Source organism: Gordonia amicalis NBRC 100051 = JCM 11271 (assembly GCF_000332995.1).
Lineage (GTDB): Bacteria > Actinomycetota > Actinomycetes > Mycobacteriales > Mycobacteriaceae > Gordonia > Gordonia amicalis.
In genome coordinates, this window is record NZ_BANS01000003.1 from 1 (window position 1) to 200,175 (window position 200,175).

The 200,175-nt window shown below is 67.2% G+C and carries 145 protein-coding genes and 5 pseudogenes; 50 read left to right on the plus strand and 100 right to left on the minus strand.

Going from position 1 to position 200,175, the window contains the following annotated elements; all coding sequences use genetic code 11:
* Positions 1 to 78: 78 nt before the first annotated feature.
* Positions 79 to 1,335: an HNH endonuclease gene (locus GOAMI_RS01580; protein ID WP_006434632.1), complete on the minus strand. Its 1,257-nt coding sequence runs from the start codon at positions 1,333 to 1,335 to the stop codon at positions 79 to 81.
* 184 nt (positions 1,336 to 1,519) lie between these two features.
* Between GOAMI_RS01580 and GOAMI_RS01585 the strand changes: the two genes are divergently transcribed.
* Positions 1,520 to 2,917 carry an AIM24 family protein gene (locus GOAMI_RS01585; protein WP_006434633.1) on the plus strand — a complete coding sequence of 466 codons (1,398 nt, stop codon included), beginning with the start codon at positions 1,520 to 1,522 and terminating at the stop codon, positions 2,915 to 2,917.
* Between the two features lie 15 nt (positions 2,918 to 2,932).
* Here GOAMI_RS01585 and GOAMI_RS01590 read toward each other — a convergent pair whose 3' ends face one another.
* Positions 2,933 to 3,424 (minus strand): hypothetical protein, encoded by a 492-nt coding sequence (locus GOAMI_RS01590; protein WP_006434634.1) that lies wholly within the window; start codon positions 3,422 to 3,424, stop codon positions 2,933 to 2,935.
* Positions 3,421 to 4,277 (minus strand): annotated as a pseudogene (locus tag GOAMI_RS01595) (ParA family protein). The gene GOAMI_RS01590 and the pseudogene GOAMI_RS01595 overlap by 4 nt, the downstream one beginning before the upstream one ends.
* 174 nt (positions 4,278 to 4,451) lie before the next feature.
* Here GOAMI_RS01595 and GOAMI_RS01600 point away from each other — a divergent pair.
* The 3 genes from GOAMI_RS01600 to GOAMI_RS01610 all read left to right on the plus strand — a co-directional run bounded on the left by GOAMI_RS01600 (position 4,452) and on the right by GOAMI_RS01610 (position 9,325).
* A complete protein-coding gene (locus tag GOAMI_RS01600) occupies positions 4,452 to 4,907 on the plus strand; it encodes an SRPBCC family protein (protein ID WP_006434636.1) in 456 nt (151 codons plus the stop codon).
* Positions 4,908 to 5,285: 378 nt separating this feature from the next.
* The gene (locus GOAMI_RS01605; RefSeq protein WP_006434637.1) at positions 5,286 to 8,627 is read left to right on the plus strand and encodes a hypothetical protein; all 3,342 of its coding nucleotides are present in this window, start codon (positions 5,286 to 5,288) and stop codon (positions 8,625 to 8,627) included.
* 239 nt (positions 8,628 to 8,866) lie between these two features.
* The gene (locus GOAMI_RS01610; RefSeq protein ID WP_006434638.1) at positions 8,867 to 9,325 is read left to right on the plus strand and encodes an SRPBCC family protein; all 459 of its coding nucleotides are present in this window, start codon (positions 8,867 to 8,869) and stop codon (positions 9,323 to 9,325) included.
* A gap of 91 nt (positions 9,326 to 9,416) precedes the next feature.
* Here the strand turns inward: GOAMI_RS01610 and GOAMI_RS01615 are convergent, their stop codons facing one another.
* Genes GOAMI_RS01615 through rplN form a run of 4 tightly spaced genes read right to left on the minus strand, consistent with a single transcriptional unit; the run spans position 9,417 to position 10,871 of the window.
* Positions 9,417 to 9,602, minus strand: a complete 186-nt coding sequence (locus GOAMI_RS01615) for a type Z 30S ribosomal protein S14 (RefSeq protein ID WP_005197641.1) — start codon at positions 9,600 to 9,602, stop codon at positions 9,417 to 9,419.
* Between the two features lies 1 nt (position 9,603).
* The gene (rplE, locus tag GOAMI_RS01620) at positions 9,604 to 10,182 is read right to left on the minus strand and encodes a 50S ribosomal protein L5 (RefSeq protein ID WP_006434639.1); all 579 of its coding nucleotides are present in this window, start codon (positions 10,180 to 10,182) and stop codon (positions 9,604 to 9,606) included.
* A 1-nt stretch (position 10,183) separates the two neighbouring features.
* Positions 10,184 to 10,501, minus strand: a complete 318-nt coding sequence (gene rplX, locus GOAMI_RS01625; protein ID WP_005197643.1) for a 50S ribosomal protein L24 — start codon at positions 10,499 to 10,501, stop codon at positions 10,184 to 10,186.
* Between the two features lies 1 nt (position 10,502).
* Entirely contained in the window at positions 10,503 to 10,871 is a 369-nt protein-coding gene (gene rplN / locus GOAMI_RS01630) for a 50S ribosomal protein L14 (RefSeq protein ID WP_006434640.1), read from the minus strand.
* A 578-nt stretch (positions 10,872 to 11,449) separates the two neighbouring features.
* On the opposite strand from rplN, the gene GOAMI_RS01635 reads away from it, so the two are divergent.
* The 7 genes from GOAMI_RS01635 (at position 11,450) to GOAMI_RS01665 (ending at position 30,149) form a co-directional block, all read left to right on the plus strand.
* Entirely contained in the window at positions 11,450 to 25,276 is a 13,827-nt protein-coding gene (locus GOAMI_RS01635) for a non-ribosomal peptide synthetase (RefSeq protein ID WP_006434641.1), read from the plus strand.
* Positions 25,276 to 25,533, plus strand: coding sequence for an MbtH family protein (locus GOAMI_RS01640; RefSeq protein WP_006434642.1), 258 nt, complete (start codon positions 25,276 to 25,278; stop codon positions 25,531 to 25,533). Before GOAMI_RS01635 ends, GOAMI_RS01640 begins: the two co-directional genes overlap by 1 nt.
* The gene (locus GOAMI_RS01645; RefSeq protein ID WP_006434643.1) at positions 25,511 to 26,764 is read left to right on the plus strand and encodes an ABC transporter ATP-binding protein; all 1,254 of its coding nucleotides are present in this window, start codon (positions 25,511 to 25,513) and stop codon (positions 26,762 to 26,764) included. Before GOAMI_RS01640 ends, GOAMI_RS01645 begins: the two co-directional genes overlap by 23 nt.
* Complete coding sequence (locus tag GOAMI_RS01650; RefSeq protein ID WP_006434644.1) at positions 26,754 to 27,536, plus strand: ABC transporter permease; 783 nt, start codon at positions 26,754 to 26,756, stop codon at positions 27,534 to 27,536. The genes GOAMI_RS01645 and GOAMI_RS01650 overlap by 11 nt, the downstream gene beginning before the upstream one ends.
* 47 nt (positions 27,537 to 27,583) lie before the next feature.
* Entirely contained in the window at positions 27,584 to 28,192 is a 609-nt protein-coding gene (gene sigK, locus GOAMI_RS01655) for an ECF RNA polymerase sigma factor SigK (RefSeq protein WP_035760248.1), read from the plus strand.
* Positions 28,185 to 29,021, plus strand: a complete 837-nt coding sequence (locus tag GOAMI_RS01660) for an anti-sigma factor (RefSeq protein ID WP_006434646.1) — start codon at positions 28,185 to 28,187, stop codon at positions 29,019 to 29,021. The genes sigK and GOAMI_RS01660 overlap by 8 nt, the downstream gene beginning before the upstream one ends.
* Positions 29,022 to 29,123: 102 nt before the next feature.
* Positions 29,124 to 30,149, plus strand: coding sequence for an alpha/beta hydrolase (locus GOAMI_RS01665; RefSeq protein ID WP_006434647.1), 1,026 nt, complete (start codon positions 29,124 to 29,126; stop codon positions 30,147 to 30,149).
* Between the two features lie 42 nt (positions 30,150 to 30,191).
* Here the strand turns inward: GOAMI_RS01665 and GOAMI_RS01670 are convergent, their stop codons facing one another.
* Together GOAMI_RS01670 and GOAMI_RS01675 are read right to left on the minus strand one after the other, a co-directional pair.
* Entirely contained in the window at positions 30,192 to 30,569 is a 378-nt protein-coding gene (locus tag GOAMI_RS01670) for a LuxR C-terminal-related transcriptional regulator (protein ID WP_006434648.1), read from the minus strand.
* A gap of 242 nt (positions 30,570 to 30,811) precedes the next feature.
* Complete coding sequence (locus GOAMI_RS01675; protein ID WP_040004496.1) at positions 30,812 to 31,504, minus strand: DNA-binding response regulator; 693 nt, start codon at positions 31,502 to 31,504, stop codon at positions 30,812 to 30,814.
* A gap of 370 nt (positions 31,505 to 31,874) precedes the next feature.
* Here GOAMI_RS01675 and GOAMI_RS01680 point away from each other — a divergent pair, with 370 nt between their 5' ends.
* The 3 genes from GOAMI_RS01680 (at position 31,875) to GOAMI_RS01690 (ending at position 35,032) form a co-directional block, all read left to right on the plus strand.
* Positions 31,875 to 32,630, plus strand: a complete 756-nt coding sequence (locus tag GOAMI_RS01680) for an acetoacetate decarboxylase family protein (protein ID WP_006434650.1) — start codon at positions 31,875 to 31,877, stop codon at positions 32,628 to 32,630.
* A gap of 50 nt (positions 32,631 to 32,680) precedes the next feature.
* A complete protein-coding gene (locus GOAMI_RS01685) occupies positions 32,681 to 33,688 on the plus strand; it encodes a pirin family protein (protein WP_006434651.1) in 1,008 nt (335 codons plus the stop codon).
* Between the two features lie 291 nt (positions 33,689 to 33,979).
* A complete protein-coding gene (locus GOAMI_RS01690) occupies positions 33,980 to 35,032 on the plus strand; it encodes an IS110 family RNA-guided transposase (protein WP_006434652.1) in 1,053 nt (350 codons plus the stop codon).
* Between the two features lie 40 nt (positions 35,033 to 35,072).
* Here the strand turns inward: GOAMI_RS01690 and GOAMI_RS01695 are convergent, their stop codons facing one another.
* Positions 35,073 to 35,759, minus strand: a complete 687-nt coding sequence (locus GOAMI_RS01695) for an FMN reductase (protein WP_006434653.1) — start codon at positions 35,757 to 35,759, stop codon at positions 35,073 to 35,075.
* On the minus strand, positions 35,756 to 36,862 hold the full coding sequence (locus GOAMI_RS01700; protein ID WP_006434654.1) for an LLM class flavin-dependent oxidoreductase: 1,107 nt from the start codon (positions 36,860 to 36,862) through the stop codon (positions 35,756 to 35,758). The genes GOAMI_RS01695 and GOAMI_RS01700 overlap by 4 nt, the downstream gene beginning before the upstream one ends.
* 156 nt (positions 36,863 to 37,018) lie before the next feature.
* Between GOAMI_RS01700 and GOAMI_RS01705 the strand changes: the two genes are divergently transcribed.
* A complete protein-coding gene (locus tag GOAMI_RS01705) occupies positions 37,019 to 37,537 on the plus strand; it encodes an MTB12 C-terminal domain-containing protein (protein ID WP_006434655.1) in 519 nt (172 codons plus the stop codon).
* 79 nt (positions 37,538 to 37,616) lie between these two features.
* On the plus strand, positions 37,617 to 38,219 hold the full coding sequence (locus tag GOAMI_RS01710) for a DUF4190 domain-containing protein (protein WP_006434656.1): 603 nt from the start codon (positions 37,617 to 37,619) through the stop codon (positions 38,217 to 38,219).
* A 167-nt stretch (positions 38,220 to 38,386) separates the two neighbouring features.
* On the opposite strand, the gene GOAMI_RS01715 is transcribed toward GOAMI_RS01710, so the two are convergent.
* From GOAMI_RS01715 to GOAMI_RS01770, 13 genes and pseudogenes are all read right to left on the minus strand, one after another.
* Positions 38,387 to 38,701, minus strand: coding sequence for a hypothetical protein (locus tag GOAMI_RS01715; RefSeq protein WP_006434657.1), 315 nt, complete (start codon positions 38,699 to 38,701; stop codon positions 38,387 to 38,389).
* A 286-nt stretch (positions 38,702 to 38,987) separates the two neighbouring features.
* A complete protein-coding gene (locus GOAMI_RS01720; RefSeq protein WP_006434658.1) occupies positions 38,988 to 39,215 on the minus strand; it encodes an MbtH family protein in 228 nt (75 codons plus the stop codon).
* Between the two features lie 146 nt (positions 39,216 to 39,361).
* Positions 39,362 to 40,224 (minus strand): annotated as a pseudogene (locus tag GOAMI_RS01725) (glycosyltransferase family 2 protein).
* An 84-nt stretch (positions 40,225 to 40,308) separates the two neighbouring features.
* Entirely contained in the window at positions 40,309 to 40,542 is a 234-nt protein-coding gene (locus GOAMI_RS01730) for an MbtH family protein (protein WP_006434660.1), read from the minus strand.
* 55 nt (positions 40,543 to 40,597) lie between these two features.
* A complete protein-coding gene (locus tag GOAMI_RS01735; RefSeq protein WP_081598172.1) occupies positions 40,598 to 63,676 on the minus strand; it encodes a non-ribosomal peptide synthetase in 23,079 nt (7,692 codons plus the stop codon).
* A gap of 40 nt (positions 63,677 to 63,716) precedes the next feature.
* On the minus strand, positions 63,717 to 66,929 hold the full coding sequence (locus GOAMI_RS22290; protein ID WP_167325086.1) for a non-ribosomal peptide synthetase: 3,213 nt from the start codon (positions 66,927 to 66,929) through the stop codon (positions 63,717 to 63,719).
* Positions 66,930 to 66,990: 61 nt separating this feature from the next.
* A complete protein-coding gene (locus tag GOAMI_RS01740; RefSeq protein ID WP_006434663.1) occupies positions 66,991 to 76,914 on the minus strand; it encodes a non-ribosomal peptide synthetase in 9,924 nt (3,307 codons plus the stop codon).
* On the minus strand, positions 76,911 to 84,953 hold the full coding sequence (locus GOAMI_RS01745; protein WP_006434664.1) for a non-ribosomal peptide synthetase: 8,043 nt from the start codon (positions 84,951 to 84,953) through the stop codon (positions 76,911 to 76,913). The genes GOAMI_RS01740 and GOAMI_RS01745 overlap by 4 nt, the downstream gene beginning before the upstream one ends.
* Positions 84,954 to 85,392: 439 nt before the next feature.
* A complete protein-coding gene (locus GOAMI_RS01750; protein WP_006434665.1) occupies positions 85,393 to 86,286 on the minus strand; it encodes an ABC transporter permease in 894 nt (297 codons plus the stop codon).
* Positions 86,283 to 87,101, minus strand: coding sequence for an ABC transporter permease (locus GOAMI_RS01755; RefSeq protein WP_006434666.1), 819 nt, complete (start codon positions 87,099 to 87,101; stop codon positions 86,283 to 86,285). The genes GOAMI_RS01750 and GOAMI_RS01755 overlap by 4 nt, the downstream gene beginning before the upstream one ends.
* A 7-nt stretch (positions 87,102 to 87,108) precedes the next feature.
* Positions 87,109 to 88,512 carry an ATP-binding cassette domain-containing protein gene (locus GOAMI_RS01760; RefSeq protein ID WP_157228256.1) on the minus strand — a complete coding sequence of 468 codons (1,404 nt, stop codon included), beginning with the start codon at positions 88,510 to 88,512 and terminating at the stop codon, positions 87,109 to 87,111.
* Positions 88,513 to 88,737: 225 nt separating this feature from the next.
* Positions 88,738 to 89,802, minus strand: a complete 1,065-nt coding sequence (locus tag GOAMI_RS01765) for a glycosyltransferase family A protein (RefSeq protein WP_238063960.1) — start codon at positions 89,800 to 89,802, stop codon at positions 88,738 to 88,740.
* An 85-nt stretch (positions 89,803 to 89,887) separates the two neighbouring features.
* On the minus strand, positions 89,888 to 90,640 hold the full coding sequence (locus tag GOAMI_RS01770; protein ID WP_006434669.1) for a class I SAM-dependent methyltransferase: 753 nt from the start codon (positions 90,638 to 90,640) through the stop codon (positions 89,888 to 89,890).
* 216 nt (positions 90,641 to 90,856) lie between these two features.
* Here GOAMI_RS01770 and GOAMI_RS01775 point away from each other — a divergent pair, with 216 nt between their 5' ends.
* Entirely contained in the window at positions 90,857 to 91,348 is a 492-nt protein-coding gene (locus tag GOAMI_RS01775; RefSeq protein ID WP_006434670.1) for a phosphoribosyltransferase, read from the plus strand.
* Positions 91,349 to 91,352: 4 nt separating this feature from the next.
* Positions 91,353 to 91,739: a GNAT family N-acetyltransferase gene (locus GOAMI_RS01780; protein ID WP_006434671.1), complete on the plus strand. Its 387-nt coding sequence runs from the start codon at positions 91,353 to 91,355 to the stop codon at positions 91,737 to 91,739.
* 10 nt (positions 91,740 to 91,749) lie between these two features.
* Here the strand turns inward: GOAMI_RS01780 and GOAMI_RS01785 are convergent, their stop codons facing one another.
* The 15 genes from GOAMI_RS01785 to rpsJ all read right to left on the minus strand — a co-directional run bounded on the left by GOAMI_RS01785 (position 91,750) and on the right by rpsJ (position 101,978).
* The gene (locus GOAMI_RS01785; RefSeq protein WP_006434672.1) at positions 91,750 to 92,904 is read right to left on the minus strand and encodes a DUF8320 family protein; all 1,155 of its coding nucleotides are present in this window, start codon (positions 92,902 to 92,904) and stop codon (positions 91,750 to 91,752) included.
* Complete coding sequence (locus tag GOAMI_RS01790) at positions 92,901 to 94,151, minus strand: sensor histidine kinase (protein ID WP_040004503.1); 1,251 nt, start codon at positions 94,149 to 94,151, stop codon at positions 92,901 to 92,903. Before GOAMI_RS01790 ends, GOAMI_RS01785 begins: the two co-directional genes overlap by 4 nt.
* The gene (locus GOAMI_RS01795; protein ID WP_006434674.1) at positions 94,148 to 95,263 is read right to left on the minus strand and encodes a DUF8320 family protein; all 1,116 of its coding nucleotides are present in this window, start codon (positions 95,261 to 95,263) and stop codon (positions 94,148 to 94,150) included. The genes GOAMI_RS01790 and GOAMI_RS01795 overlap by 4 nt, the downstream gene beginning before the upstream one ends.
* A complete protein-coding gene (locus tag GOAMI_RS01800) occupies positions 95,260 to 96,531 on the minus strand; it encodes a sensor histidine kinase (RefSeq protein ID WP_040004504.1) in 1,272 nt (423 codons plus the stop codon). The genes GOAMI_RS01795 and GOAMI_RS01800 overlap by 4 nt, the downstream gene beginning before the upstream one ends.
* Before the next feature lie 147 nt (positions 96,532 to 96,678).
* Complete coding sequence (rpsQ, locus tag GOAMI_RS01805) at positions 96,679 to 96,969, minus strand: 30S ribosomal protein S17 (RefSeq protein WP_006434676.1); 291 nt, start codon at positions 96,967 to 96,969, stop codon at positions 96,679 to 96,681.
* On the minus strand, positions 96,966 to 97,199 hold the full coding sequence (gene rpmC / locus GOAMI_RS01810; RefSeq protein WP_006434677.1) for a 50S ribosomal protein L29: 234 nt from the start codon (positions 97,197 to 97,199) through the stop codon (positions 96,966 to 96,968). The genes rpsQ and rpmC overlap by 4 nt, the downstream gene beginning before the upstream one ends.
* Positions 97,199 to 97,615: a 50S ribosomal protein L16 gene (gene rplP / locus GOAMI_RS01815; protein ID WP_004020548.1), complete on the minus strand. Its 417-nt coding sequence runs from the start codon at positions 97,613 to 97,615 to the stop codon at positions 97,199 to 97,201. The genes rpmC and rplP overlap by 1 nt, the downstream gene beginning before the upstream one ends.
* A 3-nt stretch (positions 97,616 to 97,618) precedes the next feature.
* The gene (gene rpsC / locus GOAMI_RS01820; RefSeq protein ID WP_004020549.1) at positions 97,619 to 98,425 is read right to left on the minus strand and encodes a 30S ribosomal protein S3; all 807 of its coding nucleotides are present in this window, start codon (positions 98,423 to 98,425) and stop codon (positions 97,619 to 97,621) included.
* Between the two features lie 2 nt (positions 98,426 to 98,427).
* Positions 98,428 to 98,838: a 50S ribosomal protein L22 gene (gene rplV / locus GOAMI_RS01825; protein WP_006434678.1), complete on the minus strand. Its 411-nt coding sequence runs from the start codon at positions 98,836 to 98,838 to the stop codon at positions 98,428 to 98,430.
* Complete coding sequence (gene rpsS / locus GOAMI_RS01830) at positions 98,838 to 99,119, minus strand: 30S ribosomal protein S19 (protein WP_004020551.1); 282 nt, start codon at positions 99,117 to 99,119, stop codon at positions 98,838 to 98,840. Before rpsS ends, rplV begins: the two co-directional genes overlap by 1 nt.
* Before the next feature lie 17 nt (positions 99,120 to 99,136).
* Positions 99,137 to 99,973 (minus strand): 50S ribosomal protein L2, encoded by an 837-nt coding sequence (gene rplB, locus GOAMI_RS01835; protein ID WP_005194639.1) that lies wholly within the window; start codon positions 99,971 to 99,973, stop codon positions 99,137 to 99,139.
* A gap of 30 nt (positions 99,974 to 100,003) precedes the next feature.
* The gene (gene rplW, locus GOAMI_RS01840) at positions 100,004 to 100,309 is read right to left on the minus strand and encodes a 50S ribosomal protein L23 (RefSeq protein WP_006434679.1); all 306 of its coding nucleotides are present in this window, start codon (positions 100,307 to 100,309) and stop codon (positions 100,004 to 100,006) included.
* Between the two features lies 1 nt (position 100,310).
* Positions 100,311 to 101,000, minus strand: a complete 690-nt coding sequence (rplD, locus tag GOAMI_RS01845; RefSeq protein WP_006434680.1) for a 50S ribosomal protein L4 — start codon at positions 100,998 to 101,000, stop codon at positions 100,311 to 100,313.
* A complete protein-coding gene (gene rplC / locus GOAMI_RS01850; protein ID WP_006434681.1) occupies positions 100,997 to 101,653 on the minus strand; it encodes a 50S ribosomal protein L3 in 657 nt (218 codons plus the stop codon). The genes rplD and rplC overlap by 4 nt, the downstream gene beginning before the upstream one ends.
* A gap of 19 nt (positions 101,654 to 101,672) precedes the next feature.
* Complete coding sequence (gene rpsJ / locus GOAMI_RS01855; RefSeq protein ID WP_003938093.1) at positions 101,673 to 101,978, minus strand: 30S ribosomal protein S10; 306 nt, start codon at positions 101,976 to 101,978, stop codon at positions 101,673 to 101,675.
* Between the two features lie 485 nt (positions 101,979 to 102,463).
* Here rpsJ and GOAMI_RS01860 point away from each other — a divergent pair, with 485 nt between their 5' ends.
* On the plus strand, positions 102,464 to 102,940 hold the full coding sequence (locus GOAMI_RS01860) for a hotdog fold domain-containing protein (RefSeq protein WP_006434682.1): 477 nt from the start codon (positions 102,464 to 102,466) through the stop codon (positions 102,938 to 102,940).
* Positions 102,941 to 103,207: 267 nt separating this feature from the next.
* On the opposite strand, the gene GOAMI_RS01865 is transcribed toward GOAMI_RS01860, so the two are convergent.
* The gene (locus GOAMI_RS01865; RefSeq protein ID WP_006434683.1) at positions 103,208 to 104,464 is read right to left on the minus strand and encodes an Rv0964c family protein; all 1,257 of its coding nucleotides are present in this window, start codon (positions 104,462 to 104,464) and stop codon (positions 103,208 to 103,210) included.
* Between the two features lie 499 nt (positions 104,465 to 104,963).
* Positions 104,964 to 106,232 (minus strand): hypothetical protein, encoded by a 1,269-nt coding sequence (locus tag GOAMI_RS01870; protein WP_006434685.1) that lies wholly within the window; start codon positions 106,230 to 106,232, stop codon positions 104,964 to 104,966.
* Between the two features lie 249 nt (positions 106,233 to 106,481).
* On the opposite strand from GOAMI_RS01870, the gene GOAMI_RS01875 reads away from it, so the two are divergent.
* The 4 genes from GOAMI_RS01875 (at position 106,482) to GOAMI_RS01890 (ending at position 112,661) form a co-directional block, all read left to right on the plus strand.
* The gene (locus GOAMI_RS01875; RefSeq protein ID WP_006434686.1) at positions 106,482 to 108,281 is read left to right on the plus strand and encodes an N-acetylglutaminylglutamine amidotransferase; all 1,800 of its coding nucleotides are present in this window, start codon (positions 106,482 to 106,484) and stop codon (positions 108,279 to 108,281) included.
* Positions 108,278 to 110,191, plus strand: coding sequence for a S9 family peptidase (locus GOAMI_RS01880; protein WP_006434687.1), 1,914 nt, complete (start codon positions 108,278 to 108,280; stop codon positions 110,189 to 110,191). The genes GOAMI_RS01875 and GOAMI_RS01880 overlap by 4 nt, the downstream gene beginning before the upstream one ends.
* A gap of 8 nt (positions 110,192 to 110,199) precedes the next feature.
* Entirely contained in the window at positions 110,200 to 110,892 is a 693-nt protein-coding gene (locus GOAMI_RS01885) for a GntR family transcriptional regulator (protein WP_040004506.1), read from the plus strand.
* Positions 110,893 to 111,032: 140 nt separating this feature from the next.
* Positions 111,033 to 112,661, plus strand: coding sequence for an NCS1 family nucleobase:cation symporter-1 (locus tag GOAMI_RS01890; protein WP_006434689.1), 1,629 nt, complete (start codon positions 111,033 to 111,035; stop codon positions 112,659 to 112,661).
* Between the two features lie 25 nt (positions 112,662 to 112,686).
* Here the strand turns inward: GOAMI_RS01890 and GOAMI_RS01895 are convergent, their stop codons facing one another.
* Genes GOAMI_RS01895 through mftE form a run of 6 tightly spaced genes read right to left on the minus strand, consistent with a single transcriptional unit; the run spans position 112,687 to position 118,291 of the window.
* Positions 112,687 to 113,550 carry an LLM class flavin-dependent oxidoreductase gene (locus GOAMI_RS01895; RefSeq protein WP_006434690.1) on the minus strand — a complete coding sequence of 288 codons (864 nt, stop codon included), beginning with the start codon at positions 113,548 to 113,550 and terminating at the stop codon, positions 112,687 to 112,689.
* Positions 113,551 to 113,591: 41 nt separating this feature from the next.
* On the minus strand, positions 113,592 to 114,272 hold the full coding sequence (locus GOAMI_RS01900) for a hypothetical protein (protein WP_374978493.1): 681 nt from the start codon (positions 114,270 to 114,272) through the stop codon (positions 113,592 to 113,594).
* On the minus strand, positions 114,259 to 114,690 hold the full coding sequence (locus GOAMI_RS01905) for a PPOX class F420-dependent oxidoreductase (RefSeq protein ID WP_006434692.1): 432 nt from the start codon (positions 114,688 to 114,690) through the stop codon (positions 114,259 to 114,261). The genes GOAMI_RS01900 and GOAMI_RS01905 overlap by 14 nt, the downstream gene beginning before the upstream one ends.
* A 9-nt stretch (positions 114,691 to 114,699) precedes the next feature.
* Positions 114,700 to 116,049 (minus strand): mycofactocin system GMC family oxidoreductase MftG, encoded by a 1,350-nt coding sequence (gene mftG, locus GOAMI_RS01910; RefSeq protein WP_006434693.1) that lies wholly within the window; start codon positions 116,047 to 116,049, stop codon positions 114,700 to 114,702.
* Entirely contained in the window at positions 116,046 to 117,584 is a 1,539-nt protein-coding gene (gene mftF / locus GOAMI_RS01915; RefSeq protein ID WP_006434694.1) for a mycofactocin biosynthesis glycosyltransferase MftF, read from the minus strand. The genes mftG and mftF overlap by 4 nt, the downstream gene beginning before the upstream one ends.
* Positions 117,581 to 118,291: a mycofactocin biosynthesis peptidyl-dipeptidase MftE gene (mftE, locus tag GOAMI_RS01920; protein WP_024497675.1), complete on the minus strand. Its 711-nt coding sequence runs from the start codon at positions 118,289 to 118,291 to the stop codon at positions 117,581 to 117,583. Before mftE ends, mftF begins: the two co-directional genes overlap by 4 nt.
* A 178-nt stretch (positions 118,292 to 118,469) precedes the next feature.
* Here mftE and GOAMI_RS01925 point away from each other — a divergent pair, with 178 nt between their 5' ends.
* Positions 118,470 to 119,579 carry a CaiB/BaiF CoA transferase family protein gene (locus tag GOAMI_RS01925; protein WP_006434696.1) on the plus strand — a complete coding sequence of 370 codons (1,110 nt, stop codon included), beginning with the start codon at positions 118,470 to 118,472 and terminating at the stop codon, positions 119,577 to 119,579.
* 633 nt (positions 119,580 to 120,212) lie between these two features.
* Complete coding sequence (locus GOAMI_RS01930) at positions 120,213 to 121,382, plus strand: IS30 family transposase (protein ID WP_376740310.1); 1,170 nt, start codon at positions 120,213 to 120,215, stop codon at positions 121,380 to 121,382.
* 206 nt (positions 121,383 to 121,588) lie between these two features.
* Here GOAMI_RS01930 and GOAMI_RS01935 read toward each other — a convergent pair whose 3' ends face one another.
* From GOAMI_RS01935 to mftA, 5 genes are all read right to left on the minus strand, one after another.
* Positions 121,589 to 122,401 carry a mycofactocin-coupled SDR family oxidoreductase gene (locus tag GOAMI_RS01935; protein ID WP_006434698.1) on the minus strand — a complete coding sequence of 271 codons (813 nt, stop codon included), beginning with the start codon at positions 122,399 to 122,401 and terminating at the stop codon, positions 121,589 to 121,591.
* Positions 122,402 to 122,553: 152 nt separating this feature from the next.
* Positions 122,554 to 123,750, minus strand: coding sequence for a pre-mycofactocin synthase MftD (gene mftD / locus GOAMI_RS01940; RefSeq protein WP_024497672.1), 1,197 nt, complete (start codon positions 123,748 to 123,750; stop codon positions 122,554 to 122,556).
* Positions 123,751 to 123,845: 95 nt separating this feature from the next.
* The gene (gene mftC, locus GOAMI_RS01945; protein ID WP_006434700.1) at positions 123,846 to 125,138 is read right to left on the minus strand and encodes a mycofactocin radical SAM maturase; all 1,293 of its coding nucleotides are present in this window, start codon (positions 125,136 to 125,138) and stop codon (positions 123,846 to 123,848) included.
* Positions 125,139 to 125,208: 70 nt separating this feature from the next.
* On the minus strand, positions 125,209 to 125,577 hold the full coding sequence (mftB, locus tag GOAMI_RS01950; RefSeq protein ID WP_006434701.1) for a mycofactocin biosynthesis chaperone MftB: 369 nt from the start codon (positions 125,575 to 125,577) through the stop codon (positions 125,209 to 125,211).
* On the minus strand, positions 125,577 to 125,684 hold the full coding sequence (gene mftA / locus GOAMI_RS01955) for a mycofactocin precursor MftA (protein WP_040004498.1): 108 nt from the start codon (positions 125,682 to 125,684) through the stop codon (positions 125,577 to 125,579). Before mftA ends, mftB begins: the two co-directional genes overlap by 1 nt.
* Positions 125,685 to 125,845: 161 nt before the next feature.
* Here mftA and mftR point away from each other — a divergent pair, with 161 nt between their 5' ends.
* The 3 genes from mftR (at position 125,846) to GOAMI_RS01970 (ending at position 128,097) form a co-directional block, all read left to right on the plus strand.
* Positions 125,846 to 126,472: a mycofactocin system transcriptional regulator MftR gene (gene mftR, locus GOAMI_RS01960; protein ID WP_024497669.1), complete on the plus strand. Its 627-nt coding sequence runs from the start codon at positions 125,846 to 125,848 to the stop codon at positions 126,470 to 126,472.
* Between the two features lie 127 nt (positions 126,473 to 126,599).
* Positions 126,600 to 127,658, plus strand: a complete 1,059-nt coding sequence (locus GOAMI_RS01965) for a ferredoxin--NADP reductase (RefSeq protein WP_006434703.1) — start codon at positions 126,600 to 126,602, stop codon at positions 127,656 to 127,658.
* A gap of 100 nt (positions 127,659 to 127,758) precedes the next feature.
* On the plus strand, positions 127,759 to 128,097 hold the full coding sequence (locus GOAMI_RS01970; RefSeq protein WP_051349556.1) for a DoxX family protein: 339 nt from the start codon (positions 127,759 to 127,761) through the stop codon (positions 128,095 to 128,097).
* Positions 128,098 to 128,892: 795 nt separating this feature from the next.
* Here GOAMI_RS01970 and GOAMI_RS01975 read toward each other — a convergent pair.
* The 10 genes from GOAMI_RS01975 to GOAMI_RS02020 form a co-directional block, all read right to left on the minus strand.
* Positions 128,893 to 129,639 (minus strand): DNA alkylation repair protein, encoded by a 747-nt coding sequence (locus GOAMI_RS01975; protein WP_006434705.1) that lies wholly within the window; start codon positions 129,637 to 129,639, stop codon positions 128,893 to 128,895.
* Positions 129,640 to 129,644: 5 nt separating this feature from the next.
* On the minus strand, positions 129,645 to 130,850 hold the full coding sequence (locus GOAMI_RS01980) for an NAD(P)/FAD-dependent oxidoreductase (protein WP_006434706.1): 1,206 nt from the start codon (positions 130,848 to 130,850) through the stop codon (positions 129,645 to 129,647).
* A 67-nt stretch (positions 130,851 to 130,917) separates the two neighbouring features.
* Positions 130,918 to 131,481: a hypothetical protein gene (locus GOAMI_RS01985; protein ID WP_006434707.1), complete on the minus strand. Its 564-nt coding sequence runs from the start codon at positions 131,479 to 131,481 to the stop codon at positions 130,918 to 130,920.
* Positions 131,478 to 132,131 carry a hypothetical protein gene (locus tag GOAMI_RS01990; protein ID WP_006434708.1) on the minus strand — a complete coding sequence of 218 codons (654 nt, stop codon included), beginning with the start codon at positions 132,129 to 132,131 and terminating at the stop codon, positions 131,478 to 131,480. The genes GOAMI_RS01985 and GOAMI_RS01990 overlap by 4 nt, the downstream gene beginning before the upstream one ends.
* A gap of 4 nt (positions 132,132 to 132,135) precedes the next feature.
* Positions 132,136 to 132,645, minus strand: coding sequence for a hypothetical protein (locus GOAMI_RS01995; protein ID WP_006434709.1), 510 nt, complete (start codon positions 132,643 to 132,645; stop codon positions 132,136 to 132,138).
* The gene (locus GOAMI_RS02000; RefSeq protein WP_006434710.1) at positions 132,642 to 133,238 is read right to left on the minus strand and encodes an Rv1363c family protein; all 597 of its coding nucleotides are present in this window, start codon (positions 133,236 to 133,238) and stop codon (positions 132,642 to 132,644) included. The genes GOAMI_RS01995 and GOAMI_RS02000 overlap by 4 nt, the downstream gene beginning before the upstream one ends.
* A 14-nt stretch (positions 133,239 to 133,252) precedes the next feature.
* Entirely contained in the window at positions 133,253 to 134,083 is an 831-nt protein-coding gene (locus tag GOAMI_RS02005) for an SDR family oxidoreductase (protein ID WP_006434711.1), read from the minus strand.
* Between the two features lie 168 nt (positions 134,084 to 134,251).
* The gene (locus tag GOAMI_RS02010; RefSeq protein WP_006434712.1) at positions 134,252 to 134,899 is read right to left on the minus strand and encodes a TetR/AcrR family transcriptional regulator; all 648 of its coding nucleotides are present in this window, start codon (positions 134,897 to 134,899) and stop codon (positions 134,252 to 134,254) included.
* 4 nt (positions 134,900 to 134,903) lie between these two features.
* The gene (locus GOAMI_RS02015) at positions 134,904 to 136,241 is read right to left on the minus strand and encodes a cytochrome P450 (protein ID WP_006434713.1); all 1,338 of its coding nucleotides are present in this window, start codon (positions 136,239 to 136,241) and stop codon (positions 134,904 to 134,906) included.
* Between the two features lie 115 nt (positions 136,242 to 136,356).
* Positions 136,357 to 137,343, minus strand: coding sequence for an o-succinylbenzoate synthase (locus tag GOAMI_RS02020; RefSeq protein ID WP_006434714.1), 987 nt, complete (start codon positions 137,341 to 137,343; stop codon positions 136,357 to 136,359).
* A 100-nt stretch (positions 137,344 to 137,443) separates the two neighbouring features.
* Between GOAMI_RS02020 and GOAMI_RS02025 the strand changes: the two genes are divergently transcribed.
* Complete coding sequence (locus tag GOAMI_RS02025; protein ID WP_006434715.1) at positions 137,444 to 138,379, plus strand: oxygenase MpaB family protein; 936 nt, start codon at positions 137,444 to 137,446, stop codon at positions 138,377 to 138,379.
* A 36-nt stretch (positions 138,380 to 138,415) separates the two neighbouring features.
* Here the strand turns inward: GOAMI_RS02025 and GOAMI_RS02030 are convergent, their stop codons facing one another.
* Complete coding sequence (locus GOAMI_RS02030) at positions 138,416 to 139,171, minus strand: alpha/beta fold hydrolase (protein ID WP_040004507.1); 756 nt, start codon at positions 139,169 to 139,171, stop codon at positions 138,416 to 138,418.
* Between the two features lie 87 nt (positions 139,172 to 139,258).
* Positions 139,259 to 139,855 carry a TetR/AcrR family transcriptional regulator gene (locus tag GOAMI_RS02035; protein ID WP_006434717.1) on the minus strand — a complete coding sequence of 199 codons (597 nt, stop codon included), beginning with the start codon at positions 139,853 to 139,855 and terminating at the stop codon, positions 139,259 to 139,261.
* Between the two features lie 145 nt (positions 139,856 to 140,000).
* On the opposite strand from GOAMI_RS02035, the gene GOAMI_RS02040 reads away from it, so the two are divergent.
* Positions 140,001 to 141,668 (plus strand): long-chain-fatty-acid--CoA ligase, encoded by a 1,668-nt coding sequence (locus GOAMI_RS02040; RefSeq protein WP_006434718.1) that lies wholly within the window; start codon positions 140,001 to 140,003, stop codon positions 141,666 to 141,668.
* Between the two features lie 180 nt (positions 141,669 to 141,848).
* On the opposite strand, the gene tuf is transcribed toward GOAMI_RS02040, so the two are convergent.
* The 8 genes from tuf to GOAMI_RS02080 all read right to left on the minus strand — a co-directional run bounded on the left by tuf (position 141,849) and on the right by GOAMI_RS02080 (position 149,806).
* On the minus strand, positions 141,849 to 143,039 hold the full coding sequence (gene tuf / locus GOAMI_RS02045) for an elongation factor Tu (protein WP_006434719.1): 1,191 nt from the start codon (positions 143,037 to 143,039) through the stop codon (positions 141,849 to 141,851).
* Between the two features lie 114 nt (positions 143,040 to 143,153).
* Complete coding sequence (gene fusA, locus GOAMI_RS02050) at positions 143,154 to 145,259, minus strand: elongation factor G (protein ID WP_006434720.1); 2,106 nt, start codon at positions 145,257 to 145,259, stop codon at positions 143,154 to 143,156.
* Between the two features lie 89 nt (positions 145,260 to 145,348).
* Positions 145,349 to 145,819 (minus strand): 30S ribosomal protein S7, encoded by a 471-nt coding sequence (gene rpsG, locus GOAMI_RS02055; RefSeq protein WP_006434721.1) that lies wholly within the window; start codon positions 145,817 to 145,819, stop codon positions 145,349 to 145,351.
* Positions 145,820 to 145,825: 6 nt separating this feature from the next.
* The gene (gene rpsL / locus GOAMI_RS02060; RefSeq protein WP_004020596.1) at positions 145,826 to 146,197 is read right to left on the minus strand and encodes a 30S ribosomal protein S12; all 372 of its coding nucleotides are present in this window, start codon (positions 146,195 to 146,197) and stop codon (positions 145,826 to 145,828) included.
* Between the two features lie 411 nt (positions 146,198 to 146,608).
* Positions 146,609 to 147,412 carry a hypothetical protein gene (locus GOAMI_RS02065; RefSeq protein WP_006434722.1) on the minus strand — a complete coding sequence of 268 codons (804 nt, stop codon included), beginning with the start codon at positions 147,410 to 147,412 and terminating at the stop codon, positions 146,609 to 146,611.
* A 10-nt stretch (positions 147,413 to 147,422) separates the two neighbouring features.
* Positions 147,423 to 148,085, minus strand: coding sequence for a class I SAM-dependent methyltransferase (locus GOAMI_RS02070; protein ID WP_006434723.1), 663 nt, complete (start codon positions 148,083 to 148,085; stop codon positions 147,423 to 147,425).
* A gap of 81 nt (positions 148,086 to 148,166) precedes the next feature.
* Positions 148,167 to 148,769, minus strand: a complete 603-nt coding sequence (locus GOAMI_RS02075) for a DUF8020 domain-containing protein (RefSeq protein WP_006434724.1) — start codon at positions 148,767 to 148,769, stop codon at positions 148,167 to 148,169.
* Between the two features lie 161 nt (positions 148,770 to 148,930).
* Positions 148,931 to 149,806 (minus strand): exodeoxyribonuclease III, encoded by an 876-nt coding sequence (locus tag GOAMI_RS02080; RefSeq protein ID WP_006434725.1) that lies wholly within the window; start codon positions 149,804 to 149,806, stop codon positions 148,931 to 148,933.
* Between the two features lie 68 nt (positions 149,807 to 149,874).
* On the opposite strand from GOAMI_RS02080, the gene GOAMI_RS02085 reads away from it, so the two are divergent.
* A complete protein-coding gene (locus GOAMI_RS02085; RefSeq protein ID WP_006434726.1) occupies positions 149,875 to 151,536 on the plus strand; it encodes a sigma-54-dependent Fis family transcriptional regulator in 1,662 nt (553 codons plus the stop codon).
* 26 nt (positions 151,537 to 151,562) lie between these two features.
* Here the strand turns inward: GOAMI_RS02085 and GOAMI_RS02090 are convergent, their stop codons facing one another.
* Entirely contained in the window at positions 151,563 to 152,720 is a 1,158-nt protein-coding gene (locus GOAMI_RS02090; RefSeq protein WP_006434727.1) for an HPP family protein, read from the minus strand.
* A gap of 258 nt (positions 152,721 to 152,978) precedes the next feature.
* On the opposite strand from GOAMI_RS02090, the gene GOAMI_RS02095 reads away from it, so the two are divergent.
* From GOAMI_RS02095 to GOAMI_RS02105, 3 genes and pseudogenes are all read left to right on the plus strand, one after another.
* Positions 152,979 to 154,475: an aldehyde dehydrogenase family protein gene (locus GOAMI_RS02095; protein ID WP_006434728.1), complete on the plus strand. Its 1,497-nt coding sequence runs from the start codon at positions 152,979 to 152,981 to the stop codon at positions 154,473 to 154,475.
* Positions 154,476 to 154,527: 52 nt separating this feature from the next.
* Positions 154,528 to 155,646 (plus strand): NDMA-dependent alcohol dehydrogenase, encoded by a 1,119-nt coding sequence (locus GOAMI_RS02100; protein ID WP_006434729.1) that lies wholly within the window; start codon positions 154,528 to 154,530, stop codon positions 155,644 to 155,646.
* Positions 155,647 to 155,800: 154 nt separating this feature from the next.
* Positions 155,801 to 156,196 (plus strand): annotated as a pseudogene (locus GOAMI_RS02105) (Pr6Pr family membrane protein); the annotation flags it as partial.
* Positions 156,197 to 156,206: 10 nt separating this feature from the next.
* Here GOAMI_RS02105 and GOAMI_RS02110 read toward each other — a convergent pair.
* The 5 genes from GOAMI_RS02110 to GOAMI_RS02130 all read right to left on the minus strand — a co-directional run bounded on the left by GOAMI_RS02110 (position 156,207) and on the right by GOAMI_RS02130 (position 161,294).
* Entirely contained in the window at positions 156,207 to 156,881 is a 675-nt protein-coding gene (locus tag GOAMI_RS02110) for a TetR family transcriptional regulator (RefSeq protein WP_006434731.1), read from the minus strand.
* 3 nt (positions 156,882 to 156,884) lie between these two features.
* The gene (locus GOAMI_RS02115) at positions 156,885 to 158,057 is read right to left on the minus strand and encodes an acyl-CoA dehydrogenase family protein (protein WP_006434732.1); all 1,173 of its coding nucleotides are present in this window, start codon (positions 158,055 to 158,057) and stop codon (positions 156,885 to 156,887) included.
* 46 nt (positions 158,058 to 158,103) lie between these two features.
* The gene (locus GOAMI_RS02120) at positions 158,104 to 159,267 is read right to left on the minus strand and encodes an acyl-CoA dehydrogenase family protein (protein ID WP_006434733.1); all 1,164 of its coding nucleotides are present in this window, start codon (positions 159,265 to 159,267) and stop codon (positions 158,104 to 158,106) included.
* Between the two features lie 61 nt (positions 159,268 to 159,328).
* On the minus strand, positions 159,329 to 160,132 hold the full coding sequence (locus tag GOAMI_RS02125; protein WP_006434734.1) for a TIGR03084 family metal-binding protein: 804 nt from the start codon (positions 160,130 to 160,132) through the stop codon (positions 159,329 to 159,331).
* Between the two features lie 220 nt (positions 160,133 to 160,352).
* Complete coding sequence (locus GOAMI_RS02130) at positions 160,353 to 161,294, minus strand: PaaI family thioesterase (protein WP_006434735.1); 942 nt, start codon at positions 161,292 to 161,294, stop codon at positions 160,353 to 160,355.
* 103 nt (positions 161,295 to 161,397) lie between these two features.
* Between GOAMI_RS02130 and GOAMI_RS02135 the strand changes: the two genes are divergently transcribed.
* The 5 genes and pseudogenes from GOAMI_RS02135 (at position 161,398) to GOAMI_RS02155 (ending at position 166,708) form a co-directional block, all read left to right on the plus strand.
* Complete coding sequence (locus GOAMI_RS02135; protein WP_006434736.1) at positions 161,398 to 161,859, plus strand: hypothetical protein; 462 nt, start codon at positions 161,398 to 161,400, stop codon at positions 161,857 to 161,859.
* Between the two features lie 112 nt (positions 161,860 to 161,971).
* Positions 161,972 to 163,561, plus strand: coding sequence for a fatty-acid--CoA ligase FadD1 (fadD1, locus tag GOAMI_RS02140; protein ID WP_006434737.1), 1,590 nt, complete (start codon positions 161,972 to 161,974; stop codon positions 163,559 to 163,561).
* 4 nt (positions 163,562 to 163,565) lie between these two features.
* Positions 163,566 to 164,651, plus strand: coding sequence for a TIGR03857 family LLM class F420-dependent oxidoreductase (locus GOAMI_RS02145; RefSeq protein WP_006434738.1), 1,086 nt, complete (start codon positions 163,566 to 163,568; stop codon positions 164,649 to 164,651).
* 13 nt (positions 164,652 to 164,664) lie between these two features.
* On the plus strand, positions 164,665 to 165,720 hold the full coding sequence (locus GOAMI_RS02150) for a phosphotransferase (RefSeq protein ID WP_006434739.1): 1,056 nt from the start codon (positions 164,665 to 164,667) through the stop codon (positions 165,718 to 165,720).
* Positions 165,717 to 166,708 (plus strand): annotated as a pseudogene (locus tag GOAMI_RS02155) (NAD-dependent epimerase/dehydratase family protein). The gene GOAMI_RS02150 and the pseudogene GOAMI_RS02155 overlap by 4 nt, the downstream one beginning before the upstream one ends.
* An 85-nt stretch (positions 166,709 to 166,793) precedes the next feature.
* Here GOAMI_RS02155 and GOAMI_RS02160 read toward each other — a convergent pair.
* From GOAMI_RS02160 to GOAMI_RS02190, 8 genes and pseudogenes are all read right to left on the minus strand, one after another.
* Entirely contained in the window at positions 166,794 to 167,687 is an 894-nt protein-coding gene (locus tag GOAMI_RS02160; RefSeq protein WP_006434741.1) for an SDR family NAD(P)-dependent oxidoreductase, read from the minus strand.
* Entirely contained in the window at positions 167,684 to 168,952 is a 1,269-nt protein-coding gene (locus tag GOAMI_RS02165; protein ID WP_006434742.1) for a hypothetical protein, read from the minus strand. The genes GOAMI_RS02160 and GOAMI_RS02165 overlap by 4 nt, the downstream gene beginning before the upstream one ends.
* Positions 168,953 to 168,958: 6 nt before the next feature.
* The gene (locus tag GOAMI_RS02170) at positions 168,959 to 169,504 is read right to left on the minus strand and encodes a Cif family virulence factor (RefSeq protein WP_040004510.1); all 546 of its coding nucleotides are present in this window, start codon (positions 169,502 to 169,504) and stop codon (positions 168,959 to 168,961) included.
* A gap of 11 nt (positions 169,505 to 169,515) precedes the next feature.
* Entirely contained in the window at positions 169,516 to 169,713 is a 198-nt protein-coding gene (locus GOAMI_RS02175; protein WP_006434744.1) for a ferredoxin, read from the minus strand.
* The gene (locus GOAMI_RS23350; RefSeq protein WP_006434745.1) at positions 169,713 to 171,080 is read right to left on the minus strand and encodes a cytochrome P450; all 1,368 of its coding nucleotides are present in this window, start codon (positions 171,078 to 171,080) and stop codon (positions 169,713 to 169,715) included. Before GOAMI_RS23350 ends, GOAMI_RS02175 begins: the two co-directional genes overlap by 1 nt.
* A 60-nt stretch (positions 171,081 to 171,140) precedes the next feature.
* Positions 171,141 to 171,908: pseudogene (locus tag GOAMI_RS23355) on the minus strand (SDR family oxidoreductase); the annotation flags it as partial.
* Positions 171,908 to 173,152 carry a cytochrome P450 gene (locus GOAMI_RS02185; RefSeq protein ID WP_006434746.1) on the minus strand — a complete coding sequence of 415 codons (1,245 nt, stop codon included), beginning with the start codon at positions 173,150 to 173,152 and terminating at the stop codon, positions 171,908 to 171,910. The gene GOAMI_RS02185 and the pseudogene GOAMI_RS23355, both read right to left, overlap by 1 nt.
* Positions 173,152 to 173,733, minus strand: a complete 582-nt coding sequence (locus GOAMI_RS02190; protein ID WP_006434747.1) for a TetR/AcrR family transcriptional regulator — start codon at positions 173,731 to 173,733, stop codon at positions 173,152 to 173,154. The genes GOAMI_RS02185 and GOAMI_RS02190 overlap by 1 nt, the downstream gene beginning before the upstream one ends.
* A gap of 64 nt (positions 173,734 to 173,797) precedes the next feature.
* Between GOAMI_RS02190 and GOAMI_RS02195 the strand changes: the two genes are divergently transcribed.
* From GOAMI_RS02195 to GOAMI_RS02215, 5 genes are all read left to right on the plus strand, one after another.
* A complete protein-coding gene (locus GOAMI_RS02195; RefSeq protein ID WP_006434748.1) occupies positions 173,798 to 175,264 on the plus strand; it encodes an aldehyde dehydrogenase in 1,467 nt (488 codons plus the stop codon).
* Positions 175,265 to 175,448: 184 nt separating this feature from the next.
* Entirely contained in the window at positions 175,449 to 176,189 is a 741-nt protein-coding gene (locus tag GOAMI_RS02200) for an SDR family oxidoreductase (RefSeq protein WP_006434749.1), read from the plus strand.
* Positions 176,186 to 177,061 carry an NAD(P)-dependent oxidoreductase gene (locus tag GOAMI_RS02205; protein WP_006434750.1) on the plus strand — a complete coding sequence of 292 codons (876 nt, stop codon included), beginning with the start codon at positions 176,186 to 176,188 and terminating at the stop codon, positions 177,059 to 177,061. The genes GOAMI_RS02200 and GOAMI_RS02205 overlap by 4 nt, the downstream gene beginning before the upstream one ends.
* Complete coding sequence (locus tag GOAMI_RS02210; protein WP_006434751.1) at positions 177,058 to 177,447, plus strand: carboxymuconolactone decarboxylase family protein; 390 nt, start codon at positions 177,058 to 177,060, stop codon at positions 177,445 to 177,447. The genes GOAMI_RS02205 and GOAMI_RS02210 overlap by 4 nt, the downstream gene beginning before the upstream one ends.
* Entirely contained in the window at positions 177,444 to 178,796 is a 1,353-nt protein-coding gene (locus GOAMI_RS02215) for an alpha/beta hydrolase domain-containing protein (protein WP_006434752.1), read from the plus strand. The genes GOAMI_RS02210 and GOAMI_RS02215 overlap by 4 nt, the downstream gene beginning before the upstream one ends.
* Positions 178,797 to 178,823: 27 nt before the next feature.
* Here GOAMI_RS02215 and GOAMI_RS02220 read toward each other — a convergent pair whose 3' ends face one another.
* Genes GOAMI_RS02220 through GOAMI_RS02235 form a run of 4 tightly spaced genes read right to left on the minus strand, consistent with a single transcriptional unit; the run spans position 178,824 to position 183,908 of the window.
* Positions 178,824 to 179,996, minus strand: a complete 1,173-nt coding sequence (locus GOAMI_RS02220) for an alpha/beta hydrolase family protein (protein WP_006434753.1) — start codon at positions 179,994 to 179,996, stop codon at positions 178,824 to 178,826.
* Positions 179,993 to 181,441, minus strand: a complete 1,449-nt coding sequence (locus tag GOAMI_RS02225; protein ID WP_051995351.1) for a wax ester/triacylglycerol synthase domain-containing protein — start codon at positions 181,439 to 181,441, stop codon at positions 179,993 to 179,995. The genes GOAMI_RS02220 and GOAMI_RS02225 overlap by 4 nt, the downstream gene beginning before the upstream one ends.
* Positions 181,442 to 183,091, minus strand: coding sequence for an AMP-binding protein (locus tag GOAMI_RS02230; protein WP_006434755.1), 1,650 nt, complete (start codon positions 183,089 to 183,091; stop codon positions 181,442 to 181,444).
* 19 nt (positions 183,092 to 183,110) lie between these two features.
* Positions 183,111 to 183,908, minus strand: coding sequence for a lysophospholipid acyltransferase family protein (locus GOAMI_RS02235; protein ID WP_006434756.1), 798 nt, complete (start codon positions 183,906 to 183,908; stop codon positions 183,111 to 183,113).
* A gap of 196 nt (positions 183,909 to 184,104) precedes the next feature.
* Between GOAMI_RS02235 and GOAMI_RS02240 the strand changes: the two genes are divergently transcribed.
* The 5 genes from GOAMI_RS02240 to GOAMI_RS02260 all read left to right on the plus strand — a co-directional run bounded on the left by GOAMI_RS02240 (position 184,105) and on the right by GOAMI_RS02260 (position 188,050).
* Entirely contained in the window at positions 184,105 to 184,746 is a 642-nt protein-coding gene (locus tag GOAMI_RS02240; protein ID WP_006434757.1) for a PaaI family thioesterase, read from the plus strand.
* 4 nt (positions 184,747 to 184,750) lie between these two features.
* On the plus strand, positions 184,751 to 185,758 hold the full coding sequence (locus tag GOAMI_RS02245) for an alcohol dehydrogenase catalytic domain-containing protein (RefSeq protein ID WP_006434758.1): 1,008 nt from the start codon (positions 184,751 to 184,753) through the stop codon (positions 185,756 to 185,758).
* A 103-nt stretch (positions 185,759 to 185,861) separates the two neighbouring features.
* A complete protein-coding gene (locus tag GOAMI_RS02250) occupies positions 185,862 to 186,761 on the plus strand; it encodes an amidohydrolase family protein (RefSeq protein ID WP_006434759.1) in 900 nt (299 codons plus the stop codon).
* Positions 186,706 to 187,104 (plus strand): SDR family oxidoreductase, encoded by a 399-nt coding sequence (locus GOAMI_RS22430; RefSeq protein ID WP_081598175.1) that lies wholly within the window; start codon positions 186,706 to 186,708, stop codon positions 187,102 to 187,104. Before GOAMI_RS02250 ends, GOAMI_RS22430 begins: the two co-directional genes overlap by 56 nt.
* Positions 187,105 to 187,243: 139 nt before the next feature.
* Positions 187,244 to 188,050, plus strand: coding sequence for a FadR/GntR family transcriptional regulator (locus GOAMI_RS02260; protein WP_006434761.1), 807 nt, complete (start codon positions 187,244 to 187,246; stop codon positions 188,048 to 188,050).
* Positions 188,051 to 188,054: 4 nt separating this feature from the next.
* On the opposite strand, the gene GOAMI_RS02265 is transcribed toward GOAMI_RS02260, so the two are convergent.
* From GOAMI_RS02265 to GOAMI_RS02300, 7 genes are all read right to left on the minus strand, one after another.
* Complete coding sequence (locus GOAMI_RS02265) at positions 188,055 to 188,801, minus strand: amino acid ABC transporter ATP-binding protein (RefSeq protein WP_006434762.1); 747 nt, start codon at positions 188,799 to 188,801, stop codon at positions 188,055 to 188,057.
* A 3-nt stretch (positions 188,802 to 188,804) separates the two neighbouring features.
* Entirely contained in the window at positions 188,805 to 190,541 is a 1,737-nt protein-coding gene (locus tag GOAMI_RS02270; RefSeq protein WP_210737797.1) for an ABC transporter substrate-binding protein/permease, read from the minus strand.
* Between the two features lie 230 nt (positions 190,542 to 190,771).
* Positions 190,772 to 191,509 carry a hypothetical protein gene (locus tag GOAMI_RS02275; RefSeq protein WP_051995353.1) on the minus strand — a complete coding sequence of 246 codons (738 nt, stop codon included), beginning with the start codon at positions 191,507 to 191,509 and terminating at the stop codon, positions 190,772 to 190,774.
* 184 nt (positions 191,510 to 191,693) lie between these two features.
* On the minus strand, positions 191,694 to 192,290 hold the full coding sequence (locus tag GOAMI_RS02280; protein ID WP_247603018.1) for a hypothetical protein: 597 nt from the start codon (positions 192,288 to 192,290) through the stop codon (positions 191,694 to 191,696).
* A 157-nt stretch (positions 192,291 to 192,447) separates the two neighbouring features.
* Positions 192,448 to 194,847, minus strand: coding sequence for a TPR repeat domain-containing protein (locus tag GOAMI_RS02285; RefSeq protein WP_006434766.1), 2,400 nt, complete (start codon positions 194,845 to 194,847; stop codon positions 192,448 to 192,450).
* Positions 194,848 to 195,360: 513 nt separating this feature from the next.
* On the minus strand, positions 195,361 to 195,630 hold the full coding sequence (locus GOAMI_RS02295; RefSeq protein ID WP_006434768.1) for a DUF2277 domain-containing protein: 270 nt from the start codon (positions 195,628 to 195,630) through the stop codon (positions 195,361 to 195,363).
* A gap of 54 nt (positions 195,631 to 195,684) precedes the next feature.
* Entirely contained in the window at positions 195,685 to 196,659 is a 975-nt protein-coding gene (locus GOAMI_RS02300) for an NADPH:quinone oxidoreductase family protein (protein ID WP_006434769.1), read from the minus strand.
* Positions 196,660 to 196,708: 49 nt separating this feature from the next.
* Between GOAMI_RS02300 and GOAMI_RS02305 the strand changes: the two genes are divergently transcribed.
* A complete protein-coding gene (locus tag GOAMI_RS02305; RefSeq protein WP_006434770.1) occupies positions 196,709 to 197,401 on the plus strand; it encodes a class I SAM-dependent methyltransferase in 693 nt (230 codons plus the stop codon).
* 123 nt (positions 197,402 to 197,524) lie between these two features.
* On the opposite strand, the gene GOAMI_RS02310 is transcribed toward GOAMI_RS02305, so the two are convergent.
* The 3 genes from GOAMI_RS02310 to GOAMI_RS02320 all read right to left on the minus strand — a co-directional run.
* Positions 197,525 to 198,292, minus strand: a complete 768-nt coding sequence (locus tag GOAMI_RS02310) for an SDR family NAD(P)-dependent oxidoreductase (protein ID WP_006434771.1) — start codon at positions 198,290 to 198,292, stop codon at positions 197,525 to 197,527.
* Entirely contained in the window at positions 198,289 to 199,230 is a 942-nt protein-coding gene (locus GOAMI_RS02315) for an alpha/beta hydrolase (protein WP_006434772.1), read from the minus strand. Before GOAMI_RS02315 ends, GOAMI_RS02310 begins: the two co-directional genes overlap by 4 nt.
* The coding region (locus GOAMI_RS02320) for an NAD(P)/FAD-dependent oxidoreductase (RefSeq protein ID WP_006434773.1) at positions 199,227 to 200,175 on the minus strand (949 nt) is incomplete at its 5' end. The genes GOAMI_RS02320 and GOAMI_RS02315, both read right to left, overlap by 4 nt.

Sequence of the window (200,175 nt, forward strand, 5' to 3'; positions counted from 1 at the left end):
GCCGACCGGCTCAACCAGCAGGAGTCGATGCTTCGATTCGGTGGCGTAGCCAAACCCGCTGCGCGTGAGTCTGTTTCGTTAGGCGGCGATGTCGTCGAGTCGCATGGTGCGGCGGTTGTAGGCGGGCAGCGGTCGACGCTGCGGGTCGACGTCGGCGGGCGGGATCAACCAGGGGTGGCGGTCGAAGCCCATCAGGATCTCCCAACCGTGGTGATGGACTTGGGTGTGGCAGCGTTGGCAGAGTAGGCAGCCGTTGTCGAGGTCGGTGTCACCCTCGTCGGACCAGTGCTCGATGTGGTGAACCTGGGTATGTGAGTGCGGTGCACCGCATTTGATGCAGGACTCGTCGCGCAGGATGATCGCCTTGCGCAGGTGTGCCGGGAACAGTCGTCGTTCGCGGCCCATCTGCAAGGGCACGGTCTCGCCGTCAACGATGATCTCGGTCAGGGTTCCGTCGCAGGACAACCGTTTCGCAGTCGCCTGCGTGACCGACCCGGTCCAGGGCAGGAATGCGGGATCGCCGCCGTCGGCAGGGATGGTCAGCAACGTCTGAGTTCTCGGTGTTCCGATGGTGTCCATGGCCGCACCTACTGCGGCTTGGTCCAGCAGCACCTCGAGTGCGTCTGCGCGTCGTTGTTCGGCGGAGCGGCGGTCGTCGGCGCCGTCGGGTTCGGGCCGGGGCATCGATCGTTCGTCGATCATCGCGATGAATTTCTCCCCGACTGCCTGGGTGACGCTGGCGCGGATGTCGATGCGGGAGTCGTCGGTGAGGTGGTGTGACAAGGTGTCCAGGGTTCGGTCGTCGCTGGCTGGGATGCCGCCCTGATCGTCAGCGTTGGTGTTGCCGATTGTCTGGGCGTGCTTCTGTATGTCGGTGGGTGCGGCGCCGGACAGGGCCTGGGTGAGGAGTTCGGTCTCGTAGATGTCGTGATCGTCGTCGGATAGCTGTGTGGGGGAACGTTTCTCGATGGTCGTGATTCCGCGCACGATGGCGTCGACGACTTCGGCGGAGAGTCGTCCGTCGGCAGCGCAGGCCTCGACCTTGCTCAGCGTGCCGAGAGCGTCGGCGATCCGAGTGGTGCGAGTAGCCGCTGCGGGTGGGAACCCCATCTCGATCAGCAACTTCTTGGTGGTGGAGCCCGCCTTGTCCGCGACGCCGAGGTCGTCCAGTTGCGCCGCGTGCGTGGCGATCTGGTGATCGGCCACGTTGCGGATCAACCGCCAGAACTCCAGCTGGGCACACGTTGTGCGGCCGGTGGAATCGTCGACGGGTGGGGTGATCTCGACGAGTCGGTCGAGGATGGCGTCGAGTGACGCAGTGTCGGTATCGATCATGACGGGAGCCGTCTTTCTCATGGAGGATCAAACCGGTGGGGTGGGACCGTCGTCGAAGACTGCTCGTCATTGATTTCTGTGTCTTCAGTTCTACCTCGGGGGTCCGACAGTTCCCGACCGGGCAGGTCCGCGGGTGACGTCAGTCGGTATACAGGCAATTCCCTCGCGCGTCCGACTTGGCACAATGGACGACGTGCTCACCCTGTCCGCCGGAGAGAACCGCCCATTGCCGTCGTCGGCTGTGACGGTCTCGGTGCGTTCGGTATCGCCGGTCAACACCTCGGCGATCCTGCTCACCGATGCCGGTCGCGTCCGCTCCGACGCCGACCTGATCTTCTACAACCAGCCGGCCGGTCCGGGCGTCGGATACCGGTCCGCGGGGGCGGTCGACATCGTCACCGTCGACACCGCCGCGCTGCCCCGCGACATCACGACGGTCGTCGTGGCCGCGAGCCTCGACGGCAGCGGGCCGTCCACCTTCGCGACCGCCGGTGCGCTGACCGCGACACTGAGCGGCGGCGGCGAGGAACTCACGTTCGCGCCCACGGGCCTCACCAGCGAGGCCGCCGTCGTCTGCCTGGAGATCTACCGCCGCAACGACACCTGGAAGGTCCGCGCCGTCGGTCAGGGCTACGACGCCGGGCTCGCGGGTCTCGTCTCGGCCTTCGGCATCGAGGTCGAGGACGACCCGGCGCCGCCACCCGAGCCCGGCCGGCCACCGCGGGTGACCGATCCCCAGCCGTGGCCGCCCGCCGCGCAACCACAGTCACCACCCGCGGCCGCGCCGCCACCGGTCACCCCGCCCCCGGCTCCGGCCACCACTCAACCCACGGGAGTCCCCATGCACAGCGATCTGTTCGCCCCGTCCCACGCCGAGGTCAGCGGCCAGGGAATCCAGAAGCAGGGCAGCAAGATGTGCCGCATCGGGCTCTCGGGGGAGGTGATGGCCCGCACCGGGTCGATGGTCGCCTACCAGGGTGACCTCAACTTCGAGGCCCTCGGCTCCGGCGGGCTGGGCCGGATGATGCGCCAGGCCATGACCGGCGAGGGTGTCCCGCTGATGAAGGTCACCGGACGCGGCGACCTGTTCCTCGCCAACGCCGCGTCCGACGTCCACCTCATCGACCTCGACGGCACCGACGGCCTGACCATCAACGGCGCGAACGTCCTGGCGTTCGACTCGACCCTGCGCTACGACATCCAGCGTGTCCAGGGCGCGGGCGCGATGAGCAACGCGGGCCTGTACAACTGCGTGTTCACCGGTCGCGGACGCATCGCCATCACCACCGACGGCACCCCGGTGGTGCTCAACGTAGACGCCGCGACCTACGCCGACCCGCAGGCCGCGGTCGCGTGGTCGTCGAGTCTCCGCACCTCGGTGAAGTCCAACGACTCGTTCAACCTCGGCACCCTGATGGGACGCAGCACCGGCGAACGTTTCACCCTCGCCTTCTCCGGCCAGGGGTTCGTCGTCGTGCAGCCGTCGGAGCTGCCGCCGGGCGGCTTCATCGGCGGCACGGGCGGCGGCGGGGCCGCGGGCTCCGGCGCCGGCGGGATGCTGGGCGGCATCCTCGGACGCTGAGCCCGGCGTCGGCTCCTACCGGAAGACGCTCCCCTTGTTCTCCGACGCCTCGACCCGTTCGACGATCCAGGCGACGAGCACCTCGACCTTCCGCTTGCGGCCGGTTTCCTTACGGGTGTCGAGTTCCTGTTCGGCGATGATGTCCCGGAGCTGCTCGATGGTCAGCTCGCCAAGCCGCGCCGCCAGGTCCTGCCCGCCGCTCTCGCGGTAGACGACGAACGGGTCGAACGCACCCGGCTGACGCGTCACCCGTGGCTTCGGCGCCGCGGCACGCTTCCGCGGCGCCGGCACCGGTGCTGCGCCGAGGACACCATCGGCCGGACGCAATGCGTCGACGACTCCGGTCAGCGCGGCGGCGAAGCGGGAGGACCGCTCGGCTTCCGCGATGATCACCGTGGTCAGTCCGGCGATGAGCTGTGCGGCTTGCGGATTCTTGGCGTCCAGCTGCGCGAGCGCCCCGCCGACGGCCTGGTACTCCATTCGACGGCGGGTGTCGTCGGAACTCATCGGATCTTCTCCTGCGCCTCGGTCATCACGTCCATGGCCAGCCCACGGAACTGGTCGAACTGCCCTTGATTGCCGTATTTGCCCCGGAGCGTCCCGTAGGGCGTGAACTCAGCAGCTGCCGCCACGGAATTCGCCTCGTTGATGTAGCTGGGCAGCACATGCTGGATGGTGGGATCACGGCGCAGACGCAGGGCCGTCGACCGGTGCACGGCCGAGTTCGCCTTGTACTTGGTGATCACCACGCCGAGTTCGACGATCGTCCGGCCGATCTCGTCGCCGATCTTGCGCACGCGGGTCTGAATCTGGGGAATACCGTACGTGGACAACACATCCGGGATCGTCGGGATGATGTAGGCATCCGCGGCGGCCAGACCGTTCAGCGTGACGGGTCCGATGTTCGGCGGGCAGTCGATCAGCACGTAGTCGTAGAAGTCGACCACCGGTGCGATCGCTTCACGCAGGAACTGGGTTCCGTTGCCTCGAGCGCGCCCCTCCACCCGCAGTGCACTCAGTTCCTCCTGGACCTCGATGAGATCCAGGGACGACGCCAGCAGGTCGACGGTATTCACCTTCTTCACCGGGGAGACACCCCGTTCGATCGCGTCGTTCAGCCGGAAGTACTGGGTACCGTTGATCGCGTCGGAGAACAGCGTGGCCAGCGTGCGGCCATTCGTGTTCAGCTCGAACCACCGCTCCTCGCTGATCATCATGGTGGTCAGATTGATCTGCGAGTCGAGATCGATGAGCAAGACCCGCTGCCCGAACTCCGCCGCCATGAACTCGGCCAGCCCGGCGGTCACGGTCGTCTTGCCGACACCGCCTTCAGGCTGATCGTCGCGATCACCTTCGCCATCGAAAAGTCTCTACCTTCCCTGCAATCTGCTTCGGCAGTGTGCAGGGAACGGGTCGCTCCATCGCACTGGTCAGCCGCCCCGGCCGCGAGCTTAGCACCGCGATCCGACGCGAAAATGCGCGCCATATACCAACTTTCGTTACGGATTCCGGGGTCACGGGTAACGTCGCGCCCATGCCCGTTGCCTCCGCCTCCGTCGTGATCAAGCAGTCGGTCGACACCGTCTGGGAGTATTGCCTGGTCCCCGAGCACGTCGCGGCACTCACTCCGGGTGTCGTCGGGATCGTGCCGGTGTCGGACGGGCCCACCCGCGTCGGCACCACGTGGAAGGGCCAGATGAAAGCGCTGGGCCGCACGGTCGACTGGGTCGGCGAGTTCATCCGCGTCGACCCCGCTGAGGCAACCGAGTTCACCTCCACGGAGTCGCCCGTCGGGTTCACCATCTCCGCCACCTTCGATGACGCGCGGGACGGAGTCCGACTCACCTACCGCGTCCACAACGATGGTATCGGCGGCGGCGCCATCGGCCGGGTCGCCGACGCGCTCGCCATCCGTGCCTATCAGCGCTCGTTGTCGGCCAGCGCCCGAGAGCTGCCGCGCCTCGTCGACAACTGGGCGGCAAGACGCTGATCTCGGTCGCGAGACCCCCGGGACGACACGATTCGGGTGTCGTCCGCTCGGACGGTTTTCGTGTCGCCCGCCTGAGCGATCGGAGGTCGCATCAGCGGTCACGTCGCCGGTCGTCGATCTGAGCCGTGGCCCAGCCGAGCACCGGAAGCACTGCACCACAGCACAACCCGGATGGCCCCCGTTCGGGGGACGCCGCGAGCCCGGCGGCGGGTCCATCACACGCGGGACTCCGACCAGGTGAATCGTTCGCGGAACTGTTCGTGACCGCCGCTGCGAACGACTACCGTCAGAGACGTCGGCTGGGTCCGCGGTGGTGATTTGTTCACCCATCGTCGTTCACAGCGATATGTGCTGCTTCGTATCGAAGGTCTCCCGAAGATGACCATGACCACTGCGCGACCCCGCCGCGTCCGGGTGCTCGCGGTTGCAGCTGCCGTGGGTCTGGCGCTCTGCTTCGGCGGGCAGGCACCCGCGACGGCCGAGCCGAGCGACTCCGGTGGCGGCTCGCACAGCGTGGACGCCCCTGGTTCCGGAGGGGACTCGAGCAGCGGTGGCGAGTCGGGCAGTGGCGACTCGGGCGGCAGCACCTCCGGCGGTAGCGGCTCGGAGGGCGGTGGGAACTCCTCCGGCAGCGGTTCGGGCGGCACCGGGTCCGGCGGCGACTCCAGCAGCGGAGACTCCGGCGGAGGCTCCGGCGACAGCGCACCCGACCCCGGGTCGAGCACGGACTCCGATCCCGGCGATTCCACAGGAGAACCCTCGAGCTCCCTCACGGAGAACGACGTCGTCCCGGTGGACCCCACCCCGCCATCCGAGACCGAGGGGGCCAGCGCGGGCGAGCCCAGCGCGCCACCTGCCGCCGAGGTGACCGAGCCCGACCCGGAACCCTCCTCCGACCCCGCCCCGGACACCGCAGCCGCGGACGTCGACGTCGACATCAACCGAAACCCGGTGCCGGACCGACCCGACGACTCCGACCGCGCCGGCGCCGACGGCACTCCGCCGCCCGGAGCCGAAGGCCGACCCGGGGACTCTCCGCTTGCCGCACGAGCGGCTGGGGCGACCGGATCACAGTTCGATCCTCGCGTGTCGCCATCCGGCGACCCGCCTCCGTGGGCCCCCATGCTCAAGACCTCCACCCCGCCGGTCGCCGTGGCCCCGCAGCCGTACAAGACCGGCGCCTTCGGGCTCCTGACGTTCCTGGGGATCCACATCCTCGGAGGAGGAAGCACCGGCGCGGTCAGCCCGGCACCGTGGACCCTCCTGTGGTGGATACGACGTTTCGGCACCCCCGGCCCGGTCGCCACCGCCGAATCTCCCCTCACCCCCTACACAACCGGCCTGGTGACAACCGATCCCGACCAGTTCCTCGGCTCGGCCGAGGGGTCGGGACCGAACAGTCCCGTCCCACAGTCCGCGCTCGTCGGCGGTCTCGTCTTCGGTTCCGCACTCCTCACCAGAAAGCGCATGGCGGCCGCGGTGACGGTCACGGCGAACGACCCTGCGTCGACGATCCCGGTACCACGCCGCACTCATGCAAAAACGGTGGCAGCACCCGCTCCCTCCGGCGTCCTGCACGGTTCCTTGCGGTTCACCGATCCGGACGGAAACCCGATCCCGACGACGCTGCACGGCGTGACACGGACGAGCGACCAGACCTTCCTCACCGCGAGCGGCAGCGTGCTCGCCTACGACGAGTCGACCGGCACGTACACCTACTCGCCCGGCCTGCCGGCCCGCGTCGCAGCAGCCGCACCGGATGCCCCGGAATCCGCTCGCTTCGACTCCGTGGTGATCACGGCGGACGACGGCCGGGGCGGTACGACACCGATCACCGTCGCCCTGCCGATCACGAGTCCGTACACCCTCGGGCAGGTGTCGGTACCCGGCTGCCAGATCGACGACGTGGTCATCGGCCACGACGACGCCGCGTTCGTGACCACCCGACGCGGCGACGGTTGCACCCAGGTCTCCGTGGTCCGGCCGAAGACCATGACGGTGGCGACGGTCCCCATCGCGGGGTCGCCGGCCGAGCCGAATCGTGGCGTCGTCCTCGGCCCCGACGGCCGCGCCCATCAGCTCACGGAACTCGCGGAGATCGCCGACGAGACCATCAGGACATCGGTGCGGGTCACTCGAGTGGATCCGTCCGGCGCCGCGTCGACCACCCGACCGATCCTCGGCCAACCCGCAGATCACCTACTGTTCGACGCCGCCGGCGTGGGCTACCTGCTGACCACGTGGTCCGACGACGACGGCCGGACCTACACCTACCTGACCGCCCTGGACCACGACGGCACCGCCTCTACGTTCCCGCGTATCCCCGGCGCCGGCAGCCGCCTCGTCCTGTCCTCGTCGGGGAAGGTGTTCGTCTCGACGTCGGATGCCGATGGAACCCGTCTCTACGAGGCCCGCCCTGCTGGACTCTCGCCCGTCGGGCTGGTGTTCGACGGCGAGGGCGGCGACATATGGGCGCGGCGCGGGGACACGCTGTACTTCGTGCGCCATCACGGCGATCACGTCGGCCGACCGGTCGCCACCCTCGCGATCCTCGACCTGGGGGGTTCGATGACCACCGTCGAGGAGATCCCCGGGCTCGTGTCCTCCGTGGTGCCGACCGACACCGCCGTGTATGTGGTCTCATGGTCTCCCGAATCGGTTCATGTCACCGCAGTCCGTTCCGAGAGCCGGATCTCGACGGTCGATCTCGCCGGCACCGGCGACGGCGGCGCCGTTCCCGGACCCGGCGACCACCTCTTCCTCGCGCTGACGAATCCCTCAACCGGGATGAGCGCCGTCGTCCGGATCTCACCGGACGGCATCGCGCAGATGATCGCAACGGGAATCGGGCCGGCGTCCGTCCAGGCAGACGCGATCGGCACCGTCCTCATAACCACGACGACCACCACGCCGGCCGGCGAGGACACCACGACCGTCACCGTCATCCGCAGTGACAGCATCGTGGACGACGGGTACGTCGTCCACGGGACTCCGGTCTCGGTCCACTTCGACCGGACCGGCGCCGCGCATATCCCGATGCTCGCCACCGACCCGGTCAGCGGGGCCCCGCTCATCTCCCTCGCGGTGATACGCCCGGACGCCACGACCGTGGTGTCCCCTCCGGTCTTCGGGGAGCCGGCCGGCACCCCGGCGATCGCCCACGACGGTCGGACATATCTGCCGCTGACCCGCTTCTGTCCCCAAACCCGGCGACCGACAACGACTCTGGTCGTTTTCCACACCGATGGTTCGGTCGTCGAGGCCGGGGAGTTCCACGGACATTCGACGCACGGCCCGGTCATCTCACCCGACGACGACGTCATCCTTCTCACGCACGACACCGGTACCACGACGATCCGTCCGATCAGGACGACCGCCCACAGCAGTCACAGCGTCGAGAACCCCGCCCCCGCCTTGGTTTTCGAGGTCAAACCGACCATCTCTGCCATCAACCCGAAAACGGGCGCCGTGTCGGGTTCGGTGGCCGACACGACCGGCCAGACCTCCGCTCTCCGTTATCTGACCACCGACTCCCAGGTGATACTCGATTCCGGCAGCGGCACATTCGTTTTCACGCCCACAGCAGCGCAGCGCCACTGGACCACCGGGTCGGCCTCACACGATTTCCCCGTTCTGGTCTCCGATGCGTCGGGGTCATCCACGGTGATCTCGGTGCGCGTCCCGATCATGCCTGCGACCACCCCCGATCCACTCGATTAGACTGCGCGGCAACGACTTCGCCGCACCGAAACGGATGAGCACACATCCACGCCGTTCGTGCCAAGCCAGGCGAGCGCCTTTGTTAGACAAAACAATTGACCGTTTTATCCGGTGGTCAGGCAGCTCTCGGCGGCGTATTCTCATCGATGCATGGAACTAGGTACAGCACGTCACACCTACCCGCCGTCCCGGGCGGCGTAGGACACCACCCATTTCTTCACTTTGCACAGGACCTCGTCATGCCCGAATCCAACGCCTCCGTCGTCGTCAAGCAGCCCCTCGAAAAGGTCTGGGAATTCACGACAGACCCCGAAAATGCCGCCAGCTACTTTCCTGGAACCGTAGAACTCACCTCTCTCTCAGACGGCCCTGTCGCCGTCGGCACACAGTGGAAGGGAAAGACCGCACTGCTCGGGCGGACCATGGACTGGCGCGGGGAATACACCCGTGTCGACGCCCAAAAGGGAACGGAGTTCAAGACGATCGAATCCCCGTTCAAGTTCTCCATCCACACCGACCTCGAGGACACCGCCGATGGCGTACGCATGTCCGTCCGCGTCGATTCCGCCAGCGGACTGGGCGGAGTCTTCGGCAAAATGGCCGATCCCATCGTCACCCGCATCTATCAGCGCTCCCTCACCGCATCGATCGAGAGCATCCCCGATCTCATGGACGCGTGGCTCGCCCAGAAGGGATGACCACAGAAGGGTTGACCACAGACACGAAACGGCCCCGATCTCCGCGAGGGAGATCGGGGCCGTTCGTCAAAGCGTCAGCCTCGGGGAAAAGTCACCAGCTGGACTTCTGCACGCCCGGGAGCTCGCCCGCGTGCGCCATCTCGCGCAGGCAGATTCGGCACAGGCCGAACTTGCGGAACACCGAGTGCGGACGGCCGCACTTGTTGCACCGGGTGTAGCCCCGCACGGCGAACTTGGGCTTCTTGTTGGCCTTGTTGACCAGAGCCTTCTTTGCCATGTCAGTTGTCCTTAACGTTGTTGTCCTTGAACGGGAAGCCCAGGGCACGAAGCAGTGCGCGGCCTTCCTCGTCCGTGCGGGCAGACGTCACGACGGTGATGTCCATACCCCGCGGGCGGTCGATGTTGTCGATGTTGATCTCGTGGAACATCGACTGCTCGTTCAGACCGAACGTGTAGTTGCCGTTGCCGTCGAACTGCTGGTCCGACAGACCGCGGAAGTCGCGGATACGCGGGAGGGCGATGGACACGAGGCGGTCCAGGAACTCCCACATGCGGTCACCGCGCAGGGTCGCGCGGGCGCCGATCGGCATGCCCTCACGCAGCTTGAACTGCGCGATGGACTTGCGAGCGCGGCGGATCTCCGGACGCTGACCGGTGATCTTGGCCAGGTCCTCGACAGCGCCGTTGATCAGCTTCGCGTCACGGGCGGCGTCGCCGACGCCCATGTTCACGACGACCTTCACGACGCCGGGGATCAGCATCACGTTGGGGTATTCGAACTCTTTGTTCAGCGCATCCTTGATCTCCTCGCGGTAGCGAGTCTTCAGGCGCGGCTGGATCTTCTCAGTAGTGGTCATCTCAGATGTCCTTCCCGCTCTTGCGCGAGATCCGGACCTTCTTGCCGGTCTCTTCGTCGACGCGGTAGCCGACGCGGGTCGGGTTGCCGTCGGAATCGACGACCATCACGTTCGAGACGTGGATCGAGGCTTCCTGGGTCACGATGCCGCCGGAGGAGGCACCGCGCTCGTTGGCCGATGCGGCGGTGTGCTTCTTGATTCGGTTGACGCCCTCGACGAGGACACGCTGGGTCTTCGGGAAGGCCTGGATGACCTTGCCCTTGGCTCCCTTGTCCTTGCCCGAGATGACGATCACGGTGTCACCCTTGTGCACCTTCATGTCAGATCACCTCCGGTGCCAGCGACACGATCTTCATGAACTTCTTCTCTCGCAGCTCGCGGCCGACCGGGCCGAAGATGCGGGTACCACGGGGGTCGCTCTCACCCTTGAGGATGACGGCGGCGTTCTCGTCGAAGCGGATGTAGCTGCCATCCGCACGACGGCGCTCCTTGGTGGTGCGCACGATGACGGCCTTGACGACCTCACCCTTCTTGATGTTGCCGCCGGGGATGGCGTCCTTGACAGTGGCGACGATCACGTCACCAATGCCGGCGTAGCGCCGCGAGGAACCGCCGAGCACGCGGATGCACAAGATTTCCTTGGCACCGGTGTTGTCGGCGACCCGCAGGCGAGATTCCTGCTGAATCACTCGTTAGTCTCCTTGACCTGGCTTCTTATGTACGGCGGATTTCCGACCCGACGCACACGGTCCGCTGCCACCGAACACACGCCTGCCTGGGGTTTTCCACCAGGCTGTGACACCTGGACGGATCGCCCAGTGGGTTCGTGAGCCGATTCGCGACACAGCAGTGCCGCAGGCAACCCCACAAGTGTAGGGGAACTCCCAGGTGGGAGCCAAATCCATCCATCCCGCCCGCGACCGAGAGCTGGTACGTGCTCGCGGCTCGAAATGTTTTCTCGGCGTGGACCCATCTGCCGCGATGTCCCACACGAAGCACCCACGGGACGAGACCAGCCCGTACGAACCGCTCGGCAGCGAGCCCGGTGAGTACGGCACCGCGATCGGTGACCATGCAGGACGCGTGGCCCGTCGGCGGGGGGACCGAAGAGCGTCACGAGTGCCGGGGGATCTGCTTCAGACCGAGGGTGGATTCATCCTCCGCACACGCCCTCGGGGTCCGACGCCCAGTACGACACGCGCGCCCTGGCCTTCGCAGAAGTTCGATCCCTCACCCGCCAGGACGCTCGTCCACAGGGGAGGTATGCGTGACCACAGAAGACACGATCCGGCACACCGGCCGCACCGGCCACACATCCCACCCCGACCCGACAATTCCGATGACCGCCGCACAGCGCGGCATCTTCTATGCCCAGCAGCTCGAACCCGATGTGCCCTTGACCATCGATGCGTTCATCGAATTCCGCGGAGAATCACCGCTTTCCGGCGAGGCCTCCGACAGCTGTCCGGTCGACATCGATCCCGAGATCATGCAGCGCGCCGCCACGCTGACCGAGCTCGAGACGGAAGCCTCACTGCTGCGTCTCATTCCGACGGATGACGCCGAACCCACCCTGACCATCGACTGGACACGTAGGGTTGTCCTCGGCACACAGGATTTCAGCGACGCCGCGGACCCACGCGCGGCCGCCCTGACTTGGATCGACGAACACCGGTCGCAGAGTCCGGACATGTTCTCCGACCCCCTCCTCGAGACACATCTCCTCAAAGTCGGTCCGGGACATTCGATCTGGTACTGCCGAGGCCATCACATCGCGTACGACGGCTATGCCGCCATGTACCTGATGCTCCGCGTCTCGTCGCACTACACGGCGATCGTCAACAACACTCCGCCTCCCCTGGCCGACACCGCGTCGATGGCCGAGATCGCCGGACTGGACGTCGCCTACCGGACGTCGGACAAGTTCCGCGCCGATCGCGAGTACTGGTCGCAGCGGCTGGCCGATCTGCCCGACTTGGCCACTCTGACGCGGCGTTCCAGCCCGGCGGCACCACTGTCGACGATCAAGTCGGCGGTCCTCGACGACGATCTGGTCACCCGTATCCGCGTACTGGCACGCGAACATCGGGTTCGGCCGGCGTCGGTCATCACCGCCGCGGTCACCGCCTACGTCGCCCGGTTCACCGACCGCGACGAGGCGGTCCTCAGCCTTCCGGTCACGGCGCGCGACCGCGACATCCTGCGCACTTCGGCCGGCCTCATCTCCAATGTCGTCCCGTTGCGCATCGCCCTCGACGACGACGCCACGGTGACCGATCTGCTCGCGTCGGTCAACACCGAGATCAAGGGCGCTGTGCGGCACCAGAAATTCCGCCACGAGGACATCGTCGCCGACATCCTGGGGTCCGCAGGCGCCCGCCGCGGGTTCTTCGGGCCGCTGGTCAACGTGATGCTGTTCTTCCAGCACATCGACTTCGGGCCCGTCCGCGGTGAGCTCAACATCCTGTCCACCGGGCCGATCGAGGACGTCTCGGTCAACGTCTACGACAGCCTCGACGGCGGAATGAGCGTCGACCTGGAGGCCAATCCGAACATCTACTCCGACGACGAGATAGCCACCCATCACCGGCGCCTCGTCGAGTTCCTCGAGGCCCTCGTCACCGCCTCCCCCGAAACCCCGGTGTCTCATGTCAGCGTGCTCCGCGAGTGTGAATCCGCGGAGTTGCCGCAGCGCACCACCGGCGACCGCGTCGAGCTCGGGGAACGCACGCTCGTCGACCTTCTCGACACGGCCGCGGCGACCCACGGCGACGCGCCGGCCGTCGTCTCGGCGCAACCGCGCGACCCCGCCGAATCCCGCCCGTTGTCCCATGCCGAGTTCGCACGGCAGACGCGATCGTTGGCAGCCGCGCTCCAGGATCGCGGAGTCGGGGCGGAAAGCATTGTCGCCGTCCAGCTCCCACGCAGCGCCGACCAGGTACTCGCTCTTCACGCCGTCATCCGCGCGGGGGCGGCCTTCGTCCCGGTCGACCCGAACGAGCCGGCCGATCGTCTCGACCACATCCTGACGGTGGCGGCACCGGACCTCATCATCACCGAGGAGAATCTGGCCACGCTGCGAGCCTGCCCCGCCCGACGGGAGCCGACGCCGACGGCCCGACCCGACAACACCGCATACCTCCTGTTCACCTCGGGCTCCACCGGCAAGCCCAAGGGCGTGGCGATCACCCACCGCGCCATCGTCAACCGCCTCGAATGGATGCAGGACCGGTACCCGCTCGGGGAGTCGGACCGCGTCCTGCAGAAGACCCCGGCCACCTTCGACGTGTCGGTCTGGGAGTTCTTCTGGCCCTTCGTCACCGGAGCCGCCCTCGTCGTGCCGACCGCCGACGGGCACCGCGACCCCTGGTACCTGCGGGATGTCATCGACGAACACCGCATCACCACAGTGCATTTCGTGCCGTCGATGCTCGCCGCGTTCTCGGCGGCACTCGCCGCCGACCCGGAACGGCCCCGCGGCGAGAACGGCCGCGGGGCGACGACACTGGACTCGCTGCGCCAGATCTTCACCAGCGGTGAGGCTCTGACACCGGCCACGGTCGCTGCGACGGCGGCGCTCACCTCCGCCCCGATCCACAACCTCTACGGTCCCACCGAAGCGGCGATCGACGTCACCCACCACGACGCCTGCCGCGCGGACGTCCCGGTCGTGCCCATCGGCCGACCGGTGTGGAACACCAGCGTCCACGTCCTCGACCATCGGTTGCGGCCGCAGCCCCCCGGCGCCGTCGGAGAGCTGTATCTCGGTGGCGTGCAGCTCGCCCGCGGCTACCGGGCACGACCCGATCTCACCGCGTCGCGGTTCGTCGCGTCCCCGGCCGGGTCCGGCGAACGTCTCTATCGCACCGGCGATCTGGTCCGGATGAACGACGGTGAGCTGGAGTATCTGGGGCGCACCGATTCCCAGGTCAAGATCCGTGGTCAGCGGGTGGAGCTGGGCGAGATCGAATCGGCGCTGGGCTCCCTGAGGGGAGTCGCCGCTGCGGGTGTCGTCGTCCGGGACGACCTCGTCGCCGACGGATCCGCCGTCGTCGCCTACGTCAGCGGCGCCACCGACCTGCGCACCCGCGAGCTCCGCGCAGAACTGGCGTCGGCGCTGCCCGGGCACATGATCCCGTCGGTGGTCATGGTGCTCGACGAACTCCCGACGACCGCGAACGGCAAGCTCGACCGCCGCGCGCTCCCCCGGCCGCAGTTCGACACCGACCGCGAGTTGGTCGCACCGGCGACCACGACGGAGACCTTCGTCGTACGCACCATCGCCGAGGTCCTGGGCCTCGACGCCGATCAGACCGGCGGCTACCCGATCTCGCTGCGTGACAACTTCTTCGACATCGGTGGCACATCGCTGTCGGCGACCCGCATCGCGTCCCGCCTGTCGAAGGCGACCGGCCGGCGCATCGGCCTCCGCACCGTCTTCGACGCCGAGGACATCGGCGGGATCGTCGACGCGCTGGCTGCACTGGGCGTCGACGTCGACGACTCCGTCGAGAACACTTCCGAGCGCGCCGCGTCGCCGACCCTCTCGGATTCACCGGTGCCTCTCTCACCGGCACAGCACCGGTTGTGGCTCGCCACCCGACTCGATCCGGCCGGCGCGGCCACCTACAACATGCCGTTCACGGTCAGGCTGGTCGGCGCGCTCGACACCGGGGCCCTGCGGCAGGCTCTCACCGATGTCATCGCCCGACACGAGCCGCTGCGCAGCGTCGTCGTCGAGCAGGACGGCGTCGCGTATCTGTCTTCCCGGCCCGCGGACACGGTGACCATCGACCTACCGGTTCTGCGCGCGGAGGACGTGCGCGATCTCCCCGACCCCGAATTCGCCTCCCAGATCTTCGATCTCGGCACCGATCTACCGATCCGTGCGCGGCTCGTCCGCACCGCCGCCGACGATCACCGCCTCACCGTGGTGGTCCACCACATCGCCGCCGACGGATGGTCCCTGGCACCGCTCGCCGGCGATCTCGCGACGGCCTATCGCGCCCGGCGGGATGACCTCGAACCCGACTGGCCCGCACTGCCCGTCACCTACTCTCAGGTCAGCGCCGAACGTCACGCCTGGCTGTCCGAGAACTCCGACGCCACCGCCGAACTCGACTTCTGGCGCGACGCCCTCGCCGACGCCCCGCGCGAGACCGAACTCCCGCTGGACCGGCCGCGTACCGGTCGCGGTGAAGTATCGGGTGCATCGGGGACCCACACGCTCTCGCCCGACACCCACCGGGCCATCCGAGAACTGGCGGGCGCGACCGGCTCCACCGTGTTCATGGTGTTGCACGCCGCGGTCGCGGCCCTGTTGCGCTCGCTGTCCCAGTCGTCGGACGTCATCGTCGGGACCCCGGTCTCCGGGCGTGGGGACGCCGACCTCGACGGCCTCGTCGGCATGTTCGTCAACACACTGGCACTGCGCACGGTCGTCGACAAGGACGCCGGTTTCGTGGACCTGCTGGCACACGTCCGCGACATCGACCTCAGCGCCTTCGACAACGCCGACCTGCCCTTCGACCGTCTGGTAACCGAACTCAACCCGGACCGGTCGTCCCACGTCCACCCCTTCTTCCAGGTCTCCCTCGCTCTGGAGGATCGTTCGGCCATTCGTCTCGACTTCGCCGGTCTCGCGGCCACCGCGTCGCGCGTCGACACCGGGCACACCACCTTCGACCTCCAGCTCACTTTCACCGAACTGCAGGACACCGACGGCGAACCGGCCGGACTCGCTCTCGAGATCGGTTACGCCACCGCCCTGTTCGACCGGTCCACGGTGACCGCACTGTCCTCTCGTCTCGACCGTCTGCTCCGGGCCGCCACCGCTGCGCCGAACTCGGCGGTCGGCGACCTCCCGGTTCTCGATCTGCACGAACGCCTCGATCTCGTTCCTGCGGTCGGTGAGGGCAGCCGCCCCGTCGAGCACCTGACGACACTGCTGTCGAAGGCGGCCGAGTCCTCGCCGCACCGGGTTGCCATCACCGACGGCACCCGGTCGCTGACGTATCGGGAACTCGACGCCGCGTCGAACCGGCTCGCCCGCCTGCTGATCGACCGTGGCGCCGGACCCGAACGCCATGTCGCGGTGGCGCTTCCCCGTGGCGTGGACTGGATGATCGCCATGTGGGCGGTGGCTCGGTCGGGGGCCGCGTGGGTGCCCGTGGACCCGGCCTACCCGCCGGCGCGCATCGCGCACATGCTGGGCGACTCCGGTTCCTGCCTGCTGCTCACCGCCTCGTCCGCCGACCCCCGGGTTGCGCTGGCCGAAGAATCCTCAGCGGCGGTCCCGGCGACCGTCGTCCTCGACGATCACGAGGTCGTGGAACTGGCCGCCCGGAAGTCCGCCGGACCGGTGACGGCCTCGGAACGCCCCGGCCCCCTCGACGTCGACCAGCCCGCCTACCTGATCTACACCTCCGGCACCACCGGAACACCCAAGGGCGTGGTGGTCGGTCACCGCGGTCTCGCGGATTTCGGGGCGCAGCAGGTCACGCAGTACGGGATCACGGCCGAGAGCCAGACCATGCACATGGCCTCGCCCAGCTTCGACGCCACCGTGCTCGAGATCCTGATGGCCGTCGCGGCCGGTTCGACCATGCACATCATCCCGCCGGGCATCGTGGGTGGGGCCGAACTGGCGCAGCTGATGCGGGACGGACGCATCACCCATGCGTTCCTGACACCGTCCGTGCTGACCACCATGTCGCCCGCCGACGTCCCGGAACTCGAGGCCCTCGTCATCGGCGGTGAGCACCCGAATGCGGAAGTGGTGCGTACATGGTCGACGGGGCCTCGGTTGTTCAACGCCTACGGCCCCACCGAGACGACGGTCGTCGCAGCGGTGTCGGCGCCGATCGACCCCGACTACACGACGCTGACCATCGGACGGCCCATCCGCGGCGTCTCCGCGGTGGTCCTCGACGAACGACTGCAACCGGTCGCCCCCGGGGCGGTCGGCGAACTGTACATCGCCGGTGAGCATCTCGCGCGCGGCTATCACGGGGTACGACCGCTGACCTCGAAGCGGTTCATCGCCAACCCCTTCGGCGATCCGGGTGCGCGGATGTATCGCACCGGCGATCTGGTGCGATGGACCGCCGATCACGAACTCGAGTTCCGGGGACGGGCCGACCATCAGACCAAGATCCGCGGTCACCGCATCGAACTCGGTGAGATCGACGCCGCACTGGTCGCCGACGCCGCGGTTCGTGCGGCGGTCACCACCACCCACGGCGAGGGCGACCGCGCTCATCTCATCTCCTACGTCACGATGGGGCCCGAGACCTCCGACGCGGTGTCCGAGGTTCGCGAACGACTGGCGGATCGCCTTCCGCGACACATGCTCCCGTCGACGATAGTCGCGCTCGACGAGATCCCGACGACGCCGATCGGAAAGGTCGACCTGCGGGCGCTGCCCGCGCCGGACACCCTGCCGGCGGACACCGGCGTCGTGTACGTCGCGCCGATCACGCCGATCGAGCAGACGGTGGCCGACCTCATCGCCGAACGCCTCGACCTCGCACCCGGCACCGTGGGCCGTCACCACGACTTCTTCGATCTCGGCGGGAACTCCCTGCTGGCGACCCAGATCGTCGGCGCGCTCGAGCACCTGACCGGTCGTCGCGTACCGGTGCGTGAGGTCTTCGATCATTCGACCGTCGCCGCCATCGCACGACTCGTGGACGGTCGTGGCGCCACCCGACCGGGCGCGGACGAAGCCCGGATCCCCCGACTCACACACGACCCCGACGCGCCCGTCGAGCCCGGTCCAGCCCAGCAGCAGCTCTGGTTCCTCAATCAACTCGCCATCGGTGACAGCGCCGGGGAAAGCGGTTCGGCGACAGCCGGTTACGCGATCGCGTTCGCTCTCGATCTCCGCGGCCCGCTCGACGACGAGGCGCTCGCCACCGCGATCCGCCGGACCGTCGACCGCCACGTGATGCTGCGTACGGTCTATCCGGACCGCGACGGCAAGCCGGTCCTGGACGTGCGGCCCGCCGGCGAGGTCAGCCCGGACCTCCAGATCACCGAGACCACCGGGGCTCACTGGCCGGACCTGGCCCGTGGGCTCGCCCGCCGCCCGTTCGACCTCACCACCGATCTCCCGATGCGAACCGCGCTGCACCGGCTCGACGGCGACCCCGGGCACCACCGGTTGTCGGTCGTCATCCACCACATCGCCGCCGACGGGTGGTCGATGATCCAGCTGCACCGCGATATCGCCCGCGCCTACGCCGAACTCCGCCGTGATGACGCGACGGGCGCGGACGCCGATGCCGGCCGATCCGACGCCGCGATCGACTACCTCGACTACCTGCGCTGGCAGGCGGAGAACCTCGCCGACCACGGTGAACTCATGGACTGGTGGCGACACGAACTCGACGGCCTCGACGCCGCCCCCATCCTGCTTCCGGACGCCCCCGCCGGAGAACCACGCCGTGCGGAGGTCGTCGAGGTGGAGTTCGGCGTCGACGTGCGACGTCGCCTGATGACCCTCGCCCCCGGGCGCGCGACCGAGTTCATGACTGTGCACGCACTTTTCGCCGCGCTGCTCCGCCGCCTGGACGCCGACCCCGACACCCATGTCGCGGGTGCGGCCTCCGACATCGTCATCGGCACCCCGGTCGCCGGGCGCAACGACCCACGACTCGCCGACGTCGTCGGGATGTTCGTGAACTCGGTGGTGTTGCGGACCCCGGTGGACGGCCGGGAGAGTTTCACCGCACTGCTCGACTCCGTCCGCCGTCGTGACCTCGAGGCACTCTCGCAGTCGGACATGCCGTTCGAGCGGATCGTCTCGATGATGAACCCGCCGCGCAGCGGTAGGCATCCGATCTTCCAGATCGCGCTCGCCTTCGACGCCCAGACGACCGACGCTCCCGCCTCCGACACCGCGGGTTCACTCGCCGGCATCCCGGACCTCCGCATCGATGCGGAGGAGATCGACACCGGCGCCGCCCGTTTCGATCTCGAGCTCCGCATCCGCGATGGACGTGCGCGGTTCACCTACGCCACCGACGTCTACACCCGCGGGCGCGTCGAGACCCTCGCGCGGATGTTCGCCGACCTCGCCGACACCGTCACGACACACCCCGACACCCCGGTCGATGATCTCCCCCTGATGACGCCGGTGATGTCGCAGGGGCAGCGGCCCGCCGGATCCACGATCGCCCCGCGCCACCTCGCCGACATCGTCACGGCGACCGCGCGCCGGTATCCGGACCGGGTGGCTGTCGAGGACGGTGACCGCAGTCTGACCTATGCCGAGATGGACGAGATCTCGACGATCTGGGCACACAACCTGCGGGCGTTCGAGGTCGGCAGCGACGATGTCGTCGCGGTCGCACTCGATCGGAGCCTCGAGTCCGTGATCGCGACGTGGGCGATCATCAAGAGTGGTGCCGCGATCCTCCCCGTCGACACCCGCTACCCGACCGAGCGCGTCACCCATATGATCACGGATTCCGGTGCATCGCTGGGCATCACGACCTCGGACCGGTTCGCGGATGTGCCGCAGGACATCTGGTGGACCTCTCCCGGCATGCTGGGGGTCCTCTGGGAGAGCCCTGCACCGGATGACGACACACTCACGACCCCGCGCCACACCGACTCACTCGCCTACGTCGTCTACACCTCCGGTTCCACCGGAAAGCCCAAGGGCGTCAGCGTGACCCATCGCGGCCTCGCCGCGTTCAGCGCGTCGCAACGCGATCGCTACCGGGTGTCCCCCGGTGATCGCACACTGCACTTCGCATCCCCGGCCTTCGACGCCGCGATGCTCGAGTTCCTGCTGGCGTTCGAGGTCGGCGCGACGATGGTGGTCGTCCCGCCGACGATCTACGGCGGCGACGAACTCGTCGACTTCCTCGACGCGCACGCGGTCTCCCACGCGTTCATCACCCCGGCCGCACTGGCCGCCGCCGCGCCGCATCCACTCCCCCATCTGCGCACACTCGGTGTCGGCGGTGAGGCCTCCACACCGGACCTGGTGGCGCGCTGGGGAACCGGCCGCAGGTACATAAACTCCTACGGACCGACCGAGACCACGATCGTCACCGTCATGTCGGAACCGCTCCGGCCGGGTGAGCCGATCACCATCGGCACTCCGGTCGCAGATTGCACCGCGCTGGTCCTCGACCATCGACTGCAACCGGTCCCCGACCACGTCCCCGGCGAGCTGTACATCAGCGGCCCGGGTGTCGCCCGCGGCTATCTCGACCGGCGCGGTCCGACCGCCGCGCGGTTCGTCGCCCGACCCGACGGTTCCGGTGCGGTCATGTACCGCACCGGCGACATCGCCCGGCGCGCCACCGACGGCACGCTGATCTACCACGGGCGCAGCGACAACCAGGTCAAGGTGCGCGGCTTCCGCATCGAACTCGACGAGGTCACCGCGGCACTCGCTGCCGCCGGTGGAGTCGACTTCGCCACGACGGTCGTCCGCGGACAGGGCGCCGACGCGACGCTCGTCGGGTACGTCACCCTCGCCGGATCGCCCGACGCACCGGACACCGCAGCCGTCCTCGACGCCGTCCGGCAGCGACTCCCCCGCCACATGGTCCCGTCCGCGATTGTCGTACTCGACTCGATCCCGTTGACCCGCAACGGAAAACTCGATCATCGTGCGCTCCCCGATCCCGCGACGACGGCGCAACCGTCGGCGGCACGAGCCCCGCGGACCGTCGCCGAGACCGCGCTGGTGCGTATCCTCGCCGACGTGCTCGGTCTGCGTCCGGGTGAGGTCGGCGCGACCGATGACTTCTTCCATCTCGGCGGGACGTCGCTACAGGCGACCACGCTCATCAGCCGGATCAACCGGGTCCACACCGGCGAACGACTCCGCGTCCGTGACGTCTTCGACCACCCGACACCGGAAACGCTCGCGCCCCTGCTCACGCTGGCGGACGGGTGGGACGTGAGTGCCCTGGACGAGGACGGATCCGGCTCCGCCGCGGAGTCGCCCGATCACGCAGGCGGCGAGGAGATCCCGGACCGTCCCGCGCAGTTCCCACTGGCACCGATCCAGCGTCGGCTTCACTCGTTGGCCATCGCGGATCCGGAATCCACCGAGTACCTGATGCCGTTCGTGCTGCGGTTGCGCGGAGATCTCGACGTGCCGGCCCTGCGGGGCGCTCTCGTGGACGTGGTCAGCCGGCACACGAGTCTGCGTACGGTGTTCGAACCCGGGGAGACCGGCCCCCTGGGCCGCGTACTCGCCGATCCGGAGCCGGTGGTCGGCGACCTCACCGTCCGGCGGACCACGGACACCGCCGCCGAGATCGCCCGGCTCGCAACCCGACCCATCGACATCACCCGCCGCGCACCGATCGCCGCGACACTCGTCGCCGACAGCGCGGCCCCGGGCGCAGAGACCGAACACCTGCTGATTCTCGTCCTGCACCACATCGCGGCCGACGGCGCCTCGCTGCCGATCCTGGTGGCCGACCTCGCGCGCGCCTATGGCGAACGACGACGCGGTCGCACCGCGAACTGGGCCCCGGCCGCCGTCGACCACCGCGATCACGCCCTCGAGAGCGACGACGCCGCGAGTCTGGCAGACGACCTGCGGTACTGGGAGGAAACGCTCGCCGACGCCCCCGCCGAGACGACCGTCGCGCCGGTGTCGGACCTCGAGGCGCGTGCCGCGGGCGATCCGCAGACGTCCTCCACCGGAGCGCGCTCGGTGAGTCTCGAGATCCCCACACACGCCCGGGCGGGCCTGATCTCCTTCGCCCGCGAACAATCGACGACGCCGTTCTCGGTACTGCACACGGCATTGGCGATCCTGTTACATCGACTCGGCATCGGCCACGACCTCGTCGTCGGCAGCCCGGTGGCGAATCGCGTGGGTCGCAAGGCGGGCCGCGACTACAGCGGTGTCGTGGGCATGTTCGTCAACGTCCTGCCCCTGCGGACCCGGGTGGCGGCGGCCGATACGGTTGCCGCGCTCGTCCGCCGGGTTCGGGACGCCGACATCGATGCGCTCGATCACCGTGGCCTGCCCTTCGACGACATCGTCGGGGCACTGAACCCGGCGCGCACCCCCGGGCGGCATCCGCTGTTCCAGGTGGCGTTGTCGGTTCACGAGTACGCGGCCGGGAACGCGGACCATCCCGCTGACGGCCTGGCGGCGACCACCATCGAGATGGACGCCGGACTCCGGGCGTCGATCGCCGAATTCGATTCCCCGGCCGCCAAGTTCGACCTCCAGTTCACCATCACCGGGCTGGGTGACGGCGACGCGATGCTCCAGGTCACCTATGACGCCGCCCGCTATCACCGCCGGGATGCCGAACTCCTGGCCACCCGCCTGATGCGAGTCGTGCGCGGCATGCTGGGGGACCCGGGCCGGCCGATCGGCGACATCCGGGTCACCGACCCGCTCGAGATCGCCGAGCGCACACCGGCGCTCGGCCGTCCGGCCCAGATGCCCACCACGCTCGACCGACTGTTCGCGCAGGCGGTGCAGCGGAACCCCGATGGCGTGGCCGCGATGTCGGGGGTGCCGACGGCTCCCGAGACCATCACCTACGCCGAGCTCGACGCCCGATCCAACCGCCTGGCACGCGTCTTGATGGGCCGCGGTGTCGGCGCACCGGACGCCGAACACGTGGTGGCGATGGCGGTGGAACGTTCGATCGGCTCCCTCGTGGCGATCTGGGCGATCGTGAAGACCGGAGCCGCGTACGTGCCGATCGACCCGACCTATCCCGCCGACCGGATCGCGCACATGCTCGTCGACAGTGGCGCACGACTCGTCGTGACCACCTCGGCCGCACGGGAGTCCATCTCCGCGGGGATGGCCGAGGACCCGATACCGGTGCTCGTCCTCGACGACGCGGCGACCGCCACCCGCATGCAGCACTCGTCACCGGCACCGATCGCGGACGAAGAGCGCGGCGCGACGATCCGGCCCGATCAGCTCGCGTACATCATCTACACCTCCGGTTCGACGGGTCGCCCGAAGGGTGTTCTGGTGCCGCATTCCGGACTGCGTCCGGTGCACGACGAACTGGCTCACCGGATGGCGCCGGGACCGATGTCGCGAGTGCTGCATTTCGCCTCGCCGAGTTTCGACGCATCGGTCCTGGAAATGCTGTTCGCACTGGCCGGATCGGCGACGCTGGTCATCGTCGGGCCGCAGGTCTACGGGGGCGAAGCGCTCAGCGACGTCATCGACTCCGCGCAGGTCACCCACGCGTTCATCACGCCGGCGGCCGTTGCCAGCATGTCGCCCTCCGCAGTTCCCTCGCTGCGGGCGCTCGCCGTCGGCGGTGAGGATTACGGCGCAGACCTGGTACGCCGTTGGGCGGCCGGACGCACCCTCGTCAACGTGTACGGACCAACCGAGACCACGATCATCATCACCGGTAGTGAACCCCTCACGCCCAACCGGCGATTGACCATCGGCACGCCGAACAACGGTGTGGGCGCACTCGTTCTCGACGAGCGCCTGCACCCGGTCCCGGCCGGAGTCGTGGGCGAGCTCTATCTCATGGGACCGCAGATCACCCGCGGATACCACCGCCGTCCGGGTCTCACCGCCACCCGTTTCCTGCCGGCGCCGATGGTCGCCGGTCCACGCTTCGCCGGTCGTCGCATGTACCGCACCGGCGACCTGGTCCGCTGGACCGAGGACGGCCGACTCGTCTACATCGGCCGCGGCGACACCCAGATACAGGTTCGCGGTTTCCGCATCGAACTGGGCGAGATCGACGACGCCCTCACGACCGAACCGGATGTCGACTTCGCGGTCACCCTCGTCGTCGGCACCGGCGCGACGGCGACGATCCGCAGCTACGTCACCGCGGCCGACGGATCCGCTCCGGAGCCCGCGGATCTACGACGGCGGGTGAGCCGCCGGCTCCCACGGCACATGGTGCCGACCTCGGTGACCCTGCTCGACGCCATCCCCCTCACCCCCACCGGCAAGCTCGACCGCAAGGCCTTGCCGGTCCCCACCGATGGCGACGCCGCACGTCGCGTACCGGCTGCGGGTGGAGAAACGGCGGTCGCACAGGTCTTCGCCGAGGTCCTGGAGATCACTCCGGACACGATCGGCGCCGACGACGGCTTCTTCGATCTGGGCGGCAATTCCCTGCTGGCCACCGCCGTGACGTCGCGGCTGACCGAACTCATCGGTCGCCACGTGTCCGCACAGGCGCTCTTCGGCGCACCGACCCCGGCGGAACTCGCCGCGGCACTGGGCATGGACGGGGCGCCTCCGACGGACCCGTCAGGGCGGTCCGGCACGTCGGGGTTGGACGTGCTCCTCCCGCTGCGTCGCGGGCGCGGGGCAGCCGCCGAGAACTCCGACGGGCCACCGCTGTTCGTCGTCCATCCGGCGATCGGGCTGTCCTGGAGCTTCACCTCGCTGCTGCCCCATCTGCCCTCCGGCCGTGCCCTGTACGGACTCCAGCACCCGGCTCTGTCCGGGCGGACATGTCCGCGCTCGATCGGCGATCTCGCCGCGGAGTACGTCGCACAGATCCGCACCGTCGCGCCGGACGGCCCGTATCACCTCCTCGGCTGGTCGCTCGGCGGTCTGATCGCGCACGAGATGGCCGTGCAGCTGCGGGAGGCCGGGGATGAGGTCGCGCGGCTCGTCCTGCTCGACAGCTACGTCATCGCCGAGCGCCCCGACCTGGACACCGAAGCCTCGATCACCGAGCTGATGCGTGAGTTCGGACTCGAGGTCGACAACGAAACAATCTCCGGTGCAGGAGAACTCACCGTCGACGATGCACACCGCATCATCTCCTCGACCGGTGGCGCACTTGCCGGCCTCACCCGGGAGACGCTGGGCACGGTCCACGAGGTGTTCCGCCACGCCTCACCGCTGGCGCGCGGGTGGCGGCCGCGTGTCTACGACGGCGACCTGACCTTCGTCACCGCGACCGTCGACCCCGAGCCCGGCGCACCAGCCGTCGAGGCCTGGCATTCGAAGGTGACCGGGCGGGTCGTCGACATCGGTGCGCACAGCACTCATGCACGAATGATGCTGCCCGAGCACGTATCCGACTGGGTACACGCCATCGATGCACCGCCGGGGCCACCGGCGGCCGCCATACGAGAGGAGAAGTGATGACCAACCCCTTCGACGACACCGACGGAACCTTCCGGGTGCTCGTCAACCACGAGAACCAGCATTCGCTGTGGCCGGACTTCGCACCGGTGCCCGATGGCTGGCGTACGGTCTTCGGCCCGTCGGGACACGACGAATGCCTCGAGTACGTGGAGGAGAACTGGCGGGACATGCGGCCGGCCAGCCTGATCCGGACGATGGAGAGTTCGCGGGACGACGAAAGCGAGGTCACCCGTGGGGCGGCACAGCATCGCTGACGACGCACCGACCGAGGAGGCCGCACGTTACGCACTGGAACTCCGCGGGTTGCACAAGACCTTCCGCACCGGACTGTTCGGCCGCGGGCCACGTGTTCACGCTCTCAGCGGACTGGACCTGACGGTCCCCACCGGAACGGTGCACGCGCTCCTCGGCCCCAATGGTGCCGGGAAGACGACCGCGGTGCGCGCCGTCGCGACCCTGATGACCCCCGACGAGGGCTCGGTGCTCGTCGACGGGGTCGACGCCATCGCCGATCCCGGCGCCGTCCGGAAGATCGTCGGGGTGTCGGGCCAGTACGCGGCCGTGGACGGCAACCTGACCGGCTTCGAGAACCTGCGCATGGTCGGTCAGTTGTACGGGCAACCACGGGCCGTTGCATCGGAACGCGCGCGTGAACTGATCGCGGAACTGAACCTCGAGGACGCCGCGGATCGACCGATGCGGACCTACTCGGGCGGGATGCGTCGTCGGCTGGACCTCGCCGGGGCACTCATCAACCGCCCGTCGCTGGTGATCCTCGACGAGCCGACGACCGGACTCGACCCTCGCGGGCGACGCCAGATGTGGGAGGTCATCGCCGAACAGGTCGGCTCCGGTGCGACGGTTCTGCTGACGACGCAGTACCTCGAGGAAGCCGACGCGCTGGCCGACGAGATCACGGTCATCGACCACGGCACGATCCGGGCCCAGGGAAGCCCGGCCGATCTGAAGGCCTCGACGGGCGGATCGATCCTCACCGTCGAACTCGCCGTCCCCCACACGGACGACACCCACGACGAGCAGATCTCGGCCTCCCTGACCGAGATCGGTGTCGGGCGACCCGAACGTCTCGAATCGGGCGGCGAGAGGGGCGGGGCCGATACCGAATCCGTGCGCTGGTCGGTCCCCGTCGACGACGGGACCCGCAGTGCGGTCGCCGCGGTCCGGGCGCTGTCGTCGGCCGGGATCGAGGTCGTCGACGCGTCCGTCACGACACCGACCCTCGACGACGTCTTCCTGACGCTCACCGAGCGAGCCGGCACCACCGATCCGGATACGACTGTTGATGTCGAGATCGCCGACATATCAAGCGATTCGGACATCACGGTCACTCAGTCAGGCATGAATGGTAAGGCGGTCAACGGTTTTGCGGGGTCGATCGATCACGCTGTCATCGGAACAGGTGACTCCGACGCGGACGTACCGGACAATCTGCCCAACCGAACGGAGCGAGCTCGTGTTCACTGACACCGCGGTACTGGTCGAGCGAAACCTGCTGACCGTCAAACGCATACCGACGCTTCTCATCAGTGCGACGATCCAGCCGCTGATGTTCGTCTTCCTCTTCGCCTATGTCTTCGGCGCGACGTTCGGCGGCGGCTCATACCGCGAGTTCCTGATGGCCGGGATCTTCACGCAGACCGTCGTGTTCAACGCCGCCTTCACCACTGTCGGCCTGGCGAACGACACCTCCGACGGAATCATCGACCGCCTCCGCTCGCTACCGATGTCGCGACTGGGCGTCATCAGCGGCCGGGTCTCCTCCGACATGCTCCTGTGCGCCGTCGGGCTGGTGGTGATGGTCGCCTGCGGGCTTGCCATCGGATGGCGGGTTCAGGGCAGCGCCGCCGACGCCGCGATCGCCTTCGGCATCATCGGACTCTTCGCTGTCGCGATGGCCTGGGTGGGCGCCGTGACCGGCCTCGGAGCCCCGAATGTCGAAGCGGCACAAAGTATCGGCTTTCTCTGGATGTTCCCCCTGACGTTCCTGTCGAGTGCGTTCATCTCCGCACAGAGTCTTCCCGGCCCGCTGCGCGCCATCGCGGAGTGGAACCCGGTGACCGCCGTGGCGACCGCATGCCGGCAACTCTTCGCCAACGAGGCGCCACCGAATTTCCCGGCCGCCACCGGGTGGGTCGCCGACCATGCCGTGGGGTATGCGGTGGGCTCGTCTCTGGCCATCCTCGCGGTGTGCATCCCTGTCTCCCTTGTTCTTTACCGAAGCTCAGCAAATCGGTGATTGCAGATCGCCGGAGAACTCCCGACTCTTTTGGTTACCGTGGACCAGTGACATCGGACGACGGCAGCGCGACCCCCGATGCGGACCACGGACGTGGACACGAATCTCGTTTGTTGCGCGATCTTCTCGAATCGGCCTCCACCGGGGACCGAGCCGCGTTCACGCGTCTGTACGACCTGACCAGCTCGCGCATCTACGGACTCGCGTTCCGTGTCATCCGCGACCGCGAGTACGCCGAGGAGATCGTGCAGGAGGCGTATCTGCAGTACTGGCAGAAGGCGAGCGAATACCACCCCGCACGCGGTTCGGTCATCACCTGGATGATGACCATCGCTCACCGTCGCGCCGTCGATCGCGTGCGCACCGAACAGCTCCAGCAGGAGCGGATGTCCGATTACGGCGCCGCGTCCGTCGAAACTCCGCGCAACATTCCGCTCGAGGTGGTTGTCCACGCCGACGAGGCGCGTACGCTACGAACATGTCTCGGCGAGCTCACGGACTTGCAACGGAGCTGTATCGAGATGTCCTACTTCGGCGGCCTGACCTACCCGGAGGTGGCATCACAGACCGAGACCCCCTTGCCCACCATCAAGTCCCGGATCAGAGATGGCTTACGCCGCCTGAAAAAGTGCTTGGGGACGCAGGAGGATGTCTGAACTGACCATGACAAGAACCGACGCGGACCCCGACGACGGCATGTCCGCCTGGCTCGATGACCACATCGAGTTGTACGCCGTATCCGCTCTGACTCCCGAGGAGACCCTCCGCGCGGAACGGGAACTCGCCGCGCTTCCCGCGGCGGAACGATCGTCCTACGAGGCACGCATCGTCGAGATCCACACCGCCATGGCCGGATTCGCCAGCACATACGCCCTGGAGGCGCCGTCCGATCTCCGACACCGCGTGCTGTCGCACATCTTCGACGGCACCACGCGGTTCAGCTCGTCGCCATCGGCACAGACAGCGACACCCGAGCCCATGGATCGACACCGTCAGAGGACCACGCAGGGGACACGGCGGAAGACGGCCGTGCTCGCCGCGGCCGCGGCGACCGTCGCCGTGGCACTCGGCGCCGGCGTCCTGATCGGCCGTACGACGGCACCGGAACCCTCGCCGTCCGCGACGGCGGTCGGCGGGGAGCAGCAGGAAGTCCTCGGGGTCCTCGCGGCCGGTGACGCGACCGTCACCGCCGAAACCCTGGCGGACGGCCACGGGACGATCACGGTCATCGCCTCCGAGACGGCCGGCCGCGCGGTGACACTCATCCGGAACCAGGGCCGTCCGATCTCGCCGGACAGCGCGTTCCAGCTCTGGCTGGTGGGCGGAGCGGAGAACCCGGTACCGGCCGGCCTGATCCCGGGAGGTGACACCGAACCGGTCGTCGTCGACGGACTCGGCGACGCGAAGGTCCTGGCGGTGACCATCGAACCCGCGAGCGGCTCCGCGCAGCCGACGACGCCGATCCTGGTACAGGCCCCGCTCTGAGACCACGGCACCGGGCAGACGCACGCCTACACTGACGACGGGGGTACTCCGCGGGACGACCGCGGCGTTCTGCGTCGCAACACATCGTGGGACGGATCGAGGATGACAGGCGGGGACGTGGTGTGCGTGCACGGAGGTAGATGGTTCTGGTCGGCCCTGCTGGCGACGATGGCGGTTGTGGGTGCGCTCGTCGTGGGACCCGCGTCGGCCGCCGACGCGGCGCCGGGGTCACGAGTCGTCGACAGGTACGTCGACGATACCCAGCAGACGACACTGCTCGTGCACTCGGCGGCGATGAATCGCACGGTCGCGGTGACCGTACTGACCCCACGCGACCGGTCGCGTCCGGCCCCGGTGCTGTACCTGCTCAACGGTGCCGGCGGCGGCGAGGACTCGGCGACCTGGGATGCGCGGACCACCTACAAGCGGTACTTCGCCGACAAGAACGCCTATGTCGTCACGCCGATCGGCGGCGCCTTCTCCTACTACACCGACTGGCAGCGCGACGACCCGGTACTCGGCCGCAACAAGTGGCAGACGTTCCTGACCAGGGAACTCCCGCCCATCATCGACGCCACGTTCCCGACGACGGGCGCGAACGCCATCGCCGGAATCTCGATGGCGGGCACCTCGGTGCTCAATCTGGCCATCGCCGCACCCGGCCTCTACCGGTCCGTCGCGGCATTCAGCGGATGTGCACGGACGAGCGACCCGGCCGGCCAGCAGTACATCCGGATGGTCGTCGAGGATCGTGGCGGCGGGAACATCGTGAACATGTGGGGTCCGCTCAACGGTCCCGGCTGGCGTGCGAACGACCCCTATCTGAACGCCGAGAAACTGCGCGGGACCAAGGTGTACATGACCAGCGGGACCGGCGCGCCCGGTGTGCATGAGCAACTCGGGGACCCGGGCATCGAGGGCAATGCCTTCGACCTGGCCAATCAGGCCATCGTGGGCGGCGGCATCGAGGTCGCCATCGACATGTGCACCCGCCAGATGGTCCAGCGGATGCGGTCCCTCGGACTGCCCGTTCAGGTGAATCTCCGGCCGACCGGCACCCACTCATGGGGCTACTGGCAGGACGACCTGTACGCGACCTGGCCCAAACTGGCGCGCGACCTGCGCTGACCCCCTTCTCCGAGGATCACCGCAGACCACGCGTGGAGACGATCACCAGCGATCGAGGCTGGTGTACCCGTCCTGGAGGGCGCGCGCGAAGAGATGTGTCTTGGTCGGGGCCGGACGGCCCACCGCGGTGTACTTCGCACGGATTCGTGCGAGGTGGGTGCTCACCGTCGACGCCGAGATGAAGAGTCGGGCTGCCGCCTCTTCTTTCGACTCGGCGGCGAGCCAGGCGAGCAGAACCTCGACCTCACGGTCGGACAGGCTCGGCCGCGGCAGCGCCGACGGTGCGCGGTCACCGGCCGTGCGGTAGTCGGAAAGCCGGGCGATTCCGTTGTGTGGCATCGTTTCCGGCGAGCCGACGCGACGCTGGTCCACGGCCCCCCGGGACTGTGCGGTTCGATAGAACTCTGAAGTGGCCGTCACTGGTCCATCCCCTAATTTCTGGCGCAACGCTCACGTCCCCCGACGCCGTACGCTCCGCGCATCATTCCCTATGATTCTGAAAGTAGTGCTGCTGTCGACGACCCGGTAGACCCAGAATTGGGGACTTCTACTGTTCTGACGCCGATCGACTGCCGATTCCCCACCATTCCCCTTTTCTGCCTACTGATTCCGCACCTGAGTCGTCCTGTGCTAGGGCCGAAGTTCCCTATTATCAGTGACTTTCACCGACCGGGATCGGCGCCGCGACTCCGGTTGCGCTGGGGCACCGGCAGCCACCCGTCCTCCACCGCACGCTTGAACAGGTCGACCTTGGTCCGGGTCGGCCTGCCGGCGTCGGCGTACTTCTGCCGGATCCGCTTGAGGTACTCGTTCACGGTCTCCGCGGACACACCCAGAGCAGCTCCCACCCGAGCCGACGTCTCCCCCGACGCGTACAGGGCCAGAACCTTCTGCAGCTGTGGCGACAGATCGACTGCGGCCAGTTCGGGGTCGCCGTCGATGGCCGCGGCCCACTCTGTCGTGAGCACCGCCCGGCCCTCGGCAGCCGCTCGGATCGCGTCGATGATGACCGATTCATCCGCCGACTTGAGCACGACGCCGAGCGCGCCTGCCCGAGCCGCCGAACGCAGCAGCGCAGTGTGTTCACCGGATGTGTACACGACCGTGGCGACACCGGCAGCGGAGAGCGCGTTGACGTTCTCCCTGGGCGTGGTCCCGTCGTCGAGGCGCAGATCGAGCAGGACGACGTCGAGGGGCATCCCCGCGAGCACACTTGTGACCGTGGACGCCGAACAGACCAGCGAGATGTCGTCGACCGGATCCAGGACCCGCTCGATCCCCCAGATCGGTGAGCGGTGATCGTCGACCATCCCGACCCGGATGACGCGATCCACCGGAGCCTCGTCTGCCGTCATCGCGCGCACCTCGCCATCGGCACCCGGCCCGGTGCCGCACTCCTCCGGTGTGGCGACGCGACGTTCCCCTCGGGCATCGACGGTGCCCCCTTTCGTCGGCTCACCGTGCAGCCTTCACGCGCCTTCAGCAATTACACAGCGCTCCGGGGCCACACACTGGGCGAACCGTATACGACAAGTCGGACATCGACCGTTGGATCGCCTGGACCTGCGACAACCCGTCACGTTTTGTCACCGTCGATGTCCACAGGATGGGGGACATCCGCCTTCTTCGACCTCTCCGCACCCCGGTCATGCCAGACTAGAACACGTTCTAGTGTTCGTCGGATGCGGCCGAACACCCGCATCCGACCAGAAGAAGGAAGTACCGGTGACAGCACCTTCATCCCACGACATCCTCGGCACCACGGTGACCATGCCCGTGGAGATCCGGCATGCGCGGTGCTTCGTCGCCGGCTTCACCGCCGACGCCGCGGCTGTCCAGCGTGCGATCGACAGCGAGTCCGGACGGCCCGGCACACTGCGTCCGCTGCGAATCCGGCCAGGACGTGCGATGTGCATGCTCGTCTTCGTCGACTACATCGACGGCGACCTCGGGCCGTACAACGAGTTCGGTGTCTGCTTCCTCGTCGACGACCCCTCCCGACCCCCGGCCTCACCTGTCCGAGCGCTCCGCGCTCTTGCCAAGGGCGACGCGCGGGCCCTCGTCCACCGGCTACCGGTGGACGGCGACTTCACCCTGGCCGCCGGCCGTGGGATCTGGGGTTTCCCGAAGACGCTGGCCGAGTTCGACGTCGATCACGGCTCATCGGTGCGGCACGGCCGCCTCGAGGCCGACGGCGCGCTGATCGCGGACCTGCGGATCAAGCCCGGCATCAAGGTCCCGGACACGACCGCCGACACCGTCCTGCACGCCTACTCGCAACTCGACGGCGTCACCAGGCTCACCCCCTGGCGGCTGACATCGGTGACCGGCACCCGCACCCGTCTCGGCGGGGCGGATCTCGAGCTCGGCGACCACCCGATCGCCGCCGAACTCCGGTCGCTCCGACTCGGGCGGCGCGCGCTGATGACCAGCTCGGTGGAGAAGATCACGATGCTGTTCGAGAACCCGACACTCGTCTGAGGACACGCTTCTGGCCACACCGGTCCCCCACCCCGGGGAGAATGGTCGCCATGAGCAATCTGGAGGCCCATCCGGCCGAGGTCGAATGCCGTACCGACGCCGAGAATGCGACGCGCGCCGGACACCTCCACATGGAGGTTCTCACCGCACGCGACGTACCCCTCGGCGGGCCGCGGGCGATGACCGTCCACCGGACGCTCCCGCAACGCTCGAGGTCCCTCATCGGCGCGTGGTGCTTCGTCGACCACTACGGACCCGACGACGTGGCGAGCACCGGCGGGATGGATGTGGCGCCGCATCCGCACACCGGCCTGCAGACGGTCAGCTGGCTGTTCACCGGCGAGGTGGAGCATCGCGACACCATGGGCAACCACGCGATGGTCCGGCCCGGCGAGATCAACCTGATGACCGCGGGACACGGCATCGCGCACACCGAGGTCTCGACCCCACCGACCACCATCCTCCACGGCGTCCAGTTGTGGACCGCGCTGCCCGCCGACGACGCCGACACCCCAAGGGATTTCGCCCATCATCGTCCGGATGACGTGGTGCGCGAAGGGGTCACGGCCAAGGTGTTCCTCGGCGAGCTGTTCGGCACCCGCTCACCGGTTCACACGTTCACCCCGCTGCTCGGTGCCCAACTCGACTTCGCCCCCGCCGCCACCGTGGACATCGACGTCGATCCCGCCTTCGAACACGGCATCCTCGTCGACGTCGGGACCATCGAGGTCGCCGACACCGGCGCCGCACCTCTCGAACGCACCGAACTCGGCTACCTCGGGGTGGGTGCCTCACGACTGACGCTCACCAACACCTCCGACGACGCCGCGCGGGTGATCCTGCTCGGTGGCACCCCGTTCGGCGAGGACATCGTGATGTGGTGGAACTTCATCGGTCGCACGCACGACGAGATCGTCGGGTTCCGTGAGGAGTGGATGGCCCACAGCGAACGGTTCGGGCAGGTGCAGGGATACGAGGGACCGATCCAGCACCTACCCGCACCGCCACTGCCGCACTCCCGGCTGCGCCCGCGGAAGAACTCGCCGGGAAGCGCCTGATCCCACCGCCCCCTGAGGAGGCCCGGAGCGTGCGGAGGGCCGTCAGCCATCGCTCCCTTCAGTGTCAGGGTTGTGGAGCCACGTCAGTGGTGATTGGGTTTCGTCCACCAGGTGTTTGGCTCAATCGCTCCCTGCCGCCCCTGTGGGGTTGGTGTTGCCTCATCGTGCCGACATCTGGTGTGACGGACCGGTCGGCGTGACTTGATAGGAGCGTGGCAGCGCCCCTCCACTGAAGTATGTCCACCGACCGGCCCGACTGTCCGCCCACCCTGTGACAGGAAGGCACGTTCCATGATCGTCATTGGTGCTGATGTTCACAAGCGCTCCCACACCTTCGTCGCGGTCGATGACGCCGGCCGCAAACTCGGATCCACTGTCGTTGCGGCCACCACGTCCGGCCACCACAAAGCGCTGCGCTGGGCCCACGAGAAGTTCGGCGGTGAGGTGTTGTGGGCCATCGAGGACTGCCGCAACATGTCCGCCCGCCTCGAGCGCGACCTGCTGACTGCGAAGCAGAAAGTCGTACGAGTCACGCCCCGGTTGATGGCCGAGCATCGCCGCACTGGGCGTGAACGCGGCAAGTCCGATCCCATCGACGCTCTCGCCGTGGCGCGGGCCGCTGCCCGGGAACCCGACCTACCGGTGGCTTCCCACGATGAGCTGTCGTATGAGGCCAAAGCGTTGGTGGACTATCGGGAAAACCTTGTGCACGAACGCACTTCAAAGATCAACCGGGTGTTGTGGCGGGTGCATCAACTCGACCCCGAATACCGCATCCCCTCCGGTGGGTTGACGCTGAACAAACACCAGCAGGCCCTGGCCAGCTGGTTGGCCGAGCGGATCGGGGTCGATGCCCGCCTGGCCCGCAACGAGGTCGCGGCCATCATCGCGTTGACCACCGAGATCAAGGAGGTGACCCGCGAGATCACCACCCTGGTGCGCGATGCGGTGCCGACCCTGTTGGCGATGCCCGGCTGCGCCGAGCTCACCGCAGCCAAACTGCTCGGCGAATCCGCGGGCATCACCCGCTTCGGTACCGATGCGCAGTTCGCCCGCCACGCCGGCGTTGCACCCGTGCCGGTGTGGTCGGCCAACCCCGGCCGCCACCGACTGACCCGCTCAGGCAACCGGCAACTCAACGCGGCCCTGCACCTCATCGCGCTAACCCAAGCCCACATGCCCGACACTCTCGGACACGTCTACTACCAACGCAAACGCGACGAAGGCAAAAGCAAACGCGAAGCCCTGCGCTGCCTCAAACGACGCCTCGTCCGCGTCGTCTACAACCACCTCACTCACGACCACCACACCCGCACAGCAACCACATGCCAAGCCGCTGCTTGACATAGGAGCTATGAGGAGGCCCGGAGCGTGCGGAGGGCCGTCACGAAGGGCCCAACAACCTCGCGAAGTTGGCGATCCCCGCCGCTTCGATCGCCTGCTGTCGCGCGCCGGGTCCCGCGATGCGCGCGCTGGCCGGTGCGGCCTCGGTTCCCGGACGCGGAGTCGACGCACGCGGCCCGATAAGTCCCGCGAGTTCGGCTGCCGCACGGGAGATCCGGTCGTTCAGCCCGGTGTCCCCGGGCCTCTCGGTGCCCGCCCAGTCCTCCGACGCCGCGTACACCCCGGTGGGCACGACGACGGTTCGGAGGTACGAGAACAGCGGGCGCAGCGCGTGATCGAGCATCATGGAGTGCCGCGGGCTACCACCGGTGGCGCCGATCAGCACCGGCTTACCGGCCATCGCGTCCACGTCGACCAGGTCGAAGAACATCTTGAACAGACCGCTATAGGACGCGTTGAAGACCGGCGACGCGACGACCAGCGCGTCGGCGGACTCGACCGCGTCGAGCGCGGCGCGGGTCTCCCCGGAGGCGAAGCCGACGGCCGTCGAACGTCCGAGATCAACGGCCAGATCCCGCAGGTCGATCACCTCGACGTCGGCGGCCACCCCGCGACCGCTCAGCACGCCGGTCACCCCCGTCGCCATCCGATCGATCAGCATCCGCGTCGACGACGGCTCGGACAGCCCGGCATTCACCGCCACCACGCGCAGGACGCGCTCGCTCATGACCGCACCTCGACCTTCCCCGCCTCGTCGGACTCCTGGCGGCCGGCCACCAGGGACGCGTGGGTCGGCGCGTCGGGTACGTCGGCAGGCCTGCCCTGAGCGAACCCCTCGCGCAGCTCGGGCAGGACCTCGCCGAGTAGATCGAGCTGTTCGAGCACGACCTTCAGCGGCAATCCCGCGTGATCGACGAGGAACAGCTGGCGCTGGTAGTCCCCGAAGCTCTCGCGGAACGACAGTGTCTTGTCGACGAACTCGGCCGGACTGCCCACCGTCAGCGGCGTCTGCGACGTGAAGTCCTCCAGCGACGGACCGTGGCCGTACACGGGTGCGTTGTCGAAGTACGGACGGAACTCACGCACCGCGTCCTGCGAGCGGGGCCGGATGAAGAACTGGCCGCCCAGGCCGACGATGGCCTGGTGGGCCTTGCCGTGGCCGTAATGTTCGAATCGCTCGCGGTAGAAGGCGATGAGCCGCTGGAAGTGTTCCTTGGGCCAGAAGATGTTGTTGGCGAAGAAGCCATCGCCGTAATACGCGGCCTGCTCGGCGATCTCCGGACTGCGGATCGACCCGTGCCACACGAACGGGGCCACCCCGTCGAGCGGACGCGGGGTCGAGGTGAACGACGTGAGCGGCGTACGGAACCGGCCCTCCCAGTCGACGACGTGCTCGGCCCACAGCCGGTGCAGCAGGTGGTAGTTCTCGATGGCGAGCGGGATGCCCTGGCGGATGTCCTGCCCGAACCACGGATAGACGGGCCCGGTGTTCCCACGTCCGAGCATCAGGTCGACCCGGCCGTCGGCGAGGTGCTGGAGCATCGCGAAGTCCTCGGCGATCTTCACCGGATCGTTCGTCGTGATGAGCGTGGTCGCAGTACTGAGCTGAAGACGTTGCGTCTGCGCGGCGATGTAGGCGAGGGTCGTCGTCGGCGAGGACGAGAAGAACGGCTCGTTGTGGTGCTCACCGATCGCGAACACGTCGAGCCCGATGTCCTCGGCCTTCTTCGCGATCTCGACGATCGCCTTGATCCGGTCGTTCTCGCTGGGCGTCCTGCCCGTGGTGGGGTCCGTCGTGATGTCGCTGACGCTGAAGATTCCGAACTGCATGTCGCGCCTTCCGTTGCCTGCCGATAGCGCTGCCGTGGCAGCCTCGTCCACCATAACCGGACCGCGGTCCGATTAATTCCGAGTGGGGGCTGAGTTAGTGTGGGCTTACTACTCTGCGGGTACAGATCCGCGGAGGCGTCGCATGAAGGGGAATCCATGAAGATCCGGAAGTCCGTCGCCGCCATCGCCCTGGCCGGGTCCGCGCTGTTCGTCGCGACCGCCTGCTCGTCCGAGGACGTCGACGAGGCCACCAGCAAGGTCTCGACCGCAGTCGAGTCGGCCGCGTCCGAGGTCTCCACCGCCGCCGGCGACGCAATCGACGAGGTCACCGGCCTGAGCAACTCGAAGGCCCAGGACATCCTGCGCAAGGCCGTCGACCCGGCGACCCCGGCCGACGAGATCGACTCGGTCGTCGACACCACGGATCCCGCCACCAAGGCCGCGGTCATCGCCTTCGCGAAGGGTTCGTCTGCCGCCGGATACACGCCCGAGATCTACACCGTGAAGGACGTCGCGAAGGACGGCGACAACAAGGCCGTCGCCACGGTCGCGGTCGCCAGCCCGCACGCCCCGGCCCCGGTCGACATCAAGCTCGCCTACGTCAAGGTCGACGGCGGGTGGAAGCTCAGCGCCGACGCCGTCACCCAGCTCGCCGGAATGGCGACCAGCCACTGACACCGGCCGCCACCTCCTCCTCGCCGGTAGACTCGCCCGGGTACGGCCCGTACAGCGAGCCGGCGAGCGAGGAGGTGCCGTGCGCGTCGACATTCCCACCCAGCCGTTCTCACCGGCGATCACCGAGCGTCATGAGCGATGGCCTGCGGTCAACGATCTCGACGACAACTCGCTGCCCACCGATCCGGCAGACGCTCCCGCCCCGTCCGCGCCACGATCGGAACAATCGGCGCCGGTATCCCCGGCACGGCCCGTCACGCGCGTCGAGACGCGAGTCCGCCCGGCGCCGGAGGAGCATGCCGCCCTCCCGCCGGTGGGCGACTTCTGGGATCTGGAGAACTCCGCTCCCCCGCCGGTGACGTTCACGAATCCTCGGCCGGGCCCGGTTGTCCAACCACTGCCGTATTCACCTCCGGTGGTGCGTCGCACGGACGCGCCCGCTGCATCGCTGGCACTGACAACCGGTGTGATCGCGATTCCGATGACCCTGGTCCTCGGACTCGGCGCGATTCTCGGGATGGTCGCGATCATCTCCGGCATCGTGGCGATCAAGCAGGTCAACCGGACACCTGCGACGCGCAAGGGGACCGGACGCGCGGTCACCGGGATCGTGTGCGGTACCGGAAGTGTCGTCGTCGGCGGTCCGATCCTGTTGTTCCTGGCATTGATCTTCGGCCTCTGACGGCTCAGCCAATACCGGTACAGGTCAGACGCTTCGGCGTCGCCCACGCCGAGAACCGTTGGCACAGAATGTCCACGACGCGCCGAATCGGCAAGAAGTGAAGCCCCACACAAACAACGAGACCCACCCGGATGCACCAGGTGGGTCTCGTTGTGATGTGTGTGGGTCTAGCTGACCGCGCGAAGATGGGTACGCGCCGGCGCGGCGACTCCGCGGCCGCGGCCCAACCATGCTTCGACCTCGCCGATGACCTGCATCCGCGATTCCAGCGGCTGGATGTCGGCCAGCGTCGGCAGGCAGTTCATCAGGGCGGCGTAGAAGGCAGCAGCCTGAGACATGCCATGCGCGGAACACACATGATCGTATTCGTCGATGCGCCGTGCGAGCTCACCATAGGTGAGTGCCTTGTCGCCCAACCGAACTGCGGTCAGCTTCGGCGTGATCGCGCCACGATCCTGAATGTCGTGCAATAGATCGTCCATGAGTGACTACCTTCCCCCCGCCCATAATGGCGTGACCGCGGCGTCCCCGCCTCCCCAGACGTTGGTACGTTGCGGCCCTTCAACACAGTGTGCCCTACCCCACGGAATATGGGGACTCTTGCTTCAGCATCTGTGGCACATTCCACAAGCTGTTCTGCGAACGAAATGTGACTTCATGTTACTACTGAGACGCCAGTTACGGCAGTGCGCCACTCTGGTTTCTTTAAGTTGTTATTTGCGCGGGATCGTCCCGATATTCCGGTAGGTCGATACCGGACATACCGGGTCAGGCGCCGGCAGACTTGTCGGCTTCCATGGCCTCGATGAGACTCTTCGGCCGGAGGTCGGTCCAGTTCTGCTCGACGTACTCGAGGCACGCGGCACGGCTGTCCTCACCGAACACCTTGGTCCAGCCCGCCGGGATGTCGGCGAAAGTCGGCCACAGCGAGTGCTGATTCTCGTCGTTGACCAGCACGAAGAAACGGCCGTCCTCGTCATCGAATGGATTCGTCATCGTCGTACCTATCGTTGGGAGCCGGCCGGCGGCCGGCCCGGAACACGGACGACTCAATCGTAGGCAACCCACTGCCGGATCACGGTACCTACGGTCATGTCCGCGCCGGTATCCCGTCAATTCATCCGATCGGGAACGTCCGGGATCTAGTCGACGAAGGGCGAATTCCGAATGCCTTCTCCGGACCCCTCACGAAATCGACTCAGACTCCATCGTTCCGTCTCGGGATCCCATCCCCGCAGCCTCACCCAGATGACCCACAAATAGGCGTAGCTGAGCGGGAGGACCACGAACGCCTGCTTCGCGAACAGCTTCCGGTCACCTCGCGCCCAGGCGGCCCGGGGCCCGCCCAGCGCGTAGCCGACATTGCGCCACGGCGGTACCCGATAGCGGCGGGAAGAACCTTCCACGACGAGGCGGTAACTCAGCCACAGCCGACCTCCGGCCTGACGGACCGCCGCGGACATGTCGTGATCCTCGTGGATGTCGCGACGGTCCGACAACAGGTCCCCGCGGATGGCCTCCCAGCAGGTACGGCGGATCGCGAAACACTGGCCGATGACCGCACCGGTCTCCCGCCCGCCCCTGTCGACGGCCCACTTCCGGAGCTTCTTCTCGTGCTCACGCCAGCCGGGAGCGTCGGTCATCAGGGGGAAACCGCCGATCACATCCCACTGTGCGTTCGACTCGTCGGTGAAGAACCGCATGACGACGCTCGACCAGTCCCGGCGGGCCCTCGCGTCCGCATCGACCCGGCCGATGACGTCACCGGTCGCAGAATCGAAACCCCGGTCTCTGGCCCGCGCCACCCCTCGCCGCTCCTCGGTGAGGAGCCGAACCGTGGGAACCGCCGCGCATACTCACCCGCCACCTCGCCGGTCCGATCATTCGAGTCGTTGTCCACGACGATGATCTCGTCGATCGGAAGCGACTGTGCGAGGAGATGATCCAAGCAGGCAGCCAGCTCTCGCTCCTCGTCGTGGGCCGGTACGACGACGCTGAGTTTCATGCCGCGCTCCTCTGAGGGTCTCTCGAAGCAGACCGGCGTCCCCGGTCACTCGTGCCGGAACCAGCCGGCCCGGTGTGTCGAAACTCAGCCAGCCGTCTTGCCGGCCTCGTCCGCCTCCATCGCATCGATCAGGCTCTTGGGCCGCAGATCGGTCCAGTTCTCCTCGACGTACTTCAGGCAGGCCTCCCGACTATCCTCGCCGAACACCTTGGTCCAGCCGGCGGGGATGTCGGAGAAGGTCGGCCACAGCGAGTGCTGGTTCTCGTCGTTGACCAGCACGAAGAAACGGCCGTTCTCGTCATCGAAAGGATTGGTCATTCGTGTCTCCTCTTACTTGTTGTCGTCGGACCGGTTGCCGTGTTTCGACAACCCGTCATGCATGTCCAGGTGAGTCGGCATCCGCTTCACGAACACCCGAGAGCGCCTGTTCGACCCGGGGACCGATCACTCCGAGCGACGCCGCATCGGTCATTCCGAGGTGGTGCGTTGCGACATCGGTGTTGTCGATCGTTCCGGACACGTGCGGCTGCCAGCTCTCGGAGATCGCGGCGGGATTCGTTTTGTCGTTCGTCGCGGTGAAGACCTGGATCGACCCGTCGAAACGCTGTGGGCGATAGTCCATCAACACCTCGGCGGACACCGCGAAGCTGTCCATCACGCGGTCGACGACGTCGTCGGCGAGCAGTCCCATTCCGGCGATCTGCGTCCGCACGATGTCGGCGACCTCTTCCGGGCTCTCGGCTTTCACCGCGTCGTCGAGGTCGAACAGGTCGCGCCAGCCGCCCAGGATGTCGGCGGTGTGGTCCGGGTTCGTCGCGGACTCCTCCTCGGCGACCACCTCGGGAGCCGGGGTCTCGCCCTCCCCCGGTGGAGCGGTGTCCATGATGCCGAGGTAGGCAACCCGTTCTCCGACGGCCTGCAGTCGCGTCGCCATCGCGTGGGCGATGATCCCGCCGATCGACCACCCGAGCAGGTGGTACGGGCCCTCCGGCTGAACCCGGCGGATCTCCTGGACGTAGCGCGCGGCGAGCTCGTGCGCGTCGGTGGCGCTGTCCTCGCCGTTGACGACGTGCGGGTCCTGGAGCCCGTAGATCGGCCGGTCGGCGATGTACGGCGCGAACCCACCGTAGAACCAGGCGAGACCACCGGCCGGATGCACACAGAACAGCGGCGGCCGCGAGCCGTCGCCGCGCAGGGTGATCAGCACGTCGTTCCCGCGGGTACTGCCCTCCTCGATACGACGGGCCAGCTCGCGAACGGTGGGATCGCTGAACAGCCAACGCAGTTCGAGCGGAAGCCCGCGGTCGTGAACCCGCGAGACGACCTGGGTCGCCGAGAGCGAGTTACCGCCGAGATCGAAGAACGACTCGGTGGCCGAGACACGGTCGACGCCGAGCACCTCGGCGAAGACCTCGGCGATGGCGCGCTCGTTGTCCGTCTCGGGTTCGACGTGGTCGACGGTCACCACGACCGGTTCCGGCAGTGCCGCCTTGTCGAGCTTGCCGACCGGCGTCATCGGGAGCGAGTCGAGGCGCGTGAGTGTCGCCGGGACCATGAAGGACGGGAGTCGTCGGCCGATGAACTCGCGGAGCTCCTCGTCGGTCACGTCCCCGGTGGTCACCAGATAGGCCGCGAGCGACGTGGCCACCGCGCCGCCGACGCCCACGACTACCGCGGAGTCGACCGCGGGATGCGCCGCGAGTGCCGATTCGATCTCGCCCAGTTCGATCCGGAGACCGCGGAGCTTGACCTGATCGTCGGTACGTCCCGAGTACGAGAGCGCGAGCGCACCGTTTGCGGATCGATTCCAGCGCACCACGTCGCCGGTGCGGTACATCCGGGAACCCTTGTCCCCGAACGGGTCCGCGACGAAACGGTCGGCCGTCAAGCCGGGCCGGTTCAGATAGCCGCGTGACAGCGGGAGGCCGGTGACGTACAGCTCACCGGGTACACCGACCGGGACCGGATGGAGACGACTGTCGAGGACCTGCAGACCGAGTCCGGCGAGCGGCCCGCCGAGCAGGACCGGTTCGCCCGGTTCCATCGGCTCGCTGATGGTGATGCCGATCGTGGTCTCGGTGGGCCCGTACAGGTTCTGGATGCGTCGAACGGACGACCACGCGTCCTTCAACGCCTGCGGAACCGCTTCGCCGCCGACGTAGACCAGCTCGAGGGAATCGAGTGCCTCCGGATCGAGCGTCGACAGAACGGTCGGCGTGAGGAACGTGTGCGTGACACGGTGCTCGACCATGAACTCCTCGAGCGCCGCCCCACCGACCGCGTCGGCAGGACGGTAGGCGATGAGTCCGCCGGACGCGGTGGCGAGCAGATACTCGAGGACCGATGCGTCGAAGCTGGGCGACGCGAATCCCAGCACCCGTGCCGGGCCGGACACCGATCCGCGCCGCATCTCCTCGCGCGCGAAGTTGGCGAGGCCGGAGTGACTGACCGACACGCCCTTGGGCCGGCCGGTCGAACCCGAGGTGTAGATGACGTAGGCGGTGTTGTCGATCCGGGCGGGAGCGAGCCGCTCGGACTCGGACACCGGCGTCGCCGCGGAGCCCGTGAGATCGAGACCGCCCAGGCGATACCACTCGAAGCCCTCGTCGGGCAGCGGTCCGACGGCATCCGTCGTGAGACCCAGGACGGCACCGGAATCCTCGACCATGTTCGCGACCCGCTCGGCCGGGTAGTCGGGATCGATCGGCACGTAGCCGCCGCCGGTCTTGGCGACGGCCCAGATCGCGGTGAGCAATTCCACCGATCGCCCGATCGCCAGGGCCACCAGGGACTCCGGTCCGATGCCGCGTCCGATGAGCCAGCGCGCCAACCGATTCGACCGGGCGTCGAGCTCTTCGTAGGTGAGGGACTTGCCGGTGGCATCGACGACGGCCACCGCCTGCGGCCAGGAGCGAGCGGCCCGCTCGAAGGTCTCCGCGAGCAGTTCCGGCTGTGCGCCTCGTCCGCCCGAGACCGGGGTGAGTCGACCGCTGGTCGTGTCGTCGAGGAACAGTGCGTCGCCGACCGCCGCGTCGGCCCGGGACGTCAGCGTGTCCAGCAACTCCACCAGCCAGCCACCGATCCGCTGGGCGGACGACTCGTCGAACAGGTCGGTGGCGTAGGTCAGCGTGGTCCGCCACGGCGCGCCAGGTTCCGGTGCCGCCGCGACGCTCACCAGGAGGTCGACCTTGGCCGGCGTGGCCGCGAGCGGCAACGGTGCGATCGCGAGATCGCCGACCGATCCGGACGGCAGGTCATCGGCGCCGGGCAGACCGCCGGCAGCCTGGTCGAACGTGAGCCAGACCTGGCTGAGGGGCGCGAAGGCGCCCGACCGCGCCGGCTTGAGCGCGTCGACCACGGTCTCGAACGGGACGTCGGCGTGCGCGAACGCCTCCACGTCGACGGACTTCACCCGCGAGAGCACCTCGCCGAACGACTCGGCCGGCGAGATCGGCGTCCGGAGGACGAGCGTGTTGACGAACATGCCGACGACCCGATCCAGCTCTTCCTGACCGCGACCGGCGATCGGCGTGCCGATCGCGATGTCGTCGGTTCCGGACAGCCGCGAGAGCAACGTCGCGAGGGCGGCGTGGACCACCATGAAGTTCGTGACCCCATGGTCGTGGGCCACCGCGGCGATCCGGTCCGCGACACCGGCCGGGATCTGCACGTCGACCCTCGCGCCTGCGCCCGACGCCGCCGTGGGCCGGGGCCGATCGGTGGGCAGGTCGATGACATCCGGCAGACCGGCGAGCTTCTCGCGCCAGTAGGCCAGCTGCGATCCGAGAACGGTGGTCGGATCATCGGGTGCACCCAGCACCTCGTGCTGCCAGAGCGCGTAGTCGGCGTATTGCACCGGCAACGGCGCGAATTCGGGTACCGCACCCGTGGTCCGGGCGACGTAGGCGGCCACCAGGTCGGCGACCAGCGGGGCAACCGACTCACCGTCGGCGGCGATGTGGTGCACGACCAGCGCGAAAACATGCTCGTCGTCGGAGATCCGCAGCACCCGCGCACGGATCGGCCACTGCCGGCTGACGTCGAAGCCGGTCATCACGTCCCGCTCCAGAGCGGCCTGATCGGTGACCTGCGTCCAGTCCAGGCGATCCGCGACCTCTGAGGCCGGGTGGATGCGTTGGAGTGGCAGGCCGTCGACCGCCGGGAAGGTGGTGCGCAACGACTCGTGGCGCACGACGACGTCGGCCAGGGCGGCACGCAACGCCGTCAGGTCGATCGGTCCGGTCAGTCGCAGGACCGCCGGGATGTTGTATGTGGGCGACTCCCAGTCGAACTGGTTGATGAACCACATCCGCTGCTGCGCGAACGACACCGGAACGGCATCCGGCCGCGGCTCGACCGCGACGATCGGCGGCAGACCGCGGGTTCCCGCCGCGGCCGCCGCGACCAGTTCACGAACACTGGGCGCGCCGAACACATCCCGCACGGACACGTCGACGCCCAGAGCGGCACCCGCGCGGGAGGCCAGCCGCATCGCGGACAGCGAGTTGCCACCCATGTCGAAGAAGCTGTCGGTGACACCGATCCGGTCGACGCCGAGCACCTCGGCGAAGACCTCGGCGACCCGGGCCTCCTCGTCGGTGGCCGGTGCGACGTACTCGCCGGAGGTGAATTCGGGCGCGGGCAACGACTTTCGGTCGAGCTTGCCCGCAGTGTTGAGCGGGAACTCGTCGAGCGGCATCCACACCGTGGGCCGCATGTACTCGGGCAGCGGCGTCGCGATGGCCGCCTTGACCGCGTCCAGGTCGACCGTCTCGCCGGGTGCTCCGGACACGTAGGCGACGAGGTGTTCGCCGCCGTCGGGGGCCTGGGCAACGGTCACCGCGGTGTGCACGACGCCGGGCGCCTGCGCGATCGCGGCCTCGATCTCACCGAGCTCGATCCGCTGGCCCCGGAGTTTCACCTGGAAGTCCGTCCGACCCAGGTACTCGAGCTCGCCGGAAGCATTGCGCCGCACCAGGTCACCGGTGCGGTACATCCGGGACCCGGGCTCGCCGAACGGATCCGCGAGGAACCGGTCCGCGGTCAGGTCGGGCCGGGCCGCGTAGCCGCGCGCCAACTGGGCGCCGCCGACGTACAGCTCGCCGGGCACCCCGGACGGCACCTGGTGCAGACGCCCGTCGAGGACGTACGCCGTCGAATTCCACACCGGCACACCGATCGGCACGGTGTCACCGATCTCGTCGAGCTGCTGATACGTGATCTCGACGGCGGCCTCGGTCGGCCCGTACAGGTTGTACAGCACCGCGTCGGGCATGGCCGCGCGGGCCTCGGCGGCCACCGCGGGTGGCAGCGCCTCGCCCGTTGTGGAGAGGATCCGCAGACGATCGAGTCGGGCGAGCCGTTCGGGGCCCGCGAGTTCGAGGAACACCGACAGCATCGACGGCACGAAGTGCACCATCGTCGCGCCGGTGTCCGCGATCAGGTCGGCCAGGTACGGCGGGTCGAGGTGGCCGTCGGGCTCGGCGATGAGCAACCGCGAACCCTGCATGAGGGGACCGAACAACTCCGCGACCGAACAGTCGAAGGTGTAGGGGGTCTTGAGGACCACCATGTCGTCGGCACCGATGGGCAGTTCGTCGAGGCCCCAGCGCAATCGGTTGACCACGGCGTCGTGCGGCAGCGTCACACCCTTCGGCCGGCCCGTCGAACCGGACGTGAAGATCGTGTACGCGGCATGCTGGGGACGCAGCCGGCCACGGCGATCGGCGTCGGTGACCGGCGCGGTGTTCCCCTCGATCGGGGTCGAGGTGTCGACCCCGATCACCTCGACGGCGTCGCCGAGGCCGGCGATCGGCTCGGGGGTCGATTGTCCGGCGTGCACGAGCGCGACTGTCGCGCCGGAGGTCTCGACCATGTACTCGGCGCGGTCGACCGGTGCGCCGGTGTCGATGGGGACGTACTGCCCACCGGCGGTGACGATCGCGTGGATCGCGACCATGAGCTCCACCGACCGCGGGATGCACACGGCCACCGCGACATCCGGACCGATCCCGGCCGCGATCAGCTGCCGGGCCAGGGTGTTGACCCGCGCCCCGAGTTCGCCGTAGGTGACGCTCCGGTCGCCGAACACGAGGGCCTCGCGATCGGGGTACTCCGCGACACTGGCAGCGAGTGCGGACGCGAGGTCCTCGGTCGGCAGTGACCTGTCGAGTCCTCGCTGCTCGGCGGTGAGTGCCGCCGCTTCCTCGGAACCGAGGATCGGCACATCGCCGACCGCCGCGTGTACGTCGAAGGTCAATCCGTCGAGCAGCGCGACAAACCGTTCGGCGAGCGTGCTCACCGTCGATTCGTCGAACAGGTCCGCAGCGAAGACGACCGCGCCACCCCAGTCCCCGGTGGGCGCCGAGTTCACCATGAACGTCAGATCCACCTGGGCCGGTGGCTCGTCGACCTCGACGCCGGAGAACACCAGGTCTCCGACCGGGAACTCGGCAGAACGTGCCGCGCCCCCCGGGTCCAGGGTGAGCATCACCTGTGCCAGCGGCGCAAAAGCCTCGCTGCGCACCGGGTTGACCGCGTCCACCACGGTCTCGAAGGGCACGTCGGCGTTCTCGAAGGCGCCCAGCGCGGCGGTCCGGGTACGTGCGACCAGGTCGACGAAGGACGCGCCGAGATCGACCTTCGACCGCAGCACCAACGTGTTGACGAACATGCCGATCAGCGGGTCGAGTTCGGGGCGACCTCGTCCGGCGATCGGGGTGGCGATGGCGATGTCGTCGGTTGCCGACATCCGCGCGAGCAGCGTCGCCAGCGCGGCGTCGAGCACCATGAACGGGGTGGCCCCGGTCCGCGTGGCCACCTCACCGATCCGCCGGGCCACGATCTCCGGGATGGCGAACTCCGCGACCCCGCCACGACCGGTCGCGACGCGCGGCCGCGGCCGGTCGTAGGGCAGTTCCAGCAGATCGGGCATGCCGGCCAGCGCCTCGCGCCAGTATCCGAGCTGCTTGCCGATGACGGAGCCGGCGTCCTCCGGCGAACCGAGGACCTCGTGCTGCCAGATCGCGAAATCGGCGAATTGCACACCGAGCGGTGCGAATTCGGGCGCGAACCCCTCGTGTCGTGCACTGTAGGCGGCCACCACGTCGGCGATCAGCGGACGCAGGGACTCGCCGTCGGCGGCGATGTGATGGATGACGATCGCGAGCACGTGTTCGTCGGTGCCCACCGGCCACAGCCGAACCCGGATCGGCCAGTCGACGGCCAGGTCGAACTCGGTCGTGACCGCGGCCTGGATGTCGGCCATCGATCCGGCGACATCCCAGTCGAAGCGGCCTTCGACCTCCGACGCGTCGGCCACTTCCTGGTACGGAACGCCGTCGACCGCGGGGAACCTGGTGCGCAGCACCTCATGCCGCATCGCGAGGTCGACGAAGGCGGCACGTAGCGCGGCGACGTCCAGGGGTCCGGAGAGCCGCAGCACGTTCGGGAGGTTGTAGGTGGCGCTGTCCGGTTCGAACCGGTTGATGAACCACATCCGCTGCTGCGCGAACGACAGCGGAACACGATCGGGGCGCGGCGCGACGGCGGTGATCGGCGGTAGCGCCGGACTCCGTCCCGCGACCGCCTCGACGAGTTCACGGACCGAGGGCGCGTCGAACACGTCGCGGACACGGACCTCGGCATCCAGGGCGGCCGACACCCGCGCGGCCAGCCTGGCCGCGTTGAGCGACGTACCGCCGAGGTCGAAGAAGGACTCGGTGACGCTGACCTTCTCGACGCCGAGGATGTCGGCGAAGACCGCCGCGACCGCTTCCTCCTCCGGTCCGACCGGAGCGACGTACTCGACACCGCTGAGATCCGGTGCGGGCAAACGCTCCCGGTCGACCTTGCCCGCCGCATTGACCGGCATGTCGTCGAGCAGCGTCCACACCGCAGGACGCATGAAGGGGAGCAGATGGTCGGCGGCGTGGCCGCGCAGTGCGGTCACCGTGACGTCGGTGTCGGCGGTGACGTAGGCGACGAGACTCTGCGCGCCGGTGGGGGTCTCGAGGACCGTGACGACGACCTCGCGGACACCTGGCGCGGACGCGATCACCGACTCGATCTCGCCGAGTTCGATGCGCTGGCCGCGCAGCTTGACCTGGAAGTCGATGCGCCCGAGATATTCGATCTGACCGTCGGCACGCCAGCGCACGGTGTCGCCGGTCCGGTACATCCGCGAACCGGCGGGTCCGCTCGGATCGGCGACGAACCGCTCGGCGGTCAGGCCCGGGCGGCCGATGTAGCCGCGGGCGATCTGGATGCCGCCGAGGTAGAGCTCGCCGGGCACGCCGACCGGTACCGGATGCAGTCGCGCGTCGAGGATCTGGGCGGTGCCGTGCGGGGTCGGGACACCGATGGGCACCGTCGACAGTCCCGAACCCACTTCGGCGATGGTCGAGTAGATGACGGTCTCGGTCGGCCCGTACTGGTTGTGGAGGGCGGCCTGCGGCCAGACCCGGTGCATGGCGTCGGCCAGCGCGGGTGCGAGCGCCTCGCCGCCGAGCTGCACGGTCCGCACCGATCGCATCGCCGCGAAATCCTCGTCGGACAGTTCGCCGAGCATCAGCGAGAGCATCGACGGCACCATCATGATCGAGGTGACCCGATGCCGGATCACGTAGTCCCGCAACGCCCATGGGTCACGTTGCTGACCCTGTCCGACGATGACGAGTGTGCCCTGGCTGATGACCGGTCGGAACAGGTCGAGCACCGACGGATCGAAGGTGAAGTCGAGGACGGCCAGAACCACGTCGGCCGAGGTGAATTCGTGGTCGAGGTGATCGGCGTGCAGCGTCGCCATCGCCGCACGGTGAGACACGGTGACGCCCTTCGGCTTACCCGTCGAACCCGAGGTGAAGATGGTGTACATCGCGTGGTCGACGTGCAGCGGGGAGGTGCGGTCGGCATCGGTGATGGTCGACGTGTCGCCCGCCAGGGGCGCCGATGCGTCCACCTCGACGACCCTCACGGTCTCCGGCGCGACGCGGTCGGCGGCCTCACGCGCGTGCGCCGAGACCACGAGCACGTCCGCACCGGTGGCGTCGAGGATGTAGCGGACCCGCTCCGCCGGTGCGTCGAGGCCCACGGGCACGAAATGTCCGCCGGCGGCGATGACCGCGTGCGAGGCGATCACCATCTCGATCGACCTCGGCAGCGAGATCGCGACCGGCACGTCGGGGCCGACGCCGAGGCCGATCAACCGGCGCGCAAGCGCATTGGTCCGGTCGGTCAGTTCTTCGTAGTCGACGGAGCGGTCACCGTCGATGACCGCGGTGGAGTGCAGGAACGACGGCTCGACCCTTTCCACCAGGTCGGCGAGGGTTCCCGTCCCGAGTCCCTGTTCGCGAGACGTCGTCGATCCCGACCACTCCTCGATGCGGGAGCGTTCGTCGGCATCGAGGAGTTCGATGTCGCCGATCAGGGCCTCCGGTGCGGTCACGACCGCGGACAGCACCCGGATCAGTCGATCGGCGGTCGCGCGGACCGTCGACTCGTCGAAGAGATCGGTCGCGTAGGTGACCGAACCCGACCAGGGATCTCCGGCGGGCGCGGTGTGGACACCGAAGCCGAGGTCGACCTTGGCGAGGGTGGGGCCGCCGTCGAACGGGGAGACGACCAGTCCGTTCGGCAGTTCTGCGGACCGCCGGCCCGCGCCCTGTTCGACGCTCAACCACACCTGCGTCAGCGGCGCGAATGCCGCACTGCGGACGGGGTCGACCGCTTCGACGACCGATTCGAAGGCGACGTCGGCGTGTGCGAAGGCGGCCAGGTCCGTGTCGCGGATGTCGGCGAGCAGTTCGGTGAAGGTCGCGGAGCCGTCGACCCGCGAACGCAGGACGAGGGTGTTGACGAACATGCCGATGAGCGGCTCGAGTTCGCGCTGGCCGCGTCCGGCGAACGGCGACCCGATGGCGAGATCGTCGCTGCCCGACAGACGAGCGAGTACGACCGCCAGGGCGGCGTGCACGACCATGTACGGGGTGACGCCCCGCTGCGCGGCGAGTTTCGTGATGCCGTCGGCGATCTCGGCGGGGATGGCGAAGTCGGCCTGCGCGCCGCGACCGGTGGCGGTCTGCGGGCGCGGCCGATCCGTCGGCAACTCCAGCACGTCCGGCAGACCCGCGAGCTGCTCGGTCCAGTACGCGAGCTGCCGGCCGACCACCGACGCCGGATCGTCCGGCGAACCGAGTACCTCGCGCTGCCACAGCGCGAAGTCGGCGTAGGACACCTCGAGCGGTGCGAAGACCGGCGACTCGCCGGTCGATCGCGCGAGGTAGGCGGTGACCAGATCGGAGACCAGCGGCGCAAAGGACTCACCGTCGGAGGCGATGTGGTGCATCACCACCGCGACCACGTGCTCCCTCGGGGCGGCCTCCCAGATACGGACTCGCACAGGCCATTCGCGCGCCAGCACGAATCCGCTCGACACCGCCGCCTCGATGTCGGCGACCGAGCCGACGTGCCGCACGTCCAGATGCTCGGCGATCTCGGAGACCTCGTGCACCAGCTGGAACGGCGTGCCGTCGGCGTCCGGGAACGTCGTCCGGAGCGTCTCGTGCCGGGACACGACGTCGCCCATCGCGGTGCGCAGCGCCGCGACGTCGAGATCGCCGCTGACCCGCAGGACCACCGGGATGTTGTACATGCCGCTGGCCGGGTCGAGCTTGTTGATGAACCACATCCGCTGCTGCGCATACGACAGCGGGATGAGTTCGGGGCGGGGCCTAACGCGAACGACCGGCGGCAACGCCGGGGCCGCACCAGCGGTCTTAGTGACGAGTTCGCGCACACTGGAGGCGTCGAAGACATCCCGCACCGATACCTCGACACCCAACGCCGCCGACACCCGCGCAGCCAGACGTGCCGCCAACAGCGAGTTACCGCCCAGATCGAAGAACGACTCGGTCACACCGACCCGCTCGAGGCCCAACAGTTCGACGTAGACCGCGGCCACTGTCTCTTCGGCCGGGGATGCCGGAGCCACATACTCCGCCTCGACGAACTCCGGTTCAGGCAACGCTTTACGATCCAGTTTTCCGTTGTGGTTCAGCGGCAACCGCTCCACCGCGACCACCGCATCAGGAACCATGTAACCGGGCACGTGCTCGGCCATCGCCGACCGCACCGCAGCCGTGTCTAGGTCCTCACCGGCTCCCACGACGAGGTAACCGACCAGCTGATCTCCGCGCACCGCGTCGGTAATCACCCGCGCCGCAGCCGCAGCCGCCGTCGGTAACGCCGCTAGCAGCGCCGCCTCGATCTCACCGAACTCAATCCGGAAACCACGCAACTGCACCTGCGCGTCACCACGACCGAGGTACTCGATATCGTCACCGATCCGCCGCGCACGGTCACCGGTCCGATACATCCGCGACCCATCACCAGCAAACGGATCAGCCACGAACCGGGTCGCCGACAACCCCGGACGCTTCAAGTAACCGGCGGCCAGCTGCCCACCGGTCACATACATCTCCCCCGGCACACCCTCAGGCACCGGATGCAGCCGGTCATCGAGGATGTGAATCCCCAACGACGCCAACGGACGACCGATCAACGACGCATCGGTACCAGCCACCAGATCCCGGTCCAGCGCACGGAAACTCACATGCACCGTGGTCTCGGTGATGCCGTACATGTTCACCAACCGCGCCGAATCCGACGGATCCTCATCGAACCAACGACGCACCTGATCGAAACTCAGCGCCTCACCACCGAAGACCACATACCGCAACGCCAGATCACGATCGGCCTCGCGACGGGCATCGATCAACTGATAGAACGCCGACGGCGTCTGACTCAACACCGTCACCCGCTCAGCCGCCAACAAATCCACGAATGCCCGCGGATCCCTTGCCAACTCCCGATCCACAATCAGCAGTCGCGCACCGGTCAGCAGCGGGCCCCACATCTCCCACACCGAGAAGTCGAATGCATACGAGTGGAACATCGTCCACACATCCGACGCCAAGAACTCGAAATCGGTTGCAGCGGTGTCCATCAACGTCACCACATCACGATGAGTGATCTCCACACCCTTCGGCCGTCCCGTCGACCCCGACGTGTAAATCACATAAGCGCGTGCATCCGCCGGCACCCTGACCTGTGCCCATGAACCCGAAACCCGTTCACCAGCAAGCACTTCCACATCGACAACCTGCGCCGAAACCGGCAGACGCCGCCACAGAGAATGACCGGACGACGACGCATCACCGATCACCACCGACACCTCGGCATCGGACACGATGAACGACAACCGTTCCACAGGATTGCCCAAATCCAAAGGCAGATACCCCGCACCCACCTTCAAAACACCCAGAATCGACGCCATCAGATCCACCGAACGCGCAGTCGCAATACCCACCAGATCACCAGCAGCCACACCCCGAGCAGCCAAACCAGCAGCCACCGCATCCGACCGCGCATCGAGCTCCGCATACGACAGCGACCGACCCGACGCCGACACCGCAACACGATCACCATGGGCCACAACCGAATCAGTGAACAGATCCACCAACGTACGGCCAGCGTTCTTCGTCTGTGTCACAGGAGAGGGCAACTGCGCCAACGCAACACGCTCACCAGCCGACAACAAGTCCACGTCACCGACCGCCACCGACGGATCCGCCGACAACACATCGAGCACCCGCACAAACCATTCCGACATCCGCTGCGCCGTCGACGCGTCGAACAAATCAGTCGCGGCAACCACCGAACCCGACCAAACGCCCTCAGCACCGATCTCGACATACAGCGTCAGATCCCGCTGCGCAGGCACCTCCTCGATGACCACCGGCGCGAACCTCAGATCGCCGAAATCCATCTCCTGCGGAACATCGCCGGTCTTCGGAGCCGCAACCAGCATCACCTGCGCCAACGGCGTAAAGGCCTCCGACCGCACCGGATCTACCGCGTCGACGACCGCCTCAAACGGCACATCCGCATTCGCAAACGCGTCCACATCGGCCTTGTGAACCTGCTGCAGGAACAAGGAGAAGGAAGTACCCGGATCGACCACGGTACGCAGCACGAGGGTGTTGACGAACATCCCCACCAGCGGGTCGAGCGCTTCCTGCCCACGCCCCGCAATAGGCGTACCGATCGCGATGTCATCGGTCGCACTCAACCGCGACAACGTCACCGCCAAAGCGGCATGCAACACCATAAACGGTGTCATGCCACGTGCCTCAGCGACCTTTCGCACACGCTCAGCGACCGCCGACGGAACCTCGAAAACCGTCCGTACACCACGCCCGGACGCCGCCTGCGGCCGCGCCCGATCCGCTGGCAACTCCAACACATCCGGCAACCCAGCCAACTGCTCAGTCCAATACGCCAATTGCCGGCCGACCACCGACTCCGCATCATCCGGCGACCCGAGCACGTTGCGCTGCCAGATCGCGTAATCGGCGTACTGTACATCCAACGGCCCAAATACCGGCGACTCGCCACTCGATCGCGAGAGGTACGCAGCGACCAGATCAGTCACCAACGGCGCCAGCGATTCACCGTCCGATGCGATGTGGTGCATCACCACCGCGACGACATGCTCCCCCGGTCCGGATTCCAAGACACGTGCCCGCACAGGCCACTCACGCTCCAGCGCGAACCCACCCGAGAGCGCCGCCTCCACGTCGGAAATCGCGCCCACCTGCCGCCAGTCCAGGCGTTCAGCAATCTCGTCTACACCGTGGACGACCTGGAACGGCTCCCCATCAGCACTCGGGAACGTCGTCCGCAACACCTCATGCCGCGCCACCACATCACCCAACGCCACGCGCAACGCATCCACATCGAGCGAACCCGAGACACGCAACAACGCCGGAATGTTGTACATCCCGCTTGACGGATCGAGCTTGTTGATAAACCACATCCGCTGCTGCGCAAACGACAACGGAATACGACCCGGACGCGCATCCACGCGACCCACCGGGGGCAACACGGCGGCGTCCATGCCGCCGACGGCCTCGGCGAGGGCCCGGACGGAACCGGCTTCGAAGACGTCCCGAACCGAGACCGCCACACCCAGTTGATCGGACAACCTGGCCGCGAGCCGTGCCGCGGAGAGGGAGTCGCCGCCGAGCTCGAAGAAGCTCGACGTCGCCGAGACGAGACCGGCGTCGATGCCCAGGACCGCGGCGACCACGTCGGCGATCGTGCTCTCGGTGCCGGCGGCCGGGGCCACGTACTCCCCGGCCTCCAGAACCGGCTCCGGCAGCGCCCGCTTGTCGAGCTTGCCGACCGGCGTCAGGGGCAACTCGTCGATCACGGTGAACGACGAGGGCACCATGAAGCCCGGCAGGCGCCGGCCCGCAAAGGCCTTCAGCTCGGACACCTCGACGGTGCCGTCGACCGGGACGATGTACGCGGCCAGCGCCGTCGCCACGGAACCGCCGACGCCGAGGACCACGGCGGATTCGACGGCGTCGTGCTCGGCGAGCACGGCCTCGATCTCCCCCAGCTCGATGCGCAGACCGCGCAGCTTCACCTGATCGTCGGAACGGCCGGTGTACTCGAGGGTGAGGCCGCCGGTGGCCGGCTCGGGAGTCCACCGGACCACGTCACCGGTGCGGTACATCCGTTGCCCGGCTCGGCCGTACGGGTTGGCGGTGAACCGTTCGGCGGTGAGGCCGGACCGATCGAGGTAGCCGCGGGAGAGCGCGACTCCGGCCACGTACAGTTCGCCCGGCATCCCGACGGGCACCGGTCGCAGCCGCTCGTCGAGGACCAGCAGGTCCACTCCGCCGATCGGGCCACCGAGGCGCACCGGGGCGCCCGGCTCCATCGCCGGCGAGATCGTGATGCCGATCGTCGTCTCGGTGGGGCCGTACAGGTTGTGCAGCTCGGTCGCCCCCGACCAGCGGTCGACGATCGTCTGCGGCACGGCTTCGCCGCCGGCCGCGATCACCCGGAGACTCGGCACCTCGGCCGGATCCAGCGTGGAGAGCACCGACGGGGTCAGGAACGTATGTGTCGCACCGTGTTCGGCGATGAAACGGGCCAGCGCAGGCCCGCCGACCGCCTCCGACGGCCGATACGCCACGGTTCCCGAGGTGACCGTGGCCAGCAGGTACTCCAGCACCGAGGCGTCGAAGCTCGGTGAGGCGAACCCGAGGACCACCGGCTTCTCGCCGGCATCGAGGCGTTCGGCTTCCTGTCGTGCGAAGTTCGCGAGGCCCGAATGGGAGACGGCCACGCCCTTGGGACGGCCCGTCGATCCGGACGTGTAGATGACGTAGGCCAGGTTGGCCGCGGTGACCGGTCCGAGCCGTTCGGCGTCGGTGATCGGCCCGGTCGGCTGCGCGGCGATCTCGGCGGCCGCCGAGTCGTCGTCGAGCCGCACCCACTCGAAGTCCCGGGCCGGCAGGTCACCGGACTCCGTCACCGACAGTCCCAGTACCGCCCCGGAATCCTCGATCATGGACGCGACGCGCTCGGCCGGGTAGTCGGGGTCGATCGGCACATAGGCTCCACCGGTCTTCGCGACCGCCCAGATCGCGGTCAGCAGTTGTGCCGAACGACCGATCGCGAGAGCGACCGCACGTTCGGGTCCGACGCCGCGACCGATCAGCCAGCGGGCCAGTCGATCCGACGCCTCATCGAGTTCCCGGTATGTCAGTCGTGCTCCGGAGCCGTCGACGAGGGCCACGTCGTCGGGCGCGCGGCGCACCGCAGCCCGGAACAGATCGGTCAGCGTGACCGGGTCCGCGGCGGGACCGCCGGTCACCGGTGTGAGCGCGACACCTGCTTCGCCGGAGAGAAGCGGGAGCTCGGCACATGTCGCGTCAGGACCGTCGGCGATGGCTCCGAGCAGCTCGGACAGGACGTCGGCGAAGACCGCCACCTGTTCGGGAGCGAACGCGGTCGGCAGGTACTTGATCTTCAGTGCGAGTTCGGCACCGCGACGGGACGCCGACAGATTGAGCGGATAGTGCGTGGCGTCCGAAGTCTTGGCGCCGATCAGCTTCAGGCCACCGGCCGACGACGCATCGATACCGGCCACCGAGTCGACGTTCACCGGGAACGACTCGTAGACCGCGAGTGTGTCGAACAGCGCGGGTAGCCCGGTCTGTGCGGCGAGCATCGGCAGACCGATCTGCTGATGGTCGAGGACCTTCACCTTGTCGTTCTGGACGGCGGTCAGCACGTCGACGACAGTGGCGTCGGGGTCGACGTCGACGACTGCCGGGATCGTGTTGATGAACATGCCGACCATCGACTCGATGCCCTCGATCTCGGGTGATCGACCGGACACGGTCTCCGCGAAGGTCACCGTCCTGGTGCCGGTCAGCCGGGAGAGGAAGACCGCCCAGGCGAACTGGACGACCGTCGACATCGTGGTCGAGTTGTCCCGTGCCAGGGCCTCGAGACGCTCGGTGACCTCTACGTCGAGGGCGAACTCGTGGTCTCGGGGCGGCGCGTCGGCGGACGGCTCGTGGCCCGGCGCGACCAGCGTCGGCTCGCTCACCGGTGCGAGCACCTCACGCCAGGCGGTGAGCCCGGCGGCGATGTCGGTGGTCGCGACCGCGCGCGCATGATCGGCGAAATCACGTCCCGAGGCATCCGGCAGCGACCCGGTGAAGGTCTCTCCGGTCGCATAGAGCGACAGGAGGTCGGCGAGGACGAGTGGGCTCGACCATCCGTCGATCAGCAGGTGATGGTTGGTGACCACGAGTTCGGCGCCGTCGCGATGCTCGACGAGCACCACGCGGATCAGCGGGGGCTCCGCCATGTCGAACGGCGTGGCCCGCTCGGCCGCCAGCACGGCGTCGACGCGACTCTCGTGAGAGGCGGCGTCCTCCGCGCGTAGGTCGATCACGCTCCACGGCACGGTCACCTCGGCGGGCACGACCGTGACCGCCGCACCGCTCGGCAACCGGACGAAGCCCGATCGCAGGACCCGCTGGCGTGCGAGAAGTTCGCCCAGCGCGGCCCTCAGACGCTCGGGGTCCACGTCACCGGTCAGCGACAGGACGGTCTGCGTGACGTAGACGTCGATGGCATCGTGATCGGCGACGGTGCTCGCCAGGTCGGCCTGGAAGAAGAGGCCCTGCTGCAGCGGCGTCATCGGCCAGACGTCGGCGCCGGGGTACTGCTCGGCGATGAGGTCGAGATCATCCTGGGTGACCTCGACACCGGGCACGTCGGCGCGACTGAGCCCGATGTCGGCACCACCGTCGACGAGCGCGGCGACCGCGCGCAGCTCCTCGTGCCAGCGGCGGGCGATGTCGGACGCCGCGGTCTCGTCGAGCACGTCCGTGGCGTAGGTGACCTTCGCTTCCAGCCGTTTCTCGTCCCGGCCGGCCGTGCTGATGTTGATCCCGAAGACGCTCGGTGACCGCATCGCACCCGTGATGGTGCTCGGCATGTTCGGGCGGTCGGACACCGGCAGGAAGTCGTCGGGCGCGGTGTCCGCGGACGGTGCCGTGCCGCCGCCGAAGAAGTTGTACATGATCGTCGGGAGCGGTCGGTCGGCGATCTCGCCGTCCGAGTTGTAGCGGAGGATGCCGAATCCCACGCCGCCTGCCGGACGCGAGAGTCGCGCGTCCTTGGCCGATTTGACCGCGTGCACGACGTCGCTCGACGCGGTGACCGCGAGCGGGGTGATGCTCGTGAACCACCCGACGGTGCGGGACAGATCGATGGCGCCGTGGTCGCCGGCGATGCTCTCGTCCCGGCCGTGCCCCTCGGTCGAGACCGTGACCGGCCCGTCGTCGGCGATGCCGTTGTCGAGCTGCCAGGCGCGCACGGCCCGCGCGAGTGCGCCGAGGAGTACGTCGTCGACGCTGCTTCCGAACGCCTGGGGAACCGTGGTCAGGATCGGCCCGGCGACATCGTCGACCACATACGTCAGCGAGGACTCGTCGCGCCAACGGTGTAGTGCCTGATCTGCGGTGTCGCCGAACGATGTCGGCCTCACCGGTAGCTGCTCGAGCCAGTAGTCGACCTCGGCCGCGCGTGCGTCGACCTGATCGGCCAGGAGGTGTGCGATCCGTCGGGCGGAAGTCCCCTCGGGTCGGAGTTCGATCGGCCGCCCGGACGTGAGTTGCGCCCAGGCCGTGACGAGGTCCTCGACGAGGACGGGCCACGAGACGGCATCCACACCGAGGTGGTGGATGGCGATCACGAGGCGGCGGCCCTCGCCGTTGACCACTGCGGTTCCGAAGAGGGAGCCGGTTTCCGGGTCCAGCGCGCCGAGCAGCTCCCGGTGGGCGTCGACGAGGGCCGGGTCCAGCGGGCCCGCCGCGTCGATCTCGCGGACGGCCGGAACCGTGCCCGCCCCGGCCGTCATGGTCCAGGCGTCCCCGGTCCGCGTGAGGACCGCGGTCAGCATCGGATGGGCTGCCGCGACCGCTTCGACGACGGTCTGCAGGTCGGCGATCGCGGCGGCCCTCGGCACGTTGAACACGAGCGACTGCGAGAAGTCGGCGAAGTCGGACGGATGTTCGGAGTGCTCGATCATCCAGGACGTGACCGGCGGGAGAGGCATGTCGCCGGTGCCGCCGCCCGGCAGCTCCTCGATCAGTGCGGCCGGACCGCCCGAGGCCGCCGCAGCGGCGGCCATGGCGCGAATCGTCTTCAGCTCGAAGATCTCTCGCGGAGACAGGTGTATGCCCGCCGCCTTCGCCGCCGACGACAGCTGGATCGACATGATCGAGTCACCGCCGAGGGCGAAGAACGACTCGGTGACGCTGACCCGCTCTTCCCCCAGAAGGCCTGCGACGATGCGTGCCAGGTTCTCTTCGGCGGGGTCGGCCGGCGCGACGAATTCGGCCGGCTCAGCGGCATGCGGTTCGGGCAGCGCGGTGCGATCGAGTTTGCCCGCGGGCGTCAGCGGGATCTCGTCGATGACGATCGCCTGGGCCGGCACCATGTGCGCGGCCAGATGTCGGGCCGCCTCGTCGAGGACCGCGGCGCTGTCGATGGTCGCGCCCGGTTTCGCGACCAGGTAGGCCACGACCTCGGTGTGCTTGCGTCCCCCGCGGGTCGACTCGACGCCGACGACGACCGACTGCGCGACACCCGGCTGCGCGTCGAGCACGACCTCGATCTCACCGAGTTCCACACGCTGGCCGTTGATCTTGACCTGGTGGTCGGCGCGGCCGGCGAACTCGAGGTTGCCGCCCTTGGCCACCCGCACGAGGTCGCCGGTGGCGTACATCCGTGTGCCCGGCTCGCCGAACGGATCGGCGACGAAACTGGTCGACGTCTGGCCGGGACGGCCGAGGTAGCCGCGTGCCAGGCCTGCGGTGGACAGATAGAGTTCGCCCACCACGCCCTGGGGCACCTCGTGCAACCGTCCGTCGAGGACGCGAACGGTGAAGCCGTCCACCGGCTTCCCGATCGTCACCGGCTTGCCGGCCGTCAGACGCGACCGGGTGGCCCACACCGTGGCCTCGGTGGGTCCGTAGCAGTTGAAGATGCGGCGGCCGCGCTCGGACCATCGCTCGACGAGTTCCGGCGGACACGCCTCACCACCGGTCGCCAGGTTCCGCACATACTGTGCGCGTTCCGGGTCGACGGTCGCCAGCACCGACGGCGTGATGATCATGTCGGTGACCTCGTCGCGGTCCAGCACTTCGGCGAGCGCATCGCCGGCGAAGTCGGTGTGCGGTGCGATCACCAGGGTGTGGCCCGCGGGGATGGCCCAGGCCATCTCGAACATCGAGGCGTCGAAGCTCGGCGACGCGACATGCAGGATCCGGGTGTCGGGCTCGTCTTCCGGTGTGCCGGTGGTGATCTTGGCGAGCGAGTTGACGAAGTCGACGATGCCGGTGTGCGAGACGCCGACGGCCTTGGGTCGGCCGGTCGAACCGGATGTGTAGATCAGGTAGGCGAGGTTGGTCAGCCGCACGGATCCGTTGCGCTCGGCGTCGGTGATGTCGTCGCCGGATTCGGCTTCGGCCTCGAGATCGGCGAGATCGACCCATTCACAGACGGATTCGCCGAGGCGAGCACGGGTTCCGGCATCGGTGATGCCGACGGTCGCACCCGAGTCGTCGAGCATGTAGGCGATGCGGTCTGCGGGATACGCCGGGTCGACGGGCACGTAGGCGGCACCGCTCTTGATGACGCCCCACGTCGCGAGGACCGAGCCGATCGACCGCTCCATCCCCACGGCGACAACGTCTTCCGGGGAAACGCCGCGGGCGAGCAACGCTCGCGCGATCGCGTTGGTGCGCGTCTCGAACTCGTCGTAGTCGATCTCCGTGCCGTCGCAGATGAGCGCCGGGTGGTCGGGGTCGAGGTCGCGCTGGGCGAGGACGTCGATGAGTGTCCCGGCCTCGACCTCGCCGCCGCGGCCGACCATCGCGCCGGGCGTGCGAACCGCGACCGCCGCCGCGGGCGCCGACTCCACGCGTTCTGCACCGACGATGTCGATGTCGCCGACCGCGATGTCCTGGTTCTCTACGACAGCGGTCAACACACGCCGGTACACCTCGGCGAACCGCTCCACGGTGGACTCGTCGAAGAGATCGGTGGCGTAGATGAAGTCCGCGGCCATCGGCGCGCCGGCGCTGCGTGCGCGGATCGCGACGGTCAGGTCGAACTTGGCGTTGACGGCACCCGGAGCGACAGGCGCGGCCTCGATGCCCGCCGCCTCGAGCTCCGCGGCCTCACCGTCGATCGCCTCGGTGTAGGTGAACGCGATCTGCGCAAGCGGCTGGTACGACGACGACCGTTCCGGGGCCAAGGTCTCGATCAGATCGTCGAACTGCACCTGGTCGTTGGCGAAGGCGTCGAGCACAGTGGTGCGCACGCTGCCGAGCAGGTCGCCGACGCTGCGGCCGGGATCGACCTGTGTGCGCAGCAGCAGGGTGTTGACGAACATCCCGATGAGGTCTTCGACTGCGGCGTCGTTCCGGCCCGCGATCGGGGTCCCGATCACCACGTCGGTACTCGAGGAGAGTCGGGCGACGGTCGCCGCGAAGGCCGCTTCGGTGACCATGAACGCGGTCATCGTGTTGCTGCGGGCGAGCACATCGACGCGGTCGGCGAGACCGTCGTCGAACTCGACGGTCACCGTTGCTCCCGCGGTGCCGAGCACGGCGGGTCTCGGTCGGTCCATCGGCAGATCCGTCACCGCGGGCAGACCGGCGAGCACACGCCGCCAATGGCTCAACTGTTCGCCGAGAACGCTTGTCTCGTCGTCGGCGTCGCCGAGGACGCTCTGCTGCCACAACGCGTAGTCCGCGTACTGCACATCCAGAACCGGCAAGCCGCCGGTGCGACCCTCTGCCCGCGCCGCATAGGCAGACATCAGATCTCGCGCGAGGACCGGGATGGACTGACCGTCCATCGCGATGTGGTGCATCGTCAGGGCGACGTGCAGACCTGCCCCGTCGCGATGGAATCGTCCCCGGAGTGACATCTGGGTACTGACGTCGAAGCCCTCCGTGGTCGAGCGGACCAGTGTCTCGACGGAGTCGGCTTCGCGCCAGTCGAGCTGTTCGCGGGCGACCGCGACGGGCAACACGTCCTGCACCGGCGCGGCACCGACCGACGGGTAAACGGTACGCAGTACCTCGTGACGTTCGACGACGTCGCACAGCGAGTCGAAGAGCAGTGTCTCGTCGACATCGCCCGCGAGCGTGAGCGCGGCCGGGATGTTGTATGCGCCGGACGCGGTGTCGAACTGGTTGAGGAACCACATCCGACGCTGGGCCCGGGAGAGCGGCAGTCGTTCGGGCCTCGGCTCGATGCGCTTCACCGACGGCAAGGCGGACCCGCGACCACTGACAGCGTGGACGAGGCCGCGGACGCTGGGCGACTCGAAGACGTCACGAACCGACACGTCGACGCCGAGTTCCTTCGAGACCCGGGCTGCGATGCGCGCAGCCGACAACGAACTGCCGCCGATGTCGAAGAACGAGTCGGTGACGCCGACACGTTCGACGTCGAGAAGCTCGGCGAACAGACCGGCGACGGTTTCCTCGTCTGCATTACCTGGCGGCACGTACAGAGTCGGCGCGATCACCGGTTCGGGCAGCAGACGCCGATCGACCTTCCCCGAGCGATTCAACGGCATGGCGTCGAGCCGTACCCAGGCGCTGGGTCGCATGTACTCGGGCAACAGTTCTGCGGTAGTTGCAGCGACGGTGTCGACATCCACGTCGGCCGGGGCGAGGTAACCGACCAATTGCTGGCCGCCGGGCCCGTCGACCACCGCCGCCGCCGCGTGGAGCACCCCGGGAGCCGCGGCGAGAGCGGCCTCGACCTCGCCGAGCTCGAGGCGCTGGCCTCGCAACTTGACCTGAAAGTCGGTGCGCCCCAAGTACTCTATTTCCCCGTCACGATTCCACCGAGCCCGGTCGCCGGTGCGGTACAACCGCGCACCGGGCTCGCCGAAGGGGTCTGCGACGAATCGCTCTGCAGTCAGATCCGGCCGCCCGGCATAGCCACGGGCCAACTGGACACCGCCCAGGTACAACTCGCCCGGGACACCGATGGGGACTTCGCGCAATGCCGCGTCGAGAACGCGCGCCGACACCCGACGAGTCGGGGTTCCGATCGGGATCACCCGGTCGTCCTGTGTCACCCGATGAATCGTCACGACGATCGAGGCCTCGGCCGGCCCATATTGATTCTGGAGCCGCGTCCCGGGCAACCGCGCCATCAGGTCGCGAGCGACCGGTGGTGTCAGGGCCTCCCCGCCGGTCTGGATGAGACGCAGCGAGGTCAACTCGCCGACCCCGGCCCCGAGAACCTCGTTGAACGCAGCCAGCATCGCCGGGACGAAGTGGATGACCGTGACCCCGTGGCGGCGGATCAGATCCGCCAGGTGGACCGGATCGCCGTGCCTGCCCGGCTCCGCGATGACCAGCGTGGCACCGATCGCGATCGGCAGAAAGATCTCTCGGACCGACACATCGAACGTGATTGGCGCCTTGTAGAGAAACACGTCTCGCGCGGTCAGGTCGTACTGTCCGATGTCGGCTGCCAGCCGGTTGGCGATACCCCGGTGGGCGATGACAACTGCTTTCGGACGCCCCGTCGACCCCGACGTGAACAGGGTGAAGGCGGCGTTGGCAGGTCTGGTCGGACCCGCGAACTCTTCCTCGTCCAGACCCGCGTCACCCGGAGTCGAGATGTCCAGGACATGCACATCGACGACGTCGTCGAAACGCGATCGCGCTTCGGCTTCCCCATCGCTGGTCACCACGACGAGCCGAACTCCGGCAGTCCGCACCATGTAACGAGCACGGTCGACCGGCAACTGCTCGTCGAGGGGTACGAAGTGCCCGCCTGCCATCGCGACCGCATGGATGGCGACGACCTGTTCGACGGAACGGTCGATCTGGATACCGACTGCGACTTCTGCCCCGACACCCAGCGCGGTGAGCTCCCGGGCCAGCCTCGCCACTCTGCGGTCGAACTCTGGACGGCTCACGGTCCGATCACCATGGATGATGGCCGGACGGTCAAGGGAAGCGTCCAGGGCAGTCATGGTCCGTAATCTCTCGCTGTCAGTCCTCTTGTTAACCACTTCACCCACCGGTCCGCTCCGTCGCGACGCGTGCGTATGCGATCAGGTCTCTGAGCGTTTCCGGGGCATCCGCGTCATCAAGCCCGCGGGCCCACTCTTGCAGCTGGGCACGCTCGTCATCAGTCGTCAACGGGATGTCGATAAGTGCGATCGAGGGATCTTCGACGGCGGAGGTCAGAATCCTGACGAATCGATCGGCAAAGGTCCGCACGGTGAAACTGTCGAAGAGGTCCGTCGCATAGACCATTCGAACCTCCCCGCCACCGCCGCGCTCGGTCACGACTGTGATCGACAGATCGTTGTGTGCCGGAATCACTGGAGGAGCCACAGGCGAGATCGCCAGGTCAGCCACCCCGATTTCGGCCCGCTCCTGTTCGGCCGCTTTCTGATCGAGAACAGAGACCGTCACCTGCGCCAGCGCGGCGAACGCTTGCGAACGCACCGGCTGCACACGTTCGACAATGGCCTCGAAAGGCACATCAGCATGCGCGAACGCCTCCAGATCAACCGAGCGCACCTGGTCGAGCAAATCAACGAAACTGTCCCGTGGCACAAACGACGTCCGCAACACCAGAGTGTTGACGAACATCCCGACCAACGGATCGAGCGCCTGCTGCCCCCGACCGGCGATCGGTGTGGCAACCGCAACGTCGTCGGTTGCCGACAACCGCGACAACAACACCACCAACGCCGCATGCACCACCATGAACGAGGTCACCCCACGCTCACGGGCGAGTTCATCGACCCGGGCACCCGTTTCGGCGGGCAACGGCACCGACACGACTGCACCACGGTGCGAAGCGACCCGCGGCCGCGGACGATCCGCCGGCAACTCCAACACATCCGGCGTACCCGCCAACTGCTTCGCCCAGTACTCCAACTGCCGACCAACCACCGACGACGGATCATCCGGCGACCCCAGAACACGACGCTGCCACAACGCAAAATCAGCAAACTGCACACCCAGCGGCGCGAACCCCGGAACCTCCCCCGCCGTCCGAGCCAGATACGCCGTCACGATGTCACCAATCAACGGCCGCATCGACTCACCGTCACCGACGAGATGGTGCAACACCGCCAACAGGATGTACTCATCCTCACCCACCGGTAACAAACGCACCCGGAACGGCGGCGCCGCAGCCACATCAAAACCCGAACCCGCCGCGGCCACCAACTCCTCCTCACCCGAGACCACAGCCCAATCCGGCTCAGCCACAGACGAACCCACAGCATGAACCAACTGGAACGGCTCCCCGTCAACCGCCGGGAACGTCGTCCGCAACACCTCATGACGAGCCACCACATCACGCACCGCCAACTCGAGAGCAGCCACGTCCAAACGCCCAGCCAGCCGAACCCCAACCGAGATGTTGTACGTCGGAGCCTCCGGCTCCAACTCATTGATGAACCAGATCCGCTGCTGCGCAAACGACAACGGAACACGATCCGGACGCGGATAAACCGCGGTGACCGGCGCCAGCGCGGCGCCGCGGCCGCTGGTGGCGCTCAACAATTCCCGCACGCTCGGGGCGTCGAACACGTCCCGGACCGTCACCTCGACGCCCAGTTCGTCCGAGACGCGTGCCGCGATACGGGCAGCCGAGAGGGAGCTTCCGCCGAGATCGAAGAAAGATTCCGTGACACTCACCTGTTCGAGGCCGAGCAGGTCGGCGAAAAGTGCGGCGACGGCCGCTTCCTCAGATGTTTCCGGAGCCACGAACTCGACGGCACCGAATTCCGGCGCCGGCAACGAACGGCGGTCCACCTTGCCAGATGTGTTCAGAGGCATGGATTCCAAGTGCACCCAGGTGGTCGGGCGCATGTACTCCGGTAGGCGTGCGGCCACGCTGGTCGCCACGGCGTCCACGTCGACATCGGCCGGGGCCAGATAGCCGACCAGTTGCTGCCCGCCGGGTGCGTCCACCACTGTCGCGGCCGCGTGCATGACGCCGGGAGCCGCGGCGAGCGCCGCTTCGACCTCCCCGAGTTCGAGGCGCTGTCCGCGTAGCTTGACCTGGAAGTCGTTGCGTCCGAGGTATTCCAGCTGGCCCTCGGTGTTCCAACGCGCCCGGTCCCCGGTCCGGTAGAGGCGGGCTCCCGGCTCCCCGAACGGATCGGCGACGAAGCGCTCCGCGGTCAGGTCGGCTCGGCCGGCATATCCGCGGGCGAGCTGTTTTCCACCCAGATACAACTCGCCCGGCACGCCTGCCGGCGCGATGTCCAGCGAGTCGTCGAGAACGTAGGCTTCCACCCACCTCGTGGGGGTTCCGATCGGCACCGTCCGGCTGTCCGGCGTCACTCGGTGGACGGTGGCGTCGATAGATGCCTCGGCCGGACCGTACTGATTCTGCACCCGCGTCTGCGGCAGGTACTCCATCAGGTCTCGCGCGACCGGTGGCGTGAGGGCTTCGCCTCCGGTCATGACCAGCCGCAGAGAGCCAAGCGCCCCGACTCGAGCCCCGAGGACCTCGGTGAACGCTGCGAGCATGGCCGGAACGAAATGCACGACCGTGACGCCGTGACGACGGATCAGATCCGCCAGGTGGGCGGGATCGCCGTGCCTGCCGTGTTCAGCGATCACCATGGTCGCCCCGACCGTCACCGGCAGGAACACCTCGCGAACCGCTACGTCGAAATTGATAGGCGCCTTGTACAGAAAGACGTCCTCGTCACACAGGTCGTACTGTTCGGCATCCGCCTCGAGTCGATTGGCGACGCCCTCGTGCGTGATGACCACTGCTTTGGGGCGGCCTGTCGAGCCGGACGTGAACAAAGTGAAAGCAGCATTGTCCGGCCTCACCGGCAAGGCACGATCGGCGTCGGTGATCGGTGGTTCGTCGCCGGCGGGACCCGTCCCGTCGAAGGCGTGGACATCGGCGAGGTCGCCGAACCGTTCCATCGCCGCGGCTCGGCCGCTGCCCGTCACGACGACCAACCGGACCCCTGCCGTGGCCACCATGTACCGGGAACGGTCAACAGGGAGTTGCGCATCCAGCGGAACGAAGTGGCCACCGGCGGTGATCACTGCATGGATCGCGATGACCTGCCCGATCGAGCGCTCCATCTGGATCCCGACGGCGACCTCCGAACGGACACCGAGCGCGATGAGCTCACGTGCCAACGTCGCCACTCGCGATTCGAACTCGCGGCGACTGACCTCGCGATTGCCGTGGACGATTGCCGGACGGCTTGACCTGTTGCCCGGATCAGTCACCTTCGACACCTTTCGCGATTCCTCACTGTCAGTACGCTTACTCATCAGTTGACCACCGGGCTCATGCAGGGCTCGTCAGATGCACGAGCGTAGGGGACCCGATCACGCTCCGACGTCCTCGGGACCACTCCAGTATCTGGTTCCGTTCGAGGTCCGTGAGGAACCGAGTCCCACCGATCGTCATCTCGGGATTCGTCGTCACCTCTGCGAGAATCCTGACGAATCGCCCAGCGAACCGGCCCACCGAATGCTCGTCGAAGAGATCGGTCGCATAGGTCACCCGGACCTCGCCGTCTCCGGCGCGATTAATGCCCACTGATATGGACAGGTCGTTCTGGGCCGGGATGACCGGCGGTTCGACCGGAGTGAGCGACAAGTCGTTCCGGACCGCGTCGACGACTCCGGCACCGAGGTCAACCGACCGGTCGATGACCGAGAGCACGACCTGCGCCAGGGGCGCGAACGCCTGGGAGCGCACGGGCTGCAGTCGCTCGACGACGGATTCGAAAGGCACGTCGGCGTGTTCGAAGGCCTCCAGGTCGACCGAACGTACCTGGTCGAGCAGATCGGCGAAACGTCCCCGCGACGTCACCTTTGTCCGCAACACCAGGGTGTTGACAAACATGCCGATCAACGGTTCGAGAGCTTGCTGGCCCCGGCCGGCTATCGGGGTGGCCACCGCGATGTCGTCGGTCGCCGACAACCGTGACAACAACACCGCCAGGGCCGCATGCACAACCATGAAGGGAGTCACGCCACGTCGGCGCGCGAGTTCCTCGATGCCGAGACTCACCTCTGCGGGCAGCGGCACCGAGACCACCGCGCCCCGGTGCGAGGCCACCGTCGGGCGGGGACGGTCGGCGGGCAACTCCAGGACATCTGGCACCCCGGCCAACTGCCGTGCCCAGTAAGCCAACTGGCGGCCGACCACCGAGTCCGGATCTTCCGGCGATCCCAGAACGTCACGCTGCCACAGTGCGAAGTCGGCGTACTGCACATCAAGGGGCGCAAAGGCCGGGGACCGGCCATTCGTGCGAGCCGAATAAGCGGTGACCAGATCGGAAACGAGTGGTGCGAACGACTCCCGGTCGGAGGCGATGTGATGCATCACCACCGCAACCACGTGCTCGCCCGGCGCGGACTCCCAGACACGCGCCCGCACAGGCCATTCGCGGCCGAGTTGGAAACCAGCTGCAACGGCGGCCTCGATGTCGGAGGCAGAGTGCGCCTCCTGCCAGTCCAACCGCTCGGCGATCTCCGAGACATCGTGCACCAGCTGGAAGGGCTCACCGTCGACGTCCGGGAAGGTCGTGCGGAGCGACTCGTGCCGCGCCACCACATCGTCGATCGCCGCCCGCAACGCCGCCACATCGAGGTCACCGCCGACCCGTAGGACCAGCGGGACGTTGTACATCCCGCTCGACGGGTTGAACTTGTTGATGAACCACATCCGCTGCTGTGCGAAGGACAGCGGTACGTGTTCCGGGCGCGACTCCGGTCGGGCCACCGGGGCCAGCGAGGCACGGCGCCCCCGGACGGCGTCGGCGAGCTCCCGCACTGTCGGGGCATCGAACACATCGCGGATCGTCACCTCGACGCCCAGGGCATCCGACACGCGAGACGTCAGACGCATGGCAGACAGCGAGTTGCCGCCCAGGTCGAAGAACGACTGCGTGACACTCACCTGCTCCACTCCCAGCAGCCCGGCGAACACGCCGGCGATCGCCTCCTCGGCTTCCGTAGCGGGGGCGACGTATTCGGCGGCTTCCAGTTCCGGCTCGGGCAGCGAACGCCGGTCGACCTTGCCGGCCGAGTTCAGCGGCATCTCCTCGAGGAGCACCCACGCGGTCGGTCGCATGTACTCGGCGAGTGCGTCCGCGAGCGATGCGCGCACGGCATCGAGATCGACGGTCGCGGGAGCGACATAGCCGACGAGCTGGTCCCCACCCGGTCCGGCGACCACGCGAGCCGCAGCGTGGACGACACCGGGCGCGTCGGCGATCGCGGACTCGACCTCCCCGAGCTCCAGTCGCTGACCGCGCAGCTTCACCTGGAAGTCGGTGCGGCCCAGGTAGTCCAGTTCACCGGTACGGCGCCGCCGGACCAGATCACCGGTTCGGTAGAGCCGCGCTCCGGGGGCCCCGAAGGGATCCGCGACGAAGCGTTCCGCGGTCAGGTCGGGCCGGGCCGCGTAACCGCGCGCCGACTGGACGCCACCCAGATACAGTTCGCCGGCCACCCCGTCGGGCACCGGGTGCAGCCGATCATCGAGCACGTAGGCGGTGGTGTTCGGCATGGGCCGACCGATCGGCACGACGTCGACGGGTTCGTCGAGTGCCGAGGACATCGTGTAGACGGCGGCCTCGGTTGGACCGAACAGGTTGACCACCCGGGCGTGGGGCACGCGCTCGGTGAATCGTCGGAGCACCGCCGGAGGAAGCGCCTCGCCGCCGCTGAACAACACCTGTAGTCCGGTCAGCAGATCCGGTCGATCGACCACGTCGAGGAACACCGAGAGCAGCGACGGCACGAACTGGGCGACGGTCACGCCCGTTTCGGCCATGAGGTCGGCGAGGTAGTTCGGGTCGCGGTGGCCCTCGGCATCCGCGACCACCATCGTCTGCCCAGCCGTCAACGGCCAGAACAGCTCCAGGACCGACGCGTCGAATGTGTGCGGGGTCTTGAACACCAGACGATGGGGCCCGGCAGGAATGAGCGAATCGAACCAGGCGACGAAGTTGGCGACCGCCCGATGCGAGACGGTGACGCCCTTCGGCCTGCCGGTCGAACCGGAGGTGAACAGCGTGTAGGCGGCGTCATCGAGATGCAGTGTGGCGAGTCGTTCGGAAGCCGACAGCGGGGTCGCGTCGGCGGAAAGCGGTGCATCGGCGTCGAGTTCGATGATCGGCGACCGTCCGTCGAGCACATCGAGAACCTCGACGGGCCGGTGTCCCTTCTCCACGAGGACCGGTCCGATACCGGCGGTCTCGACCATGTACCGCGCGCGGTCGGCCGGGGTGTCGGGATCGATGGGGACGTACTGGCCACCCGCTGCCATGATGGCGTGCACCGCGATGACGGTGCCGGCAGACCGGCGCATGACGACGCCGACGGCTGTGTTCGGACCGACGCCCTCGGCGATCAACGTCCGTGCGACCGTGGCGACGCGGAGTCCGAACTCGCCGTAGGTCAGCGTGCGCTCCCCCGTGACGAGCGCGAGGGACTGCGCGGAGTCGGCCACGCGGGCACCGACGAGCTCGGCGATCGTCTCATCCGCGGCGAACGCCGCCGGACCGACGGATCCGGCGAGGAGTGCCCGATCCTGTTCGGCTGCGAGGAGCCGGATGTCGCCGACGGCGGTGTGCTCGGATGCGAGCATCCCGTCGAGTAGGCGGAGGAACCATCGCGACATCTCCTCGACGGTTCCTCGGTCGAACAGATCGGTGGCGTAGGTCAGTATTGCCGACCAGTCCTCGTCGGCGGAACCGGTGGAGACGGTCAGATTGAGGTCGACCTGCGCAGGGGCCTCGGTGATATCCAGCGGGGCGACCGTCAGACCGTTGACCGTGGCGGTGCCGGTGACGTCGGCGCCGATCGGATCGACAGACAGGATGACCTGAACCAGAGGTGAAAAGGCTTCGGAGCGAACGGGGTTGACCGCATCGACCACAGACTCGAACGGCACCTCGGCGTGCGCGAAGGCATCGAGGTCGTCGGCGCGGACACGGTCGAGAACAGCGTCGAACCCACTGGCGGAGTCGATCTCGGTGCGCAGCACGAGGGTGTTGACGAACATGCCGACCATGGCGTCCAGCTCGCTCTGCCCGCGACCACCGATCGGCGTACCGACCGCGATGTCGTGGGTGCCCGTCAGACGGGCGAGCAGGACCGCGAACGCCGCATGCAACACCATGAACCGCGTCGCGCCGTGCCGGGTGGCGGTGGCATCGACACGGCGGCCGATGTCAGCGGGGATGTCGAAGGGGAGCACATCGCCCCGGTGGCTGGCGACGAGCGGCCGGGGCCGGTCGGCGGGCAGTTCGAGGACATCCGGCAGTCCCGCGAGTCGGTCTCGCCAGTAGGCGAGTTGTCCGCCGAGCACCGAATCCGAATCCTCGGGCTCGCCGAGCACCTCGCGCTGCCAGAGGGCGTAGTCGGCGTACTGGATGTCGAGAGGCGTGAAATCCGGTGCCGCGCCGCGGCTTCGGGCTTCGTAAGCGGCGAAGAGATCGGTAGCGAGAGGCCCGAAGGACTGACCGTCGAAAGCAATGTGATGGGCGACGAGAGCGAAGGTCGCCTGCCCGTCACCGCTGAGCAGTACACGGGCACGTAGGGGCCACTCGTGCGCGACATCGAACCCGCGACGCATGTCGGTCGCGAGTTCGTCGGCGCTCGCCACGACCCGCCAGTCCAGGCGTTCGGCAGCATCTGCGGGCGCGGCGATCTGCTGGTACGGCTCCCCGTCGACGGCCGGGAAGGTCGTCCTGAGGATTTCGTGTCGGGCGACGACATCAGCGGTCGCCGTCCGCAAGAGATCGACGTCGATCTCGCCGGACAGGGTGAACACGGCCGGGATGTTGTATGTTGCCAACTCCGGTTCCATCTGGTTGATGAACCACATGCGCTGCTGGGCGAACGACAACGGAATCCGATCCGGCCTGGACTCGACACGGGTCACCGGCGGCAACGCCGCAGCACGATCGGCCACCGCAGCAACCAGATCCCGCACCGACGGCGCATCGAACACATCCCGAATACCGACCTGCACACCCAACGCATCCGACACCCGCGCCACCAAACGCATCGCCGACAACGAGTTCCCACCCAAATCGAAGAACGACTCGGTCACCGAAACACGCTGCACATCAAGCAAAGTCGCAAACACCGCCGCAACCCGCTCCTCAGCATCCGAAGCCGGAGCCACATACTCGGCAGCCTCGAACACCGGCGCAGGCAACGCCTTACGATCCACCTTGCCCGACGAGGTCAACGGCATCACATCCAACCGCACCCACACCGACGGACGCATATACCCCGGCAACACCGACGCCACCGACCCGGCAACCACATCCACATCCACATCAGCCGGCGCCACATACGCCACCAACTGCTGCCCCGCCGCCGACTCGGCCACCACCGCCGCCGCATGCACCACACCCGGCGCCGCCGCCACCGCAGCCTCGACCTCACCGAGCTCGAGCCGCTGACCACGCAACTTCACCTGGAAATCAGTACGACCCAAATACTCCAACTCACCCGAAGCATTCCACCGCACCAGATCACCAGTCCGATACAACCGCTCCCCCGACCCACCGAACGGATCAGCAACAAAACGCTCCGCCGTCAGATCAGGCCGCGCCGCATACCCCCGCGCCACCTGCACACCACCCAGATACAACTCACCCGGCACCCCAACAGGAACCCGCGCCAACCGCGAATCCAACACCCGCGTCACCGTATTGGGCACCGGCGAACCAATCGGCACCACCACATCACCGGCCCGCACCGAATACGCCGTCACATCCACCGCAGCCTCGGTCGGCCCATACAAATTGTGCAGACCCACACCCGGCAACCGCGACAACAACCCATCAGCCACCGACGGCGCCAACGCCTCACCCGAAGCAAACACATGCCTCAACGACGCCAACTCCGCCAACCGATCACCCAACACATCCACAAACGCCGACAACATCGACGGCACAAAATGCACCACCGACACCGACTCGCGAACGATCACCTCACGCAAATACTCCGGATCACCATGACGCCCCGGCTCCGCAATCACCAACGGAACACCAACCATCAACGGCCAGAACGACTCCCACACCGACACATCAAACGTCACCGGCGTCTTCTGCAACATCCGATCCGACCCCGACACCGGATACCACGCATCCATCCACGCCAACCGATTCAGCACCGACCGATGCGACACCGTCACACCCTTCGGCCGCCCCGTCGACCCCGACGTGAACAACGTGTACACCGCATCATCGGCACCCAACGACCCAACACGATCAGCATCGGTCACCGGAGAAACCCCAGCATCAAACGAACCCGACGCATCCACCGACAACACCGACACACCATCAACACCGGCAACCACCGACGGCACCGACACACCCGCCGCCACCAACACCACAGACGCACCCGACGTCTCCAGCATGTAACCAACCCGATCAGCAGGCGCATCCGGATCCACCGGCACATACAACCCACCCGCAGCAACCACCGCATGAACCGCGACCAACAACTCCACCGACCGCGGAACCACCACAGCCACCGCAACATCCGGCCCCACACCCACCGAAATCAACTCACGCGCCAACCCCCACACCCGAGCACCGAACTCGGCGAAGGTGACAGTGCGGCCGTTGTGGATCAATGCGGGTTGCGCGCCGTACTCGGCGACGGCGCGCGACAGCCCGTCCGCAAGGGACGTCAAGCCGGCGATCCCGGCCGAACCTGTTGTCGGCGAGCCGTTCTCGAGTGCTGCGACTGCCGTCGCCTCGTCGTCGGCGAACAGCGGTGCGTCGCCGACCGACATCCGCGGCGCCGAGGTGAGTCCGTCGAGCACCCGGACGAAACGTCGTGCGATGAGCTCGGCCGTGGCCGGATCGAAGAGATCGGTGGCGAAGGTGACGAAGCCGGACCAGCGTCCGTCGTCGAGCGAGTTCAGTCCGACCGTGAGGTCGTACTGGGCCGGGATGACCGGCGGCTCGATCTCGGTGAACTGCAGCCCGGCGATCGTCGCGTCGAGCTTGTGGGCCGATCGCGCGGGATCGAAGGACAGCATCACCTGCGCGAGCGGCGCGAATGCCTCGCTGCGTACCGGGGCGAGGGTCTCGACGAGCGTCTCGAACGGGACATCGCCGTTGGCGAAGGCGTCCAGATCGGCAGCACGTACCTCGTCCAGGAAGTCGAGGAAGGACGTGGCGGGGTCGACGCCGGTGCGGAGCACCAGCGTGTTGACGAACATACCGATGAGCGGCTCGACGACCGCGTGCGTGCGACCCGCGATCGGGGTGGCGATGGCCACGTCATCGGTGGCCGCCAGGCGCGACAGCAGCACGGCGAGTGCGGCGTGAGCCACCATGAACGGTGTGGCACCGCTGATCCGGGCGATCTCCTCGACGCGTTCGACCACCTCGGAGGGCACGTCGAAGGCGATCCGGTCGCCGCGATTCGTCGCGACCCGGGGCCGCTCGCGGTCGGTGGGCAGGTCGAGGACGTCGGGCAGATCGGCCAGCCGGTCGGTCCAGAAGCGGAGTTGCCCGGCCACCAACGAGGTCGGGTCGGCGGTGTCGCCGAGAACGCGGTGCTGCCAGAGCGCATAGTCGGCGAATTGCACCTCCAGCGGCGCGAATTCGGGTGAGCGGGACTCCACCCGCGCGGTGTAGGCGGTGAGGAGGTCGGCGACCAGGGGCCGCATCGACTCGCCGTCGGCCGCGATGTGGTGCACTACCACACCGAGAATCGTTTCGCCGGTGCCGTTGTGCAGCACGGCAACCCGGATCGGGGTCTGCTTGGTGACGTCGAAGCCCGCCGAGACCGCGGACTCGAAGACCTCCGACGAGTCGGTGACCAGCCAGTCGAGAACCGACTCGGCCTCGGCGAGCGGCATGACCACCTGGTTCGGCCGTCCGTCATCTGCCGGGAACACGGTCCGCAGGACGTCCTGGCGGCCGATCAGGTCGACGACGGCGGCGCGCAGGGCATCGACATCGAGGTTGCCGGTGACCCGCAGCAGTACCGGGATGTTGTACGTCGGCAGCGTCGGGTCGAACTGGTTGATGAACCACATCCGCTGCTGGGAGAACGACAGCGGGATGACGTCCGGGCGCGGATCGGCGGCGGTGATCGGTGCGAGTCCGGGCGCCGCATCCTTGACCCGGGCCGCGAGGCCACGCACGGTGGGCGCCTCGAAGAGATCACGCATGTTGAGGTCGACGTCGAGGACCTCGCAGGCGCGGCCGACGATCTGGGCTGCGACCAGCGAGTTGCCACCCACGTCGAACACGGACTCGGTGACGCTGATGTCCTCGAGCCCGAGTACGGCGGTGAACACCTCGACGAGTACGCGCTCGGTCTCGTCGGCAGGCGGCTCGTACTCTGCGCTCGACTCGAATACCGGCTTGGGCAACGCTTTTCGGTCGAGTTTTCCGTTGGCGGTGAGCGGTAGCCGCTCCACACCGACCACGGCGTCGGGCACCATGTAGCCGGGCACGTGCTCGGCCATCGCCGACCGCACCGCGGCCGGGTCCACGTCCTCGCCGGGGCCGACCACCAGGTAGCCGACCAACTGGTCTCCACGAACCGGATCCGCGATCACCCGCGCGGCTGCCGCTGCCGCCGCCGGCACCGCGGCCAGCAACGCGGCCTCGATCTCGCCGAACTCGATACGGAAGCCGCGCAGCTGGACCTGTGCGTCGTTACGGCCCAGATACTCGATGTCCGTACCCACCCGGCGTGCACGGTCACCGGTCCGGTACATCCGGGATCCGTCCTCGGCGAACGGATTCGCGACGAACCGCGACGCCGACAGACCCGGTCGCCTCAGATAGCCGGATGCCAGCTGCCCACCGGTCACGTAGATCTCGCCCGGCACGCCCTGAGGCACCGGGTTCAACCGCTCGTCGAGGATGTGGATCCCCAGCGACGTCAACGGGCGGCCGATCAGTGACGCCTCGGTCCCGGCGATCGAATCTCGTTCCAGCGCACGGAAACTCACATGGACGGTGGTCTCGGTGATGCCGTACATGTTCACCAGTTGCGCGGTGTCGGACGGGTTCTCGTCGTACCAGCGGCGGACCTGATCGAAACTGAGCGCCTCGCCACCGAACACCACGTACCGCAACGCGAGTTCGCGGCGATCGCCCCGACGCGCGTCGATCAGCTGGTAGAACGCCGACGGCGTCTGACTCAGCACCGTCACCTGTTCGGTCACCAGCACGTCCAGGAACGCTCGCGGATCCCGTGCCAGGTCACGGTCGATGACGACCAGGCGCGCCCCGGACAGCAGCGGCCCCCACATCTCCCAGACCGAGAAGTCGAAGGCATACGAGTGGAACATCGTCCAGACGTCGGACGCCGAGAACTCGAAATCGTCGTCGGCCGCATCGAGCAGGGTCACCACGTCACTGTGGGTGATCTCGACACCCTTCGGCCGGCCCGTCGAGCCCGAGGTGTAGATGACGTACGCCCGGCTGTTCGCCGGCACCCGAACCGGGGCCGCGGGCGCGGCGGGTTCCGCCGCGAGCTCCTCAACGTCCACGACCAGGGCCCCATCGGGCAGGTGATCCCACAGGGCATGATCGGCCGAGGACGCATCGCCGATCACCACCGACACCTCGGCATCGGCCACGATGAACGACAGCCGTTCCACTGGATTTCCGAGATCCAGCGGCAGGTAGCCGGCGCCGGCCTTCACCACGCCCAGAATCGAGGACATCAGGTCCACCGTCCGCGCCGTGGCGATGCCCACCAGGTCGCCTGCGGCCACACCACGAGCGATCAGCCCGGCAGCCACTGCGTCGGAGCGAGCATCGAGCTCGGCATAGGACAGCGACCGGCCCGACGCCGACACCGCGACCCGATCGGCGAACCTGTGCGCGGCGGACCGGAACAGTCCCGGCAGTGACTCCCAGTCGCTGGTACCGGCCAGCGCCCAGGCCGCCGTACGGATGTCGTCGACCGCGCGGCGTGTGGCGGTCGCGATCTCGTCCGGCGCCAGGCCCACGAGCGCCAGCTGCCCGGTGACGGCGGCTCCGACAGCCGCTTCGGTGTCGATCCCCTGCGCGGCCAGCACTCCCGCGGTCATCGAGACCGTGGCGTTCAGGGTGGCGAACGCGACAGGTCCGGCCTTGCCCTCGAAGGCGGTCTGCGCAGGAGCCACCGAGGCGGCGTGGGCGATCAGTTGCAGGGTGGACGGCCGAGCGCCCCAACCACGCGAGATGTCAGCGGCGTCAGAGTCGACGGTCACGTCCTGTTGTTTCCTTCTGAAGCGGTGGACAGGTCGATGAGTGCGACGGCGTTGGCGCGCAGGTCGCTCAACACCTCGTCGAGCGCGGCGGGGCCTCCCGTCGCCAGGCCGGGCACCACACTCATCAGTGCCATCGTGAGGGTGGCGTCGGAGTCCGAGCCCGGCAATGCCGCCGCCATCGCTCTCACCATCTCCGACAACTGGCCGAACTGGACGCTCACGCCGTCATGGTCCACGGCAACAGCCCGGGGATCGGTGTCGCTCGCGACGGAGACGAGGTCGGCGAGACGGATGTCGGCGGGCAGCGGATCGACGGTTTCGGCCTGCTCATCGGCAGTGAAGATGACGATGTCCCCGACGATACACTCGGCGTCCGCCGCGACGGCCTCGAGAATCGCGAGGTAACGCTGGGCCATCGATTCGACCGTCGAATCGTCGAACAGGTCGGTGGCGTAGACGAGCTGCGCCTTCATCGCACCGGTACCCGAGTTGTGTCCCGCTGCTGCAGGGTCATTCGGGTAGAGGTTGAGCTGCAGATCCACCTTTGCCGGAATGATTCCCTCGGCCACCGGAGAAACGATCACGTCCCCGAGTTCGAGCGATGGGAAATCGATGTTCTGGAAAGCGAACATCACCTGGAACAACGGATTGTGCGACGTCATCGGCGCATTCAGGACATTCGCGACAATTGTTTCGAAAGCCACATCCGTGTTGGCCATGTCGGCGAGGTCGTCACGCCGCACCCGCGACAGCAGGTCGGTGAACTTCTCCCCGTGGTCGACACCGGTCCGCAATGCGAGGCTGTTGACGAACATGCCGACCACATCGTCGAGGGCCTGTTCACCCCGTCCGGCGTACGGCGTTCCGATCACCAGGTCATTACGTCCGCTCAGGCGCGACAGCAGCACGGCGTAGGCCGCATGGGTGACCATGAACAGCGTGGTGTTGTTCGCACGGGCGACCGACTCCAGGGACCGCACCAGATCCTCCGGGATCTCGAACTCGACCTGGTCACCGACGTACGACGGCGTCTTGGGTCTCGGCCGATCGGTCGGCAGGTCGATGGTCTCGGGCGCTCCCGACAACCGATCGATCCAGTAGTCGAGCTGACGCCGCGCCTCGGTGACGCCGGCCTCGTCGGTGGTGGCCAGCCGTTCGGCCTGCCACAGAGTGAAGTCGGCGTACTGGACGGGCAGGGGCGCCCAGGTCGGCGGCCGACCGTCGTGGCGCGCGGCGTAGGCCATCATCAGGTCGCGGGCGAGCGGTGCCATCGAGGCACCGTCGGCACTGATGTGGTGCACGACGAAGACGACGACGTGCTCGTCGTCGCTGACGCGCAGGAGGGCGAGCCGGACCGGCGGTGCGGTGGTGATGTCGAATCCGCGACCGGTCACGGCCGCGATGGCATCGGCGATGCTCCCCGACACCGGGACCGGGGTCACGTCCAGGCCCGCGACCTCGTCGGGCGGACTGATGATCTGCATCGGTTCGCCGTTGATCATCGGGTAGCTGGTACGCAGCGACTCGTGCCGGCGGAGCAGATCGTCCACTGCCGCGCGGAGGGCGTCGACGTCCAGCCGCCCGCGGAGCTCGAGCGCGAGGGCCACGTTGTACGCCGGGGACTCCGGGGCGGCCCGGCTGAGAAGCCACATGCCGCGCTGGACGGCCGACACCGGGACCATCTCCGCTCGCTGACGCGCGATCAGCGGCACCGCCGAGTGCCCGGACAGGCTGTTGGTGATGTATTCGGCGAGCCTGGCCACGTCGGCGGACTCGAAGATCGCCTTGACCGGGACCTGCCGGTCGAGTGCCGCCGACAGTCGCGCCGAGACCTTGGTCGCCGACAGCGAGTTGCCGCCCATCTCGAAGAATCCGTCGTGCACGCTGACCCGCTCGACCCCGAGCACCTGGGCGAACACCTCGGCGACGATCGCCTCCAGCTGGGTCCGCGGCGGGACGAAGTCCTTGCTCGCGCTGAAGTCGACCGGCGGCAACTTGGTGCGGTCGATCTTGCCGACGTTGGTGAGCTCGAAGGAGTCGACGACGACGACCGTGTGCGGGACCATGTAGCGCGGCAGGAGCTGCCCGACGTGCTCGGTCAGCGATTCGGGCATCGGCGAGGTGCCTTCGGCGGCCGTCACATACGCCACCAGCACGTCTTCGCCGGCCGGCCCGGGAACGCCGAGGCTGACCGCGTTGGCGACGTCGGGGTGGGACATCAGCGCGTTGTCGACCTCGCCGAGCTCGATGCGCAGTCCGCGCACCTTCAGCTGGAAGTCATCGCGCCCGTGATAGATCAGCCGGCCGTCGGCGCGGCGGACGACCCGGTCACCGGTCCGGTACATCCGCGACCCGTCGGAGTACGGATTCGCGACGAACCGCTCGGCGGTCAGACCCGGCCGGCCGAGATAACCGATGGCCAGTTGATCGCCGACGAGGTAGAGCTCACCGACCACGCCGGCCGGTGCGGGCCGGAGTCCGCGGTCGAGCACGAGGGCCCCCACACCGGGCACCGCCGTTCCGATGGTCATGTCGTCGGCGGGGGTGAACGGTCCGTCCGAGGTGGCCCAGATGGTGGTCTCGGTGGGGCCGTACAGGTTGAAGAACCGGCGGCCCGCCGACACCCAGCGACGCATCAGTTCCGGCGGGCACGCTTCGCCTGCGCTGAGCACGGTGGCCAGCGCGGGTACCGCGGCCGGATCGAGCGTGGCCAGCGCCGACGGTGTCATCACGGCGTGCGTCACGCCCGTCTCGGCGATCAGCCTCTCGAGCGCGTCACCGGCATAGGTGTCGGGGTCGGCGACGACGAGCTGGCCGGCCGATCCGAACGCCATCGTCAGCTCGAAGACCGAGGCGTCGAAGCTCGGCGATGCGACGTGCAGGACTCGCGAGGTCTCGTCCAGTCGCAGCAGGTCGCGCTGATTGGCCATCATGTTCGCCAGGCCGCGATGGCTGACGGCGGCGGCCTTCGGTTTACCCGTCGAACCCGAGGTGTAGATGAGATAGGCCATCTCGTCGACACGGGTCGGACGGACGAGTTCGGCCGGCCCGATCGGCGCGATCGGGTGGCCGGCGAGGCGCAGCTCGGTCTCGCTGTCGTCGACGACGATCCACTCCGCGTCACTGTCGATGGCGTCGACTCCGGCATCCGCGGTGGTCAGTCCGACGCGCGCACCGCTGTCGGCCACCATCGCCGAGCGACGCTCCGCCGGGTGCATCGGATCGATCGTGACGAAGGCCGCGCCCGAACGGATCACCGCGATGGTGCAGAGCACCGACCACGCGGATCGTCGAGCACTGATCGCGACGACGTCGCCGGGTCCGATACCGCGTGAGATGAGTTCTCGCGCAAGCTGATTTGTCCGGGCATCGAAAACGTCGGGGGTGATCTTCTCACCCGCGACGACCACCGGCGTCGCCGAACCGGGCGAGCACGTGGCCAGCAGATCGGCGAACACCACGGGCGCACGACCCGCCGGCTCGGCGGTCAGCTGCCGCACGTCGTCGGCGGGCACGATGTCGAACCGGCCGATCGCCTCGGTCGGCGCCGCCGTCATCTGATCGAGCAGCATGATCAGCGCATCCGTCATGGACTCCACCGTCGATCGGTTGAAAAGATCCGTGGCGTAGGAGAATTCGAGGGCCACACGTTCGGCGCCGGCACCGGCGAACTCGGTCGCGGTCACCGACAGGTCGTACTTCGCGGACGGGATGCGGATGTCCAGCACGTCGAACTCCCCGGTCTGCGCGAGCAGGGCCGAGGAATCACGCTGGAACGTGAATCCGACCTGGAACAGCGGGCTGTGCGCGCGGGACCGGCTGGGCGACACCTCGTCGACCACCATCTCGAACGGCACCTGGGAGTACTCGAGTGCGCCGGTGCGCGTGCGGTGCGCGCGGTCGAGCAGCTCGGCGACCGAATCGCCCGGACGGATGTTCAACCGCAGGACGACGGTGTTGACGAACATGCCCACCAGGTCGGCCAACTCGGGTTCGTCGCGACCGGCGACCGCGGTACCGATGGACACGTCGTCGGTGTCACCGAGACGACCGAGCACAGCCGCGAGGGCGACGTGCAGGACGGTGAAGGTCGTGACGCCGTAACGTCCCGCGAGCGAGCGGATCCTCGCGAACTGCTCCGGCGTGATCTCCGCGTCCACGTAACCACCACGCCCCGTGGGGATCTGCGGCCGGGGACGGTCGGTGGGAAGCGCCAGCAGCTCGGGCTGCCCGGCCAGTTCCCTGTTCCAGTGGGCGAGTTCACGCGCCATCCGGGCATTCTCGTCATCGGCCGACCCGAGGGTGTCGCGCTGCCACACCGCGAAGTCCGCGTATTGCACCGGAAGCGGTTCCCACTCGGGCGCCAGACCGTTGACCCGGGCGCCGTAGGCGGCCAGCAGGTCGACGATCAGGGGACGCAGCGAGGCCCCGTCACCGGCGATGTGGTGGAGCACCACCAGCAGAACGTGGCCGTCGGAAGGGGTCTCGAACAGGGTGGCCCGGAAGGGAACCTGGGCGACGAGGTCGAACCCGGCCGCGGCCTGTGACGCCACGGCATCGAGGAGGTCCGCCTCGGCCGAGTTGTGCACGCTGAGACGCACCTGGTCCTCGACACCCTCGATGTCGACGATCTCCTGGATCGGCTCGCCGTCGACCGACGGGAATCGGGTGCGCAGGGGCTCGTGCCGGATGACGACATCACGAACCGCCGCGCGCAGTGCGTCGACGTCGACATCGCCGCGCATCCGCACTGCGCCGGGCATGTTGTAGGTACCCGACGACGGGTCCATCCGGTTGATGAACCAGAGACGCGACTGCGCATACGAGACCGGGATGACCTCGGGCCGCATGCCGCGACGCAGCGGCGGACGGGCGTCGACCACCGCCGCATCGGCGATGGCGGCGGCCAGTTCGCCGACGTCGTTGCTGTTGAAGATGTCGGTCAGCGCGACCGCCCGCGAGTATTCCTTGCGCAGCCGCGACGCCAACCGGGCTGCGGCCAGCGAGTCGGCTCCGAGCGTGAAGATGTTGTCGCGCATACCGACCCGCTCGACACCGAGGACGTCGCCGGCGATCTCGGCCACCTTCTCCTCGATCTCCGAGCTGGGTGCGACGTAGACACGTTCCGCCGACGGCGTGATCTCCGGCGCGGGGAGCGCCCGACGGTCCAGCTTGCCCGATGCGTTCACCGGGAAGGCCTCCAGCACGACCACCGCGGACGGAACCATGTGTCCGGGAAGACCGTTGCGGGCTGCGCGCATCTGCCGGTCGACGATGACGTCGGCCGGGACGTCGGCGTCGCGCGGCTTGACGTAGGCGACCACGGCGGCGCCACCGGCGTCCGTACCGACGATCGCGACCGCAGCGGAGATCGACCCCTCGGCCAGCAGTACGGATTCGATCTCGCCGAGCTCGACGCGCTGTCCCCGGATCTTGACCTGGAAGTCGGTGCGCCCCAGGTATTCCAGCATCCCGTTGGCACTCCACCGCACCAGGTCGCCGGTCCGGTACATCCGTGTCCCTGATTCGAACGGGTTCGCCACGAATCGCTCCGCCGTCAACCCGCCGCGGGTGAGATATCCGTCGGCGAGTTGCGTTCCGGCCAGATACAGTTCGCCGACGACCCCGACCGGTACACGACGCAGCCGGGCGTCGAGCACATAGGTGTCGGTGTTGGCCACCGGCCGCCCGATGGGCATGTGCACTTCCCGGCCCGCGACGCGGTACTCGGTGACATCGACCGCGGCTTCGGTGGGGCCGTACAGATTCACCAGCTCGGCATCCGAGTGTTCGACCACCTGGGTCGCCAGATTCGACGGCAGCGCCTCGCCGGAGGTGAAGACCCGCCGCACCGTAGACGGCATCGCCGGTTCGCCGGTCGCGGCGGCCTCGACGAAGACGTCCAGCATCGACGGGACGAAGTGGAGCGTGGTGACCCCGCGTTCGACGATGGTGTCGTGCAGGTAGGCCGGATCCCGGTGCCCACCCGCGCGCGCGATAACCATGCGTGCGCCGATCTGCAAGGGCCAGAACAACTCCCACACCGAGACGTCGAAGGTGATCGGCGTCTTGTAGAGAACGGCGTCGGAACCGTCGATCCGGTAGTGGTCCTGCATCCAGGCGAGCCGGTTGACGACGGCGCGGTGCGAGACCTGGACGCCCTTCGGCACGCCGGTCGAGCCCGACGTGAAGATCACGTACGCGGCCGCCCCCGGCCGGACGCGGCCCTCGTCCACCGGCAGTGGGAGAGGCGATCCGGCGGTGTCCGGCGATTCGGCGTTCGCGAGGAACTCGTCGTCGATCACCACCGCCGGGTTGGCGGTGTCGAGGATCAGGCGACGCCGATCCTCCGGTTGCTCGACGTCCACCGGTACGTACGCGGCACCGGCCATCAGCGCGGCGTACACCGCGACGACCTGGTCCACGCCGCGTTCGACGAGCACCGCGACCTTGTCGCCGGGTCGCACGCCCGACGCCACCAGCGCTGCCGCCACCTCACGGCAGCGGGCGTCGAACTCGCGATAGGTGAGCTCGGCATCGTCGGCGACGATCGCCACCGCATCGGGACGGTCGGCCACCCGCGCGGCGAACAGGTCGAGCAGGGTGTGGTCGCCGGCCTGATCGGTGGTCCAGTCGGCGCGGGGACCGCGTTCGAAGTGCCCGAGTTCGGCGGCTTCTCCCGGTAGCAGGACCGGCATGCCGTCGATCGGGGCGTCGACGTTGTCGAAGAGGTGCTCGACGAAGGCCAGGAACCGGCGGTGGTGCGATGCGATCTCGGCTTCGGAGTACAGGTAGGGGTTGCCGTGGAGATCCACGACCAGCGGCGCGTCGGGACTCGACTGATACAGGTTGATCAGCAGGTCCTCGAGGATGCCGGACGTCAGGATGCGGTAGTCCATCGACGTGCCGTCGATGGCGACCTGATCGTCGAAGAAGACCATGTTGATGGTCGGGCCGAACGAGACGGAGTTGCCCTCGAAGCCGGCGTCGCGTCGGATGTCGTCGGACCGATACCGCTGATGGCGGAGTGCGCCGGTGAGCTCCAGCTGAGCCGCGGCCACCAGTTCACGGCCGGTCCGGCTCGAGACGTCACGCAGCCGGATCGGCAGGACGTTGGAGACCATGCCGCCGGAGGCCTTAATCTTCGCGGTGGTGCGGCCGGTCACCGGCAGCGTCATCACGATGTCGTCGGAGCCGGTCATCCGGGACAGGTACGCACCGAAGGCCGCGGACATGAGGACGGCAAGCGAACTGTTGAACTCGGTGGCGAGAGCCTCGAGTCGCCGCTGCTGCGCGACCGGCAGATCGCCGCCGGCGACGACGTTGTCGAAGGAGAGCGGAGCGGTGCCCGTGCCGTGCGCGAGGGTCACCTTCTCGGGGAGGTCGGACACCCGGGACAGCCAGTGCTCGCGGTCGGTCTGGCGGCGGGTGCCGGCCTGGTACGTGTCCTCGTAGGCCACGATCTCGGCCATCGTCGCCGGGGTCCTGTCCTTCGGCTCGAGGCCGCGTCGGACGGCGTTGTAGCGGTCGACGGTACGTCGCATGATCGACAGCGCCGCATAGCCGTCGATGATGATGTGGTGGGCGCGGTTGTACCAGAACGTCCGGTCGTCGGCGACCTGCAGGATCGCGATGACGATCAGCTGGTCGTTCAGCAGGTCGACCGGACGCCGGTACTCGGCCTGCATCCACGCCATCGCAGCGCCCACGGGGTCGGACTCGCCACGGAAGTCGAGGATGTCGACCTGCTGGTCGAAGTCGAGATCGACGTACTGCACCGGGACGCCGTCGATCTCGGCGAGCCGGACGTACGGGGATTCCAAGGTCTTGCCGACCTCGACGCAGCAGCGTTCGAGGAGCTCGATGTCGAAACCACCGGGTTCGTGCCGGATGTCGACGTACTGGGCGATGTTCACCGAGTAGTCGGGCGACAAGGTGTCGGCGAACCACATTCCTCGTTGTGCCGCGGTGAGGGGCAGGATCTCAGTGATGTCTTCTCCGACAACGTTCGCGCTGTCGCTGTTATCGGCGGTCGCCACGGACGCTGACTCTCCTCACTTCTTCGATTTCCTCGGTTCTACCGATCAGACCTGATACGACCGATGGTTTTCGTCCCACAAACTCCAAAACTAGGCCGTTTCTTCGAGTTGTGTTTGTGTCACGCCCGGAAATGCCGAGAAAAAATTCAAACAACCGAGCAGGCACCACTTCCGTTTATCGGCCGGAGTCCTCCTTAGCGTTACATTCGGCGATGTCAGCAAGCTTTTCGTTCGGTTTCCTCCGAACTGCGAAACCCGTCGTGCCCGATTAGGGTTTCATCAGGTCAGCGGGTCGGGGACGGAACAGACGGTAAACACGCTGGGCTGCATGTCTTCGTGGTAGTGGCCCGTGTCACGGCGAAGGGGCTGCCTCCCCGTGGGTACCCACCGATCGATCGCTCCACACGTTACGGATGCGAACGACCGGCTGCGGTCGGCCTCACCGGGCCGTCGCGGCCTTCCGGTATCCGCGGAGCGCCGGATAGATCGACAGCGCGAGCAGCGCCACCGTCCAGATACCCACCTTGAGCAGGTTCTCGGCTATCGGTCCCCCGACCGCGAACGCTCGCATCAGATCGATGGCGGGCGTCATCGGCTGGTTCGCAACAATCGGCTGCAACCATTCCGGGTACGCGCTCAGCGGCGAGAACCCCGAGTTGAAGAACATCAGCAGACTCGAGAAGAGACCGAGATACGGAACGATCGGTGCCCCGGGAGCCGCGTTGACCGCCAGCGCCAGGGTCATGATCCCGAACGCCGCGCCGTACGCCAGCGCCACCGCCACCAGGCCTATCGCCGGACCGACGCCCTGCGTGAAGCGGAAGCCGATCAAGTGCCCCGCAGCCAGCAGCAACAGCGTCGTGACCAGCACTCGGACCAGGTCCGACGCCACGCGTGAGGTGAGGTCGGCTCCTCGGTTGATCGGCAGGACGTACAGCCTGGCCAGCAACCCGGTCGAGCGTTCCCGGTTGAGCCGTGTCGCCGACGCGATCGACCCGAACATCGCGCCGACCAGGATGACCAGCGGGACCGTTCCGTAAGCACTGTCCTGGCCGGTCGCCCTGCCGATGGCATCGCCGAGCACGACCTTGAACATGAGCATGCTCAGGGCGGGCACGATCAGCGACTGCAGCAGCGTCGGGACGTCGCGGACGAAGACCAGCAGCTGACGACCGGTCAGGGCCAGGCTCTGGCTCCACCAGGCGCTGACCGAGGACTCCGCGTGAACTCCGGCCTCACCGGCCACGGCCAGGGCCGGCTTCGGGTGGCCGGGTTCCGCCGGCTCGTTCGTCTGCAGACCCACCGCGCTGTTCCCGGCGTCGGAGGCGATCATGAGCGGACCTTCCGGCTACCCATGGCCAGGAGGAACACGGCGGTCACGAAGAGTCCGACGCACCACCACACGGTCGGCTGGAGGATGTCCCAGGACAGCGCGCCGTAGTCGGTGGCCCGCATGACGTTGACGAACTGGGAGATGGGTTGGTTGCGTACGAACGGCTGAATCCATTCCGGGAACTGCGACACCGGCACGAAGCCGGTCGACATCATGCCCAGGATCAGCGTCGGCAGCATCATCGCCTGACTGGTGGCCTCGGGACTACCGGCGACGAGCCCGATCCCGTCCGCCAGCAGGGCGATGAGCACTCCGACGGTGAACGCCACCGCGTACAGGCCGACCGTACCGACGACACCGCCCATCGGGCGCCAGCCGATCGCGGAGCAGGCCACGGTCGCGCAGATCAACGACACCACGAGCAGGGTCACGTTCGTGGCCAGCCGGGCACCCATCGGGACGGCCGCGGGCATCGGCAGCACACGAAAACGGGTGTTGATTCCCTCGGTGTCGTCGAATGATGCGCGCATCGCGGCCGACGATGCGGCGAAGCCGACCGATTGCAGCACGATGATGGGCATGAGGAACTGCCCATAGTCCACGCCGAACGAATTCATCACACTGCTCAGCGGCAGGTAGAAACACACCGCGAGAAAAACCGGCGAAACGAACGCGAACACGAACTCGCCGTTACGGAACACCTTCGAGACCCCGCGCGCGGTGAGCGCCCACCACTGCTGCAATGGTCGGGTTCGGGCCTCGGCCGGTACCTCGCGGAACGACGACGTCAGGGCTCCGGTCTGGGACACGGACATGGATCGGCTACCTCCCGCCGCGGTCGGGATCGGTGAGCGCCAGGAACACCTCGTCGAGCGACGGACGCCGCATCGCGACGTCCGAGAGTTCGATCGAGGCCTCGGTCGTGCGACGGATGACCTCCACCAGTGTCTCCGTTCCACGCGGGGCCGGTACGGCCACGACGTTCTCGTGGGGCGACGCACCGTCGGGGATGAGGTCCGCCAGCACCTCCTGCAGGCGGGGCAGGTCGTCCGCGTGCGTGGGCGTCACCTCACAGTAGGCCGCGCCGGTGGCCTCTTTGAGCTCGTCGGACGTGCCCTGGGCGATGACGCGCCCCTTGTCGATGACCACGATGTTGTCCGACAGGACGTCGGCCTCCTCGAGGTACTGGGTGGTCAGCAGGATCGTGACGCCCTCGTCGCGGAGCTGTCCCACGAGCGACCACACCTCGAGACGACTACGGGGGTCGAGACCGGTGGTCGGCTCGTCGAGAAAGACAACCTTCGGCGACGTGACGAGGCCACAGGCGATGTCGATACGTCGTCGCATACCGCCCGAGTACTGGCCGACACGCTTGCCGCCGGCCTCCACCAGCGAGAACGTCTCGAGGAGCTCGTCGGCGCGGATCTTGGCAGCGGATTTGGACAGCCCGAGAAGGCGACCGAACAGGATCAGGTTCTCGCGGCCGGTCAACGCCTCGTCGAGTGCGGCGAACTGACCCGTCAGCATGATCGACCGGCGAACCGCGGCCGAATCGCCGACCACGTCGTGCCCGTTCACGGAGGCGGTACCGCCATCGGGCTTGAGGAGTGTGCACAGCATGTTCACAGTGGTCGTCTTGCCGGCACCGTTGGGCCCGAGAAGCGCGACGATGCTTCCCGCGGGGACCGTGAAACTGACGTCCTGCACCGCCACGGTGTCCTTGAACCGCTTCTGCAGGTTGGTGACCTCGATGGCAGGCGGGTTCGGCGACGCGGCGACACCACGCTCGCGGACATCACTCGGCCTCACTTCACCGGGCGCTGCGTCCTCCGACCGTGGGTCCTCAGCTCGCATTGGCACACCGTTCCCAGCAGCTCGATCGTCGTGGCCGGCGACAGATGCGACCGGGGGCGAGTCCCCCCTGTTCGGCACCGCCTGGACGTCAGAGCGCTCGTTCCGGTGGTGAGTCGGCTGTTCATCGCCGCGCGACGGTGACGGTTCCGTCGCCGGAGAGTCCGCACTGTCCTCAGCGCTCGATTCACTGTTTGCCAGACCCAGTCGCGCGTTCTCCATGCGCCACTCCTGGAGCCTCGCCGCGATGTCATCCGAACCGTTCTCAGAGGCCTCGGCCGCGACCGAGTCGTCCGCCGCGAGCTCGTCTTCGGGTCGCCGGTGCCGGGGTTGGCGCATGGCATCCGAGGATTGCTGACCAGAGGCCACGGGCATCTCTTCTCTCAGTCGATTTCCAACGCTGCGATCCGAGTATCGGACCCGGACCCATACCAGCCTATCCACCCCGGCGTCGGCAATCATTCAGCGACAGACACCGCGCTTCGGCGGGTGGACATCTTCGTTCACATATCGGTCGGGCAACCGGTTCCATTAGCGATCCGGCACGGTGTGCCTGATCTGTCGGGCTGTGCGAAAGCAAGACGCCTGGTGACGACGGTCCTACCGGTCCCCCCGCGCCGCACGACCGCTGGTGACGAGTCGGCGCTCGCGTTCGAGTGGGAGGAACAGGCGATGGAGTCGCCAGTTCTTCTTGGTGGGATCCCACGGACGGAAGAGCACCCACATCCCGGTGAACATGACGAATCGGATCGGAAGGTCGATACGCATCGTCTTGATCGCGGCATCGTTGTTCCTGCCCCGTGCCGTCCGTAGCCCGCCGGTGATGTAACTGCGGTTGGCCCAAGGGGAATGACGGAGTTGACGACATGAAGCGTCCGCCGCCACCTTCGGATCGAAGTAGATCCGATGTTCCGTTTCGGACAGCGTGAGTCCCAGATCGAGATCCTCCCAGACGTCATCGGTTGTCTGGAGTTTCTCCCGCACCCGCAGCCACACCGTGCGCCGCAGAGCGTAATTCGGGCCGTGAACGCTCTTGATCTCGCCGCCGTCGCCGAGCGGTCCGAGTGTTTTCGTCTGAAGTTTCCTCTGGAACTCGTAGAACGGTCCGTCCCAGGTCAGCACCGGGCCCGTGAGCGCCGCATGATCAGTCCCCGCGTCACTGTCGAAGAAGGCGACGATCCGCTCCGCCCAGTCGGGCGCGACACGAGAATCCGCATCAGTCTTGGCGATGATGTCCGACGTCGCAGCGTCGAAGCCGGCTCGCCGTGCCGCCATCACGCCGGGCGTGTGTTCGACCAGGCGGGTGACCGTGGGGTGAGCATCGACGTACCGATCCACGATCTGCGGCGTCGCGTCCGTCGACCCGTTGTCGACGACGATGATCTCGTCGATCGGCCGCGTCTGGTCGACCAAACGATCAAGACACCCTTCGATGAAGTCCTCTTCGTTGAAAGCCGGAACCACGACGGTCAATTTACTCATAGCACTCCAATCGGATATTCGACGCGGCGAGTAGTTTCGATGCCCGAACCGGCGAGTGTCGAGGAACTGAACAAGCCTTGCTTTATCTCGAATTCCGCCGGGTAATACGCGAGGGATTCCTACCCGTCGAGACTCCGCACGAAACGTCCGGCGAAAGAGATTTGACATGAGACGCTCGTGCACACATCAGTAAGGCCGACGAGGGTCGCCATCACACCTGGATCGGACGGTTCGCCGAGGACCTGTTCCGGCACGTCCGGTGGACAACTCAGGACATCCGGCGCTTCTGTAACTCCATCAATCCACGTATCACCGCGCCCGGCTTCCTCCACACGCGGAACACTGCGTTCTCGGCGATCCTCTCTTCCTCGAAGGCGAGACCCGACCAAGGGAGCCACCGGGCAAGCGCGTCGACCCACGGATCAGGGTCACCCCACGTTGCGTACATCTTCATCTCCGTGACGGCGACTGGGTTGAGGCCGTCCCGGGTCGCTTCCCACACAGCCGCCGACACCCCGACCGCATGGAAGGTCCGATAGTCGTCGAACGCCACGATCCCTTGTGGCGCAGACAATTCGCGAGATGCTCGAACATCCCCGACAACATGTTCGTAGAGATGGGATGCATCGACATGGACGAACCGGTGAGACCCCGACGACACATGGTCGAGAACCTGCGAACTCGGAGCCTGGATCACCGAGGGAAGGGCGTCGTGGACCTTCAGGTAGTTCTCCTCGAACCGCGATCTCGTCAGCGACGGGTACTGATCTTCGTTCTCCGCAGCGTTCGCAGGAGTATCCGCCTGCGCGCCGAACAGATCGAGGACCGTGAACGTCTCGCCTTGCCCGACATCGCCGCCGATCAGTACGGCACTCTTCCCCAGATAGGCACCCAACTCCAGCAAGTCACCTTTTCCCACTTGTCGAGATGACTCCTCGAGCGCGAATCGGAATATCGACCAATCGCTACGAAAGAACCATCCGGGAATAGCCTTGATCTGACTGTCGGTCACCACCGCCATGGGGCCGAATGTACCGCAATCGATTCGTCGCGCCAGCCCTTCGATGTAGTTCGAGCGACCGAAATATCGTTAACGGACTGAAATCACATTACGTCAATTCCCGGCCGCGAACCCCATTCGCGTGCGCGAAGGATTCTGCATTCCGGATTAATGTTCTTTCATCATTCGAATGAGCTGGGCTCGGCACGGGCGCCGGTGTTCTGCGAGAGTGTCCTCATGACGACACCTGCCACCGACCGCGAGATCCTCACCTGGGAACTGAACGGCGTCGCCTGCCGGGAACTCGCCCAGCAGGTCGCCGACGATGCGTTCGTACCCGACATCATCCTGGGCATCGCGCGTGGAGGTCTCATCCCGGCCGGTGCGATCGCCTACGCCCTGGACTGCAAGCTGATGATCTCGTTGAATGTCGAGTTCTACACCGGGGTCGGCGAGACCCTGGCGGAGCCGGTCATGCTTCCGTCGCTCCTCGAGTCGACCGGTCTGACCGATCAGCGCGTTCTGGTGGTCGACGATGTCGCCGACACCGGCAAGACCCTCCAACTGGTCAACGACTTCTGCGAGGAACAGGGCCGCGTCGCCGAAGTACGCAATGCCGTGCTCTACAAGAAGCCGCATACCATCACGGTCCCCCACTACACCTGGCGCACGACCGACAAGTGGATCGACTTTCCGTGGTCCGTCCAGGGGCCGATCGTGGCAAGGTGACATCGTGACCCAACACGAGCCCACCACCGACAAGACCGGCGCCCAGACCTCGGTGCGCGACAACGGTTCCGCCCAGCGCTACGAGATCACCGTCGACGGAACAGCCGAGGGTGTCGTCGCAGGCTTCGCCGAGTACCGGGACCGAGCCGACTCTGCGGCAGGTACCGAGCGGGTCTTCTTCCACACCGAGGTCGCCGAGGAGTTCGGCGGCCGGGGACTCGCCACGATCCTGGTCCGGGAGGCACTCGACGACGCCCGGGCACGCGGGTTGGTCATCGTCGGGGTGTGCCCGCTGGTGGCGGCGTTCCTCGAGAAGCACCCGGAGTACGCCGACGCCGCGCGGCCGGTGACGCCCGACGTCCTCGGCTGGCTACGCCGTCAGCAGGGCTGACGAGAACACGTCACGCCGGGGCGACCGGCCCGTTCGGCGTGCCCGCGGCGTCGACCCCGCCCGTCGAGGTGGCGTCGACGGAGACTCTGCCGTCTCGGTGTATTTCCACCCGACGCATGCGCGTACCGACATCGACCACTATCGACGCGAGCACCTCGCGTCCTGGCGGGAGAATCCGGGCGGTCACGCTGCCCTGGCCCCCGCCGTCGGAATCGATGGCGGTCAACTCGACGACGAGCATCCGACGGGCCAGATTCCCCGGAGACTGCGTGTCATCCAGATCACCCGGCGCGTACGCGTCGAGGCCTCCGTCGTCCAGCAACCGCACCGAGACGCCTCGTCGGCGGACGGCCCACACCGATCTGCCCACTTCCGGCGAGTCCCACCCGGGTGCGCGAATGGTGTCGCGGAGCTGAGCTTCGGTCAGACGCACGTCGAGCGCCTCTTCGGGGCGGAACTCGTGCCCGTCGGCGATCTGTTCCAGGATCGGACGAGCACCGGCATCGAGTCGTTTCAACTGCTTGGTCCGTTCGGTGGCCGACGCCGCCGTCGCGGCCTCCTCGGCGGCTTGCGCGAACGCCTGTTCGCGCAGCATGCGGAGACGGTCGGGCATCGGTATCGCCATGAGTCCGAACAGTGTGGCGAGCACCAGCACCGGGTAGCAGAACAAGGTGTTGCCGGCTCCGATCGCGTATCCGATCCCGATCAGGTCGCCGCCGACCGCAGCCAGTCCGGTTGCGCACAGCGCCCCGACCCAGGCGAACAACGGCCGCCGGTACAGGACCACCATCGCCAGGATGATGGTCATCGCCGAGGTGGCCGGTGTGGTCTGCAGGGTCAGGTAGGTCTCGCGCGGCAAGAACCACAACGACACCGTGAGCCCGGCGACGGTCAGGACCGTCACCGCCGCGGCGGTGCCACGAGGCAGCGTCGACCTGCCGTACCGCATGAGCATCGACGCGGCCGCCACGAACATCACGAAACCCGCCGCCAGCGCCGCCCACGTCGCGACCGACCGGATCTCCCATCCCGCGCCGACGGTGACCACCACGTAGACGCTCGCGAAGATGACCAGGGCCCTGATGAGCAGCGGCGAGCCCAGTCCGAACAGGTTGCCCGTCGTCTCGTCGAGGTCGATCGGATCACCTCGCCGGATCGGGGTCATGGCCGTCTCCACTCGACGACGACGATCGTGCCCTGCCCCGGCGCGCTCTCGATGTCCGCACTGCCGCCCGAGAGGCCGGCCATCCGCGCGCGGATACCGACCGCGATGCCGAATCGCCGCGGATCGACGAGGTCCGGGTCGAAGCCCACCCCGTCGTCGGCGACGGTGACCCGGACGAAGCCGTCCCCGAACTCGGCGGTGACGTCGCACCGCGAGTCGGTGCCCGCGTGGCGCATACAGTTCCGGATTGCCTCGGCCACGCAGTCGACGATGTCCTCGACCACCTGGGCCGGATAGCTCGCCGCGGGCTCGGAGATCACGTTCGTACACGACACCCGGTCACCCGCCGCGGACACGGCGTCCTCTACGCGGGCGGCGAATGTCCTGGCCGTGAACTCCGACGGCGCCACCGCGCTGCGGTCCAGTTCGTCGAGCGCCGACGCCGCCTGCGCCGCGAGCCGCGGATCGGGCGGACCCGCGCGTACCGCGAGGAGGGTGGCGATCACGTGATCGTGGATCAGCGCGTCGAATCGGGAGCGTTCCGCTTCCTGCGCCGCATCGGCCGCGGCCCGGGCGGTCATCGCCAGCACGGCGGGATGTCGCTCATCGAGCGCACGCACGTTGCGCACCGCGGCCAGGGCCACCGCCAGGAACACCCCGGCCAACGCCACGGACAGCGGCACGCTCAGCAGTTCGACCGGACGGAGCTCCCCGTAGCGCGCGATCTGATTGGCCGCGTGCACGGCGAAGGTGGCGACCACGAGATTGGTCAGCGCCAGGCCGGTGCGGAGCATGACGACCAACCCGAAGCTCGGCACCGACGGGAACTGCAGCAACCACACCGCCCACCGAGCCGACTCGTCGGGGACGCCGAGCCACGCCGGGAACCACAGGAGCGTCGCGATCAGATAGCCAAGGGCGCACGCGCACACGAGTCCCAGCAGGGCCCGCGGGACGGCCAGAAACGTCGACGCCACCAACAACGCCGCCGGCGCGACCACCAGGACCAGACTCACCGGCGTCCACCAACCGGCCGCGAGATCGGCCCGCGCGAGAGCGGTCGGGAGCATCACGGCGCAGAACGCCAGCAGCCCACACCCGACGAACCTGCACCCGATTCGCTTCTGCCGGTCGAGATCGGATGCATCCTCACGGATACCGCGTCCGAGACCCCGACGAACGCGTTCGACGACACGCGCCACGCGTACCGCTCCTGCCGGGCCGCCGGTCTCGGTCGCCGTGTTCATCTGGCCGGCCACCGGTCCGCAGACGACGCGGGCGTCGCAGAAGACGAAGAATGCGCCGTCCCTGCGGCCGTGAACTCGACCAGTTCGACCTGATCGTCGGTGTCGACACCCACCGACGCCAGCGTGCTCCGCCCCGGTGGGTGGATACGGACCGTCACGCGTCCGCTCTCGGCGTCGGCGAGCAGTTCGGCGACCGCCGCACCGAGATGGTCTCGCGCCCGCGCGGCCTCCTCGTCGGCGAGGACGGATAGGCCTCCGTCGTCGAGCAGCACCACCTTGACGCCACGCTGCCGGGCACGCCACGCAGCATCCCGCACCTGGGGAAGGTCGAGATCGGACGCCCGGATACCGTCGCGCAACTGCGCCTCGATGAGGCGTGCGACAGCCACCTCGTCGGCACTGAACTCCCCGCGCTCGACGATCCGCGTGAGGATCGGCCGAGCCCGTTCGTCGAGAGCAGCCAGTCGCCGATGCCGGACCTCGGCGGCCGCGGCCGCGGCCGCGTCGCGCGCCGCCTGCCGTTCGTTCGCCTCACGCAGTGCATACAACTGCCTGGCCATGGGCCGCAGCATGAGCGAGAACAACGAGCCCATGATCATGATCGCGTAGCCGGGCAGGGTCACCGCCAGACCCCACATCGCGCCCTGGGTCGCGACATGACCCCACACCGTCGCGATCACCGAGATGACGATGCTCGCGGTCCAGGCCGCCGACGGACGGCCGCGTACCGCGACGAACGCGAGGACGATCACCGACGCCCCGATGGGCGGTCCGGTCTGCATGACATGCGTCAGCGGGAACGGCAAAGAGAACAGGGAGGCCGTCACGCCGGCGACGGCGAGCACGGAGATCACCACCGTGGCCGCGACCGGCAGCGGGTCCCCCGGCACGTCGAGGATCAGGAACCCGCCGGCGGCGAAGAAGACCAAACCGGCGATGATGCCGATCCACTGCCACACCCCGGTGACGTCGTTGTTCGCATACACCGTGACGACGAGATATCCGCAGCCGAAGATCCCCATTGCCAGCCACAGCGGGAAGGAGCCGATCCCGAAGGCGTTGTCGACCGCGCCCCGCTCGACGTCGCGACCGCGCTCGCAGTTCCCGATCATGGACGCTCCCACCCGATCTGGACGGTGGTTCCGCGGCCCTCGCGACTGCTCACCTGGGCCCGGCCGCCGAGCAGGCGCGCCATCCGGCCACGGATGCTGACCGCGATCCCGACCCGGCCCGGCCCCACCGACTCCGGGTCGAACCCGTTGCCGTTGTCGACGACCGCCATGCTCAACGCGTCGGCGGCCAGCTGCACGATCACCGCGCACTCGGCGTCCGGCCCGGCGTGTCGGACCACGTTCCGCAGGGCCTCGGACATCGCCTCGATCACCGCCTCGACGACTTCCACCGGATAGTCGACCCGATCCCACCCGGCATCCCGGAGGCTGTCGACGCCGGCCTCCGCTCCCAGGACCTGGACCTCGAATCGTTCGGCCAGATCCGCGGCCGCCGACCTGATCCGACCCAGCGTCTCCCCCCGCGACAGCGCTTCGGCGCCGCCGGGGCCGGGCACCCGCGCGAGTTCTTCGAGTGCGGAACGGGCCTGGGCGGCGAGCCGCTCGTCGGGTCTGCCCGGTTCGACCGCGAGCAGTGAGGCGATCACCCGGTCGTGGACGATGGCGTCGAAACGCGCCTTCTCGACCTCGCGGGCCGACGAGGCGGCCACGTTCGCCGCGGTCCGATAGGTGTCCTCCCGGGTCTCGTCGAGGTGGCGTCCCGTGCGGGTGGCGACCAGGACGACCGCGAGGAAGACCGAGGTGAAAACGACCGACCACATGATCTCGAACGTGAGGTCCGAGGTCAGCTCGCCGAACCGCCCGAGTTGCTGCGAGAGATGCGAGGCCACCGAGGAGACGATCAGACTGATCACGCCGAGCCGGGCGTGGACCAGCATCAACACCATGCTGGGCATGCCGCAGAACGCCACCATCCACTGCGCCACGTCCCCCGGATCGGTCAGGGTCGCGCCCGTCCACGCCCAGAACCACAAAAGGATCGACAGCAGGAACCCAGACCAGGTGACAAGCGCCAACGGACCCAGCCAGGACGTGCCCGGACGGAAACTGAAGATGATCAGCAGGATTCCCGGGCCCACCGACAACACGATGCTCAGCGGCACCCACCACGAGGCGGTCACCGATCCGGACGACGCGATCGCCGCGGGCAGGACGATCGGATAACCGATGAAGCCCAGACCCAGGAAACGGGCACCGATTCGCTGGACATGATCGAGATCCGGCTCGGCCGAGTCGGATTCGAAGACCCGACGCGCCCAAGCCGGATGTTCGATCGGTATGTCGGTCGGAGATGCATCGGTCGCGGCCATCAGGTTCACCCTCACATTCGCCGGAGACGCGGTCAATCCGTCGGTGAGACCAACACGACCGTCTCCGGGAGATACCCGAAACGACGAACGGCCCGCCCCCTCGAAAGGGAACGGGCCGTTCGTGTGTAGATCTCGCGAGGAGAGGGCTTACTTGGCCTTCTCCAGCACCTCGACCAGACGCCAGTGCTTGGTCGCCGACAGCGGGCGGGTCTCCATGATCCGCACGCGGTCACCGACGCCGGCATCGCCGTTCTCGTCGTGTGCCTTGACCTTGCTCGTGGTCCGGATGATCTTGCCGTAGAGCTTGTGGCTCTTACGATCTTCCAGCTCGACCACGATGGTCTTCTGCATCTTGTCACTGACCACGTAGCCGATGCGCTCCTTGCGGCGTGCGCGCTCGGGGGTCTGGGTTTCGGTCACCTTCTGGTCCTCACTCATGCGTCGTCACCTTCCGGTCCGGACGCCAGGCCCAGCTCACGCTCGCGCATGACCGTGTAGATACGTGCGATCTCACGACGCACGGTCCGCAGGCGACGGTTGTTGTCGAGCTGGCCGGTGGCCATCTGGAACCGAAGGTTGAACAGTTCTTCCTTCGACTCTTTCAGGCGGTCGACCAGATCAGCGTCGTTGAGCTCGCGGAGCTCGTTCGCAGCAACTCCGAGGGACATCAGAACTGCTCCTCTCTGGTCACGATCCGGGTCTTGATGGGGAGCTTGTGCTGTGCGCGGCGCAGGGCCTCGCGAGCAATCTCCTCGTTCGGGTAGGTCATCTCGAACAGCACGCGACCCGGCTTGACCGGGGCGACCCACCACTCGGGCGAACCCTTACCCGAACCCATGCGGGTTTCGGCCGGCTTCTTGGTGAGCGGGCGGTCCGGGAAGATGTTGATCCAGACCTTGCCGCCACGCTTGATGTGCCGGTTGATCGCGATACGAGCGGACTCGATCTGACGGTTGGTGATGTACGCGCCTTCCAGAGCCTGGATGCCGTAATCGCCGAACGTCACCTTGGTGCCGCCCTTGGCCTGCCCCTTGAGGCTGGGGTGATGCTGCTTGCGGTGCTTGACCCGACGTGGGATCAACATGGCCTAGCCCTCCTGCTTCTCAGCCGCACCAGCAGTGGCCTCGGCGGGAGCGGCCTCGGCCGCGCGTGCGGCGTCGGTGCTCGTCGCAGTGGTGCCCGAGGCACCGCTACGCCGGGGCCGGCTGGGCCGGCGCGGACGGCGATCCTCGGCTGCCGGAGCGGCCGCAGCCAGCTCGCGGCGTCCACCGACGATGTCGCCCTTGTAGATCCACACCTTCACACCGATCCGGCCGAAGGTGGTCTTGGCTTCGTAGAGTCCGTAGTCGATGTCGGCGCGCAGCGTGTGCAGCGGCACGCGACCCTCGCGGTAGAACTCACTGCGGCTCATCTCAGCGCCGCCCAGACGACCCGAGCACTGGACCCGGATGCCCTTCACGTTCGGCTGACGCATCGCCGACTGGATCGCCTTGCGCATCGCGCGGCGGAAGGCCACACGGTTGCTCAGCTGCTCGGCGACGCCCTGGGCCACCAGCTGGGCCTCGGACTCCGCGTTCTTGACCTCGAGGATGTTCAGCTGGACCTGCTTACCGGTCAGCTTCTCCAGGTCGCCGCGGATGCGATCGGCCTCGGCGCCACGGCGACCGATGACGATGCCCGGACGCGCGGTGTGGATGTCGACGCGAACCCGGTCACGGGTGCGCTCGATCTCCACCTTCGCGATGCCGGCGCGCTCGAGCCCCGTGGAGAGGAGCTTGCGGATGGCGACATCCTCTTTGACGTAGTCCGCGTACTGCTTGTCGGCGTACCACCGCGACTTCCAGTCGGTGGTGATGCCCAGACGGAAGCCGTGCGGGTTGATTTTCTGGCCCACTACTAGGCTCCCTTCTTCTTCGGCTGACGCGAACGGCCACGGCCGGCGGCTGCCTTCTCCGGCAGGCTCTCCACGACCACGGTGATGTGGCTGGTGCGCTTGCGGATACGGAATGCGCGGCCCTGGGCACGCGGCTGGAAGCGCTTGAGGGTCGGGCCCTCGTCGGCGAACGCGGTGGCGACGACCAGGGTCCGGCGATCCAGATCCAGGTTGTTCTCGGCGTTCGCGACAGCGCTGGCCAGCACCTTGTACACGGGCTCGGACGCCGACTGCGGGGCGAACCGCAGGATGTCCAGGGCCTCGTCCACGTTCTTGCCGCGGATGAGGTCCAGCACACGGCGGGCCTTCATCGGCGTGACGCGCACGAAGCGTGCGGTGGCCTTGGCGGTCGGATTATCGGTCTGCGTAGTCATCAGCGGCGCTTCGCTTTCCGGTCATCCTTGATGTGACCCTTGAAGGTGCGGGTGGGGGCGAACTCGCCCAGCTTGTGCCCGACCATCGAGTCCGAGATGAACACCGGCACATGCTTGCGTCCGTCATGGACGGCAAAGGTGTGGCCGATGAAATCGGGGATGATGGTCGAACGACGGGACCAGGTCTTGATGACCTGCTTGGTGCCCTTTTCGTTCTGAACGTCCACCTTCTTCAGGAGGTGGTCGTCGACGAACGGGCCCTTCTTGAGGCTGCGTGGCATTCTCTTACCTCCTCCTGTTATCGCTTGTTCTTGCCGGTGCGACGGCGACGGACGATCAGCTTGTCGCTGGCCTTGTTCTTACGGGTGCGGCCCTCGGGCTTACCCCACGGCGAGACCGGGTGGCGACCACCGGAGGTCTTGCCCTCACCACCACCATGCGGGTGGTCAACCGGGTTCATGACGACACCGCGGACGGTCGGGCGCTTGCCCTTCCAGCGCATACGGCCGGCCTTGCCCCAGTTGATGTTGCTCTGCTCGGCGTTGCCCACCTCGCCGACGGTGGCGCGGCAGCGCACGTCGACACGGCGGATTTCGCCGGAAGGCATACGCAGCGTGGCGTAGGCGCCTTCCTTACCGAGCAGCTGGATCGACGCGCCGGCGCTACGTGCCATCTTGGCGCCGCCGCCCGGGCGCAGCTCCACGGCGTGGACCTGGGTACCGGTCGGGATGTTGCGCAGCGGCAGGTTGTTGCCGGGCTTGATGTCGGCGGCCGGACCGCTCTCGACGATGTCGCCCTGCTTCAGGTTCTTCGGCGCGATGATGTAGCGCTTCTCGCCGTCGACGTAGTGCAGCAGCGCGATTCGCGCGGTGCGGTTGGGGTCGTACTCGATGTGAGCGACCTTGGCGTTGATGCCGTCCTTGTCGTTACGACGGAAGTCGATCAGACGGTAGGCACGCTTGTGGCCGCCACCCTTGTGACGAGTGGTGATGCGGCCGTGAGCGTTACGGCCACCGCGCCCGTGAAGCGGACGCACCAGCGACTTCTCCGGATGGTCACGGGTGACCTCGGCGAAGTCGGAGCCGCTGGCCCCACGACGACCCGGGGTCGTCGGCTTGTACTTACGAATAGCCATGAGTCTCTAGTCCTTCTCTGGAAGCCCCGGTCAGCTGACCGAGCCTCCGAAGATCTCGATGGGCTTGCTGTCTGCGGTCAGCGACACGATGGCGCGCTTGGTGGACTTGCGCTGGCCGTAACCGAAGCGGGTCCGCTTGCGCTTGCCCTGTCGGTTCGCCGTGTTGACGCTGGCAACCTTCACACCGAAGATCTTCTCGATCGCGATCTTGATCTCGGTCTTGTTGGACTCCGGGTGCACCAGGAAGGTGTACACGTTGTCCTCCATGAGTCCGTAGGACTTCTCGGAGATCACGGGCGCCAGGATGATGTCGCGCGGATCGGCAACGGTCGTCATGTCAGGCCTCCTCTGCTGTCTTCTCGACGGCAGCCTTGGCATCCGCCGTGTTCTGCTCGATGAAGGCGTTGAGCGTCTCGACGCTGAACACCACCTCGTCCGAATCCAGGACGTCGTAGGTGTTGAGCTGATCGGGCGCGATCGGCAGCACGTTGTTCAGGTTCGCCACGCTCTTCCACGCCGTCAGGTCCTCACGGCCGAGCACGACCAGGAACTTGCGACGATCGGAGAGGCTCTCCAGGAACTCGCGAGCCGACTTGGTCGAGGGGGCCTGCCCCGCAACCAGTTCGGTGATCACGTGGATGCGCTCGTTGCGAGCGCGATCGCTCAGCGCACCGCGGAGAGCGGCCGCCTTCATCTTCTTGGGGGTGCGCTGGCTGTAGTCACGCGGCTGCGGGCCGTGGACGGTGCCACCACCGGTGAACTGCGGTGCACGGGTCGAACCCTGGCGCGCGCGGCCGGTGCCCTTCTGGCGGTAGGGCTTGGCGCCACCGCCGCGGACCTCGCCGCGGGTCTTGGTCGAGTGCGTGCCCTGGCGAGCCGCGGCCTGCTGGGCCACGACGACCTGGTGCATCAGCGCGATGTTGGCGGGAGCGTCGAACAGCGCGGCCGGCAGGTCAACGGTTCCGTTGGTCTTGCCGTCGGCGGTTTTGACGTCCAGCGTCAACTTGGTCGTGGTCTCGGTGCTCACTTCGCACCACCCTTCACTGCGTCGCGGACCATCACGATGCCGCCCTTGCGACCCGGGATCGCTCCCTTGATCAGCAGCAGGCCGGCCTCGGCGTCCACCTTGTGGACGGTGAGGTTCTGCGTGGTCACCTTGTCGTTACCCATACGACCGGCCATCCGCATGCCCTTGAACACGCGACCCGGGGTGGCGCAGCCACCGATCGAGCCCGGTGCGCGGTGCACGCGGTGAGCGCCGTGGCTGGCGCCCAGACCGGCGAAGCCGTGGCGCTTCATGACGCCGGCGAAACCCTTGCCCTTCGAGGTGCCGGTGACGTCGACCAGCGCGCCGTCGGCGAAGATCTCGGCGGTCAGTTCCTGACCGACCTCGAACTCGCTGACATCGTTGACGCGGATCTCGGCCAGGTGGCGGCGCGGGGTGACCCCGGCCTTCTCGTACTGGCCGGCGACCGGCTTGGTCACCTTGCGGGGATCGATGGCACCGTAGGCGAGCTGGACGGCGGTGTAGCCGTCACGATCCTGCGTACGGAGCTGGGTGATCACGTTCGGGCCGGCCTGGATGACCGTGACCGGAACGACGCGGTTGTTCTCGTCGAAAACCTGGGTCATGCCGAGCTTGGTGCCCAGGATGCCCTTGGATGAACTCTGGTTGCTCATGATTTATCTCGCCCCCGTCCTACTGGATGTTGACGTCGACACTTGCCGGCAGGTCGATGCGCATGAGCGCGTCGACCGTCTTCGGGGTCGGGTCGAGGATGTCGATGAGTCGCTTGTGTGTACGCATCTCGAAATGTTCGCGGCTGTCCTTGTACTTGTGCGGCGAACGGATGACGCAGTACACGTTCTTCTCGGTGGGCAACGGCACCGGGCCAACGACACGTGCACCCGTACGGGTCACGGTCTCCACGATCTTGCGCGCCGAAGCGTCGATCGCCTCGTGGTCGTAGGCCTTGAGCCTGATGCGGATCTTCTGTCCCGCCACGCTGTGTCCTCTTCCGTCAGTTGTTCTCGACAGACAAACACCGCGTGACCAGGGGCAGGCTCTCGCCGGCTGAGCACATGACCACCGTGTGAGATACGGCAATCGACGCTGTTCATCTGTCGTTGTACGTTGGCTCGTCGCTGGTACGAGCCGGTTTGCTCCGGCACCCGCGGTCGGGCGTGTCGAGCCCGTGAACCTGATTCGGAGCACGCGTTACACGCCCAGTCCCCGTAAACCGGGCCTGGGAGTCATTCACCTGACGGCTTCCGCGGTGTCGGCACAGAGTGCGACCTGCGTCCGCCGGTCAAGGCAACCCGACAAGTATGCAACAGAGCCGGTGCCGATTCAAATCCGGCTTCGTCACACCCTTTCCGACGACTTTCGCTCACCGGATCCGCTCCCGCTCACAAGCGAAGGGTGCGCGGGAACGGAATCGGTGAGCGACGCCGGATTCCGGCCAACTGACTATCGAGTAAGATATTTGCATGCCTGCCCTCAGCTCCACCTTCGCCCTGCGGAAGAAGCTTCCCGGCATCCCCCTCGGGAACGTGCTGTTCTCACTCGGCCTGGTCGCGAAGGCCCCGTACTTCGGGACCGTCCTGCCGCTCGTCCAGGAGATGGAGCCGGGCTACGCCCGGGTCACCGCACCCAACTGGTTCGGCGTCCACAACCACATCGGCACGTTCCACGCGATCGCCGCGTGCAACCTGGCCGAAGCCGCGATGGGCGTACTGATGGAGGCGACCACCCCGACCTCGCACCGCTGGATTCCCAAGGCGATGCAGACCGCCTACCTGACCAAGGCGACCACTCGGCTGACCGCCGAGGCGCGCCTCGCCGACGACGTCGACTTCGACGCCATCACGACCGGGACCGACGTAACGGTGTCGGTGAGCATCGTCGACACCAAGGGTGTCGAGGTCGTCCACTGCGACATCACCACCTGGGTGACGCCTAGGTAAGGGCACTCCCCTGGCGTCGCCGTGCTCGCAACTGCCGTACTAGGACCCCGATGAATGAGGCGAGGACCCACAGCAGCGGCGCCCAGACATAGCAGGACATTCCGTACCAAGCAGAGACGACGACCAGCCCCTCACCAGCGCTCGTCGTCGCCGTGTCGGCCGCTGCAATATAGGTCCATCCCCAGAAGAACGCTACGAAAACCAGGTAGCTCAACGGCAAGCAAACGACCGCGAGCCTGAGTGAGTACGGCCGGAACCATCGTCCGATCAATTGCCGCCTACCTTCACGTCGTGATGCCCCGGCAAGTGCTTTACGGGCCCCCACGGGTCGGTCGGGTCCGGCATATGACCGTAGACCTGTGTCGGGACTCCAGAGTCGGAGTCTACGTAGACCTCCCAGGCTGGATAGTTGGTGAGTTGACCTTCCAATCTTGGCTCCACACCGTCGTATGGCTCTGCAACCAGGGTTCCTCGCACGCTGGCCTCCACCGTGCTCGAAGCCCACTTGCCAACTTCCTGGTCGTAGAAGGGCATGAATGGATCCTTCGCTTCAAAGGTCACCTGCACGCGTTCACCATCCTGCGCCACACCGAGGGTGGGGCTACCGACTTTCACAGCTCCAGATGGTATTTCGACCGACGGGTTTTGACGCATCACCACAACACCATTGTCGTAATCGATGTAGATGGACACCCTGCTGTCCTCCGCGCCTGCGCTCCCATCGAATCCCCTGCTGTCGCCGGCGTTGTCGTGAGGAATGTTATGGACGTTGTCACGTGGGATGAATGCGTTCACACGCACGAGGCCTCCGCCGGGAACCTTGTCTATCGATTTCACGATGACGGCAGAGTCCGTTCCCATATACCGAGGATCGTATGTATTCGGGTCCATCGCTTCCGCAAGCTTCCAATCGCTAGGCGTCGATGGAGAGCGACCGAACCGATCTTCGAAGACCTTTGTCTGATTGGCTCGCCTCGAGATACTGCTGGTTCCCGTGATCGGGTCGACGTCGGTGACAGGCAAGTCGCCATCTGCTGCATCGATGACGGTGGCCAGGTCCTGGTCGACTTGAGCGGCGTCGGCGAGTAGCTGAGAGAGCTGCTCCTGAAGCCTTTCCTTCTTCGAGATGAACTCCAACACTTCGAAGAGCGGAAACGTCGTGTCCGAAGGCGATGGAGTGGGTCCGTCGACTGTCCCCGAGTCCGTGACGGTCAGGCCGAGCTGCCTTGCTCCTTCGCGAATCCCTTCAAGTCGCCTTTTGACCTCGTCGATAGATTCGGCAGCCTTCCGAGCGGCCATACCGATGGCAGCGGATTCGTTTCGGAAGTTGGTGAAGTCCTTCACCGCCGTTGCCACGCGGGAACCAGCGGCGTCCGCGGAATCCCCGGACCAGGTTTCGAAGACCGTCAGATTCGCGAACCGTGTGACCATGGTGTCGCAGTTCCGGATGTTCTCCTCAGTCTGACGAAACACCTCGCGGACCTGTTCTGCGTCCCACCCGTCGATCTCTACAACAGTGACCACTCGTTAGTCCAGGTTCAGCAATTTGGGGCGCTCGATCGTGTCGGCACTCTCGCGATCAGCAGACGACAACTCGTAGTGAGCAAGTTGGAATCCGGCTGACAGAATTCCGACCTGCTCGACAAGCCGACGACTGGCTTCCCCCCACCGAGTCGTGATCTTCTCCATAGCCGCACCCGACGTACCAGCCAAACGTTGAGACTTTCATTCAACCGCTTACCGGTCGCCCTGAACTGGTCAGCGCAGTCCTCGGTCCACACTCCGGTCAGCTGGGCTGCAGCTGCCAGTTCCCCGAGCTCAACGGAAACGTCCTTCACTTTGCCCCCTATGTCACGAACAGGGAGCATATCTGGACCTGACAACCAGGCTTCGCCTGCTTCCACAAGCCCGTCAGATTCACGGTACGAAAGACAACCCGCTCGGCGGCGCTGCGCGAATTCCGCTCCGAAGTTCTGTCGAGGTGGTCCACTGCGACATCACCACCTGGGTGACGCCCAGGTAGTCACCGGTAGCAGGCCTGCCACCCTGCCGTTCGCACCGTCTCCGCCGAACAATAGGTCGCGCGCGGATAGTAAGGACCCATCGTCGACGCCGGCGGTGCGCCCGAGTCCTGAGATGCCTGTACCGACCGCGGATAGAACTGCGGCGACGGCAGCATGTGGCGCAGGAACACGATCTTGCGCTCGACGGAGGTGGTCCCCCACGGAATCACCGTCAGATCCGACGACGCGACCTGGTCGGGCGTCAGGTCCGCGGGCGCCGCGATCACGTAAGTGTAGTAACCGTCCGCGTCGAGTCGGGTCTGGAAGTCGGCCGCGCACGCCACCACCGGATATGGGGTGACCTTGTCGTTCTGGCACATCGACCAGTACCGCACCTGGGGACCGGGGGTGGCCGGCGACTGGCCGGCACGGCTGTCGGGGAACGTCGGCGCCTTGCCGCGGATGACGGCCACGCGGCCGGGACGGTAGGTCAGCGGCGATCCGACGTACTTGTTGTCGCCGTTGGGGAAGAGTCCCGCGGTGGTCGCCGGGTTGGTGAAGGTGACCTCGGCCGCGTTGTCGGGGAACGACGCCGCTGCGGCGCGCTCGATGAAGTCGTCGAAGACACGCGTGAGAGCCGCGGCGATCGGCCCCTGGTACCGCCGGGGGTTGAACGGCTGCGCGCACGGCTGCAGCGGAATCGACTGCCCGCCGACGGAGAAGGTGACCGCCGGCAAGGTGACACCACCGTTCGGCGAGGCGGCGTCGTCGGGCACGTAGATCCGGACGAGCAGGAATCCGACGGGCGCCTGTTGTCCGGCGGGCAACCCCCGGATCTCGTTCCGCGAGTGGTCGGCGGCCCCGGGGACGACCGTCGCATGCCAGCGCCGCTCGGCCGGCGCAGGCATGGCCACGGGAGCGACATAGGGATTGATGCTGCCCGGGTCAGGTCGGATGGCGTCGTCACGCAGGGTGTCGACGGTGTCGAGATCCGTCCCGTAGGTATTGAGTGAGAAATACCGGGCGGCCGGGAAGGTCCCCGACAGACGAATCGAATCCCCCGGACCGAGGGCGTAGGGCAGCACCCAGTAAGTCGCATTGGCGTCGGGAAAGGCCACGTTGAGGTCGGTGCTGTTGGACATCAGCTGCCACGCGCATCCCGGACCGGGTGCATAGCCCTGCGGGGCTGCCGATGCCGGAGCCGGCACCATACCGGCCACCACCGCGAACACCGTGCCGATGACGACACCGGCGAGCGCTCGAATCACCACGTGGACCTGTGCTGACATTGGTCTTTCCCTCCGCCGTGGAGATAGTAGCCAGAGGTCACCCGTGTGTCGGGCCGATTGCGCGACACCGTCTCGGCCTGCCACCCGGCGGGGATGCTCATAGGGTGAGGGATGGCCCCGTCGTCGACGCCGCCCCCGGTGCGGTGCAGACCTTCGGGGTCCGCGCCCGGAGTGCGGCAGTATCGAAGAGGGACGGTTTGTCACAGCAGAGCCGACCGGCAGGCGCCACCGAGCAGGAGGACAGAGATCATGTGCGGAATATGCGGCGAGATCCGTTTCGACGGCAGCGTGCCCGACGTCTCGACCGTCGATGCGATGACCTGCGAGATGGCGCGCCGCGGCCCCGACGGGAGCGGCGTCTTCGCGAAAGGGGCTGTCGCTCTCGGGCATCGGCGGCTGAAGATCATCGATCTGTCCGAGAAGGGCAGCCAGCCGATGATCGACCCGACGCTGGGGCTGGCACTCGTGTTCAACGGTTGCATCTACAACCACCACGAACTGCGGGCCGAACTCGAGGGAAAGGGGTACTCCTTCTTCTCCCACGCCGACAGCGAGGTGATCCTGAAGGCCTTCCACGCCTGGGGCCCTGACTGCGTGGACCATTTCATCGGCATGTTCGCGTTTGCGATCGTGAACACCGACACCGGCGTCGTCACCCTCGGCCGCGACCGCCTCGGCATCAAGCCGCTGTACCTCGCCGACACGCCCGGACGACTCCGCTTCGCGTCGTCGGTGCAGGCCCTGCTCCGCGCCGGTGACGTCGACACCTCGATCGATCGTGTTGCGCTGCACCACTATTTCAGCTTTCACGCAGTGGTCCCGGCACCACACACCATCTACAACGGCATCCGCAAGCTGCCGCCCGCCACGGTCATGACGGTCAACCCCGACGGGCGGCGCACCGAGCGGAAGTACTGGGAGCCGACCTTCGCGCCCCACCCCGACCGTGCCGACTGGGACGAGGAACGCTGGCATGCCGAACTACTGGACTCGCTGCGCACCTCGGTCAAGCGCCGCATGGTGGCCGACGTCCCGGTCGGCGTGCTCTTGTCCGGCGGTGTCGACTCGTCACTCGTGGTCGCCCTGCTCGCCGAGCAGGGCCAGACCGACCTGGCCACCTTCAGCATCGGATTCGATTCGGCGGCAGGAGAATCCGGCGACGAGTACGCCTACTCCGACCTGATCGCGGACACCTTCGGGACCGACCACCACAAGATCCACATCGGTACCGACCGGCTGCTGCCCGCGATCCCCGACACCATCGCGGCGATGGGTGAGCCGATGGTCAGTCACGACTGCGTGGCCTTCTATCTGTTGTCGCAGGAGGTCAGCAAGTCCATCAAGGTGGTCCAGTCCGGGCAGGGCGCGGACGAGATCCTCGGCGGGTACAGCTGGTATCCGCCGCTGCGCGGGGTGCCGCGGAAGGACACGACCCGCGCCTATGCGAACGTCTTCTTCGACCGTGACGACTCCGACATCCGCAGCATCCTCGCCGACGAGTACCTCCTCGAGGCCGGCTACGATCCCAGTTTCGCCTTCGCACATGCACATCAGTCCGCACCGGGTGCCGACACCTCCGTCGACGCGGCGCTGCGCCTCGACACCACTGTCATGCTCGTCGACGATCCGGTGAAACGAGTCGACACGATGACGATGGCGTGGGGGCTCGAGGCGCGGGTGCCCTTCCTCGATCACGAGTTCGTCGAACTCGCCGCGACCTGTCCGGCGGAACTCAAACTCGCACACGGCGGCAAAGGTGTTCTCAAGGAGGCCAGCCGGGCGCTCCTCCCCTCGGCGGTGATCGACCGGACCAAGGGTTATTTCCCCGTGCCGGGCATCCGCCATCTGACCGGCGGAGTCCTCGACCTCGTCACCGACACCCTCCGCTCGCAGGCCGCGGTCGATCGCGGCCTCTATCGACCCGAGGCCCTCGAGAAGCTCTTCGGCGACCCCAACGGCATCCGCACCCGGCTCGACGGCAACGAGCTGTGGCAGGCCGCCCTCCTCGAGATGTGGCTCCAGACGATGGAAGCGAATTCCCGACGGTGACCATCCTTCGTTTCGACGACCGCGGTTGGAAGACATATGGCGCCTCGCTCTCCCCCGACGGGAGTGCGTTCGCCTATATCGTCGACGACGGCAACGGTTATCCCCGTGCGGCGCAACGATCCCTGTCCCGTGACGGTGTCGGCGACCTGCGCTGGGTGAAGGTTCGGTCCACCGGCCCGGTCCGGAAGATCGTGCATTCCACCGACAGCCGGTGGTTGGCCGTCGAGATCGCCCCGAGTGGCGGTGAGCACCACCAGGTCTGGGTCGTCACCACTGACCCCGACGACGACACCGCGCACCGGATCGCGGCCACCCGCCCGGACGGCCGGTCCTACGGGACCGTCCGCCTCGTCGGCTGGGACACCGACTGGGTTCTGCTCACGGCGATCGACCACGACGGCACGACGCATGCGTTGCGCGTCCATCCCGGCACCCAGGCCACCCGCACCCTCGACCTGCGGGTCGGCAGCGAACTGATCGACTCCTGGAAGGGTGCGACGCTCGTCCGGGTCGGTCCGCGCGGCTATCACGACATGCTCCTGATCCGGCGCCACCCCGATTCGCCGGACGACGAGGTCACGATGACCCCGCTGCTCCCCCAGGACCCCGGCGCGGTCACCGATCAGGGTTACGTGCTCGACCAGGGTTTCGACCATCCGTCGCTGGTCTTCGTCCCCGCTCCCAACGAACCGATCCGCGACCTCGACAGCGTCCAGGCGCTGGTGCGCAGCGACTTCGACGCGAAGTTCCCGCGACTCCTCGGCGTCGAGGTGAGCAAGTTCGGCGTGCGGTTCCGGGTGATGGCGCAACGCGTCGACATCGGTCTCGACGAGTTCGCGGTCAGCCACGACCAGTCCACGGTCGCCCTCCTGTGGAATTTGAAGGGCCGCAGCGAGTTGCAGATCCTGACACTCCCCGACCAGACGCTGCATCCACCGGTCGAGCTGCCCGGCGAGGTCGCGTCCGATCTCTCGATCAGCGCGGCGGGTTCGGTGGTGTCGGTGACCGTCTCGAGCCCACAGCATTCCCCGCTCGTCCACCTGATCGACGTCGCGAACCGGACGGTGACACCCGTCCGCGACGACGTCGTCACCGGCGAGGGCCCCTCGAGCCTCCTCCGCCCCGAACTCGTGGAGTTCTTCGCGCGAGACGGCATGCCGCTCTCGGGTTTTCTCTATCGGTCCGCGAAGAAGAGCCGCGACGAGCGACCCGGCCCGACCCTGCTCTACTTCCACGGCGGCCCCGAGGGCCAGACCCGACCGGACTACCAGTTCCTCTTCGGGCCCCTCGTCGACGCCGGGATCACAGTCTTCGCCCCCAACGTCCGCGGATCGTCGGGCTACGGACGCCTCTTCTCCCACGCCGACGACCGGTACGGCCGCTACGCGGGCATCGACGACGCCGCGGATTGCGCGGAACTGCTGTGCCGGCTGGGTATCGCCGATCCGGACTCGGTGTACTGTTCGGGCCGCTCCTACGGCGGCTACCTGACACTCGCCTGCCTGACCTTCTACCCCGACGTGTTCGCCGCCGGCATCGCCATCTGCGGCATGAGTGACCTCGAATCCTTCTTCCGCAACACCGAACCGTGGATCGCCGTCGCCGCGTACACCAAGTACGGCCACCCCGAGTCAGACCGCGAGCTGCTCGCCGACCTCTCCCCCATCCACCGCATCGACGATGTGCGAGCGCCTCTGCTCGTGGTCCACGGCGCACACGACACCAACGTCCCGGTCAGCGAGTCACAGCAGATCGTCGCCGAACTGCAGGCCCGCGGCGCGGTCGCCGAGATGTTGATGTTCGACGACGAGGGCCACGAGATCGTCAAGCGCAGCAACCAGCATCGGTTGACCGAGGCCGTCGCCGAGTGGATCGCGAAGTACCCGAGCCGCTCCGGAGTGATGCGGTGACCCGGCGGATGACCGCCCGGTTGCTCGCACAGCTCGCGGAGACCCGCACGGGCAACGAGCGCGCCAATGTCCTCGAGGAGTTCCGCCGGCTGATCCTGTCCGGTGGCGCGCCTCCCGGCACCCAGATCCCACCCGCCGAGATCGCCGACGTCTTCCAGGTCAGCCCGATACCGGTACGCGAGGCGCTGAAGACGCTCGTCGGCGAGGGTCTCGTGGTGCACCGGCCCCATGCCGGATACCGCGTGAGCCAACCGTCCACCGACGAGCTCCGCGAGATCTACTTCGTTCGTGGAACCCTCGAACAGGCCGCCCTCGCCCGATCGGTCGAACTCATCGACGAGACGTCGCTCCAGATCGCCCGGGACCGCCACGCCGAACTCCTCGTCGCGGTGAAGTTCAACGACGGCAAGGCATTTCATGACGTGTCCCGCGAGTTTCACCGCGCCCTCACCACGCCGTGCGCGATGCCGCGACTGCTCAACATGTTCGAGGCGACCTGGAACCTCACCGAACCCTTCCAGATGATGCGATCGGTACCGTCGGAGACACAGGCGGCACTCAACACCGATCACGAAGACCTGCTCGACGCCTTCGCCGCCCGCGACACCTCAGCGGTCCTCGAGGTCGCGCACCGGCATCATGGGCGACTCGAGAGCGCGATCATCGAGAACGCAGACCTCCTCGACGTCCGCCACGATTGACACGCCCGGCCCCGCTGCTCACCGGTCGGAATATATCTACGCGTTCATCGGCCGGTAACAAACCGTTCCTATTTTTGTCGCATCAGCATTTCCGCACCTGAGAGCGGTTTTCCGCGCTGAGAGACACACCGGGAGAACACATGTCCACACCGACCCCTGCCGAGGCGGCACAGTCGCATCACGGCGCCGCGGGCGAGAGCGTCATCAAAGCCGGCTACGACGAGCGGCTCACCAACACTGATCTCGCGCCACTGAAAGAACAGAAGTGGACCTGGTACAACATCTTCGCGTTCTGGATGTCCGACGTGCACAGCGACGGCGGTTACGTCTTCGCCGGCAGCCTGTTCGCACTGGGTATCGCCGCCTGGCAGGTCCTCGTCGCCCTCCTGGTGGGCATCGTGGCCGTCAATCTCCTGTGCAACCTCGTCGCCAAGCCGTCGCAGATCGCGGGCGTTCCGTATCCGGTGACGACGCGAGTGTCCTTCGGCGTCAAGGGCGCCAACATCCCGGCGATCATCCGCGGCGCGATAGCGGTCGTCTGGTACGGCATCCAGACCTACCTCGCCTCGGTCGCGTTCGGTCTGCTGGCATTGAAGTTCTGGCCGGGCCTCGAACCGTGGGGTGACGTCGACCAGCACGGTTTCCTGGGGCTGTCGGTCCTCGGCTGGGCCGGTTTCCTCCTGATGTGGGTCCTGCAGGCGTTCGTGTTCTGGAACGGCATGGACACCATCCGCAAGTTCATCGACTTCTGCGGGCCGGCGGTTTATGTGGTGATGATCGTGCTCGCCGGCTACCTGATCGTGAAGGCCGGCTGGGACAACGTGAGCCTCGATCTCTCGGTGGGTGAAGGTCTGTCCGGCTGGTCGTCGACCACCATGATGTTCAGTGCGTTCGCACTGGTGGTCTCCTACTTCTCCGGCCCGATGCTCAACTTCGGCGACTTCTCGCGCTACGGAAGGAGTTTCGGCGAGGTCAAGAAGGGCAACTTCTGGGGCCTGCCGGTCAACTTCCTGTTCTTCTCGCTGCTCGTCGTGTGCACCGTCTCGGCGGCGGTGACGGTCATCGGCAAGGATGCGGACGGCAACATCATCACCGATCCGGTGCACATCGTGGACAAGATCGACAACACCACCGCCGCGGTGCTCGGTGTCCTGACCTTCGCCATCGCCACGATCGGCATCAACATCGTCGCGAACTTCGTATCCCCCGCCTTCGACTTCTCGAATGTGGCCCCCACCAAGATCAGTTGGCGCACCGGCGGCATGATCGCGGCCGTCGGCTCGGTCCTGATCACCCCGTGGAACCTCTTCAACAATCCGACCGCGATCCACTACACGATGGACACGCTCGGCGCGGTGATCGGTCCGCTGTTCGGCATCCTGATCGCCGATTTCTACCTGGTCAAGAAGCAGAAGATCGTCGTCGACGACCTGTTCACCATGAAGCCCGAAGGCACCTACTGGTACCGCAACGGCTGGAATCCGGTGGCGGTGGCCTCGACCGTCATCGCCTCCATCCTGCCGATCTGCGTCGTCATCTTCGGCACCGCCTACCAGGCCAGCTTCACCTGGTTCATCGGCGCCGGACTCGGCCTGGCGGTCTACACGCTGGGCATGAAATTCGTTCCCGCGCATCTGATCCACGGGTCGGTGCCCACGGCACACATCACCACCGACATCGCGGTCGACGCCGCGGGTGAACCCGTCGTCGACCCGACGCCGGAGCCGGCGGTCACCGAGGCCACCGCCGAGGAGACCACCACCAGCTGATCCGTGGGGCGCCGCGGTCTCGGGATCACGAGACCTGACCGAGCCCGCGCTCCGCGATCGACTCCAGGACACCCATCGGCGCCTCGTACGGTTCGGTGTCACGGGGCCAGTGCACGATGACGTCGGTGAATCCCAGTTCGGTTGCCCGCCCGACCATGTCGTCGAACAGACCGACGCTCTCGAGCGCATTGCGCGGAGACGCGTCGAGACTGAGGTACCGGTCGATCCGACGACCGGGGTACCGGCTCAGCTCCTCATCGAGGATGTCGACGGTTCGTCCGACCGCCGCGAACCAGTCGTCCAGCGTTTCCGCCGCTTGGCCGGTGGTCACCCAGGCCTCACCGTGGCGGGCCGCGAACCGCGCCGAGCGGGGTCCGTTGCCGGCGAGGAGAAACGGGACCCGGTCGCGTACGGGTCCACGCCCCAGCCGCATGTTCCGCGCCCGGTAGTACTCGCCGTCGGCGTCGACGTGGTCCTCGCGCAGGGTCCGGTCGAGGAGGCCGACGAACTCCTGGAATCGATCGACGCGCTGCCGGGCGGTCAGCTCGGGCTGCCCGAGCACGACGTCGTCCGGTGTGCCACCGGCGCCCAGCCCCAGCAGAAAGCGACCGTCCGAGATGTCGACGAGGGTCTCTACTTCACGCGAAAACGACACCGGGTGACGGAAATTGGGCGAGACCACGAACGCGCCGAGTTGGATGGCGCTGGTCACCGCGGCGGCTGCCGACAGCAGTGGCACACACCCCGACCAGCGCGAGTCCGGCAGACGACCCCAGACGAGGTGATCGTAGGTCCAGGCGTGATCGAAACCCATCTCCTCGGCCAGAATCCACCGCGGACGGGACTGTTCCCAGGTCAGGTCGGGCAGTATGCAGATGCCGTGGCGCACGCCTCGAACTCTACTGCGTCGTCCCGGTTCCCCCGGCCGGCTCAGCGATGCCTGGCCCCGGGCAGCACGACCGCCGACGCCACGAAGAAGCAGAGCGCGCCGACGAAGGTCCCGGCGGTGGCGGCGACGGCGTCGGCGGTGACACCGTCCTCGGTGACGAAAGCGCCCACCGCGGACACCCCGAACGCCACGCATCCCACCCAGTTCACCAGCACCGACCACCAGTCCCGGTCCCGAAGGTCGAGGCCACTGCCCGACGATCGCGAATACGCGACGAAGGCGACCGCGCCGCTGATGAGAAAGGCGATCGAGCCGCCGGCATCGGGCGACCACACCAGGTGGCGCTCACCGGCGACCGTCTGGGCGAACAACGCACTCGTCGTGGAGATGTTGAACAGGATGGTACCGACGGACTGGGTTGCGGCACTCAGCCATTCGGCCCGGATGGCCGATCCCGGCAGCGACGTCTCCAGCTCAGCGGGCGGGCCGCTACGCACCAACTGGATGAAGCCGGCCCCGGTGAAGAACCACGCGCCGACGAAGTAACACAGATTGACGACGTCGGCACCGGCGAGCTGCCCGAATCCGGGTGCCGATCCCAGGGCGAACAGCGCGGAACCGACCATGAAACCCCAGCACTGCTTCGGCAGGGTGGGTGCGAACGCCGCGGCGGGCCAGACACGACGCCGCGCGGTCGCCACCGACGCATCACGCCGTGACATCGAGGACCGCGATGACCTTGCTCGGTTCGATCCACACGCCCAGTTCGCCCGGGACGCCGTTGCGCGCACCGAACTCCTCGGCCCGGTCGGCACCCATGTACCGCGCCCCGCACATCGTGGCGATCCGACGCACCTCGTCGAGATCCTCGGTCACCACCGCCCGCCCCTGCACCTGGACGAACCCGTACGGGGGCTCCGGCAGGTCCACCGACATCACGGCACGCGGATCACGCAGAAGCGCACGACCTTTCGCAGTCGTGGCACCGGTGTTGAAAGCGAGGCGGTCACCGTCGACGACGAACCACACCGGGATGACGAGGGGCCGCCCGTCGGCTGCGAGGTAGCCCAGGTGCCCGGTCTTGGTTCCGGACGCGAGGAATTCACGGACGGTCGGATCGGACAGCGAGGTGGCAGACATGCATCCACCCTAGATCCGTGAGGCTATGTGCACCGCCATCATCATGATCGTGGCATGCGGACCGCTGCGGCCCCCGGTTGGCAGGATCGACCCGTCGACGATGCGCAACCCCTCGGCCCCGTACACGGCGCCGAGAGCGTCGGTCCGCACACCCATCGGCATGGTGCCCCACGCATGCTGGGAGAACCCGGGCACCGCGGCCACCGAGACGCTGTCCGGCACGACGATGCCGGCGAAGTCTGGCGAACGCAGCATCTCCACGACGCGGTCGGCACCCGCACGCATCGATGCGCTGGCCTCGGGCGAAGGTTCGCCGAACTCAAGGCGGACCCGTTCACCGTCGGCGACGAGCTTCACCGGCGACCGGCGCATCGCGGTCACCTCGACCATCGGCCCACTGGGCGGCACGCCCTCGATGTAGACCGCGAAATCATCTCGATAACAACGGATCTCGAGTCCATCGTCGGTGTGGAGCACGGTCGGCAGCACCATGCCGGGTTCGGCCGGATCCATCCGCCGATAAGAGACGGCCAACCCGCGATGCTCACCGGCCTCCAGAAACCCCGCCCCACCGAGCACCTCGAGATCCGAACCGAGCAGGAGCCGCGCGGTGCCCAGGGTGCCGGCGGCGAGTACCACCTCACCGGCGCTCACGGCGAACCGGTCGGTCGCGACACCGGTGACGCGCCGCCCGTCGGAGACCTCGAGCCGCCGGACCTCACAGTCGGCCACGACACGGAGATTCGGCCGGCGAAGGGCCGGCTCGAGATAGGCCTCGGCCGCGGTCCGGCGCAGCATCCCGGACCGATTGCCGAGCACCCGGTTCACGCCGATGACCGGCCACCGGACACCGAGCGGCCGAGTCACCTCCCACGACGACCAGTACCGCTCGAAAGCCGTTCCGGCATCGCCGAGTTCGTCGTCGGACACCGGAGAGACGCTCATCGTACCGCCGCTTCCGTCCAGCTCGGAGTAGGCGGCGTCGATCGCTTCGAGGTCCCAGCCTTCCGGCCAGTCCGCGAAGTCGTCCTGGTGCCAGCGGAGGAAGTAGCCGCCGTTGACCACCGAGGAACCACCGACCGCACATCCCCGCGCCGCGGTCAGACCGTCGAGATCGGTGGCGTGCCGGACCGCGTAGGGCGCGTGGTCGCCGATCGGGAGCCGCCGGAGGTCCCGGTCTTCCGGTCCCGGCCACCGCCCGGGTCCCCGCTCGAGCAGCACGACGTCGCGCCCGGATTCCCTCGACAGCTTCTCCGCGAGGACGCATCCGGCACTCCCGGCACCGACGATGACGACATCTGCGGTCAGACGACCATTGTCGGCCGGCTTCGGCGCGGGATGGCGGGATCGACGGGTCATCGGGAGATGACCGGGCGCAATGCCTCCGCGTCTCGGTGGGTGATGACGCCCTGCCACAGACCCGCACCGTAGGCCAGATCGTCGAGGCGACGCATCAGCAGATAACGGAACGGGCCGAGGGCCGGCGGGGTCGTCGGGTCCGCGAGGAGGTCCCGGAACCAGGACACCACCCCCTCGACGATCGCCACCTGGACCACGAGTATGCGGAAGCGTCTCGACACCAGAGCCATCAGCAATGCCACCGGCCAGTAGTGCCGGCAGATCGCATCGGCCGCCTGCAGTAACCCGAACCCGGCCGCTCGTCCGGTCAGTTGCGCCGAGACGAGAGGTGCCGAGGGCAGATCGCCCAGCCGCTTGCGGAGCCGGGTCGCGAGATGGGTCAGGATGAGCATCGCCAGCGCGGTGCCGAAGCGGGTTCGCGACAGCAGTGCGACGACGGCCGCGGCCATCGGCACCGACAACACCAGCGGGGCGGCTCGATCGCCGTGACGTGCCGCGAGGTGGGCGGCCCCGGTTCCGTAGAAGCATCGGCGAGACAGCACCGAACGCAGGTCGGTGCGGTGGTCGTGGGCCACCCGCGCGACCGGGTCGTAGCGGATCCGCCATCCCGCGGCATGCATGCGCCAGCACGCGTCGACATCCTCGGCCACCCGGAGCGACTCGTCGAATCCACAGAATGCACTGCGCCGCACCACGATTGCCGCACTGGGGACGTATGGGACCCGGGTGGAGGGCAGGACCGCCGACTCCTCCGGCCCCATGTCCAGGGACGACCAGCCGTTCTCGTAACGCTCCGCCAGCGAGGACGACTCGTCAGCCGATCGGAGGCCGACGATGCGAGGGGCCACGACCCCCACCGTCGGGTCGGAGAAGTGGGTCAGCAGTACGGTCAGCCAGTCCGGGTCGGGAACGACGTCGGAGTCGAGGAAGGCCACGAAATCGGTGGTGGCGGCCGCCGCCCCGGCGTTCCGGGCAGCGGCCGGACCACGATTGCCCTCGAAGCGGATCACACGAACGCCGGACCGCTCGGCCACGATCGGGACGCCCGAGCCGTCGTCGACGACCACGACCGTCAGACCGTCGAGGGCGTCGAGCAGCCGGTCGACACCGGCCTGATTGTCCTTGACCGGCACCACCACGGTGACATCGGCGGGTTGCGGCCCGAACATCGGCCGGGGGTTGGCGATCCCGGCGTCGAGAAGTGCACGCGCGAGACGGCGGGTCACGTTGTCGCACACCTCGATTCGACCGTCGTCGGAGGTCATCCCGAGCGCGGTGTCCGACATGCGCAGCAGTCGCGTCGGAGATCCGCCGACGAGATACCGGAAGTCACCGCCGCGCGCGGAGCGCAGATCGATCTGAACCTGGAATCCGTCGGGCAGATCAGTGCGGTTCTCCGGCGCCGCTTCCTCTGACGTGCCGGCGCCCTCATCTACGTTCCCGTCCGAAACCGGTTGTGCACCAACGGCTTCTTCGCCACTGATACCCTGGGCCGCGGCGCCGCCGCGGGGTGCCGAATCGTCGAGCGCGGTCATCCGATCCGCCCCTGCTCGTCGACCTCCCAGGAGACAAGCGCGGCAGCGAGTCGATCGGTCACCTCGGCCACCAGTCGACGTCCCTCATCGGCGGTGGCCTCGGTGGGATCTCCCAGCACACCGTTCGGGCTGACCGCGGCGACACCTCCCTCGCGCATGACCGGCAGAAGTGCGCCGACCGGCTCGCGATTGCCGGCGGCCGCCCGTGCGGGGTCGACCAACGACGGCGAGACATGCAGCAGCACAGAGGTTTCGGTGAATCCGGCATGCGCATCCGCCCCTGGGAAGGCACACGGGAACCAGGCGGCATCACGCCCCTCGTACCGGAGTCGGGTCACCGCGTCGATCAACGTCCGAGTGTTCCCGCCGTGTCCGTTGACGAACACGATGCGTCTGGCCCATCTGCAGGCGCTGCGCCCGTATTCGACGAGCATCCCGCGAAGAGCGTCATGCCCGATGGAGATCGTCCCGGCGAAGCCTTCGTGTTCGCCGCTCGCGCCGTAATTGAGGTCCGGCGCGCGGAGGATGTCGGAATCCCCGAGGCGCTCGCAGACGACGTCGGCCACCGCCGCGGCGATGCGCGTGTCGGTGTCCAGAGGCAGGTGTGGACCGTGCTGCTCGACAGAACCGAGAGGTACCACGAGAGTGATCACCTTCCCATCGAGGTCCGGCCAGCTGCACTGCCCCAGCGTCGACGGTCCTGTCATCTGACCAATGCTAGCCATCGCGCTCTCAACCTTCTGCCCCTCGGCCCAAAAACAGGGAGAAAAACGCGCCGAAATCGTCGTGCCGCCCGGCTTGACGAGCGTTCGATCGGTTGTGGAATGCTAATGCGTACGCGTGACGCCTGACACAGGTGGCAGTACAACGACCGGAGGACGACACATGAGCAGTACGACACCCCATAACAGTGGAAAACCCGGCCCACTCAGTTCGATCCGGGTCATCGAGTTCGCCGGCATCGGCCCGGGACCCCATGCGGCCATGTTGCTCGCCGATCTGGGTGCCGACGTGGTCCGGGTCCAGCGCCCCGGTTCACTCCCGAAGCCGGGCGTGAACGCCGATGCGCTGTTGCGCGGGCGTCGCGTCGTCGAGGCAAACCTGAAGGACGAGACCGATCGTGCGACGATCCTCGATCTGGTGGCCAAGGCCGACGTCATCCTCGAGGGTTTCCGCCCCGGCGTCATGGAGCGTCTCGGCTTCGGCCCCGACGACCTCACCGAGGTCAATCCCGGCCTCGTCTACGGCCGGATGACCGGCTGGGGCCAGGACGGCCCCCGCGCGAACCTCGCCGGCCACGACATCAACTACATCTCGCTCACCGGTCTGCTCCACGCGATCGGCCGCAAGGATGATCGTCCGGTGCCGCCGCTCAACCTCGCGGGCGACTTCGGCGGCGGGTCCATGTTCCTCGTCGTGGGCGTGCTCGCCGCACTGCTCGAGCGCGGCATCTCCGGCAAGGGGCAGGTTGTCGACGCAGCGATGGTCGACGGCGCTTCCGTTCTGGGACAGATGATGTGGGCGTTCCGCGGCACCGGCCTGTGGAGTGACACACGCGGCACCAACATGCTCGACACCGGCGCCCCCTACTACGAGGTCTACGAGACCTCGGACGGCAAGTACATGGCCGTCGGCGCCATCGAGCCGCAGTTCTACGCCGAGCTGTTGAAGGGCCTCGGCCTGGCCGACGCCGACCTTCCGGCACAGAACGACATCGCGAACTGGGGCAAGCTGAAGGAGATCTTCACCGAGACCTTCAAGTCCCGCACCCGCGACGAGTGGGCCAAGGTCTTCGACGGCACCGACGCCTGCACCTCGCCGGTGCTCACCTTCGCCGAGGCGCCCGGCGACCCGCACATGGCCGCTCGCGCCAACCTCGTCGACATCGACGGGGTCACCCAGGCACAGGTCGCCCCGCGCTTCTCGCGCACCCAGCCGGAGACCCCGGCCGGACCCGCCACCGAGGCCGTCGACCCGAAGACCCTCTGGGCCTGATCCGGCACCACGGACAATCGCCACTTCCCGGACGGATGCGCTGGTTCCAGCCAGCGCTCCTGAACGGGAAGTGGCGATTCTCGTTTCCTCCCGATTCGCTTCGTGACGATCTCGCTCCCCGAGGTGCGATGCCCGGCGAACTGTCGGAGATTGCGTCCGCGTGAGCACCGTCCGAGGGCATATAGCCCTCGGACGCACCTGAGGTGGACGAGATTTCCGACCGCGCGGCCCGCTGTTCACCATTCACCCCGTGAAGTCCGGTGCGCAGCGCCCTGATTGATGTCGCGCTGTGCCCGGTTTGGTGACCGGTTGGTGTTGTTGGTTGATGCCGGGAAGACGGTGAAGCAGGCGGCTGCCGAGGTGGGTCTGTCGCCGGAGCGGTGTTCGACGATTCTGAAAGCGATCGGCCGACCTGCGGGCAAGCCTCATCGTCGGCATCGGCCACCAGGGGTGGTCGATCGGGAGGTGATCGTTGCCCGGTTCATCGAGACCGGCAAGATCCTGCCGGCAGCGAAAGCTTCGGGGGTGTCGCATACAACGGCTCGCCGGGTTCTGGTGGAAGAGGGTCTGATCAGCCGCGAGGGCATCCTGCCAAAGAGTGCCGATGGCACCAAAGACCGCTTCCTGGCCCTGGTGCCGCAGGGGCGGACGGCGACTGCGGCTGCGCGCGAAGTTGGGGTTCATCCGGCCACGGGATCGGGGTGGCTGCGCGGGATACGCCATATCCGTGGCGGCCGAATTTATCCCGATGGCACGGTCGTGGACTACACCAACAAGACCGTCTACAAACAGTCGGTGACCAGTGCAGTGATCAGTGACCGGTATCTGTCGCTCGAGGACCGGGTAGCGATCGCTGACGGGCTGATCGTGAAGGATTCCTTGCGTGTGATCGCTGCCCGGATTGGCAAGCACGTCTCCTCGGTGTCTCGTGAGGTGCGGGCTTATCGTGGCGAGGATGGCCGGTATCTGCCATATCAGGCTGATCGGGCTGCGGTGGCGGCTCGCGCCCGGCCCAAGCAGTCCAAACTGGTGGTGAACGCGGTTCTGCGGGCGGCAGTCGAGGAAGGCTTGGCGCGCAAGTTGTCACCGGAGCAGATCTCGCACCGGTTACGGCGGGACCATCCTGACGACGAGAGCATGCGGGTGAGTCACGAAACGATCTATCAGGCGCTGTACTTTCAGGCTCGCGGGGGTTTGAAAAAAGAAGTGCAACTAGCACTTCGGAGTGGACGCACCCGCCGTAAACCGCAGCGCAAGCCCGGGGAACGCTACCAACGGTTCACCGACGAGATGATCATGATCAGCGAGCGTCCCGCTGAGGTGGAGGATCGGGCGGTGCCCGGTCATTGGGAAGGCGATCTGATCGTCGGGGCCCAGCACAAGTCCGCGATCGGCACCCTGGTCGAACGCAACACCCGTTACACGATGCTGTTGCACCTACCTGACGGCCACGATGCTGAAACGGTACGTGATGCGTTGATCGCCTCCATCGGCACGCTGCCCGAGCATTTGCGGGGATCGTTGACCTGGGATCAAGGGGCGGAGATGGCCGGGCACAAGCAGTTCAGCATGGCCACCGATATGACCGTGTACTTCTGCGACCCGGCCAGCCCGTGGCAGCGGGGTAGCAACGAAAACACCAACGGCCTTCTGCGCCAGTACTTCCCGAAGGGTACCGACCTGAGCATCTACGGGCCGGAGGACCTCGAACACGTCGCCCAAGAACTCAACGGGCGTCCACGCAAAACACTCGGCTGGGATACCCCAGCCGAGCGTCTGCGTAATCTAGTCACCACCCAATAGCCACCAGCGTTGCGACGACCCCTAGAAACCACCCAATCAGGGGGAACGACTTCAGCCGAGGTCGTACAGCCGGAGCGATGTCGCGTGCGACGTCATTCAGCCGGCCCGTTCGATGCGACCAATCCCTCGCTCCCTGAGGTGCGAGGAGCGTAGCGACCTCCCCCGCTCCCTGAGGTGCGAGGAGCGTAGCGACGAGCCTCGAAGGGTCAGACCTTCGAGTGCCCCATGTCGATCTGGAACTCGGCACCGGTGATGCCCTTGGCGCTGTCGGAGGCCAGATACAGCACGGCATCGGAGATCTCGTCGAGCGACGCGACCGGGTGGTAGTCCAGGATCGACGTGAAATGCGGGTTGACCCAAGGAATCCCGAAGATGCGATGTGCCTCGGTGTCGGCCACGCCCATCGGGGTGTCCACCGCGTAGGGGTGGACACTGTTGACCCGGATGCGATGGTGGCCGAGCTCCTTCGCGGCGGTCTGCGCCAGACCCACCAGACCGTGCTTCGACGCCGAGTACGACGCCTGCAGGGGCATCGCCTTCAGCCCGGCGACGGAGCTGATGATGGCGATCGAGCCGCCGTTACCGGCCTCGAGCATCGCCGGGACCGTGGCCTTCAGCGTCTTCCAGGCGCCGACGAGGTTGATGTCGACGACGTCGGTGAACTGTTCCTCGGACAGCTCCCACACCTTGCCCCAGGTGAGCACGCCCGCATTGGCGATCACGTGGTCCAGCCGTCCGAACTGTTCGACGGCATCCGCGACGAGCTGCTGCTGGAAGCCCAGGTCGCGCGTATCTCCCTGCCGCGCAAGGATCTTACCCCCGACGCCCTCGACGAGCCGGATGGTCTCGGCGAGGTCCTCGGCGGTGGCGGGCGGATAGGTCGCGCGGTCGATGATCGGACCCGCGATGTCGAGACCGACGATCGCGGCTCCCTCACGGGCGAACCGGACCGCGTGATTGCGGCCCTGACCACGGGCGATGCCGGTGATGTAGACGACCTTGCCGTCGAACTGTCCCATGGCAGAACTGTAACACGTTCTAGTTCTGCCGACGTTCCGGTTCTGCCCACGTCCGGTTCTGCCCAGGTCCGGTTCTGCACCGAGAGGCGTTCACGAACTCGCCCGCCGACCGGAGATCCGGTCGACGGGCGGGAACCGGCGGGTGCGACGCGTCAGGCGCCGAAGGACCTGGTGAAGTCGTCGGGGATGATCAGGTCGTCGGCCGAGAGCTCGTGCACGCTCTTGTGCCCCAGACCCATCAGCACGCCGTCGAGCCCCATGCGCATGAGGTCGAGGACGTTCTCGACGCCGGCCTGGCCGTTGGCAGCGAGACCCCAGAGGTACGCCCGGCCGATCATCACGGCGCGGGCACCCAGCGCAAGCGCCTTGGCCACGTCACTACCGCGACGGATGCCGCCGTCGAGAAGCACCTCGATGTCGTCGCCGACCGCGCTGGCGATGTCGGGCAGCAGGCGGATGGTCGCGGGGGTGCCGTCGAGGTTGTTGCCGCCGTGGTTGGAGACCGAGATGGCCGACGCACCGATGTCGACCGCGCGCTTGGCGTCGTCGAGCCGGGTGATGCCCTTGACCATGAACGGACCGTCCCAGTGCTCACGTAGCCACTGCAGGTCCTCCCACGTGGGCGGCGGGGTGCCCATCCACTCGCCGTAGGCACCGAAGAAGGTCGGGCCGGGGACGCCCTGCGGGGTGAGGTTGGGCGCCGTGAGGTCAGGGATGATGACCTTGCCGCCCTTGACCCAGTCCAGCGCGTAGCGCGGCTTGACCGCGATCTCCGGACCCAGACGCACGAGCGCCTTCAGGTTCACCTTCTCCGGGATCTCCGGACTGCCCCAGTCGCGTCCGACGTTGAAGACCCAGTCGGTGGTGACGATCAGCCCTTTGGCGCCGGCCGCCTTCGCCCGCTCGGCCCGCCGGAGGATGTCCTCACGGCTGCCGAGCCAGTAGATCTGGAAGAAGACCTTGTCGTTGACCGCGGTCACCTCTTCGACGGCGTGGGAGGCGAAACTCGACAGGCCCATCGCGGTACCGCGGGCGGCCGCTGCACGTGCGACGGCGACCTCACCGTCCGGATCGACGGCCTGGACACCGGTCGGCGAGATCATGACCGGGAAGGAGAGCTCCTGCCCCATCACCGACGTGGTCATCTCCCGCTCCGGCTGGGCACCGACAACGTGTGGTGCCCAACCCAATTCGGAAAAGGCCTGCACGTTGTCGTCGAGGGTCACACCGGCCTGGGTGCCGGCGACCAGCGATGCGTACACCGACTTGGGCAGCCGCTTCTTCGCACGACGCTGAGCCTCGGTGACCGTTTCGAACCAGGGGTTTCTCGCCCAGGGGTTGAGAGCCATTCTCTTACTCACTCACTCTTCTCGGATGCGGGCCGTCGCCCGCGGGATATGTTCAATGTCCCGCGATGACTCGACACACGGTGGGGCCGCGTGGATTACCGCGCGGCGGGGGTGAACCCGGCCAGCGGGTTCTCGTCACAGGACTTGGTGGGTCGTCCACCCACCGGGGTCAGGTCGCCGTCGGGACGACGGGTCATCAGCGTCAGCGGGGTGCCGCGCGAATGATCCTTGTTGGCCGTCGGTTTGGTGCGATCGCCGGCGAGCAGCTCCTCGCCGTAACCCTGCACGCACTCGGGGTCCGGTCCGGCCAGCGGCAGGCCGGTGAAGAACTTGGCCGCCATGCAGCCACCGCGGCAGGCGTCGAAGTGCGCACACTTGGTGCAGGCACCGGCGTTCTGCGGCTCGCGCAACTCGGTGAACAGATCCGAACGCTGCCAGATCTCCTGGAATCCGCCGTCGGACAGGATGTTGCCGGCGAGGAAGTTCTCGTGGATCGCGAACGGGCAGGCGTACACGTCGCCCACCGGGTCGATCAGGCACACCACGCGTCCGGCACCGCAGAGATTGAGGCCGGGCAGGCCGCCGCCGGAATCCCCGCCGAAGGCCGACAGGTGGAAGAACGAGTCACCGGTCAGCACACGATCCCCGTGTGCGACAAGCCAGTCATAGAGTTCGCGCTGCTGCTCGGGCAGCGGGTGCAGGTCGTCCCAGACGTCGGCGCCACGGCCGGACGGACGCAGCCGGGTGATGCGCAGGGTGGCGTTGTAGCGATCGGCGAGTGCCTTGAACTCGTCGAGCTGCGCGACGTTCTGCCGGGTCATGACGACGCTGATCTTGGCGTCGGCGAACCCGGCCTCGGCCAGGTTCTCGAGCGCCCGGACCGCCATGTCGAAGGAGCCCGGTCCGCGCACGGCGTCGTTGACCTCCGCGGTCGCGCCGTCGAGCGAGATCTGGACGTCGACGTAATCCGATGCCGCGAGCCGCGCCGCGACCTTCTTGTCGATGCGCAAACCGTTGGTGGAGAACTTGACTCCCACCTGATGACTGGTGGCGTAGTCGACGAGTTCCCAGAAATCCGGGCGGACGGTCGGCTCGCCGCCGCCGATGTTCACGTAGAAGACCTGCATGCGCTGCAGTTCGTCGATGATCGCCTTGCACTGTTCGGTCGACAGCTCGCGCGGGTCGCGCTTGCCCGACGACGACAGGCAGTGCACGCACGCCAGGTTGCAGGCGTAGGTGAGCTCCCAGGTCAGGCAGATCGGTGCGTCGAGGCCGCGCTCGAACTGGTCGACGAGGCGGCCGACCTTGGGCACCTGGTCGGCGGGCGCGCTCGGACGCTCGGAGGTCACGAGTTCGGCTGCGGTGGGCGGCATCTCGATGGTCGTCATCGTGTCGGTCCTAGGGTCGGGGCTGAATGCGGGGAGTCGATCGGGGCTGGCGATCGGGACGGATGCTGGATCAGGCCGCGCGGGGCGTGATCATCGCGCTGTCGGCCAGCGCCGTGAGCGCCTGGACATACAGCGGACGCTGCGCGGGCGTGATCCCCGCGGCGAGGAGGGCTGCCTCGGCGGAGTCGTGATCGGCGAGGGACTGCACGATCCCCACCACCGTGAGGTTCTTGAGGAAGGACAGCTTACGGGTACCGAAGTGGTACAGAAGGGCGCCGAAGGGCTCGGGCCGCAGCGCCACCTTCGGGTTGAGCTCCCACGCGACGAACGTGTCGAAGCCGGCTCGGGAATCGGGGGAATCGGGACCGGGGGTGTCGAACCGGACCCCGGCGACCGCAGAACGGTCGCCGGAGGTCGGATTCGATGTCGGGGCAGACATCAGTAGACCCCGCACATCCCATCGATCGACACCTCTTCGACGAGCGACTCGGCGATGAGTTCGGTCTCGGCAGAGCACTGAGCGGTGACCGCGGACTGATCGGCCATGATCCATACCTCCTTGATTCGTGATGGTGACTCGGATCACCGACGACTATAGTGGCACTCAGTGCAGAAACGCCAGAGTCAGGACGAAAACTATCCGGACGGCCAGGCAATCCGATGGAGACACCAACACGAAGAAGCAGGTCACATAGGGTGTGGTCTCGATGACGACGCAGCAACAGGACACCAGGCCGCAGCGCCCCGCGCCCGGACGACGACCGATCTCGTCGCGGGCCCGGATCAGTGCGCTCGCGATCGGCCTGTTCACCACACGGGGCTTCGAGGAGACCAGCGTCGACGACATCGCCGAGGCCGCCGGCATCGCACGTCGCACGTTGTTCCGGTACTACTCGTCGAAGAACGAGATCCCCTGGGGGGAGTTCGACGACCACCTCGGCGAATTGCGCGGACTTCTCGCACAGATCCCCGCTGACACTCCCATGGCCGACGCCCTCGTTGAAGCACTGGTCGCCTTCAACCGGGTGCCGCCGGAGGAACTCGACAACCACCGCAGGCGCATGTCCCTGTTGCTGGGAGTTCCCGCGCTCCAGGCGCATTCGATGATCATGTACGCCGACTGGCGGCACGTCATCGCCGAGTTCTGCGCGACCCGTCTCGGCCTGGACGACACCGATCACCTCCCTCAGACCATCGGGTGGTTGTGCCTGGGCGCAGCGCTCGCCGCCTACGAGCAGTGGCTGTCGGACCCCGACGCCGACCTCGAGGCACTGATCGCCGACGGCGCGCGCATCGTCGCGAACGGCGTGGCATCGCTGGCCCGCACGGCATGATCGGCGCGGCGACTACGCTGGCGACGGCATGGCCTCGTGGGACACCCACTGATTGGGCTATCCTGAAGTAGAACGTGTTCTAATTCGGTCCGGTTCGACCCGGTCCTCGACGTCGGAGAGCTGCTACATGTCTGACCTGACCCCTCATGGCTCACGCAGCGTGATCCTCACGGTGGCCGAGGTGATCGATGAGACGTCCGATGCCAAATCCATCGCCTTCGAGGTCCCCGAGACGTCGTCGGCCGCCTTCACCGACTACAAGCCGGGGCAGTTCCTCACGCTCCGCATCCCGAGTGAGCAGACCGGGTCGGTGGCCCGCTGCTACTCCCTGGCATCGTCGCCGTACACCGACGCCCGTCCCAAGGTGACCGTGAAGCGCACCGTCGACGGCTACGGGTCCAACTGGGTGTGCGACAACCTCTCCCCCGGTTCGCAGGTCGAGGTGCTGCCCCCGTCCGGGGTCTTCACGCCGAAGTCCTACGACGACCCGCTACTGCTCATCGCCGCCGGCAGCGGCGTGACACCGGTGATGTCGATCCTCAAGGCGGCGTTGAAGAAGAGCGACGCGCCGATCGTCTTCTTCTACGCCAATCGCAGCGAGGACGACGTGATCTTCGCCGCCGAGCTGCGCGACCTGCTCCACGCGCACGCCGACCGCCTCACCGTCGTCCACTGGCTCGAGACCCTGCAGGGGCTGCCCACCGCGGCAGCCCTGACATCGGTGTTCGCGCCGTACTCGACCACCCACACCGCCTACATGTGCGGTCCCGGACCGTTCATGGACGCCGTCCACAAAGCCTTGGCGCAGGCGAACTTTCCGCACCACAACGTCCACACCGAGGTCTACAACTCGCTGTCCGGCGACCCGTTCGCCGACGTCGAACTCGAGGAGGTCAGCGAGGAGGACCAGGCTTCCGCGGCCACCGTCGAAGTCGAGCTCGACGGCGAGACCCACACTCTGAGCTGGCCGCGCAAGCGCACCCTGGTCGACATCATGCTGGCAGCCGGGCTCGACGCCCCGTACTCCTGCCAGGAGGGCGAATGCGGTTCGTGCGCATGCACTCTCACCGAGGGCACCGTCGACATGGACAACGCCGGCGCGCTCGACCCCGAGGACATCGAGGATGGATACATCCTGGGTTGCCAGGCCCTTCCGACCTCGGATTCACTCAAGATCGAGTTCTGACCCGCAGTTCCGACCATCGAAGGGGAGCACCGACGTGACCACCATCCTCAGTTCCCGGCGTGACCGCTCCCGATTCAGTCCGGCGCAGCTCGCCCGCGGAATGGCCGTGATGCTCCTCGGCATCGGGGCACTCCACTTCGTGGCACCCAAGCCGTTCGACGAGATCATCCCGGAGGAGATCCCCGGCGACCCGCGAACACTGACGTATCTGTCCGGGGTTGCCGAGATCGGCTTGGGCGCCGGACTTCTCGTGCCACGGACCCGCCGCCTCTCCGGTGCGCTGGCGGCGCTGCTGTTCCTCGCCGTCTACCCCGCGAACCTCAACATGGTGCGGCTCTGGTGGGACAAACCGCTGCCCTACCGGGTCGCCGCACTGGCGCGCCTGCCGTTTCAGTTCCCGATGATCTGGGCGGCGATACGCGTGGCGCGCGAGGGCTGAGTCTCCTACGTTCCCACCGCGTCTCATCGGCCCTTCGAGGCTCGTCGCTATCGCTCCTCGCACCTCAGGGAGCGAGAACGCCGCGCCTCGCTCCTCGCACCTCAGTGCCCGCGGTCGGCGGGCCGACCGTCGTGGAGATCGAAAGAAGTCGCGTTGCCCCGAACTGTTGTCGCGCGCGACAACGCTTCGTTTGGGCGAGCTCGGCCGATGTCGCCCGGACGGATTGATGTCGCGGGCGACATCGCTTCGCCGCATCGGGCCGGAGGGCGTATCAGGGGGCATGTCGAGCGCCTGACCGACGAACCTCATCTCGACCGACAGACGTCAAGTCTGTCGGTCGGGGTAGAAGTCGACCCGTGTCGGGTGGGCGACGTTGTCCCACCGGGCCTTCGAGGCTCGTCGACTTCGCTGCGCTCCCGTCGCTCGCTCGGCCCGGCGGCTTGCGCTCCCACACCTCAGTACCCTCGGTCGGCTTGTCGCCGTCGTGGAGGTCGAAGGAACGGGCGTTTGCCCGTTGAATGACGTCGTGTTCGGGGTGGCAGGCGATGAATGCCCCACAGCGGGTCGAACGGTCCGAAATTTCGCGTCCACCTGAGCGGCTTCGGAGGGCAATATGCCCTCCGAGGGCGCTCACGGGGATGAGTTCTCCAGCGGCTTGCCGCGAGTGGGGACGGGCGATGTAATCCGTCCTTGTTTCTCGAGCGCAGCGAGCGGTTCCCTGGTTCTTTCGGATCAGGGAGCGAGAACGCCGCGCCTCGCTCCTCGCACCTCAGGGAGCGAGAGCGCCGCGGTCTCTCATCTCAGCGCCCGGAAATGCGCGCGCTCCTCGGGCGTTCGGTGCTCGATCGCGTAGCTCAGTGCGGTGCGGCCCATTCGGGCGGCGTTCTCCTCGAGGTACGCCAAAAGCGTCTGCTCGTCGACGCGCTTGCCGGTCTCGCGAAGCATCCACCCGAAGGCCTTCTGGATGAGGTCCCGCCGGTCGTTCTGGACGAGTGGCGCCACGGACAGAAGCGCGGATGCGTCAGCGTGTTTGATGTGGGCGAAGGTCGCGATGATCCCCACGCGCCGCCGCCAGAGGTCGCCGTCGGCGGCGTGGGCGAGGATGACGTCGATGTCGCCCCGCCGGCGGCAGTATTCGCCGAGGACGGAATCGGCGGACGAGTCCACGAGATCCCAGTTGTTCACCCGTCCCCGACGGACCGCGTCGAGGTACAGCCCAACCCACCTCGCAGCCTCGTCCCAGTCCGGGACCGACCGCGGCCGTAGGGCCCGTTCGAAGTCGCCGCGCAGCAGGAACAAGGCGATGAGCCGATGCTCGTGAACCGGCGAGTCCAAAAGCGCGACAATCTCATCGGCGCCGATGCCACGGAAGCGTTTGGCTATCGCCCGTTGCTGGGGCACGCGCAGGCCGAGGAACTCGTCACCCTCCCCGTAGCCGCCGGGTCGGACCTGGAAGAACCGCGCCAGGTCGACCGCACACTGGGGATCGGCGATCTCGGCCGCCGCCGCGCGTACCGAAGCGGCGTTCAACTCGGCGCCCATCGGTGCTACAGCAGGTCGGCAATGGGCGTCGGTGTCTGGAGTTTCGATCGGGTCTTCATGACGGCACCGACCTTGCCCGCACCGACGACGCCGGTGAGGATGCCATCGCGGCTGTAGTAAGCCACGAACTTCTTGCCGTCGTCGTCGACGACGTGCACGGTGTCGTCGGCGCGCGGGGAACCGAGCACCTGGATCTTCAGGTCGAACTGGTCACTCCAGAAGTACGAGACCCCGGCGGTGACGGCGTCGCCACCGGCGATCTGGTGAGCCACGACGGAGGCCTGTTCGACCGTGTGGTTCCAGTGCTCGACACGGTGCGGGGTGCCGTCCTGGTCTCGCCAGTTGGCGACGTCACCGAGCGCGTAGACATTCTCGGCGCTGGTGTGACCGGTTGCATCGCAGGCGATTCCGCCACCCACTTCGCGGGGTGCGAGTTCGATCCCGGAACCGTCGAGATAACCGGTCACCGGCGTCGACCCGATACCGACGACCACGATGTCCGCCGGTAGTTCGGTGCCGTCGTCGAGCTTGACCGCGGTGACCTTCGGTCCGGTCGGGTCCTCGGCGACGACGATTTCGGCGACACCGACCCCGGTGCGCAGGTCGACCCCGTTGTCGGTGTGGAGGCGTGAGACCAGCGTGCCGATCTCCTCGCCGAGAGCGACCGCGAGCGGAGTGGGAGCGGGCTCGACCAGGCTGACGCTCAACCCGCGGGAGGTGAGGCTCGCGGCCACCTCGCAGCCGATGAACCCGGCACCGATCACCACAGCGGTCGAGGCGGTATCGATCTCGCCGCGCAACGCCACCGCGTCGTCGTAGGTCCGGATCATGTGCACGCCGGCCACGGCGTCGGCAAGACCCGGGAACGGTCGCGGGTCCAGCCCCGTGGCCAGGACCAGCGTGTCGTAGGCGAGGGCGTCACCGGATGCCAGCGTGACGGTCTTCTCCGCCGGCGACACCGAGGTCACCGCGGAACCCAGGCGAAGGGTGATGCCGGATTCGCCGTAGAACTCCGCGGTTTTGAGGTCGACCCGATCGTCTTTGCCGAGCAGGACAGACTTCGACAGCGGTGGACGGTCGTAGGGCGGATGATCCTCGGCACCTACCAGGGTGATCGGATCGGTGAACCCGTTGTTGCGGAGGCTCTCCGCCACCCTGATCCCGCCCAGGCCCGCCCCGACGACCACGACGCCCGCGCCTGATCCACTCATCTTCGTCCTCTCTCACCGCGGACACCGTTCAACTCGGAATGCCCGATGACATTCCGAGGACAGTGCCTCAGCGGGTTACGTCTCCGACCGGTTGCAGGTCGGACAACAGCCAATTCCCGTCGACCTTACGCATAAGTGCCCACCTCGCGGTAGGGGTTGTCTCACCGTCCGCATCGGCAGGCTCCCTAAAGCCTATAGGTTTTTGTCCGTCTGCGACAGACAGCGTCTGATCGATGAACACGAGGACCCGCGCGCGTTCGTCGGCGCTGTCGTCCAGACCGGCGCCCACGACCCGTCCGACCATCGAGATCGCCGCGGCCCGCGCTCCGGGAAGGACGACGTCGGCGCCCCGATTGCGGTATTCGAGACGCAACGGGTCGGCAAGCAGCGCATCCGTGCGCCGCCGCTGGTCGGGTGGGTCATCCGGTCCGAATGTCATCAGCGCACCGACCGCGCCGCCCGCCGCGGACAGGATCGCGGCACGCTCATCCTCGCTGGGCTGTAGGTCGGACCGCAACACCGCGATCCCGGCGATCAGCGCGACAACGAGTGCCACGACGGTGACGACGGTCAGGGCAGCGATGCGATGGCGTTGCCGGCGTGTCGGGCGCGGTTCCAGGAGTTCGGTCACGACAGACGCGCCTCGGCGATCTTCCAGCCGTCACCGGTGAGTTCCATGGTGATCAGCGCCGTGATGCGTTGGGCGGTCGCGTCGACGGCGGCCGGAGCCGCCGCCCCCTCCGACCCCAGCAACAGCGGGTTCGTGGCGTCGGCGACGACGAGCACGTCCACGGTGGTGCCGGTGTCGTCCGACGCCGGATCGGTCACCAGGCCGGCCGAGACCACCTGTCCGACACTGCGTCCGGCCTGCCTGCGCACTTCGGTGACGAGAGCGTCACGGGCCTTGTCGATGCGATCCCGCTGCGAGCCGGTGCTCACCGCGAGTACTCCGTCCACATAGGCACCGGCCTCGGCCGGGTCGGCGGTCAGCATGGCCGTGACCGCAGCACGCGCCGAATCCAGCACTTCGCCCTGCAGATCGACTTCCGCCCGCTGCCCGCGGATCTGCCATCCCAGGACAACACCCGCGACGACGAGGATCGCGACGATCGCCGCCACGGCCAGAAGACCCGCTCGTAGGCGGCGCGTCCGTCGCACGGCACGCTCGCGGAGCGCGGGAGCGGCGGCGATCCGGGCCGTGCGCGCACTCCGCGTCGCCTCGTCGACCCGGCTGCGGGCAAGCCGCACGCGGGCGGAGGTCGAGTCGTCTGCCTGCGTCACCGTCTCACCCGATCACATCGGCCGCGGCGAGCAGCCACGAATCATCGGCACGGACGAAGCGAGCCAGCACCGATCGCCGGACCGTCGCCGCATCAGGTTCGGATCCGGCACGAACACCGGACCGTACGGTCACCGCCACCCGCATCAGGGCCTGCCCTTCGACGGCGTCGGCGTCGACCACGCTGACGATCTCGGGCCGCCACACGACTGAGATCGTCCCCGGCTCCGGTGGCCGGGTGAGCTGTGCTCCGTAGCTGTCGAGAAACTGGCGGGCGACCAGCTCCCGGGCCCGCGCCCGATCCTGTTGCCACCGAGACGAATCGACCGAGAAGACGTCGGCCACGATCGTTCCCGCACGGTTGCGGAGCTGCTCACGGCTGTGCTGCAGCTCGTCTCCCGCGGCGTGGGCACGCCACGCGGACCCTGCGGCGACCAGCGCAACCGCGAGCACCAGCGCCGCCGCCAGAATTCGGAGAGCGCCGGCCCGCGCCGAGATGTAACCCGATGAGGTCATGGAAGGTATTGCACCGCCCCGAGTTTCAGCGAGCCGTCGTCTGGGGTGACCAGTACCCGTAGCCGGAATCGGCGTGCCTGCCCCGGACCGGTCCCGTCATCGGCGTCGAACAGGACGGTCGCCGCGACGAGAACCGTTGCGCTGCCGCCCTCCCGGGCAGAGACACCCGTGCCGTCGACCGAGGACTCGGACACCGAACCATTGGCCTGCACGAAAGCGCTGTAGCTGTCCGCGGACTGGGCGAACTCGTCGTAGAAGGTGCCGGTGGCGCCCGCGAGGATCTTGCGCGCCCGGCCCGGATCGCGATGGTCCGGCGCGATCAGCACGGCGACACGTTCGGCCGCCGCCCGCTCGAAGTCGTCGTCGGTGTAGGCGTTCCGCGCGTCGGACCAGGCCACGACCGCGATCCCGGCGCCGACGACCGCGACGACCGTCACCAGAATCGCCAGAATCCATCGGCGACGCGGCACCGGGCGTCGCAGGCCCGCGTCGACCTCCATGGCATGCAACTCGTCGAGCGCCTCACGCAGTTCACGCCGAGTGCTGCGTGCGGACGCGATTTCCGCCGCACCGGGCCGCGACCCCTCGCTCAAAGCCGGGCTCTCCTCTACGACGACAGGCGGGTGTCCGCTTTGTTCTCGACCTTCTCACCGCGGATTCGGCTCGAGTAGGCGGCGCGCGCCTCCTGGTCGGGGCTCAGGAAGATCGAGTCCAACTTGGTGAGCTTCCGGCTGAACCGCTTCATCGCCTGTGGGAACAGGGGACTCGAGTCCGCCCAGCGCATCGACCGCGGGGCGTACACGCCCGTCACCGGGCGGGCGATCGTCTCCACGACGATGGCCGCCACTTCTTCCGGCGACACGGTCTGGATGAACTTGTTGGTCTGGAGTCCGGAGATCAGCGCGGTCCGGGTGAAGGTCGGGAGGACGGCGCTGACGGTGACACCCTCCGGCTCGAGCTCGGCGCCCAGCGCCTCGGAGAACTCGATCACCGCGGCCTTGGCGCCGTTGTAGATGGTCAGACCCGGGGTCGGGATGCGGCCGGCCGTCGACGCGATGTTGACGATGTGGCCGGTGCGTCGCGGGGCCATCCGTCGAGCTGCTTCCTGGCAGCCGATGATGACGCCGAGGACATCGATGTCGAAGGTCCGCCGGATGATCGTGTCGTCGTAGGACAGGAAGGGACCCACCGGCATGATCCCGGCGTTGCTGACCAGGACGTCGATCGGTCCGAGCCGGCTCTCGACCTCGGAGAGGAAAGCGTCGAAGGACTCCCGCCTGGTGACATCGACCTCGACGCCCTCGATGCCGAGATCGGCCGCGGCCTTGCCGACCGCCTCGCCGTCGACATCGCCGATGGCCACCTTCGCGCCCGCCCGGAACAGCTGGGTCGCGGTCTCGAATCCGATACCGCGCGCGCCGCCGGTGATGACCACCACCTTGTCCTACAGCGCTGCTCGGACGGCATCGTGGTCGGGCTTCCGAGACAGTTTGTCACGCAGGCTCATTGGTTCCCCCTCGGGTGATTGTTGTTGATTGGTCTCGACAGTGGGCGGCGCGCACGGCCGCCGCGCATGAGGTCGTCGCCGTAGTGCGTCGGGCTCCGGTCACCAGATCATCGGGGCGAGGAACTTCGCCGCGAAGTCGCGAACCCGCTGCGGTTCGGTGCGGGCCGGATCCGACGGCGGCGTCTCGAGGAGCGAGATCACCAGGCGCATATGGATCTCGACCGCCTCGAGCAGATCCTCGACCGGCATCTGGGCGCCCTCCTCGCGCAGCGTGGCCGCAACCCGGTCGGTGACCATGTCGATGAACAGCGACGTCATCTTCGCGGTGACGCTCTTGATCTCGGAGTCGGTGAGGACGATCCGGCTCAACAGCGGGTCGGACATGACGAGCTCGGCACCGACCGCGAACGCCTCGACGAGCGCTTCCTTGGGTCCCATCCCCTTGACCGAGGCCTCGAGTTTCTGCATGCCGCGTTCGTAGGCATCGTTGGCCACGGCATAGAGGAGCGCCTCCTTGTTCGGGAAGCGGCGGTACAGGGTGCTGCGGCTGACGCCGGCACGCGCTGCGACCTCGTCGATGTTGGCGCGGCGCACACCGACCTCGGCGAACTCCGACGCCGCGGCTGCGAGGATCGCCGCCTCCTGGTCGGCCGGGCTCGCGGTGTTGCGCACCTTCCGGGTGGACGTGCGGGCGCCCTTTCCCTTCATGACGCTCTTCACGGTCTCCTTCACGAGATTGTCCGACACTCGATCACCTGCGCCGAAGGGTCACGGGGAACTTGTCCTTGGGCACGGGCAGCGCGCTGTAGTCCATCGGCATCGTGTAGTCGGCCGGCACCGACCATTCGTAACCACGCAGCAGGTGATGCATGATCGTCTTGATCTCCATCTGGCCAAAATACAGGCCGATACATTTGTGAACGCCACCACCAAATGGCATCCAGGCGAACCGGTGCGACTTGTCCTCCGCGCGCTCCGGACCGAACCTCTCCGGGTCGAACATGTCGGGATTGGTGAAGAACTCCGGGTCCCGCTGGCCGGACAAGGAGGAAGTCGTGACGATGGTGCCCTCGGGGATGTGAAAACCCTGGACCGAGGTGTCCTTGATGGCCATGCGGGGCTGGGCCGGCACCGGCGGACAGAGCCGCAGCGACTCCTTCATCACCAGGTCCAGCGCAGTCATGCTCCCGAGGCTGTCGTATCCGAGTTCGGGTCCGAGTTCGAGCGACTCCGACCGGGCACGTTCCTGCCACTCGGGCGCCTTGGCCATGTGGTAGGCCATCTGGGTCATCGTGATCGTCGACGTGTCGTGCGCGGCCATGAGCACGAAGATCATGTGGTTGACCACGTCCTCGTCGGAGAAGCGATCTCCCTCATCGCTCTCCGCGTGACAGAGAACCGAGAAGAGATCCGGTGTCTCCCGTGCCCGCTTCGCCGCGATGTTGGCGTAGAAGAACTCCTCGAGGACCTTGCGCGAGCGCAGCCCCTTCCACCAGCGACCGCCCGGAACGGGTTTGCGCACGTAGGCGACACCTGCACGGACGGTGTCGATGAACGCCTTGTTGATCCGGTCGGCCTCGTCCCTGGGAAGGTTCAGGCCGAGGAAGACCTCGAGCGCGACGTCGAGCGTGAGCGCCTTGAACTGTTCGAACAGTCTCACCGAGCCGACCGGGAACTCCCCGACGCGCTCGGCGATCATGGGCTGCATCTCCTGCATGTAGCCCTTGAGCGCGGAGGTGCTGAACGCCTGCTGCAGGATGTGCCGGTGGTGACGGTGCTCGTCGAAGTCGAGGAGCATGACGCCGCGGTTGAAGAAGGGACCGATGAAGTAGCTCCACGCCGGACCATTGGCGAACGCCCGGTCCTTGTTCATCAGGATCTCCTGCGCGGCGCGGGGGTCTCCCGTCACCACCATCCGCACGCCGAAGGCATCGAGTCCCGACACGTTGCCGAACCGGGCGCGGCGGCGGTCGGCGAAGGCGAACGGGTCGCGCCGCATCGACATGATCTCGAGGATGCTGTTACGACCCGAACACGGCACGGCCTGCAAGCCGCTCCCCGCGGGAGGGGTCGCGAGTACCGACGCCATGACCGTCTCCCATCCAGTCGAGTCGTGCAGAATGTGATCCACATCGCATACTAGACCATGTTGAGACAATCCGGGAAAAGCGTTCCTAACTCGCCTCCGATCGGCCGGCGAGAGCTCAGCCCTCGACGAGCAGCCGATGACAGCGTCGAAGCCGATGCCGCCACCACTGTTGACGGTCCTCCGGCGCAGCATGACTCACGACGTCGACGTCGAACCCGGCACCGAACCACCGCGGTTCGACGACGCCGTCCCGCATCAGGAACGACGGCGCGACGTCCGCCGTGAAGAGCGAACCGGTGCCGAGGCCGCAGGCGAGGTCGAGACGAGGCAGTGCCGCGGCCGCGGCCACGCCGGCCGCCATGCCGATCGCGCTGTCGAGGGCGCTCGACACGACGACGTCGAGCCCGAGGGTGTCGGCGAGTTCGAGCGTCGCCCGCATCCCACCGAGCGGCGCCACCTTCACCACGGCGACGTCCGCGGCCTCCGCGGCGACCACGCGCAACGGATCGTCGGCCTTGCGAATCGACTCGTCGGCGGCGATCGGCACGTCCACCGAACGCCGCACCTGCGCCAGCTCGTCGACCGTGCGGCACGGCTGTTCGGCGTACTCGACGTCCCCGATCGCACGGAGAGCGGTGATCGCCTCGTCCACCGACCAGCCACCGTTGGCGTCGACGCGCACCCGCCCGATCACCTCACGTGTCGCGGCGACCCGCGCGACGTCGTCGTCGAGGGTCTGGCCCGGTTCGGCGACCTTCACCTTCGCCGTCCCCGCGCCCGGATACCGCTTCAGCAGTTCGGCAACGTCCTCGGCCGGGATCGCGGGCACGGTCGCGTTGACCGGCACCGTGTCCCGCACCGCGGGGCGCGGACCGAGGTAGGCGGCCTCGATGCCGGCCCGCAGCCACGCGGACGCCTCGACGTCGCCGTACTCGACGAAGGGACCGAACTCGCCCCAGCCCGCCGGCCCGGCGAAGACCATCGTCTCGCGGGCGGTCAGCCCACGGAACCGGGTTCGCATGGGGAGACGAACCACCACGGCCGTCGCGAGCAGATCCTCCACATCCGGGAGCTCCCACTCACCGTTCACGCCGCCGGGCATCACATCCTCCTGGGTCACTCGCGTCGACTTTGAACGAGGGTTGTGTGAATTCGATGGAACAACCTTCCCACTTTGTTCCAAGTGCACTACCCTCGCCCTCATGTCAGTCAACCAGGGATTCGATGCCGGTATCCGCGAGGCGGAGCCGATGATCGTCGACGACACCCCGGACACCGCCGGCGAGATCGTGCGGCCTCGGCTCGGGGCCGATTCACTCGTGTGGAAGTTCTACGGCGATTCCCGGGGCATCCTCGGCTTCCAGCGGCTGGCCGGCACCGAGAACTGCATCGAGCAACTCGGGCAGGCCGTCCTCGACCACTCGGTGATCTTCAGCGACTTCCTCGGTCGCGCCAAGCGGACCGGGCCGCCCGTGATGAAGACCGTCTACAGCACCGAACCCGAGAAGTGGGGCCGGACGGTCCGTGAGTTCCACCGCGACATCAAGGGCACCATCAGCGACGGCTCGCGCTATCACGCGCTCAACCCGGAGCTGTTCTACTGGGCGCACGCGACCTTCGTCGACCAGGTCCTCTACATCACCGACACGTTCATCCGCCGGCTCAGCTACGCCGAGAAGGTGCAGATCTTCGAGGAGAGCAAGGTCTGGTACCAGCTCTACGGTGTCAGCGACCGTGGTCAGCCCCAGACCTACGAGGAGTTCCTCGCGTATTGGGAGGACATGCTCGACCGCTTCGTCCCCCACAAGACGATCGTCTATGCCACCGGCTACATCCGTCAGGGGCTGCCTCGCCCCAAGAAGGTCCCGGGCCCGGTGTGGACGGTTCTGTCGGCTCCGCTCAACGCGTTCATCCGCACGGTCATCGTGGGGACACTCCCCCAACAGATGCGTGACGTCTGCGACCTGGAGTGGAACGACAAGAAGGAGAAGAACTTCCAGCGCTTCGCGGCTTTCATGCGCGCCATCAACCCGCTGGTCAACCGACTACCGCTGAAATACCTCTACGTCCCGTGGGCGTACGAGGCGTGGACGAAGGTGGGCGTCGACCCGCGGCCGCTGCACAACAAGCCGGCCTAGCGACCCAGGCCCGTCGAGGCTCGCTTCGCGCGCACCTCAGGGAACGGTGGGTCCCAGGAACTCCTCGACGTGCCGAATGAACTCCGCACGTCGGTCGCGGTGCACGCTGTGTCCGGCATCGATGGTGACGAACCGTGAATCCGGCAGGGCCTCGCTGACCGTCCGCAGGTGACGAGGCGGCAGGAAGCTGCGTTCCCCGCCGGAGATGACCATCGTCGAGGCGCTCACGCGCGGCAGTTCCGACCACCACTGTGGTGCACAGACATCGAACTCGGCGACGATCTCGTCGCCCATCCGGCCGTCGAACCGGATGACCGGGAAGGGGTTTCCCACCAGGGCGAGGAGTCCGCGGACCTGTTCGCCGAGGGTCGCCTTCATGGTGATGCCCTCGGAGAGGTCGGCCTCGTCGCGGGGCATGGGCGGTACCTCCTCGAGGACCAGACGCCGCGCCCGCGACGGCTCGTGCATCGCCAGACGGAGCGCGGTGTGCGCACCGAGCGAATGCCCGACCACGTCTGCCCGGTGGATGCCGAGGACGTCGAGCACGTAGACGAGGTCGTCCCGGAAGTCGTCGAGCCGGTAGGCGCTCTGCGGGCGACCGCTGCGGCCGTGTCCGCGGAGGTCGACGCTCACGACCGGTCGACCCTGCCGGCGCAACGCCGATGCGAGGGGACGCCATGTCGAATGGTCCGACGCCATCCCGTGGACGAGTACCACCGGCAACCCCCTGTCGGGTTCGCCGGCCACCCGGACCGCGAGGGCCGGCTCGGCCCGCCGCTTCAGCACGCGCATGAAAATCAGCCTACGGCCGGCCGCGGTGCGCGCCGCGTCACACCATGCCGTTCCCACCCGTACCGCGGCCATCGTGGGCCACCCGGACTACCGCTCGACGATGGACACGCTCAGGGAGGGTTTCTCCGAGTCGGCGGTGTCGAGCCCACCCGCGCCCGCCCAGATCGCGTCGACCATCGGCTGCAGGAACAGGCCACCGAGCTGGCGCACCATCACCCGAACCACCTGCACGGCCTCGGACCGGTCGGTGGATGCCAGCCCGCTCTCGCGCGATTTGGTGACCTCCGACCTGGTCAGTTCCGTGAGACGTCCGATCAGTGCCCCGTGCTCACCCGCCGGATCGAGCACGGCGCGTCGGAGGTAGTCGACCACCGGCGGGTGTTCGAGAAGCATCCGTTGAACCGCCCGGTCCCGTTCGGCTATCACCTCACCGGGGGTGCCGTCGGTGGGCGCCGACGCGATGGCCTGGGCGTGGTAGTCGACGATGAGCTGCTCGACCGCATTGCGCAGGCCCTCTTTGGTCTTGAAATGATGCTGGACCAGCCCCACCGTCACCCCGGCCGCCGCGGCGACAGCGCGCATCGAGACACGCCCCTCCCCCTGATCGGCGTACAGGTCGAGTGCCGCGTTGCGAATCTTCGCCTTCGCGGTGAGATCACCAGGACTCGCGCGTGGATCTGACATGACTGTGTACCTCCCGCAGGCCGACGTCGATTGTACAAAGAGATGGGTTTCCATACATCAGAATCGTCAACTGTACAGTTGTATCGGCTGTCTGGTCGTGATCCTCAGGACAGCACGATCGACCAACGAATCCGAAGGGACCGTCATGACCACCGAGATCGTCCGGGGCCTGCCCTCGACGCACGGCGACTCCTACCAGCTCAACACCACCACGCTGATCCGCCACAGCGCTCGCACCTACCCGGAGCAGGAGATCGTCTCCCGCGCCGCCGACGGTTCCTGGGATCGCTACACCTACGCCGAGTGCTATGCCCGCACCCAGCGCGCCGCCAACGTGCTGACCGGCCTCGGTGTGAAGCCGGCCGACGTCGTCGGCGTCCTCGACTGGAACAGCAGACGTCACTTCGAGCTGTACTGGGCCATCCCGGGTACCGGTGCGGTCATGCTGCAGATGAATCTGCGACTCGCCCCGGAGGATCTCGGCTTCGTGACCTCGCACTCCGAGGCATCTGTGGTGCTCGTCGACGAGTCGCTGCTCCCGGTCGCCGAGGCCATCGCCCCACACGCACCCGGTGTCCGCCAGTGGGTAATCATGACGGATCGCCCGTCCGCCGAGATCTCCACCAGCCTGCCCGACGTCGTGTTCTTCGAGGACCTGATGGCCGCCGCCGAACCGTCCTTCGACTGGCCGGTGATCGAGGAGAACTCCTCCTACAGTGCGTGTTACACCACCGGCACCACCGGTCGGCCCAAAGGCGTCTACTACTCGCATCGCGGGATATACCTGCACACGCTGGCCGAGGCCGCCAACCTCGGCATGGATGCATCGGACGCGGTCATGCTGATCACCCCGATATTCCACTCCTCGTGCTGGGGACTTCCCCAGTCGGCGATCTTCAGTGCCGCCAAAGTCGTTCTGCCCGGGCGATACCAGGCCGACGACACCGCGATGCTCGTCGACACGATGATCGACGAAGGCGTGACCATCGCCAACGGAGCACCGGCGATCTTCCAGCCGATGCTCGACTACATCACCACACTCGACGAGAAGCCCGACTTCAGTCGCGCCCGACTCCTCTGTGGCGCAACCGAACCCGCCCTGTCTCTGATGCGCGGCTTCGCCGACCTGACGGGCGCCGACATCATCCACGCCTACGGCGCCACCGAGACCACCCCGATGGTGACCATCAACCGCGGCCTCAAGTACACCCTGCAGGGCAGGATTTCCGACGAAGAGAAGTGGGATCTGAAGCGCTCCCAGGGACTTCCGCTCAACGGCGTCGATGTACGCGTCGTCGACGCCGACGGCAACGACCTGCCGCACGACGGGGTCAGCCAGGGTGAACTGCTCTTCCGCGGTCCCTGGATCACCGAGCGCTACCACAACCTCGACGACGACGCCGACAAGTTCCTCGACGGCTACTGGCGCAGCGGCGACGTCGGCGTGATCGACGAGAACGGTTACATGAAGCTCACCGACCGTCTCAAGGACGTCGTCAAGAGCGGAGGTGAGTGGATCTCCTCGATCGACATGGAGAACGCCATCGTCGCTCATCCGCGCGTGGCCGAGGCAGCCGTCATCGGCGTCGAACACCCGAAGTGGCAGGAACGACCGGTCGTGCTGGTGGCCACGACCGACGGCGAAGACATCGACATCGACGAGGTGCACGCGCTGCTCGTCGACCGCTTCGCCAAATGGCAGCTCCCCGACACGATCATCCGGGTCGACCGGTTGCCGCGCACCAGCGTCGGCAAGCTGGACAAGAAGAACATGCGGGGCGAGTACGGAGATCTCTACACGAACACGCAGTAGGACATTTCCGAAAAGCCCGCCGGCGCTCGACTGCGTGCAGTCGAGCGCCGGCGGGCTTTTCTCGTCTCGTCAGAGTTCGTCGACGATCCGCTCACGGTCGCGTGACGACAAAGGCGCCCCAACCGCTTTCGCGGCTGGGGCGCCTTCGTCGACTCAGAGAGTCAGTGTGTCAAAGCAAGATCACTTGGTGATCTTGGTGACTCGACCCGCACCAACGGTGCGGCCACCCTCGCGGATGGCGAAGCGCAGGCCCTCGTCCATGGCGACCGGCTGGATGAGCTTGACGCTCATCTCGGTGTTGTCGCCCGGCATGACCATCTCGGTGCCCTCGGGGAGGGTCACGACGCCGGTCACGTCCGTGGTACGGAAGTAGAACTGCGGACGGTAGTTGTTGAAGAACGGGGTGTGACGGCCGCCCTCGTCCTTGGACAGGATGTACGCCTGGCCCTCGAACTCGGTGTGCGGGGTCGTGGTGCCCGGCTTCACGATGACCTGACCGCGCTCGACGTCCTCACGCTTGAGGCCGCGGAGCAGCAGACCGGCGTTGTCGCCTGCCTGTGCGGAATCGAGGAGCTTGTGGAACATCTCGATACCGGTGACGGTGGTCTTGGTGCTCTTCTCGCGGATGCCGACGATCTCGACTTCCTCGTTCACGTTGACCTCGCCGCGCTCCACACGACCGGTGACCACGGTGCCGCGGCCGGTGATGGTGAAGACGTCCTCGACGGGCATGAGGAACGGCTTGTCGGTCTCGCGAACCGGATCCGGGATCGACTCGTCGACAGCAGCCATGAGCTCTTCGATCGACTTGGCCCACTCGGCGTCACCCTCGAGCGCCTTGAGCGCCGAGACCTTGACGACCGGTGCTTCCTCGTCGAAGTCCTGGGCGGCCAGCAGTTCGCGGACCTCCATCTCGACGAGCTCGATGATCTCTTCGTCGTCGACCATGTCGGCCTTGTTCAGGGCGACGAGGATGTAGGGCACACCGACCTGGCGGGCCAGCAGCACGTGCTCGCGGGTCTGCGGCATCGGACCGTCGGTGGCGGCAACCACGAGGATCGCGCCGTCCATCTGAGCCGCACCGGTGATCATGTTCTTGATGTAGTCGGCGTGACCCGGAGCGTCGACGTGAGCGTAGTGACGCTTCTCGGTCTCGTACTCAACATGCGAGATGTTGATCGTGATACCGCGAGCCTTCTCCTCAGGAGCCTTGTCGATCTGGTCGAACGCGAAGCTCTTGTTGAGTTCCGGGTACTTGTCGTGCAGCACCTTGGTGATGGCCGCGGTCAGGGTGGTCTTGCCGTGGTCGACGTGACCGATGGTGCCGATGTTCACGTGCGGCTTGGTCCGCTCGAACTTCGCCTTCGCCACTTGATTGTCCTCCTGGACTGTTGTTGCTCTACTGGGCGGATCCCAGCAGGGGTTTTCATTTACGTTGGTGCGCCCGCTTGTCGGCCAGCGCGTGTCGCCAGGGCGACCGGGGAATTACTCTCCGGTGGCCTTCGCGATGATTTCCTTCGACACGTTCGCGGGAACTTCCGCGTACGAGTCGAACACCATGGAGTAGTTTGCCCGGCCCTGGGTCTTCGACCGAAGGTCTCCGATGTAGCCGAACATCTCCGACAGCGGCACCTGTGCCTTCACGACACGTGCACCACTGCGCTCCTCCATGGCCTGGATCTGGCCACGGCGGGAGTTCAGGTCGCCGATGACGTCGCCCATGTAGTCCTCGGGAGTCGTGACCTCGACGGCCATGATCGGCTCCAGGATGACCGGGCCGGCCATCTTCGCAGCTTCCTTGAGGGCCTGCGAGCCGGCGATCTTGAAGGCCATTTCCGACGAGTCGACGTCGTGGTACTGACCGTCGAGCAGGGTGACCTTCAGGTTGACCAGCGGGTAACCGGCGAGGACACCGTACTGCATGGCGTCCTGGGCACCGGCATCCACCGAAGGGATGTACTCGCGCGGGACTCGACCACCGGTGACGGCGTTGGCGAACTCGTAGGTCGCACCGTCCTCGGCATCCACGAGGGGCTCGAGCTTGATGATGACCTTCGCGAACTGACCCGAACCACCGGTCTGCTTCTTGTGGGTGTACTCGTGCTTCTCGACCGTCTTGCGGATGGTCTCGCGGTACGCCACCTGCGGCTTGCCGACGTTGGCCTCGACCTTGAACTCGCGCTTCATGCGGTCGACCAGGATGTCGAGGTGGAGCTCGCCCATACCGCCGATGACGGTCTGGCCGGTCTCCTCGTCGAGCTGGACCGAGAAGGTCGGGTCCTCTTCGGCGAGCTTCTGGATCGCGGTGCCGAGCTTCTCCTGGTCGGACTTGGTCTTCGGCTCGATCGAGACGTTGATGACCGGGTCCGGGAAGCTCATGGACTCGAGCACGATGGGCGCTGCCGCATCACACAGGGTGTCACCGGTGGTGGTGTCCTTGAGGCCGATCATCGCGTAGATGTGACCCGCGGTGGCGTCCTCGACCGGGTTCTCCTTGTTGGCATGCATCTGGAACAGCTTGCCGATGCGCTCCTTCTTGCCCTTGGTGGCGTTGAGCACCTGGGTGCCGGCGTTGATCCTGCCGGAGTACACACGCACGAAGGTGAGCTTGCCGAAGAAGGGGTGGGCCGCGATCTTGAACGCGAGAGCCGAGAACGGCTCGTCGGCGGACGGCTTGCGCGAGAGGATCTCCTCCTCGTCGCCCACGGCGTGGCCCTCGACCGACGGCACGTCCAGCGGGGACGGCAGGTAGTCGATGACCGCGTCCAGCATCGGCTGGACACCCTTGTTCTTGAAGGCCGAGCCACAGAGAACCGGGTAGAGCTCACGGGAGACGGTCAGCTTGCGGATCGCAGCCTTGATCTCCTCGACGGTGAGCTCTTCGCCGCCGAAGTACTTCTCCATGAGGGCTTCGTCGGACTCGGCGACCGTCTCGAGCAGTTGCTCGCGGTACTCCGCAGCCTTCTCGACCAGGTCGGCCGGGATCTCCTCGATCGTCGGCTCGGCACCGGTCGGCACGACGCCGCGCCAGGTGATGGCCTTCTGCTCGATGAGGTCGACGACGCCGTCGAAGTTGTCCTCGGCACCGATCGGGAGCTGCAGGACCAGCGGCTTGGCGCCGAGACGGTCCTTGATGGTCTGAACGGTGAAGTAGAAGTCCGCGCCCAGCTTGTCCATCTTGTTGACGAAGCAGATACGGGGGACTTCGTACTTCTCGGCCTGACGCCACACCTGCTCGGACTGCGGCTCGACGCCTTCCTTGCCGTCGAACACGGCGACCGCGCCGTCGAGGACGCGGAGGCTGCGCTCCACCTCGACGGTGAAGTCGACGTGGCCGGGGGTGTCGATGATGTTGATCTGGTTCTTGTTCCAGAAACAGGTCACGGCCGCGGAGGTGATGGTGATACCACGCTCCTTCTCCTGCTCCATCCAGTCGGTGGTCGAGGCACCGTCGTGGGTTTCACCGATCTTGTAGTTCACACCGGTGTAGAAGAGGATTCGCTCGGTCGTGGTGGTCTTGCCGGCATCGATGTGGGCCATGATGCCGATGTTGCGCACCTTGTTCAGGTCGCTGAGCACTTCCTGTGCCACTTATTCGCCTCGCATTTTCGCTAGAGCTGTTGGGTCTGAGGTGGGTCCGGCCGCGGCGACCCGGAAAGGGCCACCGCGGCCGACAGTGATCACCAGCGGTAGTGCGCGAACGCCCGGTTGGCCTCGGCCATCTTGTGGGTGTCCTCGCGGCGCTTCACCGAAGCACCGAGGCCGTTGGACGCGTCGAGCAGCTCGTTGGCCAGGCGCTCGACCATCGTCTTCTCGCGACGCTGACGGCTGAAGGTCACGAGCCAGCGGAGCGCCAGGGTGTTGGCGCGACCCGGCTTGACCTCGATCGGCACCTGGTAGGTGGCGCCACCGACGCGGCGGCTCTTCACCTCGAGGGTGGGCTTGACGTTGTCGAGCGCACGCTTGAGGGTGACGACCGGATCGGTGCCGGTCTTCTCGCGGGCCTGCTCGAGCGCGCCGTAGACGATGCGCTCGGCGGTCGACTTCTTGCCGTCCAGCAGGATCTTGTTGACCAGCTGGGTGACCAGCGGCGAACCGTAGACCGGGTCGTTGATCAGCGGGCGCTTGGGTGCGGGTCCTTTACGTGGCATGACTTATCAGTTCCCCTTCTTCGCGCCGTAGCGGCTACGGGCCTGCTTGCGGTCCTTGACACCCTGGGTGTCGAGCGAGCCGCGGATGATCTTGTAGCGCACACCCGGGAGGTCCTTCACACGACCGCCGCGGACGAGCACCATCGAGTGCTCCTGCAGGTTGTGGCCTTCGCCGGGGATGTAGGCGGTGACCTCCACCGAGCTGGTCAGACGCACACGGGCGACCTTGCGCAGCGCGGAGTTCGGCTTCTTGGGGGTGGTGGTGTACACGCGGGTGCACACGCCGCGACGCTGCGGGCTTCCCTTGAGGGCCGCGGTCTTGGTCTTCGCAGCCTTGTCATGACGGCCCTTGCGGACCAGCTGATTGATGGTTGGCACTAGGTGTTCATTCCTCTTTGTTGTCCGTTGTGGTTGGTGCTCCGGGCAAGCTCGTGGAAACCGGTCTCCAGACCGACTTCCGGCGCGCTTCCACAACTCGCCCCACCAGCGCATACGCACTGGTCAGTACATTTTCGCTACCCCGGGGTCGGGCGTGTCATACACTCGACAGCGGATTCGCCTGTCAGGCCGCTGTGCCGCCCTGCCCCGAGTTCACTCGATCTCGGGGCCGACTCGAGAGCCATTGGCCGGGCATGCGGACTGGCCCAGCATTGGCCGGGCACCGACGATCCACTCTACCGATCGGGTTTGCACAGGTCAAAAAACGGATCCTCCGCGCGACCTGCAGGTGAACAGGTCGTGTGCGCTGGGGCCCGAACACACTGCGACATGGCATTACCTTCTCCACTCTTACACCCCCGGACCCGGCGCGTCGAGGCTTCGTCCGGCCCGATCTCGCCGCCCGTTTCCCCTGGCCGGAATCGGTGCCCGGACCTGCGCGATCACGGGCGCAAAAGGACTGTCAGGATCCATCGGCCGGCGCGACGGTGAGCTCTGACCGCCGTACCAGCGGTCGACGATCGTCGCCTGGCGTTCGAGGTTGTGATCGGCCCATTCGTGGTGAGCATCACCCGGCCCGCGGAGGCGGTAGACGTTCTCGCCGAGTTCGTGCCGCGCTTGAACCGCGAGCGCGTCGGCCAGGAACGACGCCGACGACCCGGCGTCGACGATCTGCCGGACGTGCACGAGCTCGTGGATCAGCAGCTGGCCGGGCACCGGATAAGCCGCGGGCCCGGGCCCCAGCGGCGCGTCGAACATCGCGCCGAGGTGACAGAAGACCAGGCCGTCCACCGCGGGCAGCGTGAAGGCACGTCCCCCGCGTCCGGAGAGGTCGGTGAGGATCACGTCATCGAACCACTCGGCAGGCCCGAACACACGCTCGGCGGCTCGACGTTCCTCGTCGGACAGCGGGCGGTGCCGGATGCGGAGGCCGGCAACGATCCCGGCACCCAGGCCCGCCATCACCGCGATCGCGAGCCCGAGGGGTCCGAACCAGATCGTCACGAGTGCGACGTGCGCGGCCACGAGCACCCCTGCGGTCGGCCCTGGTCCCGCGGGCAGACGTTGACCTCCGACTCGATGGGCGAGTGACAGCACGACACCGAGGAACCGTCCGTAGCCGCGGGCCACCCGGATGAGGAGTCGTCTCGACATCGAGTGACCCTCAGTCCCGTACGGCCATGACGACCAGACCGGGCCCGACGTGTTCGTCGGCGGGCAGCCGGAGCTCGGCGACCGGGCGCAGGCCGGCCTGCTCGATCAATCCGACGTACTTCTCCGGCGACCACTGATGGGTCGTCCACTCGACCGGACCGCCGTAGGCCACAGTGCGTCGCACGTCCTTCTCGCCCGTGTGGGTGCCGGTGATGAAGCAGCCGCCCGGCATCAATGCGCGGGCGAATGAGGCCAGCACCTGAGGGAGAACGTGCCGCGGGAGGATGAACAACGACCACCACCCCAGAACACCGCCCAGCGATGCGTCGGCGAGATCCAGGTCGGTCGCCGAGCCGACCTCGAAACGGCAGGACGGGTGCAGGCGACGCGCGTTGTCGATCATGCGCGGCGAGAGGTCCACGCCGGTCACGTCGAGTCCGCGCTCGGCGAGATAGGCGGTGACGGTCCCGGGTCCACAGCCGACGTCGAGCACGGGACCGATGCCCGCCACCGATTCGGCGAACGCGTCGAGTGCGGCCTTCAGCCACGGCTGATACCGGGGGTCGCCGATTCCCGTGTCCACCACCAGTCGGACGTAGTCGTCGGCCACCCGGTCATAAGACGCGCGGACGGCGTCGAGGTCGGCCGGTCGATCGATGGGGTCGGCGCGCATGGGCCCCACGATAGGACCCGGATACGACACCGCCCCCGGTCCGGAGATCCGGCCGGGGGCGGGCATGACGATTCTGGACGCCTACGGGGTGTTGAACCAGGCGACGACCGAGGGCCACGCCTTCGGGTTCGACTCGCCGTAGCCGATGTAGGCACCGATGAACGCACCGACGCCGGCGCCGATCCAGCCGAAGACGATGAAGCCGATGAGGCCGCCGATCAGCGTGTACAAGGGCGTGTTCCCCCGCCAGCCCTTGTTCAGCTCCGTCCACATGATGTCGTAACGCTGCTGCTTGGTCAGGCGCTGCTTGGCCGCCTTCGTCTCGGCGGCGTCGAGCACAGACCGGAAATCCGTTCCGACGACCGGAGTGAGGGTGACCGACGACTTGTCCGCGCCGACCGCGGCGCGCAGCGGAACGGTGAACCCGTCCATCTGCCCCGACAGCGGCATCGACGAGACGGTGCGACCGCGGCCGTCGAGGATCTGCAGCGCACCCGCCGGCGTGACCGCGAGGCTTCCCCCGCGGACGTCGACGATCACGCTCCTGTGGTCGCCGCCGATCGCTGCGGACGCCGTCGGGAGCGCCACCGTCGCCGGTGCCGCGTGTGCCGTCGCAACGGGGACGGCGACGAGTACTGCACCCATCATGGCCAGCGCCATGATCCCTGCCCTGAGGTGCTTCATGTGTGAATTCTCTTTCTCACGAGGATCTTTGGCCCGTGCTCGGGCCGCGGTGATCATATCGGAGAAGAGACAGGTTGCCGCAATCGTCTCAACAGGCCAATCCCGTGTGGGCGCTGACGAATCACGTTGCGGCGCAGCAGATTCGAGAATAGTGAGCGGGATCACTCCGGCGTCTGGGGGAGTTTCACCTTCGAGCCACCGCGCTTGGCCGGATTCGACGGGGGCGGGACCACCGGGCCGATGTCCCCGTCGGGGGCCTCGTCGAGGTCGACGATGACCGGCGCATGATCGCTGGGTTTGCTGCCCTTGCGCGCCTTGCGGTCGATCCAGGCCGCCTCGACCCGGCCGGCGGCGGACTCGCCGGCCAGGATCAGGTCGATCCGCATGCCCAGGTCCTTGTGGAACATTCCGGCACGGTAGTCCCAGTAACTGAAGACCCGGTCGTCCGGCCAGCGGTCACGGACGACGTCCCGCAGACCCAGAGCCGCGAACTCGGCGAGTGCCGCCCGTTCCGGCGGGGTGACGTGCGTGTGCCCGACGTAGGCGTCCGGGTCGAAGACGTCGGCGTCGGCGGGAGCGATGTTCATGTCGCCGCAGAGAAGCGTCGACGACGGGTCTGTGACCGCGCGCGCGAGCGCGGCCAGCCACTCGAGCTTGTACGTGTAGTGATCGGAGTCCGGGGTGCGGCCGTTGGGCACGTAGAGCGAGTAGATGCGCAGGCCGTCGCACACCGCCGAGACCGCCCGCGCCTCGAGCGTCTCCGGGTTCGGGTAGCCGGGCATGCCGTCGAATCCGATTCGCACGTCATCGAGCCCGACCCGCGAGAGCAGGGCGACGCCGTTCCACTGACCCTGCCCCGCATGCGCGATCTCATAACCGCGTTCGGCGAGATCGGCGCCGAGCGTCTCGTGGAATGCGGTATCGGAGAGCTTGGTCTCCTGCAGGCAGACGACGTCGGGACGCCGTTCGTCGAGCCACGGCAGCAGGCGCGGAATCCGCTGTTTCACCGAGTTCACGTTCCAGGTCGCGACGCGCATGGGCCCACGGTAGTACGACCCACCGACGCCGTTCCGGCCCGGCATCCGGGCTTTCCTTCGTCGGTGATGTGTGTCACGTTGGTGTCATCGACACTCTCTCGTTCCGGCCAGATCGAACGCCACACCGCCCTGTCATCGAGCACTCGTGGCGACGGTCGGCGCTATCGGGAGTCAGGCCGGAGGACAACACCCCCGCCCGACTCCGGGACATCGGATCCGCCGATCCGCTGCTCGATGCGGCGCGTCCCGTCCTCGACGACGCCGCGGCCCGTCTCGCCGACACCGACGTGTCGCTGCTGCTCGTCGACCACGAGTGCCGCATGGTCACCCGGGTGGCATTCGGGACGACCGTCGAACGCCGGCTCGATGCGATCGGTGCGACGCCCGGTGTCCCGTTCGGCGAGGACATCGTCGGGACCACCGCGCTCGGCACCCCCGCCGAGACGCGCGGCGGTGTGATCGTCAACAGCACCGAGCACTACCTCGAACAGTTCCGGACGATCAGCTGCTTCGGGCAGCCGATCATCCATCCCGCGACGCGACGCCTCGCGGGGATCATCTGCATGTCCGAGATCGCCGACCGCATCAACCCGCTCGCGGTGCCGGTGGTCAACGGCATCGTCGCCGACATCGCGGACCGGTTGCTCGACCGATCCCGTGCGCACCAGCGACGCGTGCTCGACGCCTTCCAGCGCGCCGCGCCACGTCGCGACATCGCGGTGGCCGCCATCGGCGACGACCTGCAACTCACCAATGCCCTGGCCGCCGAGTTGCTCTCCCCCACCGACATCGGCGCACTCCGCGTGATCGCCACCGATCCCGCGCTGCGTACGACGACGCTGCCCCTCACGCTCGTCTCCGGGGCGGAGGTCGAGGTCGCCGTCGAACCGGTGGCCGGTACCCGCGGGGCCGCACTGTTCCGCTTCCGCGCCCTCAGCACACCGACGACGCCGACGCGGTCCACTCCGGTCCGGCCGTCTCGCACGACCGTCGCCGTCTCCGGTGAGCCGGGCACCGGACGCACGACGCTGGCTCTCGAACTTGCCGCCGAATCATCCGACGAGTCCGGCCGAACCGTGGTCGTCGACGTCGCCGACGAGTTGATCAACGGTCGACAGCCGGATGTCGCCGGTCAGCTCGCACGAGCTCGATCGTCGGGGGTCCCGCTGGTGATCGACGGTGTCGACCTGCTCGACGACCGGTCCATCGCCCTGGTCACGCGGGCCACGGCATCGACACCGGCGGCGGCGCCGTTGATCCTCGTCAGCGGTCCTCGCGCACAGGCGGGTCCCGCGGTCGCGGCGCTGCTCGGCCGGTGCGCAACCCGCATCGATCCGGCGCCACTACGTCACCGGACCTCGGAGCTCGCGGCCGTCGCGAGCGGCGTCCTCGGTGAGATCGATCCTGAACTCACGCTGTCCGGACCGGCGACCGACGCCCTGCTCAGCCAGGACTGGCCCGGGAACCTCACCGAGCTGATCGCGGTCCTGCGGGAGGCCGCGGCGTCGTGCCGGGAGCGGGCGGCACGCGTGATCGAAACCGCGGATCTCCCGGCCACCTATCGGACGACGAGTCGGGCGGCCCATCTCTCCGGACGGGAACAGGCCGAGCGAACCGCGATCGTCGACGCGCTCGACCGAGCGGGCGGCAACAAGGTCCGCGCCGCCCGGGACCTCGGGATCAGCCGCACCACGTTGTACGCGCGGATGCGAGCACTCGGGATCCAGTAGGCACCGCGATGAGGCCGGGCCGTACGTCAGTCGACGAGCGGATCGGCCAGCGTGTGCCGTGCGAGCGCGGCGATGAGGTCGGTCTGCGTGACGATGCCGACCAGCAGGTCCCCGTCGAGCACGGGCACGGCACCGCATCCGCTGTCGGCGAGCATCGGCAACAACGCGGTCACCGGCGCGTCCGGCGCCGCGATCGGCAGCGTGGTGTCCATGACGTCGGCGGCCGTCAGGACGCTGCCGTCCCGGCGCAGCAGCCGGGCGAACATCCGGTCCGATCCGCGTGCCGAGCCCACGCGAAGGCGTGAGACGAGATGGATCTGGAAGACGACACCCAGGAACCGGCCGCCGCGCGTCACCACGGGCAGCGAGGTGAAGCGGTGGGTGTCGAACATCTGCGCCAGGTCGGGAAGTGTCGCGTCCGGTCCCACTGTCACCAGATCCCCGGACATGACGTCACCGGCGACGAGCGGGTCGGCGCGATGGCCCGCAGCCTGGAGTTCGGCTGCCCCGATGAGTCGTGCGAGATCGGCGACACCGAGATTGAGGGACTGGCTGTACCGGTTGAGGATGTCGGTCAGCTCGTCCTCGTCCAGTCCGATCCGCGCGGTGGCCGACGACTCGTCGTCGAACCGACGGTACGGATACCGGCGTCCGGTGACCCGTGCGTATCCGGCCGCGAGCACGACCAGCGCGATCGTCCCCACGGCGACGGGGGCCAGGGCGAACCGGACCCCGAGCGCGTGGACCACGTCCGGGCTGAGCCCGGCGGTCATCGCGACGGCGCCGCCGGGCGGATGCACTGCGCGACAGACCACCATGGCCAGGACCGCCACACCGACTGCGAGCGGGACGCGCAGCTCACTCGGCGACACCAGCAGGGTCACCAAGACGCCGGCGAACGCCGACACGGTGTTGCCGACGACCGCCGACCAGGGCTGGGCGAGCGGACTGTTGGGCGCGGCGAACATCAGGACCGCGGACGCCCCGAACGGTGCGATCAGGACGATCAGGAACAGACCCGTCCGCAGATCGACTCCGGACGTCGCGAGCACGAGTCCGACGAGCCCCAGACCCAGCACCGATCCGACTCCGGCACGTACCGCCTCGCGCAGCGACACCGACGCTCCCGGCGGTCCCACCGACTGCAGCGCACCGCGAAGACGGTCGGCCATGCGCGCTGCCATCGGTTCCCTCTCCGGATGTGGAGGCGGCGCTCGCCACCCCCGGACACGCTAGCGACGCCGCCGGACGCACTTTCCGCGACCCCGGATCACGCCATCCGGCAACGACGAGGTGAAGGTGTTCAGTTTCTGGACACGGCGACCGCCCCGATCGGTGGCAGAAATGAGTCAGGTCACAGCTATGACCCAGATCACCCTGACCGGCTCGTCTCGACCCGCTCGCTTCGCCACCGGCGTCGAGCGCTTTCCCAGGAGGTACCCATGACCGCAGTCGCCACCGACCTGCTCCCGAAGGTCCGCGACTTCATCGGCCACGACCGCCCGATGCTGATCGGCGGTGAATGGGTGTGGTCGGCGTCCGGCCGCACCTTCGAGACCATCGACCCCGCCACCACCCGTCCCCTCACCTCGGTCGCTCACGGTGACGCCACCGACGTCGACCGCGCGGTCCGCGCCGCCCGCGAGGCCTTCGACTCCGGACCGTGGACGCGGATGAAGCCGAACGAACGCGAACGGCTGCTCTGGCACGTCGGCGATCTGGTCACCGAACGCGCGGCCGAGTTCGGTCAGCTCGAAGCACTCGACAACGGCAAAGCCGCGACCATCGCGACCGCCGTCGACACCGCTTGGGCCGCCGACATCTTCCGCTACAACGCGGGCCTGGCCACCAAAATCACCGGTTCGACGGTCGACGTGTCGATGCCGTTCGTACCGGGTGGCGAGTTCCACGCCTACACGCTGCGCGAACCGGTCGGGGTGTGCGGGTTGATCGTCCCGTGGAACTTCCCGCTGCTGATGGCCGCCTTCAAACTGGCGCCGGCGCTCGCGGCGGGCAACACCGTCATCCTCAAACCCGCCGAGCAGACCCCCCTCACCGCACTGCTGCTCGGTGAGATCTTCGACGAGGCGGGCTTCCCGCCCGGCGTGGTCAACATCGTAACCGGATACGGCGAGGCAGGCGCCGCCCTCGCCGCACACGACGACGTCGACAAGATCGCCTTCACCGGTTCCACCGAGGTCGGCAAGAAGATCGTCGAGGCGGCGAAGGGCAATCTCAAGAAGGTGTCGCTCGAACTGGGCGGCAAGAGCCCCAACATCGTCTTCGCCGACGCCGACTTCGAGAAGGCGGTCGCCGGATCGGTGGCCGCGTGGATGTTCAACCACGGCCAGTGCTGCGTCGCCGGCACCCGGTTGTTCGTCGAGCGTCCGATCTTCGACGACTTCACCGCGGCGGTCGCCGAGGCCGCATCCCAGACGAAGATCGGCCCCGGCCTCGATCCGGCCACCGAACTCGGACCGCTGGTGAGTCAGGAGCAGTTCGACCGCGTGTCCGGCTACCTGGCGGCCGGACTCGCCGACGGTGCACGAGCATTGACCGGCGGAAAGCGTTGGGGCGATGAGGGATTCTTCATCGAGCCGACCGTGTTCGGCGACGTCGAACCCGACTTCTCCATCGTGCGCGAGGAGATCTTCGGGCCGGTCGTCGCAGCGCTGCCGTTCGACGCCGACACCGGGGTCGCGGCCGCGGCCAACGACTCCATCTACGGTCTCGCCGCGGGCATCTGGACGACCGACCTGTCGAAGGCGCACCGGACGGCCCGCCAGATCAAGGCCGGTTCGGTGTGGGTCAACCAGTACAACGGCTTCGACACGGCGATGCCCTTCGGTGGCTACAAGCAGTCGGGCTGGGGCCGCGAACTCGGCTCCTCGGCCATCGACCTCTACACGCAGACCAAGGCCGTCAACATCGCGCTGTGACCGGCCATCCCTGATTCACCCAGAGTTCCCATCAAGTGCAAAGGAGCACGTCATGACACTCACCACCAAGGCCGCCGTTCTCACCGCCCCCGGAAAGCCCTTCGAGATCGTCGAACTCGATCTCGACGAACCCCGCGAGGGTGAGGTCCTGATCAAGTACACCGCCGCGGGCCTGTGCCATTCCGACCTCCACCTCACCGACGGCGACCTGCCGCCCCGCTACCCGATCGTGGGTGGTCACGAGGGCTCCGGGATCATCGAGGCAGTCGGACCCGGTGTGACCAAGGTGAAGCCGGGTGACCACGTCGTGTGCAGCTTCATCCCCAACTGCGGCACGTGTCGTTACTGCTCGTCGGGACGACAGAACCTGTGTGACATGGGCGCGACCATCCTCGAGGGTTCGATGCCCGACGGCACCTTCCGATTCCATTCGGGCAAGGATGATTTCGGCGCCATGTGCATGCTGGGCACGTTCTCCGAACGCGCCACCATCTCGCAGCACTCGGTGGTGAAGGTCGACGACTGGCTGCCCCTGGACAAGGCGGTCCTCGTCGGCTGCGGCGTACCGTCGGGCTGGGGGACCTCGGTGTACGCCGGCGGCGTGCGACCCGGTGACACCGTGGTCATCTACGGCATCGGCGGCCTCGGCATCAACGCGGTGCAGGGTGCGGTGTCGGCCGGCGCCAAGTTCGTCGTGGTCGTCGACCCGGTGGACATGAAGCGCGACGCCGCTCTGAAATTCGGTGCGACGCATGCCTATGCGGACCCGCAGGAGGCCGCCGCCAAGGTCAACGAACTGACGTGGGGACAGGGCGCCGACCAGGCACTGATCCTCGTGGGCACGGTCGACGAGGAAGTCGTGTCGAACGCGACGGCCGTCATCGGCAAGGGCGGCACAGTGGTCATCACCGGTCTCGCCGATCCGGCCAAACTGACCGTGCACGTGTCGGGCACCGACCTGACGCTCAATCAGAAGACGATCAAGGGCAGCCTGTTCGGCTCGGCCAACCCGCAGTACGACATCGTCAAGCTGCTGCGTCTCTACGATCAGGGCCAGCTCAAGCTCGACGAGCTGATCACCACCACCTACACCCTCGACCAGGTCAACGAGGGCTATCAGGATCTCCGCGACGGCAAGAACCTTCGCGGGGTCATCATCCACGGCGAGTGAGCCGAGCCGGACTCGCCCGGGGGACTCATCCCCGGGCGAGTTCGCGTATCCGTTGCCCTCCGGTTCGCCGCACGCAGTTCCCCGCGCGCCGCACCACCGGTGTCCGGGATGGACCGGGCAACTGTCCGAGCATCATCGGATCCCGGTTACCGACGGAGCGGTGACCACCTGCATGGTGATCACCGGAATCGTGTACGCACTGCTGCTCAGCGGGGTCGATGTGGACGTCACCTACGGCTGGGTCAACGACGTGCTGCACCGCATCATCCCCCTGGTGATGCTGGTGGACTGGATCGTGGTGCGCGCCAAGCGGCTTCCCGAACGCAGTTGGCTCACCTGGTTGGCCGTTCCGCTGGTGTAGGGCGTGTACACCCTGATCCGCGGACCCCTCGTCGACTAATATCCGTATCCGTTCATCGATCCCCGTGGGCAGGGCTATGTCTCGATGACCATCTCGCTGGTGGTCGTGTTCGTCGGGATGGCGCTCATGTCCTTCGGCGTCTACTGGGCCGGGACCCGAGGCAGGTCACGCGAGGAGGTCGCCGCCTGAGGGCGGTGAACTAGAGACCGGATTCGACGCCCAGCGCCACGGCGATCTGCTCGCACCAGGTGTCGACCACCTGGGCGCGTCGTGCCGAATCGTCCGACAGGGTATCGGCGAGACCGAGTCCGCGAGCGAAGTCGAGTGTCGCCTGGACAAGGCGGCGTCCCTTCTGGTCATCCGGCGAGACACCCATCGCCGCCATCGTCCGCTGATGGGCGGCCCGGGCGAACTTCGCCTCGAGGGGCAGGATCAGTTTGCGCAGCGCAGGGTCGGACGCTGCCGCGGCCCACACCTGCAGTGCCGCCTTGAATTCCGTGCCCGTGTACACCGCCACCGCGCGCTGGACCGCGGCGCTCACCCGCGCAGGGGTGATCGCCTCGTCGGAGCCGGGTGCCTCGATCTCGCTGCCCGCCGCCGCGGTCAGGTCGTCGAAGACCTGCTCGAGCGCAGCGGTGATGAGCGCTTCCCGCGTCGGGAAGTGATGTTGCGCAGCACCTCGCGACACTCCGGCACGTTCGGCGACGGCGGCAACCGTGGCGGCCGCCCATCCGTCCGCCGCGAGCACGTCGACCGTGGACCGCAGCAGTCGATGACGGGTCAGCCGTGAGCGTTCCTGCTGCGGGCCACGCGAATTCGGGCCGGCATTCGACGACCCTGGGTTCGGGGACACTGCCGTGGACACCGGCGCCACACCTCAGTAGGACTTGGGAAGGCCGAGGCTGGCCTGCGCGACGAAGTTGAGGATCATCTCCCGGCTGACCGGCGCGACGCGGGCGATGCGGACGAGGCTCAGCATCGGCGCGATACCGTACTCGGACGTCAGTCCGTTGCCGCCCATCGAGTGCACGGCCTGATCGACGATCTTCACCGCAGCCTCGGCCGCGGCGTACTTCGCCATGTTCGCCGGCTCGGCCGCGCCCCAGTCGTCGCCCGCGTCGTACATCGTCGCGGCCTTCTGCATCATGAGCTTGGCCATCTCGAGCTCGATCTTGCCCTGCGCCAACGGATGCGCGATGGCCTGGTGCGCGCCGATCGGCGTCTTCCACACCGTTCGTTCCTTGACGTACGACACGGCCTTGTCGAGTGCGAACCGTCCCATCCCGACCGCCGACGCCGCAGCCATGATCCGTTCCGGGTTCAATCCGGCGAACAGCTGGCTGAGAGCGGCGTCCTCGTCGCCGACCAGCGCGTCGGCCGGCAGTCGGACGTCGTCGAGGAACAGCTGGAACTGCTTCTCCGGGTTCTGCAGTTCCATGTCGATCATGGTGTAGGAGAAGTTCTCCGCATCGGTCGGCACGATGAACAGCGCCGGCTTGAGCTTGCCGGTCTTGGCGTCCTCGGTACGCGCGACGATCAGGACCGCCTGGGCCTGGTCGACACCCGAGATGTAGACCTTCTGGCCGGACAGCAGCCAGTCCGCGCCGTCACGGCGAGCGGTGGTGGTGATGTTGTGCGAGTTCGACCCGGCGTCGGGTTCGGTGATACCGAACGCCATCGTGATCGACCCGTCTGCCAGTCCGGGCAACCACCGCTGCTTCTGCTCGTCGGTGCCGAAGCGCGCGATCACATTGCCGCAGATGGCCGGTGAGACCACCAGCATCAGCAGCCCGGTGCCGGACGCAGCGATCTCCTCCATGACGATCGCCAGCTCGTACATGCCGGCTCCGCCGCCGCCGTACTCCTCGGGGAGGTTGACCCCGATGAAGCCGAGCTTGCCCGCTTCCTGCCAGAGTTCGTCGGTCTTGCGTCCCTCACGGGCGCACTGCCGGAAGTACTCCTGGCCGTATTTGGCCGCCAGACCGGCCACCGCGGAACGCAGTTGGGCGCGCTCCGGGGTTTCCACGAAGGGGTTGTCCAGGGTTGTCATCGCGTCGTTCCCTCTCGGTCGTGTCGGTTCGGATGTTCGCAGCGGTTCAGGCGTGGAAGCCGAGCCGCTTGGCGGCCAGACCGTTGAGGATCTCGGTGGTGCCGCCGCCGATACCGATGATGCGCATGTCGCGGTACTGCCGCTCGACCTCGGTGCCGGTCATGTATCCCAGTCCGCCGTGGAGCTGAACGGCCTTGTTGGCCACCCATTCTCCCGCTTCGACGGCGGTGTTCTTGGCGAAACACACCTCGGCGATGAGGTCGTCGTGTGAGGTCACCTTGCGTTCCACCACGGCGCGTGTGTAGGTGCGGGCGATGTCGATACGACGCGCCATCTCGGTGAGGCTGTCCTGCACCGACTGCCGCGCGATGATCGGTTTGCCGAAGGTCTCGCGGTCGCGCGCCCACTGCACGGTGAGATCGAGACAGCGCTGCGCGCTGGCGTAGGCCTGCACCGCGAGTCCGGACCGCTCGGTGACGAAAGCCATGGCGATCTGGGCGAATCCGGAGTTCTCCGGGCCGACGAGGTTCTTGACCGGCACACGTGCGTCGACGAACGACAGCTCTGCGGTGTCCGAGCAGCGCCAGCCCATCTTGTCGAGCTTCCGGGTGACGGTGAATCCGGGTGTGTCCTTGTCGATGACGAGCAGCGATACGCCGCCCGCGCCCGGCCCGCCGGTGCGCACCGCCGCGACGACGAAGTCCGCCCGGACAGCCGAGGTGATGTAGGTCTTGGAGCCGTTGACGACGTAGTGGTCGCCGTCCCGCTCGGCCTTCGTGGTCAGGTGGCCGACGTCGCTGCCTCCGCCGGGCTCGGTGATCGCGAGGCTGCCGATCTTCTCGCCGGCCAGGGTCGGGCGCACCCAACGGTCGATCTGTTCCGGATCGCCGGCGGCGATCAGGTGCGGCAGGGCGATGCCGTGAGTGAACAGCGAGGCGAAGATGCCGCCGGCCGCACCCGCGTAGTGCAGTTCCTCGGCGAGGATCGTTGTGTCGATGTGATCGCCACCGGAACCGCCGACCTCCTCGGGGATCCCGAGGCCGAACAATCCGAGCTTCGCGGCCTCGAGGTGGAGCGAACGCGGGATCTCGCCGTCACGCTCCCAGTCGTCCTGGAAGGGCAGGATGTGCTTATCGACGAATCTGCGGACCGTCGAACGCAGTTCGAGACGTTCCGGCGTGTCCCAGACGTCGGGGCTGACAATGGGCACCCAAGGCTCCTTTGTGTGATGTGACTGTGATGTGTTGGGGTCGGGTCGTCGGTGCGGTGGTTCAGGCCCCGCGCGGCTCGCGCCCCTCTCCCGGCGGGCCGGCGAAACACTGAGCGATGCCGGACCATTCGAGCGCGTCGTGACCGACGATCTCCAGGTCGAGGTCGGCGAGGGCGCGACGCTGGGTCACCAGCTGACAAAAGTCGAGCGCCGAACCGCGGATGACGTCGGACGCGTCATCGGGCCCCCACGTCCACAGCTCCCCCGACGGCGACGTCAGCGCATAGTGGAACGGTTCGGCCGGCGGGGTCGTGCCGTTGACGATGTAGGCGAAATCGCGTGTGCGCACCCCGATGTGCGCGACGTGGCGGATGCGGTCGCTGGGCAGCACGGTCACCCCGAGGGCATCGGCGACGTCGAGGCCGTGGGCCCACGTCTCCATCAATCGCGCGGTGGCCATGGAGGCGGCCGACATCGGCGGGCCGAACCACGGGATCTTCACACCCGGTGGCACGTTCCGGAGCGCATCCGCGAGCTTGCCGCGGGCGAGACGCCAGCCGGCGAGGATCTCCTCGGCCGGGGCACCCGCCCCGGCCTCGGCGGCGTCGTCGACGTAGGTCTCCGGATTCTTCTGCAGGGCTTCGGTGACGAGATCTGTGAAGCGATCGGGATCGGTTGCCGCGATGGCCGCGACCTCATCGGTCCACGCCAGATGCGCGATCTGGTGGGCGATCGTCCACCCCGGTGCGGGTGTGAGCGTCGCCCATCCCGCGTCGTCGAGGTCGGCGACCAGCGCATCGAGCTGCTCCGACTCGGCCTCGAGATCTGCCACCACACCGTGGACGGCCGCTGCCCGATCAGTCATGCGGTCAGCCTCACACAGGATCCCAGAAGAATCAAGCACGCTTGATTGTTTTTCGGCCGGAAACGCTGAAAACCGCCCCTGGAAACGGCCCTCCGGACCGCGTCGGGCGACGATATGTCGCCGACTCCGCTGCACAGGGCAGTTTTCCGGGGCAGATCTCAGGGGCGGTTTTCAGGGGCAGATCTCAGGGGCGGTTTTCGGGCAGTGGTGCGACGGACTCTCAGTGATAGTGGACGTCGAGCGTCGCGCGACTGAGCAGCACGTCGTCGTAGGACGTCATGGTGGCCTCGAAGGACGAGATACGACGCCCGGTCTTGATCGGCGTCACCTCCACGGTGACCTCGCCGCCGTCCACTGCGGGCGAGCGGTAGAAGCCGATGGCCATGTCGCCGATCGAGTAATCCTGCCCCGGCCCGGCGTGCAGGTGGCCGGCGAACGAGCCCGCCTGGCCGACGATCGTGGCGATGACGCCGCCGTGCATGGTGCCGAACATGTTGCCCATCCAGGGATCGGTGGCGCTGCGGAAGCGGATGCCGGCGTCCCGGTCGGTGGCACCGTCGAGCACCTCGACCGTGCCGTTGAGCATCTCGACGAGCGGCCCCGGGTCACGCTGCTTGGTGGCGATCTCCTCGACCACCGCCCGTCCCGGCAGACCCGAGGGAATCGTCGGCGGGAGCGTCACCCCGTGGTCGTCGTTGCAGCGGGGCATCGGCATCCCGATCTCCGCGGACGGCGTCTGCCCCGTCGGGGCGCGTCCGACGCGGACGTTGCGTGCGGAACCGACACAGCAGAGTTGCCCTGCGCCGGAACGGATCTCGACGCTCGTCGACCCCCAGCCGTCGTCGTGCATCACGACCTCGGCACGCGCCGCCAGCATGTCCCCGATCCGTGCGCGACCGTGCGTCGAGAGCGACAGCCGAGCCTGCAGCGTGGCGGCCGCCGGATCGTTGTGGACGCGATGGAACGGGATTCCGCCGCAGTGATCGAAGAGAACAGCGAGGGCGGGCACCTCGATGAGGCCGCGATGGTCGGCGAACTGCGAGCACAGGAGCTGGGCGGCACGCACACCGTTGGGCTCGACGGCCAGGTCGCCGAGGTGGAATGCGGACAGTGGGTCATGCGGCCCCGGATTCGGTGACTCGGCGTGGTGCAGATCGCTCATGCATCTTCTGTATCAGCAGAATGCGGCCGACCCCACCTTGAGGAGTCCAACATCACTCCCGTACGCTGTGGGTTCGAAGTGTCCAAAGTGACGGGAGATACACATGGGACGCAAGACTGTTGCTGGATTCGGAGCCGCCGCGGCATTCGCTGCACTGACCCTCGGCACTGCCACCGCGCAGGCGGCTCCCGGCGAGCAGCCACTGAGCGTCGAGCAGATCCCGAACGCCGGCATCACCGTGGGCTCCAACGGTGTAACCGGAGGTTTCGTCGCCTCGATCCTCGCATCCGCAACCGAACCCGGGATCACCCATGTCTCACTGAACACCACCCCGACCGAGTCCTGCTCGACGAACCTGAAGGACGCGCGCATCGGCATCTCCTGGACGAACCGGTCGACCGGGAACTCCGGTAGCGAGGTCTTCGCCACATGCACCGACGGACGCCCGTCGGACGGGGTCTCGATCGCGACCGGCGCCGGGCCTGTCGAATTCACCACGACGATCATCGGCAAGAACGACCAGACGTTCACCGTCGTACCCGGTAGCGGTTCCTTCACCCGCTAGAGCACACCCTCACAAGCCTGTCGGGGACGCTTCGGCGTCCCCGACAGGCTTGCAGTAGACAATATTTCAGATCTGTACACAGACCGGGTGAACACGTTCTAGATTTGGCCGCATGGCCGAGACAGTCACCCAGCTCCTTCAGGAACGCGCCGACGACGACAACCTGGCAATCACCTACGAGGGCAGCCGGTGGACGTGGCGCGAGTACATCCGCGACGCGGAGAAGACCGCGGCCGCAATGCTGTCCGTGGCCGACGCGTCTCGCCCGATGCACATCGGCACTCTGCTCGGGAACACCCCGGACATGCTCATCGCCCTGGCCGCCGGGGCTCTCGGCGGCTACGTCACCGCCGGCATCAACAACACCCGACGGGGCGAGGGCCTGGCCGCCGACATCCTGCGCGCCGACTGCCAGATCCTGATCACCGACGCCGAGCACCGCCCTCTCCTCGAGGGCCTGGACCTGCCCGGCGTCACCGTCCTGGACACCTCGACCCCCCGATGGGCCGACCTGGTCGCCGGAGCCGGCGAGCTGACCCCGCATTCGGTGCCGGGTGCCATGGACACGTTCATGCTGATCTTCACCTCGGGCACCAGCGGTAACCCGAAACCGGTTCAGTTCGCGCACATGATGATTCCGTTCGCCGGCCCCGTACTCGTCGACAAGTACGACATCGGCCCGGGCGACGTCTGCTACCTCTCGATGCCGCTCTTCCACAGCGCGGCACTGATGGGTGGCTACTGCGTCGCCCTGTGCGGTGGCGCGGCGATCGCCCCGGCCAAGTTCTCGGCGTCGACCTTCCTCGACGACATCCGCCGCTACCGGGCGACGTACATGAACTACGTCGGCAAGCCGCTCGCCTATATCCTCGCCACCGAGGAGAAGCCCGACGATGCCGACAACCCGCTGCGCGTCGCCTTCGGCAACGAGGCCACCGACCGCGACATCGACGAATTCTCGCGTCGGTTCGGTTGCACGGTCTGGGACGGATTCGGCTCCACCGAACTCGCGATCATCATCACCCGCGAACCCGGCACCCCGCACGGCTCGATCGGCCGGGGTTTCCCCAACGTCGCGGTCTACGACCCCTCGACGATCACCGAGTGTCCCCCGGCCCGATTCGACGACACCGGAGCACTTCTCAACTCCGACGAGGCGATCGGCGAGCTGGTCAACGTCGAGGGCGGCGGGATGTTCATGGGCTACTACAACGACTCCGACGCCACCAACGAGCGACTGCGTCACGGGATGTACTGGTCCGGCGACCTCGCCTATAAGGATTCCGACGGGTGGATCTATCTCGCCGGACGTACCGGCGACTGGATGCGCGTCGACGGCGAGAACCTCGCCGCCGGACCGATCGAACGCATCCTGCTCCGGATACCGGAGATCAACCGCGTCGCGGTGTACGCGGTCCCCGACGAACAGGTCGGTGACGCCGTGATGGCGGCCGTCGTACTGCAGGACGGCGCCTCGCTGAGCCCGGAGTCCTTCGCCGAACAGCTTGCCGCACAGGCAGACCTGTCACCGAAGGCCTGGCCGCGCTACGTCCGGGTCGCGGAGGACCTGCCGACGACCGCCACCAACAAGATCCTCAAGCGCACCCTGAAGCAGGAGGGTGCGACCGCCGGAGACGGCATCCTGTGGGTCCGGGAGCCGCGATCACGCACGTACGGGGAGGCCGTCGGGGCGAGTGCCTGAGACGATGGAGAATCAGCTCACCGAGCTCGGCTACTACGCACTCTCCCGGCACCCCGTCACCCCGAGCGAGCTCGCCGCCGAAGCACGCTTCGCCGACGAGATCGGACTCGGCACCGCTTTCGTCTCGGAACGGTTCAACATCAAGGACGCCGCCGCACTGTGCGGGGCTCTCGCCGGTGCGACCGAGAATCTCGGAATCGCCACGGCGGCAACCAACCACAACACCCGGCATCCCATCGTCACCGCGACCATGGGGGCGACGCTCAGCGAACTCTCGGCGGGGCGGTTCGCTCTGGGTCTCGGGCGCGGGATCACCCCGCAGTGGCAGATACTCGGGCTCCCCCTCGTCACCGGCGCCGGCCTGCGTGACATCACCGGGCTCCTCCGCCGGCTGTGGACGGGCGAGATGGTGATCGGTCACGACGGACCGGCCGGCTCCTACCCCTTGCTGAATCTCGGTGTGACACTCGACCCTCCCCCACCGATCCTGATGGTCACCATGAGTCCCAGGACTCTCGAGCTGGCCGGTGAGATCGCCGACGGCGTCGTCCTGCACACATATTTCAGCGACGACGCGACCCGCCGGGCAGTTGCCCATGTCCGAGGCGCAGCGGAGCGGGCCGGGCGCGATCCCGCCTCGATCCGGATCTGGTCGGTCGTGGCGACGGTGGGCGACCACCTGGATGAGACCGACCGTCTGCGCAGGCTGTACGGACGGCTCGCCACCTATCTCCAGGGGTATCCGGATCAACTCATGGCGGCCAACGCCTGGGACCCGACAGACCTGGAACGAGTCCGGGCCACTGCGGCTTTCAGCGGTGCGCGCGGTCCCATCGACGCCACCGCCACCGCCGGTGAACTCGCCGACCTGGCCGCCGTGATCCCGAACGCGTGGGTCGCCCACTCGGCGACCGGATCGCCGTCGGACTGCGCGAAGACCGTCGCCGCGCAGTTCGACCTGGGCGTCGACTCGGTGATCCTGCACGGTGCGACACCGACCGAACTCGCGCCGGTGGCCTCGGCGTACCGCGACATACGCCCCGACCGCGCGGTCGGACTGCCGGCCAACCCGGGAAGGATGCCCTCGTGACGGAGACACCCGCATGACAGAAACCATCGAGATACCCACGAGCGTCGAGCAACTCACGCCCGCCTGGCTGACGGACTTCCTCGGCGAGAACGGCCACGACGAATCGATCACCGCCGTCGCCGCCTCGGCCGTGGGAACCGGGCAGATGGCCGGGTCGTACCGCCTCACCCTCGACTACTCCGGACCGGCCGAACTCCCGGCCACGATGATCGCCAAGTTGGCGACCGGCGAACCGGAACAGCGGGCGTTCGGTTCCGGAGTGTTCCGCAACGAGGTCCGGTTCTATCGTGATCTGGCCTCGGCTTTCACCGTGCCGATGCCGAGGTGTTACGCCGCGACGATCTCGGACCCCGGCACCGAGTTCGTCCTCCTGCTCGAGGACATGGGCGCGGCGGTGCAGGGTGACCAGATCATCGGATGTACGGCGGCACAGGCGGAGTCGGTCGCGGTAGCGGCGGCCGGGTTGCATGCTCCGCGGTGGAACGACCCCGCACTGCTCGCGGAGATGCCACTGCCCGGTGAAGCCGAACGCGAGATGATGGAGTCGTTGCTCGCGCCGATGGCCGACGTCTATCGCGAGCGCTTCTCCCCGGACGGACAGAGTTCGGCCGCCGTCGACTGGCTGGTGCGTGAGGCCGGCGACTGGCTCGTCGCCCCGCTGCGCAACACGGCTCTGATCCACGGCGACCTGCGCGTGGACAACGTGCTGTTCGGGCCGTCCGGTGAGGTGACGGTGATCGACTGGCAGACGATCACGACCGGTAACCCGCTGCGCGACATCGCTTTTCTGCTCAGTACAAGCCTGACCACCGAGGATCGTCGCAAGCACGAGCGCGGCATCGTGGCATCGTATCATCGCGCGGTCGTCACCGCCGGGGTGACCGGGTACACCCTCGACGAGTGCTGGGACGACTACGTCGGCAACCTCATCCAGGCCCCGCTGATCATCGTCTTCGGCTCGGCCGCCGCCCAACCCACCGAGCGTGGCACCGCCATGTTCGACGCCATGCTGTCCCGGAGTGCGGCGGCGATCGATGACCTCGCACCCGGAGGGCTGGCCGGACGATGAAGCTCGTCATCGGCGCAACGGTTTCCTGGGTTCCCGGCTGGTCCGCCGGCTCGTCGAGAACGGCGACGACGTCCGCGTCCTCACCCGCCCGACGAGCGACCTCCGCACGTTGTCCGGACTCGACGTCCACCATGTCACCGGCGATCTGTTCGACCAGGATTCCGTGCGCGCCGCGATGGCCGGCTGCGACGTGGTGTTCCACTGCGCGGTCGACACCCGGGCCTGGTTACGGGATCCGGCTCCGCTGTACCGCACCAACGTCGACGGATTGCGGGCCGTGCTCGACGTCGCCGCCCGTCAGCCGTTGCGCAAGTTCGTGTTCACCAGCAGTGTCGCCACCATCGGTCGGGTGAAGGGTCGTCGGGCCACCGAGGGCGACGCGTTCAACTGGTCTCGGCACGCACCCGAGTACGTGCGGAGTCGAGTCGCGGCGGAGAACCTGTTGCTCGACTACTCGCGCGACGGGGCCGTGCCGGGAGTCGCCATGTGCGTCGCCAACACCTATGGCGCGGGCGACTGGCAGCCGACGCCGCATGGATCGTTCGTCGCCGGAGCAGCCCTCGGCAAGATGCCGTTCACAGTCCGCGGATGCCGAGCCGAGTCGGTCGGTATCGACGACGCCGCTCGCGCGCTTGCCCTGGCGGCCGATCGGGGTGAGGTGGGCGAACGCTACATCGTGTCCGAACGGTCCATCGACATGGGTGAGATCGTGGCGATCGCCGCACGCGCCGCGGGCCGGGAGCCGCCGCGCCTCGTGCTCCGTCGTGCGGCGTTGTATGGGGTCGGCGCCGTGGGCTCGGCTCGGGCAGCGATCACGCGCAGGCCGGTCCGGCTGACCGTTCCGTCGGTGCGGCTCATGCATTTCATGTCGGAGATGGACCACTCCAAGGCCGAACGCGACCTGAACTGGCGCCCGCGCCCGGTCACCGAAGCCATCGAGGAGGGGGCGCGGTTCTGGGTGGATCGCCGAGCCGCCCGCCACTCCTGACGCAAACCCACCCTTTTTCGGCATTTCCACCACCCGCGCGGGTGGTGGAAATGCCGATAAAGGGTGGGTTTGTGGGGTGTCCGAGTTAGCCGAGTAGCTCGGCGAGCTCGACGAGGCTGTACGGAGAGGTGTCCCTGTGGTCGCGGTAGGCGACGAAGCTCGCCTGCTGTGACTCGAACCGGCCGATGAAACCGCCTGCGGCGCTGAAGATGTTGCCGGTGATGTGCTCGGCCGCGTCGCTGGCGAGGAAGACGTACAGCGACGCCACGTACTCGGGCGGCGCCGGGTCCAGGGCCGCGTCGCGGGTGAGGTCGTCGAGAATCCCGCGCCGATGCAGCCCCTCGATGTGCGCGACGTAGTCATCGCCGGTCGACAATCGTGACTTGGCTCCGGGCATCACCACGTTCACCCGAACGTGGTGATCGGCAAGATCCGCGGCCGCGGCGAGTGCGAGCGCATTGACGCCACCCTTCGCCGCGGGATAGCCGCTGCCACCGAACATCCCGAGCGACGCCGCCGAGCCGGTGAGCACGATCGACCCGGACGCCTGCTCGACGAAGACCCGCCCGGCGGCCTGGACCAGATGGAACGCGCTCATCAGATGGGCGTCCACCTGGGCACGGAATTCGTCCGGGGCGATGGTCAGCACCGTCGAACCCGGGGGTTCGGCGATACCGGCGCAGTTGATGGCGATGTCCAGTGCGCCGAACTCGGCGAGCGCGGCGTCGACCATCTGCTGGGCGACACCGTCGTCACCGGCCGAACCGCAGACGCCGACAGCCTGACCGCCGCCGCCGCGGATCTCCGCGACCGTCTCCTCCAGCGCATCACCGTCACGACCGTTGGCGACGACCGAAACCCCCTGTCCCGCGAGTGCATATGCAACCGCGAGACCGATGCCCCGGGTGGCGCCGGCGATCACGGCGACCCGGCCACCCAGTCCGGCGGCACCGGGAGACCAGCCGCTGTCCGGACTCACGTCGAGCTACCGACCGGCGTGATCGGGATCGAGCGGCCGCGGTCGACGAATTCGAAACTCGCGCCACCGCTGAACCGAGCGATCGCCACCTCGCCGCTCTCCTTCTGTGCGGTGTCCGACGTGACGATCCGGATCTCGAGCGCGTCGTCGGTCTCGACGGCACCCTCGACACTCAGGTAGGGATTCACCGCGGTCGCCGCCGCCTGCAGCGGTTCCAGATGATCCGGGCTGATGATCGACATCCACCCGCCGTCGGCCGTCGCATCGGACTCACGCGGAATCCGTACGACGACGGCGTCGCCGTCGACGGTCGCGGTCAGGCCGGTGTACTGCACCGGACCGAAGCACGGATGCAGGGCCAGGACCTGGGCGAGACCTGCGGCGCCGGTGGGGAGATCGAGCGCCGCGCGAATGCGGTCCGCCGCGAGTCCGGCGATCCCGATCAGCTGTTTGCGGAGGATCTCGACCACCTGATCCTCGCTCTCGGCACACCGCCGCAAACCGACCAGGAAGCCGAGGGACAACAGCTGATGCTGCAGCGCAACCTCTTCGGCGATCCGCCCCAATGCCGACGCCGACCACTCGGCGAACTGGAGATCCTCGACGAGCGGGCCTCGATAGTCGACCCAGCCGTCGGTTGCCGAGCTGTCGATCGCGGACAGCTGGATCTGGCCGGCGCGAGTGCCGAACATCTCCTCGGCGTCCGGAGGGAGCGGCAGTTCCTCGCGGTCGGGTTCGATGGTGACCGTCCACTCGCAGTGCGGAGTCCGGTCGACGGGACGACGAGGTGGACGATGCACCGGCCGGATTCGCGCCCGCCGGTTGGTGGCGATGGCCGTCGCGTCGAAGGTCGGGTCCTCGATGTCGTGGCACATCGTGGTGACGTAGTCGTCGCCGAGCGGTTCGACGTCGAGCAGCGCACCGCAGTGATCGAGCACGAACGACCCGTGATACTTGTCGTCGACCCGAAACCGGAAATCCATGAACTGCGGCGGCGCGCCGATGTCGAGCTGGAGGCATTTGAACATGTCCTCGACGCCGTCACCGTCGATGCCGAGCGCGGTCCGGATCCGGTGTGTGTAGACCGGACTCGCGGCCTTCCACTCCTCGATGGCGATCCGGCCCATCACGTCTCGTCCGAATGCGCCGATGAGATGGGCCATTCCGCTGCGGTCGATCATCTGACCGCACAGCAGGAGTTCGGGTACCAGGACGGCGAGCTGTTCCTGACTCAGACCTTGGTAGGTCGGGGCTGTGGGAGTCATCTCAGTTCACCAGAACGCGACCGGCGTCGTACCGAAGTCATACCAGCCCGGCAGATTCCCCGGCGCCGCCTTCTCCACCCGCTTGAGCATGCCCTCGCTCATCGCGTTGTTCTGCATCATCTCGATGAAGAGTGCAGAGACGTTGCCGTAGTCGAAGAAGTCACGTTGCCACGAGAACTGGAAGTTGCCGCCGTACTTGAACCAGCTGCCCTGGATACCTTCGAGCGCATAGTGGGTGCCGTCGTCGCGGGTGCCCTCGTAGATCTGCTTCCAGAGCCCGATCATGTCGCCGGTCTTCTCGTCGATGACCCAAGCCTGGTATGGGTACTCCCACCCTTCGAGGCCCTCCATCTCCTGGCCGAGCGCGAGTTCGCGGATCTCCTCGCGACCCACGGCCATGAAGTCCTTCTTCGGGCCGTAGTTCCAGCCGTAAGTGGCGTCCTCGGTGTAGAACTCGGCGAGCGGCTTCCAGTCTCCCGCCTTCTCCGCCTCGATGTTGGCGGCGAGCCACCGTTCCTTCATCTCTTCCAGTTCGGCACGGTCAAAAGACATGTGTTCCACCTTCACTCGTCATCTTCGGTGAGACGCAACGCTTGCGTCGGGCAGTACTGCACGGCCGCCTCGACCTCGGCGCGCCGGGATTCGTCGGGAGTCGCGTCGAGGATCTCGACGTGGTCGGTCTTCGTCGCGAAGACCTCGGGGGCTTCGAGCTCGCACATGCCGTGGCCCTGGCACAGATCCAGATCGACCTCGATGCGCATCAGCGGTCCTGACGCTTACGGTAGGCAACGCGGCACGGCTGCTGGAGCTGAACGACCATCTTCGAGTGGTCGTTCCGGTAGCTCTCGGACGGCTGCAGCATCTCGAACTCGTAGTTCTGGAACAGTACCGAGAAGATCGCCTTTAGCTGCATGATCGCGAATTGCGCACCGACGCAACGATGCCGGCCCGCCCCGAACGGAATCCAGGTCCAGCGGTTGACCAGATCCTCCTGCCGCGGCTTGTCGTACCGGTCGGGATCGAAGGTGTCCGCGTCCGGGAAGTCCTCCGGCAGGTGGTTGGAGATCGCCGGCGACACCGCGATCGACTGGCCGGCGGAGATCTCGTAGTCCTCGACGTGGAAATCCTTCTGCACCACACGCATCAGGATGATCAGCGGCGGGTGCAGGCGCAACGCCTCTTTGAGGGCGTTCTCAAGCCGAGGCATCTGCCGGGGGTGGGCGAAGGTGTACTCGGGACGTTCACCGGTCGGGGTGTCGCCGTAGATCTCGTCGAGCTCGTCGTAGACGCGCGACATGTAGTCCGGGTTGCGCAACAGCTCGATCAGCGTCCACGCGGCGGTGCCCGACGTCGTGTGATGGCCGGCGAACATCATCGAGATGAACATGCCGGTGATCGTGTTGGCGTCGAAGCCGACCTGGACGAGCACGTCCATCAGGTCGCGATCGTCTTTGTCCTCAGTCGGATTCGCGACGCGCTCGTCCATCACGCCCTGGATGAACTCGACGAGTTCGGCACGCGCCTCGTCGCGTTTGCGGAAGCTCTCGATGTCGGCCTTGTAGTCGACGTACGCGATCGGGTCGGTGCCCTTCTCCAGGTCATGGAAGAGGTGGGCGATGTGCCCGCTGAGCCGCTCCCGGAACTTGCGTCCGATCAGGCACGACGACGAGGTGTAGAGCGTGAGTTCGGAGAAGAAGTCGAGCAGGTCGATCTCGCCCTCGTCGCCCCACTCGGCGATGATGCGCTCCACCTCGTTCGGGATCGTCACCGCGTGTTGTTTCATGTGGGCGCCCTTGAGCGCTGAGTTGTGGATCGCCTTGGACCGCTCCTCGGGGCTCGCGTCGAACACGACGCCCTCGCCGAACACCGGGGTCATGAACGGGTAGGCGGCAGCCTGATCGAGGTCTTCCTCGGGCGCGCGGAAGAACTCCTCGTTGGCCGCGGCCCCGGACACCAGCACCACCTCGCGGTCGGCGAGCTGGAACATGCCGACGTCGCCGCATTCCTCGCGGACGCGCCAGAACAGCGAGATCGGGTCGCTCGCGAGTTCGTCGAGATGGCCGTGTTCGCTCTCGCCGCCCGAGACTCGATGCGGCTTCTTCAGACCTGATGCGGTGGTGGCGGTCATCGATGGGTCCCCTTGTCCTTCGTCGACTGTGGGGTCTTCTGGTGTCGTGGCCCGGTCCCGGGAGACCGCACCCTCGGCCTCCACCTCGACCGCGCGCATGTGGGCACCGCGCGGCATGGTGACCATCGCCGCGACGGCCAGCGCGATGTGCTGGGGTTCGAGGAAGTTGCCGTGGCGGGCCAAGCCGTGCTTGATCCAGTCGTTGAGCATGTCCTCGGTGGTCTTCTGGTCGAGGTTCATGCCCATGCCGGTCAGCGTCTGTCCCGGTCGGACCACACCTGCTCGCACACCGGTGCCCTCGAGTTCGAGCTGGATGGTGGCGACCAGTCCGTCGATCCCCGACTTCGCCGCGACGTAGGCCGACGACCAGGGCCGCGGGTGGAGTACGACATCGGAACCGATGAACACGAAATCGCCTCGGGCACGGTCGATCATGCCGCCGATGACGGCCCGGTAGATCCGGTAGGCACCGGTGAGATGGATGTTGACCTGATCGGCGAAATGCTCCGGACTCGTCTCGTAGGAGAGCCCGACCGCGAGGTCGCCGGCTCCGGCGACCACGATCTCGAGTTCGCCGAGTGCGGCCTCCGCTTTCGCAACGCAGTCGACCACGGACTGTTCGTCGGTCACGTCGAGCGGTACGGCGACCGCCTCGCCGCCCGCGGCGATGATCTTGTCGGCCAGCTCCTGGAGCTTCTCGACTCGGCGGGCCGCCAGGGCCACGGGATGGCCGGCCGCCGCGAGGTGTTCGGCCGTCGCCGCTCCGATGCCCGACGAGGCACCCGCGACGAGGACCGGCCGACGTTCGGGATGAGGACGAAAACCCATCAGCGCACCGTCACTTTCACGGGGAGTTCGGCGAAGCCGCGCACGTTGACCGAGTGCACGCGCACGGCTTTGTCGATGTCGATGTCGACCGCGCGGATCGACCGGATCACCTCGCCGAGACCGATGTTGGCCTCGAGACGGGCGAGATGTGCGCCGAGGCAGAAGTGCGCTCCGAGACCGAAGCTCATCAACGCCTGGCCGTTGTCGCGCCCGATGTCGTACTTGTCGGCATCCGGCCCGAAGACCTCCTGATCACGGTTCGCCGAACCGACGAGGAGGAGGACGCGGTCACCGGCCGGGATCACGTGGTCGCCGTAGGGTGCATCCTCGATCACGCGTCGCACGACGATCTGGGTCGAGTTGTCGTAGCGCAACGTCTCCTCGGTCCACTGCGGGACCGCGAGTTCGGGGTCGGCGAACACCTTGGCCAGTTCGTCGGGATTACGCCAGCCCCAATAGAGCGCATTGGCAAGGAGTTTCGTCGTGGTCTCGTTACCCGCGACCACCATCAGGACCATGAAACCGACGATCTCGTCCTCGGTGAGCCTGATCTTCTCGCGGGTCGCGTCGTCGTCGATCTCGGCCTCGATCAAAGCCGAGACCAGATCCTCGCCGGGACTCTTCCGCCGGTCGGCGATGAGTTCCGAATAGTACTTGTGCAGTTCGATGTACGCGTGGATCGCGGCCTCGGGGATGTCGAGGACACCGTCCTCGCGATGAAGGAGCAGATCGGACTGGTGCCGCAGATGTGTACGGTCGGCTTCGGGGACTCCCAGGAGCTCGGAGACGACGTCCATCGGCAACAGTGCGGCGAAGTCGTGGACGTAGTCGAACTCGCCCATGTCGAGGCACTTGCTCCAGTGCTGGTGCGTCAGCGCGGTGATCCGGCCGGCGAGGTCGTTGACGCGGCGCGGCGTGAAGCCCTTCGAGACCAGCTTGCGGATGCGCATGTGTTTGGGGTCGTCCATCGCGAGGAAGGACATCGACTTGTGTGCGTCGGGCCCGTACGCCGACGGGTCCATCGACACGCCCCAGCTGTTCGAGAACCGTTGCACGTCACGGAATCCCGCGCGGACATCGGCGTGATTCGCCAGTGCCCAGAAGTTCATCTCGGCGTTGTAGTAGACCGGCGCCTCCCGACGGAGCCGGGCGTAGGTCGGATACGGATCCTCGTGGAAGTCATAGGCATACGGGTCGAAGGGGAGGGCTCGCTCCATCCCCGGCACCGATGTCGTTTCGGTCATCACTTCTCCATCAGTAGATGCGCAGCAGCGACAAGACGTTCGGAGGTCTGCTCATAGGTCATGTGCCCCATGCCGGCGTAGACGAGGCCGCCGGAGTAGATCATCTCCAGGGTGTCGAGGAGCGGCCCGGGATTCTCCGGATCCTCCTCGAGCGCGGCGGCCAGACGCCGGCGGATGAACGCACCGATGCGGACGCGGAGGTGCTCGACGTCGGGGTCGGTCCCCAGCAGCGCAACGGTGACCGCACCACCGAGTTGCCCCTCCCCCGCCACGACGAGCGCCACCTCGCGGAGCACCTGCGCGACCCGCTCGCTCGGCGCCGCGGCGGGATCGGGTTCGGAGACCCCCGCGGACAGCCGCCGCCAGAAGACCTCGGCGACCAGATGGCTCTTCGACGAGAAGTACGTGTACGCCGTCGCCGGCGCGACACCCGCGATCTTGGCCACCGACCGCACCGTGAGCCCGTCGAAACCCTCGGCGTTCAGCACGTCGACCGCGGCCTCGGTGAGCCGCGAGACCGTCTCCGCCTGCTGCTGCGTGAGGCGGCGACGTGTGGATTCCTGGGATACGGGGCTGGACATGTGAGCCACGCTACACTAGGTTTGAACGCGAGTCCAGACACCTGTCCAGATGGAGTTCCAGCTCATGCCCCTTCGCCCCGAAACCGCGTCGGATCTGTTGATCGACGGCAAGCTCACCCCCGGCAGCGGCGGTGTCTTCGACGTCGTCAACCCCGCGACCGAGGAGGTCATCGGACAGGCCGCCGAGGCCACCGCCGCCGACATGGACGCCGCGATCGCCGCCGCCCGCACCGCTTTCGACACCACCGAGTGGTCGCGCGACCACGCCTTCCGCGCCCGCTGCCTACGACAACTGCGCGATGCCCTCCTCGCCCACGCCGACGAGTTCCGCGAACTGACGATCGCCGAGGTCGGCTGCCCGTCGTTCCTCACCCACGGCCCGCAGTTCGAGGGACCGGTGACCGATCTCGGCTACTTCGCCGACCTCGCCGAGAGCTACGAGTGGTCCCGCGATCTCGGCGAGGCCAGGCCGATGGGCATCAAGAACCATCGTGAGCTTCGGTCGGAGGCCGTCGGCGTCGTCGGTGCGATCACGCCGTGGAACTTCCCCCACCAGATCAACTTCGCCAAGATCGGGCCGGCCCTCGCCGCCGGATGCACCGTCGTCCTCAAGCCGGCACCCGACACCCCCTGGTGCGCGGCGCTCGTCGGCAAGGTCGTCGCCGAGGAAACCGACCTTCCACCCGGCGTCCTGAACATCGTCACCTCCACCGATCACCGCCTCGGCGAGCAACTGTCCACCGACCCCCGCGTCGACCTCGTCTCCTTCACCGGCTCCACCGCGACCGGCAAGAAGGTGATGGCCGCGGCGTCGGAGTCGCTGAAGAAGGTGTTCCTCGAACTCGGCGGCAAGTCCGCGTTCATCGTGCTCGACGACGCCGACGTCGGTTCGGCGTGCGCGATGGCGGCGTTCAACGTCGTCACCCATGCCGGCCAGGGCTGTGCGATCACCACGCGCCTCGTCGTGCCTCGTCCCAGGCTCGACGAGGCGATCACCGGGACCCGCGACGCGCTGGCCGGCCTCCCGCCCGGCGACCCCACGAGTTCGGGCACCATCTGCGGACCGTTGATCTCCGAGCGTCAGCGTCAGCGCGTCGAGTCCTACATCGAACTCGCCAAGCAGGAGGGCGGCACCATCGAGATCGGTGGTGGCCGTCCGGCCGACAAGCCCAACGGTTTCTTCGTGGAGCCGACGCTGATCTCCGGACTCGACAACTCGGCACGCGTCGCGCAGGAGGAGATCTTCGGTCCGGTCCTGGTGATCATCGCCCACGACGGCGACGACGACGCGATCCGCATCGCCAACGACTCCCCCTACGGACTGTCGGGCATGGTCTACGGCACCGACGAGGACCGGATCAACAAGGTGGTCAACGGTGTTCGCACCGGGACCATGGGCGTCAACGGCGGCATCTGGTACTCCGCCGACGTCCCGTTCGGCGGCTACAAACAGTCCGGCATCGGCCGCGAGATGGGCGTCGCCGGTTTCGAGGAATACCTGGAGACCAAGGCCGTCGCGCGACCCGCGTGACCTCCCCCGCCGGCTGAGCCGGCACCAACCCCGCCGGCTGAGCCGGTACCGAGCGAAGCGAGAAACGCCTCCCACCCCGCCGGCTGAGCCGGTACCGAGCGAAGCGAGGCACCGCGTCGAAGCCCCGGAGCTCGCAGCGGCCCGTCACAGAGCCCACCCCACCACACACACAGAAAGCAGGACAATGAGTTCCCAGCGTTTCGAGAACAAGACCGTCATCGTGACCGGCGCCGCCGGCGGGATCGGCGAAGCCTACGCGCGGGCACTGGCCGCCGAGGGCGCCAACATCGTGGTCGCCGACCTCGCCGACGAGAAGGGCAAGCAGGTCGCGGCGGACATCGGCGGACTGTACGTCAGCACCGATGTGGCCGACGAGGAGTCGGCGAAGGCACTCGCCGCGGCGACGGTCGACGCCTACGGCTCCATCGACGGCCTGGTCAACAATGCGGCGATCTACGGCGGCATGAAGCTCGACTTCCTCATCACCGTGCCGTGGGACTACTACAAGAAGTTCATGTCCGTGAACCTCGACGGTGCGCTCAACGTCACCCGCGCCGTCTACCCGCACATGACCAACGGCGGCGGCGCCATCGTCAACCAGTCTTCCACCGCCGCATGGCTGTACAGCGGTTTCTACGGTCTCGCCAAGGTCGGCGTCAACGGCCTGACCCAGCAGCTCGCCACCGAACTCGGCGGGCAGAACATCCGGGTGAACGCCATCGCACCCGGCCCCATCGACACCGAGGCCACCCGCACGACCACTCCGAAGGAGATGGTCGCCGACATCGTGAACCGGTTGCCGCTCAAACGGTTCGGCAAGCCCGAAGATCTCGTCGGGATGTGCCTGTTCCTGCTCTCCGATGAGGCCGGCTGGATCACCGGGCAGATCTTCAACGTCGACGGCGGGCAGGTCATCCGGTCATGAGTGCCCCGATCCGGCTCGGGTACGTCGGTCTCGGCAACATCGGCGGCCCGATGGCGGGCAGCCTGGCCGCCTGGCCGGGCGGCCTGACTGTGTTCGACCTGTCCGACGAGGCGATCGGCAAGGTCGTCGACAAGGGTGCGAAGGCGGCCGGTTCACTCGCCGAACTCGCCGCCGGGACCGACATCGTCGGCATCTGCGTCCTGAACGACGAGCAGGTGAGGTCGGTGGTCACCGGGCCCGACGGACTGTTGTCGACGGCCCGTCCGGGCACCATCATCACCGTCCATTCCACGATCGGACCGGACACCGCGGTCGACCTCGCCGAGCAGTGCGCGGCCCGCGACGTGGTCCTGCTCGACGCCCCGATCTCCGGTGGCGCGATGGGAGCGGCGTCGGGACGGCTGGCGATCATGGTCGGCGGCCCGCGCGACGCCTACGAGAAACTGAAGGAGCCCTTCCGGCTCACCGCGGACCTGCTCGTGCACGCGGGACCCGAGGTCGGCGCGGGCACCAAGATGAAGCTCGCCCGGAACCTCCTGCACTTCATCTCGTTCACCGCCACCACCGAGGCGGCGCGCCTCGCCGAGGCTGCCGGACTCGATATCACCAAGCTGGGCAAGGTCGTTCGACACACCGATGCCGTCACCGGCGGTGCCGGGGCGATCATGCTGCGGGAGACCACGGCGACGCTCGACACCGACGATCCGTGGTACGGCATCTTCACCGGCGTTCGTACACTGGGCGAGAAGGACCTCTCGCTGGCACTCGCGCTCGGCGACGAACTCGGCGTCGACCTGCCTCTCGGGCAGATCGCACTCCGCGAGCTGGCCCCCGGACTCGGTGTCCCCCATCTCGAAGGAGAAACCGCATGACCCGATCCAATGTCTCCGACGACGCACCCGACGAGGTGCGCAAGCGCGGCCTGAGGCGGATGTCCGAGGTCTACGGCTGGGAGGTGAGCGATGGTCCCGGCGACTACTTCGCGCACACCGCCGACCAGGTGTTCGGCAACGTATGGGCTCGCGAGGGTCTCTCCGACCGGGATCGGCGACTGATCCTGCTCGGCGCACTCGCGGCGAGCAACAACATCGACGTCGCCGAGATCCAGGCCGGGGCCGCTCTGGGCAACGGCGAGCTGACGCCCGAACAGCTCGAGGAGATCAGTCTCTTTCTCTGCTATTACATCGGCTGGCCCCAGGGCACCAAGATGCACTTCATGTTCGGTGAGGTCATCAAGAAGTACCGGAAGCAGAAGTGAACAAGCACATCATGTTTCGCCCGCTGGCAGACGGCAAGGGTCCCTCGTTGCTGAGTGCCTCGCCGGTGCCCGACCTCGCCGCCGCCGGATACACCGACACCGAATACGCCGCGTCGGGAATCGCCGACCGGCTCGTCGGCGACGGAGACACACCTCCGGCCGAGTTCACGACCCGGCTGGTCGTCCGACGCCCCGCGGACGCGGCCGCGTTCAACGGCTGTGCCGTGGTGGAGTGGCTGAACGTGAGCAGCGGCAGTGATGCCGCGCCCGAGTATTCCTATCTCGCCGCCGAATTGGTGCGCGCGGGTTACGCCTGGGTGGGGGTCTCGGCGCAGTACGTCGGTGTCGAGGGCGGCACCGGTTCGGTGGGCGTCGCCGCCGGTGAACCCCAGAGTCTGTCCGCCAAGGACCCGGGCCGCTACGGCGGACTACATCACCCCGGTGACGCCTACTGCTACGACATCTTCCGCTCGATCGGACACGCGGTTCGTGGTGATCACTCCGGAGAGGCACCGACCCCGTATCACCCGCTCGCCGGACTCTCCGTCGGCACGGTGCTCGCGGTCGGCGAATCGCAATCCGCGATGGCCCTGACCACCTATGTCAACGCGGTGGCCGCCGCCGGGGACTTCGACGGGTTCCTCATCCACAGTCGTGCGGCTGCAGGTCTACCCGCCGGCGACGTGGGTACGGGCATCGATGTGGGCACCGTGTTCAGCGGCGAACCCACCAGGATCCGTACCGATCTCGACGCACCGGTCCTCGTCGTGCAGACCGAGACCGATCTGCTGACCAACTTCCGCTACCACCTCGTTCGTCAGCCGGACACGGACCGTCTGCGGGTGTGGGAGATCGCCGGTACCTCACACGCCGACCTGCATCAGATCGGCGACTTCGAGGAGTTCCTCGGCTGCCCCGATCCGGTGAACCGCGGCCAGCAGCGCTTCGTGTTGCGCGCCGGGCTGCGCCATCTCCGCGCGTGGGCCGACGGCGGGGATCCGCCACCGGTCGCCGATCCGCTGCGTCTGCGCGGGGTGACGACGGCCGAACCCGAGTTCGAGGTCGACGACATCGGCAACGTCCTCGGCGGCGTCCGCACGCCGTGCGTCGACGCGCCGACGCATGTGTTGAGTGGCGTTGTCCCCGATCCGATCTCTCGCATCTGCCTACTGTTCGGATCGACCCACCCCGTCCCCGCGCATCTGCTCGCAGAGCGCTACGGCACACGCGACGAATACGAGAAGCACTACCGTGACGCCGCCGACGCGGCCATCAACGCCGGGTTCGTCCTGGTCGAGGACCGGGACGAGCTGATCGCCGACGCAAATCCGGACATGGTGCCCGAGTAGGTTTTCCGGGACTCGTCGCGGGCGACGTCAGTTGATCGCCCGCTTGCCCTCCTCGGCCGGGCCGGCCGGGCGCGCGCGTTCACTCAGGAATCCGTCCGTCGCGTGCCGGATGCCGGTCGAAATGGCATGGCCGACATGGCTTCCGGGATACCAGTGGATGCGTCCACCCCAGTGCTCGTGGAGCTGCTGTGCAGCCGACACCCAGGTCACGCGGTCGTTGAGTGCCGCGACCACCATCCGGCGGTCCGGGGTTGCGATCGGTTGCACCGACAGCGGACTGATGACGCTCGCCACCTCGCGCACCGACTCGTCGCGCATCAACGATGCGAGGCGCTGCCCCTTGGGTCCGCCGCGAGACATGTGATGGGCGAGCGTCGCATGCATGTCCAGCATCGGCACCACCGCGAGCACTGCGGCGATCCGCGGGTCCATCGACGCGGCCAGGGCGGCGATGGGGCCACCCAGAGACGTTCCGGCGATCGAGATCTCGGCTGGTTCGTGACTCTCGATCCAGGTGATCAGCGACCGGATCTCGGCGACGGCGCGGACCGTGATGAGGGTGTTCACCAGCGGGTCGAAACCCGGATAGGACACCTTCGTCACGCGCCGGGGTCCGTGCGCGGGGAGCACCGGGAACGCGACGTCGTAGCCGAGCTTCTTGTGGAGATGCGCCGCCCGGAACGCATACAGGTCATCCGGTCGTCCCTGCGCGGCACCATGCACCCAGATCAGCCATCGGGCGCCGGCCCGGCGCTTCGTCATCACCCGGACCGACGAGATGCCGTCGGCGTACGGGTCCAGCGCCGCCACCGATGCCGGCAACTTCGCGTCGACGGCATAGTCGATGTGCTCGAACGACGTGGTGCCGAAGACCTTGCGGTCGCGCGACAGGATCCTGGGCGCACCGGGATCCCGATGCATCCCAGCGGGTCCCAGTCGGAGGAATTCGTCGGCCACATCGGCGCATCGCGCCACCATGTCCTCGACCGTCTCCATCGGCGGGATGTCCCGGATCACCGAGTTGACCGCGATGAACAGTTCGTCGATCGCGGTCTCCCCGACCTGCCGCGGCCCGCACCCGGCTGCCGGGATACCCGTCTCCGGGTTTCCTCGTCCCGCCGCGATCGAACTGCCGATCGCCCGAGGCAGTACGCCGGCGAACAATCCTAGCCTGGCTCGTTCGGTCTCCCAGTCGATCAACTGGCCTCCCGTGCCATCTCGCCGATACCGAGCGCATCGGTCGCCTCGTCGACCGCCCGCACGACCCGGCGGAGGAACCCGGCCGGGTCGGGCATGGATTCCGGTGTTGCGATGAGTCCCATGCTGAGCCGTCCGGCGTAGCTGTAGGTTGTCAGGTTCACGTCGGCCGGCGCGATCGCCAGGGCGAAGGAGATCCAGTCGACCACCTCGATGTCGCCGATCCAGCGCGTGGTCCGGGGGCCGGGCATGTTGGCGGTGGTGATGTTGTTCATCACCAGCGGTGCCCGGTTGGCGGCCAGTCCGCGGAAGAACGGACCGAGCCGTCCGGTATAGGTCGCCAGCTTCTCGGTCAGGTCGAAGCCGACGTCCCGACGGCACGCCACGGTGGCCGCGCAGCTCTCGCCGGTCGCGACGATCCGCTCGACGGGATCGGCCAGATCGGAGCGCAGATACGCCATGGCGGTGGCGATCTCGTTGCCGTGAACCCGGTTGGACCCGAGGTTGTTGCAGACCCCGAAGATCGTCACCGGGGTGCCCGGCTCCTCGCCGCGCGCGATGAGCTCGTCCCTGATCGCACCGGCGATCACACCGTGCAGGGCACCGTTCACCGTGGTGCCGGCGGCCAGGGCGATCCGCTGGATGTCGGCCAGCGCGATGTCGGCCGACGCACATACCCGGTTCGCCCCGCTACGTGCGTTGAAGCTGGTACGACGCACCGTCAGCGGTTTCGGGATCAGCTCGCCGTTGGACGCCTTGCGCCGCGCTGCCACCGCGTGCCGGGCCGCGGAGACCACCGACGGGAGTCGACGGACCAGTCGACGCGCCTCCGCGCGCGCCGCCTTCGTGAGGGTCCGCGCGTCCTGCTCGAGAGCCTCGGGGACAGGTGCCGGGGGAACACGATCGCCCGGTTCTGCGGTGGCGGCCATGAAGGTGTTGAGCGCCGCGAGTCCGTCGGCCACCGCGTGGTGGACACGGACCACGACCGCTTGCCGACCGCCGTCGAGACCGTGAACCAGGGTGAGTGCCCACAGCGGACGGTTGCGGTCGAGTTGCGCGACCGCGAGTTCGGACAGCACGGCGTCGAGTTCGGTGCGTCCACCCGGGGCGCCGACCCACACCTCGTCGATGTGGTCGGAGACGTCGAAACCGTTGTCCTGCACCCAGAAGGGGCGCGCCGAACAACCGGGCACCCAGCGCACCCGCTGGGTGGCACGCGGGAACATCCCGAGATAGCGCGGCAGGACGTCGGCGATCTCGGCGAGTGACAGTGGACGACCGTGTCGGGACGTGTCGAGGACCGCGACCTTGAGAGTGTGCATCGGGTTCGACGGGGTCTCCATGTTGAGCATCAGCGCGTCCGGCCCCGTCATGCGCTCGGCACCCGAACCGGCATCGGCACCGGCGAACAACTCGGTGACGTCAGGTGTGTTGCGTGCGTTCGTCATTCAGCTCACCTTCCGTTCCGGTCCGGCCGACTCCAGGTCGCGCTTGAGGATCTTGCCGGTGGCGTTGCGGGGCAGTTCGTCGAGGAACTCGACGTCGCGCGGAACCTTGAACCCGGCGAGCTGTTCCTTGACGTGCCCGCGGATCTGGTCGGCACCGATGAGGGTCTGCGGAGTCCGCACCACGTACGCGGCCAGACGCTGACCGAACTTGTCGTCGTCGACCCCGATGACGGCGACCTCGTGCACCTCGTCGAGGGCACCGATGACCTGCTCGACCTCGAGCGGATAGACGTTCTCGCCGCCGGAGACGATCATCTCGTCGTCGCGACCGACCACGAACAACCGGCCGTTCTCGTCGAGCCGCCCGACGTCACCGGACACCATGTGCCCATCACTGAAGGATTTGGTGTCGGAGGTCGTGTATCCGTCGAATCCGGAGTTGTTGGCGACCACGATGCGACCGATCTCGCCGACCGGGAGTTCGCGATCGTCGTCGCCGAGAATCCGGACGCTGGTGCCGGTCAGCGGCCGGCCGGCGGTGTCCGGGCTGATGCGCAGGTCCTCGGGTGTCGCGGTACTGATCAATCCGGCTTCGGTGGCGTTGTAGCTGTTGTAGACGACGTCGCCGAAGCGGTCGAGGAAGGCGATCAGGGCATCGGTACGCATCCGCGAACCGCTCGCCGTGGCGAATCGCAGACTGGGCATCGGATGCGCGTCGAGAACCTCGTCGGGCAGGTCCATGATGCGTTCGAGCATCACGGGGACGACGGCGAGTCCGGTCGCCTCGTGGTCGCGGACGAGGTCGAGGGTCGCGACCGGGTCGAAGCGGCGGCGCATGATCATGGTGCACGTCATGGTCGCCGAGATGGCGACCTGCCCGAATCCCCAGGCGTGGAAGATCGGCGCCGCGATCACCGTGGATTCTCCTGCGCGCCAAGGAATGCGATCGAGCATCGCGGCCAGCGACGCGATGTCGGTACTACCACCGCGACGCGCGCCCTTCGGGGTACCCGTGGTGCCCGAGGTCAGCAGCACGATGCGGCCGGCGCGCTCCGGCCGTGCGGGTCGCCGGCCGAGGTTCGCGTCGATGAGCGAGTCGGTCGTGAAACCCGAGACCGGCCCGGTCTCGGTCCAGGCGTGGATGCGGCGCATCCCCGGAAGCCGTTCCGCCGCCGGAGCGATGACCTCGTCGAACTCGTCGTCGGCGATGAGGACGTCGGCACCCTCCCGCTCGAGGACGTCGGCGAGCTGAGGTCCGGCGAAGCCGGTGTTGAGCAGCACCGCGTCGGCACCGAGCCGCGACGTCGCGGCGAGTGCCTCGATCAGTCCGCGGTGGTTGCGGCAGAGGATCGCGACGGTCGTGACCGGAGCGCCGGGGAGCTCACGCAGTCCGACGGCCAGGGCGTCGCAGCGCGCGTCCAGCTCGCCCCATGTGAGGCGGCCCGCCTCGTCGATCAGGGCCAGGCCCTGCGGGGCACGGGCGGCGGCCAGACCGATTCCGCTCACCGGTGACGCACCGCCGTGGCGACGCAGGTTGAGACCCATCCGGAGGTAGCGGTCGAGTCGCAGCGTGCCGAGGAAGCCGCTGCGGACGAGGGTACGAACGAGCCACGTGTAGGTGGTGACGCGATCGCGGAAACGAGTGATCATCGTCGATCTCCTTTCGTGGTCAGCCGAGAACCGGGAACCGGCGCTCGCGGGCGAGCCCGTCGAGGGCATGCTGCATGTGCTTGCGGATCATCTGGTCCACCTCGGCATGGTCGGGATCGGTCCCGAACTCGGCCGTGATGTCGATGGGGTCGAGAACCTGGGTGACCAGCTTCGACGGCAGCGGCACGTTCGGCGGGAAGTGGGCGGTGAGCCCGAACGGGAAGCCGAACGCGAACGGCGCGCTGTCGACCCGGAGCAGCTTCTGCAGTCCGAGCAGCTTGGCGAGGCTGTCGCCGCGGTTCAGGAAGAGCTGTGTCTCCTGGCCGCCGATGGTGACGATCGGGACGATCGGGACGCCCGCTTCGAGAGCGGTGCGGATGTAGCCGGTGCGTCCGTGGAAGTCGATCGTCGCGGACTGGCTGGTGGGACGCAGCGCTTCCCATTCGCCGCCGGGGAACACGATGGTCGCGGCACCGGCTCTGAGTGCGGCGACGGCGTTCTTGGGGTGGGCCGGCAGGAAGCCGACCTTGCCGAAGATCTGTTTGCCCGCGCCGGTGAAGATGAGGTCGTGGGCGAGGGTGTACAGCGGCCGGTCGGGTCCGAACTCGTCGGCGAATGCGACGCTGATCACCGGGACGTCGAAGGCCATCAGCCCGCCGGAATGGTTGGAGACCAGCAGGGCGCCCCCGTCGGGAACCTTGTCCATGCCCCGGACCTCGGAGCGGAAGTAGGTCTTGGCCACGAGTTTCAGGACGGGTAGCACCCGTTTGACCCAGGTCTCGTCGCGAGCGGTGAGGTCGAAGGTTTCGGCACTCATCGTGGAGCAGCTCCTGTGGTTGTGTTTCCGCCTCGCGCGGGATCACCGCCGGAGGTCGCCCGTGGGCTGGATGACCTGGTGGTCGGTGTCCACGAAAACAGAAACGAGAACACGTTCTAATGTTTGAATTAGAACACGTTCTACTGCAGGCCTCCACCCTTCGTTACCTATGCCACACCTACTGATCGGTAGACATATGGAGTTCATCCTCGAGGACATAACCGAAGACGAAGTCGCTCGTCGACGCGGCGTCTACACGCCCCTGACCGACAGCGTGCGCGACCTCGTCGACGCCGTGATCCGCACCGAGGTGGGCGAGGATGCACTCGCCGACGCGCAGCGGCGGATCGCCGAGATCGTCGCCGACCTGCGCACCGAGCAGATGGACGGCCCATACGGCGTCCGGCACACGCGCGAGAACACCGGCATGGCCTGGGGGAATGCCGTGATCGGCGTACGCAACGCCCTGGCACCCCCGCTCGACATCGAACACGTCCCCGACGGCGTGCGCAGCGAGTTCACCCTGGGTGCCGCCTACGAGGGACCGCCGGGGCAGGTCCACGGCGGCGTCTGCGCCATGCTCCTCGACCATCTGCTCGGCAACGCGGCCAGTTACTCCTCACCGTGCTACACCGGCACCATCACCGTCCGCTACCTGCGCCCCACTCCCCTCGGCGCGCTGGTGGCCCAGGCGTGGGTGACCGAGCAGAACGGGCGCAAACGCATCGCACGCGGCACCATCTCCGACGCCGAGGGCGTGACCTGCGAGGCCGAGGGCGTCTTCATCGTCCCGCGATCCGCGGTCGACGGACCCGTGGTGCGCTGGTCGGAGGGCTGAGCGGATGCGTGCCGCGGTGACCACCGCAGACGGATTCGAGGTCGTCGAGGTCCCCGACCCCACGCCCGGACCCGGTGAACTCGTCCTCCGGGTCGCCGCGAACGGCATCTGCGGCTCCGACCTGTCGACCGCCCCGTTTCTCCCACCCGGCACCATCTTGGGACACGAGTTCGCCGGGGAGGTCGTCGCGGTCGGCCCACCCGACCCCGCCGACGGCGCACACCACGGTTTCCGCCTCGGCGATCACGTCGCGTCGATCCCCGTCCGCGGCTGCCGACGATGTCGCGCCTGTCTGGTCGGCGACATCGCTCGCTGCCCGTCCGTCCGCACCCTGGGGCTGGGCGTCCTCCCCGGGGCACTGGCCGAGTTCGTCGTCGTCGGTGCGGCCGAGAGTGTGCGGGTCGATGGCATCGACCCGGTGGACGGCGCCCTGGTCGAACCCCTCGCGGTCGGCCTGCACATCGTGATGCGGGCCGGGATCGAACCCGCCGACCGCGTCCTCGTGCTGGGCGCCGGCCCGGTGGGAACGGCAGTGCTGCACTGGTTGTCGCGCGGCGTGGCCGGTGAGGTGATCAGCTCCGACCCCTCGCCCGGTCGGCGTGCCGCGGCCCTCGACGCCGGCGCATCCGCGGTGCACACACCGGAGCAGCTGTCCGGAGAGGTCCGCGACGGCTTCGACGTCGTCATCGAATGCGTCGGCAAACCCGGGATGATCGCCGCGGCGCTCGATGCCGTCCGAACCCACGGCCGCATCGTCGTCGCCGGCGTGTGCCTCGGCGATGATCACTTCATGCCCGTCGCAGGCATCGTCAAGGAAGCGTCCATGTACTTCGTCTCCTACTACACCAAGACCGAGTTCTGCACCGCTGCCGCCGAACTGAACCGCGGCGCGGTGGGCTCGTCGACGCTGGTCAGCCAGATCGTCGGGCTCGACGAGGTAGACCGCGTGTTCGCCGAGTTGTCGGCGCCCAATGATCATCGGAAGGTGCTGATCTCGCCCGCCGTCGGCTGACCGGCCGAGATGCCCTGCGACCTCCGCCGGGCGTACCGTCGTACGGGTGAACAGTGCCGTTCCCGAAGCCTCCAGACCTGACAGCCCCAGACCTGAGGGCCCTGTGCCGTTCAGCTCCCACGAGGCGGATCGGGTGCGCGCGGTCTGGCAGGACCTCCACCTGCCGGGCATCGTCGACGTCCACACCCACTTCATGCCGCGTCCGGTCATGGACAAGGTGTGGTCGTACTTCGACTCCGCGGGGCCGCTGGTCGGGCGGGAGTGGCCGATCACCTACCGTGCCGACGAGGACGTCCGGGTGTCGACGCTGCGCGAATTCGGTATCCGCGCCTACTCGTCGCTGGTCTACCCGCACAAGCCGAACATGGCGGAGTGGCTGAACGGCTGGGCCAACGACTTCGCCGCCAACCACGAGGACTGCCTGCACACCGCGACGTTCTACCCGGAGGAATCGGCCACCACCTACGTCTCTCGCGCGATCCAGGCGGGAACGCAGGTCTTCAAGAGCCACATCCAGGTCGGCGACTATTCCCCCATGGATTCCCTGCTCGACGGAGTCTGGTCGCAGATCGCCGACTCCCAGGTGCCGGTGATCATCCACTGCGGCTCGGGTCCTGCACCCGGCCGGCACACCGGGCCGGAGCCCATTCGCGCTCTACTGCATCGGTTCCCGTCGTTGCCGCTGATCATCGCGCACATGGGCATGCCCGAATACGCGGCCTTCCTCGACCTCGCGGGCGAGTACCCCAACGTGCACCTGGACACCACGATGGCGTTCACCGACTTCGCCGAGGAGGACGCCCCGTTCCCCGCGGACCTTCGGTCGCGTCTCGTCGACGCCGGGGACAGGATTCTGTTCGGCAGCGACTTCCCCAACATCCCCTACGGTTACACGCACGCCCTCGAAGCCGTCACCGGCCTGGGGTTCGACGACGACTGGCAGCGCAATGTGTTGTACCGCAACGCCGCTCGGCTGTTCGGACTCGATCGGCCCAGCGAATGACGATGTCGGTGTCCGCGCCACGGAGCACGGACACCGACATCGCAGAGATCCACCACGGGGGCCGGCGGATCCCGACCCGGGCGAACTCGGCATCACATGCAACACGCTGTGTCCCGGATACGTGGAGATCCCGACGCGGGTTCGGACGCAGTCGTCGTCGGCAGGGAAGGCCAACATGGGCCGCTACTCGAATCCTCAGCAGAATCACAAGGATCTGACAAGGACGGGCCGACATGCGACCCTGGACGAGGTCGCGCACGCCGCTGTGAGCCTCCTGGGCGAGCACAGTGGCGCGATCACCGGAACCACCCTCAACGTCGACGGTGGATCGTCCCCGTACTGAGCCCGCCGCGTCGAGCGCCGGTTTCGTTCACACGTACGAAATTCCGAAGTCGGACACCGTTCACCAGTAGTGTGCAATCCGACTGCGAATCCAGCCAGCGGCTCGCGGACCGCCGCCACCGAATGAGAAAAGGTCGACGATGACACGCGAACTGACCCGCACGGGTCTCCCGATCATCTACAACCCCGGAGAGATGCGATCGTCTTCGGAGAAGAATGGCGAGACCACGCGTGCCCCCAAGGCATCGGAGACCACCGCCGCGTCGATCGTCTCCGACATCGTCAGCCTCGGGCTGCGGCGCGGCGACCGCCTCCCGGCCGAGAGCGACATGCTCGCCAACTACTCGGTCAGCCGCGAGACCCTCCGTGAGGCGCTTCGCATCCTCGAGGTCCAGGGGCTGATCACGCTCAAGCGCGGCCCCGGTGGTGGTCCGTTCGTGAGCGCGCTCAACGCGTCCTACCTCGCGCGCACCGCCACGCTGTATTTCCATCTCGCCGGCGCAACCTACGACGAGGTCTTCGACACCTGGGAGATCCTGGAACCGCAACTGTCCGCCAAGGTCGCCCGGATCGAGGATCGGAAGCTGAAGGAGGCCGCCTTCGCGCGGTTCCTCGACTACGACGTCGAGGAACACGAGGAGAGCGAGATCTTCAGCGATCTCAACAACTTTCACGCCGTCATCGCCGAACTCAGCGGCAATCGCGTCCTCACGCTGCTCACGCAGGCGATCGACCACATCGTCGTCGAGCACGTCCTCGAGGCCGGCCGCGACACCATCGCCGAGGACGATGCGATGAGCCACGACCACGCCGAGATCGCCAAGGCGATCATCGCGGGCCGTCCTCGTAAGGCGGAGACGCTGATGCACGATCACATCAGCGAGGTCGTCCAACGGTTCCGGGACCGCCACCCGGAACGGTCCGACGAACTCGTGCAGTGGATGTGAGCTGCTACAGCACCTGAGACAGGAACGTACGCAGTCGTTCCGACTTCGCGTCGTCGAAGATCTGGCCGGGCTCACCGGTTTCCACCACGACGCCGTGATCCATGAACAGCACGTTGTCACTCACATTGCGCGCGAAGCCCATCTCGTGGGTGACGACGACCATCGTCATGCCCTCGGATGCGAGGTCGGCCATGAGTGCGAGCACACCCTTGACGAGTTCGGGATCGAGAGCCGAGGTCGCCTCGTCGAAGAACATCACCTCCGGTGTCATCGCGAGTGCACGCGCGATGGCCACACGCTGTTGCTGACCGCCCGACAGGCGTGCGGGTCGCACGTCGGCCTTCTCGGTCAGGCCGACGATCTCCAGTTGCCTCAGCGCGACGTCGCGTGCCTCGTCTTTGCTCAGCCCCTTGAGTTTCCGCGGCCCGAGCGCGACGTTCTCGACCACCGTCTTGTGCGGGAACAGGTTGAAGTGCTGGAACACCATGCCGATTCGGCGGCGCAGTTCGTCCGGGTTGTCCTGGAGCACCGACCGGCCGTCGAGCAGGATGTCCCCCTCGTCGGGTTCGTGCAGGCGGTTCAGTACCCGCAGGAGCGTCGACTTGCCCGATCCCGAGGGGCCGATGACGGTGGTCGTCGTACCCGCGTCGACCTGGATGTCGACCCCGCGCAGCACGTGGTGTCTGGCGAAGGACAGGTGTAGCCCGGTGCCGGTCAGCGACACCGCTTTTCGTGTGGTGGTGGCAGGCATGGCCTATCCCTTCTCGACGACGGTGGCGGGCAACGGATCGTCGTGGACATCGGCGGGCCTACCGGTGCGGAGGCGACGGTCGATGTAGTTGACCAGGTGCGTCAGCGGGATGGTCAGGATGAGGTACATGATGCCCGCGGCGACCAGCGGTGACAGGTTTCCGGTCTGCGCGTTGAGGTCTCGGCCGACGGCGAACAGTTCGCGCTGGCTGGCGAGCAGTCCGAGGAAGTAGACCAGGGAGCTGTCCTTGATGAGGCTGATGAACTGGTTCATCAGTGCGGGCAGCACCCGCCGGACGCCCTGTGGGATCACCACCAGCCGCATCGACTGCCGATAGCTGAAGCCGATCGCACGCGACGCCTCGAGCTGACCGTCGTCGACGCTCTGGATACCGGATCGGAAGATCTCGCCGATGTAGGCGGCCGCGAGCAGTGCCAACGCGACGGCGCCCAGCCAGTACGGGTTGTTTCCGGTGAGGCCCTTGACCACCGGGCCCACGCCCAGGCCGACGATGAGGATGACGACGACGGCCGGCAGACCGCGGAAGATGTCCGTGTAGACGCGTGCGGGCCAGCGCAACCAGCGCGACCGGGAGATGCCGCAGACCGCGAGGATCATGCCCAGGATGGTTCCCAGCACACCGGAGACCACGGAGAGGATCAGCGTGTTGACCAGGCCGGTCTTGATCAGTTCGGGGAACGACTTCTCGTAGAGCTCCCAGTTGAAGAAGGTGTCACCGAGCTGTTCGAGCGTGCTCTTGGGCTTGGCGGCTTCGGTCGGGCCGGCGTTCGCGGCGTTCTCGGCGGCGATCGCGGCGATGTCGGGAAGTTCGGGTTCGGGGGCGGCCTTGCTGCCCGGCTTCCAGCCTTCGGGGAGTTCGCGCGGCACCCAGTCGACGTAGAGCTTGGCGTAGGTGCCGTCGGCGATGATGGCGTCGAGCCCGGAGTTCAGGGCCTCGACGAGCTTGGGCTTGTTCTTGCCGACCGCCCACGCGACGAAGTTGTTGACGCTGAAGGTGTTCTCCACGATGGCGGTGCCGTCGCCCTCGCGTACCGCGCCTTCCGCCTGTTGCGACGGCGCGACCCACGCGTCGACCTGACCGCTCTTGAGATTGGCGTAAGCCGTTGCGTAGTCGGGGAACTTGACCGGGTCGAGGCCGAGCGTGTTGACGACGTAGTCGTCCTGCACGGTGCCCTGGACGACGGCGATACGGGTGGAGTCCGACAGGTCGCCGAATCCCTTGATGGGACCGCCCTCGGGGGCGACGAGCGAGAAGTAGCCGAAGTCGTAGCCGTTGGTGAAGTCGACGGTCTTGCGACGGTCGTCGGTGGTCGTGATCGACGACGACCCGACGTCGAACCGGTTGTTGGCGACCTGCGAGAGCAGACCGGCGAACTCGGTGCCGTTGAACTCGATCTGCAGACCCAGCTTCGCGGCGATGGCTTTGAGGAGTTCGTTGTCGAAGCCGGTGAAGTTGCCGGCGCTGTTGACACAGATGCTGGGTCCGGCGTCGGACAAGGTGCCGACGGAGATCTTGCCCGGCGCAAGCAGTTCGAGCGAGCCGATGTCGATCTGGTCGATCGGCGTCGTGCTCGGGGTGGTGTATTTGTCCTCACCGCCCTGCTCCGCGGCGGCCAGGTTGACCGGTGCCGCCGACGCCGACGCGAGCCCGGCCGGGCTACAGCTGTCGTCGGGGGCGGCCTGGGCATGCGGCGCGGGTCCGCCGAGGATCGTCAGCATGCCGACGATGGCGGCGGTCAGCGCCAGCGCGAGGATTCGAACCACGCGCGGAGCGGCTCGATGAGCGCGGGGAGATCGGTGGTTGGACACCACTCGGACCCTAGCCCGACCCTGCGGTCACGTCCCAAATTTTTGCTCACCGGTGAGCGTAACCCCGCTGAACTGCGGTTTTATCTCCGAGCCGCGATGACGGATGGCACGGATCAGCAATAGGTATCGCTCAGCGAAACCTATTGCTGAAGGCGTTCGACGGCGCGCCCGTCGCCGAGTTCTTCACGCGCCTCGGGATGGTCGAGGTAGTAGCGGAGAAAGTCGAGTAACGCCTCGGGCCCTGTCGGGAACAGGTCCACGACGCACACGATCGGGTCTTCGGGCGACGGCGCGAACGGGCCGCGGTAGAAAACCTCGACGGTCACCTTCGCGCCGTCAACGGGTTCGACGAGGATCGCCATGGAGTTACCCGAAGCAGTTGGTTCGATAGCCTCGATGTCCGACCAAGCGATCTCGTCGCGGACTTTGAACGACTTCATGACCAACTTGTCTGGCGTGCAGAAGATCTCGGAAAACCGCAACCAACCGCATGCAAAGTAGACGAGAGCGGCTGCCGCGAACACTGCGAGCCCAGCTGCAACGTAAGGGAAGACGATGAGCTGACCGTCCGACATCGGAAAGGTCAGCTGATCTGTCCAGAAGCCCACTGCGAAGACTGTGGCGCTCACCAGTGTTAGCGCCAGAAACACGATGTAGCCGACGCGGAATTCTGGCGACATACGAATAGCTGTTCCGCCCGGTCGGTGCGCGGTGACCTTCGGCGGCGCCCCCGATCGGGTTCGACGAATCGCGATGGTGACCACCCGAGTCGCCTCGAGCGAGCACGCCAAGGCCGCCGGCAGATAGAACATCGCGTACAGAGGGCGGGAATCTGCGATTGCCGCCACCCCGTGATAGCCCCAGAACAGGCTGAACACACCGAATGCTGCGGCACTGAGTCCCGCGAACCGAGTGAGCCTGAACAACCTGTCCCATGGGTGGGCCTTGTCATGGCCGGTCAATTGCAAACCGCCTTACCTAATTCCGAGCCGAGAAACCTGAATGCCCAAGATCCCCCGGCGGCGAGCCCGGCCGCTATTGCTTTCCCTAACCCGCCATCGCTCAGACACCGCTCCCCGACCAGCCCGGATACGACGGGCCGGGAGCGGTCAGGTCGCCCATGTCACCGCAAATGGTCGGGTCTGGCATCGGTTCCCGCCCCCACTCGTCCGGACCCGAGGGTGGCGCCCACGAATCCGTGTACTCCGAGACCCACCAATCTCCGAATACGTCATACCCGGGAAACAGTCTGGGACCGGACCGGCTTTCAGGCGGCGACTCGCCCTCGCGATGAAACGTCAAACGGTAGACGGCCACGAACCTGTCGCGGGCATCGGGGACATTCTCCGAATCAAAGTAGGGCGGAAAACCCGCTTCATCGGTGCTTACCTGCCCGGATGTGCACACAAGCGCGACAGCAGAGTTGTCCCCGAGGTCACGAACGTCGGCAATTTTATAGATCTCATCCACTGTCTGGTAGTCGTTGCTGCCCAGAGGCGGCATCCAATCCTTGCGCCCAGGAATCGCGTCTTTGATGCCTGGAAACTCACCGTCAACATCCCAGTCGAAGAGTAGTAGGGTTTCTCCTTCGATTACCCCACGAATGAACGTCCCCGTCGGGGATGACAGGTCGACAGCACCGTCCTCACGCCAGCGCATTCTCCACTGCAAACGGTCTGCTGCCCGGGCTTCCGAGGGGGACATAGATCGGACCGAACCGGACGCGGTATTGCCCGAAGAGCCCGAGGATGAGGATGCATCGATGTCGCTGCAGGCAGTCACGAGTCCAAGGCACAGCAATGCTACTGCGATAACGTCAGCGCGGCGCACGGTCCACTACCTCCATGGACTGGTCGGAATCGTTGATGGTCGGATCTTCGAGTGATTCACCGAAGTGGTCGTTGTATTCGAAACGAGTACTTTCCGCGCCAATTTCCTTCGAGAACCTCGTGAATTCTCGACCGTTGGCTTCAACCTTTTCCAGGTCGAGAGACCCGTCTGGCTTCACAAATGTTATCGGATTACCGTCGCGAGCTATCCACGCCTTGCCCCAGAGGTCTGGTCGATCCTCGAGGTAGCCGGACGTCACCTGTACCACGCGGTCTTGGCCGGCGGTCATTTTGTCGAGGCTGGTCCCTAGATTCTCAAGCTCTGTCTTCCATGCAGCTTCGTTGTCCTGCGGATCGGCAGTTGGCAATGAAACCTCATCCATCTTCACGAGTGGCACGGCCATGCCGGCGACCTCGGAAAGCCCAGGCACTTTCAACCCGCCGGAAGCCAAAAGCCCTCCGGCCGAGTCGATCAGGAAGGACTTCTCGTTGTACTCCCGCAATCTCTCCCACTGGTCGTTGTCGGCGAGGGTTGAGAGCGCGTTGGTCAACCCGTCGTCCATTGATCTGTGTATTTTGGCAGCGGCAGTGGCGAGCTCCGAGTTGTCCGGGTCGCTGCCGTACTCGTGCGCGAGGAAGTTCTCCCAGTGCACGGCTGCGCTCAACGCAACTCGACCCGCACCGGGATCCGTGGAGAGCACCCCGATGAGTTTCGAGAACTCCACCGTGTCTTCGAGCGGACCGGCTGTGTGGTTGACCAAGACCCCATCCGGAGCACCGGCGAAGTTACCGAAATACGGCGCGAGGTTCTTGGCAAGTACCTGCGACAGCAGGGCATTCCGGTCACCGAAGGTTTCGTACTTGTTGTTTCCTGTTGAGTCTCGTTCGACGACCAGCGAATCGAGTCCGTTCTCGTGATCGATCAGAATGCGCGCCAATGCATCGGCGGCCCTACCACCGAGCTGCCCTTCGTACCCCTCGGATGGTGCCGCCGCCCCGATCCAATCGAAAAGATCTCTGCCGCCCGACAAGTCACCTTCCGCACCGAGTTTGGCACCGTCGACAGACCACCGTTCAGAAAGAATGTTCAGCACGTGCGCGTCGGCGTCGTACTTATGCCCTTCAGCAACTGTCACGCTCATCCGCTCCCCGGTCAGGAAATCTGTGACGGCTTGCCGGTCGTGACTCGAGTTGGTGAGCATCGAGCTCGCGAGCTTTCGAACGTCCTCGACGCGCTGATTCTCGTCGTACAGACCAAAGAGCTTGTCATCGCCGTCCGGTAGAGCTCCGACGATCTCAGAGGACTGCTTGAGCATCCCGCGGTCGACGTCGGTGCCCAACTGCAGACCACGGTCGGTCCGGTCACTCAAGATCGTGTTGAGTGCCTTGAAGTCGTCGAGGCGCGGCACCCCCGCGAAGGAGTAGGGGAATCCGGTCGACGTGCCTGCTGTCGTGTGCTTTATCGGATTCTCGCGTAGCAACGACACAACTGAGCCAGGCAAACGGTCCAGGCCGCCAGTCGAGCCCGCTTTCGTGTGCACATTGGGACTCGACATGATGCGGAACGCGTCTCCGAGCAGACCGGGCGCGGCGTTGTGAACTTTGAGGAGGTCGTCCATGTTCGCCGTCTCGAGCTCGGTCATGATATTGCTCAAATAGTTGTACTGCCCCTGGGAGATCTCCGTGACTTGCCCTTCGCGGAGCGCTTCAAGCTGGCCGGGACTCAGGGATGTCGCTCGCCTCAGACGTTCTCGGCCCGCCGGCGACAGCTTGCCATCCTTGAGTGCCTGCAGGTCTATCTCGGACTGGCGGATGCTGAGTCCCGCTGTGACGGGTGTGAGCGTCCTGATGAGTTCTTCTGCTTCGCTGATCGCGCGCTTCGTGTCCACGTCAACCGTGTGCAGCTCCTGCGCAAGCCTCTGCAGCCGGATGGTCTCGTTGGTTGCTTCCTCACCCCGGATGCGGCGAGCTTCGGCTATCTCGGACAGCGCGGTGGAGTCGCCCTCGTTGCGCTTCTCTTCGGAGGCGTAGTCGCGCAGATCACGAACGGTCCAATCATCTTCGACTGAGAACAGGTCGTTCTCGAGATTGGACGCTGAGGTGTTGAGGTTCGCGACCATCGGGGTCATCCGACTGCTGCCAGACGTGAACGCTTCGCCGAGTTCCTCGACTGCGTCCGCAACCCGGGTCATCTGCGTTTTCTCCCAGTCCGCGCGGGTCACCGCTCCGTCACGCGCGGCCCCCTTCCAATCGAGGCCTGTTACCTTCGCGTGGAGTTCCCCGGCTTTCCTCTCGATCGCGGCCGACACCGGAACCAATGCGGATGCGGCATGAGCGAGAACCTCGGGGTGCGCGTCGCGGACAATACTTCGAGTCTTTGCCGCCATCACTCAGGACGCTGGTTGAGATTGCCGAGTGACTCCAGTAGCCGAGCGGCGACGTAGTCGGCATTGACCACCGCGCTCGAGGCAGATTTCAGAGCATCACCGAACTGCTCGTGTCGACCCGCAATTGTTGTCAGAGCCTGCTTCACCGACCCGTCGAGGCTATCCGTGGCTGATGCGGTCTCGAAACCCGCCAGCGAGTTACGGATAGCTCCGAACGTCGGCGACTCGATCCCCCGAATAGACGTCCCGTACGAATGCAAGTGCCTCGCTGCGTCCGCGAGACTGCTCGGGTTCACCTCTGCAGGCTTCGGTGTCACTCGTCCCCCACCCAATCGCATGGCCACGTGGTGGCCACGATCAGCACAAATGTCTTCGCGATCCTAACCCTGCCAAGACAGGGGTGCACTCGGGTACTCCACAATGCCGATCGCGGCCGTAAGGAACCGCTTCCGACTCGGAGCCCACACAGTCAGCAATAAGTATCGACCAGCGATACCTATTGCTGACCCGACCTCAGCCCCGCGCGGCGATCCGCGCCTGGACCTCGGGGCGTCGAAGCGGCGGGACCGTCTTGGGCGGCTGGCGACGCTCGGGCAGGGCGTCGAGCAGGGTGCGGGTCGCCGCGGTGACGGCGGCGACCGCGGCCTCGAAGGCCTCGACGTTGGCCGGCGACGGGTGCCGGACGCCGCTCACCTTCCGTACATACTGTCGCGCCGCCGCCTCGACCTCGTCGGCCGTGGCGGGCGGTTCCAGTCCGCGGAGTTCGGTGATGTTGCGGCACATGGCGGTTCCCTTCGCAGGTGGCATCTCCTGCGGTCGTCGCCGGCCGGACCGGTCTCAGTCGCCGATCTTGACGACCGCCTTACCCAGGATCCGCCCTTCGGCGAGATCGGTCAACGCCTCGGGCAGCTGATCGAGCGTGTAGGTGACGTTGACCTGCGGGGTCATCCCATCGGCGATCATCTGGCTGAGCTCCTCGTGCAGCTTCGCCGGGAGGTTCAGCTCGGGATGGGTGCGCACGTACTCACCCCAGGCCGCGCCGACGACGGCGATGTTGCGGAAGAGCACGCGGTTGAGCTTGACCGTCGGGATCCCGCCCGCGGCGAAACCGACCACGACGTAGCGACCGTCGGGAGCGACCTGGCGCAGCGCCTCGTCGAAGACCTCACCGCCGGACGGATCGATCATGACGTCGACTCCCTTGGGTGCGACCTCCTTGAGCTTGTCGCCCCAGCCCTCTTCGAGCTGCACGATCTCGTCGGCGCCCGCACTGCGCAGCAGTTCCTCGGCACCCTTGCGGTGCACGATGGCGACGACCTTCGCACCCATGGCCTTGGCGACCATGATCGACGCGGTCCCGACGCCACCGGCGGCACCCAGCACGCCGACGACCTCACCGGGCTGGGTGTGCGCGCGGGTCTTCAGCGCGAACAGCGCGGTCTGGTAGTTGATGCCCATCGCGGAACCCTGCTCGAAGCTGAGTCCCTCGGGCAGGGGCAGCAGCTGTTCCGGCGCGGCCGCGACCTGCTCGGCGAAACCGCCGACGATCGACGCAACGAGGACCTTGTCCCCCACCTTCACCGACGATCCCTCAGGCGCCGACCGCACCACTCCAGCAACCTCGGTACCCGGGGTGAACGGGGTGGGCACGCGGAGCTGGTACTTGCCCTGGCTCATCAGGAGGTCCGGGAAACACACACCGCACGACTTGACGTCGACGACGACCTGGCCGTCGGCGGGAGTGGGGTCGGGGACGTCGGTCAACTCGAGTCCGGAGGGGCCTGTCTCTGCGCTGAGTACCTGAGCTTTCATATCGCTCACCCTACGCGGCGCCCCTCACACACCCGATAGGATCTGTGCCATGTCACAGTCCACGGCGCCGTCGCCGAACGCACCGTCCCCCGAACGTCGCCGAGTCGCCGACGAGGCGCCGGGCTTCATGCCGCTCGACGAGGCACAGACGCTGTTCGAGATCGCCGGAGAGTATCTGTCACAACCGGATTCGACGAAGGTCGGCATCGAGATCGGCACCTATTGCGGAAAGTCCACGGTCTTCCTCGGTTCCGCCGCCGAGGCGAATGACGCAGTCATCGTCACCGTCGACCATCACCGCGGTTCCGAAGAACACCAACCAGGTTGGGAGTACCACGACGAATCCCTCGTGGACCCGCACACCGGAACGCTCGACACCTCGGCGCGCTTCCGCCGCACCATGTTCGACGCCGGGCTCGAGAAGACCGTCGTCGGACTCCTCGCACCGTCGACCGTCGCCGCCCGGATCTGGGGCAAGCCCGCCGACTTCGTGTTCATCGACGGCGGCCACAGCATGGAAGCCGCCCAGAACGACCTCGACGGCTGGGCCCCGTGGGTGCGTATCGGCGGGACCCTCCTGATCCACGACGTCTTCCCCGATCCCGCCGACGGCGGACGCCCTCCCTACGAGATCTACTGCCAGGCCCTGGAAACCGGCCAGTTCACCGAGGTCCGGGCCGAAGGCTCGCTGCGCGTGCTACGACGCGACTCCGGCGTCGTCGGCGCACCGCTGGCCGGCTAGCGCCTTCCCGCGTAAGGATTTCCCTCCCGAGCGACCAGTTCCCTGCCGCTGATCGAGTCCGATCAGCGACAGGGAAGCGGTGCCGCGCGAAGATCGATTACCGAAAACAGTTGCGGCCTCCGGCTATTGGGACTCGTACTGTTCCAGCATCGCCCGCGCCTTGCCGAGGACGTCGGGATATCTCTTGAGGTGGGCGCCACCATTCACGTCGAAGGCGGCCCCGGTGATCCACCGCGCCTTGTCGGAGGCGAGAAAGACGACGGTGTCGGCGATCTCGGCTGGTTCGCCGCTGCGTCCGAGCGGGGTGTTCTCGATGTACTCCTCGGTGAGTCCGGGGACGAATCCGATTCCCTCGGTCAGCGGCGTCGACACCAGACCCGGCGACACGGCATTGACCCGTATCCCCCGGTCCGCCAGTTCCAGGGCAGCGACCTCGACGAGCATCAGGACACCCGCCTTCGACGCGCAGTACGAACCCATCCCGGCGCCGGGCTGCCGTCCGTTCAGTGAGGCGATGCAGGTGATCGAGCCGCCGTCGGCGATCCGACGGCCGGCGTGTTTGATCACCAGGAACGTGCCGGTGAGGCAGACGTCGACGGTGTGACGCCAGGCGCTCAACTCGAGTTCGGTCAGGGCACCCGGATCGGACAGGCCCGCACAGTTCACCACCGTGTCGAACTCCCCGACCGCGTCGAAAGCGGCGACCACCGAGTCTTCGTCGGTGACGTCGAGACGCAACGCACGGACCAGCTCACCCCGCTCGGCGGCGACTCTCTCGGCACGCTCGGCGTCGACATCGGCGACGACGACCTCCACTCCGTCGGCCGTCAGCGCGTCGACCGTCGCCAGCCCGATACCCGACGCCCCGCCGATGACGATCGCGCGCTTCACCGGGCACTCACGGTCTTGTCCGCGAGGTGGCGGGTGAGGAACGAGACCGCATGTCCGACACACGGTTCGAACCAGTCGTTGCCCTCGAAGACGTCGAAGTGATCACACGGATAGTGCCGGACCTCGGCGCGCGCCTTGAAAGCCGTCTTGGCCGCAGCCTGCGGCGGCGCGGCCGAGTCGTAGTCGGCGATCTGGACGAGCACCGGAGCAGTGAGGTCGCCGACATGCTTGTCGGCCCGGAACCCGCCGATCTCCAGACCGACCGACGCGTCGACCTCGTTGCGCCACGACGGTCCGGCAATGGCCAGGTAGCTCTCCAGGAATCCGGGGGCGGTCAGTGCCGCATCGCGGTCACCCGGTTCGCCGACCACGCGCATCATCTTCGGGCCGCGCCCCAGCTTCGACGACACAGCACTCGCCACGGCCGACGCGGTGGAGCGCGCGATGGCCGCACCTCCGACCTGGTCATAGGCCACGCGACCGGCGGCCAGACCGTTGACGAGCGGAATCACCGAGATCACCGCGGCGATGTCGAGACGACCGCTCGCGACCGTCAGCGCATGACCGCCCGATTGCGAAACACCCCAGAGGATCACCTTATTCGGGTCCACACCGGCTTGCTTCTTGGCGGCCACGATCGCGGCCCGGTAGTCGTCGGCCTGACGCTCCAGCGAGATCTGCTGCCGCGGTTGCCCATCCGAGAGACCGAAACCGCGGTAGTCGAAGGCGAAGACGGCGAGTCCGGCCTCCGAGAATCGCTGCGCGAACGGTGCGAGACCCGAATCCTTGGTGCCCGCGAAACCATGCGCCATCACGACGACGGGGCGTCTGCCGTCGATCTCGAAAGGCGAGCCCGACGAACCGGCGAAGAACCAGGCGTCGCATTCGGTGCCCGCCGACGGGAAACGGACGGTCTGCGCTCCGGGCGGTGTGGTCATGCGGTGGCCTCCGTTCCCGAGACGCTTGCGACAGGAGCGTTGTCCGCCACTCCCGCCCAGGTCATCGGCCCCTGTTCCTGCGCGCGGCGTCGGCCGGTGGGGATCTCCTTGGTACGCATGTTGTGTTCGTAGAGGTAATGGTCGATCTGCTGGGTGTGGCGGGCGCTCTGCACCATGTGGCCGGTGAAGAACTGCGTGTCCGCGGCTATCGTCTCCCGCATCTCCGCCACCGATGGTGGGCGATAGTGCCCGGTCGCGTACGCGCCGATGAGGCGCGCCTGGCATTCGACGAACGGGAACAGCGTCGGGACCGCCTGGGCGAATCCGGCGAAGACGAGGTCGTCGATACCCGGGTAGAACATCCGCTTGTACAGGTCGATCCGGTTGTCCGGCGCGCTGATGAAGTCGGGGTCGAAGAACGGGAAGGTGATGTTGTAACCCGTTGCGTAGATGATGATGTCGAAGTCGTCGGAGGTGCCGTCGTCGAAGTGGACCGTCGACCCGTCGAGGCGACTGACATTCGGCTTCGCGATGACATCACCGGAGCCGAGACGCAGCGGCAGCTCCACCGATTGCGTCGGGTGTGCCTCGAAGAACTTGTGATTCGGCGTCGGCAGACCGTAGTCCTCGGGACGTCCGGCGGTGACCGGTTGCATCATCTGGACGAACTTCCGCTGCCACGACATCGGGATGTGGGGGGAGGTCTTGTAGTACTTGTCGGCGGGTTTGCCGCCGAAGTACTTCGGCACGATCCAGGCCCCGGACCGGGTGGACAGCGTCAGCTTGTTGTCCAGCGCCTTCGACGACAGTTCGACCGCGATGTCGGCGGCGCTGTTACCCAGGCCCACCACGAGAATGCGTTTCCCCGAGAAGTCATGTGGCGTCCGCGGGTCGATGTAGTGATGGGCGTGCATCTCGATGCCGTCGAACTCGCCCGGGAAGTTC

Excerpts from the sequence above, each read along its gene's own strand:
- GOAMI_RS02170 (WP_040004510.1), bottom strand. The coding sequence starts at position 169,504 with ATGTCTTTTGACCGTGCCGAACTGGAAGAGATGAAGGAACGGTGGCTC.
- GOAMI_RS02090 (WP_006434727.1), bottom strand. The coding sequence starts at position 152,720 with ATGGCAGCGCGCATGGCCGACCGTCTTCGCGGTGCGCTGCAGTCGGTG.
- GOAMI_RS01905 (WP_006434692.1), bottom strand. The coding sequence starts at position 114,690 with ATGTCTGCCACCTCGCTGTCCGATCCGACCGTCCGTGAATTCCTCGCG.
- GOAMI_RS02150 (WP_006434739.1), top strand. The coding sequence starts at position 164,665 with ATGACAGAAACCATCGAGATACCCACGAGCGTCGAGCAACTCACGCCC.
- GOAMI_RS01580 (WP_006434632.1), bottom strand. The coding sequence starts at position 1,335 with ATGATCGATACCGACACTGCGTCACTCGACGCCATCCTCGACCGACTC.
- rplV (WP_006434678.1), bottom strand. The coding sequence starts at position 98,838 with ATGACTACGCAGACCGATAATCCGACCGCCAAGGCCACCGCACGCTTC.
- GOAMI_RS02125 (WP_006434734.1), bottom strand. The coding sequence starts at position 160,132 with ATGACTGATCGGGCAGCGGCCGTCCACGGTGTGGTGGCAGATCTCGAG.
- GOAMI_RS02200 (WP_006434749.1), top strand. The coding sequence starts at position 175,449 with ATGAGTTCCCAGCGTTTCGAGAACAAGACCGTCATCGTGACCGGCGCC.
- GOAMI_RS01690 (WP_006434652.1), top strand. The coding sequence starts at position 33,980 with ATGATCGTCATTGGTGCTGATGTTCACAAGCGCTCCCACACCTTCGTC.
- mftD (WP_024497672.1), bottom strand. The coding sequence starts at position 123,750 with ATGGCTCTCAACCCCTGGGCGAGAAACCCCTGGTTCGAAACGGTCACC.
- GOAMI_RS02235 (WP_006434756.1), bottom strand. The coding sequence starts at position 183,908 with ATGAGTGCCGAAACCTTCGACCTCACCGCTCGCGACGAGACCTGGGTC.
- mftB (WP_006434701.1), bottom strand. The coding sequence starts at position 125,577 with ATGTCTGCCCCGACATCGAATCCGACCTCCGGCGACCGTTCTGCGGTC.
- GOAMI_RS01875 (WP_006434686.1), top strand. The coding sequence starts at position 106,482 with ATGTGCGGAATATGCGGCGAGATCCGTTTCGACGGCAGCGTGCCCGAC.
- GOAMI_RS01885 (WP_040004506.1), top strand. The coding sequence starts at position 110,200 with ATGACCGCCCGGTTGCTCGCACAGCTCGCGGAGACCCGCACGGGCAAC.
- GOAMI_RS02015 (WP_006434713.1), bottom strand. The coding sequence starts at position 136,241 with ATGGCGTCGGTACTCGCGACCCCTCCCGCGGGGAGCGGCTTGCAGGCC.
- GOAMI_RS01970 (WP_051349556.1), top strand. The coding sequence starts at position 127,759 with ATGGCCGTGATGCTCCTCGGCATCGGGGCACTCCACTTCGTGGCACCC.
- rpsG (WP_006434721.1), bottom strand. The coding sequence starts at position 145,819 with ATGCCACGTAAAGGACCCGCACCCAAGCGCCCGCTGATCAACGACCCG.
- GOAMI_RS02280 (WP_247603018.1), bottom strand. The coding sequence starts at position 192,290 with ATGCGCTGGCGTGAGGACGGTGCTGTCGACCTGTCATCCCCGACGGGG.
- rplW (WP_006434679.1), bottom strand. The coding sequence starts at position 100,309 with ATGACGACCGTTGCCGATCCGCGCGACATCATCCTGGCGCCCGTGATC.
- GOAMI_RS01675 (WP_040004496.1), bottom strand. The coding sequence starts at position 31,504 with ATGACGGCAGACGAGGCTCCGGTGGATCGCGTCATCCGGGTCGGGATG.
- fadD1 (WP_006434737.1), top strand. The coding sequence starts at position 161,972 with ATGGCCGAGACAGTCACCCAGCTCCTTCAGGAACGCGCCGACGACGAC.
- GOAMI_RS01785 (WP_006434672.1), bottom strand. The coding sequence starts at position 92,904 with ATGACCCCGATCCGGCGAGGTGATCCGATCGACCTCGACGAGACGACG.
- GOAMI_RS01760 (WP_157228256.1), bottom strand. The coding sequence starts at position 88,512 with ATGCCCGTGGCCTCTGGTCAGCAATCCTCGGATGCCATGCGCCAACCC.
- GOAMI_RS02260 (WP_006434761.1), top strand. The coding sequence starts at position 187,244 with ATGACACGCGAACTGACCCGCACGGGTCTCCCGATCATCTACAACCCC.
- GOAMI_RS22430 (WP_081598175.1), top strand. The coding sequence starts at position 186,706 with ATGTGTTGTACCGCAACGCCGCTCGGCTGTTCGGACTCGATCGGCCCA.
- GOAMI_RS01695 (WP_006434653.1), bottom strand. The coding sequence starts at position 35,759 with ATGAGCGAGCGCGTCCTGCGCGTGGTGGCGGTGAATGCCGGGCTGTCC.
- GOAMI_RS02175 (WP_006434744.1), bottom strand. The coding sequence starts at position 169,713 with ATGCGCATCGAGGTCGATCTGGATCTGTGCCAGGGCCACGGCATGTGC.
- GOAMI_RS02100 (WP_006434729.1), top strand. The coding sequence starts at position 154,528 with ATGACACTCACCACCAAGGCCGCCGTTCTCACCGCCCCCGGAAAGCCC.
- GOAMI_RS01995 (WP_006434709.1), bottom strand. The coding sequence starts at position 132,645 with ATGACCTCATCGGGTTACATCTCGGCGCGGGCCGGCGCTCTCCGAATT.
- GOAMI_RS02095 (WP_006434728.1), top strand. The coding sequence starts at position 152,979 with ATGACCGCAGTCGCCACCGACCTGCTCCCGAAGGTCCGCGACTTCATC.
- GOAMI_RS02145 (WP_006434738.1), top strand. The coding sequence starts at position 163,566 with ATGGAGAATCAGCTCACCGAGCTCGGCTACTACGCACTCTCCCGGCAC.
- GOAMI_RS02130 (WP_006434735.1), bottom strand. The coding sequence starts at position 161,294 with ATGAGCGATCTGCACCACGCCGAGTCACCGAATCCGGGGCCGCATGAC.
- GOAMI_RS02270 (WP_210737797.1), bottom strand. The coding sequence starts at position 190,541 with ATGCTGACGATCCTCGGCGGACCCGCGCCGCATGCCCAGGCCGCCCCC.
- GOAMI_RS02265 (WP_006434762.1), bottom strand. The coding sequence starts at position 188,801 with ATGCCTGCCACCACCACACGAAAAGCGGTGTCGCTGACCGGCACCGGG.
- mftC (WP_006434700.1), bottom strand. The coding sequence starts at position 125,138 with ATGACGACCATCGAGATGCCGCCCACCGCAGCCGAACTCGTGACCTCC.
- GOAMI_RS02315 (WP_006434772.1), bottom strand. The coding sequence starts at position 199,230 with ATGACCACACCGCCCGGAGCGCAGACCGTCCGTTTCCCGTCGGCGGGC.
- GOAMI_RS02080 (WP_006434725.1), bottom strand. The coding sequence starts at position 149,806 with ATGCGCGTCGCGACCTGGAACGTGAACTCGGTGAAACAGCGGATTCCG.
- GOAMI_RS01640 (WP_006434642.1), top strand. The coding sequence starts at position 25,276 with ATGACCAACCCCTTCGACGACACCGACGGAACCTTCCGGGTGCTCGTC.
- GOAMI_RS02240 (WP_006434757.1), top strand. The coding sequence starts at position 184,105 with ATGGAGTTCATCCTCGAGGACATAACCGAAGACGAAGTCGCTCGTCGA.
- GOAMI_RS01775 (WP_006434670.1), top strand. The coding sequence starts at position 90,857 with ATGACGACACCTGCCACCGACCGCGAGATCCTCACCTGGGAACTGAAC.
- mftE (WP_024497675.1), bottom strand. The coding sequence starts at position 118,291 with ATGACAGGACCGTCGACGCTGGGGCAGTGCAGCTGGCCGGACCTCGAT.
- GOAMI_RS02190 (WP_006434747.1), bottom strand. The coding sequence starts at position 173,733 with ATGTCCAGCCCCGTATCCCAGGAATCCACACGTCGCCGCCTCACGCAG.
- GOAMI_RS02285 (WP_006434766.1), bottom strand. The coding sequence starts at position 194,847 with ATGGCGGCAAAGACTCGAAGTATTGTCCGCGACGCGCACCCCGAGGTT.
- GOAMI_RS01605 (WP_006434637.1), top strand. The coding sequence starts at position 5,286 with ATGACCATGACCACTGCGCGACCCCGCCGCGTCCGGGTGCTCGCGGTT.
- GOAMI_RS02295 (WP_006434768.1), bottom strand. The coding sequence starts at position 195,630 with ATGTGCCGCAACATCACCGAACTCCGCGGACTGGAACCGCCCGCCACG.
- GOAMI_RS01980 (WP_006434706.1), bottom strand. The coding sequence starts at position 130,850 with ATGAGTGGATCAGGCGCGGGCGTCGTGGTCGTCGGGGCGGGCCTGGGC.
- GOAMI_RS01615 (WP_005197641.1), bottom strand. The coding sequence starts at position 9,602 with ATGGCAAAGAAGGCTCTGGTCAACAAGGCCAACAAGAAGCCCAAGTTC.
- GOAMI_RS02185 (WP_006434746.1), bottom strand. The coding sequence starts at position 173,152 with ATGACCGAAACGACATCGGTGCCGGGGATGGAGCGAGCCCTCCCCTTC.
- GOAMI_RS02020 (WP_006434714.1), bottom strand. The coding sequence starts at position 137,343 with ATGCCCGGCGGCGTGAACGGTGAGTGGGAGCTCCCGGATGTGGAGGAT.
- GOAMI_RS01685 (WP_006434651.1), top strand. The coding sequence starts at position 32,681 with ATGAGCAATCTGGAGGCCCATCCGGCCGAGGTCGAATGCCGTACCGAC.
- mftF (WP_006434694.1), bottom strand. The coding sequence starts at position 117,584 with ATGACCGCGCTCGACGATTCGGCACCCCGCGGCGGCGCCGCGGCCCAG.
- GOAMI_RS02025 (WP_006434715.1), top strand. The coding sequence starts at position 137,444 with ATGTCAGTCAACCAGGGATTCGATGCCGGTATCCGCGAGGCGGAGCCG.
- GOAMI_RS02205 (WP_006434750.1), top strand. The coding sequence starts at position 176,186 with ATGAGTGCCCCGATCCGGCTCGGGTACGTCGGTCTCGGCAACATCGGC.
- GOAMI_RS02115 (WP_006434732.1), bottom strand. The coding sequence starts at position 158,057 with ATGACAACCCTGGACAACCCCTTCGTGGAAACCCCGGAGCGCGCCCAA.
- GOAMI_RS02075 (WP_006434724.1), bottom strand. The coding sequence starts at position 148,769 with ATGAAGCACCTCAGGGCAGGGATCATGGCGCTGGCCATGATGGGTGCA.
- GOAMI_RS02195 (WP_006434748.1), top strand. The coding sequence starts at position 173,798 with ATGCCCCTTCGCCCCGAAACCGCGTCGGATCTGTTGATCGACGGCAAG.
- GOAMI_RS01800 (WP_040004504.1), bottom strand. The coding sequence starts at position 96,531 with ATGGCCGCGACCGATGCATCTCCGACCGACATACCGATCGAACATCCG.
- GOAMI_RS02165 (WP_006434742.1), bottom strand. The coding sequence starts at position 168,952 with ATGACTCCCACAGCCCCGACCTACCAAGGTCTGAGTCAGGAACAGCTC.
- GOAMI_RS01665 (WP_006434647.1), top strand. The coding sequence starts at position 29,124 with ATGACAGGCGGGGACGTGGTGTGCGTGCACGGAGGTAGATGGTTCTGG.
- GOAMI_RS01735 (WP_081598172.1), bottom strand. The coding sequence starts at position 63,676 with ATGACTGCCCTGGACGCTTCCCTTGACCGTCCGGCCATCATCCATGGT.
- GOAMI_RS01860 (WP_006434682.1), top strand. The coding sequence starts at position 102,464 with ATGCCTGCCCTCAGCTCCACCTTCGCCCTGCGGAAGAAGCTTCCCGGC.
- rplC (WP_006434681.1), bottom strand. The coding sequence starts at position 101,653 with ATGAGCAACCAGAGTTCATCCAAGGGCATCCTGGGCACCAAGCTCGGC.
- GOAMI_RS01705 (WP_006434655.1), top strand. The coding sequence starts at position 37,019 with ATGAAGATCCGGAAGTCCGTCGCCGCCATCGCCCTGGCCGGGTCCGCG.
- GOAMI_RS01870 (WP_006434685.1), bottom strand. The coding sequence starts at position 106,232 with ATGTCAGCACAGGTCCACGTGGTGATTCGAGCGCTCGCCGGTGTCGTC.
- GOAMI_RS01750 (WP_006434665.1), bottom strand. The coding sequence starts at position 86,286 with ATGATCGCCTCCGACGCCGGGAACAGCGCGGTGGGTCTGCAGACGAAC.
- GOAMI_RS02230 (WP_006434755.1), bottom strand. The coding sequence starts at position 183,091 with ATGATCACTCGTTTCCGCGATCGCGTCACCACCTACACGTGGCTCGTT.
- GOAMI_RS02305 (WP_006434770.1), top strand. The coding sequence starts at position 196,709 with ATGTCACAGTCCACGGCGCCGTCGCCGAACGCACCGTCCCCCGAACGT.
- GOAMI_RS23350 (WP_006434745.1), bottom strand. The coding sequence starts at position 171,080 with ATGACCGCCACCACCGCATCAGGTCTGAAGAAGCCGCATCGAGTCTCG.
- GOAMI_RS01590 (WP_006434634.1), bottom strand. The coding sequence starts at position 3,424 with ATGAGTTCCGACGACACCCGCCGTCGAATGGAGTACCAGGCCGTCGGC.
- GOAMI_RS01730 (WP_006434660.1), bottom strand. The coding sequence starts at position 40,542 with ATGACCAATCCTTTCGATGACGAGAACGGCCGTTTCTTCGTGCTGGTC.
- GOAMI_RS01925 (WP_006434696.1), top strand. The coding sequence starts at position 118,470 with ATGAGCAGTACGACACCCCATAACAGTGGAAAACCCGGCCCACTCAGT.
- GOAMI_RS02210 (WP_006434751.1), top strand. The coding sequence starts at position 177,058 with ATGACCCGATCCAATGTCTCCGACGACGCACCCGACGAGGTGCGCAAG.
- GOAMI_RS01795 (WP_006434674.1), bottom strand. The coding sequence starts at position 95,263 with ATGATCGGGAACTGCGAGCGCGGTCGCGACGTCGAGCGGGGCGCGGTC.
- mftG (WP_006434693.1), bottom strand. The coding sequence starts at position 116,049 with ATGACCCGTCGATCCCGCCATCCCGCGCCGAAGCCGGCCGACAATGGT.
- rpmC (WP_006434677.1), bottom strand. The coding sequence starts at position 97,199 with ATGTCCCTCGGAGTTGCTGCGAACGAGCTCCGCGAGCTCAACGACGCT.
- GOAMI_RS02245 (WP_006434758.1), top strand. The coding sequence starts at position 184,751 with ATGCGTGCCGCGGTGACCACCGCAGACGGATTCGAGGTCGTCGAGGTC.
- mftR (WP_024497669.1), top strand. The coding sequence starts at position 125,846 with ATGACGACGCAGCAACAGGACACCAGGCCGCAGCGCCCCGCGCCCGGA.
- GOAMI_RS02135 (WP_006434736.1), top strand. The coding sequence starts at position 161,398 with ATGGGACGCAAGACTGTTGCTGGATTCGGAGCCGCCGCGGCATTCGCT.
- GOAMI_RS01700 (WP_006434654.1), bottom strand. The coding sequence starts at position 36,862 with ATGCAGTTCGGAATCTTCAGCGTCAGCGACATCACGACGGACCCCACC.
- GOAMI_RS01900 (WP_374978493.1), bottom strand. The coding sequence starts at position 114,272 with ATGTCACGGCGTGATGCGTCGGTGGCGACCGCGCGGCGTCGTGTCTGG.
- GOAMI_RS01585 (WP_006434633.1), top strand. The coding sequence starts at position 1,520 with ATGGACGACGTGCTCACCCTGTCCGCCGGAGAGAACCGCCCATTGCCG.
- GOAMI_RS01660 (WP_006434646.1), top strand. The coding sequence starts at position 28,185 with ATGTCTGAACTGACCATGACAAGAACCGACGCGGACCCCGACGACGGC.
- GOAMI_RS02030 (WP_040004507.1), bottom strand. The coding sequence starts at position 139,171 with ATGCGCGTGCTGAAGCGGCGGGCCGAGCCGGCCCTCGCGGTCCGGGTG.
- GOAMI_RS02035 (WP_006434717.1), bottom strand. The coding sequence starts at position 139,855 with ATGTCAGATCCACGCGCGAGTCCTGGTGATCTCACCGCGAAGGCGAAG.
- GOAMI_RS02040 (WP_006434718.1), top strand. The coding sequence starts at position 140,001 with ATGACCACCGAGATCGTCCGGGGCCTGCCCTCGACGCACGGCGACTCC.
- GOAMI_RS01610 (WP_006434638.1), top strand. The coding sequence starts at position 8,867 with ATGCCCGAATCCAACGCCTCCGTCGTCGTCAAGCAGCCCCTCGAAAAG.
- rplX (WP_005197643.1), bottom strand. The coding sequence starts at position 10,501 with ATGAAGGTGCACAAGGGTGACACCGTGATCGTCATCTCGGGCAAGGAC.
- GOAMI_RS01720 (WP_006434658.1), bottom strand. The coding sequence starts at position 39,215 with ATGACGAATCCATTCGATGACGAGGACGGCCGTTTCTTCGTGCTGGTC.
- GOAMI_RS01935 (WP_006434698.1), bottom strand. The coding sequence starts at position 122,401 with ATGGGACAGTTCGACGGCAAGGTCGTCTACATCACCGGCATCGCCCGT.
- GOAMI_RS01715 (WP_006434657.1), bottom strand. The coding sequence starts at position 38,701 with ATGGACGATCTATTGCACGACATTCAGGATCGTGGCGCGATCACGCCG.
- mftA (WP_040004498.1), bottom strand. The coding sequence starts at position 125,684 with ATGGCCGATCAGTCCGCGGTCACCGCTCAGTGCTCTGCCGAGACCGAA.
- GOAMI_RS02070 (WP_006434723.1), bottom strand. The coding sequence starts at position 148,085 with ATGCGCGCCGACCCCATCGATCGACCGGCCGACCTCGACGCCGTCCGC.
- rplB (WP_005194639.1), bottom strand. The coding sequence starts at position 99,973 with ATGGCTATTCGTAAGTACAAGCCGACGACCCCGGGTCGTCGTGGGGCC.
- rpsQ (WP_006434676.1), bottom strand. The coding sequence starts at position 96,969 with ATGAGTGAGGACCAGAAGGTGACCGAAACCCAGACCCCCGAGCGCGCA.
- GOAMI_RS01600 (WP_006434636.1), top strand. The coding sequence starts at position 4,452 with ATGCCCGTTGCCTCCGCCTCCGTCGTGATCAAGCAGTCGGTCGACACC.
- GOAMI_RS01770 (WP_006434669.1), bottom strand. The coding sequence starts at position 90,640 with ATGGCGGTGGTGACCGACAGTCAGATCAAGGCTATTCCCGGATGGTTC.
- GOAMI_RS02225 (WP_051995351.1), bottom strand. The coding sequence starts at position 181,441 with ATGACGAACGCACGCAACACACCTGACGTCACCGAGTTGTTCGCCGGT.
- GOAMI_RS02065 (WP_006434722.1), bottom strand. The coding sequence starts at position 147,412 with ATGTCGAGACGACTCCTCATCCGGGTGGCCCGCGGCTACGGACGGTTC.
- rplE (WP_006434639.1), bottom strand. The coding sequence starts at position 10,182 with ATGACCACTACTGAGAAGATCCAGCCGCGCCTGAAGACTCGCTACCGC.
- GOAMI_RS01975 (WP_006434705.1), bottom strand. The coding sequence starts at position 129,639 with ATGGGCGCCGAGTTGAACGCCGCTTCGGTACGCGCGGCGGCGGCCGAG.
- GOAMI_RS01755 (WP_006434666.1), bottom strand. The coding sequence starts at position 87,101 with ATGTCCGTGTCCCAGACCGGAGCCCTGACGTCGTCGTTCCGCGAGGTA.
- rplP (WP_004020548.1), bottom strand. The coding sequence starts at position 97,615 with ATGTTGATCCCACGTCGGGTCAAGCACCGCAAGCAGCATCACCCCAGC.
- rpsS (WP_004020551.1), bottom strand. The coding sequence starts at position 99,119 with ATGCCACGCAGCCTCAAGAAGGGCCCGTTCGTCGACGACCACCTCCTG.
- GOAMI_RS01890 (WP_006434689.1), top strand. The coding sequence starts at position 111,033 with ATGTCCACACCGACCCCTGCCGAGGCGGCACAGTCGCATCACGGCGCC.
- GOAMI_RS02300 (WP_006434769.1), bottom strand. The coding sequence starts at position 196,659 with ATGAAAGCTCAGGTACTCAGCGCAGAGACAGGCCCCTCCGGACTCGAG.
- GOAMI_RS01965 (WP_006434703.1), top strand. The coding sequence starts at position 126,600 with ATGTCTGACCTGACCCCTCATGGCTCACGCAGCGTGATCCTCACGGTG.
- GOAMI_RS01790 (WP_040004503.1), bottom strand. The coding sequence starts at position 94,151 with ATGAACACGGCGACCGAGACCGGCGGCCCGGCAGGAGCGGTACGCGTG.